The following is a 230686-nucleotide window of genomic DNA, read 5'->3' on the forward strand; positions in this document are numbered from 1 at the left end:
ATATGTCGGAACAACCGATACGTTCTTCGATAAAGATACAGCGCATCCGAAATTCACTGTCGAAGATCAAGATTATGTCTTAGACGCGATTCGCTACATGTTCCCAGAAGTCAAAGTCACGGCGGAAGACGTCGAGTCAAGCTGGGCTGGTGTTCGTCCATTGATTTATGAAGAAGGGAAAGATCCTTCTGAAATTTCACGGAAAGATGAAGTATGGCAGTCAGAGTCAGGACTCATCACAATCGCAGGTGGTAAATTGACAGGATACCGCAAAATGGCAGAGCATGTTGTCAACTTGGTCGCGAAACTATTAAAAGAAGAAACGAACCGTGCCTATGCGCGTTGTTCAACAAAAAATATGCCAATCTCAGGTGGACATGTCGACGGAGCAAAAGGTTTCGAACGGTTCTTGAAATCGCAAGCACCAGCAAACGGACTCACTTCAGAAGAAGTCTTGTTCCTTGCGCAACGTTACGGATCAAACATCTCTGAAGTATTGACGTATGCTGCAGCTTACGATCAAGCAGAAACAAAACTTCCGCGTGATGTCTATGCACAGCTCCATTATGGAATTGAGCAAGAAATGGTCGCACGTCCAATCGATTTCTTTATTCGTCGGACTGGCGCTGTCTTCTTCAATATCGCTTGGGCACGTCAGTATAAAGACGCAGTCATCGAAGAGATGAAACAACACTTGAACTGGACGGAAGAACAAACGAAACAGTATACAGAAGAATTAGAAATTGAAATTAACGATGCGTCACACGCACTCGTTACTGAAACAGCTTCTGCCGCTAACTGAATGAAATAAGTGTGTAATGCCCCCGACGACACGTCGGGGGCATTTGAGGTTGTAGACAAATGCTTATGAAGCGTGAACATGCGATATCGAGATGCTATCAACTCGCGATTCCCTGTCCCGCCTCGTTTTCCAAGTGGCAATCGATCGCGCCGCTACAGCAAAGTTGCAGGAGCGCGACCGATTGCTTTTCGCGGTCTAAAGCGATTCAAGACGGATTGTGCTCTAAACCGTATGCATGCCTTTCCCTCACGGTATCACCTAAAAAGCGTCACGTGTCGTTGACTCCTACGGGTGAAAGTGCGTGTTTAACGCACTTTCAGAGGCAGGCAAGACCCTGCTCGTTGTCCATTAGGATCAAGGCGCAATGGCTTGCGCCTCACCCGAGGAAAGCAACGAAAAAAACCGCTTTTATTTCTCGAGATCACTTTATCTACACGTTGTAATGCTCCCTACAATACGTCGGGGGCATTTTTCCATGACTTGAAATCAGATTAATTGCAAGAGGTGTCGCTGAGGATTATGCTTAGTCCATACTGAAAAATCAAAGGGAGTTGGAATGAAATGAAAGTAGAAGTATGGTCAGATTACGCGTGTCCGTTTTGTTATATCGGGAAAAAACGTCTAGAAAAAGCAATTGAAGCGAATGGAATGAAAAATGTCGAGGTCGAATTTAAAAGTTTTGAACTCGATCCGAATGCACCGGCTGAACCGACGAAAGGATTATATGAAATTCTTGCTTCGAAATACGGTACGACAGTCGAGGAAGCACGTAATATGTCACAAGGCATCGTTGAGTCAGCGAAAGCTGACGGATTAATGTACGAAATGGATCGTGTCGTTCCTGCCAATACATTTGAAGCTCATCGCTTGACTCAACTCGCGAAAAAACATGGTAAAATGGATGAGATATCGGAAGCACTCTTTCAGTCTTACTTCATGAAAGGGGAGAACTTGAACGATCCGTCAATCTTGACGCGCGTTGCGCAGGAAGTCGGACTCGACTCAGAAGAGGTTGAGGCATTCCTTGCATCAGATACTTCAACAACTGAAGTCCGGGAAGAAGAAGAGATGGCACGCGAACTTGGTGTGACAGGAGTTCCCTTCTTCGTATTTGATCGTAAATATGCGATTTCAGGGGCGCAACCCGTTGAAGCGTTTAGCCAAGTGATGGACCGGATTCAAGCGGAACAAAAGATTGAAGTCGTAGCAGATGGTGATGCTTGCGGAGTCGATGGTTGTAACTAAAATCCAGGCTAACAAAAGGAGAACGTACCCTACATGAAACTTATCTTTCACCCTGAAATTCGAGATGCGCGGATTAACCTTGCTGTCGAAGAATTCATCTTGAATAACTTGAACGTCAATGAAGAAGACTATTTTTTATTTTATATCAATGGTCCTTCCATCATCGTCGGAAAAAATCAAAACACGAATGAAGAAGTCAACTTGAAGTACGTCGAGGATCATGGCATTCACGTCGTGCGTCGTCTATCTGGTGGTGGAGCGGTTTATCACGATGAGGGAAACTTGAACTTCAGTTTCTTGACGAAAGATGACGGTGATTCGTTTAATAACTACAAAAAGTTCACGGAGCCTGTCGTGCAAGCCCTTCACAAACTGGGCGTGGAAGCTGAGCTATCTGGGCGAAACGATATTCATGTCGGAACGCGTAAGATTAGTGGGAATGCTCAGTTTACGACCCGTGGACGGATGTTTAGCCACGGGACATTGATGCTTGATTCGAATATTGAAGAAGTCGTCAATGCGTTAGTCGTCAGCGAAGAAAAAATGCGATCAAAAGGAATCAAATCAGTTCGTAGTCGTGTCGCCAATATTTCTGAATTCTTAACTGAACCGTTGACGATGGATCAATTCGTTGATCATCTGCTCGCTTCGATTTATGAAGGAAAAGAAATCGAGCGTTATACGTTGACGGAAGCAGACTGGGAAAAGGTTAATGCGATTTCAGCAGAACGGTATGGCAACTGGGACTGGAACTTCGGCAAGTCTCCGAAGTTTGATGTCATCCATAAAAAACGTTTCCCGATCGGAACGATTGATTTCCGGCTTAATGTTACGAAGGGCATCATTCAAGAAGCGAAAATCTATGGAGATTTCTTTGGTGTCGCGGATGCCTCGGAAATTGCTCAAGCATTAGAAGGAAAACGATACGACCGTGCGTCATTGCGGGAAGTATTAAGTCAGTATGAATTAAAAAAATATTTTGGTGCTGTCGAACTAGACGAAGTACTCGACGTTTTAGCATAAGCTTTTTTGGGAAAACTCTCTCTATCAACTTGCATAGGGGGAGCTTTTTTTATGGGCTACAATAAAGATAACTTTTTAGAAGGTACGTTAGAGGATTTCATCAATTTTGAACAGGTCTCAGAAGGGTTACCAAAAACAGAGGATAATCAACCGCTCCCTTACTATGAACGTGACGATTATCGTGCGGCCGGGAAATTAAAAGGCAAGGTCGCAATCATCACTGGTGGTAATTCCGGAATCGGACGTGCCGTATCGCTTGCCTATACGCTTGAAGGTGCGAAAATCGTCATCGCCTTCTATGGCGACCAAGAGGGCGCGGAAGAAACGAAAGCGCGTGTCGAAGAGCTTGGTGGGGAAGTGCTCCTGTCTAAAGGAGACATTGGAGACGCAGCTTATTGTGAAGAACTCGTTCAAAAAACAATCGACAAATTTGGCCGCCTCGATATTGTCGTCAATAATGCGAGTATGCAAAAACCAGAAGACTCGCTTCTCGATATTGAAGACAAGTCGCTGGAGAAGACATTCAAAACAAATATTTTTGGAATGATGCGTCTTGCACGTGCTGCTTTACCACACCTCAAGCAAGGATCTGCCATCATCAATACAACATCATCAACAGCATATGAAGGCAATGCCCTTCTGATTGATTATTCTTCAACAAAAGGGGCGATCGTCAGCTTCACGCGAAGTTTATCCATGAATCTCGCAAAACAAGGGGTTCGTGTCAATGCTGTCGCACCAGGTCCGATTTGGACACCGTTGATCACGGAGACGTTCCCGGATGAATCGGTAAAAACGTTCGGTAAAAATACACCGATGGATCGACCGGGCCAACCGGCAGAAATGGCATCCGCGTACGTGTTCTTAGCATGTAATGATTCGAGCTATATGACAGGACAAGTGCTTCATCTCAATGGTGGTGTCATCATCAACGGATAATGATAAAGAACGTGAAAACGTTTCCATAAAATGATATACTATCCATACTAACGCAAGCGTTATGTATGGATTTTTTTTGCGTAAAAAATGAATGGTTGTTCATTTGAAGGGAGAAGTTAATGATGATGGGATTGATTCATTCTGTAGAGGAGACCGCCCGGAGAAGTCCGGATGCAGTCGCCTACGTCTTCGAAGACACGAAAGTCAGTTATCATGAGTTTGTCGAAAAGTTCCACCGGGCAGCAGGGGCATTAGAAGCGAACGGGATTCGCAAAGGAGATCATGTTGCATTGATACTTGGGAACAGTCCAGCGTTTTTAGTTGGGTATTATGCCATCATGAAGCAAGGGGCGATTGCGATTCCAATCAACCCAACATATACACCGGATGAAATCGGGTACATTTTGATGAATGGGGACGTTAAAGGAATTCTTGGGATCGCTCCGCTCGTCGAAGCAGCAAAAGCACGGTTAGTTCATTTACCGAACTTATCCGTTGTCGTATCGGTGCCGTTTAACGGGGTAATTGGCCCAAGCGAAAAAATCGGGAATGTTGAATTTACGACGTTAGAAGACTGGCTTTCCATCGAACATCCGGTCAAAGACGTGATGAATGAACTCGATGATACGGCAGTCATTTTGTATACGAGCGGAACAACAGGGAAACCGAAAGGCGCCATGCTCTCACACCGTAACTTAACATCAAATGCACAATCGATTGGTGAATACTTAAATGTGTCAGAGCGCGACCGGACGCTCGCTGTGTTACCGATGTTCCATGTCTTTTGCTTGACGGTCGTCGTTAACGCTTCACTTGCACACGGAGCATCAATCATCATTGCACCACGTTTTTCACCGCAAGAAACGTTTGAACTGGCGAAAAAAGAGCAAGTTACGATTTTTGCCGGCGTACCGACAATGTATAATTTCCTTCTTCAGACGGTTCAAGCCCACCCGCATTTTGCAGATTACTTTGCGTCGAGCCGATTATTCGTTTCCGGTGGAGCGAGCTTACCGGTTCCTTTACTTGAATCATTTGAAAAGACGTTCAACTGTCACATACTAGAAGGATACGGCCTATCAGAAGCCTCACCCGTCACGTGCTTCAATCCGTTAAATGGAATCCAAAAGCCGGGGTCGATCGGTCCGTCCATCATCGATGTCGAAAATAAAATTGTGGACGAACTCGGACAAGAATTACCGGATGGTCAAGTCGGAGAGTTAATTGTCCGTGGACCGAATGTCATGACGGGCTATTATAAGATGCCGGAAGAGACACAAGCGACGCTACGCGACGGTTGGTTATATACGGGAGATCTCGCGAGAAGAGACGAGGACGGTTATTTTTATATCGTCGATCGGAAAAAGGATATGATTATCGTTGGTGGTTACAATGTCTATCCACGTGAAGTCGAAGAAGTGCTCTATAAACATCCAGGGGTCGTCGAAGCTGCCGTAATCGGTGTACCAGATGAAGAGATGGGAGAAGCCGTCAAGGCATTTATCGTGTTAAAAGATAGCGTCACAGAAGCAGACCTTCTCGATTTTTGTGCGATTTCACTCGCGAAATACAAGTGTCCGACACGTCTCGAATTCATTGATCAATTGCCACGCAATACGACCGGAAAAATTTTACGGACCGTGTTGAAAAAACAACCATCCAATTCATGACATCCTTCTTAACCGACGACGTTCAAGCGTGAACATCGTCGGTTTTTTAGTCTATTCATGAAAATGAGAGGTTTTTGAAGGCGCGTTTGAGTGCATATACTCTAGAGAGGAGGACGATAAAATGAACATTGCATTGATTGCACATGACGAGAAAAAAGATGAGATGATCATGTTTGCCCGGGCCTACCAGGACTATTTAGCAAAGAATCAATTGTACGCCACGGGGACGACAGGGAAGCGGATCGTCGAAGCGACGGCGCTCGACGTACACCGCTGTAAATCTGGACCACTTGGTGGCGATCAAGAAATTGGCGCGATGGTTGCTCGAGGGGAAATTGACATCGTGATCTTTTTACGTGATCCGTTGACGGCACAGCCTCATGAACCGGATGTATCGGCCTTGATTCGCTTATGTGATGTCTATGACTTGCCGTTAGCGACAAATGTCGGGACGGCTGAGATTTTAATTAATGGGCTTGAACAAGGTGATTTTAAATGGCGTGAAATTATTCAAAAGCGACGGGAAGAGGAACAAGATAAATTTTCTTCGTAACAAACTGCTTGAGAACGCTTCTCATTTTCGTTTCATCGTGTTATAGTCGTATTGAAGATGATACTGATTATCAATTGCGATAGAAAAGGGCGGCGAAAACAATGGAAATCATTTTAATGACAGGTGTCACGGTCTTACTCGGTGGAGGAGCAACCTTCTTAGCACATATTGTAAAGACGGAACGTCGTCATATTGCGACAGATGTTAAAACGAACGTAGAACGTGCAACCTATCCATCGTTGCGCCTCGTAAAATAAATAGTGTTACTGACTAAACGCGCCTCTTTTTGGATAAAAGAGGGCGTTTTTTTCACATTTGGAGTGTTCTCACATAATTGTGCGGAATTCCTTTGATACACTACAAAAAAAGGACTTAGTCAGGAGTGACAGTGATGCATACGATTTATTTAGTGGATGATGAAGTGAATCTGAACCGCGTGCTCGTAAAATATTTAGAACAAGAAGGATGGCAAGTGAAATCGTTCACCTCTGGGGAAGCGGCAGCTTCAGCGATTATTGAAAAGCCTGATTTATGGGTGCTCGATATTATGTTACCGGATATGGACGGATTTCAGTTGATTAAACGAATCAAGGCACATGATGAGACGACACCTGTTATTTTCATCTCTGCCCGAGACGAAGATATCGACAAAATCATCGGCTTAGAAATGGGCTCGGATGATTACATCGCGAAACCGTTTTTGCCAAGAGAACTTGTCATTCGTGTCAAAAAAATCTTAGCGCGCGCCTATGCGACACCAAAAACAGGAGTGATTCAGTATGGCGATTATACAATCTATCCTGAAAAACGAGTCATCGAAGAAAATGGTCAAGAAATTGATTTGACCTCAAAAGAGTATGATTTGTTGATTTTATTTGCGACACAAATCGGGACGCCAATGTCCCGTGAACAGATTCTTGTCAGTGTCTGGGGTGATGATTACTTTGGTTCCGATCGTGTCGTCGATGATTTAGTTCGACGAGTCCGGAAAAAATTATCCAAACTTGAACTAGAGACGATTTATGGGATTGGCTACCGGTTGGTGTCTGCATGAAGAATCGGAGTTTGGGATTTCAGATTTGGGCGATGTTTCTACTCGTCATCGCAACGCTCTCGATCGTTATCCTTGTCGTCATGCGGTCATCGATTGGAAACTTTATTGATGAACAGGTCTATTCGACGTTAGAAAACAGTGAAGTCTTCTTTTCAAAAGATGCTTCTGTCATCGACATGTTGCAGGACAATCCAATTGAATTTGATCGTCGAAAACAGGAGTCGCGTTCCGTTAATATTTTGTTGCTTTCGAAAAATGGGAAACTCTATTATGGGGGAGCCCCGCAACAATTGATTGATCAGATGTATCGTGATGCGATCAATCAAAAAGCAGAAACGGAAAAATATACGACGCAACTTGATAAAGAAGACGTCTATTACAGCATTCTCAAGATAGAATCGGAAGGGGAGACGTATTATCGTGTCTCTTATGTCTGGGATGCCTATCGTCAAGAACTGATTACGCAATTGTTTTCAAAAATTGGCTGGGTCGTCGTAATTGTGAGTATCTTGACATTGTTCATCGCTTTTTGGTTAGCACGTCGCTTGACGCAACCATTGATTGAAATTGAAGGTGCAGTCGGAAAGATTGCAGCGCAACAGTGGAATACGCCACTTCCTCTTGATCGCGGAGATGAAATTGGTCGTTTGGCACGATCGGTCAATGCCATGCGCGTCGATTTAGAAAAGCAGGATAAAGCACAAAAAGCGTTGTTACAAAATATTTCACATGACCTGAAGACACCAATCATGGTCATTCGCAGTTATGCACAGTCCATTTCTGACGGGATTTATCCGGATGGTGATTTGACGGGTTCGGTCTCAGTAATTGAGGAAGAGGCCGAGCGGTTAGAAAAGAAAGTCGCTGCCTTGCTTTATGTGACGAAATTGGATTACTTTGAATTAGATCGTTCTACATGGGATACGATTGATTTAGACCGAATGGTTCATTTACTACAAAGTCGTTTTTCAAGTACAAAGCCGCTTTCGTGGACGATTACAGGGGAAGCCGGTCTTGTACTTGGCGAAGGAGAACAATTACGGGTTGCACTTGAAAATGTAATTGATAATGCGATGCGATATGCTGAGACATCGATTGATATTCGTTTATCCGGGACCGAAGAGATAGCTCAAATCGAGATTGAAAACGACGGTCCACCACTCGATTCATCATCACCACTTTTTCATCAATTTTCACGTGGTAAAGAAGGTAAATTTGGTCTAGGTCTTTATATCGTAAAACGTATCGTTGAGCGTCATGACGGGGAAGTTTCAATCGAGAACCAAGCAGTGGGAAATGGAAAAGATAAAGTTTGTGTGATTTTCAAATTCCCACGTCATTTTAAGCCAGAGATGGACCAATCAACGAAAGAACTTTAAAAACGAGATAGCGATATCTCGTTTTTTATATTGGGAAATATCGAACAGTCGAGGGCGTACAGGTGGGTTCTTTGATATAAACAAAGTAATAGAAGAAGGGAGATAGTAGGATGCCACATAACATCACGGAAGAAACGTTAGCTCTTATTCCTCAGTACGGTCAATACGGGGAACCGCAAACACTACTTATTAAAGAACGGTCGGAACTTGTGCTCGAAGGACATCCGATCAAACTGATTGAAGAATCATGTTTGTATTTTGGTTCTTCGATGCGAGGAAGAATTGAAGCAGCACGACATATCTTAGGACCAAACCGAAAAACGCCGGTTTTAATTGATTGGCAAGCACAAACCATCTTCTTTCCGACGACAGCTAAAGAAAAGGCGGAGTGCATCTGGATTAACTTTAAACAAATGAAGACCGTTAAGAAGAGTGGCGGAAAGGTGCAAGTCGAGTTTCAAACAGGACAGCGGATTGATACGGCCGCATCTGCCTATAGTATTGAACGACAGCGGATTAAAACCCTAGAATTAGCTTACGAAATGCAACGACGCTTCCAGGGAACGGGACATGAACACGTTTAACAAGTGCAGAAAAGTGGAACACTCTAACAGGAAACGTTACCAATGAGAGCGAAATGAACTTGAGTAGAAACTGAATGCGCATTGAAGGGGAGGTGAAGCGACCGATCTGGTCGCTACACGATGAATGAATCATATGAATGGTTAAACCGTAGAAAATTACAGCCGGGCTTCGGTGTTAATGGAGGACGCCGTTTTATTAGTTCACGGATCGTCCGTCCAGAAAACACGCCCGGCAAACGAATTAAAGATATTAAGCGAACACGCCAACTCATCGTCGACGAGGCAGGAAATCGACGTTGGGTGACAAAGCGAGTAGTCGTCACAGATGCATCAAAACATATGACGATTAACCGCCGCACATCGATTGCGCAAAAAGAAGTAACAGAATCTCGCTTAGAGCAAGTGAAGCAAAAATTATCTTCGAAGAAAGTATTGATTCCCGTTTTAGCGGCGACAGGGCTTGCCGTTGCCGGAGGGGTACTCGCATATGTACTTCGTCGCAAAAAAAGAAACACTCCCGAGAGTGAATAAACAAGCGTATAAGAAAAAAGCCGCGTCCCTCATTTAATCCAGGGACGCGGCTTTCTCTATACATAACCTATCTTAAAGGAAACGTTTTCGAATCGAAGTTGAGAGTGCTTTCTCTGCAATTTCTTCGAGCTGTTTCAAATTCGTCGCGTCAAAACTATCATTATAGAAGCGACCAACGAATTCGACACGATCATAATCGAGTTCCTTGAAAATCAAATGCTTGTGGTCATCATAAAAGACGACACGGAAGTAATCAGAACCGCGCTCTAATGTGACGAGCCCTTTAATATGTTCGAGTTTCTTTTGCTCGTCAGACTTTTCTTCTTCAACCGGTTCCTCTGCAGTTTTCGCCTCTGCTTGTTCGAGTGCCGATTTCACTAAATCAGGTTTCTTATCTTGTTCTTCAGTCATAATTATCGCCTCCATCTTTCATTTTACATGGAAATGGACAGATGAGAAAGAAAAATCCCTCACGGTTCCTGATGAGCCTCACAAATCCGTAAGACGTTTAATGCACCAATTCGTAAGCGCTCCATCAAACGTTCAGCTACAGCTCGATTGGAAATTGTCTCATAGATGGCCACTTCCATCAACTCCATCCAGCGAAAGGCGTGTTGCTGTTCAATTGGTAAGAGTCGGTGAATCATCGCTAAATTCGTCCGCGAATCATCTAACTCATATTGGCGTGGACCACCTGTTAAGTGTGTCAAAAAAATAACTTGCGCCTGCTCGACACGTTGACGATCATCAGGGAAAATCGGACGAAGTATGGGGTCGGCATAAACAAGTTGATAAAAGCGAGCGACTAGCTGTTCAAGCATCGGTTGTTTTCCGATGTCATCATATAGCATGGTATTCCTCCTGTCTAACTAATTTTAATTGGCTTCAGTGTAGCAAAAATAAGTAGAAAAATATAGCTTCAAAAACGGACGTTTGTTCGTGTTTTATGAGATAATGACGTATACAAAAACGAGCTAAGGGAGGAACTGATGACCATGAATCATATGCACCTCGGTCGTGCCGGAACCGGAAAAACCACAAAATTAATAGAGACTGTAATCAATGAGCTCGAGGAGCGACCACTTGGAGAGCCGATTTATTTTATCGTCCCCGATCAAATGTCATTTGAGATGGAACGTCGAATTGCGACGGATGCCCGCCTATCTGGATTAGTACGGATGGAAGTCATGAGTTTGCGGCGCTTTGCTTTTCATATCATGCGGGATCATGGCAATCAGGCGATTCCGTTTTTAGACGAGACAGGGACACAGTTGTTATTACGTCAAGTCGTCGAAGAAGTTGAAAATGAGTTAAAGATTTTCAAACGGACAAAGAATATGCCCGGGTTTTACAAGGGGCTTGATGAACTGATCGCTACGTTCAAACGTTCGCTCGTCGCTCCAGACATGTTACGTCAAATTAGCGGACTTTCTCCGGAACGCTCGCCGAAACTAAATGATTTAGCTCTGATTTATGAGCGGTTCTCAGAACGCATCGTGGATAAAGCGCTTCATGCAGATGATTACTATACAACGTTACTCGACTTGTTACCGACAGCAGGTCTTGGTAATACACAATTCTTTATTGATGGTTTCTATGAGTTTTCGTTACAGGAACAACAGGTGTTGCTTAAATTGATGGAACTAGCAAAAGAAGTGCATATCAGCTTTACAATCGATGTGAGCGATCCCTATGCGAAACAGACGGAGTTTGGGGTCTCCCAACGTTGTTATATGCAATTGCTCGAACAGATGCAAGACCGACAGCTCGAGCATGAAGAGGTCCATTATGAACGGACGATTAAGTTCAAGTCGGAAGGACTGCAAACATTAGAACAATCATTGATGAGTCCTGCCTATCCTCCTGTCGATCATGAAGTGGACGGGGTCACGGTGACAGCTGCCGTCAATCGCCAAGTTGAAACGGAAGCCGCTGTCCGCCAGGCAATCCAACTCGTGCGCCAGCATGGTTACCGGTTCAATGAAATTGCTTTTATCGTACGACATCTTGAACCGTATGCGGATCATTTAGAACGTGCGTTTCAGCTCTATGATATTCCGTATTTCCTTGATAAGCGGGAAACGATGATTCATCATCCGATTGTTGAATTGATTCAGTCTGCTTTAGAGCTCGTCGTCGCCGGTTACCGTGAAGAAGCAGTCTTTCGTCTGTTGAAAACGGAATTGATGCCACTCCCGGCAGATGATCAACGGCTCGCGCTTGATCGATTAGAGACGTTTGTCTTAGAACGTGGCATTAAAGGCACGATGTGGCAAAAGCCGTGGCAATTGAAACGACGCTTAACGGATGAAGTCAGTCTGACGGCGGAGGAACTCGAAGAAGAGGATGAGTTAAACCGGATGCGTCAATTCGTCGTCGATGCGATTACACCGTTACAAGACCGGTTGAAGAAATCAAAAACAATGAGTGAACATACGCGTTCGCTTTATCAGTTCCTTGAAGAACACCAGTTGACAGATCGGCTGTTCAGTTGGAAACAAGAGGCGCTCGAGCGCAATGAGCTCAGTCATGCCCGGGAACATGATCAAGTATATGAAGCGGTCTTACATTTACTTGAACAACTCGAAGCAGCAGCTCCTGAGACGGAACTGTCGACAGACTTATTCGTACAAATGGTCGAAACCGGACTTGAGAGTTTGCGCTTCTCACTCGTCCCGCCATCGCTCGATCAGGTCATCGCGACGGATTATGTCCGGGGGCGTTTACAACGAGTAAAAGTCGCATTTTTACTCGGCGCGAATGATGGTATGATTCCGTTCGTCGAAGACCAGTCGAAACTATTGTCGGAAGGAGATCATGATTTCCTTCACAATCATGGAGTTCCGGTCGGTAAAGCGTCACTGGATGTCTTTGATGACGAATTATACTACCTGTACCACGGAGTGACGGCACCGAGTGAATCGTTGTATATCAGTTATGCTCTTGTTGATGAGGACGGGAAGGCATTACAACCAGCCTCCATCGTGAAACAAATCAAGTACCAGTTACTGCAAGACCGTCCTGTCAAAACACACTTCGCAGAAGCAGGAGAGCATGCACCAAATGATCAATTCGATTTCGTAACTGATCCCGACCGAGCGGCGGCTGCGACGGCAATCGAGTTACGCCGTTTACAGCGCCGGTATCCGATTCAATCGTCATGGTTTGATGTCTACAATGCATTGCTCGAGAATGGTCAAGGACGAGAACGAATGGCGTTACTCGTCGATGCGTTATTTTATCAAAACCGAGCAGATGAACTTCCAGACGACTTAGCACGTTCCCTTTACGGTGACAGCATCAAGGCGAGTGTCTCTAGATTTGAGACGTATAATGCGTGTTCCTATAAGCATTTTGCACGGTATGGGCTACGTTTGAAGGAACGAAAACTATATAAATTCGAGGCACCCGACATTGGAAATCTATTTCATGGCGCGTTAAATGATTTGTCCGTCAACATCAAGGAGTCCGGCAGAAAATGGCGTGATTTAGATGATGCATCGTGCACAGAACTTGCGAAAAATGCCGTGGAAAAAGTGACACCAGACATTCAAAATGCTATTTTGATGAGTTCGAATCGGTTCGGATACATTCAGAAAAAATTAACGGATGTCGTCGAACAAACGGCGAAGATGCTCGTCAAACAAGCAGAACGGTCTGACTTCGAACCTGATTTATTTGAAATCAGCTTTGGGAACGCGATGTTCCCGCCGTTACGGTTTACTCTGCCGGATGGAACGGAAATCGAATTCACTGGTAGAATTGATCGAGTCGACCAAGCGACGATTGGTGACCAATTGTACGTCCGGATTGTCGATTACAAGTCGAGTGCCCGAGCGCTTGATTTTGCTGAAATTTATTATGGTCTTGCGATTCAGATGTTGCTCTATTTAAAAACGGTCGTCGAACAATCAGAAGTCTTATTTAATCAACAAGCGAAACCAGCAGGCGCCCTGTACTTCCATGTCAAAAATCCGATGTTACGAAGTGATTTGTCGGCGGCTGAAGAAGAACGGAATCGTTTATTGCTCGAATCCTACCAGATGCAAGGTGTGATTGTCGAAAATGATGATGTGTTACGGGCGATGGATCAAATTGCGTTTGATGAACGGAAAAAATCGCCACTCGTCAAAGTGACGTTTACGAAGACAGGACTGCATAAATCACATACGAAAGGGGTCGTCAAAGAAGCGGAACTGAACGCGTTGATGGATCATGCCTGGGACGAATTGAAAACAAGCAGTGCCGAGATGTACGCGGGAGATATCGCCATCGATCCGTTCGACTATCAAGAGCGAACACCGTGTACGTTTTGCGAATACCGTTCGGTCTGTCAATTCGACGAATCGCTCGGGAACAGTTATCGTCAACTGGACCCTTTATCTGAAAAAGAAGTATTGGACCGACTGAAGGAGGAAGAGGAATGAGCGTCAATTGGACGGATGAGCAACAACAAGCAATCGATGCGCGCGGAGGACACATTCTCGTTTCGGCAGCAGCCGGTTCAGGGAAGACCGCCGTACTCGTTGAACGGTTGACGCAACGCGTCATCGATCAAGAAGATCCACTGACAGCAGATCGGATTTTAGTCGCGACGTTTACAAACGCTGCCGCAAAAGAAATGAAAACGCGTGTCATCGAGGCGATCGAAGCGAAAATCAAAGAAGCCCCAGACGATGTTTATTTGAAGAAGCAGCGTCAGATGATGAACCGGGCACAAATTACGACAATCCATTCCTTCTGTTTATCAATCTTACGGGAAAACTATTATCGAATCGGGCTGGATCCGGCTTTTCGAATTGCGGATGAATCCGAATTATTGTTGTTACAAGATGATGTACTGGAAGAGGTCTTTGAAGAATTTTACGCTGCCGCCAATCCGGCATTTTATGAATTGATTGATAGTTATACTTCCGATCGGGACGATCAGGCAATGCTCTCTCTGATTTCAAACTTGTACCGGTTTTCGCGTTCGCTACCAGATCCAGACGGTTTTTACGAGCATCTGCTTGCACAATACGACCAGCCGGTTGATCCTGATGAATCTTCGTTGCTGACACGACTCCTTGAATTAGAATGGCAAAAAATCGCACCGCTTTTAGAACGTTACCTTGAGCTCTCCTATCGTTTGCATCAGTCCGGCTATACAGAAATGGCGGAGCTCCTAATGCGTGACATTGAACCGTTACGCCGTATTAATCCGGCGACTGATCGTTGGACGACGGTCGCACTGACGTTCCAAGCTGTCGAGTTCGGACGCTGGAAAAGTCCGCGTGGGGATGAGGCGATTAAAACATTTCAAACGGAACGGACGCGTCTCGTCAGTGAGTTGAAAAAGCGTCAGGAACTATTCGTTCAAAAAGAGGGTGTCGACTACCTCGAAGATCTTCGGTCGCAACTTGGACATGTCGAGATGATCGTGACACTCGTCCGAAAGTTTGCTGAAGCCTATCTCGAAGCCAAACAAGAACGGGGGCTTGTCGATTTTTCCGATTTGGAACATTTTGCTTTAGCCGTTTTAGAAGAAGACGGGGCACCGACCGATGTCGCCCGCTTGCTTCAAGAACGCTTCGTCGAAGTGCTCGTCGATGAATACCAAGATACGAACGAAGTGCAAGAACGTATCTTGACGTTAGTCTCCCAATCAGACGAACAAACCGGTAATTTATTTATGGTCGGTGACGTTAAACAATCGATTTATAAATTCCGTCATGCTGAGCCGGGACTTTTTCTTGATAAGTTCAAGCGATTCCGGCAAACAGATTATGGGACACGAATCGATTTGACGAAAAATTTCCGGAGTCGTCTTGAAGTCCTTGATGGGACGAATCATATTTTCAGACAAGTGATGGATGCCGCCGTCGGTGAAATCGATTATGACGACGCAGCCTATCTACGGCTCGGAAATCTTGGTTACTTCGAATCAGAACAAGTCGAACCGGAATTGATTTTAATCGATCAACAAGATGAAAATAAGGAAGAATTAGAGGCCCGTGCCATCGCAACCCGAATCATCGAGATGGTCAATGATGACAATCCCTATCTCGTCTTCGATGCTAAACAAAAACGTTTTCGAAAATGTGAATACCGTGACATCGTCGTGCTCGTTCGTTCACGTGGGAAACGCGTTCAAGCGCTCGTTGAAGTGTTTGAACAATATGAGCTGCCGGTATACGCGGACACGACAGGCGGTTACTTCCAAGCGACGGAAATTCAAATCATGATGGCATTATTAAAAACGATTGATAATCCGTTACAGGACATTCCATTCGCGAGTTTGCTCCGGTCGCCGATTTTTGGTCTGACCGATCGCGATTTAGGACGGATTCGTGCAAAATCGAAGGATACGAGTTTTTATGAGGCTGCCGTCCATGTGGCAGGCGAAGCGACACCACTCGGGATTCGAGTCGATGAAGCGTTACAACGTGTCAACCAATGGCGGACAGAAGCCCGTGGTAAGTCACTTGCTGCACTCATTCGCTCACTGTTTGATCAAACCGGGTATTTCGAATACGTCGGGTGTCTCGCAGGAGGACGAAGTCGTCAAGCGAATTTGAATGCGTTATACGAACGTGCAAAACAATATGAAGGAGCAGGGTATCGCGGGTTGTATCGTTTCCTACGACTGATAAATCGTTTGATTGAGCGTGGCGAAGACTTTTCCGAAGCTCGTTCACTAGGAGAAGACGAAGATGTCATTCGCATCATGACGATTCATCAATCGAAAGGGCTCGAGTTTCCTGTCACGATTGTCAGTCAGCTCGGAAAGCAATTTAATAAACAAGATCAAATCCAAGCCATACAATTACACAAAACGTATGGGATTGCGCTTGACGCGATTGATCCAATCAAACGCCTGCGGTCAGGTACATTGTTAAAAGAGGTCATTCGCCGTGAGATGGATCGTGAAATGAAAGCGGAAGAAATGCGAGTTCTTTATGTCGCGATGACCCGAGCAAAAGAAAAGCTGGTATTAGTCGGTTCAATCAAGGGATTAGATGAACAGTTGGTAAAATGGCAAGCTGCTCCACACGATGAATTATTATTGCCGGAAATCGACCGTCGTAATGCGAAAACGTATGCAGACTGGGTAGCACCAGCTGTACTTCGAAACTTTATGTTACAAGAAGGAGAGCAACAATGGGCATTCCGGATCATGGAACTGAACGAAATTGCCCCATACCAAGAAATTTCGACGATGATTGAACAACTGGAACATGTCCGCGCACTTGAAAAAATTGATCGTCCTGAAAATGACGCTTTCAAAGCGCGAATCGAAGAAAGTTTTGCTTATCGCTATGCGCACCAGCTTGCGACCGAGACGGCAGCGAAGCAAACCGTGACTGAACTCAAACGGACCGAACAACTGGAGCGGGCAGCGTTTGAAGCGACAGAACGTCAAGCGACGTATTACCGGACCCCACAGTTCTTAGGCCCGGTCTTAACGGGAGCAGAACGTGGGACTGTCTTACACTTAGCGATGCAACTTTATGAAGCGGATCTGCCGCTCGCTGAACAAATCACGAAGTGGGAGACAGGTGAACGAATCTCAGAACAAGAAGCTTTGACGATGCGTGATGCGCAAAATCAGCTCGAGACATTCCTGTCCTCAAGCATCGGACGATTATTTGAGGAGCGTTTACGGACGGGAGATGTCTACCGTGAACTACCTTTCACGTACAAAATCGATGCCTCACGTTTTCGTACGGATTGGCATGGTCCCGTTGATCAAGCAGTCATGCAAGGGATTGTCGATTGTTTAATTCAAGATGGGGAGGACTATATTCTTCTCGACTATAAATCGGACCAAGTCTTCGAGACGAGCGCTGACCAAACGCCAGCTGAGATTCTTTGCGAACGTTACGCGACACAATTGAACCTGTATCAAGAAGCTCTTGAATCCATTTTGAACATTTCTATCTCTCGAAAATTGATTTATGCATTTTCCTTAGAGCAAGTGATTGAAGTTATCTAACGAGTAAACAAGAGTAGGATTTCTTTTCCAGTAGGCGTCGAGGATGGAAGGTTCCACCTTACCGCAATCAAATGGCCGATGATCCGATGAAAAAGGGGGATCATCGGTCATTTCTATGTGGATTTTTCCCAATCCTGATGTTCGTTTCTTTAAGGCGTGCCTGCAAAAGTCCTCTTCCCTTGTATATGAGGAAAAGGAAGCATATCGCCTTACACGATTCCTACAGGAAAAAGCACGTGAAAGGAGTTGATTCCTTTTTGAATCAACTCCTTTCGGCTAGGCGCATGAGACGACTCGCATTTAAAAACAATAGTCATCGAGTAATTTCCATTTCCTATTATGAAGGAACTGTGTAGAATGAAGGAAGTATGGTTGAACTTCCTCCATCCATGTGTATAAGTGAGGATGGAGCGAGTACCGCCAAGATGAGTAGATATTTTAGGAGGAATTATAGATGGCACGTATTTTATTAGCAGAGGACGAAGACGTATTACGGATGTTGGTCCTTGATACGTTAGAAGATGAAGGGTACACGATCGATGAAGCGACGGATGGCGACGAAGCCTATCAAAAAATCATGAGTCAGCATTATGATCTTGTATTACTTGATTACATGATGCCTGGAATGACGGGAATCGAAGTTATCGAAAAAGTACGACGTCATCCGGACAAACAACAATTAAAGATCATGATGTTAACGGCTAAAAGTCAACAATCTGACCGTGAGCGTGCTGAAGAGATCGGGGCGAATTACTTTTTCTCAAAACCGTTCAGTCCGTTAGAGTTGATTGATGTCGTAGGAGGGATATTGAGTGATCATCAAGTGGATTAATCGAAAAATCGGACGCCAACTAATGGCTTCCTTTTATGTCGTTTTAGCTACGCTGATGATTTCTTCTTTGGTCGTCTACAACTATACGGACACAAGGTTACAAGATACCCGCGCGAAGCTTGAAGATATCAGGGATCGTAGCGCCCGGGCCGGTGCACTATGGGAAGAGTGGCAAGACCTTCAGTTTAATATGCGTGGTTATGCGTTAATGGGGGATGCCACCTTATATGAAAAAATCGCTGCGCAACAAACAACGATTGATCGTCAAACACGGTGGTTCGAAAAAAATGCGATTTATGAGCAAGGAAAAGTCTATGCGACATCTTCACGCGAATTGTATAGCTATTACTTCGATTCGGTTTTGCCGCTTGTGCAGTCCTATGTAAAAGGTAAAAAAGATGGGGACGTAACGGAGACTTTTCTTCGCGGGACGACTTTAACAAATCTTCCATTAGGGAAAGAACTTGTCGCGGATGGAAAAATTTCATTAGATGACGCAGGCAATATCGATGTCCTCTCGGAAATCGATAAAAGTGAGTTGGCACTTGGAGGATACCGTGAATTTCTTGATGAGTGGGCAGAGAGAACGAGCCAGCAGTTAGGACAAGAGATTCGAACGACACAACTGATTTGGTTGTCGAATATCATCGTCGTCATTGCTGTGTTGATTTTCTTTATCTACCCGTTCATTCGAAGAATCACCTCTGAGCTTTTAGGACTCGTTAAAAATAGTCAGCGCCTTGCAAATGGAGAAGACATTTCGAACATTCAAGTCCCAAAACGAAAAGACGAAATCGGAATCCTAGCTTTGTCATTCAATCAAATGGCCAGTTCAATCTTAGAAAATAAACAACACTTACTTGCAAAAAACGAAGAACTGCAAGCGCAACAAGAAGAACTGCAAGCACAACAAGAAGAACTGCAAGCCCAACAACAAGAGTTGGAAGAAGCGCTAGAACTGACGATGCGAAACGAACAGCATCTTCAATACCGAAATGATTTAACAGAGACGCTGGCGGCTCGGGAAGCATTGACAGCCTATCCGGAAATTATCGAAAAACTTGTAACGATTACAGATTCAGAAATTGGTGCCCTCGTTTTCGTCGATGAAGGACAAAGTTATTCTGTCGTCACGCATGGTATGACGGAACAATTGACGGAACAATTGCTAGGTAGCGATTTCTCATTGTTGAAGCGAGCAGATACTTTGAAAAAAGCAGTCCATTCGTCTAAACAAGTATCGAGTAATCACCCGTTGCCCTACCCGTACTATATGTATGAGACAGCAGTACCGATTTTAGATCCGTCATCGGATGAAGTGATTGCTTTCATCTATCTCGTTCGTTACCACGACCAATTTACGAATGAACAAATGCGGGATGTCATGTCGTTCTCACGTCAATTGTCACTCTCCCTATTACGGATGCGGTTATTTGATGAGATGAACAAAGAGAAAACGAAAACTGAACGTATTCTCGATTCGATCCGTGAAGCGGTCATTTACATCGAACCCGGTAAAGAAGAGGTCTTCGTCAATCAGCCATTGTATGATCTATTTCCAGAGTTGCGCTATGGAGCGAACGAAGAAGTCGAGACACTTGATTTCTGCCTAGAAGCAATTCATTCCATCGTCGATGACCAAGCGGCATTTTCACAGTACGTTGAAGCCGTTCTAGAAGGAGATGTCCCGACAGAAAGTCTTCAATTCTCAATTCGACAACAAACGGTCTTCATTCAATTTTATGTCGAGTCGATTGAAATCCTTGGTGTTCATAAAGGGACGATGCTCGTCTTGCGTGACGTGACGAAAGAGACGGAAATGGATCGACTGAAGTCGGAGCTTGTTTCGACGGTTTCGCATGAATTACGGACACCGCTATCGTCCATCTATGGATTTACGGAGTTGATGTTGAATCGAGATATCGATACGACCCGTCAAGATAAGTATTTGCAGACGATTCACTCCGAGACAGAGCGCCTTGCCAATCTCGTCAATGATTTTCTTGACGTACAACGGATGGAATCGGGGACACAGTCGTATAAAAAAGAGCCGCTTGATTTGCGTCTACTCCTCGAAGAGACGACACAATTTTATGCAGCATCGACGAAAAAGCACACGATTTCTTTCCGGGCGATGAGTGAGGCACTTCCGCTCATAGAAGCAGATGAAGAAAAGATGAAACAGTTGATGAATAACCTATTGAACAATGCCGTCAAATATTCACCGTTCGGTGGAAACATTGACGTAACCCTGTCGATTAAAGAACAACATGTCTTGTTCGAGGTCCGTGATCAAGGGATTGGTATTCCGGCGGCAGCACTCAACCACTTATTCGAGAAGTTTTATCGTGTCGATAATTCAGATAGCCGTAAAATTGGCGGGACTGGACTGGGACTCGCGATCTGTAAAGAAATCGTCACGGGTCACGGCGGAGAAATTCAAGTCGAGTCCATCGAAAAACATGGAAGTGCGTTCATGGTTAAACTTCCATTACTGGTAGAACGTGTGACGATTTCTTGAATAAATGATATGTTACGAAAATAACCCTATGTCTAGCAAGGGAAATCAGCTACCATGAAATAGGAACTAGAAAAAGGGGGAAATCATCATGCCAATCACTGCTTTTGTTCATACCCATGTTTTACTATGGGTGTTACTACTCGTTGCGTTCTTTGTCGCCTTTTCAATGTATAAGAAGGGGAAGCCTGCAGCTAAAGGAATCCATATGGCCTTTCGCCTCTTATTGGTGTTAACGTTTGCGACAGGATTGTATCTGTATATCCAAATCATGGGGATGTCTGAAAACCCGGACGGTTTATACCATGCAAAAATCACCGGTGGTTTATTGTCACTCATCTTGGGTGAATTGACATTAGTTCGACTGAAAAAAGGAAAATCGTATTCTGGGTTCCTGCTCGGATTTGCGGTGCTCATACTCGTGACGATTTTCTTAGGCTATTCGTTACCATTCGGTATGGAGTTCTTCTAATTCACTGTCCGGTTGAGAGTCGACCATCATTGTGTTCCGGCACAGCGATGGTCGACTCTTTTTATTTTGCGTTTTCCCGCCTCGATCGAGGAAAACAACGAAAAAATGCTTTTATCTCCCGATAGCACTTTGTACACAGTCTGAAGCAAAAGTTTGATGCGTTTTTTTTGTTTACAAGTTGTTGTTATTTGGGAAAAGGGATGTATTACGTGGTAGAGAGGGGAACGCTTGTGGCACAGTTGAAAGAATGGACAAAGGTTTTTCGGGCGAGAAAATGGATGAAACGGGCGGAACCAGTTTTACCATTATGGCATGGATATATTGGCTATAAATATGGGTTGTTCGATGTCTTAGGTGCTGGCGCAACACAAGCAGAAGCCCAAATACGACTGAAGCAACCGCTCACAACAGAGGCATTATCGCGTTGGTTCGAGGTTGGTCTGGCAGTCGGACACCTCAAAAAGAAAGATTTACGGTACACGGCAACACGGCATGTCCTTCCAGAACTCTCGAAATCAGATGACCGCAGTATCGGCTTCATGTTATCAGAACTGATGGAACTGCATTTGCCTGCTTTATTTTCCTATCCGCAATTTTTAGAGGATGGTCAACAGAAGACCTTTAATGGAGAGGAACACGGAGACATCGTTGCTGAGACGTCCGCACTTGTCGAAACGGTTGCTTTTCCGGCAGTACGTCATATCATTCGAAATGAAAACGTTACGTCCTTACTTGATATCGGATGTGCGTACGGAGGATACTTACGAAAAATCCATGAAGCCTTACCGGAACTCCGTTTGGCTGGAATTGATATCGAAGAGTCTGTCATCGCTGAAGCGAAGCGACGCGATACGACAGGAGAAATTGATTTTGTTGTCGGAGATATTAAAACCTTTGAAGTAACGGAAACATACGATGGTGTCATGATGAACAACATTCTTTACTATTTCCCGAAGGAAGAGCGACTCCGTCTCCTCGAAGGTGTCCGTCGCTTCGTCAAGGACGATGGAACAGTTATTCTTGTCACACCACTTCGGGATAGTGAATACGGGGCGCCGTTCTCAGCTGCCTTTAACGCCTTCATGACGTTACACGAAAATTTATATCCGCTTCCTGGAAAAAAAGAATTGACTGAACAATTACATGCAGCCGGTTTTGAAAATGTATCGATCACACCATTTTTGAAAGAAGGAGCTTGGTATATCGTTACTGCAAACGCCACTTCCTAATCGGAAGCTTGGCGTTTTTACAGTTTGAAGGCACTTTAGATTTGTGGGCATAGTATGTGATTAGTATAATAGTTAAAACGACCAGAGAGAAAAAGGAGAGATTCGTGTGAAGCAGCGTGTAGCCGTTATTGGAGCAGGACCCGGAGGACTCGCCTGCGCTATGTTATTAGCAGGGCGAGGGGTAGATGTGACTGTGTACGAGAAACAAGCAGTCGTAGGTGGACGGACGTCACGTGTGCAAGTTGGTGATTATCAATTTGATCGAGGACCGACCTTCTTAAATATGCCCCATATTTTAGAAAATCTATTTACGAGCATCGGATTGAATTTGCACGATTATTTGGAACTAAAGGCACTGGATCCGATGTATACACTCTATTTCAATGGAGGAAAGGATCAGTTCACGATGACGACGGACCGAGACCGGATGAAGCAAGCAATTGAAGACCAGTTCCCGGGTAATGGAGAAGGGTATGATCGCTTTATGGCGGAACAAGCATTAAAACTAGGGAAGTTGATGCCTATCCTCCAAACGAAGCATGATCGATTGACGGATTATTTATCACCACGTGTGTTGACGGCGTTACCTCGGCTATCGTTAGGACGCTCGTTATATGATGTATTGTCGGACTACTTTACAAGTGAAGAATTAAAGTATTCGTTCACGTTCCAAGCAAAATACCTTGGTATGTCAGCTTGGGAATGCCCAGGCGGCTTTTCAATTCTATCTTACATGGAGCATGCTTACGGCGTTCATCATCCGATTGGCGGAATGAACCGCATCCCGGAAGCGATGAAACAAGCAATTGAGGACTTAGGCGGGAAAGTTCATCTGAATGCTGGAGTCGATCAATTGATTTTAGATGGAAAAGAAGCAACCGGTGTTATTCTAGAATCGGGAGAACATGTGTTATATGACGATGTAGTCGTAGGTGCGGATTTCGCTCATGCGATGAATCATCTCGTACCGGAAGGTGTTCTCAAAAAATGGTCCCGTCCGAAAATCGATCGTAAAAAATTCTCATGTTCGACATTCATGTTGTATTTAGGTGTCGATAAACGGTTTGACGCTCCGCATCATACGATTTATTTTGCGGAAGACTACGAAAAAAATGTCCGTGAGATGACGCAGACTCTTGAATTATCAGAAGACTTTTCGTTTTATGTTCAAAATCCTTCAATCATTGACACGACGCTTGCTCCTGAAGGCAAGTCATCTCTATATGTGCTCGTCCCAGTCCCGAATAATTATTCAGATCTTGATTGGGCAGTTGAAGGACCGAAGTTACGCCGGAAAGTCCTAGATGCACTAGAAGAACGTTCTCCTTATAAAGGTGTGGAAGGGGCAATTGAAGTCGAAGAAATGTTCACGCCTGACGATTGGGAAGCGATGGGGGTCCATCAAGGAGCGACGTTCAACTTAGGACATCAATTGACGCAGATGATGTATTTTAGACCACACAATCGGTTTGAAGAATTAGATCATGTCTATCTAGTTGGAGGCGGGACACACCCAGGTAGTGGCCTTCCGACGATTTTTGAGTCCGCTCGTATCACTGCCGATTTGTTGACTGGTGAAGTAGGTGTGACGAAATGAAGATTGGATTTGTAGGCGCGGGCGTCGGGACACTGCATGCGGCGCTCTTATTGACGAAACGCTATCCAGAGATTGATATTACAATCTACGAAAAGGAAGGGCGGGTCGGTGGTCGACTCGCTTCTGTCGACTTTGAGTCAGGCGGTCGGATTGATCAAGGGCCGACGATTGTCTTGATGCCTGGAAAATTACAGGAACAGCTAGCGGAAGCGGGACTCGATGGAGTCGAATTGTTACGAATCGATCCCCTGTACGATTTACATTTTGATGATGGGACGGTCGTGACGAAATTAGGTGATGTCGTCGATCAGGCAGTTGCGATTGAGCGACAGTTTGGAGAAGGCCGTGGCTTTTCTGAATTTATGCATCAAAAATCAAAGGATTATGACATCAGCGTCTCGAAATTTTTAGAGCGGAGTTATTTCCGTAAAACTGAATTGTTACAGCCAGGCATGTTGAAACCATTAGTAAAGATGCATGCACTTGAGACAGCGCATGATCATTTGAAGCGATATTTTAAAAATAAATACTTGCGAATGGCCTACAGTTTTCCGACGTTTTACATTGGTGGGAATCCTTACACAACTCCCTCGATTTACGGTTTGATTCCATATCGTGAACAAGCAGAAGGTGTCTGGTACGTTAAGGGCGGCTATTTCTCTTTAGCTGAACGCATGTATGAAGTATTGGTTGAACGCGGTGTTCGTTTTGAATTCAATCAGTCCGTTGAACGTGTCACGATTCAGGACGGGCAAGCGACAGGTATCGTAGTGGGTGATGCAGAATATCATTATGATAACGTTGTTTTAAACGGTGAGTTTCCATTGATGGAATACCTTGTCGAAGGGAAAAAACCGAAAGCCTATACGCCTTCTGGCGGAACGTTACTCTTGTATTTTAAAATGCGAGGAAAAGTCAATCTGCCGGTTCATCGTTTTTTGATGCCGAATGACCTAGAACCGTTGATGAACTCGATTTTCCATCAAGATGAACTACCAGAACATCCGGCTGTTTATTTGTTTAATCCGAGCAAGGTTGACGATTCGCTAACGGATCGTGAGGATAGTGTCGTCTATGCGTTAGTTCCTTCTCCGCGGAATTTTAATCGGGAGAAGTTCGAGCAACACGGTTTTATTGAAACCATCTTAACGAAAATTGAGAATCATCATCCAGGATTCCGTAATCAAATCGAAGAGATGCAAATCCGAACACCGCAAGACGCAAAAGAGTTTGGATTGTATGAAGGCGGAAGCTTTGGTATCGCACCGACGATTCGCCAATCAGCAGCCTTGAAAACGCAGGCGCGTCCTTATCCTGATATTGAACGATTATATGCAGTAGGTGCATCCGTCCATCCATGTGGAGGCGTTCCGATCGTCATGATGGGAGCGACATTACTTGTCAATCGTATGGAACAAGAGATGAGGTGGAAAAATGAATACAGTGACGCAGGCATACGCAACGTGTGAAGAAACGATTCAGAACGGATCAAAAACCTTTTATAAAGCATTTTCGTTATTACCAAAACAAGATCGATTAGCCGTTTATGCCATTTATACATTCTGTCGTTTTTTAGATGATGCCGTTGATGAATCTGACACACCTAAAGAAAGTTTGGAAGCCTTTTTAGAAGAATTTCGTTTGTTCCGCTCAGGATACCCTATAAAAAAGCCGCTTTGGATTGCATTGACCGATGTCTTTGAACGGTATGAAATGGATGAGACGCCTTTCCTGGAGCTGGCGGAAGGAATGCGTTGGGACATCGAAAAAAATCGATATCAGTCACTCGAAGAAACAGAACAATACAGTTATTATGTTGCAAGTACGGTCGGCTTGATGCTGCTGCCGATTTTAGCACCAGGTCAACCGGAACTCCGTCAATCTGCGATTGAGTTAGGCATCGCGATGCAATTAACGAATATTTTACGGGACGTCGGTGAAGATGCAAAGCGTGGCCGAATCTATTTGCCGAAAGAATGGATGGATGAATACGACGTCACGCCACATTCTTTGCTCGCAGGAACGCCGTCTGGGGACTTCGTAGGTCTTTGGGAGGCATTAGCTCTACGCGCAGAGCATCTCTATGATGCAGCCAGTCCTTCGTTCGAGCGTTATCCAAAAGAAAGTCGACGGGCCTTAAAAGTGGCAGCATTGCTTTATCGTGGTATTTTGGATGCGGCACGCGATAACCAATATGATGTTTTTACGAAGCGGGCGTACGTGAGCCGCTGGCAAAAGATGAAGTTACTCGCAACGATTTAAAAGTCCATAAAAAAAAGACCTTGGCGGGGACCAAGGTCTTTTTTTTATGTTTCGTCTAGACCGGGGAGTCTAAGACGTTTCTGAGCGATTTTTGAAACAGTTGAGCAGTTGCTAACAAGGCAGGTCAACAATTCACGGGGATGAACTGTATTTCAACGAGCTGCCTGTGAACCAATCAGGATGAGACGATCTAAGGGGGAACGTCGTAAATCATGCTGACAGTTCAAACGTAGAACTACTTCGTTTAAGTGGGTCTTAAACGATGAATCAAATAACCGCTGCAAGTGTGTTAAGTTCCTAAACGCTCTTGACTCGGGGAAGTCACCTTGCGCTTGATTGAGGATGTGGGGTCAATCACTACCTCTTGAACTCGAAGTAATCGTATCAAATCTTAGTTGTCCGTACAAGTAATCGATTTGCAATTCACATAACGTTCACAGGGATTGGGCAGCACTTGACACGATTCGTTCACTTGCCAGTTTTCCTGAAAGCGTCACCATTGGACTACCGCCACCAGGATGGGTCGATCCTCCCGCGAAAAACAAATTGTGAACATTTTTTGAACGGTTGCTTGGGCGCATGAACGCATTGCGTGTACCATTCGAAGAGAGTCCATAAAGAGACCCATGATACGCAGAAAATTTTTGTTCGATATCGGTCGGTGTGATGCGTTGTTCGAAGACGACGTCCGATTCGATATCGATTCCGAACTGTTTCAGCCGTTGATTAATCAAGTGATCATACGTGTCGAAGTCGATGACGTTGCCTTCATTCGTCGCGGGTGCGTTGACAAGTATAAAGAGGTTGTCCCCAGCTTCGCCCATCTCAGGTGCCGTAACGGAAGAATTCGAAATGTAGATGGTCGGTTCTTCCGCGTAACGGTGTTCTTCAAAAAGGGCACGAAATTCTGCTTCATAATCCGATGAGAAGAAGACGTTATGATGGGCAAGCCCTTCAATTCGTCGCGTGAGCCCGATACAACGAACATAGGCCGAAATCGAAGGTTCCATTTGACTGGGTGTCGGGTTTTTAAAATCGGGTCGAATCGTTTCCGAAACGAGACGCGGGTATTGTGTCAATAGATCACCATTCATCACGACGAAGTCGACAGGTAAGTAATCGACATGGTTCAGTTCGATTTCTGTCGCAAGTCCATCCGTAACTTCGATTTGTGTGACTTCCTCGCCTAAGCGGAAAACGACGCCCATCTCTTGCGCCCGGCGTGCGAACCCTTCTGCGATTGCCGTATTTCCGCCACGAGTAAAGTAGACGCCGTCATTCAGTTCGAGATGAGCGATTAAAGCAAATGTCGCGGGCGCCTGATACGGACTACTACCAATATACGTCGCGTAACGATCGAGTGCCTGAATCAGTTGAGGATCCTTGAAATAGCTCTTGTGCAGCGAATGGATCGTTTTGAACGGGTGAACTTTGACCATATCTCGTAGTAAAGAGAAATTGAAATATGAATCGATATTGATAAAAAATTGCTGTTTAGCGATTCGGAATAATTCGGCGGCCTCTTCTTGATAGCCTGTGATATCATTTTTTGCTAATTGTCCGTTCGTAAAACGATCGATTTCCGTCCGCATTGCTTCTCGGCCATGCGTAAAAGTTAAGGTCCGCCCGTCAGGAAAGTGATTGGCGGTATGGCGTGCTAATTTTTCGAACTGGAAGTAATCATCGGGATCTGCTCCCGACTCCCGGATGACAGATTGAAAGACTTCGGGCATCGTGATGGTATTTGGACCGAAATCAAACCGGTGTCCTTCCGTGATCAGCGGCATCAATTTTCCACCAATATGATCATTTCGTTCAACGACAGTAACTTTAAATCCTTTTGAAGCGAGTGAAATAGCGGCACTTAAACCACCTAAACCGGCTCCGATGATAGCGACATGTTTCATAATGAACAATTCCTCCTTAAGAATAGGCCCGACCTTTCCAAGTGATTTCCCGTTTCCGAGCTCTTCGAATCATCGCCGTTGCAAGTAAGAGGACATAAAGACCGGTTGCGAACGGGTGCAACAACCAAACATGGCGAATCCGCGCCATCCGATCAATCCTGTATCGTGCGAGCAACAAGAGAGCAAGTCCACCAATCGTCTCCCAAGACGGAAAGAGGAGGGCAGCTGGTAGTAAAGAAAACTGTACGAGATAGAACAACAGGAAGTAACTGCCGACGAAGTAGGAGTCGTTCATTCCCCGAAAGACATTTTTGAGAAATCCCTGCCATACTTCACCGTTCGTAGCATACATGTCACAACTGACATAAGGGGCGACATGAACGAGTGTCGTCGTATGACCGTGTTGCTTAAACGTCCGACAGAGCTCTAAATCATCGACGAGTGCCGTTTGAATCGCTTGATGTCCCCCGACGTGTAAATAAGATGCACGTTCAACGATTACGACCATCCCGTTCGCAGCGGCAAAAGCAGGGTGCTTTACCTTGCGAAAAGCAAGCGGGAGATGTTGCGAAATTAAGACATGTTGCATCGGAATCAAACACTTGCCTAAAAACGTTGGTACAGGAAATGACGGAAAACCAGATAAAAAGCTAGCTTTTTCCTGTCGCATCGTCGCATATAGTCGAGGAATCGTATCCGGCATCAATGTAATGTCTGCGTCAAGAAATAACAGATAGTCTTCCTTTGCGACAAGTGATAGTTGATGGCAAGCATGAACCTTTCCCGCCCAATCTGAGGGGAGTTCGATTCCGTCAATGATTGTAAAGCGGTCATCTTGATGTGTCTGTTGCAACAGTAGGTTACGTGTCTCATCCGTTGAGCGATCTTCATAAAGATAGACATGCATATTCGGTCCGAGTGCGCGTTTGAGCGAATCAAGCAACTTCACGACATTTCGTTCCTCGTTCCGCAAGGGGATACAAATTGCGAGACTCGGTGGAGAAACGGGTGCAGCGAGTTTAGGGAGAAACATCAAGTTAATGAACGTATAGAGGCAAACAAGGAGCGAGAATATGAATAAAATCATGCTCATCGTCGAACCGCCTTTAGCCAACGCTCCGTTTTAACAGGAAGCGGGTCTGTTCGCTGCGTCAACACTTGATAAGCCTCGACATTCTCTGACATCGCATCAAGCCGGACATCATCATATAAGCGAGTCATTGCTGCTGTTAGAAATTCAGTCTGGTTTGAAGTACGACCAGGTGGTATTTCGATTTGGCGTGTTCGGATGTAGACATCCGGTTGTTGTTCATGACTGAACGAATAATAAAATGAAAAAATGGAGACAGACCGGGCTGCTTTAGCAAGATAAGTCGCGCCGCTCGCGAGTTGAAGCGGTCGTTCTTCTTGATGGCGTTCTTCGCCTTGCGGGAACATCCAAACACTACTGCCTTCCTGCAAACGTTCCTTTGCGTAGTTGAGGCTCATCTTTACATCCTTTAAGGAGTCCCGGTTGATGGAAAAGGCACCGAGTCGTGAAAAGAAAGGGAAGCGCTTTAAGCCATGTTCATCAATCATGACGTACGGGTTTTGATGGAGTACGGATTGATCGAGATGAAATAAGATCATCCCGTCCCACCACGAACCATGTGTTGCAAGCATCAAACCAGGTACCGGTAAATCATCAGGGCGATACAATATTCGATGGAACTGTTTGCGGATGAGCCGCTCTTTCAAGTACAGATGAAAGGCTTGTTCAGCTAATTTGTTTTTTTGCGCCTTTTGCATGTAGTGCTCCTCCTTTCGTCAGCCAGTAAACAAGCAATGCTAGGCTACTGATTATCGTCACACCATAAAGGCCTGCGACACCAGCAGTCAGTCCAAATAAACCATGAAGCATCAAAAATAAGTACTGGTTGTTTCGTTCGAGCTCGGTGAACGTTGGCTTTTGTTCAAATCGTGCCATCAAAAGAGCGAAGACAAGTGCTGTTCCGTACCAACCGATAAAGTTTTGTGTTGGGATATCATAGTACAGACCCCCATCTTGCCAAAGCCAATACGATTTGACGTTCGCTGAGACCGGATCAATGGCCAAGTCGAGCCAAACAGCAAACAAGGGGACGAGGATCAGGGTGTTGTAACGAAACGGAAAACGCTTCGAGAATGCAAGACTTGCCCCCATAACGGACAACCAAGCTGCACCGATCGTGATTGGAACACCGAGTAACTGAACACCGAAGTCCGATTCATACCGATAGGTCCCGAATGGCCATCCGGTGTGGACACCAATTGATTCGATTAAAATGGACCCAAAGAAAATAAAAGGAATAATGAAGCGTCCTTTCGGTAAGACATCCCATAAGTAACAAGCGGCATACAGACCAGAAGCGAACAAAAAAACGGCATTGGCCCATTCGAGCCAAGGGGGTAATAATGAAAATCCGACTAAAATGAGCCCGATGACGAACCAAACTGTAAAGAATAACCAAAGGCGGCGCTGAAATATGGCCATGACGTATGTAAACCTCCATTCATTAGCATGATGTCACTAGTATACCCATATCCATCTGACTCGAGCGAGCATGGAGGGGCAGATCAAAAAAACAGACCGTCAAAAGACGGTCTGTTCAGCAGTAAAGCGTTTAATGTTGCTTTTGTTTTTTTCGTTTGACGAATGAAAAGAGTAAAAAGGCAATATAAAGGGGGACGGCAATAAACCAAAACGTCGACCATTCGTTACTCCGGGCAATCATGACATACGTGACATAGAGTAACGTGAACGTGATGACGAATGTATGGCGCGGCACTGGAATATCTTTGAAACTCGGAATCTTGACGCGACTGACCATCAAGAAGGCAAGTCCCGTAAAGGCGAGCGGAACCATTAAATCATTCATTCGTCCACTAAACAGCGTGACGACAGCTAAAATCCCACCTGCTGCCGTAATCGGTACACCTGAGAAGTAGGTGGACGCGACATTTGTTGCTGAAAGGTTGAATCGTGCCAAGCGAAATGCTCCGAATAAAGGGAACAAAGCGGCAACGAGTAAGCCGATTTCACCAAAGTCGTAAAAATAAGTGTAATATGCCATCATTGCGGGGGCGACACCGAATGTGACGACATCGGCGAGCGAATCAAGTTCCTTCCCAAAATCGCCAGCGACACCGAGCATCCGTGCAATCCGACCATCTAAACTATCCAACATCATGGCGATGACAATCAACAGTGTGGCATTTTGAAAATCTCCCCGCGCCGCCATGACGATTGCGAGAAAACCACAATATAAATTCCCGAATGTAAAGAGATTCGGGATTGAGTTACGAACACGTTCTTTCCACAAAATGATTCCTCCTGCCACTTCTTCGATACTACTCATCATATCATATCTAGCTGTTCGTATCAGCGGTTTCGATAGAGAATCCCACTAGTAAATTCCAATAAATCATCCGGAGACAATTTGATTTGCTGTCCCCGTTTACCAGCTGAGATGATGATGAACGGTTGACCGATGGCACGGTCGGACAGGAAGACGGGAAAAGCTTTTTTAGCTCCGATTGGAGAAACACCGCCACGGACGTATCCTGTCAGACTTTCTAATGCCTTCATTGGAACCAATGACATTTTCTTCGCACCAGATGCCCGAGCGACCGCCTTCAAGTTAACCTCTTCTTCGCCAGAGATGACAGAGAACAAGTAGTTTTTTTGATCGTCCTCTAAAACTAATGTTTTAAAAACCGATGAAAGCGGGAATTTAATTTTTTCAGAGACGGCTTGAGCGGACAAATCGCTCAAGTCGACCGGATAAGAAATAGATTCAAAGGAAACGTTAGACTGCTTCAGTAGCCTTTCTGCGTTCGTTTTGCTCATGAGATTCTCCTTTAGTGAGGGAATATTGAACCCACTTACGACCGTTCCAGCGTTTCAGTGCGAAGATACCACGGAACCATTCGTCGGCTGAGAAGGCAATCCAGATACCGAGAAGTCCGAGACCGAACTGAAGTCCGAGTACATAACTGACAACGACAGCGATTCCCCACATCGATAGGACACCGATTGTGACCGGGAAGCGGACGTCTCCTGCTGATTTCAACGTTCCCATCAAGACGATATTCAGCGCGCGTCCTGGTTCGAGGATGACACTTGCCCAGAGCAACGGAATACCGATGGCAATGATTTCAGGGCTCGATGTAAAGAGTGACATGATGGATGTCCCGAACGCTGCGATTGCGACGGCTGATACGAAACTTGCGAAGACAGCGATTTTTAATGTCTTGATGCCACGTGCATGTGCCTGTTCAAATTGTTGTGCTCCAACTTGGCGGGCGACTAACAATTGTGTTCCTTGGGCAATTGCGAGACTGAACAAGAAGCAGAGCATTGTGATGTTTGAGACGTAAACGCGTGCAGACAAGGCAGCTTCACCAATTGTTGCGATGAAACCAGTGATGATGAGCTGTGAAAACTGATAAGAAATTCCTTCTCCGGCTGATGGAATTCCGATGTTCATGATGCTCTTAATGTCTTGACGGTTGATTTGAATTAAATCTTTTAAACGAAAGCGTAGTGATAATTTACGGTAAACGACAAAGAATAACAGTGTGACGGCGAAAGCACGTGCGATGACGATCGACCACGCGACACCTGCGACGCCGAGTACCGGAATACCGAACAGACCGAGTACGGCGATGACGTTACCGAAGGCACTGACGAAGTTCATCAAAAGAGTGACGTACATTGCATTTTTTGTGAAACCATGACTCCGGAGGATTGCTCCGAGTGTTAACGAAATGGCTTCTAAAAATAGGAATAAGCCAACAATCTTTATGAATGTTTCGCCGTAAACTAATGTTTGTCCTTCTAATGAGAAGAAACCTAATAATTGTTTCCCGGTTAGGGCGACGAGTACAGATATGATTAATCCGATGTAAAGATTAATCGAGAAGGCAGAGCGGGCGGTTTGACGTGCATCTTGGACACGTTTTGCACCTAGGTACTGACCGATGATGATTGTCGCTCCGACAGATGTGATATTAAATAAAATAATAAAGATGTTCAAAACCTGGTTCGAGACACCGACAGCGGCTGCTGCACTGTCAGAGTAGTAACTTAAGATTAATGTCGCGATGATCCCTAAACTCATATGCAACGCGATTTCGATGAATAATGGCCAAGTGATTTGGAATAATGTTGGTTGTTTTACAGTTTTCATAAAATTAAATTCCCCTTTTAAGTCCTTAAAACATTTTGTCTTACTGTATCTTTTGGAAACTATACGCCTTCAATTTTCATAATGAAAGTGAAAAACAAAGCTTTCATAAAAAAAACGGGGATTTAAAAGGATTTTCATAAAACATCACGAATACATCATAATGAATCGTTGTTCACTTTTGAAAGGTAGGGGAATGTGATGAATTCTGAAGTAGAGTACACGGTAGCATCGAGCGTAGCAACGGTGACGTTAGCTCGTCCGGAACGATTAAATGCCTTAACATCAACACTTTTAAATGAATTAGCAGATTCAATCGAGGAAGCCAATCAAGATGAAGCAGTCCGCGTCATCGTATTGACTGGAAAAGGACGCGGCTTTTGTGCCGGTCAAGATTTAAAGACGGTCTCACCAGGAATGGACCATGGCGATTATTTGAAAAGCTATTATCATCCCGTTGTCCGTGCATTAGCCGGATCGAAAAAGCCGATCATCGCAGCAATCAATGGTGTGGCAGCAGGAGCAGGACTGTCGTTGACACTCGCATGTGACTTCCGGATTGTTCAGGAAGATGCAAAATTGTCACTCGGCTTCATTAACATCGGTCTCGTCCCGGATGCTGGAGCACCATACTTCTTACCGCGTTTAATCGGTTCGGCGAAAGCACTCGAATTAGCGCTGCTTGGTGATACGATAACAGGGAAGCAAGCAGTCGAGTTTCAACTCGTGACAAAAGCGGTCGCAACTGACCGGTTTGAAGAGGAAGTAATGGATTTTGCTCAGCAGCTCGCAGCGCGACCGACAAAAGTAATTGCGTATATTAAACAACTTCAATCAGCAAGTTTCGAGTCGACGCTCGATGATATGTTGGCACAGGAAATTATCTACCAATCACGTGCCGGTAAAACGGAAGACCATCAACGTGCGGTTCAAGCATTTCTTGAAAAAAAACCGCCTGTTTTTACCGGACGTTAAAACGACTTATTTTAATATCAGTGAAACAAGCAGGACCACTTCCGTTGTAATCGGAAATGGTCCTGCTTGTTTTAGCGCATTTTTTGTTTGATTTTTTGGGCCGTAGCATGTGTTTGATCGGTTAACCTACTCGAGAGACGAAATAGTAAAATTCCTAGAAAAGCGGAGACGAAAATATATAACCCCGTCAGCGTGATGAAGGCGCCGCTAGCGAGTGTAATAAAAAGAATTGAAAATTCTCCGCGTGGTCCTAAGCAAAAACCGGATTCGATGGCATGGTAGTTTGACAGCCCGAATGAACGGCCACCGAAGAATCCGACCAAAAATTTAGATAACAGCCCCCAGATGACGAGTGCCAAAAAGAACCAGTCTAAAGGCAGTCCTTCCGTCAATTCAAACGACATCCCGAATGCAATGAAAAAGAGAGGGAGCAGTAAATCTTGAAAAGGTGTGACGAGCCGCTTCAAGTAGCGTGTTTCCTTTAGTTCAGTCAACAAAATCCCGACGATGAAAGCACCGAGTACTTCTGATAAACCGAACATGATACCGACACCTGAAAAAGTTAAAATCAAGCCGATGATTCCAATTCCGGCGTCAGGATGCCGGTACAAGGAACCAATGATTCGTTCTTTTCTGCGAATAAAGACGGTTAGTAAGATTAAAGCACTGAACAGAAAGAGAAAACCCGCGAAAATGGACCCTACTTTGGCAAATGTAAAAGGTTCTGTACCAAGTATAAACGGTGCCGTCGTCAAGAGAAGCGGGGCAATCAAATCTTCAAAAATAAGTAACGATAAGACAAAGCGATTAACGTCCTTGTGTTTGTCTGGCTCACGATCGAGCAAACGGGCAGAAATCGAAGAACTCGTCGCATATAAAACGCAGCCGATTAAAAAGGCTTCAGGAATGGAAAAGCCAAACGCAAGCGTCAGGAGGAATGTTCCACCAAAAGATAACGCAACATCAATTAATCCGGCTTTCCACACGTGGCGTAGTTGACTGAGCAAGTCAGCAATTGAAAATTTAAGTCCCAGCAAAAAAAATAGAACGATGATTCCCGCTTCACCGCCTAACTTCAATTCTTCAGGTGCATCGTAATAAAGCCCGATGGCAATCCCGATTAAAATGAAAGCGAGGATACTCGGAAGGTGGAAACGTTCACTCAAATAACTGATTGCAAATAAGCCGATGAGAATAAGACCGGCATAAAAAAATAATTCCATAGCGAGCACGTCCTCCTTTTATGTTTTCCTTTACCCTAGAAAAGCATCAAAATAACTATTAGATGAGTTTCAAGGGACAGAAAATGAAGTAGGAGGGAAAACTCGCTGATTTTGTTTCTTCCTTCCTGTACTTGCCCGTGACAGTACTTGTCCCCGCATAGCTAGAAACAGGTAAGAATGGGATTAAGAAGCAACAGCTTGCGCTTTGTCCGAGAAAAGTAACGAAAAGGACGTGTCCAATATTACTTTGTCGACACGTCAAAATACGGCATCCATCTCGAAACGAGACAGATACCGTATTGATTAAAGGACTTGGACGATTGTTCCTGCATAAGGTGGAAGTGTTACTTCTAAAGAAGGAAGTGGTGAATTCGAGAACAAATCCATGCCTTGTCCTGCCGCTGGTGCGGGAAGTGTTACTTGCTGATTCGAGTTGTTGAAGTAGATGTAGTAAGTTCCATCTTCGCTCGTTCGACGCATGACGATCGAATTCGTCTCGTCATCCGCATGAACGAATGAAATGTGTCCGTTATTCGCAAGAGTCTTATGCTGTTGCCGCAGTTGAAGTAAATGTTTTGTATACATCAAAAGGTTTAAGTCCTGTTCTTCTTTGTCCCATGGCATACATTTACGGCAACCCGGATCTTGACCCCCATCGAGTCCGATTTCATCGCCATAATAGATGACGGGACTACCGGAAAACGTCAACATCGATAGTAAGAGGAGACGCATCTTATTTTTGTCATGGCCGGCACGCGTCAAGGCGCGCGGTGTATCATGTGAGCCGATTAAGTTAAATGTCACTTCGTTGACGTTCATCGTATTCGAGAAGAGAACGTGTGACATTTCATTGGCATACGCCGTCGCCTTCGTTTTATCAAGGGCAAAGAAGTTTAACGCTGCGTTCGTAAACGGATAGTTCATGACGGCATCAAATTGATCACCGAGTAACCACTCTTGCGAATCATGCCAAATTTCTCCAAGTATATACGTTTCAGGATTTGCTTCTTTGACGACCCGACGGAAATCACGCCAAAAAGCGTGGTCGACTTCATTCGCGACATCTAATCGCCAACCGTCGATTCCGAATTCCTCGACCCAGTAGCGGGCGACGTGAAGAAGGTATGCTTTTACTTCAGCATTTTCTGTATTGAATTTCGGCATCTCAGGCACAAAGGCGAACGTATCATAGTTCGGCATCGGTTCTGTGACGAGTGGGAAGTCGCGGAGGTGGAACCAATCACGGTAAGACGAGTTGCTACCGTGTTCACGGATATCAGCGAAGGCTTCGTGATGGAATCCGGCATGATTGAAAACGGCGTCGAGCATGATACGAATGCCATTTTCATGTAGAAGGTCGACCATTTGTTTAAATTTTTCTTTTGTTCCGAACTGTGGGTCGATTTCGAGATAGTCGATTGTATCGTATTTATGATTTGATTTCGCTTTAAAGATAGGACAGAAATAAATGCCCGTAATACCAAGCTCAACCAAGTAGTCGATGTGATCAATCACCCCTTGGAAATCCCCACCGAACAGATTCGTTGTCGTCGGTTCTGTACTATTCCAAGGCAATGTACCGGTAGGGTCGTTCGATGGATCACCATTCGCAAAACGATCAGGGAAAATTTGGTACCAGACCGTATCTTTGACCCAAGCGGGTGACGTGAAGACATCGATTTTATTTAAGTAAGGTACACAGAAGTAGTAACCGGTATCATCAAGTGGTTTTTCATTGAACCACCCACGTTCTGTGAAAACTTGTGTTGTTTGCCCATCGTGTAACCGGAAACCATAGCGAAGACGACGGAATGGGGGGATGACATCAATAAACCAGTAATCATATAATTCGTCTGAACCACTTCTTTTCATTGATGTTTCGAATGTGTTCCAATGATTTGTTTTCGATGGATCGAAGTTCCAGTCCGCATCATCGGGATTTTCAGTATGCCAATCATACGGGTCTCCCCAAATCAGTTCGACATGCTCAACATCATTTTTCTTAGTTTGGAGACGGATATGAATCGTGTTTTCGTCGTACTTATAGACGAACGGAGACATGGCGCGATGGAATACGGCTTCTTTAAGCATAATGGTCACTCCTCTAGTGCAATCGATTGCACTCTAATGTAATGGTCCTCGAACTAAGAATAGTAAAGCGCTTTCTTAAAGTCAATTAGAATTGGTGAAAACGAGAATTCCAAAAGATAATTTTATGATTTAATGCAATCGATTGCATTAAAGTGCGCAATTAAATTAAATGTAAACGTTTTCTTTTTTGGTTAATAAAAATTTTAGGGAAGTTTATTCGATTAAATACTTTTTTAGAATGTTTTTAAAATGTAGGAAAATAATTAATAAAAAGGACTTGTCAAAAGGGATTTAGATTGTATAATAAAAATGTAAAGGTGATGCAAACGTTTTCATAAAACGCTTACAACTACTCAGTTGTTATCATGAGAAAATGGTTGTGCCTTTATGCAAACGTTGTGCATTAGAACTTATCATTCGTACGTTAACTTGGGGAGGAATTTTCAATCATGGAAATGAAAAAACTTGTAGCAGGTCTTTCGGTATCGGTAATGGCAATCGGTGCTCTCGCAGCATGTGGTGGCGGAACAGATTCAGACTCTTCATCGAATACATCAGGTGATGGTGGCAAACCAGATAAAATCGTTATTTGGGAAGATACTGAAAAAGCCGAAACAACAAAAGCAGCGGCAAAAGCGTTTGAAGAAAAAGAAGGCGTAAAAGTTGAAGTTAAAGAAGTCAAAATGACAGATCAACAGAAAAAAGTTGCACTTGACGGACCTGCTGATAAAGGACCAGATATCATTCTTCTTCCACACGACCAGATTGGGACAGTCGTTGACCAAGGATTGATCACTGAACTTAAAGATGGTGAAAAAGCACTTGAGCCATTCATCGATACAGCAAAATCTGCTGTCACATTTGATGGTAAAGTGTACGGCTATCCAAAAGCTGTTGAAACACCGATTCTCCTTTTCAACAAGGATGAGTTAAAAGAAGCACCAGCTTCAATGGATGATCTCTATAAAGTATCAACGGAACAGAAAAAAGACGGCAAGTATGGTTTCCTCGCACTTTGGGATAACTTCTACTTCGCACACGGTCCGATTGCTGGGTACGGTGGATATGTCTTTAAAGATAACGGTGGAAAACTTGATCCTGCAGACATCGGCTTGAACAATGCTGGCGCTGTCGAAGGAATGGACTACATCGGCAAATGGTACAAAGAAGGTCTCTTCCCGAAAGGGTTGATCGGCGGTGGCGGCGGTCAAGCGATGGATCAATTGTTCGGTGACAAGAAAGCAGTCGCTGTCATGAACGGACCATGGGCAGTCTCAAGCTATAAAGAAAAAGGCATCAACTTAGGAGCATCGGCGCTTCCGAAGCTTCCGAACGGTGAAGCAATCAAAACATTCGTAGGAGTTAAAACGTATGCGGTTTCTGCATATTCTAAAAATCCGGAATGGGCTGAGAAATTCCTTGCTACATTAACAGGTGAAGAAAACGCGAAAGCGATGTTTGAGAAATACAACGAGATTCCACCGGTCACTTCACTCCAAGAAGATGCATCGATTAAAGATAACGAAGTTGCAGCAGCAGTCTTCGCTCAGTCTAAAGACGGTGTGCCAATGCCGAACATCGCCGAGATGGGACAAGTTTGGGAACCAATGGCAGCAGCACTTCAACTTGTTGCAACAGACAAGCAAGATGCTCAAAAATCAGCAGATGACGCTGTCAAACAAATCAAGCAACAAATCGAAGCGAACAATCAATAAGTCGTCGTTTCCCAATTGAATCACTAAAAAAGAATTAAAGAGAGGGGGATCATTGATTCCCCCTCATCTTTATGGTTGGAAGAGAAGCCTGAGGTCAGACATGACCTTTGGAAAGGAGAACAGACGATGGCTGCCATTACGACACCGAAACAAACGGACCCGACACCGGAACTACAAACGAATCACCGCAAAATTGCTTCGTTGATTTCAATTGTCCCAGGTTTAGGGCAACTGTATAATAAACAATTTTTAAAAGGCGCGATATTCTTTATCGTCGTCCTGTCATATTTTTTAGTCAATTTTGATTTGTTTTTTAAAGGAGCCGGGAATGGACCAGGGGATCGCGGTGCGATCTGGGGTCTGATTACACTCGGTGAGGTAGCAGGCGTAAGGGGAGATCACTCGATTTTCTTAATGGTCGAGGGAATCATCGCGTTGATTTTACTTGTGTTTGGTATTGCCATTTACGTCTGGAACTTTATCGATGCGTATCGAATCGGTAAACTGCGTGATTTAAATGTAGAAGTACCTTCACTGAAGATGCAGCTACGGAATTTCCGTGATAACGGGTTCCCGTATGCTATGCTGATTCCATCGTTGGTACTACTCGTCTTCACAGTCGTTTTACCGTTGATTTTTACATTCTTGATTGCTTTTACGAACTATAAATTCAATAACTCGCCACCAGCCAAGCTCGTCGACTGGATTGGCATTCAAAACTTCTTAAACATTTTCACGGTCGATATTTTCCGTGATACGTTCATCAGTGTGTTAGGTTGGACGCTCGTTTGGACAGTTGCTTCGACGACAGGCGTCATCGCAATCGGAATTGGTCTGGCTGTTCTCTTGAACCAAAAAGGTCTTAAAGGGAAACGCTTCTTCCGTTCAATTTTGATTTTATCGTGGGCGGTACCGGCTTTTATCACGATTTTGATTTTCCGTTCAATGTTCAATGAAACATTTGGCGTCTTTAACACGACGTTGCTCCCGGCAATCGGAATAGGCGGTGGTGTCGAGTGGATGACTGACCCGACGTACACACGTCTCGCACTGATCGGGATTCAGTGGTGGCTCGGATTCCCGTATATCATGACGCTCACGACAGGAATCTTACAGTCGATTCCGGAAGATCTATATGAAGCGGCGACGATTGACGGGGCGACTTCAGGTGAAAAATTCCGTTTGATCACGTTACCGATGATTTTATTCGCGACAGCTCCAATCTTAATTACGCAATACACGTTTAACTTCAATAACTTCAACATCATCTATCTCTTTAACAATGGTGGACCGGCTGTACCGGGACAATCTGCGGGTGGAACCGATATCTTAATCTCCTGGATCTATAAGCTATCGCTCGGTTCAAATCCACAGTATGGTTTCGCAGCAGCAATTACACTCGTACTGTCGTTCTTCATCATGACGATTGCCGTCATTCAGTTTAAACGTTCAAAATCATTCAAAGATGAGGATATGATCTAATGAGAAAACAAAACCGAATCAATATGGCGTTGTCATACCTCATTTTGACGATCGCCTCGATTATTATTGTCTATCCACTACTTTGGGTTGTCGGGACTTCGCTCAACCCTGGGAAAAGCATTACTTCGGACATCTTCCCGAGTAATCCGACACTCATCCATTACTTCGATCTGTTTGATGCGACACAAACGGATTACGGCATGTGGTATTTGAACACCATCAAAATCGCTGTCATTACAATGGTCGTCTCGGTCGCATTGATCACGTTAACGGGCTATATCTTCTCACGTTACCGGTTCGTCGGGCGAAAAAATTCGTTGATTTTGTTCCTCGTCTTGCAGATGGTTCCGCAATTCGTCGCGATCATCGCGATTTATGTGTTGCTCAACATGCTCGATTTGTTCGATACACATCTTGCGTTGATTCTTTTATACTCTGGTGGAGCGATTCCGATGAATACGTATCTCGCCAAAGGATATTTTGATACAATACCAAAAGAGCTAGATGAAGCGGCACGAATGGATGGGGCAGGTCATCTTCGGATTTTCTGGCAAATCATCCTTCCGCTTGCTAAACCAATGGTTGCTGTCATCGCTTTGTTCAATTTCATGGCACCGTTCAATGATTTCATCCTGGCGTCACTTGTTCTCCGTTCGCCGGAGAAACAGACGCTTGCGGTCGGATTATACAACATGGTTTCTGAGCAATTTGATAACAACTTCACGTTGTTTGCGGCAGGTGCCGTTTTATCTGCAGTCCCAATCGTCCTTCTGTTCTTCGCCTTCCAGCGCTACTTCGTATCTGGATTGACGGCAGGTGGAACGAAAGGGTAATAAAGGAGGAATTAGCGGCATGAGACGAGGCGTGATGCTTCTCTTCTTGCCGCTTCTCTTGTCTTTCGGACTTTTTCCGCAGACGAGTGAAGCAGCAAATTGGGAAAAGGAACGAATGTATTTTATTATGGTCGACCGGTTTGAGAACGGGAAAACGAGTAATGATATCGATGTGAACAAGGACGATCCGAAAGCTTATCATGGTGGTGATTTGGCAGGGGTGACGAAACGCCTTGATTACATAAAAGATGAAGGATTCACGTCAATCTGGTTGACACCGGTCTTTAAGAATCGACCGAATGGCTATCATGGTTACTGGACGGAGGATTATTATAAAATCGATCCCCATTTCGGAACAAAAGAAGAATTTAAAACATTGGTCGACGAAGCACACGAGCGTGACATCAAAGTTGTTCTTGATTTAGTTGTCAATCATCTCGGACCAAATCATCCGCTTGTCGAAGAAAAGCCGGATTGGTTCCATGAAGAACAACCGATTATGAATTGGAACAATCAAGTCGAAGTCGAAAACAACTGGTTATTTGATTTGCCAGATTTCAATACTGAAAATCCAGAAGTCGTCGATTATTTGGTTGACGTCGCGAATTACTGGGTCGATGAGACAGGAATCGATGGGTATCGTCTCGATACGGTCCGTCATGTTCCGCCGGCATTTTGGAAGGAATTCATTCCGGCCGTCAAAGAAAAACATCCGGACTTATTTTTACTCGGAGAGGTATTCGATGGTGATCCGCGAAAGATTGCGACCTATTCAGAGCTTGGATTTGATTCCGTGACAAACTTTCCTTTCTATTACGGGATAAAAGATCAATTTGCCCGCAAAAATGGTTCAGCGGAAGAACTCGATTCAGTTTATAATCGAGATATCACATTTAATCCGAAAGCGATGTCGCTCGCGACATTCATTGATAATCATGATTTGAAACGATTCATTACAGAAGCGAAAATCGGTGGAACTTCAGATGAAGAACGCCAATTACGCCTCGCGTTATTCGCCCTATATGCTGCTCCAGGTATGCCGGTCGTCTATCAAGGAACGGAAGTCGCCATGCCGGGTGGTGAAGATCCGGGGAACCGAATGATGATGGAGTTTGATAAAAATGAAAAGATGCAGGAGTATGTAAAAACGTTGAATCAGATGCGTCAAGACTACCCAGCGTTCGCGACAGGGAAGCAACGCTTGTTAGGAAAGACGGATCATATGGCCGTATACGCTCGAGAATCAAAAAATCAGACGGCGATTTACGCAATCAATCTAGGAGAGAAGAAAACGACGATGCGGATTAAAGCTTCTGAAATCGGTGATGATCAACGTCTGCGAGGATTATTATTTTCCGATCTCGTCCGACAAGATGGAGATGCCTATGAAATTACATTGGATGGCAGTAGTGCGAATGGATATATCTTAGAAGATTCTCAAGTGAACTGGTGGTCACTTGTTGCGATTGGATCCATTGCCCCAATCCTTGCGTTGATTCTTCTCTTGGTCCATCGCAGACGCGTCAATCGTTCGAACGAAAAACAATAAAATACATTTGTAGGGAAATGATGAGGTGAAGGGGATGCAAGTCACAATTAAAGACGTCGCTAGGGAAGCGAACGTCGCACCATCGACGGTCTCACGTGTCATCGCGAATAGTCCGCGAATCAGTCAAAAAACAAAAGAACGTGTTCGACAAGCAATGGAAGATCTCGGTTATTATCCGAACGTCCATGCTCGGAGTTTAGCGAACCGGACGACGCAAGCAATTGGTCTCGTCATGCCGAGCGCAGCGACGAAAACACTTCAAAACCCATTCTTTTCAGAAGTCATCCGTGGAATCAGTACGAAAGCGCATCAAAACGGGTACTCGCTTTATATGACGACAGGCGTGTCGGAAGAAGAAGTATATGAGGGCGTCGTCTCGATGGTTCAGGGCCGTCGCGTCGACGGAGTTGTCGTTTTATATTCAAGAACCGATGATAAAGTCGTACAATTTCTTCAAGAATCGAAGTTTCCCTTCGTCGTCGTCGGGAAACCGTTCAGTGACTCATCGCAAGTCACGTATGTCGACACGGATAATTACCTTGCCGGTCGTGAAGTGACAAAGTATTTGCATCAGCTCGGACATGAATGTATTGCCTTCGTTGGCGGGTCACAAGACTTAGCGGTCACGCAAGAACGCGTCGGTGGGTATAAAACGGCTTTAATGGAAGAGGGTCTTCCGGTCGAAGATAACTATATCGTCAGTGCACCATTCATGACGACTGGTGGGGCTGACGCCGTTAAACGATTGATGTCACTCGATCATCCGCCGACTGCCGTCGTCGTCAGTGATGATATGATGGCGCTCGGCGTCATGAGTACGTTGAATGAGATGGGGATTAGTGTCCCGGACCAAATGGCGGTCGTCAGCTTCAATAACCTGTTCATCGCTGAGTTTTCGAGTCCGCCATTGACCTCGGTCGAAATCAACATCTTTGGTCTAGGATTTGAAGCGACGAATTGTTTGATTGAACAAATCAATGAAGATGCGACGCCTTATGGTAAACGTGTCATCGTCCCGCATTACCTCGTCGTTCGTCAGTCTTGCGGGGGTCCAAAAAACGAATGAAAACCAGTGACTTCATCTCGCCCGGAACGGGGCTCGAGATGAAGTTTTTTTTTGCTATGAACAAAAAACACTAAGAAACCAAAGTAGAAAGTAAGTTATTGGGAACGGTTTCACAAAAAGAAATTTATTTTCGTGCAAACGATTGCATTAAGCTATTTTATGTGTAAAATAAAGAATGTACAGAAACGTTGAAACGCTTACAAATGACGCTGAAAACGTTCGAAATCGGCAATGATAAAAGGAGCGACTAATGATGAAACGATTATTTAATGTGAATGAGTGGAAAATCATAGAACAGGGATTCCATCCCGAAGATAACCGTCTCGCCGAATCGATGACTTCGATTGGGAATGGACATATGGGGATGCGTGGAAATTTTGAAGAAGATTACTCAGGAGATACACACCAAGGAATGTATGTGGCAGGTGTCTATTATCCGGATAAAACACGTGTCGGCTGGTGGAAAAATGGCTATCCCGAGTACTTCGCAAAGGTATTGAACGCAGTCAATATCATGGGTGTCCGTGTTTCAATCAACGGTAAAAATGTCGATTTGAATGAGTGGGAAGTCGTCGATTTTAAGCGTGAACTTGATATGCAACATGGTGTTTTGACACGAACGATGTTACTTAAGAATGGCGTCGAAGAGACGAAGATTGAATCGACGCGATTCTTCTCAATCGTGACAAAAGAAATCGCAGCACTCCGTTATACGGTCACACCGATCAACTTTGAAGCGGAAATCATCATCGAGTCGTATCTTGATGCGGATGTCGAGAACGAGGACTCGAACTACGATGAAAAATTCTGGCTCCCGGTCGAACATGGGACGGAAGAGCGTTTCGGATATGTCACGTCAAAAACAAAAAAACTCGATTGGCACGTAACGGCGGCGATGATTACAGATGTTGAAGGCGCAATTTGTGAAGTCGTTGAAGGCACGTCACAATACGTGGCGAACCGCTTTACGAAACAAGTCGAATCAGGTGAAGCAGCGACGGTTGAGAAAGTAGTCGCGCTCGTGACAAACCGTGATTATGAAGTCGAACATTTACTTGAGCAGGCGATGAAGCGTGTCAACGAAGCGTTCGAACTAGGATTCGATACCGTCCTCGCACAGCATGAGGCCGCTTGGTTGAATCACTGGGAAGAAGCAGACGTTAAAATCGAAGGTGACGTCGAAGCGCAACAAGGGATTCGCTTCAACATCTTCCACATGTTCCAAACCTACACAGGAGAAGACTCCCGGTTGAACATCGGACCAAAAGGATTCACCGGCGAAAAATACGGTGGCGCGACCTACTGGGATACGGAAGCGTATTGTCTCAACTTCTACCTTGCGACATCAAAACCTGACGTCGCCTGGAACTTGTTGAAATACCGTCATAATCAATTACCGCAAGCAAAAGAGAATGCGGACAAGAACGTCGGTATGAAAGGTGCACTCTATCCGATGGTCACGATGAACGGAGAAGAGTGTCACAACGAGTGGGAAATCACCCATGAAGAAATTCACCGGAACGGCGCGATTGCGCATGCGATTTATAACTATACGAACTACACAGGGGATACGTCATACCTCGGACAATACGGGTTTGAAGTCCTTGTCGAAATTGCGCGGTACTGGGCGAGCCGTGTCAACTATGTCCCGCAAAAAGACGTCTACATGATCCTCGGTGTGACAGGACCGAATGAATATGAAAATAACGTCAACAATAACTGGTATACGAACTTGATGGCAGCATGGTGCCTTGAATACGCGCAAACCGTCCATCGTCATTTAGCGGACAACGAGCCGGACCGTCTCGCCGAGTTGATGCATCAATTAACATTGACGGATGAAGAGCTTGCGCAGTGGGCCGACATCGATCAAAAAATGTATTATCCAAAAGATGAGACGGAGCCGGCAGTTTTCATGCAACAAGACGGCTTCATGGATAAAGAACAAATCATGGTTGCTGATCTTGATCCGAAACACTTGCCACTCAATCAAAACTGGTCGTGGGATCGTGTCCTCCGGTCTGTATTCATTAAACAAGCAGACGTCTTGCAAGGCCTTTATTTCTTGACGGATCGTTTCTCGATTGAGCAAAAGAAAGCGAACTTCGACTTCTATGAACCACGTACGGTGCATGAATCGTCGCTCTCACCTTGTATCTATTCCATCATTGCCGCTGAAGTCGGATATGAAGAAAAGGCGGTTGAATTGTATCAACGTTCTGCACGCCTCGATCTGGATAACTACAACAATGATACGGAAGATGGTCTTCACATCACGTCAATGGTCGGATCATGGATGTCGATCGTGCATGGTTTTGCCGGACTCCGTGTTCAAGAAGGAGTATTATCCTTCAATCCGATGTTACCGCAAGGCTGGACGAGTTATTCGTTCCGGATGCAGTGGCGCGGTCATCATATCCATATTCACGTCAAACAAAATGAAATCTCGATTGAGCAATCTGTAGGTGAAGCATTCTCGTTGAAACTCCATAATCAAGTCGTTGACGTACCAGCTGAAGGTAGCGTCACGGTTCCTTCTTCAATGACGGTCTAAAAATTAGAACGAATCAGGTGTATATGATTGACACAAAACCGGACGATTTTCGAAATTCTTGATGAATCTCGAAAATCGTCCGGTTTTTCGAGTTGTTTTCGTTCAGTCATCGCGCGGACACATGAGAGCGCTACCAAAAAAAGAAATCAATTTCTTTCTCATTCTTGACTATCCGCTGTCATTTGTTATGTGCTAAAGTGTTCCAAGATAGTTCAAGCAGGAGAGGAGAACGAGGTGTGACAGCAGTTGTGAAGGAAAATATTTTAAAGGTAATGGTCGCTTCGATTGGTGGGTTCGTCATTGCGGTCGCAATGAACTGGTTCTTGATTCCAAGTGGCGTTTATTCGACAGGGTTTACGGGGCTTGCCCAAATCCTGACTCAGGTTTTACAGGACACGGCATTTGCGTTCGGTGAGAACGTTTGGTTTTTAGCCCTTAATATTCCATTGATTATATTGGCGTGGATTATGCTCGGTCGTAGCTTTACAATCATTACGCTGATTTCTGTTTTAGCGACAACGATCTTTATCGGTTTGATTCCACAATATGCTGTCATTCCGGGTGACCAAACATTAAACGCAGTGTTTGGTGGTGTCTTGCTTGCGATTGGAACGGGGATTACGATTAAATTTGGTGCGTCGACCGGTGGCTTCGATATCGTCGCCTTGATTTTTGCCCGGTTCTCGGACCGGAGTGTCGGTCTTTATTTATTCGTTTTGAATTTTTTGATTGCAATCCTTGCCGGCGCATTGTTCGGTTGGTCGACAGCTCTCTATACGATTGTCTTTATCTACGTGACGTCGAAAGTGGTCGATGAGATTCATACGAGCAATCAGCGCCTGACAATCTTCATCATCACGAACCATGCCGACGATATCACGATGGCACTGCACCAACATATCATTCGTGGAATCACACAGATGCCGTCGATCGGAACGTATTCACGGGCCGAGAAATCGACGCTGATGATGGTCATCGAACGACATGAACTGCGGGATATCGAACGGATTTGCCGTGACGCGGATGAAACCGTCTTTATCAATGTCGTACCAACCGATTCAGTCGTTGGTTACTTCCGAAAAGGATAGAACAAAAAACGCATCCTCTTGAGTAACGACATTTGTCGGTCAAGGAGATGCGTTTTTTTATCATCAAGCGAGTCCGAGGACATGCTTCAAGTAATAGGCGATGCCATCGTCTTCATTTCGTTTTGTCGTCCCGTTCGCAAGTAATTTGAGTGGTCCGATCGCATTGCCCATCGCGACACCGTGTCCCGCATACTCAATCATTTCTAAATCGTTTTCTTCGTCACCAAAGGCAACGATTTGTTTCTGTTCAATTCCGAGATGTCGTGCGATTTGCTCAAGACCAATCGCTTTGCTCGTTCCTTTACGCATGACTTCGACCATATACTCGGGCTTGATCCACTGACGGTTCAAGACGGTCTCGGCATGAACATGCGACAGCTCTGACCGGATTTCGTTAACGTGCTCACCCTTGGCATGAATCAACAGCGAGGTCGGTTCATGTTGGAGCAGCCTCCGCAAATCACCGGTCGTCACGGACAGGGCATGATCGGTATAAAATTCGTAAATCCCGACCGGATCACGTTGGAAATAGACATGATCGGTCACTTCACAGACGATGTTTTGTGTTTTCGTATCAGCAACGGACTCGAGAATATGTTGCACGGTTTTTAACGGAATCGGATGATGACTGACTTGAAAGTGGGGATCATTCGGATGATGAACGAAACCTCCGTTGAAATTAACGATTGGTGTCGTCAAACCAAGTTCTTCATAGTAGCGTTTCGCGTGGCGAAACGGACGACCTGTCGCGATGACGACTTCATGACCATTTTCACGCGCTTTGTGCAGTGCGGCAATATTTGCAGGACTGATTGTCTTGTCGTCTTTTAAGAGTGTACCGTCGAGGTCGACGGCAATAAGATGACGTTTCATACATTCACCAACTTCGCTTTAGATTCTTTCCTCATTACTTTAGCATATGGACCGGTAGAAAACAGGGAAGTGACTGTTTTGAGCAAAAAGGAAAACGCTTAAAAAAATCCGATTAAAGCTGTCGGATGATTTAAAAAATGATATACTACGAGACGTAGGACTAATAAAAGTAAGCTATGGAAATGGAGGGGAAAGAATGCGTTTTCTCGTTACATTCTTTTGGTCGTTCTTACTCGTGAACACAGCTGTGTTCATCGTATCAGCGGTCGATGCAGTTACGTATAACTTTGGATTTGCGACAGCGATGTCAGTCGTGACGTCACTTGTTGTCTTCGCACTTGATGCAGTCAACGAAGATCTTGGTCTTGGTCAAGGGACAAAGGCAGAATAACTTGAAAGCGAGGTATCGTCACGGGGCGATATGCTCGCTTTTTATCGTTTATAGTGAGGGGGAAGAGGCTTGATTTTAATTAAACAAGCACTTGTTAACGAGATCCCGACGGATGTACTTGTCGGAGGTGGAACGATTCTAGGAATCGGGACATATAATATCGATCAGGATTTGCTTGAACAAACGATTGACGGTACGGGGAAGCGACTCGTTCCAGGATTGATCGATGGTCATGTTCATCCGATTGGCGGAGGTGGGGAAGGCGGATTTGCTTCTCGGACGGCTCCGTTAGTCGCTAGTGATTTCTTGACGGGTGGTGTGACGACGGTCGTCGGATTACTTGGCACGGATGGTTGGACCCGGACCGGGATTGATTTACTGGCACACGTCCGCGGGTTTGCACGACACGGAATTCGACCTTTTCTGTTAACGGGCAGCTACGCTGTCCCGCCCGTTTCGATTACGGATACGATTGGTCGTGATATCGTCCTTATCAATGAAGTCATCGGACTCGGCGAGATTGCGATCAATGATCATCGTTCGACTCAACCGACTGTTCAGGAGCTGACGCGACTCACAGCTGAGGCGCGCATCGCCGGGATGGTCAAAGGGGTCAATGGAACGATGAACGTCCATATTGGAGACGGGAAACAAGCGTTACATCTCCTCGAAGAAGTCGTCCGGACGTCGGATGTACCGATCGAACAATTTTTACCGACACATATCAATCGAAGTGAACGGATTTTTGGAGCCGGTCTTGCTTGGGCGAAACAAGGGGGACGGATTGATTTTACGACCTGTACGACAAAAGCCTTCATCGAAGAAGGCGAGGTGCCGGCTGGACTTGCGCTGAAACGGGCACTTGAAGCAGGGATTCCCTTACGGCAGATCACGATGTCGAGTGACGCCGGTGCGAGTCTGCCGGCGTTCGATGCGGCAGGTAAACTTCTACGAATGGAATCAGGAAAGCCAACCTCGATGTTGCAAGCGGTCGAGGAAGCGGTTCGTCATGGGGTAGCGTTTACGGACGCCATTCAGACGGTCACACGAAACGTTGCCGAAGCTTACGGGATTTCTGGAGGGACAATCAAACCGGGTGAACGTGCCGACCTGTTACTGATTAGTGACGCTTTTGAAATCGATACGATTCTAGCAGGTGGTCATGCTATAATGATTCAGAAAAAATGGCTTATGCCAAAATGATGGAGGGATCGATTTGTCGAAAAAGTCTACGCGCGTGAAGCCGTCGAAAAAGTCGCAATCAAAAGCGAATTGGATAACGGCCGGCGTCATCGTATTGATCGTCATACTGGGAGCAACATTGCTGCTCTTCATGGATAATGAAGATTCAGCAACGAAAGATGGAAATCTAACAGCGAGTCAAGTCGCTGAAAAATTAAAGTCAGGTGACGAATTCTATACGTACTTCTATCAGACAGGGTGCGTCCACTGTGAAAAAGTAAAACCGTACTTAGTACCGCTCGGCGAGCAACAGGATATTCCGTTTGAACAGATTGATCTTGCTGTCGAACAGTCGGCGTGGGATACATTCGGTATCGAAGGAACACCAACCGTCGTTTACTTCAAAGATGGTAAGGAAGTAAGCCGTGTCGCAGGCGAACAGACAGAAGATAGCTACAAGGAATTTTTCGCAGGTAAGGATATTGAGGATTCAAAAGAAGAATCATCGGGTGATTTAAATGATTAAAAAATGGTTTTTTAAAAATCTATTCGAATTAAATGGACGCCCGTTCGTCGCACGTCAATTGCGGCGCTTTGCGATGAGCGAATTGAGCCGGCCTTTCATCAAACCGTTTATTAAGCTGTATGATTTACAAATGGACGAAGCGAGTCAGCCGGTCGACGCGTACCCGACTCTACATGAGTTGTTCGTCCGTCACTTAAAAGAAAAAGTCCGACCGATTACGCAAGCTGAGCACGCATTCGTCAGTCCGTGCGACGGTGTTTTATCTGTCGTCGACGACTTGACGGAAGAGAGTCGCTTCACGGTCAAAGGACAAACGTATTCAGTCGCGGAATTGATTGGTTCACACCATGAAGCGGCAACGTACGTTGGTGGCCGTGTCCTGATTTTTTATCTCAGCCCACAAAATTATCATCGCGTTCATGTTCCAATCGATGGGACAGTTCGGACGAGTTATACGCTCGGGCGGGATTCTGCACCGGTCAATGATCTTGGATTGGCTTACGGAACGCGACCGCTGACACGAAACTATCGACGGGTGACGCGAATCGTCCAAGGTGCACATGCGCTTGAACACGTCATGGTCGGAGCGTTGAACGTCAACACGATCGTCCAGACGAATCATGCACGTGACATTCGTCGTGGCGACGAGTTCGGGTATTTTTCATTCGGTTCGACGGTCGTTTTAATTGCTCCAAAAGGTGCGCTTGATTTAGAAGATGATGTAACTGGTCCTGTCTTGATGGGACAAGCACTTGGTATTTGGAATTCATGAAAGCAAAAGCGCCCTTCAAGTGAAAGGGCGTTTTCTTTTGTGCATCGCTCTACGCCATTGATTGTGCTATAATCGAACGATAAGAACATAACTGTTTCTTAAACTTAACTATAGAGCTAGACCATTATCTGGAGGTTTTATTCTTGTTCAAACGACTTTATCCGAAACATTTCGTCGCATCCATTTATGATATCGATTTAGAGATGTTAAAACGAAACGGTGTCAAAGCAATTTTGACGGATCTTGATAACACGCTTGTTGCATGGGATATTGCCGATGCTCCAGACGAATTGGTATCATGGCTGGATATGGTGAATAATCAATACGGATTTGACGTCATCATCGTCTCGAATAATAACGGCGATCGTGTCAAAAAGTTCGCGGATCCACTCGGACTTCACTATATTGCACCTGCCCGAAAACCATTACCAATCGGTTTCAAACGAGCATTAACGGAATTCGGTTACCATGCAAAAGAAGTTGTATTTCTTGGGGATCAGCTGTTTACTGATGTGCTAGGAGCAAATTCCGTAGGCATCGAAGTCATTCACGTCCAACCCGTCGTTAAAACAGACGGTGTCGTCACTAAATTCAATCGCTTGATGGAACGTCTCGTCTTCCGTCGCATGAAACGTAAAGGCATCTATAAATTGACGCAACGTGTCAAAGAAGAGTCTGAAACGGAAAAGCGGCAGATCGAGTCACTGCGTCAAGATAAGCAACAATGACCCTGTCATACCGGTAGATGAAAGGATAGGCAGTAGTCGCAACATGTACGGCAATAGGTCGGAAGTTACGCTCTTGGAGTAGCGTGCAGGGTGCTACGTTGAATAGAGAAGGGAAAGTTCCCGATGCGGCTCAACACACATATGAACGAAGAAATTCATTGCGCCGGCTGTGGTGTCGAGATTCAAACAGAGGATCCGAAAGCACCAGGTTATGCGCCTAAATCTGCACTTGACCGTGAAATGGTCATTTGCCAACGTTGTTTTAAACTGAAACACTACAACCAAATTCAAGACGTTGCATTGACGGACGATGATTTTGTCAAAATTTTAGACGGAATCGGTCAAAAAGATGCACTCGTCGTTAAAATCGTTGATATTTTTGATTTCAACGGAAGTTGGTTACCAGGATTACACCGCTTCGTCGGAAAAAATGATGTCCTGCTTGTCGGGAATAAGGCAGATTTGTTGCCGAAATCACTTAATCCGAATCGTTTGATGAACTGGATGCGCCAAACATCGAAGGAACTGGGCTTACGTCCGGTAGATGTTCACTTGATTAGTGCGAAAAAAGGGCATGGCGTCGATGAATTAGCCGAGAAGATTGACTACTATCGTAAAGGGCGCGACGTTTACGTCGTCGGCTGTACGAACGTCGGGAAATCAACGCTCATCAACCAAGTCATTAAACGTTTTGGTGAAGAAGAAGAGGCCGTCATCACCGTCAGTCACTTCCCAGGAACGACACTCGATTTGATCGACATTCCGCTAGATGACAACTGTAACCTGTACGACACGCCAGGAATCATCAATCATCATCAGATGGCGCACTATGTCGATGCGCGCGACTTGAAATTGATTACGCCGAAAAAAGAAATCAAACCACAAGTCTTCCAAATCCACCCGCAACAAACGTTATTCTTTGGTGGTTTAGCACGCCTTGACTACATGGAAGGGAACAAACGTTCATTCGTCATCTATATGTCAAATGAACTCAAGGTTCACCGGACGAAGTTAGATAAGGCGGACGATCTTTATGCAAATCATAATGGAGAGTTATTATCGCCTCCGAATGAAAAAACGCTTGAGATGTTACCACCGCTCGTCCGTCATGAGTTCAGCTTACGTGACAACATGAAAACAGATATCGTCTTCAGTGGACTCGGTTGGGTTGCAGTTCACGGAAAAGGTGGACGAGTAGCTGCCTACGCGCCTAAAGGTGTTGCTGTTTCCTTACGTGAGGCGCTCGTCTGATGCGTTTCGCTGTCATCGGTCATCCGATTGCCCATTCACTTTCACCCGTGCTGCACGAGGCATGGCTGGAAGCGGCTGGGCTTTTCGGCTGTTATAGTATGATAGATGTCGAAGCAGACGATTTAGAGCAGGTCGTCCGGCAATTACGGATGCGCGAGCTCGACGGGATTAACGTCACGATTCCCTATAAGACGGCAATCATCCCGTTTCTTGATCGACTCGAGCCTTCTGCTGAAAAAGCAGGGGCGGTCAATACGGTCTATTTTGACGGGACGGAACTGGTCGGTGCGAATACGGACGGGACGGGATTCGTTCGTGCCTTGTCCGCAAGACAATCGTCAGAAAACATTCTTGTGATTGGCGCGGGCGGGGCGGCGCGAGGAATCGTCGCAGCGCTCGACGGGACTGTCACACTCATGAACCGGACGAATCAACGCGCGCGCGCGCTTGCCGCTGAATTTCAGGCGCAGGCAATCGACTGGTCGGAGTCACCAGATTTAACGCCGTATGACACAATCATCAATACGACATCGGTCGGTATGATGCCACGCATCGAAGCAACACCAATCGTATTGACCGAGACGACGGCACTGATTTGTGATATTATTTATCGACCGACTCCGACGCAACTACTACGTGATGCCTCGGCTCGAGGACTCGCGACACTAGACGGCGTCCCGATGTTCGTTTTACAAGCGGCTGAAGCATTTGAACGCTTCACCGGTCATGCACCTGATCTTACGCTTGGTGAGCAGGTGATTCGAAAGCAATTGGAGGAATATTGATATGTTAACAGGTAAACAAAAACGATTTTTACGTGCGACAGCACATGATTTAAGCCCGATTTTCCAAGTGGGGAAAAATGGCGTTGGAGAAGCGATGTGTGCGGATTTGATTGATGCACTCGAAAAACGTGAATTATTGAAAGTCCAAGTTTTGCAGAACTGTGCCGACACACCAAAAGACGTAGCGGCTGAACTCGTCGACGGAACAAATGCTGAACTCGTTCAAGTCATCGGTAAAGTTGTTGTTCTCTACAAAGAATCGAAAGAGAATAAAACGTTACAATTACCACGATGAAGATTGGTTTGATGGGCGGAACGTTTGACCCGCCCCACATCGGTCATTTATTGATAGCGGAACAAGCAAAGGAACAACTGCATCTTGATGCGGTTTGGTTTTTACCTGCGAACGTCCCTCCGCATAAAGCGGCGAACGTGACGAGTGCTGCGCAACGGTTGAAGCTCGTTGAAGCCGCTGTCCAGGCAAACGATGCGTTTTCCGTCTCGACGATTGAGTTCGAGCGTCAGGAAAAATCGTATACGCTTGAGACGGTTCTCGAATTGAAAAAACGGTATCCGACAGACGAGTTCGTGTTTCTACTCGGGGCAGACTCGCTTGCGAGCCTTGATACATGGTATCAAGCAGACCGCCTGTTTGAGGCAGTTCAATTCGGAGCGGTCGCACGTCCAGGCAGTCGTTATTTGATTCCGGCAGGTGCGCAGGTGACAGCAGTCGACTTACCGTCGCTTGAAGTGTCTTCGACGGACATTCGAAAACGTGTCGCCCGCGGTAAAAGTATCCGTTACCTTGTTCCTGAAGCTGTCCGACAACTAATCGAGGAGTGGGAATTGTATGTTACTTGAAGAAGCAGACGATATCATTAAACGAACACTCCCGCATAAGCGTTATGTGCATACGCTTGGAGTTGTTGAAACAGCTCGTCAACTCGCGCGGCGAAACGGTGTCGACGAGGAGACGGCAGCGTTCGCTGCGATGCTGCACGATTATGCGAAGTATCGGGACACCGAAGAAATGCGGACGCTCGCTCGCGAACTCGGACAGCTCGAGTTGCTCGATTATGACGATGAGCTCTTGCACGCGCCAATCGGCGCAGAACTCGTCAAACGTGAACTCGGTATCGAGGATACGGTGATTTACCAAGCAATCGCGAATCATACGACCGGTGCTCCGGATATGCCGTTGCTCGATCAAGTGATTTTCGTCGCCGATGCGATTGAGCCGAATCGTACGTATCCAGGCGTTGAAACATTACGTAAAATTGCAGACGCCGATTTAACGGACGCCGTCATCGCGACGCTTGCGCATACCATCCAATTTTTATGTAACAAACAAACAGTGATTTTTCCGTTGACGATTGAAACGTATAATGCGTTCGTCACGGCTAAACGAAAGGGGACCGTCCTATGACAGTCGAACAAGAATTAAAATTAATCGTAAATGCAATTGATGATAAACGGGCAGAAGATATCATCGTTTTAGATATGAAAAACATCTCTCCAATCGCAGATTATTTCGTGATTTGTGAAGGTGGATCAGAAAAGCAAGTTCAAGCGATCGCACGTGAAGTGAAAGAAGTTGCGCATAAAAATGAACTTCCGATCAAACGTCTCGAAGGACTTGACGCAGCGCGTTGGGTACTCGCCGATCTTGAAAATGTTGTTGTGCATGTCTTCCACCGTGATGACCGTGACTACTACAACCTTGAAAAACTCTGGTCAGACGCACCTAAAGTAGAAGTCGAGATCGACTGATGGCGTACGAACAGTTTGCATACGTCTATGACGAGTTGATGCAAGATGTTCCCTACGACGAATGGGTCGCCTGGGTATCGCAATACGTCGAAGCAAACAGTACGATTGCTGACGTCGGTTGTGGGACAGGAACGGCGACGTTGTTACTCGCTGAGCATTACCGCGTGACAGGTATCGATCTATCGGAAGAGATGCTTGAAATTGCACAAGAAAAAGCGATGGAACAACAGCAAAAAATCGATTTTTGGTGTCAAGACATGCGCGAAATCGAATTGCCTGCTCCAGTCGATGCGCTGACGATTTTGTGTGACTCGCTCAACTACCTGAAGACAGAAGCGGATGTGCAACAGACGTTCGAACATGCGGCACGGACGTTAAAAGAAGGCGGGAAGTTGTTGTTTGATGTGCATTCCCCGCATAAGATGGAAACACTCTTTAACGGGAAAACATATGCGACACACGCCGAACAAAGTTCTTATATTTGGTTTGCCGATCCCGGAGAAGCACCACTGTCCGTCGTCCACGAATTGACGTTCTTCATCGAAGACGAAGATGGACGTTACGACCGTGTTGACGAGACACATCATCAACGGACGTATCCGCCGGAACAATACGTGACGTGGCTTCGTGAAGCAGGATTCCGGACGCTCGCCGTAACAGGTGATTTCACGAGTGATGCACCAACACCGACGGCCGAACGAATTTTCTTTGTAGCTGAAAAAATATAATGGATGGACCGTTGCAAAAGGAAACTTTCGCAGCGGTTTTTTGTGCTGTATGTTAAAGAAAAATACACGATTTACATGAAAAAGATTTCTTGAGGAATTGATTTGTCAGTTAACACCACGAGAAAAACGAATTACTCAAAGCTACGTGACGACTCGAGCCTGGTAAAGTCGAGGCAAGAGGAGGGAGACCGATGACTATTCCCCGGATTCAACAAATCGCGAGTGTTGTTGTTGTCGTGTTACTGATAATCGTACTGTTCGTCCCGTTACCATCGTGTTCGAAAGAAGCGCTCGTCGACAAACCAGCAATCGTTAAGCATGAGCAAGACGCCAAAGCAGAAGATCAAGGGTCCACGGAGCAGACCCTCTTAAACAAAAAAATCATGGTTGATGTGAAAGGGGCAGTCAAGCGACCGGGACCCTATTCCTTTAAGTTAGGCGACCGGATTAAAGACGCAGTCGTTCGTGCGGAGTTGACACAAGCTGCTGATGTGACAGAAATGAATCTCGCGGCACGGTTGATTGACGGTCAGGAAGTCATTGTTCCGACAAAAGAAAAAGTGAAACTTACACAACCGAAAGAAGAAGTGCCACAAGCAGATGTGCCGACTGGTCTGCTCGACTTGAATGCTGCGACGGAGCAACAGTTACTTGAAATCCCTGGAATCGGTCCAGCTAAAGCGAACGCGATTTTAGCCTATCGTGAAGAAAAGGGCGGGTTCGCGCGTTATGAAGACTTAGGAGAGGTTAAGGGATTTGGTGACAAGACGCTTGAAACATTGAGAGCCTATTTGATTGTTTACTGATGCCGTTATTCCCGTTATTTTTCATGATTGTATTGATCGCAATCAAAGAGTCACTTTGGCTCGTAGGTGTGATTTGTCTCGTTTTGACCATTAAAAGCTGGTCTTTTACTTCGACACGCCTTGTCTTGATGAGTCTGTTGGTCGTAGTGCTCATCGTGTACGGACAAGATTTCGTTGATACGACACCGATTCAGACAATTGATATTTTGGACGCGAAGCAAAATGGAGATCGGATTCGGTACCTGGCGACTGCGAATCAACAGGAGTTGATCGTTTCGGCGACGCTAGATGAACATCAGGATCTCGATTACGAGCGAATTGGAAGACGATGTCAAGTCGAACTGACGGAAAAAATGGTTTTACCCCGTGTCAATCGTGGCGGCTTTGACGAGGCGCGCTGGATGCGTACAGAACGATTAGCAGGAAAATTCGAAGTGAAAGAATGGGGATCGTGTACCGATACACCTGGATTTGACGCGCAGGGACGCAGGATGCGCCAAGCATGGATGGACCGGATTGAACGACTTCCGGCGAAACAAGCCTTGTATATCGAAGCGCTCGTGCTAGGTGAGGACCGATTGATGGATCAGTTGACGCTTGATCGCTTCAAGAAGTTTGGATTGTTACACGCAATCGTCATTTCAGGTTCACATATCGCCTTTTTGATTTTTACGATATTATGGATTTTGAAAAAGTGCCGATTGACGCGTGAACGAAGAGCGGAATTCGTCCTTGTCTTATTACCGTTATATGGTTGGCTGACGGAATGGAGTGCGCCGGTCACGCGTGCAGTCTGCGTCGCGTTCATCTTGATGCTCTATCAGCGTCTCGGACGACGGACAGACCCGCTCCTCGTGGTTGCCTATGTTGCAGCAGCGCAACTCGCCTATTCTTATACGAGTCTTTATGATATCGGCTTTCAGTTGACTGTCGGACTAACGATTTTTTTATTATTGTCGCGCAAGATCTGGCAAAAAGTAAAACGTCCTTGGAACTGGTTGTTAATTAGTGTCTGGGCGCAAATCTTAACGAGCCTAGTCTTGCAAATGGCGGAACAAACGGAAGTTTCGCCATGGTCGCCTCTGTTGAACCTCGTCATTGGAGCCTGGATCGAATGGATCATCCTTCCGCTTTCCTTTCTAGTAGGCTTACTCTTGTTTTTCCCAGTCACGGATACATTCATGACGCTCCACGAGCGAGCAGTTGGTGTACTTGATCTTGCCCTCGCGCAAGCGGAGCAGTTACCTGTTCCGACCGTTGCTGTCCACTTATTGTCGTTACCACTCTTTTTGCTCGTTATAGTCGTCGTCTTAATCGGATGGTATGTAGCGGAACAAAAGTGGTGGGGGCATCTTCTTCCCGTCTGTGCTCTCCTTCTTGGAAGTGTATCGATGGATTTAAGGACGGAAGAACAGGTGACATTTCTCGACGTCGGTCAAGGCGATAGTACGGTAATCGAGAAGGATGGAGAAACGTTCGTCATCGACACAGGCGGGGCGTTTATGTTATCACAACGTCCCACGTTACGTCCGTTCGACCCTGGTAGTCAAATCGTTGCGCCTTTTCTTCATACGCGCGCGGAGACAGTAATCGACGGACTCATCTTGACTCATGCTGACAATGATCATATTGGAGGTGTCATCGGGTTATTAAAGAAAATTCGTGTCGATACGATTTATTTCGGAAGATACGATAATCAGGATGAAAAGCGGCATCGTTTGCTGGAGCAGATTGAAGCGACAGGGACCAAAGTGGAGTTCGTCAAGGCAGGGCGAGAGATACGACCTTGGCTTACTGTTGTTGCACCTGACGAATCAGAAGCAGAGGAGAATGACCGTTCCATCGTGTTGCTTGCGGACGTTGCAGGAAAACGGGTTTTGTTGACGGGTGACGCGAGCATTGAACAAGAAGAAGGTTGGAACCTTGGACCAATCGATATTTTGAAAGCGGGTCATCATGGCTCGAAGACGTCGACGGGACTCGACTTGTTGCAACAAACGAATCCAGAAACAGTCATCATCTCCGCGGGACGGAATAATCGTTATGGTCACCCGCATGAAGAAGTGTTAGATCGCATCGGAAATCAGCGGACGATTTGGCGGACGGACAGGGACGGGATGATAACTTGTTCTTCAGCAGGCTGTGAAGCTATGATAAAATAAAAAACAGCAACCCCCCAAGGTTGCTGTTTTAGTGATTATAGACTTAAGAATTTGATTAAAACGCCAATGATGAATAAAACGGCGAAGAAACCAAATGAAGCGCCAAAACCGACGGCTGAGTCAAGCGCGTCATTACGTTTTGATTGAATATCGTTTTCAAACGCATTTTCACTTGGTGGGCGTACTGAATGTGCCATGCTGCATTCCCCCTTAATAGATTCCGCTTCTAGTATAGCGGAATAAAAGAGGATTATCTATGATGAAGTTAAGAACAAACTGTGAAATGTGGTGGGAATGATGAAAACACCTTGGCTTGTCAACGGAAAGTTGGCTAACCTTTATTTATTATATGGGACGGAGCGTCATCTTTTAGAGGAGTGGGAACGTGAAATCGTGAAGGCGGCATTACCAGATGGCGAACGATTTGACTACATGAAGATCGATTTAAACGATCAGCCTCTCGATGCCGTGTTAGATGAGGCGGAAACAGTTCCTTTTTTAAGTGATTACCGTGTCGTGGTTGCAAAACCAGCGACTTTTCTGACGGGCGCGAAAGATAAAAAAACGCATAACGTTGATCGATTAGCGGAATATGTCTTACAACCGGCAGATTATGCAGTCGTCGTTTTAATTGTCGAAGCGGAGAAACTGGATGAACGAAAAAAAATCGTCAAGCGGTTGAAAGATCGTGCGACGGTCCTCGAAGCAAAAAAGCCGACTTCGGAAGAATTATTCCGCTTTACGATGGGTACTGTTAATGACAAAGGATACCGGATGGAGCGACCGGCAATTGAACGGTTAATCTTTTTGACAGGAGAAATGTGGGGAACGCTAGCGCATGAGCTCGATAAGCTGATGCTTTATGCAGGCGATCATCCGACGATTGAATTGGCGGATGTTGATTTGTTAGTACCGCGGACACTTGAAGACAATGTCTTTCAATTGACGGATTACTTAATGAAACGTCAACTTGAGCCTGCGATTCGCCTGATTCGTGACTTAGAAAAGCAAGGTCAGGAAATATTAGCGCTGCTCGGTTTGATGGCACGTCAGTACCGAATGATGTTACTGTCTAAGCGCCTGGCGGAACAAGGTTATGGTGAACGACAAATTGCTTCAAAGGTCGGGGCGCATCCATATGCGATTAAATTAGCATTGCAGTCCGGGAAACGATTTACGTTCGCCCAACTCGAACAAGCGTTAATCACCATCACGACGACTGATGAAGGGATGAAGACTGGGCGTGGTGATAAGCGAATATTGTTTGATTCACTAATCGTCCGACTAGCGACTTTGTGAGGAGCTGACTAACTAATGGAAATTCGAATGATTCAAGCAACAGAAGTGATTCCACTTCGTCATGGCGTCTTACGTCCGCATCAACCGATTGAGGCGTGCACGTATCCGGACGACTTGGCGACAGATACGTTTCACCTCGGAGGCGTCAAGGACGGTAAAATTGTCGCAATCGGCTCATTTGCAAAACGGTCATATGATACAGCTCCCGAATTGACATATCAATTGCGAGGAATGGCGACGAGTCCGGATGTACGTGGTGAAGGATACGGGATTGCATTGCTTGAAGAAGCACGACGAATTTTAAAGGAACGGCAAGCTACTGGTTGGTGGTGTAATGCCCGGCTAGTCGCAGTTCCGTTCTACGAACGATTTGGAATGAAGATTGCGAGTGAGCAATTTGAAATCGAAGGAATTGGTCCGCATCACGTGATGGTCGATCGATTGACGTATTGAAACGAAGTATTCAAATCAACTGAGACTGACTCGAAAGGAAGCATTCTTTTGGAGTCGGTCTCTTTTTTAAGCACAAAAAAATCGCCACCGGGGAAGCCCCTAGTGGCGATCGATCACCGTATTCTTCGGAAAGAATTAAAGTGCGTTTACGAGTTTAGCGAGACGTGATTTGTCACGACCAGCTTTGTTGCTGTGGATAAGACCTTTAGCAGCAGCTTTGTCGATTTTCTTAGACGCTGTGTTGAAAGCTACGAGCGCTTGCTCTTTGTTACCTTCAGTAGCGAAAGTTTCGACTGCTTTGATAGCTGAACGCATTGACGATTTACGTTGTACGTTAGCGACGCGGCGTTTTTCAGCTGTTTTAACACGCTTGATTGCTGATTTAATGTTAGCCATGGATGATTCACCTCCAAGAAAACTCATTCGAGATTTATATTCGCATATCTGCATTTATCGTTCAACAGAACAAGCACAATTGTAGCAAACGTTTTTCTTAAAAGCAATAACAGCTCTAGGGTTTCTTTGGATTTTTGTTTTTCGGTAAAACAAAACGGGATGGTACAGCTCGTCTGATTTTTGTTATAATGAAGCGTATGTACGTTTGAATATAAGGTAAGGTGACTATAAACATGAATAATGCAGACCGTTTAAAACGGCAAAAGAGCATTCGGAACTTCTCGATTATCGCCCATATCGACCACGGGAAATCGACGCTCGCTGACCGTATTCTAGAAAGAACAGGCGCTTTGACGTCACGTGAAATGAAAGACCAAACGCTTGATGCCATGGATCTCGAACGGGAACGTGGAATTACAATCAAGTTGAATGCCGTCCAATTGAAGTATACAGCAAAAGATGGTGAGGAATATATCCTCCATCTGATCGACACACCTGGACACGTCGACTTTACTTATGAAGTTTCGCGTTCACTCGCAGCGTGTGAAGGTGCTGTTCTCGTCGTCGATGCGGCGCAAGGGATTGAAGCACAAACACTCGCGAACGTCTACTTGGCGTTAGATAACGATCTTGAAATTTTACCGATCATCAATAAAATTGACCTGCCGTCGGCGGATGTCGAACGTGTTCGTCAAGAAATCGAAGATGTCATCGGACTCGATGCATCTGAAGCGGTTCCGACGTCAGCAAAAGCAGGAATCGGAATTGAAGAGATTCTTGAACAAATCGTCGAAAAAGTGCCTGCACCAACCGGTGATCCGGCTGCACCGCTTGAAGCGTTAATTTTTGACTCGTTCTATGACCCGTACCGTGGTGTTGTCGCATCAATCCGAATCGTCAACGGAACGGTCAAAGTCGGTGATAAAATTCGTATGATGTCGACCGGTAAAGATTTCGAAGTCTTAGAACTTGCCGTTTCGACACCAAAGGCACTTCGTCAACAAGAATTAACGGTCGGAGATGTTGGTACATTGTCAGCGTCGATTAAGACCGTTGGAGACGTCCGAGTAGGGGATACGATTACACTCGCGAAACAACCGGCAATCGAAGCGTTGCCGGGTTACCGGAAAATGAATCCGATGGTGTATTGTGGACTGTATCCAATCGATGCCGCCCGTTACAATGATTTACGTGAAGCGCTTGAGCGTCTCCAGTTAAGTGATGCAGCACTCGAGTTCGAGCCGGAGACATCGCAAGCACTCGGATTCGGTTTCCGCTGTGGATTCCTAGGTATGTTGCACATGGAAATCATTCAAGAGCGAATCGAACGTGAGTTCAACATCGATATGATCACGACAGCACCGTCGGTTATCTACAACGTGACGACGACGTCTGGCGAAGTCTTGCATGTCGACAACCCGTCGAAGATGCCCGATCAACAAAAGGTCGAGTTCATCGAAGAACCTTTCGTCAAGGCAGCTGTCATGACGCCGAACGACTATGTCGGGGCAATCATGGAACTTTGTCAAAAGAAACGCGGGACGTTCATCGACATGGAATACATCGATACGACACGTGTTAAAATCACGTATGAGTTACCGCTTTCGGAAATCGTTTATGATTTCTTCGATCAATTAAAATCGAGTACAAAAGGATATGCTTCACTGGATTACGAATTGATTGGCTACCAACAATCACGCCTTGTGAAGATGGATATCCTATTGAATAACGAAAACGTCGATGCCCTGAGTTTCATCGTTCACCGTGATTTTGCGTACGAACGTGGGAAAGTCATCGTTGATAAATTAAAAGAATTGATTCCACGGATGCAATTCGAAGTGCCGATTCAAGCTGCGGTCGGGACAAAAATCGTTGCGCGTTCGACGATTAAAGCCCTTCGGAAAAACGTTCTCGCAAAATGTTATGGTGGGGATATCTCACGAAAACGTAAATTGCTTGAGAAGCAAAAAGAAGGTAAGAAGCGCATGAAGATGGTAGGCTCGGTAGAGGTACCTCAAGAAGCCTTCATGTCGGTTCTGTCGATGGATGAAGATTAAAGTCAAAAGGGGGCGTTTAACGCACCCTTTTTCTTGTTTATATAGAAAGGATGAGGCGAAATGACTCCACGCGCCGCATATGTCCACATTCCGTTTTGTGAACATATCTGTTACTACTGTGATTTCAATAAAGTATTTTTAAAGAATCAACCGGTTGCGGAATATTTAGATGCGTTAGAACGTGAAATCGAACTGACACTACAACAATACCCGACCGATCGACTTGAAACGATTTTCATTGGTGGCGGAACACCGACTGCCCTGAACGAACAACAGATGCAACGTCTGATGGACATCATCAGCAAACATCTCTTGCCGCTGACGGATGAGACGCTTGAATACACGGTCGAGTCGAATCCGGACGGCGTATCGCCTGAAAAACTCGATATCATGAAAGCGGGTGGTGTCAACCGTGTCAGTTTCGGTGTCCAGTCGTTTGATGACGGATTGCTTGAACGGATCGGTCGGACGCACCGGGAAGCGAAAGTCGCAGAGACGCTTGACGAAGCGGCTAAACGGTTTGATAACATTTCCGTCGATTTGATGTTCGGCTTACCGAATCAAACGCTTGAGCAAGTTAAATACGATGTCGAGCGCGCCCTTCGCTTACCGATCACCCATATTTCGTCGTACTCGTTAATTTTGGAACCGCACACCGTGTTCGCGATTCAAGAACGAAAAGGAAAACTCCCGTTACCGACACAAGATCTTGAAGCAGAGATGTATCGTTTGATGATTGAGACGATTGAAGCCGGTGGTTTGAAACAATACGAAATCTCGAACTTCTCGTTACCGGGGAAAGAAAGTCGGCATAACCGGGTCTACTGGGAAAATGATGAGTATTACGGTTTCGGCGCAGGCTCGCATAGTTACATCGCTCAAACACGTCGCGCGAACATCGCACCGATTCCGCATTACATCAAGGCGGAAGGTTTACCGGTCCGCAACGAGACACCACTGACACGTGTCGAGCGAATGGAAGAAGAGATGTTCCTCGGACTTCGGATGAAACAAGGGGTGTCAATCGAACACTTTGAGCAAAAGTATGGGATAGCGTTAGATGCTGCTTTTGGTAAAACAATCACGAAGTTGTTGCCGCGCGGATTAGTCGAACGGACGGATACACACTTGCGATTAACGGAGGCGGGTGTCCCGCTTGCGAATGAAGTATTCGCCGAGTTCATCGGTGAAGCGGAAGTTGAATGATTTCAGGACGACAAAAAAACCAATCCACAGTAACGGGATTGGTTTTTTGCGTACAGACAACGTGCTATTGGGAGATAAAAGCGTCTTTTCTCGTTATTTTCCTCGTACGCGTCTATTTTTTAGATTTTCTTGCGAAATAAGCAGTCGTTCCGATGATGGCAATGAACAACCAAACGAACACACCGGCCATCGCAAACATCTCAAGCATCTTGATCATCCTTTTCATCATTTGTTTCACTGTATCGTATAATGGGAAACTGTTCAAAGGGTTCAGCAAATCTGTTGACATCATTTCCACTATTCCTTATAGTAAAGATGTAATTAGCACTCGTTAAAAGTGAGTGCTAACAAAATAAGGTGGTGAAGAAGGTGCTGACGGATCGTCAATTGTTGATTTTGCGTGCAATCGTCGATGATTATATCAAAACCGCTCAACCCGTCGGCTCACGGACGCTCTCGAAACGAGACGACGTGACGTTCAGTTCCGCGACCATTCGAAATGAGATGGCGGACCTCGAAGAGATGGGATTGATTGAAAAACCGCATACTTCTGCGGGACGAATTCCATCTGAGCTTGGATATCGATTTTATGTCGATCATCTGATTCGTCCGGAAAGCATCTCACCGCAAGAGGCAAAAGCATTAAAATCATTATTTGCCCATTCCGTGAATGAAAATGATCGCTTGATCAGACATACGGCGGACTTGTTGAGCGAATTGACGCATTACACGACACTTGTATTAGGTCCTAAAGAAGAAGGACAACGGCTCCACCATTTAGAATTAATCCCGTTAGCAGAAGGACGCGTCGTAATCGTTCTCGTAACGGAGACAGGTCATGTTGAGCATAAGACACTTCAGTTAGCGGAAGCTCTCTCACGTGAGGCAGCGAGTCGACTGATGGAACGTCTGAATAAGACGTTACGAGGAACGCCACTGAGCAATCTTCGTCTTCGTTTGCTGGAAGAAATCAGACGTTTTCGTTCCGAACATTCGGAACAGACGTCGTTACTTTCGAAAACACTCGATATCGTTCTGATGGATCAACAGGATGAGCGTCCCTTGATTTATCTGGGTGGGAAAGCAAATATGTTCGACCAACCGGAATTTCAAGACGTCGCCAAACTAAGACCTGTCTTAGAATTGATTGAACAGCAGGAAGCATTGTTTGATTTCTTGAGTCCGAATCTCGATAATCAAATCTTGATTACGATCGGAAGCGAGAACAATGTCGATGCCCTGAAGGATTGTAGCGTGATCCGTGCCCATTACTCCGTTGATGGCGTTTCGCTCGGGACACTTGCGCTGATTGGTCCAAAACGGATGGATTATAATCGAGGCATCAATTCGATCATTCATCTTTTGCAAGCATTCCAAACCGAGCTGCGTAAAAACAGCTTGGATTGAATATAGAAAGGGGCTCGATTCAGAGTGGAAGAAAAAGAGCAGAATCAAAACCTCAGTAATGAAGAAACAACCGAGCAACAAGCAGAAACAGTTGAAGTAACAGAAGAGGAACTCGTGCAAGCGGACCTCGTCGAAGAAGAAGCGACACCGAATTTTGAAGCGCAACTTGCTGAAGCAAAAGCATCAGAATTACGGTTGCGTGCCGATTTTGATAACTTCAAGCGCCGTAACCGGATTGAAGCAGAAAATCGTGCGAAGTATTCATCACAATCTATCGTCGAGAAGTTACTCCCACTCGTCGATAACCTTGATCGCGCACTTCAGATTGAGTCTGACAACGAAGAAACAAAGTCCGTCTTAGCGGGTGTCGAAATGGTCAAGCGTCAGTTAGCCGAAACCCTTCAAAACGAAGGTGTCGTTGAAATTCCAGCGGTTGGCGAAGCCTTTGACCCGAATCTGCATCAGGCAGTCGTTCAGGAAGCAAGTGACGAATTCGAGTCGGGCATCGTAACGGCTGAATTCCAAAAAGGGTATAAGTTACATGACCGCGTGATTCGTCCAAGCATGGTCAAAGTCGCAGAGTAATCTCGAATCATCCGAAACACAACAATTAACTAATCGAAGGTGAGGAATTTATCATGGCAAAAATCATTGGTATTGACTTAGGTACAACGAACTCATGTGTAGCAGTAATGGAAGGCGGAGAGCCGGTCGTTATCGCAAACGCAGAAGGTAACCGTACGACACCATCTGTCGTCGCTTTTAAAAACGGAGAGCGTCAAGTCGGGGAAGTCGCGAAACGTCAAGCAATCACGAACCCGAATACAATCATGTCGATTAAACGTCACATGGGTACAGACTACAAAGTTGAAGTTGAAGGAAAAGATTACACGCCACAAGAAGTATCAGCAATCATCCTTCAAAAATTGAAAGCGCAAGCTGAAGATTATCTCGGTGAAAAAGTAACGGAAGCTGTCATCACAGTACCTGCTTATTTCAATGATGCAGAACGCCAAGCAACAAAAGACGCGGGTACAATCGCTGGTCTTGACGTGAAACGGATCATCAACGAGCCAACTGCAGCAGCACTTGCATACGGACTTGAAAAAGGCGAAGACCACACAATCCTCATCTATGACTTAGGTGGCGGTACATTCGACGTTTCAATCCTTGAACTTGGTGATGGTGTCTTTGAAGTTGTTTCAACAGCCGGTGACAGCCGTCTTGGAGGAGATGATTTTGACCAAAAAATCATCGATCACCTTGTTGCAGAATTCAAAAAAGACAATGGCATCGACTTAGCACAAGATAAAATGGCACTTCAACGTTTGAAAGATGCTGCTGAAAAAGCGAAGAAAGACCTTTCAGGTGTCTCTTCGACACAAATCAGCCTTCCGTTCATCACGGCTGGCGCAGCAGGTCCACTTCACCTTGAAATGACGTTATCACGTGCGAAATTCGACGATTTGACTGCTGACCTCGTCGAGCGGACGATGGAACCAACGCGTCGTGCCCTTAGCGATGCTGGTATGTCACCAGATAAAATCGATAAAATCATTCTTGTTGGTGGATCAACACGAATTCCTGCAGTCCAAAAAGCAGTTCAAGACTTCACAGGTAAAGAATCATTCAAAGGCGTTAACCCGGATGAAGTTGTTGCCCTCGGTGCAGCAGTTCAAGGTGGCGTATTGACTGGTGACGTCAAAGACGTTGTTCTTCTTGACGTAACACCACTTTCACTCGGAATCGAAACAATGGGTAGCGTGATGACGAAGTTGATCGATCGTAACACGACGATCCCGACATCGAAATCACAAGTTTTCTCTACAGCAGCTGATAACCAGCCGGCAGTAGATATCCACGTCCTTCAAGGGGAACGTCCGATGGCAACAGATAACAAAACGCTGGGTCGTTTCCAGTTGACAGACATTCCACCGGCACAACGCGGCGTACCGCAAATCGAAGTTAAATTCGACATCGATGCAAACGGAATCGTTAACGTATCGGCGAAAGACCTCGGTACAAACAAAGAACAATCGATCACAATCCAATCATCAAGCGGCTTGACTGAAGCGGACATCGATCAAATGGTCAAAGATGCTGAAGCGAACGCAGATGCAGACAACAAACGTAAAGAAGAAGTTGAACTTCGTAACGAAGCCGATCAACTCGTCTTCGCGACAGATAAAGCAATCAAAGATCTCGGCGAACAAATCGATGCTGCCGATAAAGAAAAAGCAGAAGCTGCAAAAGAAAAAGTAACAACGGCTCTTGCTGGAGAAGACATCGAAGCGATTCGTACGGCGAAAGATGAATTATCAACAGTCGTTCAAGAACTCACACAAAAAGTCTACGAAAACATGGCTCAACAACAAGCTGGCGCTGAAGGCGCACAAGCTGACGGACAAGACGACAACGTCATGGACGCAGAATTTGAAGAAGTAGACGATAAAGACAACAAATAATTCGAATCGACCGATTTTTCGGGCGCTAGAGAGAGCCAAAGCGTGATCCGCGCTTTGGCTCTTTCCATGTCGCACGAAGTTCGGTAAAATCAAACAGTATGAAGTGAATCGGAGCCAAAGAGAGGGAGACTGAACGTGGAAAAACGCGATTATTATGAAGTGTTAGGTGTTGCACGCGACGCCTCAGCAGCAGAAATTAAACGAGCTTATCGGAAACTCGCCCGGACGTATCATCCGGATGTCAATAAAGAATCAGATGCCGATGCAAAATTCAAAGAGATTTCGGAAGCGTACGAAATTTTGTCTGACGACAATAAACGAGCACGTTACGATCAGTACGGTCACCAAGATCCATCGCAAGGTGGTGCAGGATTCGGCGGCGCAGAAGGATTCGGGGACATCTTTGACATGTTCTTTGGTGGTGGTGGACGCCGTCAAGATCCGAATGCACCGCGTAAAGGACAAGATCTCCAGTACGTAGAAGAAATTGATTTCATGGAGGCATTCTCGGGTGTTGAGAAAGTCATCACGATTCCAATCGAGGAAGATTGCGAAACGTGTCATGGATCAGGTGCAAAACCAGGGACGCACCCAGAAACATGTAAACGTTGTGCTGGATCAGGTCACATCAACGTCGAACAAAACACGATGTTCGGTCGTGTCGTCAACCAAACAACATGTTCGACATGTCACGGGCGTGGACAAATCGTCAAAGAACCATGTGAAACATGTCGTGGTGCAGGTCGTGTCCGTAAAAATAAAGACGTTCGTGTCAAAATTCCAGCAGGGATCGACAATGGACAACAAATTCGCTTAGCTGGTAAAGGGGAAGCAGGCGTCAACGGCGGACCGTTCGGTGATCTCTACGTCGTCGTCCGTGTCCGGGAACACGAATTGTTCGAGCGCGTTGACGATCATATCGTCATGGACATGCCGTTAACATTCGCTCAAGCGACACTCGGGGATGAAATCGAAGTGCCAACCGTTCATGGAAAAGTTAGCTTGAAGATTCCGGCCGGTACACAAACTGGATCACGGTTCCGCCTTCGTGGTAAAGGGATGCCGAACGTTCGTTCAGGTCATCATGGTGACCAGTATGTCAACGTCGTCCTCATCACACCGAAGCATTTGACAGATCGTCAAAAAGAAATCTTACGTGAATTCAACGAAATCAGTGATGAAAAAGGTGTCGAAGAGCAGCATGAAGGTGTCTTTGGCCGTATTAAAACATTCTTTAAAGGGTGATTCGCTAAAGGAGCGTGACAGGAAATGAAATGGTCAGAAGTTTGTGTCCATACGACACAAGAAGCAGTCGAAGCAGTCTCGAATATTTTACATGAAGCAGGAGCGAGTGGTGTCGTCATCGAGGATGTCGAAGATTTCGAGATGATGTCGCATCGTGAAGACAACTTCGGTGAAATTTGGGATGAGAAAAAACGAGACGAATATCCGGATACAGGTGTCCTCGTTAAAGCTTATCTTGCGGAAAGTAGCGATTTGACGGATATGATTAAAGGAATCGAACGTGATATCCAGATGCTGACGCAGTTCGGACTGACGATCGGTTCAGGTACTGTCACGCTCACACAAGTCGATGAAGAAGACTGGGCCCATTCGTGGAAACAGTTTTATAAACCGGTCAAGATCAGCCGTCACTTGACGGTTGTTCCGATGTGGGAAGACTATACACCACAACCGGATGAAAAAATCATCGAACTTGACCCGGGTATGGCGTTTGGGACAGGAACGCATCCGACGACAGTTCTCTGTATTCAAGCGATTGAAAACTACTTGCAAGAGCAAGATCGCGTCGTCGATGTCGGGACGGGTTCAGGTGTCCTCGCAATCGCCGCTGCGAAACTGGGAGCAAAAGATGTGTTCGCGCTTGATTTAGATGAAGTCGCTGTTAAATCAGCGACGGATAACGTGGCACTCAATCAAGTCAGTGACCGGATCACAGTCCGTCAAGGTGACTTGATGAAAGCATTAAATGAGCCTGTCGAATTGATTGTCGCAAACATCTTAGCTGAGGTCATCTTATTGTTTGTGAACGATGCCTACGAGCTGACACTGCCAGGCGGGCACTTCATTGCTTCAGGCATCATCAGTCAGAAGAAAGACATGGTTGTCGAGGCGATGACCGAGGCCGGCTTTACGATTGTTGAAACAACAAAACTGGAAGACTGGGTCGCAATCATTGCGAAACGCGAGGCCTGAGCCGATGCAACGATACTTTGTAGAACAGGCAGCTCGCTCGGGAGAACGGTTTACCTTGCAAAAGGATGACGCCCATCATATGAAAAACGTCATGCGAATGGATGTCGGGGATGAAATCTTGGTCCTTGATGGAACCGGCCTATTTCGTTGTGCGCTCGAAGAACTCGACAAACAACAGGCCGTCGCATGGATTGTCGAGTCGTTACCAATCGATACAGAATTACCGATTCGGGTGACGCTTGCTTACGCCTTGCCGAAAGGGGATAAAATCGAGCTTGTCGCTCAAAAAGCGACCGAACTCGGGATGAATCAACTACTCATTTTTGAATCCGCCCGTTCGGTCTCGAAATGGGATGCGAAAAAGGTCCCGAAAAAAATCGAGCGTCTTGAAAAAATCATCAAAGAAGCAGCCGAGCAATCCTACCGTGCTCACTTGCCGCAAGTTGACTATGTGACGTATGATGAAGTCCTACAAGAAGCACCGCAATATACGGCATGTTTAGTCGCATACGAAGAATCAGCGAAAGAAGGCGAAGCTACGGCTTTTGCCTCGACTCTGGCGCGACTACAAGCAGGGGATTCACTCCTCGTCGTGATTGGTCCTGAAGGTGGACTGACGGAGACGGAGGTAACACGGTTGACCGATGCCGGCTTCTTACCGGCATCACTCGGACGACGGATTTTACGGACGGAAACGGCGCCGCTGTATGTCCTATCCGCCGTATCGTATCATTTTGAACTGAAAGGGTGAACGAAATGGCTACTGTTGCCTTTCAAACGCTTGGCTGTAAAGTCAATCATTATGAGACAGAGGCCGTCTGGCAGCTGTTTAAAGATGCAGGTTACGCGCGTGTCGATTTTGCAGATCATGCAGACGTCTACGTCGTCAATACATGTACCGTTACGAATACGGGTGATAAAAAAAGTCGTCAAGTCATTCGACGGGCGATTCGTCAAAATCCAGACAGCGTCATCTGTGTAACGGGTTGTTATGCGCAGACATCGCCTGCTGAAATCATGGCGATTCCAGGGGTTGACGTCGTCGTCGGGACACAAGACCGCCACAAGATGATTGGGTACATCGAACAGTTCCGCGAAGAACGGATGCCGATTAATGCAGTCGGGAACATCATGAAGGCAAAAGTCTACGAAGAACTGGACGTTCCAGCGTTTACGGACCGGACACGTGCTTCGCTGAAGATTCAAGAAGGCTGCAATAATTTTTGTACCTTCTGCATCATTCCATGGGCACGTGGGTTGATGCGTTCTCGTCAACCGGAAGATGTCTTAAAGCAAGCACAACAGCTCGTTGATGCCGGTTACAAAGAAATCGTCCTGACGGGGATTCATACGGGTGGCTACGGTGAAGATTTGAAAGACTATAACTTAGCGAAGTTACTCAAAGCACTCGAGTCCGTCACAGGTCTTGAACGCCTTCGGATTTCTTCGATCGAAGCGAGTCAAATCACGGATGAAGTGTTAGACGTCTTAAAGGATTCGCCAATCGTCGTCCGACACTTGCATGTCCCGATTCAGTCAGCATCGGATACCGTTTTACGGCGGATGCGTCGTAAGTACACGATGGCGGAGTTCGGGGAACGGATCACGCGTCTGAAAGAAGTGTTACCGGACTGTGCCATCACGTCAGATGTTATCGTCGGTTTCCCGGGTGAGACGGAAGAAGAGTTCATGGAGACGTTCAACTTCATCAATGATCATAAGTTCAGTGAGCTGCATGTCTTCCCTTATTCGAAACGGACAGGGACACCAGCTGCGATGATGGACGATCAAGTGGAAGAGTCGATGAAAGAACAGCGTGTTGCGCGTTTGATCGCTTTATCGGATCAACTCGCAAAAGAATATGCTTCAAAATACGAAGGGGAACTGCTTGAAATCATTCCGGAAGAGTTTTCGGAAGAAGCAGGCGGTCGTCTCGTCGGTTACACGGACAATTACTTACGTGTCGCAATCGAAGGGGACGAATCTTTGATTGGTCAACTCGTGCGCGTCAAAATCAATAAAGCCGGCTATCCAATGAATGACGGACAATTCGTCCGCATCATGGAGACATTAAAAGAACAAGCGATCTGAAATGAGTTCGTCTTCCTGCTTCAGGGAGACGAACTTTTTTAGCGAGTAGACAACGTGCTATCGGGAAATCAAGCGTCTTTTTTCGTTGCTTTCCTCGGTCTTTCTTTCCTCTGAACGTGCGTTGGAAACGTACTTTTCCCGCAGGAGTCAACGAAACGTGACGCTTTTTAGGGAATACCGTGACGGAAATCCGGGCATGCAGACGGTTTAGAGTGCACTCCGTCTTGAATCGCCTTAGAACCGCAAAATACAATCGGTCGCGACCCTGGCGCTTTGAAGACGAGGTGAGAGACAGGGGAGCACGAACGGATTGACTCTCGATATCGCATGTTCACGCTTCATAACACGCTGAACAAAATAAATTATTTTGTTTTCAAGTAACGGATACGCTACACTGAGGAAAGATTCTAACAAGAGAAAGAGGACAATCTATGCGAATTAATAAATTCATCAGTGAAACAGGATACTGCTCAAGACGGGCAGCGGATAAATTAGTCGATGCCGGTCGCGTCACAATCAACGGTGTCGTTGCCGAACTCGGCTCACAAGCGGAAGCGACGGATGCCGTTGAAATCGATGGACAGCCGCTCCAAACAAAACCGACGCTTGAGTACTTGATTTTGAACAAACCGGTCGGCATCACATGTACGACCGAACTCGACATCGAAGGAAATATCATCGATTTCGTCAATCATCCGAAACGGATTTTCCCGATCGGGCGCTTAGACAAAGACTCAGATGGACTGATCATTTTGACGAACGATGGGGACATCGTCAACCGGATTTTACGGGCAGAGAATAATCACGATAAAGAATATATCGTAACGGTTGATGCCCCGATCACAGAGACGTTCATCGAAGGAATGGCGAGCGGCGTCGATATCCTTGGAACAACAACGAAAGAATGTATCGTCGAACAACTCGAGTCACGGACATTCCGAATCGTCTTGACGCAAGGCTTGAACCGGCAGATTCGTCGCATGTGTAAAGAATTTGGTTACCGCGTCAAACGGTTGCAGCGGGTCCGTATCATGAATATTGAGTTAGGTGATTTACCGATTGGTGAATGGCGTGACTTGACGGAGTCAGAAATGAAAACCTTATTTACGACGCTCGATCAGGAATAACGAAAAAGTCGCCATGATGATGGCGGCTTTACTTGTATACATAAGGAGGTTCATTGTGGATAAACGGGGAATGAGCGCGACGTTCGTCGCCTACGTGATTGGCGGGTTGTTACCGATTTACAAATTATTTGCAGACACTGTTCCGGCGTGGACGGTCGTGTCGATTCGCATCATCAGTGCGTTCATCTTCGTCACACTATTATTACGTTTGTCCGGCAAATTTACGCAAGTCGGTCGATTATGGCGGAATAAAAAACAACGTCTGACCGTTTTAGCTGCTGGTCTTGTCCTCGGTGGGAATTGGACGCTCTATCTCTATGCAATCGGTGAAGGGTACATCGTCGAATCGTCGCTCGGCTATTACATCAATCCGCTCGTCAGCGTATTGTTTGGGTTGTTATTTTTCCAAGAACGTTTGAACCGGCCCCAATTGATTGCCATCATCAGTGCCATCATCGGTGTCTTGATTTTGACATTCGGCTACGGGAAGTTTCCAATCATTGCTTTTTCGCTTGCTGTTTCGTTTGCTTTTTATGGTGTGTTAAAGAAAAAGGCAGCGGCAGAACCGTTATCAGGGTTATTCCTAGAGACGTTAGTGACATTACCGTTCGCGTTGTTGACGCTTGGTGTGACGGGAGCGAATCCGCTCGCTTTACCGACCGGAGCCTTGATTGCCATCATCATGCTTGGTGTTGCGACAGCTGTTCAGTTGATGCTGTTTGGGTACGGTATGCCGAAGATTCCATTTGTATATGTCGGTATCTTGCAGTACATCGCACCGACGTTGACGTTAGTACTCGGTGTCTTTTTGTTTAATGATGTGTTTACATCGATTCACTTCGTGGCCTTCCTGTTCATCTGGATTGCCGTCGCACTGTTTACGATCAGTGGTTTATCGGCAGGACGAATGAAGATGAAAAAGGTCTCGTAATTCAGAAAAGAGGAATGGAACGATGAATAAACCTGGCCTGTTTGCCACATTAGGAGCATATGTCATTTGGGGATTACTTCCGATTTATTGGAAGCTGTTAGCTAGCGTCTCAAGCGAGGCAATACTCGCCAATCGGATTGTCTGGTCGTTTTTGTTTTTATTACTGTTATTGTATTTCCAAAAAGCATTACCTAAATTGACGACGGCGTTTAAAAATCAACGGACACGAAGATTGTTTTTCTTGAACGGAATCATCATTAGTATGAATTGGTTTATCTACATCTGGGCAGTCAACCATAATTTCATCGTCGAAGCCTCGCTTGGCTACTACATCAATCCGCTCGTCAGCATCGTGTTCGGGGTGTTCTTCTTTAAAGAGAAATTGTCACGGATTGAATGGATTGCAATTTTGCTCGCGACGATCGGTGTCTTGATTTTAACAATCGGTTATGGCGAGTTCCCTTGGATTTCGCTTGCGCTCGCATTTAGTTTCGGCTTTTATGGTGTCGTCAAGAAACAACGTCCGCTCGAAGCGACGGTCAGTCTGACACTCGAAACGCTCGCACCGCTACCGCTCGCACTCCTTTTTATCAGTTATCTTGGTGTACAAGGAACGTCGACCTTCTCGCACACACCGTTCGTCACGGCAGGATTATTGTTGACAGGTGTAATCACGGCCGTACCGTTACTTTTATTCGGTTTTGGTGCCCAACGGATCCCATATACAGTCGTCGGTTTTCTACAGTTTGTTGCTCCGACGCTATCACTTGCCATCGGTGTTCTCTTGTATGATGAACCCTTTACACGTACACACTTGGTCGCGTTTACATTTATTTGGTCGGCTGCGCTCGTCTTTACGTTAAACAGTTTATTGATTCGAAAAAAACAACTGCGGAAAGTAGCGTAAAAAGATAGAAGTCTGACCTCTTGCGTGATAGAATAGAAAAAGAGTATAAGGGATATCCTTAAGGAGGAAAACTAATCATGAACTTAGCAGCTATGATCGACCACACGGCACTCAAGCCGGAAACATCACGCGCCCAAATCGAAACACTTTGCAAGGAAGCACTCGAGTACAAATTTGCTAGCGTCTGTGTCAACCCGACGTATGTCGCACTTGCAGCAGAACTTTTAAAGTCTGACGACGACGTTAAAGTTTGTACAGTAATCGGTTTCCCACTTGGTGCGAACACACCAGAAGTCAAAGCTTTCGAAACGAAAGATGCGATCAAAAACGGTGCAACTGAAATCGACATGGTTCTTAACATCGGCGCACTAAAAGACGGTGACGTGGAACTCGTGGAACGTGATATCCGTGCAGTAGTCGAAGCGGCGAATGGTACACTCGTTAAAGTCATTTTTGAAAACTGCCTCTTAACAAAAGAAGAAATCAAAACAGCTGCTGAACTTTCAGTCAAAGCTGGAGCGAACTTCGTTAAAACATCAACTGGTTTCTCAACTGGTGGTGCAACGGTTGAAGACATTCGCCTCATGCGTGAAACAGTGGGACCTGACATCGGTGTGAAAGCTTCAGGTGGCGTTCGTGACTTCGAAGGCGCTAAAGCGATGATCGATGCTGGTGCATCACGTATCGGTGCATCTGCTGGTATCGCCATCGTAACAGGTGGTTCTTCAGACAGCGATTATTAATTCGCAATAAATACATCATCAGACACGTCTTTCCTATGTTAGGAGGGGCGTGTTTTTTTGTTGTCAGGAAAATTCTGAATTTAATCTAGCTATTAAGAAGTCAGACATCACTTCCGATAATCAGATGTAGAACGTTGGAAGGAAGTGTAGAGATGTTGAAACACTGGAAACTAGCAATGCTTGCGACGACGATCAGTTTAGCAGGTTGTGGAAGTATCATCGACGATCCAGATCAAGCAGTGAAGGAACGTCAAAAAATGGCGGTTGTCTTATCAGATGTCGGTCTTGGTGATCAATCGTTTAGTGATGCCGCGATGAGTGGGATGGCCTTACTACGTGAAAAAGAAGATTGGTTCATTGATTATCGTGAACTAGGGGAAACGAAAACATATAAAGTGGCGTTTGATACGTTGGCAAAAGAGAAGCCGACCGTCGTCGTCGGATTAGGTTTTATGGGACAAGCGGAATTAGAAGAAGTCGCGAAACGTTATCCATTGCAACAATTTGCGTTGATTGATGCCGTATCAGAACTACCAAATGTCTTATCGGTTACATTTAAAGAAGATGAAGGCAGTTATCTTGCAGGAGCTGCTGCTGCGCTTCAATCGGAAAATGAGACGATTGGGTTTGTTGGAGGAATGAAGTCGCCTTTAATCGAGAAGTTTGAAAAAGGATACACGGCAGGAGCAAAAGCCGTCAATCCGGACATCAAAGTTTTAGTCGATTATGCAGAAGACTTTGCAGCACCCGAAAAAGGACGGACGATTGCGAACGATCAAATGAAACAACAAGCAGATGTGTTATTTGCCGCAGCTGGTTTGACGGGCAGTGGTGTCCTCGAAGCAGCGCAAGCAAAAGGCAATAAAGCGATTGGTGTCGATAGTGATCAGACGGCAATTGCGCCTGACGCCGTCATGACCTCGATGTTAAAACAAGTCGATCTCGCGATCACGACGATTGGCGATACGGTAAAAGAAAAAGGGTTACAGTCGGGTCAAATCGTGCTCGGTGTCAAAGAAGGTGCGATTCAACTAGCCCCGATTCGAAATGTAACGTTTTCAGAGAAAGATTTAAAGCAACTTGAGCAACTGAAACAAGATGTATTAGAAGGGAAGGTTGACGTACAATGACGTTACGGACACGCTTTTTAATTTCGACACTCGTGACGATCATCAGTGTCGTTGCCTTGATGGGATGGACGTTGGTTGAACTCCGGCAAATTCAATCGTACAACGAAGATTATGGAAAACAGCTTGTCGAAATCTCGGAACTTGAAACAAAACTACTGTACGAACAAGCCGCATGGAACCGTCTTGCAACTCAACCGTCTGACAGTCAAGTCGAGCAAGTACTCGCTTTAAGTCAAAAGAACGAGAAGGCGCTACAGTTGCTTGAAAAAACGTATTTAATTGATGCATTTAAAACGGAAATGGACCGGGCGGAAGCAAAATATACTGCGTTATCAGCTGAACGAAATGATTTGGTCGAGGGGCGTAACCCGATTGAAATCCGATCATATGCTGCCCGAATCGAGGGTGTACTAAGTGATTTGTATACACTACATACAAAAAACGGTGAGTTTTATGATGTACTGCAACAAGAAGCGAAGGACCAGACCGTCAATTTGACACGGACTGTGTTAATCGCAACGTTTGTTTTATTGATTGCGTTAGCACTATATAATTGGTATTTCGCACGGAGCATTACGCGTCCAATCAGCCGTGTCGTTAAAACAGCGGAGCAAATTTCGGCTGGTGATTTATCGGAGCAACTGGAGACGTCAGGACGAGCAGATGAAATCGGTCGTCTCGAGTCAGCGATTGCGCAAATGCAACAAACGTTACATGGTGTGATTGGGACGATTAGTCATACTTCGAATACAATCAGTCAAATGAGTGAACAGGCAACGTCTGAAAATGCGAACATCGTCGAAGTGTCTGGTAATATGACGCATGCGATCAATGAGATGGCGAGCGGAACACAGACAGTATCGGATGATTTACAGACGACGGTCAGTACGATTACAGACATGAGCTCCTCATTCGACCAAAGTGAACGTCGGGCTCAGCTTGCATTAAGCCAAGGTCAAGTCGCAGACACGACGATGGGGCAGAGTGCTTCGGTCATGGAAGAACAAACAGCCTCACTCGCTGCGTCGACGGTTCAAAACCGCGAACTTGGACGTCAGCTAGAAGGTTTCCTTGAACAGACACAACAAATCGAAAAAATGGCAGAACTTGTTTCAGGTGTCTCGGCGCAGACAAACCTCTTATCCTTGAATGCAGCGATTGAAGCGGCAAGAGCCGGAGAAGCAGGACGTGGCTTTGCCGTCGTCGCAAGCGAAGTGAAAAAACTTGCGGACGAGACGCACCAAGCGACACGATCAATCTTCTCACTCGTACGTTCGATTCGCCAAGATGGTGCTGTCTTGCAAGAAGCATTGTTGCGTTCTGAAAAAGAACAAGAGAATCAGGTCGCAAACTTTGCTCAAGTCAAATCGGCATTCGAAGAGACGCGGAAAAATGTAGCCGATGTCACTGAAACGCTCAATTACGTGACATCACAGCTTGTCCGCTCGAAAGAACAAGCGAATGATGTCGTCAATCAGGTCAGTTCGGTTAGTGGCGTAATGGAAGAGTTAGCGGCAGGGAATCAAGAGGTCGCAGCTTCGATGCGTGATCAACAAGCTTCGTTCGAGCAAATTCATCAATTGATGTTAGAGCTCGAGACGACAACAACATCACTTGATCAACAAACAAATCAATTTAAAATTTAATGACCTCTCATGTTCTCAATATAAAAAATAAGCCCCGACACATCAATCGACGTGTCGGGGCTTATTCATTTTAAAAGAAACTTTCTGGGTTTAGTTCGTTTGTCCGTCCGTTCGCATTATATTGGTAGCCACCTTCATGAATCTCGAAGTGAAGATGGGGACCGGTTGAATTCCCCGTACTACCGAGTTTTCCGATTTGTTGGCCTTGCTTGACTTGTTGTCCTTGTTTAACTGTCAAGGCATTCATATGCGCATAAACAGTCGTATATGTCTTACCACCGATGTTGTGTGCGATATAGACATGATTACCATACGGACCACCGGAGCTTGCTTGAATGACAGTTCCAGCAGCTGATGCGACGATTGCAGAATTGACCGGTCCAGCGAAATCGGTCCCGTTATGATAAGCATAGCCATTATTTCCGCTCGCGGCACCCATACCTTGTGAAATGGAACCGTTCGCAGGTTTGATGAATTTTCCGGTTGCATTTGAGATAACTTTCGTACTTGCTTTACTGATTGAAGCAGGTTGCGCCGATTGCGCGGCTGCTTGTTTTTTAGCTGCGAGAGCAGCGGCTTTGGCTGCCGCTTCTTGTGCCTTAAGTTGAGCAGCGGCCTCTTTTAGACTTAAGATGTTTGATTCGATTGAACGCTTTTGTTTCTTCAAGCGTTTTAATAAGGCTGTTCGTTTGTCCTTTTCAGCATTCAACTCGTGTTGCTTCTTTTTTAGAACTTTCCGGTCATGGATGAGTGCGGTACGTGTATCTTCAAGTTCTTGTTTTGCTTCTGCCAACTCTTGTTTACTCGTTTCGTAATCTTTTAATAATGAAGCATCACTTTCGGCAATCGTATTGAATGCGTTGAAGCGACTGATCATATCACCAATGTCTTCTGCACCGAAGACAGCTTCGAGCAATGGATCTTTATCAGATTTAGCTTGTCGAACTGCCAGCCGATCGCCGAGCATTTTTTCTTGTTTTTTGATTTTCTTCTGTAAAGCTGTAATCTTTTGTTTAAGTTTCGTTAACTGACGTTCATTTTGATCAATCTTTTGTTCATTTTCGACGACTTGAAGCGTCAATCCATTGATTTGTTGGTCAATCGCGTAAACTTTCTCTTGGGCTTTCGATAATTGTTGATTGTTTTCGTCGAGTGCTTCTTTTTGTTTTGATTGTTTTTGTTCGTTTTGTTGTTGTTTGTCTTTATATGAAGTCGCAGCACCTACGGATGTAACGAATGGTGTTGTGAGAAGTGTGAGTGTCATCAGGGAAATTCCCATTGAGTGCATGAAAGATTTTTTCATAAGTGAATCGATCAGTCCTTCCTTGTTGTTGAGTGATACTTGTACTACTCTAACAACAATTTTTACGGAGGGACGTTACAGTTTATTTAAAATAATAAGGAAAATAATGATAGAAAGTATGTACTTTTTATGAAAATAATTGATAAGTATCGTAAAGAAGACAATGAAAAGACTGGTATAAAGCGGTAAAAAAGGAATGGTAGACGAGATAGAAAGATAAAATTCAATAAAAGAACATTGATATGTTTTTGTAATATTTTATATTCATTATTAAAAAGTGGTTTGATATATGAATGATTCGGTTATTTAAATTAGTTTTGGACTAAATGGTCAGACACAAAAAAAGGAATTACTTTTTTAAGCGCTTTGCTCGGCAAGACAAGATACGTTGGGACTTTTTCCTGAAGGAGTCATGTGAAACAAGAGGGGAGAATGCAATAACTCCCACCCTTGTAGTCGCATGGTTTTCAATCAGTCGATCGGTACTCATTCTTCATAGATCATTTTTCGCGTCATCCCACCATCAAGGACAAGTGTCTCTCCCGTCAAGAAATCATTTTCGGGGTTCGTTAAGAACAGGGCGGCACGAGCGACATCTTCTGGCTTACCGACGCGTCCAGACGGGTGTTGCGAATGATCCTCCGGGGAAAGTTCATGATAATTCCCGGTCTCGATCCACCCTGGTGCGATTGCATTGACGAGAACGCCTTTGGGACCTAACGAAACGGCAAGAGCATGTGTCAAAGCGACGATTCCACCTTTTGTTGCGGCATACGATTCTGTATCAGGCTCCGACATATAGGCACGAGTCGAAGCCAAGTTAACGATTCGACCACCGTGTTTTAGATGTGGTGCAGATGCCTTTGTTGTCAAAAAGATACTGCGTAAGTTCGTATGGTTGACGCGGTCCCATTCTTCGAGCGTGAGTTCAAGAAGGGGTTTTCGAATGATGATGCCGGCGTTATTGATGATGATGTCGATTTTACCTGTATGTTCTAATGCTTTTTCGATGAGTAAGTTGACATCATGTTCGTCTTGAACGTCCAACCGGTAAAAGTAAGCCGTTCCACCAGCTTCTTCGATTTCTTGAGCAATGACTTCACCCGTCATTTGATCAATATCTGCTAAAATGACGACGGCACCTTCATTTGCATATGTTTTAGCAAGCGTTGCACCAATCCCGTTTGCAGCACCAGTAATAATGACCGTTTGATTGACTAAATCCATGTCTTTCACTCCTATTCTTTGCAACTTTCCTTCTAAATGGAATAGCCTGAATCGGATTGATTAAAACCTAACGTTTCAAGTACGGTTGAGGATTATCAATCAAGTGTAGAGGGAATAGTATTAACGTTAAAGACATTAAATCGTCGAATGGGGGATTTACGGATGGATTTATCGAATGAGAAATTAAAACAACAACAAGATCAATATGCGGAAGAAGCAAAGGACTATATCGATCGTCCGAAAAAAACAAAATCGATTTTAAAACGAGCGAACAATTCAATTCAAAAAAATTCAAGTCTGTCACTTGTCTTTTCGCCGGTTCGCTTATTCATTGATATGGTACGTTCGTATCAATCAGGAGAATACCGAAATATCCGCCGGACAACAATTCTAAAAGTAATCGGTGCGTTGATTTATCTGGTTTCACCAATCGACTTGATTCCAGATTTTATTCTTGGTTTTGGGTTCGCAGATGATGTCGCGATTATTCTGTTCGTCACGAAAACGATTTTTGAAGAGTTGACGCGATATAGTGATTGGCAGGATGAGCAACAAAAAGCACGAACGCAACCTATCCAAAGTGAAGATGCCTACTGAAACATAGACGGATTGTTGAGCCTGACACTGATTGATTCAGTGTCAGGCTTTTATAATGGAAAAAAGTTGTTTTCTGTACGCTACTCGTAAAGTTCGTTACACTGGGAAGAGGAAACGAACGGAGAAGAGGAGGTATGTGATGGCCTGGCATGCATGGATGGAGTCCTATGGGTATCTAGGGATTATGGTGACATTAATGTTTCCGTTTTTACCAAGTGAAGTCCCGCTCGCCTATGCGGGTTACTTAGTGCATACGGCACAATCAAATATTGTCTTGATGTTACTTGTCGCCGTCTTCAGTTTCGTCGTCAGCCAGAACATCTTCTTTACGATCGGTCAACTCGGAAGTGAGCGGCTACTTGGACGCGTTTTTAAATTGTTTCGGATTTCTGAAACGAGAATGGTTCAATTTCAACAGCAAATGGAGACGCGCGGACGATTTATTTTACTCCTGTCACCGATGTGGCGCATGGGTTTTGCGGTTGGAGCAGGTCTGACAGGTGTTTCTCGTTTAACGTTCACGCTCGCAACGACGGTGTCCTTTTTTGTGTGGTCAGCGTTTTTCATCTGGGGTGGAAAAAAGCTCGGGCATGGTATGAATGGACGACATCATGATTTTCACCAGTATACTCCGTGGATCATCGGGCTATTGCTTCTTCTCGGGGTTTACCTATATGTTAGAAAAAAGAGAATGCTAAAAAAATAGAGGAGTGTTTTCATGGCAGTTATTTTATTTGATATTGATGGGACATTGATCGACTCGACAAATCAGATGACAGAGGCGATTCATCTTGCGATGGCAGACATGCCGCATCTTGAAAAACCATCAAAAGACCGCGTTCGGGCAAGTTACGGACTGGCGGGAAGTGCGTTTTGGGAAAAGGCGATTCCGGATGCGTCAGAAGAAGACATTCGGTTGATTCGCCAAAAGCGTCATCATCATTTAGAACAGACAATGAAGGATCAAGAGGTGTTGTTTGAAGGAGTCCGGGATTTACTCCGCACCTTGACGGAACAAGGGCATATTGTCTCGACGGCAAGCAATTGCGGGGTCCACTACATGAATCTTGTCCTCGACAGTCAAGCCATCCGACCGTTTTTCACGAGTCCGAAATGTTTAGGTTCAGTGAACGGAAAACAAAAAGCTGATATTTTAGCGGCACATCGAGCAGAGTTTGGAGACGTCGAGTACTTGATGGTCGGTGACCGGTCGTCTGATATCGAAGCAGCACGAATTGCAGACATGCCGGTTGCGATTTGCCGGTTCGGTTTCGGGACGATGGATGAATGGGAACTCGCAGACCACCAGCTTGAACAACCGTTAGATGTCTTAAAGTTTGTTTAAAGTATGATAATTAAAAGAAGCGGATTGCCGGTACCGGCAATCCGCTTCTTTTAATTATTCAAAATCGAGTCGGTAGTCTTCCTGGTTCGTCCAGGGGCGGAAGCGACGGAATAACTGATGGAAGGATAAGCAGAGGACAATCGGGAGTAAAATGAATAATCCGAAGACGAGCAGTCCATTTGCCCATGTCCATCCACCTGCCATCAAATGCAAAGCATTGATTGGACCGATCAACCCGGACATACCGAAGCCGGCGCTAAACGGTGTTCCTTGAATCCCTAAAATCCCGGCTAACCCGCCGAGAACAGCGGCACTACACATGACGGGAACGATCATGATGGGATTTCGAATGAAGTTTGCCATCTGAATTTTCGGTGATCCTAAAAAATGCGCAATCGACGTTCCGCGAGAATTTGCCTTCCAGCCTGCGATTGCAAGACCGAATCCAGCTGCACAGACACCGAGGTTCGCAGCGCCTGCCGCAATGCCGGAGAGGCTGATGGCTGTCGCAATCCCGACGGTCGATAGGGGAGAGACAATCAAAACAGAAAACGTGACCGCTAACAGGACGCCCATCAAGATTGGTTGCAGAACAGTGAACTGAGTGATCATTTGACCGATCGCCGCAGTGATTTTAGTGACGAACGGATATGTAAGGACGCCGATCCCACCTGCACCGACAATGATCAACGTCGGCATGACGAGAACAGTGTAGGTTTTAAAACGATTTCCAATCCATAAGACAAGTGCGGTTGCGATGGCAGCTGTTACACCTGCGTTGATGACATCACCCGTACCGACGAATAAAAAACCGGCTGTTTCCGTCCGTGTTGCGACACCTGAACCGACGACGGTCGCTAGACCAATCGAGGCGGTTTCGATTGGAGTCGTCTTGAATTGCATGGCGACGGCAACACCGATGACCATCGGTAGCAAGCGCATCGCAATCGTAGTCGAGTCGATGATGTGTTGAGCGGGCGCGAAGTAAGGTAATAATGCTTTGGCGAGTTCGCCGAGCAGAGCACCTGGGATTAGTGCAACTAAAATTCCGATACTGAGTCCGTTCAGTACATGGATACCGAACTGACGATTGATTCGTGTTGTAGAAGATTCGATGGGAATACACTCCTTATGTAATGCTTTTGTGCATAACAGCATAAAAGCTATGAATTGTTTTTTATCTTACGCGACAGGAAAGAACACGTCAAGAAGAAATAGGAATTTTCTGTGAATTGATGAGTGCATTCTGTTCGCACTCCGTGAAAAGGACTGGTAGAGTAAAAGGGTAAAAGATATTAGAGAGGATGAATGAAATGGCAGAACAACAAATCGTTTTAGCAGAAAGACCTGAAGGACGTCCGACGCGTGAAACGTTTCGGTATGAATCAATCGAACTAAACGCACCAGACGCGGGACAAGTCTTGCTCGAGACACTCTACATTTCAGTTGATCCATACATGCGCGGGCGGATGAATGATGCACGTTCATACTCGCAACCATTTGAGCTGGACGCACCGGTTCAAGGGGGTGTCGTCGCGAAAGTCATCGAGTCACGTAGTGATGCTCTTAAAGAAGGGGATATCGTCGTCGGAATGCTCGACTGGGCAACGAAACTTGTTGTCGATGCAAAAACTGTTCGGAAAATTGATGCGTCGCTCGCACCTGTATCGACAGCGCTCGGCGTACTCGGTATGACAGGGATGACGGCTTACTTTGGTTTACTGGATATCGGTAACCCGCAGCCAGGTGAAACGGTTGTCGTGTCGGCTGCGGCCGGGGCTGTCGGATCAATCGTCGGTCAAATCGCCAAAATCAAAGGTGCTCGTGTCGTTGGAATCGCGGGAAGCGATGAAAAGACGACATACCTAAAAGAGCAACTTGGTTTTGATGAAGTCATCAACTACAAAACGGAAGACGTCGGCGAAGCGCTCGACCGCGCATGTCCGAGTGGGGTCGATGTTTATTTTGAGAATGTCGGAGGCGAGATTGGGGACGCGGTCATTGACCGTTTGAATCCGTTTGCCCGTATTCCGGTCTGTGGCGCGATTTCTGGATATAATGAAAAAGAGAACATCGGACCTCGCGTACAATCAAAATTGATTGCTTCACGGGCACGGATGCAAGGCTTCTTAGTCGGGGATTATGGAAAACGTTTCAAGGAAGCGGCAGAACAGTTAGGGAAATGGGTCAGTGCCGGTGAATTGAAATATGAAGAAACGATTTTTGAAGGTTTCGATAACGTTCCGGATGCATTCCTAGGTCTGTTCGATGGTTCGAACACAGGAAAGTTACTCGTGAAACTGTAAAGTGTAGACTTTGTATGTAAAAACGTACTATCTAAAAGAAGCGTCGGACGATTCGTAATTGAATCGTCCGACGCTTCTTTTTTTAGGTACGACGTGTAACGTCGATCATGATTTTTTTTGATCGTCTTTCAATTCTTCTAAATCTGGATCGGGGTGTTGTGTCTCAGCAGGCTTGATGCCGGGGTCTGATGTTTCAGCCGGTTCAGGATCTGGGTGAAGACCGACGTCTGCCTGTTCATTTGGTAAATTCTCTTTTTTTTCATTCATGGTAAAATTCATTCCTTTCTCTTTTTCGAATCTTCTTAAGATTTACCCGTCTATCTGATTCTGAAACTAATGAAGTGCTCATCATATTTTATTGCCTAATTATTCAAAAGTAAGTCACGAACAAACTACAGTCCATGCCAATCAGTCATCTTCTCAACTGGAATGTAAGGAAATACTGGAGAACATTCATCAACTCTTTACAAAAACCTTGCAAGGGATTTAAGTGCCCTTTGAACTGCTCTCGTAGACTGAAAAGAGATCAAGCAGGAAGGGTGTTTTGAACGTGAATGGACAACAGTGGAAAAGAAAAGTAACGCAACAGCTAAGTTGGGTCCGTGCTGAACAAAAGCGATTGAAGACGGAACCAGCAGCGAGTTCGACTGCGTTCGAGACATTACAACGGTTAGGATCGTTGGGAACGGCTAAGACGATTCGTCCGTCAAACAAGCCGGTTGAAACAAAAACGAAGCGCTATCAAGAAGAGAGTAATCAACAATTACTCGATACGATTGACTACCAATCGATTCCGCTTCGGAGTCAGTCACGTTACTATGAGCCGCTACCGCTTGAAGTAGCTGTCGTCTGTTCCGAGTTCATGCATGCCTATTATCAAGATGCGTTCCATCTCCATTATGTGAATGCAGACACGTTTGAGGATGTCTTTAGTCGTAAAATCGATCTCTTTTTAGTCATCACGTCATGGAAAGGCTTGCAGGGGGGTGACTGGAAAGGGGTCGCGACACCGAAATCGAAAAAAAGAACATTACTCCTCCAGATGATGCGAGAGGTGAAACAGCAAGGGATTCCGGTCGTCTTCCAGTCAACGGAAGACCCGAGTAACTTCGACCGTTTCAGTGAGCTGGCAAAACAAGCCGATTATGTGCTGACATCGGACGAAGCGATGCTTCCGGAATATCAAGTGCTTTGTGGCCATGACCGGATTGAAGCGGTCTCGTTCGGTGTGAATCCGCTGATCCATAATCCGCTTGGCGCGACCCGAAGCCGGAAAAATCATGTGTTGTTCGCCGGGAGCTGGATGGCGAAGTATCCAGAACGTGTCAAGGATACGGAAGTGCTGTTCGATGGGGTGATGAGCTCATCGCATCAGCTTGATATCGTCGACCGCAACTATCACCTCGGCTTACCGGACTATCATTTCCCGGACCGGTACGTCAAACGGGTTGCACCTGCGATTCCGTATGATGCGCTTCAGCAGGTGAGCAAATGTTACGACTGGGTGTTGAATCTCAATAGCATCAAATACAGTAAAACGATGTGTGCGCGCCGGATTTTTGAATCGCAGGCACTTGGGAATCTAATCATTTCGAATTATAGTATCGCCGTCAACAATCTGTTTCCAAACGTATTTACAGTTCACGATCAACAGGAAATCAAAGCAATCGTCGAACGGACATCTGAAGAAGACATTGAGCGATTGCGTGCTGAAGGAATTCGTTCCGTCATGTCGAGTCACACGGTGTTTGACCGGGTCGATCAATTGGCGCGGATGTTGAAACTCAATCAACAACAACCGGCGCGTCGCCTGCTCGTCGTCTTACGCAATCCGACACCGGCTCTTGAACAGCAGATTGCCAAGCAATCGATTGAAGCGGATGCTATTTGTCACCTGTCCGAGTTGACGGAAAGGGAATATGGAAAAGCCGATCTTGTTGCCCTGCTCGACGGCGGCGAGTCGTACGGGGAATATTACCTCGAAGATTTACGCAACGGCTTTAAGTTTGCCGATGCCGATATCGTCCGGAAATCGCTCAGCGGACAAGCCGCTTATGAAGTCTTTGAGACGTCAGGCGCAGATACCGGAGCGATGGTCTGGCGGGAGCATGTCCCGTTTGAACAGTTTGTCAGCGGAACGTTATCCGGACGGACGCTCATGCTGGATCGCTTCGAGTGGAATGAACAGTATCAAACGAAGCCGCTCCTTGCGCCGGTCTTGTCAGTCGTCGTGCCGATTTATAACAACGGCCCTCATTTGATGTATAAGTGTTTTGCGAGCTTGAAGCGGATGAATCGTTTTGACGAAACGGAAATCGTGCTTGTCGACGACGGGTCGACGGATTTCGGGACGATTCAAGCCGTCGAACGAATTGGACGGCGACACGGGAACGTGACGACTTACTTCTTTGAAACAGGCGGGAGCGGAAGTGCATCACGTCCTCGTAACAAAGGTGTCGAACTGGCGCGTGCCGACCGGGTGGCCTTTTTAGATCCGGACAATGAAGTGCTCAGTGACCGTTATGCGGAGTTGTTAGATGAGCTTGATCAAAATCCGACGCTCGATTTTGCAGTCGGTCATATGAAAAAGTTAGCGGAGAAGACGAGCATCATCGCCTTGCCGACGATTCGGAAAAAGGGACGAACCGTTTGTGAAGACCCCCGTGCCTATCTGCTTGAACATCGTTTTGCCGTGCAAAGCATTCAAGCATTGGTCGTCAAGCGCGATTTCCTCGTCAAACATCAGCTGGAACAGGTCGTCGGAGCCGTCGGTCAAGACTCGTTATTTTTCCAAGAGATGATGTTACGGGCGGAGCGTGTTCTGCTTGTGAACCGCGTCGTGCATTATTATTACGCGGCAGTCGCCGGCTCGACGGTTAACTCGTTGACGGTCCGCTTCTTTGAGCGCAGTGTCCTCCGTGAACGGGCACGAGCAGAGAAGTTTGCAAAATATGGTGTGCTCGACCAATACAAGACGAAACGTTTTGAGCATTTCTTCGAACACTGGTATTTGGTCAAGCTGCGCCAATGCAGCGATAAGGACTTTGGACCAAGTGTTGCCTTATTACGGACGATTGTCGGGTTTTACGAACCGATTCAACTAACGGCACCGTTAGTCCGACAGTTTGTTGAATTAGCGGATGCGGGTAAGACGGATGCGATTCAAGAATTGTTATTAGAGGAGGTCACGGCATGACGAGCACAGCAGGAATGAAACGACCAAAGGATCAAGTCCGCGCCGCCTATTATGACCAGTTAGGGGTCGCGTTCGGAAAAAAGGTCCGGGCGCGCATCCACTGGATAGTACGTGAGGCGAAGGGAGAAGACATCCTTGATGTCGGGTGCTCAGGGGGACTCGTCCCGATTTTACTCGGACGCGAAGGGAAACGTGTCACAGGAATCGACGTCTCTCCGGAAGCAATCGCTGAAGCAACGTCTGCGTTAAAAGAAGAAGCGGCATCTGTCCAATCCGTCGTCATGTTCAGTGAAGCGAACATCATGTCTTTTTCAGCAAACCGGCAATTCGATACGGTTTTGATGACGGAAGTACTCGAGCACATCGGTGAACCGGAACGGGTGATTCAGCAGGCATATACACTCGTCAAACCAGGTGGACGTCTTGTCGTGACCGTTCCGTTCGGCGTTAATGATTATGCCGATCATAAGCGGACCTATTATTTGAAACGACTTGTCGAACAAGTAACACCTTATGGCACGATTGAAAAAATCGAACGGTTCGATAAGTGGCTTGGCGTGACGCTTGTCGTTCAAGAAGATGTACAACCGGCCCGGATGTTGTCTGCAGAAGAAGTCGACTGGCTCGAAAATTCGTTTGAGACTGTCGAGCGGATGCACCTAGCGGAAGTCATCCGTCTAAAACAAGTCAACAAGCGGCTGGAACAAAAAGTGCAACACGTAGCGGAAATTGAATTGCGGATGGTGGAACAATCGAATGAACAGGTGAAACTGGAACACCAAGTAAGCGAGATGAATCAACAGCTGGAACAACTTGCGCACCAATATACGTTAGTGCTCAAACGTTACGAGGAGGCACTCGTTTCGAACATGGAAGTGCTGGAGGCGAATGAAGCATGGAAATCAAAATACCGGTCACTCGCAAATTCAAAATTAGGAAAAGTCATCGTCCGTTACTGGAAGCTCAGACGAAAACTATCACGAAGACAGGCAAGGCGTCGATGAACGTGTTGATGATTTGTCAAAACTTCTATCCGGAAATCGGAAGTGCTGCGAATCGGATGAAAAATATTTTTAAACGGATGGAACAACGGGGCAGTGACGTCCATGTCTTGACGTCGGAGCCGCTTTATCCGACGGCGGAACTCTATACGGATGCGATGTTTTGGGACGAACCGACGCTTGACGCCGCGCACATCACACGGATTCAACCACGCGATGTCCGGGCGACGACTAATTTGTGGAAACGACTCCACCTCTTCATCGAACAGTTTTTCTTAGCGATCAAAGAAGTGCGGCAAGATCCAAAACAGTACGAATATATCTATGCGACAACACCTTCGATTTTTATGGGACTGGTCGGTGTCGTCGCGAAACATGTCAAACAGGCACCGCTGATTTTAGATGTCCGTGATTTATGGCCGGAATCACTCGTCGGTGTCGGCATCACGAAATCACGCCTGTTATTGAGACCATTGTACTGGCTTGAAAAATGGATGTATCATCAAGCGGATCAAATCGTCATCAACAGCGAAGGGTTTCGGTCCTATATCGAACAGAAGGGGATTGACGCATCGCGTATTCACTACATTCCGAATTCGATTGAAGAAAATGAGTGGTTGATTAAACGGCGTCATGTCTCGGAACAGGTCCGCGTTGTCTACACGGGAAACATCGGACTGGCGCAAGATGTCTTTTTATTACTTGATGTGGCGGAACGGTTGATGGTCGACAGAAACATTGAATTCCATGTCGTTGGTTACGGATACCATAAGGAAAAATTCGAGAAGTTGATTGCGGAGCGGAAACTGACGAACATCCACTTCATGAACGCGATGCCGCGTTGGGACGCATTGAAACAGCTCGCTAAAAGTGACATCGCCTTTGCGACGCTTGTCGAGAGCACGGCATTTGACACGGTCACACCAGGGAAAATCATCGATTATATGGCGATGGGATGTGCCATCGTCGGCGCTGTTTCCGGACATGCCGCAAAAGTGATTGAAGCATCGGGTGCTGGTGTCGTATCGCGTGACCGCAGCCGGGACGAGATCGTCCGGCAGATTCGTCATCTCGCAAACAATCCGGAAGAACGGGCATTGATGGGACGCTCTGGCGTCTCCTACGTCCAAACACATTTTGACTGGGAACAAAATGAAGAGCGACTGTTTGAAGCGATTCGTCAAACTTGTCAACAGACAGTGGAGGTGAAGGGATGAAACGTGTCGGAATGTTTGTTTGGAACACTTTTACGAACGATGCCCGTGTGTTAAGGGAATGTACCGCCCTTGCTGATGCTGCGTATCAGGTCGACTTGTACTGTTTAAATGACGGAACGTTACCGAAAATCGAGCAGCATCCAGCAGGTTTCCGCATTCTTCGGATTGATCGCACACCACCACTTGCCGGTGTGCTGTCGCGTTTTCGGAAACGGTCACCGGTTACGCTAGTCGCGGCTATCGGAGTGTTGGTACTGATTCCGTGGTTGATTCCCGTCTTGCTCATGCTCTATCTGTTACAAAAAAGCCGCTTTTTACGCTATGCGCTTTATAACAGCTTTGGCATCATCCGGATGACGCGCGCCGCAAGACAGCGTCAATACGATGTCATGCACGCCAATGATTTAAATACGTTACCGCAAGCGATTTTAGCAAAACGTCAGGCAAAAGTCGTCTATGATTCACACGAAGTGCAAACCGACCGGACAGGATACGGAAAGGGACAAGGAATCCTTGAGCGTATCCTGTTGCGTTTCGTTGATTGGACGATGGTCGAAAATGATACAAGAGCGGATTATCACCAGCAACTGTACGGAAGCCGGCCGACGGTTCTTCATAATTATCCGTTTTATCAGGAAACGATCCCGGCGGCACGTTCGCTGCACACAGAACTCGGTCTCGACCGTGCGGAACCGATTTTGCTTTATCAAGGCGGGATTCAAGAAGGGCGCGGACTGGAACGATTGATTGAGGCGATGCCATCCGTGACGAACGGAACTTTATTATTTGTTGGCGATGGTAAAATCAAAACACATTTGCAACGCTTAGCCGCGGAATCTTCAGCGCGTGAGCGGATTTATTTCATCGATAAAGTACCACTAAATCAGTTGCCGAGTTATACAGCGGCAGCGACGATTGGGTTCCAAGTCTTACAAAACGTCTGCTTTAACCATTATTCAGCCTCATCGAATAAATTATTCGAATATATGGCAGCACTTGTCCCGGTCGTCGCGGCAGACTTACCAGAAATTCGCCGGGTCGTCGAAACGGAACAGGTCGGTTTGATTGTCGATGTCGAGTCGCCGGAGTCGATTGCGCAAGCCGTCAATCGCTTGATAGCGGATGATTCGTTACGCAATCAGATGAAAAGCCGAGCGGAAGAGGCGAGAAGACGGTACAACTGGGACGAGGAAAAACAACATCTCTTAGCGGTATATGCGGCTGTTTCAGCGGGAACAGCACCTGAAGTCAATTAAAGTTACAGCTAATACCAAGTGAAACCACACAAATGGAGAACGTTTGATGTGGATATGGTCGGTATCATACAAGGTTCGTCAACGTGTTCGTCGATTCTTTACAACCTTTACGTAAAGTACAGAAAATACGGCGAATGTAAGGTCTGTGAAGAATGGTTTAAGAGATGGTTAGAACCATTGGAAACACTAGGAATTGTCGGTATGGTCTAGGTACAGCCACGTCATGTTCGATGCAAGGTTTGACGTGAACTACACACTAGATGGAGGAATGACAAAATGAAACTTTGTACAATCGGACTTGGATATATTGGATTACCTTCTTCTGCGATGTTCGCAGATCACGGCACAGAAGTAGTCGGTGTCGATATCGACCCGCGAATCGTTCAAATGTTGAATGCAGGAGATATCCATATTGAAGAACCAGGCTTAGAAGACGTCATCAAACGAGTCGTCGCGAACGGTACGTTCCGTGCGACATTAACGCCGGAACAAGCTGATGTCTTTCTGGTTGCCGTTCCGACGCCGAACCTTGACGATACGTACAAATCATGTGACTTGAAATATGTCATTTCAGCAGTACGCAATCTGCTGCCACACTTAGAAAAAGGGAACGTCGTCATCGTCGAATCAACAATCGCACCACGGACGATGGATGACCATGTACGACCATTGATTGAAGAAGCGGGCTTTAAGATTGGCGAAGACGTGTTCGTCGTCCATTGTCCGGAACGGGTTTTACCGGGACAAATTCTTCATGAATTGATTCATAACAACCGGATTGTTGGGGGACTGACGGAAGCGTGTGCCAAGGCCGGGGCCGCTGTCTACCGGACTTTCGTCCAGGGAGAAATCGTCCAGACGGATGCGAAGACGGCAGAGATGTCAAAGTTGATGGAAAATACATTCCGTGACGTCAACATCGCCCTTGCGAACGAATTAACACAAGTGTGTCACCAACTTAAAATTAACGTCCTCGATGTCATTGAGATGGCAAACATGCACCCACGCGTTAACTTGCATCATCCGGGACCGGGTGTCGGAGGACATTGTCTTGCCGTCGATCCGTACTTCATCGTCGCGAAGGCGCCGTCGCTTGCACGAATCATCCATACGGCGCGTGATACGAATGTCAACATGCCCCGTTTCGTTGCGGATCAAGCAGAACGCCTCGTCGCCAACCGTGTCCGTCCGAAAATTGCTGTCTTCGGTGTCACGTATAAAGGAAACGTTGATGATATGCGGGAAAGTCCGGCAGTCGAAGTCATCGAACAATTACTAGATCGTGGACTCGATGTCGCAGTCTGTGATCCGCACGTCGAACGCTCGATTTCGTCACGGTTTACATTAGTCGACGAGATTGAAGCAATCCAAGGAGCCGATCTTGCCCTGGTCCTTGTCGATCACGATGAATTCAAGGCATTTGATTCACGTCGTCTGAAAAACCAAATGCGGACACCGGTCTTATTCGATACGAAAGGCGTCGTCGGAGAGCTTGAAGATATCATGGTCCTTAACTTCGGTAACTTGCATACACATAACACGATGAAAGTAGACGCTGAAGCGATATGAAGAGCGTCCGTACCGTCCTCAATGAGTTGAAAGATCATCTTTACCTGATCGTACGCCTTTCACTCTATGAGACAAAAAGCCAATACAGCATGCAATACCTCGGGTGGTTTTGGGAAATCATGACGCCGCTGTTGCAAATCGGTGTCTACTGGGTCGTCTTCGGTTTTGGCATTCGAGGTGGACACCCGGTTGACGGGATTCCGTTTGTATTATGGTTAGTCAGTGGATTAATTGCCTGGTTCTTTATCGGAAGTACGATTCCGAGTGGGTCCCGTTCCATCTATGGACGGGTCGCGCTCGTCTCGAAGATGCATTTCCCGTTGAGTACGATTCCGGCCTATGTCATTTTGGCACAATTTTATCGGCACATTGCGATGGTCCTCCTGACAATCATTCTTGGAGCTGCCTTTAGTTATTTTCCGGGATGGCATACGTTCGAACTGTTGTACATCATACCGGCAGGAATCATTTTCTTATATGCGGTCTCGCTCCTGTTGTCGGCGCTCGCGACGATGGTCCGGGATGTCCAAAACATGGTCACATCAGGCATGCGGATGTTGATGTATTTGACGCCAATCATGTGGGTCCCACCCGATCATTCCATCTTTAAGACGTTGTTGATGATCAATCCACTCGTCTATTTGATCGAAGGGTATCGTTCAGCCTTAATCGGAACGGGGTATTTGATGGAGCATCTTTGGTACGGCTGTTATTTTTGGAGCATTACCGCAGTGATTTTAATGACAGGTGCAACCGTCCATATCCGATTCCGTCGTTATTTCATTGATTATGTGTAGGAGGAACGAAGATGAGTCATGTCGTGTTTGAAAATGTCTCGAAGCGATACGTCTTGTATTCGCGTCCGATTGATAAGTTAAAAGAGGTTTTATTTGGCAAGATGAGCGGAAAGCCGTTCTATGCCTTAAAGAATGTATCGTTTTCAGTCGAACAAGGTGAAATCGTTGGTGTCGTCGGCATCAACGGAAGCGGGAAATCGACGTTGTCACATCTCCTTGCGAACGTCACGCCTCCGACGTACGGGCAGGTGACGTTGCGTGGTAAGTCAGCCTTAATTGCCATCTCGAGCGGATTGAACAATCAGTTGACGGGGCGCGACAATATCGAGCTCAAGGGGCTGATGATGGGACTGAACAAAAAACAAATCCGAATGATCACTCCAGACATTTTAGAATTCGCCGACATCGGGGAATTCATCGACCAGCCGGTCAAAACGTATTCGAGCGGGATGCGGGCCCGCTTAGGGTTTGCGATTTCCATCAACATCAATCCAGATATCTTGATTATCGACGAAGCCTTATCGGTCGGCGATCAGACGTTTACGGAAAAATGCTTGGATAAGATGCGCGAGTTTCGTGATCAAGGGAAAACGATTTTCTTCATCAGTCATTCGCTCAGTCAGGTCAAAAGTTTTTGTTCAAAAGTCTTATGGCTCGAATACGGCGAAGTCCGGATGTTCGGACCAACCGCAGAGACGATGGCGGAGTACAACAAGTATCTCTACTGGCATAAACAGTTATCGAAAAAGCAAGTTGCCCATTACGTGGCAAAAAAACGGACAGGACGAAGTGATGAAATCGAACGGTCCGTCCGTGGCGAGACGATTGAATTGTCATCATGAATAAGGAATAGGGGATGGAATGGATGAAAAAAGTCATGCTTGTATTTGGAACGAGACCGGAAGCGATTAAAATGGCGCCCGTCGTCAAAGCACTTGAGGCGCGCGAAGGTGTCGAGCCGATCGTCGTCGTCACGGCGCAACATCGTGAGATGCTTGATCAAGTCTTGGAGTTGTTCCAGATTGTTCCCGATCACGATTTAGATTTGATGCGTCCACGGCAAACACTCGAAGAAATGACGGCACGGATTTTGAATGCGATGCGTCGTGTCCTCGAAAAGGAGCAACCCGATCTCGTGTTAGTCCATGGGGATACGACAACGACGTTCGCTGCTTCGCTCGCTGCTTTTTACCAACAAATTCCGGTCGGACATGTCGAGGCGGGATTACGGACCTACCAAAAATATGCACCATTCCCGGAAGAGATGAATCGTCAATTGACAGGTGTGCTGGCTGATTTTCATTTTGCACCGACAGATCAAGCAGCGGAAAATCTCCGACGCGAGCATAAACAGACACCGATCATCGTGACCGGGAACACCGTCATCGATGCGCTCAAGACAACCGTCTCGTCCGACTATACGCACCCAGTCTTAACGGACTTAGAGGCGAGCGGACGCAAGTTAATTTTACTGACCGTCCACCGGCGCGAAAATCACCTCCAGCTGTCGCACATCTTTGATGCCATCGAACGGTTGGCAGAGACGCATGCAGATATTGAAATCGTCTACCCCGTCCATCCGAACCCAATCGTGCTCGAAGCGGCGGAGCAATTGAAACACCATCCGCGCATTCACTTGATTGACCCACTCGATGTGTTTGATTTTCATAACTTAGCGGCCCGGGCAACGTTTATTTTGACAGACTCCGGCGGTATCCAAGAAGAAGCGCCATCGCTCGGTGTACCAGTACTTGTTCTGCGGGAGACGACAGAACGGCCGGAAGGTGTTGCAGCCGGGACATTAAAACTTGTCGGGACAAATCCGGAACGTATTTTTGAGATGAGTCATCGCTTATTGACGGATGAAGAAATGTATCAGGGGATGGCACAGGCCGCGAATCCTTACGGTGACGGTCATGCGGCGGAACGTATCGTTGACGCGATCATGAGCGAGGTCCCGGTATGAGAACAGCACGTACGTTTCATTTAGCAAGTTATCATTTTTTTCCGCAGGGAAGTCAAGAAAAGATTCTGTTAGAAGACGAAGCGGTTGGTGTGTTGTTCGATTTCCAGGCGGCGACGGATGCGGATAAATTGTATATCCAATTGTTTGATCAAGGTTTCCAGTATCCGCCGTCAAAGCTGTACCGCCAAGATGCCGCTTTCGGACAGGCGGACGTCATTCATGTGACGTGTCGTTTTGAAACCGATGTTCCTTGTCAAGTCCAACTCTTTAAGATGCAATACGGAAATAAAAAACGCATGGGGTCGGAGTCGGAGTTCGTCATGCTCGACGGGGCAACTGATCTTCAGATTCAACTGGAGCGGATCAAAGGGGCACAGTATTTTAAAATTGCCTTTAAATTTCTCGTAGCAGGTGACGTCCGGATCCAACTGACCGAGTTGAAGATCGCTGAACGTATTCAACTGAAACAGGAGGATCCTCACTATGCTGTTTAGTTCGACGATTTTCTTATTTGTCTTCTTACCGGTTGTTCTGCTTGTCTATCATCTAATGCCACGATTTTTTCGTAACGGCTGGCTCCTTGTAGCGAGCCTTTTCTTTTACGCTTGGGGAGAACCGAAGTTCGTTTTACTGATGCTCGCGAGTATCCTGATCAACTACTTGTTTGCCCTGATGGTCGATACGTACCGGCACCGTGTCGGCATCAAACCTGTCATGGCGAGTATGGTCATCACGAACCTCGCTTTACTCGGGTGGTTCAAGTACAGTGGCTTTTTCATGGCGTCTTTGAATCAAACGTTTCAGGTGGAACTGTTTGTTCCGGAAGTCGTGTTACCGATCGGGATTTCCTTCTTTACGTTTCAGGCGATGAGTTACGTCATCGATGTCTACCGGGAAGCGGGGAAAGTCCAAAAAAACCCGCTTGATTTAGCTTTGTATATCGCGTTATTTCCGCAATTGATTGCCGGGCCAATCGTCCGCTACGAGACGGTCGCAAATGAAATCAACGATCGGCAAGAGACCTTACCTGATTTCGCACTTGGTGTCCGCCGCTTTATTATCGGGTTGTCGAAAAAATTGATTTTAGCGAATGGCTGCGGGCAAGTGGCAGATGCCGTCTTCAAGATGAATGATTTGTCGATGGGTCTGGCATGGATCGGCATCATCGCCTATGCGCTACAAATTTACTTTGATTTTTCGGGATATAGCGACATGGCGATTGGACTCGGACTGATGTTCGGATTTCATTTTTTGGAAAACTTCAACTATCCCTACATCGCGAAGTCCGTCTCGGAGTTTTGGCGACGTTGGCATATCTCACTCGGCTCATGGTTCCGTGATTACGTCTATATCCCGCTTGGCGGCAATCGTGTCTCACCGCTCAAACAGTATCGAAATCTTGCAGTCGTCTGGATGCTGACGGGCCTCTGGCATGGTGCAAGTTGGACGTTCGTCGCCTGGGGTGCGTACTACGGGATATGGATTATGCTCGAGAAAGCATTTCTCGGGAAATTATTACGCCGTGTCCCCGTCATTTCGACGATTTGGACACTCATTCTTGTGTTAGTCGGCTGGGTCTTTTTCCGTGCAACGACATTTCCGGACGCACTCGAGTACTTGCGTGCGATGTTTATCCCGACAGAAGTGTGGGATGAACGTGCCAGTTACCAGCTCGTCCAAAATGGCGTCATCTTACTGCTTGCCGCGTTTGCTGCGACACCGCTACCAAAAATACTGGGTCAGTGGATCGTCGAACGGCTCGGGAAAGTCGGCCAGACGATTCAGTATGGCTATGCGATGTTGTTACTGTTTCTTGCGACATCTGCCCTCGTCGCGAGTACCTTCAATCCGTTCATTTATTTCCGTTTTTAAGTAAGGAGGAATCAGCATGGCACATGCGCCACTCAGACCAGACAAAGACCAGAGGCCACGAAAGAAGTACTCGTTCGAACGACGGATGATGGCGGCGACGGCAGTCAGTTTCATGGTCATCCTGACGATGGTTGGTCTTGGGACGGTCTTGAAACAGGACCGTGTCATGTCACAACTTGAAAATCGTTCGCTCGCAAAATTGACGCCACCAACGACAGCAACAGTCGTCAGTGGGGCATACATGGGAGAACTCGAAAAGTATTTTACCGATCAATTGTTGCTTCGTGGGACACTCGTCGAAACACAAGCCCGCTTGTCAAAAAACGTCTTACGCCAACCGTTTCGAAATGGCATTTATACGGCCCCGAATGACTACATGATTGAGTCGAGTCAGGCACAGGTGACACCGATTCCGGACGGTTTTAAGAAATTTGTTCAAGCCGTTGATCGACCTGTCTACATGGCACTAGCTCCTTCAAAGACGGTCGTCGCTGAGAAGAACGGGATTTTACCCGACTATGTCGCGTCGAACGCGACAGTCCGGTACAAAAAGATGGTAGAAGGGTTTGATCAGGCAGGGATGACGAACATTTCGCTCGACCAGTTGAAGCTGTCCGATTATTTTAAAACGGATCATCACTGGAACATTGACGGAGCTTATTTTGCCTATCAGCAAATCGTTCGTCAGTTGCAAGCGGACAAGGTATCGATTAAAGAAGTACCGGTCGCGTCAAACGCCCGGAAAGTATCCGGGCACGAATATTATGGATCACTTGCCCGGAAAACGACCCTCGCCTATGCAACGACCGGCGATACACTTGCCTATTACGATGGAAGCCAGTTCGACGGGATTGATGTGTGCTACGACAACACGTGCCAGCAACCGGTCATCGATGAAAGCTATATCAAGGAAGCAGGTGATTATGCCGACCGGTATGAAGTCTTTTTACGGGGCAACCATGGCATCATGTCGATGCGGTCGGACGTAAAGGGACCAAAACTGCTTGTCCTGAAGGATTCCTTTGCGAATCCTGTCCTGCCGTTTCTCGCCCGAAGTGCGAATCTCGAAGTCGTTGATATCCGGTATGTCAATGCAACATTTGATGTGTCAGAATTCGCAAAACAACAACAAGTCGACGGTGTACTCTTCTTGCATAACTCGAATATCACCGGTCTGATGAAGACGTATCAACAGAAACTGTGAGGAGGTTAATGATGGAATCACGGATGAAGAAAAAGCGACCGAATCCGTTCTTGCGAGTCGCGAGTGTGCTTTTGTTACTAGTCGTCTTGATTGCGAGTGCGACGACCGGATACGCATTTTTAAAGCTCCAACAAACTGCTGATGCATTGATTACTCCACTAAAAGGTGAGCAAAAATTACCACTTGAAGTCATGCAACCTGTCCATGTTTTGTTGATTGGTGTCGATGAACGGAAAAATGATCCGGGTCGGGCCGATGCAATCATGTTGTTATCGTTTAATCCGAAAACAAAACAAGCGAGTTCACTTTCGATTCCGCGCGATATGCAAGTCACGTTAGCAGATGGACAGACGACAAAAATTAATCATACGTATGCCTATGGCGGTGTCGAAGAGACGCTTCAGACGGTCGAAAAGACGTTTGACGTCGAGATTCCGTATTACGCTAAAATCAACATGGATGGACTGATTGAACTCGTTGACGCCGTTGATGGTGTGACGGTTGATAATCCGTCTGCCTTTAGTTGGAACGACCGTCGGCTTCAAAAAGAGTACAAGAAAGGACAGATTGAACTGGACGGTCTCGAAGCGAGTGGTTACGCCCGGATGCGGAAACAGGATCCGCTCGGGGATATGGGACGGCAAATCCGGCAACGGCAAGTTCTTGAGTCTGTCGGAATGAAACTTGCAGGTCCGAACATTTTAACGAAGCTCGAACAACTCAGTCAGGTCTTAGAGGATAATTTCAGTACGAACATTACGTTTTCTGAAGCGACCCAACTGGCACAAGAGAATCAAACCGGTTTCAAACACTTACAATCCTTGAAAATCGACGGCGAAGGGTATATCGCAAGTGACGGCATTTGGTATTTCTTCGCCTCGGATGCGTCGATGCGGGAAACGAAACAAGCACTCGAAGCATTGATGAAGGGATAACACAGACTGTGGAGTTGTCGTTTTCTTCACTTTGTAGACAAAGTGGCGAGAATTAAAAGCGTCTTCCGTCTTGAATCGCTTCCAAGGCGAAAAGCAACTTTACGCGACCCTGCAGCGAAGCGAAGCGGCGCGTAAGGTTGCCGCTTTGAAGACGAGTCGAGACAGGGAAGTGTGACAGAACAGCCTACCCATGCAGGCTTTTTAAGTTTCATAAGCATTTGATCGATATAGGATTGATTTTGGACTGACTTATGAGTCAGCCCTTTTTTGTTCTGGTCCGAAAGGCTTATTTTCTTTAGTTAACTAAAATTTACTTTGACAGTATGAGAATTCGTGTGGAAAATGGAAATGAAAACGATTACATACATTCAAGGAGGATGGAACATGAATCGATGGAAATCAGTCTGGGCAGTTGTGCTAACGTTTGCACTAATTTTCAGTTTACTTCCAGTGAACGGATTAGCGCTCGAAAAAGGCAAATCGACGCTCGTCATCATTCACTATAAAGAAGATAAAACGTCAGAAAAAGATTGGAATCTCTGGCTCTGGGCGAACGGACCGGATTACTTCCCGAACAAGGCGCACGTCTTTAACGGAGAAGATGCATACGGAAAGGTTGCCGCTTATGAATTCCCGGTCGACCAACCAGAAAAAATCGGCTTTATTGTCCGTGATGATAACTGGAACAAAGATTCCGGTTCTGAAAATGACCGATTCATCACAAAAGACATGATTAAAGATGGTGTCGCGGAAGTGTGGATTGCATCCGGAAGTAAAGACGTCTCACCGGTCAATCCGACAGACGGGGCGGACGTCGAATCAATCAAAACGAACGTCCATTATTATCGTTATGACAACGATTATGAAAAATATGGAGTTTGGGCATGGCCGAATGCGGCAGATGGACAACGGTTTGAATTTAATCAACAAGATGAGTTTGGTGCTGTCACAACCGTGTCGCTTGCGAACCCAACGAAACAACGACTCGTCGGGATCATTCCGCATATCGAAGGCTGGTCTGAAAAAGACGGGGCGGATCGTTTCTTCTATGCCGGAGCAAAAGACATCTGGTTAATTGAAGGGGATCAAACAATCTACTACGGAAAACCGGAAATTGACCGGACACCTAAGATTACGAGTTTCCTCGCAGATGACTTTAAGAAGCTGACGCTCAAAACGAACGCGCCCGTCTCAGCAGACGATATCGGACAATTTTCGTTCACGGGACTCGTCAATCCGGTCGTCACACAACTTGACGCGAAGACACTTGAAGTAACGGTTTCGTCCGACATCGATTTAGCAAAGATCGTGACTGTGACACATCCTGTCTTCGGTGAAGGCGTGCTTGAAGCAGGACAGGTCTTACGTTCTGATGCCTTTGATCAAAAGTATGCCTATGACGGTAAGTTAGGTGTGACGTATAAAAAATCAAAAACGACGTTCCGTTTGTGGGCACCAACCGCTCAAACGGTCGAGCTCGAGTTATACAAGTTACCAAAACAAGCAGCAGCAACAACAAAAGACATCACACAAGAAATCGAGATGAAACGTGGTGATCGTGGCGTCTTTACCGTCACTGTAAAAGGTGACCTCGACGGGACAGGCTACACATATGAAGTGAAACATGCAAAAGATACGACGCGTGCCGTCGATCCATATGCGACAGCTGTTGCTGTCAATGGGGATCAAGGTGTTGTCGTTGATTTAAAGGAGACGGATCCGAAACGCTGGACGAAATCAAAGATGCCGCTTAAACAAGCGACAGATGCCATCATCTATGAAACCCACGTCCGTGATTTGTCGATGTTTGATGTGACCGGTTCAAGATATGATTCAGGAATTAAGCAAAAAGGGAAGTACCTCGGAGTAGTTGAACGTGGAGCACGTTTAATGAAAGATGGCAAGAAAACGAAGACGAAAACAGGACTTGATCATCTCAAAGAACTTGGCATCACACATGTTCAGTTCATTCCAGTGTACGACTTCAATACGGCTTCCGTCGATGAGACGAATCCGCTAAAATCATACAACTGGGGATATGACCCGAAAAACTACAATGCACCAGAAGGTTCATATGCGACGAATCCATATGACCCGAAAGTCAGAATCACAGAGATGAAACAGATGATTCAAGGTCTTCATGACAATGGGCTACGTGCCGTCATGGATGTCGTCTACAACCATATGTTCGACGCCAAAGCATCGAACCTCGATAAAATCGTCCCGGGTTACTATTACCGTTACACAGCGGGTGGCGATTTAGCGAACGGGACGGGTGTCGGGAATGATACAGCGTCAGAACGCCAGATGATGCATAAGTTGATCGTCGACTCCGTCGGATACTGGGCAAAAGAGTACCACTGGGACGGTTTCCGGTTTGATTTGATGGGGATCCATGACGTCAAGACGATGAATGCCGTCAAAAAGACGACAACTAAAATCGATCCATCAATCCTTGTTTTTGGCGAAGGGTGGAGCTTGAACACACCACTTCCTGAAACAGAAAAAGCGAATCAGACAAATGCAAAACAAATGCCGGGCGTCGCCCACTTCAACGATAACTTGCGTGATGCGCTTAAAGGAAGTGTCTTTGAAGATACGGATGCAGGATTCATTAACGGGAAAACAGGTCTTGAAACACGCATTAAACGCGGAATCGTCGGTGAGATTGCGTATAACCAAGACATCACAGGATTTGCAGCAGAGCCGAATCAAACCATCACGTATGTGGAAGCACACGACAACCATACGTTATGGGATAAGTTGAACTTAACGAACCCGAACGATACGGATGCGACGAAAACGAAAATGCACCGCCTGGCGTCAAGCATCCTGTTGACGTCACAAGGGACGACGTTCATTCATGCCGGTCAAGATTTCATGCGGACAAAGGGCGGCGACCATAATTCGTATAAATCACCGGATTCCGTCAACCAACTCGACTGGAAACGGAAGATGGATCGTCAACAAGACGTCGATTATATGAAGGGCTTGATTGAAGTCCGGAAAGCAAATCCGGCACTTCACCTCGGATCAGCGAAAGACATCAGACGGTATTTGACGTTTGTCGATACGATGGAGCAAGTCGTCGCGTATCAACTTTCAGAAGATGCACCACATCAAAAAGCAGAGTTGTTCGTTGTCCATAACGCAAAACGCGCTGCGGTGAAGCTGACGCTTCCGAAAGGAAAGTGGAAGTTGATTGTCGATGGTAAAACAGCAGGGACGAAAACACTTCGAAACGTTTCAGGCAGCATCACGGTGGATCCACTCAGTTCATTTGTTCTAAAAAAATAACAAGATACAAAAAGGTCGTCCTACCATGAGTGATTCACGGTAGGGACGACCTTTTTTCATCAAGCGGAAAACTTACGCGTAGCGCTCGTCTTCGACTTCCTTATCTTTTAAGTTACCTTCTTCCGATTTCGCTACGATGACGGCACAAGCAGCGTCACCAGTGACGTTGACGGCAGTCCGCATCATGTCGAGTAGACGATCGACCCCGATGATTAAGGCGATTCCTTCGACGGGAAGGTTGACCGACTGGAGGACCATCGTCAGCATGACGAGGCCGACCCCAGGCACACCAGCTGTTCCGACAGACGCGAGAACGGCAGTCAAGACGACCGTCGCGAGTTGTCCTGGTGTTAAATCGACATTATAGACTTGCGCGATGAAAACGGTCGCGACCCCTTGCATGATTGCTGTTCCGTCCATGTTGATCGTCGCACCAAGCGGTTGAACGAAACTTGAGACAGACCGTGGTACTTTAAGTTCACGTTGCGCCGTTTGCATCGCGACCGGAAGTGTTGCGTTCGACGAAGATGTCGAGAAGGCGAACATCATGACGGGTGCAAACTTCTTGAAGAAGAAGATCGGATTCATTTTTCCGATCAAAGAGACGGCAGAACCATATGTGAATAATGAATGAACGATTAATGATAAGACGACGATCGACATATACGCGAACATTGCTTGTAATGATTTAAGACCTAATGAACCAACGGCTGAAGCGATCAAGGCGAAAGCTCCGAGCGGCGCCATTTTCATGACGAGTGTGATTAAGTACGTCATCAAGTCATTGCCTTGTTCGATGAACGAACGAAGCGTTGCTGCTTTCTTACCTAAGAAAGTAATTCCGAACCCGACGAACACACTGAAGACGATGATTTGGAGCATGTTACCTTCCGCCATCGCCGTGATCGGGTTTGTCGGGAACATCCCGACGATCGTATTGATGATACTTGTATCAGGAATCTCACCGGTTGCCTTTGAGAGTCCTTCCGTCGAGAAAGTACCACGTTCGCCCGGTTTGATTAATAAGGCAAGACCAAGTGCGATGATGATTGCAACTGCTGTCGTCGATAAGAAAAACCCGATGGCTTTTCCGCCGACACGACCCAATTCTTTTGGGTTCCCGAGACCCATGACACCGAGGGAAATTGAGAAGAAGACGATCGGTACAACAAGCATTTTAATCAGGTTCAAGAAAATCGTCCCGATTGGTTGTAAGGCATACATATTTAATTTTTCGTAAATCGTCTTGTCAGGTAGAGCGGCTAGGACAAGTCCTAAGGCGATACCGATGAGAAGACCCCAGATGACTCGTTTTGCTTCTTTCATAAATAATACCAACTCCTTTTTCAGATAACTGTTTATATTTTGACACATCATTCACTGTTTTGACAAAACATTTTAATGATTTTAAGAAAGCGCTTACAAAAAGTGCCGCGTTTTTTTAGGTAAAACAGATGAATCTGTTGTAAATAATGGGACGACATGAGACTATAGAAAGGAACAAAAAGGAACATATCAAGGATGTAATGAGAACATGTCAATCAACTATTGACCATTCTGTACATTCCTACTATAATGTTATATGACGTGTCTGACACGTTTCCTTTAGTCGGTAATATCGGAGGGAGGGAAAACTAGTGGAAACTCGTGTACGTAAAAATGAATCACTTGAAGACGCACTTCGTCGCTTCAAACGTGGTGTTTCAAAAGATGGTACGCTTGCTGAAGTTCGTAAACGTAAACACTACGAAAAGCCAAGTGTAAAACGTAAGCTTAAATCGGAGGCTGCGCGTAAGCGTAAGAAGTTCTAACGTTAGAGAGGGTGTATCCTCATGAGTCTTCAAGAGCGTTTGACAGCGGATATGAAGGAAGCCATGCGTTCGCGTGAGAAAGATCGTCTGACGACGATTCGGATGGTGAAGTCGTCCCTGCAAAATGAAGCGATTAAACTCGGTAAGCAAGAATTAACTGATGAGGAAGAGCTAACTATACTCTCACGTGAGATGAAACAGCGCAACGACTCCCTCCGAGAATTCGAAAGCGCTGATCGTCACGACCTCGTCGAGAAGATTCAAGCAGAGATTATCGTGCTCGAAGCTTATATGCCAAAACAACTTTCTCAAGAAGAAGTTCAGGAAATCGTTGATGCAGCTATTGCACAGACGGGTGCCTCTGCTCCTTCTGATATGGGGAAAGTAATGGGTGTCGTCATGCCGCAGCTTAAGGGCAAGGCGGACGGTGCTTTGATTAATCGACTTGTTAAACAACAATTAAATTGATCAATTTTGAAGGTATCCCTTGGGATACCTTTTTTATTTGTTTTTTTGACACATATTATCGGAATAATTAGAAATTAAAAGAGTTGTGAAACCTTTTAATGGGTGAAAGCGTATATAATAAGAGTAACAAAGAAATGTGTTTCAAAAGGGGAGAAGCGTCTGATTCTGATAAAAAGGGGTGAACGGAGTAATGTCTTTTAGCTTAGGGATGATTTTAGCGGTCTTCTTGGTCGGTGTCGTCATGTTGCTGATCGAAATATTCGTCACAGGATTCGGTATCTTTGGAGTTGTGGGTATCGGTGCTGTCCTCGCGAGCCTGATCATGGCGGGTGCGACGGTCGGTCAAGTCGGCCTTGCGATAGGTCTATCCGTATTTTTGTCGCTGGCGGCAGGATACTGGGCATACCGAAGAATCAAATCCAACCAGTCATTGTTATGGAGAGGTTTGATTTTGACGGATTCGACATCGTCGGAAAAAGGGTATTTGTCACATGAAGAGAAAGTTCAACTCAATGGCAAGGAAGGTATCAGTTTGACGCCTTTACGACCTGCTGGAACGATTGAAATCGATGGGAATCGGATCGATGCAGTGACTGAAGGGAATTTTATCGGCTCTGGTGAGCGAATTATCGTCAAAGAAGTGACACACGGACGCGTCGTCGTTCGAGTCCAAACTACGAAGGAGGAGTCAATCACATGACACCTGAACTGTTAACGGTCCTACTCATATCCGGAGGAGTCTTAATCTTCCTCGCAATTTTCTTTACGCTCGTTCCAATCCCACTGTGGATTAGTTCTTTGGCGGCCGGCGTCCGCGTCTCGATTTTCACACTCGTTGGAATGCGTTTACGTCGCGTCACACCATCTAAAATCGTCAATCCGTTAATTAAAGCCGTCAAAGCTGGCTTAAACTTGAATACGAACCAACTTGAAAGTCATTTTCTTGCCGGTGGTAACGTCGACCGTGTTGTCAATGCGTTGATTGCCGCGCATCGTGCAAACATCGAACTTAGTTTCGAACGTGCGGCCGCGATTGATTTGGCAGGACGAAACGTGCTTGAAGCAGTACAGATGTCAGTTAATCCAAAAGTCATCGAAACACCATTCATCGCAGGTGTTGCGATGAACGGGATTGAAGTAAAAGCAAAAGCAAGAATCACAGTCCGGGCTAACATTGACCGTCTTGTCGGTGGTGCGGGTGAAGAAACAGTCATCGCCCGTGTCGGCGAAGGTGTCATTTCGACAATCGGTTCGTGTCACGATCAAAAAGAAGTGCTTGAAAATCCGGAAATGATTTCACGAACGGTTCTTGCGAAAGGCCTTGATTCCGGTACGGCGTTCGAAATTCTATCAATCGATATCGCGGACATCGATATCGGGAAAAATATCGGTGCTGTTCTTCAAACGGATCAAGCGGAAGCGGATAAAAACATCGCCCAAGCGAAAGCGGAAGAGCGTCGTGCGATGGCGATTGCGAGCGAACAAGAAATGAAATCACGTGTCGAAGAAATGCGAGCGAAAGTTGTTGCAGCCGAAGCGGAAGTCCCGCTTGCGATTTCGGAAGCGCTTCGTGACGGAAACTTCAGCGTGATGGATTATGCGAATTACCTCAACGTGACAGCAGATACGAAGATGCGCCAGGCAATTGGTGGTCAGTCTTCGCCGAATGACTCACAATAAAGGATGATGTAGGATGGGAAGTTTAATCTGGGTCGGTTTAATGGTGGCATTTGGCGTCATTTCTGTCATTTCTAAAGCGGCAGATAAAAGTAAAGCTAACCAACCGACAAGGACGCCATCAAAAGAGTTTGGGGATTATGTGAAGAACATGGTGGGGCAGGCGGAAGCGATGACGAAGGATGATGCACCGCCGGCTGTAAAAAAGAAACAGCAACGTCCGCTGTTAGAAGATCGTCGAACGGACATGCAACGGCATACGGATCGTCAACTGGTTTCTAAAACGAGTACGAATATCGGACAGATTAAAGGTTCAATCGCCGAAGGAGCAATCGGGACGAAAGCGGTCAAGAAAACAGGGATGCAAACGACGCAAGAAGAAGCACGTCGTGCCATCATCTGGAGCGAAGTCCTTGGTCCACCCGTTTCAAAACGTAAAACGAAAACACCCCATTCATAAGAACAGGTCAGCTTCCTAATTTTAAGGGGAGCTGACCTTTTTAGGTGTTTCAACAAGATGGGTTTTTCTTTCCATCTATTATTAGGAAATGCTAAAGTAGAAGAGAATAGATTTGTGGCGATGACATACTGTTGTCCATCATTAGGAGGCCAATCATAACGTGATATTTAATGAAAGAATTCCATTCGCATTCTCGAATTCAGATCAGACGCAAGCATTCGTTGGACCGAATGATGCGGTGCTTAAAACAATGGAGGCAGAACTTGATGTTCAGCTCGTTCATCGAGGTGATGAATTGGTTGTTCAAGCAGAAATGGAGGACTCGATTAGACTGGCGACACAAGTCATCGGCGTTCTCACGCAGCTCGTGAATCGTGGGGCAGTTTTAACGGAGCGTGACGCAACAAGTGCAATTCAATTGGCACGACAAAATCGAGTCGATGAATTACTTGAATTATATGACACCGTCGTTCATACGAATCATAAAGGCAAACCATTACGTGCAAAAACACTAGGTCAAGCACGTTATGTACGCGGGATTGAGAAATACGATTTAACGTTCGGAATCGGACCTGCTGGGACAGGGAAAACGTATTTAGCTGTCGTCATGGCGGCGAAAGCCCTGAAAGAGGGGCATGTGAAACGGCTTGTCCTTACACGTCCTGCTGTTGAAGCTGGTGAAAGTCTAGGTTTCTTACCGGGGGACTTAAAAGAAAAAGTCGATCCTTACCTTCGCCCGTTATACGATGCGCTCCATGATGTGTTAGGTGTCGAACATACGGCGCGCTTATTAGAGCGCGGTGTGATTGAAATTGCTCCACTTGCCTACATGCGTGGACGAACGCTCGAACATGCCTTCGTCATCTTGGATGAAGCTCAAAATACGACAAAAGAACAAATGAAAATGTTTTTGACGCGACTCGGATTTCATTCGAAAATGATTGTTACAGGAGATTTGACGCAAGTCGACTTGCCTCGGGGAAAAGCCTCTGGATTGCAAGAAGCCTTGAATTTGTTAGGTGATGTTCGAGGCATTCATTTTGAACACTTCAGTTCTGCTGATGTCGTTCGTCATCCACTTGTCCGGAAAATCATTGATGCGTACAGCCAAGAAATCGGCTGAAACTCAACCATGAAAGTAAGGGGAAGGGGACTAAGACATGCGGAAAATAGGACTGTGGATCAGCTTGCTGACGATTGGATTTTACATCATCGTGTCAACGATGATGTATGTGTCCGTTCGTCCGGAAGCTTTGGCGGCAGAAGCCTTCTCTATCGCGGAAGAAGATATCCGATCTCCTTTGACCATCGAAGACCGTGAAGCGACCAGACAGATTAAAGAAAATACCGTAGCTGCGATTGACAGTCAGTATACGGTCAAAAAAGAATATGCATCGCAACAAATTGATAAGGTGGAACAACTCTTTGCGAGCTTAAAAGGTATAACGAAGGCAGAAGACATCGGACGGATTAAGCAGCGGCTTCGAAATACAGAGGCGGCTGATTTATTGAAAGATGATGAATTGCGTTTGCTTGCGACGTCTTCTTCGTCCGTTCGAAGCACGACACGTGACGCGGTGATTACGGCAATTGAAGAAGCAATGAAACAGCGGATTTCTTCTGAGGACGGAGAGTTAGCAGAAGCGCGTGAGAATGCACGGCTCGACATCGACCGAACACCATTATCTTTTTCATTAAAAGCGGTCAGTAAGGCATTGACCGATCAATTGATTGTCACGAACTACGTGTATGACCCTGAGAAGACGGAGCAATTACGAAATCAAACGAGCGATAAAGTCGAACCTGTCATCATTTCTGAAGGGGAGGTTATCGTTAAGCGTGGTGAAGTGATTTCGCAAGATGAATACCGTCAGCTTAAGCTTGTCGGATTGATCTCTGACCGGAAGTCGTTCAAACCATTGTTAGGAACGTTACTTTTGAGTGGTTTAATGACGTTGCTGTTATATGGATTCATCGCTCGTTCAAATCTTCGATACGCGAAGATGGGTAAAGTACGTTTGTTCGGTCTTGTCTATCTTGTCGTGATTTTGCAACTTGTCGTGACATACGGAATGGCGTTTTTGGCAGAGGATATCAATCCTGTACTGTACTTGTTGACACCGACGGCATTCGCGGCACTCGTTTTACGAAATTTGCTGAATGAACGAATCGCCTTGTCCAGCACACTCTTTATGGCGCTTGCCGGCACATTTTTCTATAGCACGAACCAAAACTTTAGTTTTAACATTGCGATTTACTTAGTGGTAGGCGGACTCGTCGCGACATTCTTTTTACAATCGAGTTTGTCACGACGACGGATTTTCTTGAGTAGTTTAATGATTTCTGCTGCGAACATCGTTGTCTTCTTTACCTTCTTATTGATGCGCAGTGGGCAACTTGAACTTCAGGAAACGCTAACTTTAACGGCGTTTGCGATCGCGAGCGGCGTATTGAGTGCTATCTTCGCGATTGGTTTGTTACCATTTTTAGAAATGACTTTCGGAATCTTGGCTCCGACACGGTTATTAGAACTGTTAAATCCTACACATCCGTTATTAAAGAAATTACTGGTCGAAGCACCAGGAACGTATCATCATAGTATGATGGTCGCGAATTTAGCTGAAACGGCATGTGAAGCAATCGGGGCAGATGGGTTACTTGCGCGAGTTGGTGCTTATTATCATGACCTTGGGAAAACCCGCCGTCCGCTTTATTTCATCGAAAATCAACATGGCCGTAATCCGCACGATCGATTGACACCAATCGAGTCGGCGCGTGTTATTTTAGCGCATACGGATGATGGAGTAGAACTCTTACAAGAAGCAAAAATCCCGGGGGCAATCGTCGCGATTTGCCAAGAACACCACGGTACGTCGTTACTCCGCTACTTCTATGTAAAAGCAACGGAGCAAGGTGAAGTCAACGAAGCGGAATTCCGTTACAGTGGACCGAAACCACAGACACGAGAAGCGGCAGTCATCATGATTGTGGATTCGATTGAAGCAGCTGTCCGCTCGATGAAGTCTCCGACTGAAGAGGGGATTCGTGATCTTGTCTCGAAAATCATTCGAGAGAAGATGCTCGACGATCAATTCGCGGAATGTGACATTACGACACGTGACATTTATCGTGTCGGGGAAAGTGCGTGTCATACGCTTTCGGGATTGTTCCACGAACGGATTGAATATCCTGAATTAAAGAAAGAGGAAACGAAATGAATACTTATATGACAGACGAGGGAAACTTATTGAGCGAGGAACAGCAGCGCTTAGTCGAATCGATTCTTATTTATACTGCGAAACAAGAAGAAGTCGAAGTCAATAGTGAGCTGTCCGTCACATTCGTGACGAATGAAGAAATCAGAGAAATCAATCGCGACTGGCGTGGGAAAGATCAAGCGACGGACGTCATTTCGTTTGCGATGGATGAGCTCGGAGAAGATGAAATTGACTTTCAATTACTAGAAGACGAACCCGTTGTACTGGGTGATTTAATCATTTCCGTCGAACGGTGTCGGGAACAAGCGGCTGAATATGGAAATCGGTTTGAGCGGGAACTTGGTTTTCTAGCCGTCCATGGTTTTTTACATCTGTTAGGGTATGACCACATCGAAAAGGCAGATGAAGAAGTCATGACAAAACGTCAGGAGGAAATTCTACATCACTTCGAGTTGTATCGAGGCGAGTTGTGAAGTCCTGGTGGGTTCCGTTTGTCCATGCGCTAGCGGGCATCCGACAAGCCGTTCGAGAAGAACGACATATGAAAGTTCATTTTGTTCTCGGACTAGTCGTCACGATTGCAGCATTTTATTTCCCACTTTCGTCCGTTGAACGTGCCATCTTATTTTTAACGATCGGTACCGTTCTAGGTGCGGAAATGCTGAATACAGCTTTTGAAAGAACGGTCGATTTAGTGACGAAAGAGTGGCATCCGTTAGCCAAGGCGGCAAAAGACATCGCGAGCGGTGCAGTTTTAGTGTTGGCGCTTACATCAATTGTGATTGCACTATGCATCTTCGTCCCATATTTGGTACAATAAGAATCCGGCCTTTTTTGGCCAACAAAGTTGCTAAAAGGGGAAAAATGACATGAAAACAGAACAATTACTCGAACAAGCTAAAATTGCACGCGAAAAAGCGTACGTTCCATATTCGAAGTTCCAAGTCGGAGCTGCTCTCTTAACAAAAGACGGACAAGTGTTCCACGGGTGTAACATCGAAAACGCTGCTTACGGTCTCTGCAACTGTGCAGAGCGGACAGCCGTCTTCTCAGCATGGGCACAAGATGCACGTGAATATGCAGCGATGGCTGTCGTAGCAGACACGGAAGGTCCAGTAGCACCATGCGGACAATGCCGCCAAGTCCTGTTCGAAATGTGTGATGCAGATATGCCAATCTATTTGACGAACTTAACAGGTGATGTCACAGAAACAACCGTTGGCGCATTGTTACCAGGTGCGTTCACGAAGGGAGATCTCAATGTTTAAAGAAGGATTTAAATCGGGATTCGTCTCGATCATCGGTCGTCCGAATGTCGGGAAATCGACGTTTTTGAACCGTGTCATCGGTCAAAAAATTGCAATCATGTCAGATAAGCCACAGACGACACGAAACAAGATTCAAGGTGTTTACACAACGGATGATGTGCAGACGGTCTTCATCGATACGCCAGGAATTCATAAACCAAAGCATAAGCTCGGTGACTTCATGATGAAAGTTGCGACAAACGCTTTGCGTGAAGTCGATGCGATTCTCTTCATGATCAACGTGACGGAGCCAAAAGGAAAAGGCGACGACTTCATCATCGAGAAGTTGAAAGGCCTTGATACGCCAATCATTCTCGTCATGAACAAGGTCGACTTGATTCATCCGAATGACATTCCGCCAATCATTGAGTCGTATAAAGACGAATTAGAGTTTGCAGCGGTCGTGCCGATTTCTGCTCTTCAAGGTAATAATGTTGAACCGCTCCTCGGTGAGGTTGCGAAACTTTTACCAGAAGGACCGATGTATTATCCGGCCGATCAAGTAACGGATCATCCGGAACGCTTTATTATCTCGGAAATGATTCGCGAAAAAGTCTTACAAAAAACACGAGACGAAGTACCGCATTCGATCGCAGTTGCGATTGATCAAATCAAAACACGTGAGGACGGCAATATGGTCGACGTCCACGCGACGATTTTAATCGAACGTGATTCGCAAAAAGGCATCATCATCGGGAAACGTGGGGCACTCCTCAAGGAAATCGGGTCTGAAGCACGGACGGACATCGAAATGCTTCTCGGAACGAAAGTCTATTTGAACCTATGGGTCAAAGTGCAAAAAGACTGGCGTAACAAAGCCGGACAATTGCGTGAACTCGGCTTCCGCGACGATGAGTATTAAGCGATGATTGATAAGGCGGAAGGGCTCGTATTACGAACGGTCGTGTATGGTGAATCGAATAAAATCATCACGTTGCTGACGCGTGAATACGGAAAGCTCGCCGTCATGGCTCGTGGTGCGAAGAAACCGGGTAGCCGGTTTAATGCAGCAAGTCAGCCGTTTATTCGGGCGGTCTATGTCTACCCGAGGTCACGTGGACTCGGTCAATTAAAATCAGCGGATGTCATCACCGGGTATTCACATATCCGGCAAGATGTCCTCTTGATGTCATATGCGATGTACCTGCTCGAACTTGCGGATAAGGCACTTGACGAACGCGTCGCCTATCCGACGCTCTATGATTTATTCGTCGACGGACTGGAGGCGATGGACGAAGGACTTGATCCGGATGTCGTATCGTTCATTGTTGAACTACGCTTGTTGCGTCATCTTGGTATCGCTCCGCACTTAAACGGCTGTACGATTTGCGGGAGTACGGAAGCACCTTTCGCCTTTTCGCTGAACCATGGCGGACTGCTCTGTAAGCGCCATCGTCATGAAGATGAGTATGCCGTATTCTTGCAGGAGTCAGTTGCAAAGATGCTCTATGTCTTTTCCGTCTATGATTTTTCACGGATCGGTACGGTCACGGTCAAGCCGGAAACGAAACGATTACTGCGTCAAATCATGGATGCCTACATGGAACGTTATAGTGGACTTCGGTTACGATCGAAGCGCGTTCTCGATCAATTGCTCAACCTTGAGAATGATTGACAGACTACGCGTACGTTCGGTAGAATAAGTGCGGAAGAACTAACTAAACGAACACGATGAGAAAAAGGAGTAGCACCTCCTCTTCATTCAAGCGATTCCAGGATAGTGTGAGCTGGATATGAAACGGGTGTGAACGGCATTTTTGAGTGTTCCCGTAAAAGAGTGGCATGCTACGCATGCAAGTAGGGTGGAACCGCGGGCTTGTCTCGTCCCTATGTACAACCATGTTGTACATAGGGACGTTTTTGTGTTTCCTTATAAATTTTGGAGGTGGATCTCTTGAAAATGACAGTACAAGACATGATTTTGACGTTACAGAAATTTTGGGCGGAACAAGGTTGTTTGACGATGCAAGCATATGATGTAGAAAAAGGTGCCGGGACGATGAACCCGATGACATTCTTACGGAGCTTAGGACCAGAACCGTGGAACGTTTGTTATACAGAGCCGTCACGTCGCCCGGCTGACGGACGATACGGGGAAAACCCGAACCGGTTGTATCAACATCATCAATTCCAAGTCATCATGAAACCGTCTCCTGACAACATTCAGGAACTCTACTTACAAAGTCTAGAACTCCTCGGCATCAATCCGCTTGAACACGACATTCGTTTTGTCGAAGACAACTGGGAAAACCCGACGTTTGGTGCAGCAGGTCTTGGCTGGGAAGTCTGGTTGAACGGGATGGAAATCACGCAATTCACATATTTCCAGCAAGTTGGTGGAATTGAGTGTAATCCGATTGCAGTGGAAATCACGTATGGTATCGAGCGTCTCGCGTCGTATATTCAAGATGTCGAAAGTGTCTTTGACTTAGTCTGGACGGACGGGTTCCGCTATGGCGATATCTTCTATCAACCAGAATTCGAACATTCCAAATATACGTTCGAGACATCAGATGTTGATTTATTGTTCACATTGTTTGATCAGTATGAAAAAGAAGCGAACCGGGCGCTCGACGAAAACCTTGTGTTCCCGGCGTATGACTACATCTTAAAATGCTCACATACCTTTAATTTGCTCGATGCAAAAGGAGCGATTTCCGTCACGGAACGAACAGGATTCATCCACCGTGTCCGGAACATGTCGCGCCGTTGTGCTCAAAGTTTCATCGAAGAGCGGGAACGTTTAGGTTTCCCATTGATTAAATCGAAAGCTGGTGAATCACATGCATGAATTATTACTTGAAATCGGTCTCGAAGAAATGCCGGCACGCTTCGTCTTGCAGTCTGAAACACAACTGAAGGAACGTGTAACGACATTTTTGACAGAAGCACGGATTACATTTGATACAGTCGAAGCCTTTTCAACACCGCGCCGTCTCGCTGTTCTCGTTAAAGGAATCGCGGAACGCCAAACGGATTTGGAAGAAACGTTAAAAGGACCAGCTAAACGAATCGCGCAAGATGCGGACGGGAGCTGGACGAAAGCGGCGGAAGGATTTGCTCGTGGAAAAGGATTGACGACAGATGATCTATTCCTTGGTGAAGAAAAAGGAGTCGAATACATCTATGCGACGCGTAAGGAAGCAGGACAAGAAACAGCGACGTTATTGACGGGGCTAAAACAAGTGATCGAGGCGATGAACTTCCCGAAAAACATGCGCTGGAGTACACAACCGCTCCGTTACATGCGTCCGATCCGTTGGTTGATTGCCTTACTTGACGATCAAGTCATTCCGTTCGAAGTCGCATCAGTCGAAACAGGACGAACGTCACGTGGCCATCGTTTCCTTGGTCAAGACATCACGATTTTACGTCCGAATGCGTATGTCGAAGCATTGGCTGGTGAGCATGTCATCGTCAGTTATGCAGCACGCCGCCAAATGATTGAAGAACAAATCGAAGCACTAGCACAATCAGAACAATTCGAAGTACCGATCGATGCGTCACTGCTTGAAGAAGTCACGAACCTCGTCGAATATCCAACTGCCTTATTCGGTGCGTTTGACGAAGCGTACCTTGAATTGCCGGAAGAAGTCTTAATCACGACGATGAAAGAGCACCAACGCTACTTCCCTGTAAAACGTAATGGTACGTTACTGCATTATTTCGTGACGGTGCGTAACGGGAACGCGCAACACATCGAGAACGTCGCCCGCGGAAATGAAAAAGTCATTCGTGCCCGTCTTGCCGATGCGCAATTCTTCTACGAAGAAGATAAGAAAGCGGATATCGACGCACAAGCAGCCCGTCTCGACAAAATCGTCTTCCATGAAAAACTTGGAACGACGGGTGAAAAAGTTCGCCGCGTACGTGAGATGGCGCTTGCGCTTGCAGACCGCTTCTCAGCCGACAGAACGAAAGTCGATCGTGCCGGTCATATCTATAAATTCGATCTCGTCAGTCAGATGGTCTATGAGTTCACGGAGCTCCAAGGTTTGATGGGCGAGCGTTATGCAAACATGAAACAAGAAGACAAGGAAGTCGCAGCGGCGATCCGCGAGCACTACATGCCACGCTTCGCTGGGGATGAAAGTCCGGCGACACCAACCGGGACGCTACTTGCCGTCGTCGATAAGTTGGACAGCGTCGCTGGCTTCTTCGGTGTTGGTATGATTCCAAGCGGTTCTGCCGATCCTTATGCGTTACGCCGCCAGGCTCAAGGAATCGTCCAAGTCTTAGCGGATCGCAATATCCAAATGACACTCGTTGAACTGATTGATTTCGTCGTGACAGCTCAAATTAAAGCAGGTCTTTATCAGGCAGATGCAGAATCAGTAAAAGTGGCGATGCAAGAATTCTTCAGTCAACGCCTCAAGTTCCGTTTATCGGAAAAAGGGTATCGTCATGACGTCGTTGAAGCAGCACTTCAACTTGATATGACGGTCGGAGCGAATGAAAAACGAGCAGCAATGCTTGAAGCGGCGACGCAACGGGACACATTCAAGAAAACAGTCGAACAGTTGAGCCGTGTACTCAACATCTCGAAAAAAGCGGAAACGGTCGTTACTATCAATCCGGAGCTCTTTGAAAATGAAGCGGAACGTACTTTACATGAACGAATCGAACAGGTCATTCCACAAGTCGCAGCGGCAGTAGAGCAATCTGATTTCGAAACAGCGATGGGCGCACTTGAATCAACGGTTCCAGCCATTACAGCCTATTTTGATGGGACGATGATCATGGCAGAAGACGATGCGATTCGATCGAACCGTTTAAGCGAAATGAAACGTTTCGCGGACGCGATTCAAGCGGTCGCACGATTCAATGCACTCACTTTAGTGTAAACAAAGGACGGATGAGCCGATGAAGTTAAATGAACGGCAGAAAAAGATACTCCAAATCGTCAAAGAAAATGGTCCGATCACAGGAGAGCAAATTGCGTCCGAGCTCTCCTTGACGCGGGCGACATTACGACCAGATCTCTCGATTTTGACGATGACAGGAATGCTCGAAGCGCGTCCGCGCGTCGGGTATATGTATGTTGGTAAAAAGAACGCCTCGATGCTTCATGAGAAACTCGACACGTTGACAGTCGGCGAGTTCATGTCTTCTGCCAAGGTGATTCATGAGAGTATGACCGTTTACGACGCAATCGTTCACTTATTCTTAGAAGATGTCGGTTCGCTCTTCGTCGTTGGCAATGATCATGCACTCGTTGGTGTCTTATCACGAAAAGACTTTTTACGAGCTGCAATCGGGAACCAAGAACTCGATTCATTGCCCGTTAATATCATCATGACGCGGATGCCGAACTTGACAGTGTGTGAGAAAACGGAAACATTGATCGGGGCCGGGATGAAGTTGATCGAAAAACAAATCGACTCGATGCCTGTCGTTGAAAACAGTGATGGCATCCTGAAAGTCGTCGGACGGATGACGAAGACGAACATGACGAAAGTACTGGTCGCGTTAGCAAGAGATGAAGAAATTTAAGAGGAGGCTCACAGATGAGACAACGTATTTATGTAGTCAGTGATTCAGTGGGTGAAACGTGTGAACTTGTTGTTCGTGCAGCAGCGATTCAATTTCCGGAGCGGGCGATTGAAACAGTCCGGATCCCATTCGTCGATGACGATCAAGTGATTTATGATCTCGTTTTGCATGCGAAAGAAGAGCGGGCGACGATTGTTTATACGATCGTCCATGCGAAGCACCGTCGTTTGCTTGCGGAGACGGCGAAGGCTCACGAAGTCGAAGCAATCGACTTACTTGGACCGTTGCTTGATACGATGGAAGATCGACTCGGGATGCAACCGAAAGAAGAGCCAGGGCTAATTTATCGTTTGGATGAGGAATACTTCCGGAAAATCGAAGCGGTCGAATTCGCTGTGAAGTATGATGACGGTCGGGATCCACGCGGAATTAAACGGGCTGATATCGTCTTGATTGGTGTCTCACGAACGTCGAAGACTCCTCTCTCACAATACCTTGCTTTGAAACGGTACAAAGTTGCGAATGTTCCTCTCGTTCCGGAATCTGTACCACCAGAAGAACTTTTCGATATTCCGAAAGAAAAGTGTTTCGGATTATTGATTTCTCCTGAGAAGTTGATTGATATCCGGATGGAACGGTTACGTTCGCTTGGTTTGAAACCGGAAGCTGCCTACGCACAAATCGATCGCATCAATCGTGAACTTGATTATGCGAAAAAATTGTATGAGCGGATTGGCTGTCAAATCATCGATGTGACAAATAAGGCAGTTGAAGAAACAGCGAACTTGATTTTGACGGGAATTTCAGGAAAGGCACATGACTAGTCAAGAAAGTACTTGCGTAGTATACTAGTCTAGCTGATAAATGAGATGATGCAATTTTTCCAATGAAACGGAACGAGTATTCGTTCCGTTTCATTGCGGGTATATATATAAGAGTTGAGAAGAGGAGGTGGGACGATTGAAAAGAATTCCGGATGAACTGGTCGATCAGGTTCGCCAAGCGACGGATATCGTTGAACTAATCTCTGAACGTGTAGAATTAAAAAAACAAGGGAATCGGTATTCAGGGTTATGTCCATTCCATTCAGAAAAATCCCCCTCTTTTTCGGTCTCGCCTGATAAAGGAATGTATTATTGTTTTGGTTGTGGAGCGGGCGGAAACGCCATCACCTTCGTCATGGAAACGGAAGGGATGAGTTTTCCGGAAGCCGTCTCGAAACTCGCTGATCGAACGGACGTGACATTACCGGAGTTCGAGCGATCTGATCAGACTGAATCGACACCAGATCAAGAAAAGAAATACCGGATGCGTGAAGCGCATCGAATCGTTGCTGATTTGTACCATGAAGTCATGTTACAGACAGCCGCTGGTGACGCCGGTCGTGAATATCTTGAAAAACGGGGAATTGGCGAATCGGCGATGCGTGAATTTAAACTCGGCTATGCTCCAGACCAAGAACGTTTTACAGTCGACTCCTTGACCCGGCGTAATTTTGACTTGGATGAAATGGTGGAAGCTGGATTGATTTCTGTAGGTAGAGATGGCGATTATCGCGATCGATTTAACGGCAGGGTCGTCTTTCCGATTTCAGATCGTGATGGCACGGTTGTTGGATTCAGTGGACGTTCCATTGATGGAAGAGACCCGAAGTACGTCAATACGGCAGAGACACCGCTCTTCAATAAAAGTGAATTACTGTTCGGTTTTGCACAAGCACGGGGCGCGATGCGTAAAAATAAACAAGTTGTGCTCGTAGAAGGCAATTTAGATGTTGTACGAGTCGCTCAAGCGGGTATATCCTATACCGTAGCCTCTTTAGGAACGGCCTTAACTCCTGTCCATGCACAAAATCTTGGACGGATCGTCGATGAAGTCATTATTTGCTATGACGGAGACAAAGCCGGTCGGGCAGCGACGATTAAAGCATTACGTCTTCTTGAAGATGTTGCGGTAGATTGTTCCGTCATTCGGCTACCGGATGAAGAAGATCCGGATTCGTACATCGGAACTCATTCCGAAGAAACATTTATTCGTCTAGTGGAACAAGAACGGGTTTCAAGTCTTGAATTCAAATCTTTTTATTTTCGTCAAGGAAAAAACTTGCGATTAGAAGGAGAACGCGTTCGATATATTGAAACTATGCTTGAGGAGATTAATCGGACAACGAATCCTCTGCTTCGAGATATTTATCTTGGTAAGCTAGCGGAAGAATTCCAGTTATCGAAAGAATCGTTATTGTCACAAGTGAAACCGTTACAAGCACCTAAAGTAAAGCAGGAACGTCGCGTCGAACGACAAACGAACGTCGCAGCACCTCAAGACCGAACATTTACGAACTGGAAGCGAGCAGAACGTTTTTTACTTGCTTACATGATTCGGTCAGAGGAGGTTGGAATGGAAGTCCGAGATCAACTCGGAGTCGATTTTAATGATCCGGCGCATCAGCTGATCGCCGGTAAATTATATGAGTTTTATGGAGCAGGTGCTCCGGCAAATCCGGACCGCTTCTTGACGATGTTACAAGATGCATCGCTTCAACGAATCGTCGCCGATTTAGAGTTTATGCTCATGCCGGAGTACGATCCGGATTTGTTGAGTCATTATATACGCGCCGTTCAAAATGAACGACAACGACGGACACTCGATGAAGAGAAGTCACGTTTGAATCAACAAACAGATATCCGTGCTCAAGCGGAACTAATGCAGGCAATCATCGAACGGAAACGACGCTTAAAAGATCGATGACCTGTTGCATGATGTGGAAGGAGTGTATGGTTCGATGGCAGAAAAAGCAAGATCAGAAGCAGAAATACTCCGTCTCGCGAAGGATGAACTAATCGCGCTCGGACATAAAAATGGGGAACTATCGCATCAAAAAATCGAAGATAAGCTCAGCTCATTTGAATCGATGGATGCGCAACAATTTGAAGAGTTTCTTCAATTGTTAGAGACTGAAGGTATCAAAGTAAACAACGATGGTACGGGTGACGATAAAGAAGAGGCGGATTTAAACGATCTCTCTGTCCCACCAGGTGTTAAAATCAATGACCCTGTCCGGATGTACCTGAAAGAAATCGGTCGTGTCGATCTCTTGAATGCAGAGGACGAAGTCGAACTTGCAAAACGAATTGAACAAAACGATGAAGAAGCGAAAAAGCGTCTTGCTGAAGCGAACTTACGTCTTGTCGTCTCGATTGCAAAACGTTACGTCGGACGTGGTATGTTGTTCCTCGACTTGATTCAAGAAGGAAACATGGGATTAATCAAAGCGGTCGAGAAATTCGATTATACAAAAGGATACAAATTCTCGACCTACGCAACATGGTGGATTCGTCAGGCGATTACCCGTGCGATTGCTGACCAAGCACGTACAATCCGGATTCCGGTTCATATGGTCGAGACGATCAATAAATTGATTCGTGTTCAACGTCAGCTCCTACAAGACTTAGGACGTGAACCGACGCCTGAAGAAATTTCAAAAGAGATGGAAATCACACCTGAGAAAGTACGTGAGATTTTAAAAATCGCTCAAGAACCGGTGTCACTCGAAACACCAATCGGGGAAGAGGACGATTCGCATCTCGGTGATTTCATTGAAGATCAAGACGCAACGGCGCCTCAAGACGCAGCTGCGTATGAATTATTGAAAGAACAACTTGAAGATGTCCTCGATACATTGACGGACCGGGAAGAAAACGTGTTACGTCTTCGTTTTGGTCTTGATGATGGTCGGACACGGACGCTTGAAGAAGTCGGTAAAGTATTTGGTGTTACGCGCGAGCGGATTCGTCAAATTGAAGCGAAAGCTTTACGTAAACTTCGCCACCCGAGTCGTTCAAAACGTCTGAAAGACTTCTTGGATTGATTTTAAAAGTGTGAAGAAAATATGAAAATTTGGTGAGAAGGAAGAAAAAGTTTTGTTTTTTTCTTCCTTCTCTGTTTTTTTTACAGTAGAATAGTAACGGGGAATACCATTCAGTCACCAACTTGGTTGGGTATAGAATATGGGGGGAAATCCAAATGCGTAATCCATTAGTACCGTTCGCAGCGATTGCGATCATCGCAATCATTGCCATGATTTCATTGTCATACTTTGGCGTAGATCAGGCGAAAGAAGCTGAAAAGGGTCCATCAACAGCTGAAATGAAGCCAGAAGATTTATTTGCATCAAAAGGATGTACAGGATGTCACGGCGGCAATCTCGAAGGCGGAGCAGGTCCGAACTTAACTAAAGTCGGTGCGAAGCTGAAAGAAGAAGAAATCAAAGACATCGCTATGAATGGTAAAGGGCAAATGCCTGGGGGTCTTGCTAACGACGAAGAAGCCACTGTTTTAGCGAAATGGCTTGCAGAAAAGAAATAAGTCAAAAACATCTGTCTCTTCTCCGAGATAGGTGTTTTTTTCTTGTACGAATTTGGGAAAAGCCATACAGCACGGTATTTCTTTTTTGGGCTAAGTCAGCTATTTTAAAAAGAGATGGATTAGAAAGAGGAAGGATGACATACATTGCAAACACACGTCACATTAGATCAACGATTAAAAAAAGTAGTCTCATATATTCCACAAGGAGCAGTCCTCGCGGATATTGGTTCCGATCACGCATTCGTCCCGTGTTATTGTATCCAACAAGGCTTAGTCGAACGTGCCATCGCAGGCGAAGTCAATGTGGGGCCGATGGAAGCGGCACAAGGGCAAGTCGCGCTTGTTCAATTAGACGAACAGATTGAAGTACGTCTCGGGAGTGGTTTGACGGTTCTCACTCCAGGAGAAGTAACGGCTGTGACGATTGCCGGCATGGGTGGAACGCTCATCGCAACGATTTTAGAGGAAGGGAAGGCGCATTTATCGGGCGAAGAACGCTTGATTCTTCAACCGAACGTCGATGCTGTCGATGTTCGAAAATGGTTACTTGAACATGGATATGCGTTACTGTCGGAAGCCATCGTTAAAGAGAATGGAAAGATTTACGAGATTCTCGTTGCAGAAAAAGGAGAAGAAATGATTTACGCAGAGGACGCGGACATCCGGAAGTGGGAATTGTTATTTGGACCGCAACTCATGCGAGAAAAAGCACCTGCTTTCATTGAAAAATGGCAAGCAGAACAACAAAAGCGTCAATTTATTTTAGAACAAATGCAGCGTGGGAATGACTCGGAGCTCCTCCAAGAAAAAATCACGACAATCCGCCGCTTGATCGAAAAAATGGAAGAGGTGACGAGCTGATGGCGAACGGTCAATTCATTATCGAACAGTTCGAAGCATTTTCACCGAAAAAATTTGCGATGCCGGGGGATCCGATCGGTCTACAAATCGGTACGCTGAATAAAGACGTGAAGCGTGTCATGGTGACGCTTGACGTCTTGGAGTCGGTCGTCGATGAAGCAATTGAAAAAGGCGTCGATTTAATCATTGCCCATCACCCGCCGATTTTTAGTAAATTAGCGCAAGTCAACGATCAATCGGCGACTGGAAGAATCGTCATGAAGTGTATCGAACATAAGATTGCCGTTTACGCGGCACATACGAATCTCGACGTAACGCAAGGCGGTGTTAATGATTTGATGGCAGAAGCCATCGGACTGACCGACACAACGGTTTTGTCACCTACATTTGAAAACGCGGTCTATAAGCTTGTTGTCTTCGTTCCGCAAGAAGCCGTACAACAGGTATCAGAAGCGCTTACGAAGGCAGGAGCGGGACAAATCGGTGCTTACAGCGCCTGTCAGTTCCATAGTGTAGGGACTGGACAATTTAAACCTGAGACTGGGACAGTACCTTACATTGGCAATGTCGGACAAGTCGAACGAGTTTCTGAAGTCCGAATTGAGACGATCGTTACGGAACTGAATCAAAAACAAGTGATTCGTGCGATGAAAAAAGCGCACCCTTATGAAGAAGTCGCTTATGATATCATGCGCCAGGAGCGGACAGCTGAGCCGTTAGGGCTTGGCAGAATCGGTTACCTCGAACGACCAGTGTCGTTACGTCAGTTCGCAGAACATGTCCGTGATGTGTTCGGTGTTGAAAACCTGCGTTTTGTGGGAGAATCGGACCGCCTCATAAAAAAAGTCGCCGTACTCGGTGGAGACGGCAATAAACATGTTTCAACAGCGGCGTTTGCCGGGGCAGATGTCCTCGTGACGGGCGATCTGTACTTCCACGTCGCCCATGATGCAATGGCGCTCGGCTTAGCAGTCGTCGATCCTGGACATCACGTCGAGTCAGTCATGAAACAAGGCGTCGTCAATGAGCTGAAGAAACGTTTTGAGGAACGAAAAATCCGCGACGTCGAATTGGTCGTCTCGACGACAAATACGAATCCATTCAAATTTTTATGAACGCAAAAAACCGTACTGCACTTTAAAGTGCAGTACGGTTTTTTGCGTGTAGACAAAGTGATATCGGAAGATAAAAGCGTCATGTTTCGTTGCTTTTCCCGTAGGAGTCAACGAAACATGACGCTTTTTAGGTAATACCGTGACGAAAATCCAGGCATGCAGACGGTTTAAAGCGAAATCCGTCTTGAATCGCTTTAGAACCGCGAAAAGCAATCGGTCGCGACCCTGCAGCTTTGCTGTAACGGCGCGGAACATTGCCGCTTTGAAGACGAGGCGAGACAGGGAAGCGCGAACTGATAACATCTCGCTATAGAATTTTAGTTCTTTATAAGAGTTTGTCTACATTTAAAAACCGTACGGAACCTTAAAGTTCCGTACGGTTTTTAAATGTCTATTACAAGATTTTTACTTTTGGTAAAATCCGACGCAATTCAAGAAATGGTGTTTTATCATGTGTGCTGATATCAGCTGGGTCATACTGCTGTAAGAAATCGATGACTTTTTTCGTGATTGGTGTTGGTGTAGAAGCACCTGAAGTGACACCGACTTGATTCACGCCTTCGAGCCATGTTAAATCAAGTTCAGTCAAATCACCGATACGATGAGCTGGGGTACCTGCGATATCAAATGAAACTTGTGCCAAGCGATTCGAGTTGTTCGAACGTGGATCGCCGACGACGATCACAAGATCACAATCGCCCGCTTGATCGGCGACAGCTTCTTGACGGACTTGCGTCGCGTTACAAATTTCATTATGGACTTCGACGTGCGGGTACTTTTTACGGACATGTTCCATTAAGGCCTGGACATCCCATTGGCTCATCGTCGTTTGATTCGTGACGATGATTTTTTTGGTTGATAAGTGGGCAGGCAATGCTTCGATGTCTTCGACTTTTTCAATCAAATGGACATGTTCAGGAGCGACGCCAACTGCACCTTCTGGTTCCGGGTGTCCGTGTTTTCCGACGTAGATGACTTCATAGTCATCAGCGACGACAGTCCGGATTAAATCATGTGTGCGCGTGACATCAGGACATGTCGCATCGACGACTGTTAATTTTTTTTCAGCAGCGCGCGCATAGACGGCAGGTGAAATTCCGTGCGCTGTAAAGATGACCGTTCCTTCTTTAATGGTTTCGAGTGCTTCAAGACGATCAGGACCATCAACTGTCAAAACACCCATTCGTTCAAATTCATGTGTAACGTGAGCATTATGGACGATCATACCGAGAATATGGATAGGTCGTGGCAAGTTTTCATTCATTGCGGCTTGTTGCGCTAACTTCATCGCGTCAACGACACCATAACAATAACCACGAGGGCTGATTTTTTTTACTAACATAAGTGTTGATTCTCCTTTAGCGTAGAAAGAATGATTAGTTAGAGTGTACCATTGATTGCAGATGATTGAAAATAGAGGAGTCTATTCAAGAGTGATAACATGATATACTAATTGAGTTGTAAAAATCATGGAGAAGGAGGCAATACGTTGGAGACAAAAAAGATGATGCGGTCTTACTTTTTTCAAATCACCGCTGTTTTGTTCATTCTAATTTGTCTGGTCATCGCGGCACTTGCTTTCACAGCTGACCGTGTGACGATTTCACGGGTTGAACAGCAAACGGAAAAACAAAGTGAAAACAGTGTTGAGGTCTCGAGCAACGCACTCCGTGATAGTATCGGGAATTTACATGAAGAAATCATGGGTCTGCAATTGAATGTCGACAATATGAATGAATTAGAACGAGTCGTTCGCGAAACGAACTTACTCGATATCGATACGGGTTTTAAGAGTTTCTTCTACTATGATTTAAAGACTAAAAAATTCACATGGTTTTCTAGTGAAGATCGACGCATCCGAAATTCAAAGATTCTAGAAGATGATGATTTTCTTCAGGCCTTGACGAGTACAGACTTTCATATGAGTAAACGATATCCGTTACAGTCGGATTATCTCACGTATATGTATGTTCCGGTTCGTAACGGCAGTGAACGGGTTGGGATTTTTGGTGGTGGATTAAGTCTGATGAATTCACTTGTCTTTCGGAATTCACTCGAATCGTTCGACGACGAAACGATGGCCTATCTTTTTAACAGTAAAGGAGAGCCGCTCGCGACTTCGCGAAACCTCGTGACCGACAAAGAACGTGTCTTGACTCAAAGTGTCGTCGACCGGGCATTTCAAACGGTAGAACCATACGATATCTTCAGTACGAACAAAGACATGTATTATTTTGCACGTGATTTAAAAGTGACGGATTGGAAAATTCTTGTTCGGACACCCCGGAGTGTCTTTTACGAACCCGTGTATACGACACGCCAACAATATCTTGTCATCGCAGCGTTGACGCTCGTCCTCAGTCTAATCGTCGGGTACCTCATGTCACGTCAACTGACAGCACCCTTACTCGAGCTCGTACAAAAAATCGAAAAAAGCACGACGCCACAACCGATTGAATTGGAACGATCGGGGTCGAACGAAGTAAAAACATTAGTGTCTGCTTACAATGAGTATGCCCAGCGGATGGAAAACGCGCGAGTCGAACAATTGAGTCAACAACAAGCGATGTTACACCAAGAAAAATTAGCCTCGCTCGGTCAGCTCGCGGCAGGAATCGCGCATGAAATCCGCAATCCATTGACGCCAGTCAAAATGACGCTCCAACTTTTGACGGAGCAAGAGAACAATAGTCCGGAAATGTTGGCGTTAGCCTTATCAGAACTAGATCGTGCCAACGCAATGATTGAGACGATGCTCGACCTCTCTAAAGGTGGCGGCGAGGTATTAAAGATGTCGATGATTGACATGAACGAATTCATGAAAAAATTTAAATTCATCATGGAAGCAGAAGCGCGTTTACACGCCGAGACATACGCAGAAGCAGCAGATTGTAAAATTTATACGCCGGCGCATATGCCGAATCTCTATGCCTCTGAAAACGGTTTGTCACAAATCTTGTCGAACTGTGTTCGTAATGCCTTACAAGCAGTGCAGTCGCGTGGTGCAGATGGGATTTGTCATTTGCATCTACACGTCTACACGAATCAATTCGTCTTCATTGTTCAAGATAATGGTGTCGGCATGACAGAACCCCAACTCGAAACGATTGGGCAAGCCTTTAAGACATCGAAAGCGGATGGCAATGGTTTAGGTCTCTATATGTCAAGTCGCATCGTTCGTGAGCATAATGGAAAAATTGAGTTCGATAGCAAGGTTGGTGTCGGTACGACAGTCCAAATTCACTTACCACGAGGAGGAGACCAGGATGAAGTTTAATAAGTCATGGTTGCTTGTCCTCTTTGTTTGGACGGCCTCAATCCTGCTGATTTCAAATCTGTTCGTAGGTCAGGAGGAAAATCCTGACCGTGACGTTGTCGCCTTTACAATCGTCAACGATAAACATGAATTCGCCCAACGGTTGATTACAGCGTTTAAAGCCGAGGCAAAAGTAAATAAGTATGAAGCCGTCGTGGCGACGTCACATAACTCCCGCATCAGTGAACGAGAGCAAATTCGTGAATTCATCAAATTGAAGGTCGACGCGATATTTATCACGACGTTTGACGATGTTTATATTACGAGCGCATTAGAAGAAGCAGAAAAAAATGGGATTCCCGTTTTTGCGATTGACCGATTGATTCGATCTGATGCAGTCGTCAGCTCGGTGACGTCGAACAATCAGATGATTGGTGAACAACTTGCTTCATATGTCAAAAACGAACTGATTAGACGAAATGGAACTGCAACAGGAAAAGTCGTTGAAATTACGGGGACGACGAACATACACACGACGAATGAACGGCATAACGGATTCGTTAAAGGAATCGTGACAGAACCCGGGATATCGATTGTCAATTCAGCAAGTGGTGACTATGATCCGGTGACATCAGAACGCGTCATGCGTCGGATCATCGAGTCCGGTACGGAATTCGATGCGGTCTACTGTCACAATGACGATATTGCGTTAGGTGTGCTCGAAGCCTTGAAAAAAGCAGACATTTCCGGAAAAATAGTTGTCGGAATCGACGGGAATCGTGCTATATTAGAAGCTGTTGACATGAAATCGATGGATGCGACGGTTGTCCAGTCCGCTGAAGAGATGATGCAAGTCGCCTTCAGCGCGTTGAAGCTTCATACGAAAAATAAAAAAATTCCAGATCGTTTCTATACGTATTCTTATCTGTATGACGGTAGTAGACCCATACCCATGTTGAACTAAGTAAATAGATGATAAAAGTGACACAATCACTTTTAGTTGTTTAAGCAGGAGAAAGGAAGGTGACGAAGATGAATGGATTTACCCATTTTGATTTGCACCCGTTCGTCGTCGAAGCACTCGAAGACGCACGTATTAAAAAACCAACGGATATTCAATCACGGATTATTCCGGCTGCCCTTAAGGGTCGCGATATCATTGGTCAATCACAAACTGGAACAGGGAAGACCTTGTCATTCCTCTTACCGATGGTTCAAAACATCAATCCAGAATTACAAGAAATGCAAGCAATCATCGTTGCACCGACACGTGAATTAGCATGGCAAATCCACGAAGAATTAAAATCAATTCTCGTGAAGAACCCAGACTATATCAAAACGAGCCTCATCACAGGTGGGATGGATCGTGAACGTCAAATCGGGCGCGTCAAAGTTTCACCACAAATCGTCATCGGGACGCCAGGTCGCATTTTAGACCTCTTTAAAGAGCAAGCGTTAAAACCGCACTTCGTCAAAAACTATGTCATCGATGAAGCCGATCAGATGCTTGACATGGGCTTCTTACCAGAAGTGGACCGGATTGCCCAAGCACTTCCTGAGAAACTTCAGATGATGGTCTTCTCAGCGACGATTCCTGAGAAACTTCAACCGTTTCTCAAGAAGTATATGAACAACCCACGTTATGCACATGTTGATCCAAAACAACAGACGGCGAAAAAAATCGTCCATCATACGGTTCCCGTCAAGCACCGTGATCGTTCAGACTTAGCGTTGAAATTAGCGAAAGCACTCAACCCGTACATCTGTCTCGTCTTTACAAACACGAAAACAGAAGCGATTGAACTTGAAGCATCGTTCCTTGAAGCAGGCTTAAATGTCGGTTCACTTCACGGTGACCTACCCGCACGACGCCGGAAACAAGCAATCAAAGAAATCAACGAAGCGAAATTCCAATACGTTATCGTAACGGATTTAGCAGCACGCGGCATCGATATTTCGGGTGTCTCACATGTCATCAACCACGGCATTCCGAAAGATCTTGATTTCTACGTGCACCGTGTCGGACGGACGGGTCGAGTCGACCAAGAAGGACTTGCGTACACGTTGTTTGAAGATCATGAGAATGGTTCAATCAACCGTCTTGAAGACCGTGGCATCGAATTCATCAATGTCGATGTCAAGAGTGGTCAAGTCAGCGAAGTCAAAGAGCGTCGTCGTGCGAAACCACACATGAAGACGGCTGTCTCGAAAACGGCACATAGCCGTTTATCAGGTGAAGCGGCTAAAGCGAAAAAACGCGTCAAACCTGGCTATAAAAAGAAACACCAGTATAAGTTAAAAGAAACAGCAAAACGTGAGCGGATTAAAGAACAGCGTGGCGTCGGACGTGCAGAACGTAAGGCGAATGCGAGTAAATCAAAATAAGTCACGTTTCCCTACGGATGAGAAGAAGCTTCTCGTCCTAGGGATTTTTTGTTTTTTTTCCGACGTTTGGTACACTGTAAGTAGAGCGAAAGGTGGAATACAGGATGAAAATTGGTTCACACGTCTCCTTATCGGGGAAAAAGATGTTACTTGGTGCAAGTGAGGAAGCGGCGTCATATGGCGCGACAACGATGATGGTGTATACAGGAGCACCTCAAAATACACGAAGAAAACCGATTGAGGAATTACGGATTGCAGAAGGATTATTGCACATGGAGGCAAATGGGATTGAAGAGATTGTCGTCCATGCCCCTTATATCATCAATCTTGGCAATACGACGAAACCGGAAACCTTTGAATTAGCCGTATCATTCTTGGCAGAAGAAATTCGACGCGCGGAAGCACTTGAAAAGGCGCAACATATCGTCTTACACCCTGGTGCCCATGTCGGTGCCGGTGAGGATATCGGAATTAAACGAATCATCGAAGGATTGAACGAAGTCTTATCTGGAAATGAAAAAGTAAAAATCGCACTCGAAACGATGGCAGGGAAAGGGTCTGAAATCGGGAAGACGTTTGAAGAATTGGCACAAATCATTGATGGGGTCACACACAACGACCGCTTGTCGATTTGCCTCGATACGTGTCACGTCCATGATGCAGGATATGACATCGTCCACGATTTAGACGGGGTACTCGAACGGTTTGACCGGGTCGTCGGTCTCGATCGCCTTGGTGTCATCCACGTTAATGACTCGAAAAACGTCCGTGGTGCGAAAAAAGACCGTCATGAAAACATCGGTTTTGGTGAAATTGGATTTGACACATTACATCGGATCGTCCATCATCAAGCGCTTGCTCATTTACCAAAAATTTTAGAGACACCGTATATCGGGCTTGATCCGAAAAAGAAAGTGGCACCCTATAAAGAAGAAATCGCGATGTTGCGGTCAGGGAACTTTGATGCAGAGTGGCGATTACCGCTCATCGGAACATCCATTTAAACGAGAGAGGTGTAAGGACGTGTGCCATCTACTAGTCGTTGATGAATCAGATTTTGCTTTACGGCAGGCGGTCGTTCATTATTATGAAACGAAGGAACCCTTTTATTTACCAGCAGATTTAGAAGCGGGTGAAGAAGTTTTTTTAGCGACAAAAATGGGGATAATCGCTTATGCGGAAACGTTGTTCAGTGAATATACGACACGCCCATCTGATCCTCACTGGCGAGTAGAGGCAGACGGAGTCGAGCGGACATACGCGTGTCTTGATTTAATTAGCGTCGACTTACATCATCCGTTACTTGGCACACCACTGACAGATTTGAAGGTTGAATCGGGGATGGTTCAGGTGAGTGTTCGTCAACGCCTTGTCGAAGCGTGGCAGTACGGGTATTTCGAAACCGACGTTACGACGATTGAGGAAGCGAAGCAACGCAGGCAGGAGAAATTTCATGAGCGGAATCATATCGGTCAGTTAGCGGAAGCTTGCGAACATTGTGGACAAAAAAACCAGTCCATTTTAGAGTGGCATCAGGAAAACAATCAGTTCCTGACGCTCTGTCCTTCATGCCATCGTTTAGCTCATCAAAGGTCTGAGTCCTTGATCGATGTTGCGGCAACCTCAGATGAACCGTAAGAAAGTTGATAGTGACAAGATGTTCACACATCGAATCACTACCAGCTTTTTTTTATTATAGAAAAACGTGTTATAATCAACAATGATAATTGTTATCAATGAAAAATGTATCAGATGGGGGAACCATAATGATTGATTTAGCAACGATTCCAATCAACAAACCCGTTGTTATGACCAACTTAAATAAAATCGAGGATCGATTACGAAGACGCTTACTCGCGCTTGGTTTTTATGAAGGTTGTCCAGTCGTCGTCAAGAGACGGGCGAGCTTTCAAGGTCCTTTGACAATAGAACAAAGAGATCATCATCAAATGATTGCGATTCGGCGCAGCGATGCAAAAAAGATTGAGGTGTATTCACCATGACGCAACGGATTGCTTTACTCGGTAACCCGAACACGGGGAAGACGTCATTATTTAACCGCTTGACCGGATCATATGCCCATGTCGGCAACTGGTCGGGGGTAACGGTTGATAAAAAAATCGGGAAATTACACGGTGGGCGGGGACAGCTAGTCGATTTGCCCGGCGTCTACGATTTGGACCCGCTATCGGCCGATGAAGCGGTCGTCGCCCGTTTTTTAATGGAAGAACAATTCGACGCCATGATTAATATCATCGATGCATCGCAGTTAGAGCGGAACTTGCAATTGACGGCACAGCTGCTTGAGATTGGAAAACCACTTCAAATTGGATTGAATATGATTGACGTCGCGACTAATCGGGGAACACAGATTGATGCGAGGGCACTCGCGACGGCACTTGGGGTAGAAATATTTCCGATTGTCGCTCGGACTGGAGACGGCTGTGATGTCTTATTAACATCACTCAAGACAGAAGCCGTTACTCCACTGCATATTGACTACGGAGAGGCAACGGAACAGGCGATTACAGAAATTATGGAACAAGCAACGCTGCAATTGAACGAACGCTGGATGGCTGTTCAATACTTGGCTGGGAATCGTGTTTTCGTCGAACACCTGGAGCGACGTTCGTCTTCAATTATCGAAATTCGAAAACAACTCGAAGCTCAACTCGGTCGTTTCATTCATGCCCACATTACAGAGTGTCGCCGAAACTGGGCAATCGCGATGCGAGCGAGTGCTGTCGTCGAGGAGAAGACGGATCAAAAAACGAGGACCGACCGGATTGATGCAGTCGTTACGCATCCGATTTTCGGGTTACCAATCTTTTTCGCCGTACTGTATGGATTATTTCATATCACGTTTAATTGGGTCGGCTCTCCGTTATCGGACCTCTTATCGGCCTTCATCGAAGGACCGCTCTCAGCAGGTGTTGTATGGATACTAAGTGCAATCGGGGCATCTGGATTCATTCAAGATTTATTAATTGATGGCGTCATTGCAGGGGTCGGTGGTGTATTAGTGTTTGTCCCGCAAATCTTCGTCTTGTTTTTCTTCATCTCGTTTCTCGAAGATTCAGGGTACATGGCCCGCGTCGCGATCGTCATGGACCGTTTCATGCAAATGGTTGGCTTGAACGGGAAAAGTTTTATTCCGATGATCATCGGCTTCGGCTGTAACGTTCCTGGTATCATGGCAGCACGTTCGGTCGAAGAAGAGCGGGAACGACTGGTGACGATTTTCATCTCACCGTTCATGTCTTGCTCGGCCCGACTGCCGATTTATGCCGTATTCGCCGGTAGCTTTTTTGCGAGTAATCAAGCATTGATTGTCTTATCACTTTATATTTTAGGAATCGTACTTGCGCTGATTGCGGCAAAAGTATTTTCAAAAATCCTAGCGGCCGAAGATGCGACAAGTCTCTTCATGGTCGAACAACCACCATACCGGGTACCGCAATGGTTGACGTTATGGCGGAGTACATGGCAAAAAGGAAAAGGGTTTGTTCGAAAAGCCGGTACGTTCATCTTTGGGGGATCAGTCGTCATTTGGTTGCTCGCTTATACGGGACCAGCTGGATTCGATGTCAATATGAATGATAGTTTTCTCGCGATGATTGGTGGAGTGATTGCAATGCTCCTCGTTCCAATCGGCTTTGGGACATGGCAGGCAGGTGCTGCCTTAATTACCGGATTTTTGGCGAAGGAAGTCGTTGTTTCAACGATGGCAATCATCTATGCCGTCAATGAATCAGAACTCGGTCGTCAGTTGTCAGGGCAGTTCACGCCACTCAGTGCCTATAGTTTCATGGCATTCGTATTACTGTATGTTCCGTGTCTCGCGACCGTCGCCGTCATTCGACGTGAAGTCGGAAGCGCGAAGCTGACGTGGGTTGCAAGTCTCTATGGATTGTTCGTCGCCTATGGTGTCTCCTTCGTCATTTATCAAACAGGGCTACTACTCGGTTTTTCATAAGCTTGGAGGGAATTACATGCATCTTGTCGATATTTTGATTGGATTGATAATCTTTGGATACGCAGGTTATTCTTTAGTTCGTTTTACGAAAAAGGCGAAAAAGGGAAAATGTGCGACGTGTGAAGTAGAACCAACGTGTAAAACAGCTTGTGATGATGTGAACTGGGATCATGTCATCGCCGAAGCATTGAAGAAATAAAAAAACGTTCGTCTCGTCCTAAAAAAGGGATGAGGCGAACGTTTTTTTGTTTCATTAAAACGGCCAACGATCGGCAACGAATAGAAATACTTTCATTCCGAGGAAGACACCAAAAATTCCGACGATTGCGGGGAAGACAGGTGGTGCCGGGATTGGTAATTTAAGAGCGGTAAAGACGACACCACAAATGATGCCGGCAAGTAGTGATAATAAAATTTGTTGTAGCATGAGTTCCAGTCCTTTCTTCATATAAAAAAACGCTTACACTTTCATTATATGAAGATGTCTGACGTTAAACAACATTTATTTTTGAGGTGATTGTGGCTCGAACGAGATTTTATCTTCCTTTCGTTCAATGGCAATCCATTTGTGTTCGAGTGGGTTTTCGAATGATGGTTTTGATTTTAATTTGTCGTTCGTATAATGTTGAATCAAGATTTGCGATTCACATGCTTGTTTACCACGCGTGACGTAAGCGTATTCTCCATCCGCCCCTTGTTCCCGTGCTTTGATATTGTCCGCCAGTGTCATCGCGAGGCAATCCTTCAAATACTCTTTATGATCTTCATCGATGATCGGGAATAAGATTTCAATGCGTTTGCGCATATTTCGTGTCATCCAGTCGGCACTCGAACAGTAAATCAGTTCTTCTCCGTTATGGTGGAAATAAAAGATTCGTGAGTGCTCCAAGTATCGATCGACGACAGACGTGACTCTGATGTTTTCTGAAACACCTTTGATTTGTGGACGGAGACAACAGACGCCACGGACAATCAGTTCGATGCGGACGCCGGCACGTGATGCTTGATAGAGCTTCGTGATGATTTCTTTTTCCGTCAAACTGTTCATCTTCGCGACGATTCGACCGTTGCCATGTTTTTTATGAAATTTGATTTCGTCATCAATCAATGATAAGAATTTTTCAAGCATCGAATTAGGGGACGTGTGGATCGCATTCCATTTCGGCTGTTCCCCGTATCCGGATAACCAGTTGAAGAAGTTTGTCGCATCTTCCGCTAATTGTTCGCGGACGGTCAATAGACCGATGTCGGTATAGAGTTTCGCCGTTGAATCGTTATAATTCCCCGTCCCGAGATGGACGAAGCGTTGAATTCGTCCTTCTTGAAGGCGGACGATCAAGGTGATTTTGGAGTGCGTCTTTAAGTCACTATACCCATAGATGACGTGAGCACCGACTTTTTCAAGTTGTTTTGCCCACTCGATGTTCTTCGCTTCGTCAAACCGGGCTTTCAGCTCGACGAGAACGGTAACCTGTTTCCCATTTTCGACGGCTGTCTTTAAAGCTTTAATGATAGGGGAATCCCCTGAGACACGGTAAAGCGTTTGTTTGATTGCGAGTACGTTCGGATCATTAGCTGCCTGACCAATCAGACGGACGATTGGATCGAACGTATGGTACGGGTGATGTAACAAATAATCGCGTTGTAAAATCTGATCGAATAAGTTTTTCGATTGTTCGAGCGCAGGTGGTTCGACTGGCATGATCGTTTGATAGATCAAGTGGTCGTACTCGACACCGATTTGACTATAAAAGGCGAAAGCGAACGTTAAATCGATTGGACCGTCGACGGCGAAAATATCGCGATCTTGTAAGTCGAGCACGTCGCGCAACATGTTGAGTAGTTCTGTATTGATGGCATTTTTTTGAATCTCGAGACGAATCCCTACCCCCCACCGGCGTTTTTTTAATTCCTTTTCAATCAGTTTTAAAATGTCATGTGTCCCTTCTTCATGAAACGGGAGGTCGGCATTTCGCGTGATGCGAAATGGCATCGCAGACAGGACACGATAACCTTTAAAGAGCGAATCGATGAAGGAGATAATGACATCTTCGAGTAAGATGACGGCCGTCGTCTCTTCATCGTCGACCGGTAAATCGACGAAACGCGGTAAGACGGCAGGGACTTGGACGAGCGCTAAGTTCCGCTTTGAACCATCCTCTGCTTCGAGTGCAGTCGCGATATTGAGCGACTTCGATGATAACATCGGAAAGGGGCGATAGGCATCGACTGCGACCGGTGTCAGTACAGGGAAAACTTGATCACGGAAAAACGCCTTCACATATTCGGACTGAACTTCGTTTAATTCCTCGTGCTTTAAAAAGAAAATCGACTCTTTCTTTAAAGCAGTACTAATTTCCTTGAATGCCTCATATTGCTGTTCGACGAGCTCTTTTGTTTTCGCGGCAATTGCGCGCAGTTGCTGCTTCGGCGTCAACTGCTGTTTGTTTTCCGGCTTGTTGAACCCGGCCAGGACCTCATCCTTTAATCCACCGACACGTACCATATAAAATTCGTCCAAGTTGGAGCTGAAGATTCCTAAAAACTTCAATCGTTCCATCAACGGATTTCGTGTATCTAAGACTTCTCCGAGCACACGTTCATTAAACTGGAGCCAACTGATTTCGCGATTATTAAAGTAGTCTGGAGAATCGAATTTCATGAAGTAAGACTTCCTTTCGTTTGCAGTTCAATCGACTGGTCGATGACGCGTTCGAGATGTTTCTTTTGTTTTTCGGCTTTTTCGACTTCAAATCCATAATCATGATCACCCGTATCGAGCGTCAGGAGCAGGGCCTCGTTTTCAATGTGCAGTTCGACACTGTCGACGGCGCGACGCTCCGTCACGTCGAGTGCATCGGCAAGCTTAAGAAGTGATCCAAGCAAATCGAACCGCTCGATTGATTTATCGGAAAACCAATCTTTAAATGGTTTCAAGAGTTGTTGCATCCGTTTGGACGATGAATAAGAGCTGACGAGCGCGAGCGCAAGCCGATCTTTATGCGTCATGCCTTTCAAGTCCGTATTCGTCAATAAATAAAAGGTCTGGTTCGACCGCGTATCTGGATTGATATACTGTCCGCAGTAAAGCAGACGACTCGCTGAATCAAGTAATCGTAAATCGGCGGCGCGTTCCGGAATGATGTCGAGTGAGACGAGTTGACGATATAGTGATTTAGCGAGCGTGCCGAGGTAATTCATCCGATCGCGATTGACTTTATAATCACTTTCGAGTTGAAACAGACTTTCTTCGCGGACGTTTTCAACACGGCGTTGGTTACCTTCGTGTAAGTCGTACTCATAGACGAGTCCTTCGCGCAAACCATAGTTACTCATCACGAATTGGTCGGCCTCGATATGTAACGCGAGTTCGTGAATCGCAATCAGGGCAGGTAGGAAGATATCGACTCGATCTTTTGATAACCCTTCAATTTTCCCAAGGTGTTTTGGTGACTTGTCTTCAAGCTCGTCAACGAGTTTTCCGAGTTCTTTTGTCCGGACTTGATATTGATGGATCCCGTGAAGTGGATAATCGAGAGTCGACTGATGGATGCGGACGAAGTTTCGGGCAGAACCACCAACACCGATCAACGGCAATTTTTTTTCTTTAAGCCAAGGAATTTCAGCGAACTGCTCTTTTAAGAATTTAATCAATTTCTTTTGTTCACTTGAGGTCATCGTCTCACCGGAGATGAACTGGCGTGTCAACGTGACGGCTCCGAACGGAAAACTGTGATAGGCGACCATCTCGCGATTTTCGATCAACGTCACTTCCATCGAACCGCCGCCGATATCGACGGAATAACCATCTGTCAAGAAGGTCGAGTTAATGATGGCGAAATAGCCATAGTAGGCTTCTTGCTCGTCGGATAGGATACGCATCGAAAATGGAGTCGTCTGGTCAACAGTCTCAACGATCTCCTGGCGATTCGTGGCATTTCGAATGGCAGCTGTCGCGACGCAGAACGTTTCTTCAACGTTGTGCGTCAAACCGATTTCATGAAACCGTTGGAGTGTGTCAGATAAGATGTCGATTCCCGCTTGATCGAGTGCTCCGTCTTGATCGATATGAGCGGATAGTCGAGCGACCACCTTCACGTTAATTTTTTCGATGTAGCGACCTGAATCGATTGGGTGGAAGATGACGTAACGGATCGAGTTCGATCCGATGTCGATGACTGCTAATTCGTTTTTCAAAGATATCCCGACTCCTTTCACATATAGTAAACTGTTCCCGAAACGATACGGTGAGAAACGGGAGTGTATCTTTCTTTATTGTACCTTGTGACTAACTGAAAAAACGATAACGTTTAAAAAAGTTACATCAGTTGCGTCAGTCAGGGAGCGGGGCTATAATGGAAAAGTTGATAAGACGTAATTATTCCGTTTTAAAAAACGGAAGGAGTGAAGACAAATGAATGAACCGATTATTGAGATTAATCAAGTAACGTACGATTACCCGGATCGCCGTGTATTGAACAATGTGTCATTCACAGTTGAGCAAGGACAATTTCTCGCCATTGTTGGCGAAAATGGATCCGGGAAGTCGACGTTAATTAAATGTATGCTTGGGCTGTTGAACCCGAAAGGATCGATTCGCCTGTTCGGACAAAATCAGTCGAATTTCAATGACTGGTGGCGGATCAGTTATGTCTCGCAAAAGGCGGCTTCGTTTAACTCCGGTTTTCCTGTGACGGTCGCTGAAGTCGTCGAAATGGGGCTGTACGCGAAAAAAGGGTTATTTCGCCGTGTAACGAAACAAGATCGTGAAAAAGTGAAAACGGCGCTTGAGACAGTCGGCATGTGGGAGCGGCGCGACTCGAAGGTCGGTGATTTATCGGGGGGACAACAACAACGCGTCTTTATCGCGCGTGCACTCGTCAATGATCCGGACTTGATGATTCTCGATGAACCGACAGTCGGTGTCGACCAGCGGTATGTCAAAGAATTTTATGAAATTTTAGAAGAACTACGACGTGATAAGAAGCGGACGTTTGTTCTCGTCACCCATGATATTCATTTTGTCAGTAAGCTCGTCACGGACGTCATTCATCTCGTGGACGGACGTCTTGGTTGCAACTGTGGTATTAAGGAATACTGGGAACTTGATGAGCAGACGATTCGTTCACTTTATCCGGTACCGGGACGTGTGCTTGTCCATGAAGGGGAGGGCGTCCAGTGATTGAAGCCTTTATGACATTAAAATTTTTACAGTACGCACTCGTCGCAGCAGTCTTGATTGGGTTTACGGCACCGCTGATTGGGTCGTTCGTCGTCGTACGCCGGATGAGTCTCATCGCCGATGCCTTGTCTCACGTCACACTTGCTGGAATTGCACTCAGTCTGTTGATTTCAGGAATGGTCGCAAGTTTATCCGGTTTGAACCCTCTTTACTTAGGGATTGTGACGGCCGTCATCGCGGCGTTGACGATTGACTGGTTGCGCGCGAAATATAAACATTTTCAAGAACTTGCGATTCCGATCATCATGGCGACCGGGATGGGACTTGGGGCAATTTTTATCAGCTTGGCGAATGGATTTTCAATGGACTTAGTGTCCTTTTTGTTCGGAACGGTCTCGGCTGTCACATTGACGGATGTCTATACCATTTTAATCGTGACGGGAATCGTTATCTTGTTCGTCATCGCTTTTTATAAGGAATTACTTTTTTTATCCTTTGATGAAGAACAGGCGCGTGTCTCGGGTATTCGTTTACGTCTTGTGCATATCTTATTTATGATTGTCGTAGCGCTCGTCATTGCAATCAGTATGCGCGTCGTCGGCATTTTACTCGTCTCTAGTTTAATCACATTACCCGTCGCAGCGGCGCTTCGTTTTGCAAAAAGTTTCAAGACGACGATTTTGTTTGCAATCATCTTTGGTGAAGTCGCGACGGTCGCCGGGTTGATTCTTGCCTATCAATTCGATTTAGCACCTGGCGGAATGATTGTCATGCTTGCTGTTGCTGAACTCATCATCGTGATGTTAGTGGAACGGTTTTGGATTGGAGGAAAAACGCATGCAGAAACAGATCGAACAAGCGCGTGAACAAATGAAAGCTTCCGGATTTAAAGCAACGCCGAAGCGGCTTGATTTACTGGCGTATCTCTTTGAAGCGAACCGGTATGTCAGTGCTCGAGAAATCGCGGAAGAATTACGGACCTCTCATCCGTCGCTAAGTTACGATACGATTTACCGTAACTTAAACGACTTTGCGGAAATCAATATTTTAGAAACGACGGAACTCGACGGTGAAATGAAATATCGTGCTGCTTGTCAGTCGGGACAACATCATCATCATTTAATTTGTCGCGCTTGTGGAAAGACGCAAACGCTGAACGTGTGCCCGATGGAATTAATGTCACCAATCAAAGCGTCTGGTTTTGAGGTTGAAGATCATAAGTTTGAAATCTATGGTCGGTGTGCCGATTGCCAATCTGTCTGACTCAGAATAACTTCTTCTAGAGGATCATATGAGGATGAAGGGGAACAAGTTGATTTTGAACAAAACAATCAAGAAAAAGGGATTGCCATACTTAAGTGGGCAATCCCTTTTTTGGTTTCAGGATCGACTGCCTTTGTTGCATAGTTCGGTGGAAAACGGGAATAGGACGAACAGAGGTGATTGGAATGATCTATGATGCAAATGAAGCAAGACAAATTGATGAATGGGCACGGACGTCGGGGTTGCCGGTCGAAGTGCTGATGGAACGGGCCGGGCAACATGTCGCGGCCGAGATGAAGCAACGGCATACCAAGACGGACAGAATTTTAATCATTTGTGGGACAGGCAACAATGGAGGGGATGGATACGTCATCGCCCGTGAGCTGATTCGAGACGACTATGACGTGACGGTCCAAGCTCCGCTTGGTCCAACCAAGACGGAGACGGCACGGCTCCATGAAACGTATGCTGAAAAATTTGGTGTCGTCGCAGAGCCACCTTGTGGACAATATGATGTAATTATCGATGCGCTCTTCGGAACAGGGTTTGATCCGAAACGAATCAATGAGGTGACGGAAAAAACCTTTGACTTGGTGAAAGAACAGCGTCAGCAAGGAGCAATCGTTTATGCGATCGATGTACCAAGCGGAGTACCGTCTGATGCGGCAACCGATTTTTCTTTGGAAGCGGTTCAAGCGATGCAGACGTTTTGCCTCCACGCCTATAAACGGTCCGCCTTTTTACTGAAGACCGCACCGTTTTATGGAGATGTCGAGCTCGTCGATATCGGATTACCGAACGCAGCGGAATGGGAACTGTTCGAGGAACCGATCGACAGTTTGTTTGAACGGCAACACGATGGACATAAAGGGACCTATGGCACGGCACTTTTGATTGGCGGAAGCGAGACGATGCCGGGTTCGATTCAACTCGCGGCGCGGGCGGCTTTACGAACCGGTGTCGGAAAGTTACAGGTCGCAACAGTCGATTCAGCAAAAATTGGATTATTAATCAACGCGCCGGAAGCGATGGTGCTCAATCAGACGACGGAAACGATTCAAGCGATGCTTGATCAAGTGACGGCTGTCGGAATCGGACCGGGACTGACTTCGGATAAAGTAGCGGACTGGATTGAACTGGCTTTTACTAAAGATATTCCCGTTGTCCTCGATGCGGCGGCACTGATTCGCGAAGATTATCCAGAACGGCGAGCCCCAATCGTTGTAACCCCACATATCGGTGAGTTTGCCCGAATGACGAACAAAGCGGTCGCAGACATTCAAGATGATTTATTTGGAGCAGCGTCGGACTATGCGATGCTCCATCAAGTGACGGTTGTTTTGAAATCGCATGTCATTTTGGTCGCTAAACCGGACGGGGGAGGATACGTCATTTCCGGGGCATCGAGTGGACTTGCAAAAGGCGGCAGCGGCGATACGCTATTTGGCTTGATAACCAGTCTGCTCGCCCAACGTGACTACCACGATCAAGGATCGGTTGAGCATTTAATCGCCATGGGAGTCGCTTGGTATGTACGGGCTTCTAAGCGGATCGAACAACGCATCCATCCAAGTAGTATCGTTGCGACGGATTTGATTGATGAATTGGCACGACGAACCTAACCTTTTCTTAGCGTAGACAAAGTAATAGCGGGAGATAAAAGCGTCTATCTTTTTCGTTGCGTTCCTCGAGCGAGGTGGACAAAAACGTACTTTTCCCATAGGAGTCAACGAAAACGAAGCCTTTCAAACTGTGACGCAGTGAAAGACAAGTCATGCAAAGATTTAGAGCGCGTACCGTCTGAATCGATTCCAAAGCGGAATGTTGCCGCTTTGAATACGAGTCAAGACAGGGAAGCGTGACATGCCTTCATACCCATCCGACTCCTCAAGTTTGTTTACACCCTAAAATCACTTCGAAAAAGAAGTGATTTTTTTATTGACCCGTGACTGTATTACAAGTATCATACAGTCATAAGGTGTATTAGTGTTTTAATACAGTATAACGATGGAGGTGGCAACATGCCGATGCAATTCGATCAACGGAGTCCTGTCTACCTACAAGTCATCCGGTGGTTTAAAGAACGAATCGCGACGGAAGAGTTGAAACGTGGTCAGGAGATTCCTTCACGACGCGAAATCGCTGCTCAACTAGGAATCAATCCGAACACCGCTCAAAAAGCATATAAGGAAATGGAGGAACAACACTTGATTACGACTGAACGAAATGTCCCGAGTAAAATTACGATGGATCCGGAAGTTGTCTCGAAGGTCCGGGCGGAATTGTTAAATGAAGCAGTCGAACAGTTTGTGCATTCAATCCAGGCGATTCAAGTCCCGCTTGATGAAGTCGTCATGAAAATCGAACACCTATACGAAACGAAAGAACGGGGGAAAATCGATGCTTGAGGTACATGGTCTAAAAAAACGCTTTGGACGAAAACGTCCCGTTTTGAACGGTGTATCGTTTTCTGTCAAACCGGATACGTTAACGTGTTTAATCGGTTTAAACGGGGAAGGGAAATCGACGATTCTTAAAGGCATCGTCGGTCTGATTCCGATGGACGCCGGCAGTATCATCGTCGACGGGACGACGTCGCGCGAAAAAATCGCTTTTGTGCCGGACGTCCAGACGATGCCGAGCTATATGACCATCGGGGATGCGCTTACATACATGAACGATTATTATCCGGACTGGAACGAGCAGACGGCAGATGAATTGATGGCGACGTTCAAACTGCTGTCGACGGATAAAATTAATGAGCTCTCAAAAGGAAATCAGGCAAAGGTCAATTTATTACTCGGTTTTGCCCTCGATCGGCCGTATCTGTTGCTGGACGAACCGTTTGCCGGGATTGATTTGTTTACGAAAGAACAGATTGCCTGGATTTTTTCGAGTCATTATATGGAAGGGCGCGGCATCTTGATGACGACGCATGAAATCGTCGAAGTCGAGCATTTGATTGACCGTGTGATTTTTTTACAGGACGGACAAATCATTGATGAACACGATACGGAAGAAATGCGGGAAATTCACGGGAAATCCGTCCAAGACCGGATGCGGGAGGTGTATCAGCGATGAAAAAGTATTGGATGTTAACGAATGAAGAAATCAAACGGAGCAGTAAATTGTATTTAATCGTAGTCGGTGCATTAATCGTGCTTGAACTACTGTCAGTCGTCGTCAAGACGATGTTATACGAACGAAGCATCGAGACGTTCATGCGGATGAACCAAGCCTCCGAACTCGAAGCGGTCAATTCGTATGGAAAATTTTCTTTTGCGGCAGCGACCTCGATTTTTGATTACATCATGATGATTGGTGTCGCATATATCTTAGTACTCGCCTTGCAAATTTGGTACCGTGAATGGATTGGGGAATCAAAACATATCTATCGACTCTTACTTTTACCGGGCAGTCGGGTGTCAATCTACTTTGCGAAGCTGACGACGGTCCTGCTCGTGACGGTGAGTTTAATCGGTTTGCAGTGGCTGACGGTTATCGCAAGTTACGGTCTGTTTGATTGGTTGTTACTAGAATCACATAAATTACCAACCGGTCTGATTAAAGATGGGAGTCTGTTGCAAGTGTTTTATTCGATGAATATCGAGGATGTCTTCATCTTATTGATGATGTCCTGTGCCGTCATCAATCTGTTGTTTTTCATCGTCCTGATTGAGCGGTCGTTCCGAAAATCACGGGCGATGATCCAGCTGATAGCCGAAGCGATGATTTTAATCCTGCCATTCGGACTCGTGATGTATATCACAGAAGGTCCACTGTCCGGTTTATTGTTAAGAGTAGAATACGTGACGTTGTATCTTGTCTTATTATCGATCGGCTTCTTCTATATCGGCTTTAGAAGCATTCGCTTAGTCCAAAACAAACTATCCGTTTAAGGGGGGAACATGATGCGACGCTTTCAATACTTAGTAATGTTACTCGTTATATGTCTAGTGAGTTTGACGAGTTACTATGGTTACACGGCAACAATTCAAACGGCAGACTACACTGTCGAGCACATAACAGGAGACGTAAAGGGAACGAACCTTGCGAAACTGCATCTGATTCTGCAGTCGACAGCGAAAGGTAAAAACGTCTATTCCGATGTATCGTTAGATGGGACAGTCAAAAAAAATGGCGACAATTATCTTGAAGGAATATTTGGGAACAGAGAGTTTAACCCGATTCTAAAAACAGACGCCAAGGATTTTTTACGGGCGGATGAAACGCTCAGTGAAGATGACGACTACCTGTACGGGATCCGTACGGCTGAACAAGAACTGGAATTAAAGATGTGGGATAAACAGACGAAACGGCTGACGGAAATGACGCTCCCGTTTCCATCAAACGTCGAGACGGGGTACGGTACGGGTGCAGTTACCGTCATCAACCGGATGGACAAGACACTTTATATCCAAGTCGATGCGTACAGAAAAAATCACGAGACCACTCAATTGATGCAAGTGGACTATCAACAGAAAAAAATCAAGCCAATCCGACTCGCTTCACCGGCAATCAAAAAGAACGAATTCAGAAACTACTTAACGGCCGGGCCGGATCGCGTTATTTATAGACAACTATTTATTGACGAAAATCAAGTCGGGACGAAAGATGAATACTTTGAAGATGACGGGAAACACGTCCGACCAATCGAGAAGTTAAATAAAACGAATCAATCCTTCGTTGCGATGGGCAACGGCGAACGATTGATCGCTTATAATGAAAATGAAGAAACAAACGAACTGCAATGGACCGTCTATGACACTGCAACGAAGCAAGTGACAAAGGATGCAATCAGGCTTGAAGCGGCGGAGAAAAAGATGGAATCGATTAACGAAGCATTTGCAGACAACCAGTTTTATTTCGTCTCCAAGATGAACGACTATGATTATCAAATTCGTGTCGTCGATATCTTGTCAGGGGACGTCATCTATGTCGGACAGATTCGCGATAAAAATCAAGTGAAGTCAAGCGCCATCATCACCAGCTTTTTTGGATATTAAATCAAATCAGACATGTTCAGCTGTGTAAAAACAGAAGAACATGTCTTTTTAAGTAAAAAATTGACACATAACGTAAGACAGGAGTATCATCAAGCGATGTCGAATAAAAAAATGACTACCTCAATGACAATCGGAAATGAAAGGAGGAGACGTATGCCGCTTAGCACGACGACTGATACCACTATCGCACAACAACACTGGATGGGAAATTTTGCGTTGTTCATGATGACAGCAGGAGCTTTGATTTTTTTAGGGACGACGGATGATGTATTACAAAATGCGTATCTTAATCGATCAACGATCATCATACTGCTTTTAGTGATCGGGATAACGACGTTTATCATTAGTCGAAGTCATATCGCGTCAAAATATCAATCGCATCTCCTCTCCATCATGTTACTGATTGTGCCGATCATCTCGATTAATTTGTTACCATATGCTGCCGTCACAGCTTGGGCAAATTGTTTTTTATTTTTAATGATTGCCTTGATCTCGTACAACCGGATTGTGATGTGGTATACGATTGTCGTCGTACTAGCGACGAATCTGTTTATCATGTTCAATACAACGACGACTCTGGTGGAAATCGACTCTTCAGATCATGTCGCACGGCTCGGGATGGTTACGATTGGAATTTGCATTGCGCTAATCATCAATCATTTACATATACGAAATTTAAGTCAATTGCACTCGCTTGCTAATCAACTTGATGAGGCCGCAAAACGTGATCCGCAAACAGAATTATTGAATATGCGTGGATTAGAAGATTTTTTTGATGATGCTAACCGTCAACATTTACTGCTCATCGGTATTCACCTTGAGAATTATTATGAATTGGCACGCTATTTTGGAGAAGACATACAAGCTCGTGTCTTGTTTGAATGTATCGAACGACTCCAATCATTACTTCCACCTTACTTAGCACTTGTGCGGATTGAAGGAGGGACGCTTGCTGTCGTCATGGAAAAACCTGAAGGTGTTTCCTGTCATGATGAGATGGAGTTACTTAGTCAAAAAATGTCTGCGCCCTATCAGATCGACCTCCATCAAATTTATGTCAATCTGTATATCGTAATTGATGACGGCGATACGTTGCAAAAAAGTTGGATGAAACGAGTTCAACAAGTGAATTCTGCGCTACAAGAATCCGTTCAAAATGATAAAAAAGTCATGTGTATCGATCAAACATGGCGCTGTGAACAAACATTACGTGTCGAAGCTGCGCGCGCCTTATCACTTGCTGAAGTCAATCGAGATTTTTATTTAGTCTATCAGCTACAGTACGATTCGAATCAACAGACCTTTGTTGGACTTGAAGCACTCGTTCGCTGGAAAACGGAGTTGTCTAAAGCGAATCAACCATCCGTCTTCATCCCGATTGCTGAAAAAAGTGACTTAATCATTCGTCTAGGCGAATGGATTTTTGAAGAAGGCTGTAAGACAAGAAAACGATTGATCGGTCTTGTGCCAGAGAATTTTACGGTATCAGTGAATGTGTCACCACGCCAATTGACGAACGAATCGTTCATGCCCTTTATTGAACGGATGCTACTTAAGTATTCGCTTAAACCGCAACAAATCAAAATCGAGATTACGGAAAGTCAGTCGCTCGATTTTGAGAGCCAGCCGATTCTTCGGGCATTACGGCGGATAAAAACACTTGATTTTCCAGTGTCGTTAGATGACTTTGGAACAGGTCATGCCTCTTACCATGTATTGGAACGGTTGTTACCTTTGCGCCAATTAAAAATACCGAAACAGTTCATTGAACAAATTGAAGAATCAGCAAAACGCCAGTCCATCCTTGAATCGATTTTCCAATTGACACGTTCGATGAATGTCGAGTGTATCGTCGAAGGGGTAGAGACAGGAGAAGAAGTTCAAATTGCGAAAGATATTGGGATTCATCTTTTTCAAGGTTACTTTTTTGCAAAACCAGTTTCGCTAACAGATATCATTCTTTTATTAGAAAGCAAAAATAAGGAAGCGATGGATTAAGTCCATGCTTCCTTATTTATCGTATAACATGACCTGGTTACGGCCGTTGTCTTTTGCAGCATAGAGCGCGGTATCCGCTTGTTTAAAAACGATTCCGGCTGCCTGATTTTTCGCGTAGGCGACACCGGCAGAAACAGTAATCGTCAAGGCGTGGTCTTGCATGACGAACGGTGTATCGGTGACGGATTGAACGAGTTGTCTTGCGAGTCGCGTCGGTGAAACCGTAAATGTATTCGGAATGACGACGATAAACTCTTCGCCACCGTAGCGACCGACCGTGATACTATCCGGGCACTCCTGTGTGAGTAAAACGGAAAAATGACGTAATACAGCATCTCCGACAGCATGACCATATTGATCATTGACTGACTTAAAGTGGTCAAGATCGAAGATGATCACACCCCAAGGTGCCTTCGCTTCTACAAGAGCCTGTACTTTTTCCATGATAACGTGACGGTTCGCGAGGCGCGTCAGTTCATCGGTCGAAGCCAAATAGGACTGGTACGCGTAAAGAACGAAGTGTCCTTGTAACATATATGAAAGATGATAAAAAAGAATCGAGGCGCCAATTGTGATTAAGAAATACGGCAAAAAAATCGTCTGCCATGCATGAGGTTGTGAAGGGCCGAGCAACATGCGTAAGAGAACTAAGGTAGAGCCTATTGTCACAATAACAGTGAAGAGTCGCCCTTTATGTTTGATGAGTTGAGCACAGAGGATGATAAGCACGGTAAATCCGGTCAGCATCATTAGAGAATTTTGTAAGGCACTAACGGATTCACCCCCGCTGATGAGGACACGATACAGCAGTAAAATAATTCCTGTCGTCACAATGCTGACTGGCCCCCCGTATAGAGCGGATAGAGCGAGCGGCAGCAGTCGTAAATCAATCAATGATCCATTGATTGAGATGGAGTTATGCATCAGTAAAATGCCGGTTAAACCATTTGCTAAACCAAAATACAAGCGCGTTGAACGCTTGGAGTCATACTGGATCGGGAGTCGATTTCGCATCAAATAAAATGTGACAGATAGTATTAAAAATATAATGCATATGTTCGTGAAAAAAATATTCAACGTCGATAACATAAAAAAATCCTTTCAGCTAATAGAAGATGACTCGAGACAAAACGTAACGAATTCATGATAATTGTACGATAACGTAGACGGATTATGTATAAAAAATGGAAAAAAACAGCCGGATAAGGCTGTTTTTTAACGGATTGGAGCGAATTTATAAATCGTTTGAACGGCTTCATCCCAAGAAGAAACACGAATGATGTTCTCTGGAAGTGCTTTTCGATTGTAAGGAGCATCGAACAAAATAACTGGAATTGACGTATCTTCCGCAATTTGTAACGCATTCTCTAATCGATCCTCCATGAATAAATCGAGTGATAGATCACGTACAACTTGAACCTTGTCATGCGACCCGGTCATGATGAGCGAGTCGAGTGGTAACTCATGGCGCGCAATCCATTCTTCCGTAACCGGTCGAACGATTTCTGAGCGTGCCGTTACGTAGTGCAAATCAAAATGTTGACGTAATTCCCATAAATGTTTTTGGACAAATGCCTGAGGCGTAGATTCTCGATAAATACCGAGCTCATGACCAGACTTGACCATGAATTCCCAAAACTCGATTTGTCCCATATCCGTATACGTATGCAATTCATATTCGGATGCCATTTCGAAGTCAATCGAAGTTCCTAAATACTTGTTCATATAGTTAAAACATGAAGACGGGTGCGTAATCGTCCCATCGATATCGATGCCGATTTTCAATTGGATCACCTGCGTTCCTTAAATTTCTGTCATTAGTATAACATAGTCGAAAAACGGATATGAAAAGAACCCTCTTCAATTAAAAAGAGGGCTCTTCAACAATTAAACTTGGTTGGCTTTCGCCGCTTCTTTTTCAGCTTCTTTTTCAAGAACGATTGCATCGATTTCTTTTTTCAATTCTTCGACCATCGTCGCTTCAGGTACTTTACGGATAATTTCTCCGTGGCGGAACAGAAGCCCTTCGTTACGTGCTCCGGCAATTCCGATATCCGCTTCACGTGCTTCACCAGGACCGTTGACGGCACAGCCGAGTACAGCAACTTTGATGTTGACTTGAATCTTATCGATATAATCCTCGATTTCTGCCGCAATCGCCATCAAGTCGATTTCAATCCGACCGCATGTTGGGCAAGAAATCAATGTTGCTGCGTTTGCTGCGAGACCAAATGATTTCAAGACTTCTTTTGCGACTTTCACTTCTTCGACCGGATCAGCTGATAGTGAGACACGGACCGTGTTCCCGATACCGCGTGAAAGAATCGCACCAAGACCAGCAGCGGATTTTAATGAACCAGTACGTAAAGGACCTGACTCTGTAATACCGACATGAAGTGGGTAGTCAAATGATTCAGATGCTAACTGATAAGCTTCAAGCGCAAGCTGAACGTCAGATGCTTTAAGCGAAACAATGATGTCATGGAAGTCAAGGTCTTCAAGAATCTTAATGTGGTGTAAGGCACTTTCGACCATACCACGTGCTGTTGGGTATCCGTATTTCTCAAGAATGTGTTTCTCGAGTGAACCAGCGTTGACACCAATCCGGATTGGAATATTTTTAGCTTTTGCAGCTGTGACGACCGCTTCAACTTTTTCGCGACGACCGATGTTACCCGGGTTGATCCGGATTTTGTCGACGCCTGCTTCGATTGCCATGAGCGCAAGTTTATAGTTGAAATGAATGTCGACGACAAGCGGAATGTTGATTCGGCTTTTGATTTCAGCGAGCGCAAGTGCGTCACGTTCTTCTGGACAAGCAACGCGGACGATTTGGCATCCGGCTTCTTCAAGTCGTAAGATTTCAGCGACAGTCGCTTCGACGTCGTGTGTTTTTGTTGTTGTCATACTTTGAATGATGACTTCATTATTTCCACCAATGACAAGGTCCCCAACACGAACGGGACGAGTCTTAGAGCGATGGACCATTTTCGGCATATCGAAAATCTCCTTTTGTGGCATAGCGCCATATTGTGTAAGTTTACCTTCTCTATCATATCGAACTATTCCCTAAAAATCGAGAAACAAGAACGAAATTCGAACATTTACAATTCTTTAATAGAAATAAGCAACTGTCAATCCGCCGGTAGACGGAGCTGAGACGAAGAAGTAAGGCAGAATCACGACTTTGGACGAGTATTTTTTTTTCGCTTCCGCGCTGAGAAAACGGGCAGTAAAGAATAAATGAAGTGACCGACTAATAGGAGCGTTACCCCAAGTGCTGTGAATCCGAGCTGATAACAGAGGACACCGACTGGAAAGCTCCATAAGTTAGCAGCAACCGTATACGGAAAAACTTGCCGGTACGCCCATGGTCTTTTGAGTATCCAATCAATCAACCAACGATTCAAATACGACATCAATAGAAGAAACAGTAAAAGCGCGATGGCGACGAAAATGAAATGGAGCATAAACCAGACGATGAATGGAACCGTTTTGATGATAAATATACTATCGATGACTGTCGTCCAAAATGAAATCCACGCTAATCCACAAAAATAAAGGGAGACATCGGCAAGGCGAGTCTTTAAAAAAGATCGGTTTGGAACTAAGGTGGTTTGTAAATAATTAATAAATTGTCTTAAAAAAATCATGATAACACTCTTTTCTCTGTTTCATAACAGTGGTGTAGTGAGTTTGGGAACGCTTGTAATAAAGGGTTTTCTCTGTTTTGGTACAGGTTAATAAAACCTTAACATTCAAATGTTGATAAAACTATTTACAAGTTCAACGGACCTTTACATAATAGGAGAGGTTGAAACAATAAAATCTTAACAAAAAATCAATCCCACTTTTTTAGATATGAGGAGATGAAACGATGAATTATGATTTGCAGGAAATGATTTTCACTTTTATTGGTGGACTCGGTATTTTCCTATTCGGTATTAAGTATATGGGAGATGGGCTCCAAAAAACAGCAGGAGACCGACTTCGTTACATTTTAGACAAATACACATCGAACCCGTTACTCGGAATTCTTGCCGGTATTGTCGTCACGGTCTTGATTCAATCATCGTCAGGTACGACCGTTATCGTCGTTGGACTCGTCAGCGCGGGTCTGATGAATTTACGTCAAGCAATCGGTGTTGTCATGGGGGCGAATATCGGAACGACGATCACGGCCTTCATCATCGGCTTTAACGTCAAGGAAGCAGCCCTTCCTGCAATCGCGCTTGGTGCGTTTCTCATCTTCTTCTTCAATAAAGAACGGATTCAATACATCGGACAAATCTTCTTCGGTTTCGGTGCCTTGTTCTATGGTTTGACATTGATGGGTGACGGCATGAAACCACTTCAATCAAGTGAGTGGTTCCGTGAACTGACGATTTCGATGTCAGACAATCCGTTACTCGGTGTGTTCGTCGGGACGGTCTTTACGTTCCTTGTCCAGTCGTCCTCTGCGACGATTGGTATTTTGCAGGAGTTATACTCTGGTGGCATGATTGATATCAAAGCAGCTCTCCCGATTTTATTCGGGGATAATATCGGAACAACGATCACGGCAGTACTCGCAGCACTCGGTGCATCGATTGCCGCAAAACGGACAGCAGCAGCACACGTCATCTTCAATATCGTCGGTACGATTATTTTCTTAGTCGCCTTACCTTTGTTCTCGACGTTCATCGCTTGGATCACAGGTGTACTCAATCTTGAACCGAAAATGCAAATTGCCTTTGCACATGGTACGTTCAATGTCGTCAACACATTGATTCAATGTTGGTTCATCGCACAAATCGCATGGCTTGTTAAAAAGGTCGTTCCGGGAACAGACACGACAGTCGATTCAAAACCACGTCATTTGGATCAAAACATCTTGAATCAATCGTCTTCACTTGCGCTTAACCAAGCAAAAATGGAAGTCTTACGGATGGGTGAGTTCTCGAAAGAAGCACTCGGTAAAGCACATCGCTACACGCAATCCCATGATAAAAAAGATGTTTCTGACGCTGGTCAGATTGAATATGCAATCAACCATTTGAACACGGAAGTCACGAACTACCTTGTCAAAGTGGCGGCGAACGATCTTTCTGAACGTGAATCGAATGACCATTCGCTCTTAATGCATGCGGTCAATGACTTCGAACGGATTGGTGATCATGTCGAAAACGTAATCGAACTCGTTGACTTCCAAATCGTCAACCGGATTGAATTTACGCCAAAAGCGAAAAAAGAGTTGGATGAAATGTACGTTCTAACACAAAAAATCGTCGATACGGCAATCAAAGCAGTTGAACGTGATGATGTTTCGTTAGCACGCCAAGTCCTTGAATTAGAAGGGAAACTCGATTCACTCGAGCGTTCATTCCGTAAACACCACGTCTTACGCGTCAATGCCGGGGAGTGTACAGGTCAAGCGGGTATGATTTTTGTTGATCTGTTATCGAACCTCGAACGGATTGGCGATCACGCCGTCAATATTACAGATTTAGTACTCGAACAACGTTCGGGAACGGCTTGAATGAAATGAATATAAGCGGGAGGGACTTCTGTAAAGAAGTCTCTCTTTATTTTTGTGAAATAATTTATTGACATTTTAGATGCTTTCCATTAATCTAATTGTAGTTGTTTTAATTCATTATGGCGGTGTAGCTCAGCTGGCTAGAGCGTACGGTTCATACCCGTGAGGTCGTGGGTTCGACTCCCTCCGCCGCTACTATTTATTTAAGGACCCTTAGCTCAGCTGGTTAGAGCTGACGGCTCATAACCGTCCGGTCGCAGGTTCGAGTCCTGCAGGGTCCATTTAATAAACGCACACTCCTGTTTAGGGGTGTGCGTTTATTTTTGTTCGCTTGGGGAATATTAAAGATATTGTAATAATATTCATACTATAGTAATTGAGGGAGAGCGAAGAGAGATGGAACGTAACCATACAATGATGCAGTTTTTCGAGTGGCATGTAGAAAATGATGGGAAGCATTGGCAACGTTTAAAAGAGAGAGCGCCGGAGCTTCGTGCTGCAGGCATCACATCTGTTTGGATTCCACCAGCTTCTAAGGGGCAATCAGATGAAGACACAGGGTATGGGATATACGATGTTTATGATTTAGGTGAGTTCGATCAAAAAGGAACGGTTCGGACGAAATACGGGACGAAAGACGAACTACTTGAAGCAATTCAAGTGGCACATGAAAATGATATCGCTGTTTATGCCGATGTCGTCATGAACCATAAGGCGGCAGCAGATGAACTGGAGACGATTAATGTCGTCGAAGTTAACCCAGAAGATCGGTCGAAAGAAATTTCAGAAGAATTCGAAATCGATGCATGGACAAAATTTACTTTCCCAGGACGTGACGGGAAGTATTCTGATTTTGTTTGGAATCATGAATTCTTTAACGGAACGGATTTTGATGCGCGAGAAGAAAGAACCGGCGTCTTCAAAATTTCCGGAAAAAATAAAGACTGGAACAACCAAGTCGATAGCGAATTCGGGAACTATGATTACTTGATGTTTGCGAACATCGATTACAATCATCCTGAAGTCCGCAAGGAAATGATCGACTGGGGGCATTGGTTCAAGGATACACTCGATTGCCAAGGATTCCGACTCGATGCAATCAAGCATATCAATTACGAATTCGTCAATGAATTCGCGAAATCAATGATGGGTGAAAATCCAGAAGATTTTTATATGGTCGGTGAATTTTGGAAATCTGACTTAGATGATTGTCGTCACTTCTTAGATAGCGTCGACTATACAATTGATTTATTCGATGTTCCGCTTCATTATAAGTTCCACGAAGCATCAGAACAGGGGAAAAAATTTGATTTGACGATGCTCTTCGCAGATACACTTGTTGAGTCGCACCCGACGAATGCTGTTACATTCGTTGACAACCATGATTCGCAACCAGGCGAATCGCTTGAGTCGTGGGTCGATGATTGGTTTAAACAACATGCTTACGCATCCGTTCTCCTTCGTAAAGACGGTTATCCGTGTGTCTTTTACGGCGATTATTACGGTGTACAAGGACCACATCCAGTCGAAGGTAAAAAAGAGATGATTGATGCATTGCTGTACGCCCGCTACCATAAAGCATACGGGAAACAAGAAGATTATCTCGATGATCCACACTGTGTCGGTTGGGTCCGTCACGGAGTCGAAGAGTTCCCGAACTCGGGTTGTGCCGTACTATTGTCAAATGCAGACATGTGTGAAAAACGGATGTTCGTCGGAGAAGATCGTGCTGGTGAAGAATGGTTCGATTACACAAATCACCAAGATGAGCCTGTCGTCATCGATGAAGAAGGATTTGGTGTTTTCCCTGTTCCGGGTGGTGGTGTCTCTGTATTCGCACCACGCGATGAACAATAAAATGTAAGGGTCATTACTTGCGTTATACCCGTCATTTTTGCTAGTCTTAAAAGGTATTGAAGTTCCGAAAATAGGATAAAGGGGGACATGAAAATGTCAAAATTTGAATTACCAGAACTCGGCTACGCTTATGATGCGCTTGAGCCACATATCGATGCTCGTACGATGGAGATTCACCACTCGAAACACCATAATGCTTACGTCACGAACGTCAACGCGGCGCTCGAAGGCTCGGAACACGAAGGGAAATCATTAGAAGAGTTGCTTCAAAACCTTGATGCGCTTCCTGCTGACATTCAAACAGCAGTTCGCAACAACGGTGGCGGTCATTGGAACCACTCATTCTTCTGGAAATTGCTTAAAAAGAACGACGGTGCTGCACCATCAGGCGAACTCGCTTCAGCAATCGATGAAGCATTCGGTTCATTCGATGCATTCAAAGATGCTTTCGCTAAAGCAGCTACAACACGCTTTGGATCTGGTTGGGCATGGCTCATCGTCGAAGGTGGCAAACTTGCTGTCGTTTCGACACCGAACCAAGATACACCAGTCATGGAAGGTAAAACGCCAATTCTCGGACTTGATGTTTGGGAGCATGCATATTACCTGAACTACCAAAACCGTCGTCCGGATTACATCAATGCATTCTTCAATGTCATTGATTGGGATCACGTTGCCAAGCTTTACGCTGACGCAAAATAATCGTTTTTAAATGCTAGAACCGTGTCCCCGGTAAGAGGGCACGGTTCTTTTTTTAATGCGGAAAATGATGGGATAGGTTGTTATGGATTGTTTCCTTCTATATAATAAACAAAGATGACTTTTTGAACGATAGGGGAGTACGCCATGGCGAAACGAATCACGGTAAGAGGAAGACGGCGTAACCACTTGCCGCTTCGATTAAATTTAATGTTCTTTGTTGTTTTTTTATTATTTGCGATTTTGATTTTCCGACTTGGTGTCGTCCAAATTGTCAATGGTGAAAAAATCTCACGAGAAGTTCAAAAAACAGAGATGATCGCTTCCAAGTATGAAGTACCACGCGGGAAAATTTATGACCGCGATGGACGATTGCTCGTCGATACGATTTCAAAATATTCAATTGTCTACCGACGCTCGCAAAATACAAAGGTCGATGAGCGGATTGAAACAGCTTCACGTCTCGCTGCCATCATCAATTTACCGAAAGATGATTGGAAGGTAACGGAACGTGACTTAAAAGATTACTGGATCGCGACCAATACAGAAGAGTCGAAACGTCGTTTTGATGCTGTCATGAAAGAAAAGTATCCGACATTGGAAGAACGAAAAAAGTTATCGATTGCTGAAGAGAATCAAGTCATGCTCGATACAATTACAGAGAAAGATATTGATTATGATGATAAAACAATGGAAATCGTCGCAATCAAACACAATATGGAAGTCGGGTATGCGCTTGATCCACAACTCGTCAAGCTTGGTGCGACGGCAAAAGAGATGGCGATCATTGACGAAAATCTCGAAGACCTAAAAGGTGTTTCTGTGGAACCGTTCTATGAACGATCTTATCCATATGAAGGAACGCTCCGGAACATTTTCGGAAAGTACTCGAAGATTCCTGCTGAGCAACAAGCGGAATACAAGGCAAAAGGGTACAGTTTAAACGATCGGGTCGGAACATCGTTTTTAGAACAACAATATGAAGATTTACTACGCGGTAAACCGGCATATGATGTGTATGAGACGTTTAACGGCGAACCAGTCGGTGAGCCGAACCGCGAAGAAGGAGAGTCTGGAAAAGACCTCGTTCTGACGGTTGACGCGGAATACAACAAACAGGTCGATCAAATCCTCCAACAAGCGATCAAGATGGGTCGCGGCATGGGAAGCGGCTATCTTAAAGAAGGTTATGCGGTCGTGATGAACCCGCAAACGGGTGAAGTTTTAGCGATGTCGGGACAAAAACTCGATACGGCGACGAATAAATTCAGTGACGTCGCAATCAATAATGTTCTGACCTCACTCCAAATCGGATCGACGATTAAAGGGGCGACGGTTGCAATGGGACTTGAAGAAGGCGTCATTCGTCAAAATGAAGTCATCAATGATGCGCCGATTACAATCGGTGGGACGAAGAAGGCCTCTTACGTCAACATGGGGCCGATTACGGATTTGACGGCGCTCGAACGCTCGTCAAACGTATATATGTTCAACATCGCAATGCGGATGGCAAATTATCCGAGTAATGGGATTGCAGGGGCGAGCGTCGATGCTGCTGCAGCCATCATGCAAAACTATTACAGCCAGTTCGGGCTCGGCGTGACGACTGGGATTGATTTACCGTACGAAGCGAAAGGTGTGCAAGGGACACCGGACCGCGTCACGCTCTTGATGGACCGTGTCATCGGGCAATATGACGCGTTCACTCCGTTACAAGTCGCGCAGTATATCTCAACACTCGCGAACGGCGGTTATCGTGTTCAACCACATTTTTTAAAAGAAGTGCTCGCATCGAATTCAATTGAAGAAGAAACAAAACAAGTCGAGTATAGCTTCGAAACAAATTACTTGAACCGAATCGAAGTCAGCCAAGACAACATTGATCACGTCCGTGAAGGATTACATCGAGTCGTCAAAGGAGAGCGCGGGACTTCTAAAGTAATTGCGCTGACAGGAATCGATGCGGCGGCTAAGACAGGTACGGCACAGGTAAGCGTATATGGTGAAGACGGGATTGCGTTACGTGACAGCAGTGGTCAGCCGGTTCGTTCATTAAACTCGAACCTTGTCGGTTGGGCGCCGTATGATAATCCAGAGATTGCTTGGGCCGTGTTCCTTCCATATATGGAGCAAGAAACGGTCAACTCGAAAATTGGGCATGATTTAGTGAAGGCGTACTTCAATGTAAAAGATATTCCGTGGCAGACTAAGCCAAATTAACTAGAAGAGCGAAGGTGAGGAAACTCATCTTCGTTTTTTTTATTTGGATTGACCTTTTTTTATAATGTATTTTGAATTGTAAACTGCAAAAAACAAGCCTTTACAATTCTTTTACGTTGGATTCATTTCGTTTTAATAGTTCATCCGTATTATAAGTCTTGTAAGGGAAACGGATAAAAAGTCGTATTGGTATAAGCGACATACTTCGAGGAGGAAATTTAATCATGTCTTGGATGAAAAAAACAGCACTTATCACAACAGTAGCTTCAATCGCAGTAGTCGGTGCAGCATGCGGAAATGACGAAGGAAGCTCTTCGAGTTCGTCGGATCTTTCAGGAAAGATTGCAATTGATGGATCGTCAACAGTTTTTCCAATCATGGAAGCAGTCGGAGAAGAATATTCGATTGAACAGCCAGATGTAAACGTAACGGTCGGTGTGTCTGGGACAGGTGGCGGATTTAAACGCTTCGTCGTCGGTGAAACAGATCTTTCGAACGCTTCACGTGAAATCAAAGAAGAAGAAGCAGCAGAAGCAGAAAAAAATGGAATTGAATATACACGAATGGCACTAGCGCTTGACGGATTAACAGTTGCAGTAAGTAAAGAAAACACATGGGTCAAGGAATTGACGATTGACCAGCTCAATAAAATGTGGCAGGATCCGAACGTCAAAACATGGAAAGATGTCGATTCATCTTACCCAGCAGAACCAATCAAATTCTTCAGCCCTGGTAAAGACTCAGGTACATTCGATTACTTCAATGAGGAAGTAATGGATGAAAAAGATATGCGTAAAGACGTCCAGCTTTCTGAAGATGATAACGTCCTCGTTAAAGGTGTCGAAGGAACAAAAGGCGCAATCGGCTACTTTGGTTATGCGTACTATGCTGAAAACAAAGATAAGTTAAAAGAAGTACCGTTATCGGCTGAAGGAAAAGATGCTGTTGATCCAACACCAGAAACAATCAACGATCTTTCATATCCGTTATCACGTGAAATCTACACGTATGTAAACAACAAATCACTCACTGATAAAAAACAAGTCGCTGACTTCGTGAAATTTACGAATGAAAATGCCGGTGATTTAGCGGAAGAAGTCGGTTACGTCAAAATGAAGCAAGAGCGTTATGACGAAAATGCAAAAGCAATCGAAGATGCAATGAAATAAACATCCGAATAGGAGGGTGACTTAAAAAGGGGGGAATCTCTCCCTTTTTAAGTCCCGTTCTTATGTAGGAATGATGAAGTAGGGAGCGAAGAAGGATGAATTCATCATCAAAAAACTCGGTTCGCGAGCTGATTCAACAGAACCGAAAACAAAAATTCAGTATGAAAAACATCATGGAACGAATTATGCCAATCATCTTATTTTTATGTGCGTTTGCTTCGGTCGTTACGACCATTGGCATCATTCTCACGTTAGTCATCGAAACGGAACATTTCTTTGAAGTCGTCTCAATCAAAGAATTTTTCGGTAGTACGAGCTGGTACCCGTTGAACTCGGTTCCAGAGTACGGAATCTGGCCGCTCGTCGTCGGAACACTTGAGATTACCGTGATTGCGATGCTAGTTGCCGTGCCGATCGGACTCACATCTGCTATTTATTTAAGTGAGTATGCGTCAGAGCGCGCACGTCGTGTGTTAAAACCAATTCTTGAAGTCTTAGCAGGTGTCCCGACAATCGTCTTCGGTTTCTTCGCGTTGACGTTCGTTACACCTCTACTCGTAAAGTTAATTCCCGGTCTTGCGATTTACAACGCACTCAGCCCAGGGATTGTCGTCGGAATCATGATCATCCCGATGATTGCCTCGATTTCTGAGGATGCGATGAGTTCTGTCCCGAAAAAAATCCGTGACGGTGCACTCGCACTTGGTTCGACACGCCTTGAAGTGGCTTTAAAAGTCGTAGTTCCGGCAGCACTTTCAGGTATCATCGCGTCGATCGTCCTAGGGATGTCTCGTGCGATTGGTGAAACAATGATTGTGACGATTGCCGGGGGATCAAATCCTACTGCAACCGTCAATCCGCTTGAACCTGTCCAAACGATGACAGCTTATATCGTTCAAGTCGCGCTTGGTGATGCGGGATATGGAACCGTTGAATATTATAGTATCTACGCTGTTGGTACGCTGTTGTTCGTCTTTACACTTGTGATGAACCTCCTCGCGAACTGGATTACGCGTCGTTTCAGAGAGGAGTATTAAGATGGCCTTACCAGAAAAACAACCTGTACAAAAAAAGTTCATTGATCCAGTTGCAGTAAAAAAATCAATCAGTCAGCGTCTTGTCGTCAACAATGTGACGAAAGTGATTTTCTTGATTGGTCTCCTATTTGGTCTCGTCGTTCTTGGTATTCTTCTTGTCGGCGTACTCCGTGATGGTGCTGCATGGTTATCGCTTGATTTCCTTCAGAATGGCCCATCACGACGTCCAGAACGCGCTGGAATCTATCCTGCACTGATGGGTACGATCTTCCTAATGCTTTTAATCGTTCCAATGATTTTCATCATGGGTGTCGGAGCTGCGATTTATTTAGAGGAATACGCGAAAAAAGGGCGGATGACATCGTTCATCGAAGTCAACATCTCGAACTTGGCAGGCGTACCTTCAATCGTTTTCGGTTTGCTCGGTTTAACATTCTTTGTCCGGAATATGGGCTTCGGTTCAACATTGATCGCTGGAGCGTTGACGCTCGCGTTAATGAGCTTACCGGTCGTCATCGTATCGTCGCAAGAGGCGATTCGTTCCGTGCCGCAAGCGATGCGTCATGCTTCACTGGCACTTGGTGCCTCGAAATGGCAGACGACGTTCAAAGTCGTTTTACCGGCGTCACTTCCAGGTGTCATTACGGGAATCATCTTAGCTGTCTCACGTGCGATTGGTGAAACAGCACCGCTTATCATGGTCGGAGCAGCCATCTTCATCGCCCGTGCACCAGAAGGGATCTTTTCAGAGTTTACGGCGTTGCCGATTCAAATTTATAACTGGACAAGCCGTCCGCAAGCTGATTTCCAAGGTCTTGCTGCAGCAGGAATCATTGTCTTGATGGTGATTTTATTGACAATGAACTCACTTGCAATCTGGATTCGAAATCGTTTTTCTAAACGTTATTAATCGTAGGAGTGTGCTGAATCGTTTTTAAGGAGGAACACAGATGATGGATACGAAGCTGACGACAAAAACAGCCGAGAAAGAAGGGGCAACAACTATGAATCAACCAGTAGCTGCGCAAGACAGTGTATACCGTGTCGACAATTTAAACTTATGGTACGGCGATGACCACGCCTTAAAAGATGTCAACTTAGATATTAAACAAAACGAAGTCACGGCAATCATCGGACCGTCTGGGTGCGGGAAATCGACATTCATCAAAACCTTGAACCGGATGGTCGAGCTCGTGCCAATCGTACGGACGAACGGTGTCATCGAATATAACGGCCGGAACATCTTCGATAAAGAATATGAAGTGGAAGAATTACGGACGTCCGTCGGAATGGTTTTTCAGCAACCGAACCCGTTCCCGAAATCGATTTACGATAACATCGCGTACGGACCACGTGTCCACGGTGTCAAAAACAAAAAGATTTTAGATGAAATCGTGGAACGTAGCTTGCGAGGTGCGGCGATTTGGGATGAAGTCAAAGATCGTCTGAATGAAAATGCCTACGGATTATCAGGTGGGCAACAACAACGTCTTTGTATCGCGCGGTGCCTTGCAATCGAACCGGATGTCATCTTAATGGATGAGCCAACTTCAGCACTCGACCCGATTTCGACACTCAAAGTCGAGGAACTCGTCCAGGAGTTGAAAAAAGAGTACTCGATCATCATCGTGACGCATAATATGCAACAGGCAGCACGTGTCTCAGATAAGACGGCATTCTTCTTGAACGGAGAAGTAGTGGAGTTTGATCAAACGGATCGTATCTTCTCGAATCCGAGTGATAAGCGGACAGAGGATTATATTTCAGGACGATTCGGATAATTAGGAGGAACTTTCAATGGCAGCTCACCGTACGATTTTTGGAGAAAATCTAGCAGTACTCGATCAAAAAGTCTTTCTTCTTGCCCGCAAGACGATGCAACAGATTGCGACGACAGCAGAAGCACTTGAAAAATACGATCTCGACATCGCGCGTACAGTGATTGAAAATGATAACGAACTTGATGCGCTGGAACTTGAAATTAATGATGATGCGATTCTTTTGATTGCGAAACAACAACCAGTGGCAACGGATTTACGTCGACTCGTGACAGCGATGAAAATCGCAACAGACTTAGAGCGGATTGCCGATTATGCCGGAAACATCTCGAAAGCGGTTTTACGTGTCGAAACATTTCCTTATGTCATCGACATCTCGCTTCTAAAAGAAGCGTTTGAAACATTGCTTGATATGACGGAAACAGCCATCGTCGCCTATCGCGATGGTGATATCGAAAAAGCAAAAGCGTTATCCGATCTCGACAACATCATTGATGAGACGACATATAAAGCGCTTCGCCAATACATGCGCCATATGTCATTGCAACCGATTGTTGTCGATGAAATCATGCAGTTTACGAACATCTGTCGCTACATCGAACGGATGGGCGACCATTTGACGAACGTCGGGGAGCACCTCATCTATCTCGAAAAAGGGAAACACTACGACTTAAATAACTAACTTGAGTAGGTACGAGGAAAATCCTCGACCTACTTTTTTTCGTAAAGGAATTTGAAACAAGTTTGTAGAATAGGAAAGAAGTGAATAAAGATAAAGAGGTGATAGGTAATGCTTGATAAAATCATAAAATTAAAAGAACAAGGACTGACGACAAAACAAATCGCTGAGAAATTAGAGTCGACGGAAGGGAAAGTGAAATATGCGTGGAGTAAGTACCGAAAATCACTTTCAGAACCAACGGACAAAAAAACAGCAACTCCTAAAAAACAACAGAAAACCACTCCATCGATGAAAGTGGCTGCGAATGAAATCGTTCCTGCTGTCATCGCCATACCATCGCTTGAACGGGATGCATTCGGGATGGCGACGCACTATGAAGATGACATCATGCATGCCATCGTTCAATCGCCGACGGCATTGTACGTGTACTGGGAGCTCTCGGAGTTATCTCGTAAAATGTTAGAGACGCATTACCATGCAGCGTTCGATTCATTCCGTAAAGAACTTCGAATCATTGATGTGACGTTAGTCGAGTATGAAAAAGGTGAAGCGAACCGGACGTATCAATTTGAACTGCCGGAAATGACGAACTCTTGGTTCGTTCGTCCGTTATCCCCAAACACTACATACATCATCGAATGGGGAATTCAAACGATTGATGGTGACTTTGTTCCGGTACTACGTTCGAAGCCGGTCGAGACGCCGCGTGACGAACCTGTCGTTGAAGGGCGATTCGCTGAAGTCGTCGCTCGTTGGCAAAATGGAGAAGTCGAGCAACCGGAATGGGTAGAAGTTTTACGACCGTATTCTTATTTCGACCGAATTCGTTGAGCTAAAAGATAGAAAGAAGGAGAGGAAGAGAAAACATGCGCAAAGGCTATTTTTCACTCGTTTTACATGCCCATTTACCTTATATTCGTCATCAGGAAGCTCATCGTCTAGAAGAGCGTTGGATGTACGAAGCGATTTCAGAAACGTATATTCCGTTATTATGGGAAATTGATCGTCTGGAGCGTCCGCTCGGATGGACGATTAGTATTTCTCCACCCGTCATTGAAATGCTTGCGGATTCACTGATTCAAGAACGTTATGTAGAGCATTTAGATGATACATTACGCTTAATTGATCAAGAACTTGACCGCGATTTAGTGGCGGAAGAACGGGATGCCCTGCTTTTCTACAAAGAACGGTACCGTGACTTAAAAAATACATTCGAACATTGGGGTCGCGATTTAAACCATGCCTTCCGTCATTATAAAGAAGCGGGTTACCTTGAATTGATGACCTGTACGGCAACGCATGGTTTCAGTCCGCATATGTTATCAGAGCAAGCTGCCCGGTCAGAGATTCAAACTGGATTAAACTGTTTCGAACGTCATTATGGATTCCGTCCGACGGGGCTATGGATGCCGGAATGTGCCTACACACCAGGTCTTGATAAAATCATGTACGAAGAGGGGATTCGTTATACATTCGTAGACGAACATTCCATCTTAAACGCTGATCCTGCTCCGAAACACGGCATCGGCGCACCGGTCTATTCGCCACATGGTGTTGCACTGTTTCCGCGCGATCAAATCATTTCTGGACGCATTTGGAGTTCTGTCATTGGTTATCCGGGACACCCGAACTATCGTGAATTTTACCGCGATCTTGCCTATGATCGGGAGTGGGACCAAATTGCAGAATTCATGCATCCTGAAGGACTCCGCTACGATACGGGCTTAAAATTACATCGTGTTACAGGAGAGTCCGATCAAAAGGCTTTTTATGTCCGCGACTGGGCTTGGAAACAAACGGATGAGCATGCAGCTGACTTTGCGGAAGCATTGGCGGAGCATCTTGACCAGCACAGTGGACAAGACTTCCCGCCGTTTCTTGTCACAGCGCCATTTGACGCGGAATTATTTGGTCATTGGTGGTTTGAGGGACCGGACTTCCTCGGTAAAGCCATGGAACGACTTGAAGATGTTGGGGTCGAATCGATTTCACCTACAATGTTCCTCGAGCGTCATTTTGGCGACATCGAGACGGTGCACGTCGCAATGGGGACATGGGGCCGGAAAGGGTATGCGGATGTGTGGATCAATGAACGGAACGACTGGATGATTCGTCACTTGCATCAACTTGAAAAACGATTAGCCGGTGTCATGGCGCGTAATCGTCATCAAGATGGTTTGACGGTCAAAGCAAAACGTCAATTGATTCGTGAATACTTGCTCGCGGTTTCGAGCGACTGGCCGTTCATTCTCGATGGACAGACGACGGCACAATATGCGGCAAATCGATTCCGTGAACATATTAAGCGATTTGAAGAAACGGAGCGGTTACTTGACGCTGGAGAATTAACGACCGACTGGCTTGAAACGCGTTATGCCGAATATCCCTTCTTAGCGGATACAGACATCGAACCAGACGTCTATTTGACGACGCATGATTACTATGTTGCGGTGCAACGTGAAACGTCATGGAACGATGCCGCGATTTTACTCGTCGCAAAAGATTACCAAGATTCGAACCGACCAATTGCTGAGTTTGCGAAGCGATTGGCAGGAGCGGGAGAAAATGTCTATGTCATCACAGAAAATGAGACGGCTTATCGATTTGAAGATGGCGTTCATATTTACGGCGTCCGCATGACGGGCCTACCGCTCGTTCAGACTTACAATCAGTTGGCCGGATTAAATCTTGCCGTGTTGCGTCAAGCGCAAGCCCTGCATAAAATCGTAGAATTCCGCCTTGTCCATAACTTTACGATGGAGACGGCGTCGGCTGCTCAATCGTTTGCTGAGATCAATCAGTTGCCGCTTGTCAGCAATGTGTACAATCTTGAGAGTGAACGTTCTCCAGCGAGTAGCGGTGGTTTAGTTGTTGCGATTAAACGATTAGAGGGCGAAGCACTTCGTCATTCACAATTGATTTATTTAGAACGTGAAGAAGCGCGACAAGGAATCGAAAATGATTATCATGTTGCTCAAAAACCGCTTGAATTCCAAGTGAACCTTGAAAAACCATACGAACAATTGGCGATTCAGAAAAAGAACGGATGAACAGTTGCAATTCCGTTCCTTTCTTGGTACGATACTTGAGTATGCTTAACCTTATGTAAAGCAAAAACACTTGATACATTGAGAGCTAGATAGGAGGGAATCCCATGCGCGTTAAAATTACTTTGGCTTGCACTGAAACTGGTGACCGTACTTATATCACTAAAAAGAACAAGCGTAACAACCCAGAGCGTCTTGAGTTGAAGAAATACAACCCACGTCTCCGTAAGCACACACTTCACCGTGAAGTAAAATAATTGAGATGGAAGCCGTCACCTTGTGTGATGGCTTTTTTTGTGAATGGGGGAATACTATATGAATAAAAAAGCAGCGCGACGGGTAATCGGTGAGCGACTGAACGAGTTGGAAAACCGGCAGGAGCGGGAACGACGAATTGCAGAGCAGTTATTTGTATTGCCAGAATGGATGAGTGCGACATCAATTGCGGTGACCCTCTCGTTTCGAAACGAATGTTCAACGGATCGAGTCATTCAACAAGCATGGGCGGATGGAAAACGTGTCGTCATTCCGAAGGTCATCGGTCAAGAAATGAGATTTTTTGAACATTCGCCAAGCAGTCGACTGATTGAGAATTCGATGGGGATTTTTGAACCGGATGCAACTGCTTTTGAAATTGCATTGCCGACGATTGATCTTTGTATCGTACCGGGTCGTGCCTATATGCGTAATGGCTATCGCTTAGGATGGGGTGGTGGGTTTTATGATCGTGCGTTGATTGATTTTTCAGGTCCGACGCTTTCGATTGCATTTGCCGTTCAAGTCGTGGAACGATTCGAAGTAGAATCATTTGATCGCCCGGTTGATACAATTGTCACTGAAGATGAGGTCATTCAATGTCATTAACTGTTCTTCTATTCATCTGCTTAGCTCTCGGATATGCTGGCTATCAATTTGGATTATTAACGAAAAGCGGTGCATTGTTGACGATACTTGTCGGCAGCACGGTCGTCTATGCGCTCGATTATGAAGGATTAGTCCTGTTACTGTTATTCTTCGGTAGCTCTAGCCTGTTATCAAAACTCGGTAAGGCACGCAAGCAGTCCGTCGATCAAATCGTCGAGAAGGATGGTGCACGAGATGGTTGGCAAGTACTTGCCAACGGTGGAACCGCTATGCTTGCTTCGATAGGCGTTGTACTGACAAATGAATTTGATTTTTTATTAGTTTTCTTGATTGTCATTGCTGCTTCGAATGCAGATACATGGGCATCCGAGATTGGTCCGCTTTCTAAAAAAGAACCGATTTCAATCCGGACGTTTAAACCGGTCTTACGAGGAACGAGCGGCGGGGTATCTTTACTCGGGACACTCGCGACAATCATCGGTGCATTATTTATCGCGACAGCGGGTGACATTCTATTCGATTTGTCCGTAAAGCAATGGTTGATCGTCGCGGCCGGAGGTGTCCTTGGCAGTATTCTCGATACGGTGTTAGGCGCTACCGTTCAACGAAAGTATCGTTGTCAGATTTGTGGCAAAGAAACCGAGAAAAAAATCCATCATGGTACTACGACACAATATGTCCGAGGGTGGAAGTGGCTAGGGAATGACGCCGTTAATTATTTGTCCAGTACGCTAGCGGGGCTGATTGGTTTCATGTTGTATCGATTGTGGTAATGGAACGTGAAGTACCTGACTTCCTTATGTTAGGATATTGTTGACACAAATTAGACAAAATGTGACCGTTTACACAGTCTTTAATAGTTTGTGAAAGATGTTACAATCTAATTGTGAGATAGTTAACAAACTTTTAATTTGTTTGGAAGGGTGGACATATCGGATGGAATTACATGCTAAAGTTACACGCGTTGCGTTAATTGGTGCGGGGGCAGTAGGATCAAGTTTTGCGTATCAAATGACGACAGCTGGACTTTGTGAAGAACTTGTCATCATTGATGTGAATAAAGCAAAAGCTGAAGGGGAAGCGATGGATTTAAATCACGGGACGCCATTCAGTTCTTCGCCGATGCGAATATGGGCAGGGGATTACGGGGATTGTAAAGATGCCGAAGTCATCGTGATCACGGCCGGTGCACCACAAAAACCGGGTGAGACACGACTTGACCTCGTTGCGAAAAATGCTTTAATCATGAAAGAAATGATGCGCCAAATCATGGAATCAGGATTTGACGGCATCATCGTCGTCGCATCAAATCCCGTTGACATCATGGCACATTTAGCATGGAAATATTCTGGTTTACCAAAGTCACGCGTCTTCGGATCAGGAACGGTACTCGATACGGCACGCTTGCGCCAAATGTTAGGAGAATACTTTAATATCGATTCACGAAACGCCCACGCCTATATTTTAGGTGAGCATGGCGACACGGAATTCGCTGCCTGGAGCAACTCAAGAATCTATGGAAAAACGATTGATGAACTGCTTGCAGAAGACGATCGTTATTCTCAAAAAGATTTAGATCAAATCTATATCAATGTACGCGATGCAGCCTATCATATCATTGAACGAAAAGGTGCAACATACTATGCGATTGGACTTGGTCTCGTTCGGATCGTCCGTGCGATTCTCGGGAACGAGAACTGTTTGTTGACTGTAGGAGCGCACGTTGACGGACAGTACGGGATTTCTGGTATTCATATCGGTGTACCTGCCGTGATTAACCGACAAGGTGTGCGCGAAGTCATCGAGGTGTCGCTGACGGATGAGGAATTAAAAAAATTCCATCATTCGGCGGAAGTTTTACGTCAAACGATGGAACCTGTCTTACGTTAAATCGGAAGCGTCAATCGTACCCACTGAACTCGGGCAAACGGAGTTTCAGTGGGTACGATTTTTTGATTAGAAAAAAGGACGCGATAAAAAATCTGAAAACTAGGTTTTATTTTACTAGAAAAAGGTTATGTTAGGGATAGAAGAGTTTTTCATGTCTTAAGAAACATTAGAAAACTCACAAAGGGGAGAAACGATAGTCATGTATACATTTCGAACGTTAACAAAGGAAGATGCAGAACAGTATTGGCGCTTACGCCTCGAAGGTCTAAAAAATCATCCGGATGCATTTGGTCATTCTTTTGACGATGAGCAACAAACGCCACTCGAAGAAGTTCAAGAGGGGCTCGAAGGAGATCCGGAGTCTGATGAAGTTTGGATCGGGATATTCGATGAAGATACATTGTTTGGATTTGGTCAGGTCAAACCGTACGAACTGTCACGGGAATCACATAAGGCGATGATTTCTGGTGTCTATATCTCACCGGATTATCGTGGGGGCACGGGTCGCGCCCTGATGGAGGCCTTGATTGAAGAGGCGAAACAAATTCCGGAAGTCGAACAAGTCATTCTAGCCGTCTTGTCAGGAAATGAAGCTGCTCAAAAACTCTATGAATCACTTGGCTTCGAAGTATATGCAGAAGACCCTGATTCGGTCAAACTAGAGGATGGGACGTATCGAGATGACATTTGGATGAAAAAATACGTCTAAATGAAAGAGTTAAGAAGTCATTTAAAGGATGAAAGTCGTAGCGCAACTGATGCTATGGCTTTTTTCCATAGCAGACGGTCGCTTTTTTTGAGTGTGCATTCTTTTTCGACTGGAGAGAGATATTTGGTATCATAAGAAGGAAACGATTTCATTAAAATAAGCCGTCCTTTCTTAAAAAGGACGTCAAACGAGGAGCGAACAAGATGAAAGCTGTGATTGAGACGATTCGTGAATTAGTAGAAATCCCAAGTCCGACTGGATTTACCGCGCATGCTCTTACATATGTAGAAAATCGATTTAAAGCAGAAGGAATTACGTATAAAAAGTTAGAAAAGGGAGCATTGCTCGCTACGTTGCCCGGACAGTCTTCACGGATTCGTTTGTTGACAGCACACGTCGATACGCTCGGGGCGATGGTCAAAGAGATTTTGCCAACAGGGCGACTGACGTTATCTCAACTTGGCGGTTATGCGTGGACGGCAATCGAAGGTGAAAATTGTCTCGTCCATAAAATGGACGGACAGACGATCTCAGGAACGATTTTGTTCCATCACTCAAGCGTCCATACGTCACGCGTGACGAACACGGAAGAGCGAAATGCGACGAATATCGAAGTGAGACTCGATATCCGGTCAACGACGGCAGAGGAAACACGGGTAGCAGGGATTGAAGTCGGTGACATCGTGACGTTCGATCCGCGATTTATTCATACCGAAACAGGTTTCGTCAAATCACGTCATCTGGACGATAAAGCATCCGTCGCCCTGTTGCTCGAACTGATCAAGGAGTGGAAAAACGAGACATTACCGCATACGACGCAAATTCTGATTTCGAATTATGAAGAAGTCGGATTTGGTGGGAATGCCGGTTTTTCTGAAGACGTCGCAGAATACATCGCTGTCGATATGGGCGCATTAGGAGAAGGACAACACTCGGATGAATATACGGTATCAATCTGTGCGAAAGATAGCTCAGGACCGTATGACCTTGCATTACGTCATCAGTTCACACGTCTTGCCCAAAGCCATTCGATTCCGTATAAGGTCGATATCTATCCATATTACGGTTCTGACGCTTCAGCAGCCGTCAGTGCGGGGCACGACGTCCGTCATGGACTGCTTGGTCCAGGAATCGAATCGAGTCACTCGTATGAACGGACGCATGAAGCGTCACTTCAAGCGACGTATGATTTACTGAATGTGTTCGTGAAGGAGAAAATGAATGATGAAAACACTTTATGATGTGCAACAGTTATTGAAAACGTACGGGACGATTGTCTATTTAGGCGATCGCGAGTCGGATATAGCAATGATGATGCTCGAACTCGATGAGCTCGAGCAAGCCGGTGTGTTAGAAAAAAAGCAATATGATTCAGCGAAAGTGATTTTGGCACATGAATTGAAAAAATCACGACATTCGTAAGAAAAAAATCTTGTGCAACCCTTTGCACAAGATTGCCGTTCAGCTAAACTAATAGAGATGAAATCATTTACGAATAAGGGAGCTATGCAGATGAAATGGTTACTCGGGATTGATATTGGTGGAACGACAGTCAAGATGGCAATTCTTGATTTACAAGGCATCATCGTTGAAAAATGGGAGATCGAGACGGTTATCCTGAATGATGGGGAACAGATTCCAGGCGACATCGCGACATCTTTTTTTGAGAAATGTAAAGAGAGTAATAAACGTCCGGAAGACTTCGTTGGTGCCGGAATCGGTGCACCAGGCTTCATCGACTTTAATACCGGTGTCGTCGAACGTGCCGTAAACATCGGTTGGAATAACTTTGAGTTGATTGGTGAATTTGAACGATTGACGGGTTTACCGGCTGTTATTGAAAATGATGCGAATGCAGCGGCAATTGGTGAGATGTGGAAAGGTGCCGGTAGTGGAGCGACGGAGTTACTTGCTGTGACACTCGGGACAGGCGTCGGTGGTGGATTGATTACGAACGGTCAAATCGTTCACGGGACAGTCGGGATGGCAGGAGAAATCGGGCATATCACGATGTTAGCAGAAGGCGGCGTCCTGTGCGGTTGTGGACGAAAAGGATGTCTTGAAACGATCGCCTCTGCGACCGGTGTAGCACGTCTCGGGCTCGAAAAACGAAAAGGACAGGAAACGGTCCTGAACGATATTCAAGCCGTGACGGCGAAGGATGTCTTCGATGCCTATACGAAGGGCGACCGGATTGCGACGGAAGTCGTCGAGGAAGTGACGTTCCATCTCGGATTAGCAATCTCGAATCTCGCGAACAGCATCAATCCGGAAATGATCGTTATCGGTGGTGGGGTTTCAAAAGCAGGGGATGCTTTGATGGTACCGCTCAAAAAACAATTTGAACGCTTCGCGTTACCGCGTGTGTTTGAGTCGACGACTTTCAAAATTGCTGAACTTGAGAATGACGCAGGTGTCATCGGTTGTGCATGGCTTGCGAAACAAATGTTCTTGAAAAAATGATTTCATTAAATTTCAGAAAAAGGTTCGCTTTTGCGAATCTTTTTTTTGTTTACAAACGTAAGGAAAGTATGTGATTGTTAAGTATCTGCTTTGTTCAGGTTGCATTTTTGTAAAAGTAAGCGTAAAATTTTCACGTGATACGGGTATAAATAGAATATGGATTGACGTGTAAAAGTTCCAGGTCAAGAACACACGTATATTAGGAGGCAGGTTTTTATGCAGCAAGACTCTGGCATTTGGTCGCGCATGCGACTAAAGGTAGGCCAAGGTGTGAAAAGCACCTACACAGAACATAAACTTTTTTGGATTGCGACATTGTTAATTTGGTTAAAAACGTATGTAGCATACACGCTGTTTTTCGATGTTCCGATTACGAATTCAGCACAAGCATTCATCTTACTGATTAATCCAATCAGTTCGGCGCTCTTCATGTTTGGATTTAGTTTCTTCTTCCGTGGTAACGTTCAAAAATGGTTCATCTACGGAATACTCGTCCTTGCGACGCTCGTTCTTTATGCGGACATCATTTTCTTCCGCTTCTTCAATGACTACTTGACGTTACCGGTCTTGTTCCAAACATCAAATGCTGAGACGGTCTCAGCATCGCTTACATCATTGTTGACATGGGCAGACTTATTGATTGTCGGCGATCTATTGATTCTTCCATTCTTCTTACGGAAAATGGACATGTCTAAAAATGTCGCGTCACGAGGACGCGCGATTTTAGCGTTCGTCGCAGCAACTGCTGTCTTCCTTGGAAACTTGGCACTTGCGGAAACGGAACGTCCGGAACTATTGACACGGGCATTTGATCGCGAACTACTCGTCAAAAATATCGGAACGTTTAACTTCCATATGTATGACGCGTTGATTCAATCAAAAACATCAGCACAAAAAGCTCTTGCGGACAGTTCTGAATTGTCGGAAGTTCAAAACTTCGTCGCGTCGAAGTATGCTGAGCCGAACCCGGTCATGTTCGGCAAGTACGAAGGTAAAAACGTCATCGTGATGTCATTCGAATCGGCCCAATCATTTGCGGTTGGCCTGAAAGCGCCGAATGGTCAAGAAATCACACCGAACTTAAACAAATTAATTAAAGAGTCACATTCATGGGATAACTTCTACCATAATACGGGACAAGGGAAGACATCGGATGCTGAATTCATCTTAGAGAATTCAATCTATCCACTTGGGCGTGGTTCTGCGTTCTTTACGAATGGGGAAAATGAATTCCGGGCAACACCAGAGATGTTAAAAGAAGACGGCTATTATTCTGCCGTGTTCCATGCGAACAATAAATCGTTCTGGAATCGTGACATCGTCTACAATAGTTTTGGTGTCGATCGTTTCTTCTCGGAGACCGATTATGATCTCGGTAACCCGGATGATTTAACGGAGTGGGGTTTACTCGACGACAAGTTCTTTGAACAGTCGTTACCAATGTTGAAAGATCTTCCACGTCCGTTTTATTCGAAGTTCATCACATTGACGAACCACTATCCGTTCGAAATGCCGAAACCGGAAGATGAACTCGTCCCACCGCTTGAGACGAGCTCGACGACATTGAATCATTATGTCCAAGCCCTCGCATACCAAGACATGGCACTCGGTAAGTTCATCGATGGTCTGAAAGAGGATGGTACATGGGACGATACAATCTTCATGTTGTATGGAGACCATTACGGAATCTCGACGAACCATAACGCGGCGATGGCGGAACTCCTCGAAAAAGATGAGTTGACGGCATATGACGTCGCTCAGTTGCAACGTGTTCCGTTCGTCATTCACTTACCAGGACAAACTAAAGGTGTGAAGCACGAAGAAGTGGCGAGTCAAATCGACATGAAACCAACGTTGCTCCACCTATTAGGAAAAGACTTTAAGGATGAAGTCTTATTCGGAACAGACTTGTTCTCAAAAGAACATAAAGATTACGCCTTGTTCCGTGATGGGTCTATCATCACCGATAAAACCGTTTATACACAAGAAACGTGTTATGACCGGAAAACAGGTGAAGAAGTGACGGATGAAGAAAATGGAGCCATCTGTAAAGAGGCAGTCAAACAGTCTGAAAAAGAACTCGGTCTGTCGGACAAAGTCATTTACGGTGACTTGCTACGTTTCTTACAAAAGTCTAAATAAGTCGTGATAAACACTAAAATAGCCGAAATCCCTCTACGTCTTAAGGGATTTCGGCTTTCTTTTGTTCGTACGATCCGTTTCGCAAGACTTATGACGACAAAAAAAGGTGAGCCTTCTCGACGAGAAAGCTCACCTTTTTAATGTTTATCCAACGATTACGATGGGATTCCACCGAAAATCAGCGTCGCAATACCGAACCAGCCGAATAGTACAACAGTCAGTCCAGCAAATACGAGTGGAAACATTTGGCGTTTCTTAAGTGAACGGACGACGGCCCAAACACCGACGAGTGCTACGATGAAGAAAAGCCAACCGATTGGTTGATCCAAATGCATGACGTACTCCCCCTTAAAAATCACGTTATGAAGTTCACGAAGATTTCACTTAAATCTCACTTTTTAGTTTAGCTGACTATCCGCCTAAAGTCGAGAGGGGGAAGAGGGAAGTTTCGACAATTTCGTGTATAGTAGAAAAGAATGATGTTTAAAAGGAGTCTGATCATATGGAAATCGTAAGTATTACTTCAGGTATCGCCTCGGAAAACGGATACCTTCTTTTTCGAGATGGGAAATGTCTCGTCATTGATCCGGGAACGGAAGATATGCGTTTCTTTGACGAAATCGAGCAGCGGAACGCGCAAGTCGAAGCAATCCTCTTAACACACGCTCATTTTGATCACATCGGTGGCGTTGACATGTTGAGACGATTCACATCGGCTCCAGTCTATCTTCATCAAAAAGAAGCAAAATGGTTGGCGAATCCCGATTTAAATGGATCGTCGAAGTTTGGTGTGCCGCCGGTCAAAGTCAAACCGGCTGAGCATCGGTTAGAGCCTGGACCACTCTCAATCGGTAGTTTTAACATGCATGTTCTCGAGACGCCTGGGCATTCGCCTGGTAGCGTTACGTTCTACTTCAAAAATGAACGGGTTGCCTTTGCCGGCGATTTGTTGTTTAAGCAGAGTGTTGGGCGGACGGACTTACATGGTGGCGACCAAGACACGTTGATGCGCTCGATTGATCGAATCATCGCTGAGTTGCCGCATGACACGACGTTTTACCCTGGACATGGTCCGACGACAACATTGCGTCAAGAAGTTAAGAACAACCCGTTCTTTTGATTACGTGTAAAAAAACGCCTTCTCTTCGATTGAAGAGAAGGCGTTTTTTTATTTTACATCTGGAAGTTGGACCAATACGTGAAGACGATAAAGAATACTGTTAAGTAAGCTGCAAAGATGTAGACATACGTTTTTTCAGTTAGGCGAAGATAGCCTAATGCTGCAAAGAAGACAGTTTGTGCCAAGAAGACAAAGCCCATAACTAAAAATGAATCCGTATGCTCACTTGAGCTCGCGTCGCCGCCGAGTGCGCCGATAAATGCCATGACTGCAATGATTCCAGTCCAAAATCCGAGTACGCGGTACATTCTCCCCATTCATATAACCCCCTAAATCCGACAGATAGTCAATATACGTACTTATTTTACCAAGCAAACAATCATCCGTCCATCATGTTCTAGTGTTTGTTAAGGAATAACTGTGAACAAAAGATGAAGTTTAATAAAAAGTTGTACAATAGTTGTACAAAAGGTGTACAAACTAAAAAAACCGTGGTATAGTTTCTGTAATGAGAAGCGCATATTTTGAGAGGAGGAGCAACAATGGCAAATGAGTTGATATTTTTCACGTATCCGAGCTGTACATCTTGTCGTAAAACGAAATCATGGTTAAAAGAGGAACATGTTGATGTAGAAGAACGCCATCTGTTCAGAAATGCTCCGACAGTGGACGAATTGATGGAATTGTTGAAATTATCGACAGACGGCATCGAAAGTTTACTCGCAACACGCAGCCAAGCTTTCAAAGATCTTGGGATTGATGTAGAGGATATGAAATTAAGCGAACTACTCCGATTGATGAGCGATAATCCGAAACTGTTACGTCGTCCAATCATTACTGATGGCAAACAACTCGTAATCGGGTATGATAAACCAGGTCTTGAAACACTAGCGAAGCGCAAAGCACGCTTAATCGCTCAAGTATCTTAAAGAAGCCGAGTTGTCCGGGCTTCTTTTTTTTTGTACTTTTTTAAGTAAGGAGGTGTCATGTTGAGAGAACTTGTCAGTCAATTGATTCAGCGATTTGCAAAAGGTGGTGTCACCGATGTGCATTTTGTTCCAGATGAACAAATGGCGCGTGTCATTTGTAGGACGGCCGACGGATTAAAGGAACAAGAAGCAATCCCTTTTAGTCAATACAGTTCAATCGTTAGTCATATTCGGTATGAATCCAACTTGAAAGAACAAAATGAACGGATTCCGCAAAGTGGTGTCTATCCGGTTGACCAAAGCGGGATGCGGGTCTCGATTTTACCAAGTCGTCACGGGGACGCGATGTCATGGCGCTTCTATCGGGCGGTTGTCTCGAGTGAGATTGCATCGACGCTTCTCAATCCGATTGAGGATTTAGAATGGCTTCAACAACAAAGTCACGGTTGTATCATCATTTCTGGGACGACGGGGGCAGGTAAGACGACGATGCTCTATTCCTTGATGGCATCGATGGAAGGCAAGCGGATCATCTCTGTCGAGGACCCCGTCGAATGTACGGTGCCTGGTGTCTTACAGCTTGAGTTAAATGAAAAGGCCGGTTTTGACGCGACACGTTGTTTTGAGGAAATTCTTCGGGCAGACCCGGATTGGATTGCTTTTGGGGAAGTTCGAACTGCTGAAGCGGCACGACTCTCGATCAATGCTGCTCTTAGTGGGCACGTCGTCGTATTTACTTTACATGCCGGAACAGTCAATGAAGTGTTGTTACGCTTAAAATCGCTAGGGATTTCAGGGGAGGAGTTAGCGGTCTGTAAAAAAATCATTCATCTTTACCGGGAGGAGGGGGATGTCCACTGTACAGTAGAAAACTTAACACGAACAGCAAATGTCGCTTTTTAAACCGATTTCATCGACTATTGTCAAAAGGCATTTCGACGAAAGAAACGTTAGAAATCTTACAACGATTCGAAGAGCCGATCCTTCTGCCGGTCATTGAAGAAATCAAACGTCGGTTAGAGAGCGGAAATCCGTTATCCATCGCATTAGAACCACTCGCCTTGTCCCCTTCGCTCCAGCGTCTGCTTCAGGTGGGTGATCAAACGGAACGCCCCTTGATGATTTTACATCAGGTCATTCGCTTGCTGGAGTTAGAAAATCAAATGAAAAAGAAATTTTGGAAAATGGCGCGGTATCCACTTGTCCTCGCCTCAAGCTTGATGTTACTTTTCATGTTTTATGCCCTCTACGTGTTTCCTTCCCTACTCGAGATGTCGAGTCCAGAAAGTCTTCCGCGCTTTTTAGTCTTGATTTTACACCCTTCAGCCAAGTACGTCCTTGCAGCGACTCCGATTCTGTTACTTTCAATCCTCCTTCTCACCTTTCGTCTGATTCCGGTCAAACGGCTATTACAGTTTAAAATCATTCAGAAACTCCTTCAGTTGTATTACAGTTACTTGTTTACGATTGAGATTGGTTCCTTTATTGACGCAGGTTTCTCGTTAGAAGAGGCTTTCCGCTCGCTTGAACAGGGACAGACGGGAAAGAAACAACAAATGTACGCGATGCTTCACCAACATCAACAAGCGGGCACCTCGTTATCTGAAGCCATCTTACAAGAACAAATCATTGATGTTGAAACCGTTGGGCTCGTTCACCTTGCTCGAGAAAGTGGTGACTTAGGTCCATTATTGCTAGCACAAGCCAGTTTGTTGCATGAATCGATTGAAGAAGAGTTAGAGAAAAAACTGCTGTTGATTGAACCGGTCTTGTATGGAGGCTTGACGATCATGACAGGCAGCTTATTTTTTATTTTGTACTACCCGATCCAACTGGCGATTCAACAACTTCCATTTTGAAGAAAGAAGGAGTTTTGATTATGAGACGATTCTTGAAAAACGAACGTGGATTCACTTTACTTGAAATGGCTGCTGTCTTATTAATTATTTCGCTACTGCTGCTCGTATTAATTCCGACGATGACGAGCGGGAAAGATCAAGCGAAAGGTGTTAGTTGTGAAGCGAACATCCGTGTCATTCGTTCCGAGGTCAACCTCTATTATGCGAAAGAAAAAAAATATCCGGAAACATTGCAGACGATTAACCGTGGTACTGCTGAAAAACCAAATGAACTGCTCTGCGATCAGGAGACGTATACCTATGATTCAAAAACAGGCGAACTTACGAAGTGACGGGTTTACATTGATTGAAATGAGTGGAGTCTTAATGATTACAGGTCTGCTGTGCTTATTGTTATTGCCGACTGTTATTGATCGGCGCCCGGCAATTTATTTACTCGAACAAGACATTGCGATGATGCGGCAAGATTTTCAGACGTTACGGTTGCTGCAATACTCCAAAACGGATAATCAAAATACCATTCAATTTCGATGGCGTGCAGACGGAACGGGATATTTTATCATGGTGAACGATCGAATCCTGTGGCAGAGAACGTTTCAACCTGGTCATAGTTGTATCATCCCGACGACCGGGCGAGTGATTTACTTTAAAAGTTATCATTCGACCTATGCCTCGACCTGGTACTGCCGTTCAGCAAAACAAGAATATGAAATAAAATTCCTCCTCGGAAATTATCAAATGTTGATTCAACAAATGAGGTGAAATGGCATGCGGTCAAAGGTAAAAAGAGTTGTTTGCTCGGAGGAAGAGCGTGGATTCACTCTCCTTGAAGTGACACTTTCACTTGTCGCCATCAGTTTGTTCTTAGTATTAGCGATTGATCCTTACTTGAATTTCGAAAAACAAAAAACACAGTTAATTGTTGAGACACGGCGCTTGGACGAGATGGCATCGAAGCAAGTGGCGGGTGATTCAATGGGGTATCGTATCGAGGAAGGGAAGTGGTGTCTTGAAACGTTATGCCTTGCGAGCCGAATCCGGAACGACCCTCCTCGAAATTTCAATGGTCCTTTGGTTGAGTCCTCTATTACTCCTTGGATTATTGACGATGACACAACTCGTTAGCAACGCCAACCAAACAGAATGGATGGAAGAGGACCTGTTTTTTCATACCGTCGAACGATTGATGTGGCGCAGCATTGAGTGTGGATTAGTAGGAGAAGAGCTGAGGGGGCGGGATGTCGACCCTGGAGAGGAGCCGATTAAATGGCGGCTCGTTCGTGTACAAAATCAAATACGGCTCAAAAAAGAGTTTGGAGGCGAACTGACGTATGCCCACGACGTGACGCATTATCGAATCAAAGAAGACGGTGCCCGAATCGTAATCGAACTCAATCAGCGGTCTCGAACTTACGCCTGCAAGAAACCGGGTTCATCCTGATTCAAACCTTATTGATTCTGATAGGAATTGGTGCCATGATGCTACTAGGTTGTATGCGGATGGATGAGACCATCAAACAGTATAAGCTAGAGCAAGAGGCGCTTCAACTCGAGTCCCTTGTCAGAGCGGCATCACATGACTGTCGCCAAGATGAGACGATCCGTTATCCGATTGGACGAGTTACTTGTATCCGAACGGATAAAGGCTTTAAAATGGAAGCAATCTTAGATAATGGACAAAGAATCGAGGCGGTCGTTTCGGATGGATAAGGTTTATGTAATTGGTTTTATGGGAACTGGTAAAACAGCGATTGGTCGGAAGTTAAGCGAACGATATGACGTAGATGAACTGGATGAACGTTTTGTTCAAGAGTATGGTCAATCAATTGCTGATTTTTTTGCAGCACATGGTGAGGCAGGGTTTCGAGCGCGCGAAAGCGAATTGTTACGAAACAGTCAATCTCAAATTGTCATCACGGGTGGTGGAATCATTGAACGACCCGAAAATCGTACATGGATGAAGGAAACGGGTACGGTAATCTGGATTGATACACCATTCGATTCGATTTGGAGACGAATTGAGTCGGACCGAAATCGTCCCTTAGTAGGGAAGTACGAGACTGTGAAGTCTTTGTATATGCGCAGACGTCCTATCTATGCAGACGGTGCGGATCTTCGTTTAGAGGGAATGAAATCGATTCGGGAGCTAACGGCAGAAATAGAATCGGTATTGGAGGAAAAGTCATGATTTGGATTAACCTTGGAATCATTGTAGTAGCGGTCCTCGGCTTAGTTGCTTATGGATTTGTGCTTTATAAAAAGAAGATTTCACAAGACTTACGGCTTGTAAAACAGTTGTTGGAGCGATTTACGATCCGTCAGCAAACGTTGCAGGCAGGCGTCGACCATACGACGAATCGGATTGATCAAATTAAAGGAAATGTCGATCATCTTGTGAGTGAAGGGAAGCGTGTTGAGCAAGGGGCGCGTCAACTAATGGTTGAAGGGCAACGACTTTCAACAGAAGTTCAACATACAGCTGGACTCAAGCAATTTTGAAATGGCTTTCATTGAGCGAATGTGAAACAATAGGAGAGAAGGGACTTCGTCCTTTCTCTCTTTAGTTTTGTTCAATTTCCGAATAAACCTAGAAAAATAGGTTTGAAGTTGATAGAATGTAAATGAAAGTTGAACATTAAAGAGAAAAGGAACATAAAATGTTCGTAAATAGGGGGATATGTATGAGTCAGACGACATTGAAGAGAACGCCATTGTTTGAAACGATCGCACCGATGGGGAAAATGGTCGATTTTGCAGGGTTTGAAATGCCGGTTCTGTTTTCATCAATCAAGGAAGAACACATTGCAGTACGTGAACAAGTAGGGATGTTCGATGTATCTCATATGGGAGAATTGTTAGTGACAGGTCCTGAAGCATTAGCGTTTCTTCAAAAGACGCTGTCGAATGATATCTCTAAGATTGCCATTGGACAGGCTCAATACAATGTTTTATGTCAAGAAGATGGTGGGACGGTCGATGACTTGCTTGTATATCGACTGGAAGAGGAAAAATATTTACTAGTCGTCAACGCCTCGAATATCGAGAAAGATGAAGCGCATCTTCGTTCGTATCTAGAAGGAAACGTGTTACTTGAAAACCAATCGGATGCGTATGGGCAGATTGCCGTCCAAGGTCCTAAAGCAGAAGAAGTCCTGTCGGCGATGACGGAGCTCGCATTAAATGAAATTAAATTTTTCCGGTTCGTTTACGGGAAAGTGGCAGGCATCGACATGTTAGTTTCGCGCAGTGGTTATACGGGAGAAGATGGATTCGAGTTATATATGCCGGCAGCAGATGCAGAACATGTCTTTAAGACACTACTTGAAGCAGGTGTCGTTCCATGTGGTCTTGGCGCGCGTGATACTTTACGTTTTGAAGCGTGTTTACCACTCTATGGTCATGAGTTATCGGCGACGATTTCACCGATCGAAGCAGGGATGGGGTTTGCCGTCAAACCACAAGCGAAAAAATTCATCGGGTCAGATGTGCTCGCACAACAAAAAGAACAAGGCGCACCACGCCGTTTGATTGGACTTGAACTCGTCGATAAAGGGATTGTCCGTCAGGATGCTCCGGTTTTACTGAATGGAGAGACTGTTGGTTTTGTGACGACAGGGACGTTGCCGCCGACAATCGGTAAAGCCATTGCCTTGGCGCTCGTGCCAGCAGAATATGCGACAGAGGATCAGTTCGAAGTGGAAGTACGTGGAAAGAAACTAGCCGCAAAACGTGTGAACACACCGTTTTATCGTCGAGCCAACTAAGGGGGACTTATAGATGGATTTTCGTTATTTACCGATGACGCAAGAAGATGAAAAAGAGATGTTACAGACGATTGGTGCAAATTCGATTGAAGATTTACTAGCAGATATTCCAGCCGCTGTCCGCGACCAAGGGACGTTAGAAGAAGTCGGGATTCCGCTACCGGAAACAGATTTGATTCGGACACTCTCGAAGCTTGCTGACCAAAATATGAATACGAAGCAATATCCATCGTTCCTCGGTGCAGGCATTTACGATCACTATGCACCGGCTGTCGTCAATCATATGTTGTTGCGTTCAGAATTCTATACGGCGTATACACCCTATCAACCTGAAATCTCACAAGGGGAACTGCAAGCGATTTTCGAGTTTCAGACGATGATTTGTGAATTGACAGGAATGGATGTCGCGAACTCATCGATGTACGACGGCATTACAGCACTAGCGGAAGCGGCAATGCTTGCCTGTGCCCATAAAAAGAAAAAGACGATCGTCTTGTCGGATGGGGTTCATCCGGAAGCACATGATGTCGTTCGGACGTATGCGAAAGGGCCGGGGCTCGATGTCGAGACGCTTGCGTTACGGGACGGCGAGACGGCAATCGAACAATTAGACGGACTTGATGATCTCGCATGTGTCATCGTCCAATACCCGAACTTTTATGGACGCGTCGAAGATTTACAAGCGTTAGCAGATGCAACACATGCAAAAGGCGGTTTATTTATCGTCTCGGCCAATCCGCTTGCCCTCGGACTGCTTGAAGCACCTGGGAAACTCGGTGCGGATATTACGATTGGCGATTGCCAACCGTTCGGGATTCCCCAAAGTTTTGGTGGACCGACGTGTGGCTACTTCACGACGACAAAAGCCTTAATGCGTAAAATTCCGGGTCGTCTCGTCGGTCAGACAGTGGATGAGGATGGCAAACGCGGTTTCGTCTTGACGCTCCAAGCTCGCGAACAGCACATTCGTCGTGATAAAGCGACATCAAATATTTGTTCCAACCAAGCGTTGAACGCATTGGCGGCATCGATCGCGATGAGCGCGTTCGGAAAACAAGGGATTCGTGATTTAGCGGTCCGCAACTTGCAAACGGCACATGCCTTGAAAAAATCATTGAAAGCAGCCGGCTTCCGCATCGTCGATGATGGACCGAGCTTTAATGAATTCGTCGTCGAATTACCAATCGATGCGGAAGAAGCAAGTCGTCAATTGCTTAAAGCGGGAATTATCGGTGGATTGCCGCTCGGCACATACGACGCAAAACGAAGTCGTGAAATGCTTGTCTGTGCAACAGAATTACGGACGAAAGAAGAGCTCGATCAATTCGTGTCAGCGTTAGGGGGATTAACTCATGCATAAATCAAGTGAACAAACATTGATTTTTGAAATCTCAAAACCCGGTCGTGTCGCATATGCGTTACCACTCGCGACGGTCGAAGAAGAAGCAATCGAAGACATGTTGCCAGCTTCTTTTGTACGAAAAGAAGATGTCGCGTTACCGGAAGTTTCGGAACTGGATCTTGTCCGTCACTACACGGCACTTTCAAACCGAAACCACGGTGTGGATTCCGGGTTCTATCCGCTCGGTTCATGCACGATGAAATACAATCCTAAAATCAATGAAGATATGGCACGACTTCCCGGGTTTGCCCACATTCATCCGCTTCAACCGGTTGAGAGCATTCAAGGAGCGCTCGGTTTGATGTATGACTTACAAGAAAAGTTAGCAGTCATCACGGGAATGGATGAAGTGACGCTTCAACCAGCAGCAGGGGCACACGGAGAGTGGACTGGATTGATGTTGATCAAAGCCTATCATCATGCGCGCGGCGACTTCAAACGGACGAAAGTACTCGTTCCAGACTCGGCACACGGCACGAACCCGGCATCGGCGTCTGTCGCAGGATTTGATACCGTGACGGTCTTGTCAGATGAACGAGGTCTTGTTGACTTAGAAGACTTAAAGAGCAAAGTGGGAGACGATACAGCGGCTTTAATGTTGACGAACCCGAACACGCTCGGATTGTTTGAATCGGATATCGTCGAGATCGCAAAAGCAGTCCATGAAGCAGGCGGGAAATTGTATTACGATGGAGCAAACTCGAATGCCATCATGGGGATTGCACGTCCCGGCGATATGGGCTTCGATGTTGTTCACTTGAACCTCCACAAAACGTTTACCGGCCCTCACGGTGGTGGTGGTCCTGGTTCAGGTCCGGTCGGTGTCAAACAAGACTTAATCCCTTATTTACCGAAACCGATCGTCGCAAAAACAGACGAAGGATTCATCCTTGATTATGATCGCAAAGATGCAATCGGACGTGTCAAACCATTCTACGGAAACTTCGGGATTAATGTCCGCGCCTACAGCTACATTCGGACGATGGGCGGAGAAGGTCTCGCCCGTGTCTCGAAAGAAGCTGTCTTGAACGCAAACTATATGTTAGCACGCCTCAAAGGAGCATATGACGCACCGTATGATGTCTATTGTAAACATGAGTTCGTCTTGTCGGGTCGTCGCCAAAAGGCACTTGGCGTGCGGACGCTTGATATCGCAAAACGACTGCTTGATTTCGGTTACCATCCACCGACAATCTATTTCCCGTTGAATGTCGAAGAGTGTATCATGATTGAGCCGACGGAAACGGAATCGAAAGAAACACTCGATGCGTTCTGTGACGCGATGCTCCAAATCGCACGTGAAGTCGAAGAAACGCCAGATGTCGTCCTGAACGCACCGCATACGACGGTCGTCAAACGGATGGACGAGACATTGGCAGCGCGTAAACCGGTGTTGCGTTATGAGCCGAAACAGGAAGTCCATGCATAACGGTTACTGAAAACGAACTGACTCGTAAGTCAGACTAAGATCGATTCCTATGACGGACGTTTCCGGTCGACATTAATTAAATGACCGATGATTCCATTTTTACTGGATCATCGGTCATTTCTATGCCTATTTTTGTCGTTCACGACCTCTTTAATCAGAGCGTCTCGTCAATGAGTCGACAAGCGAAAAAACCTTCCTGAGCCTGAGGCGTAGGAAGGGTTTTTCGCTTGAATAGTGAATTAGCTACGTTTGACTTTTCCAGTCCACTGTTTGAAACCGCCTTTAAGCTGGTACAAGTTCGTGTAGCCGGCTTTTTTCAAGACTTTAGCTGCTTGTGAAGAGCGCATGCTGCCTTGGCAATACAAGTAGATCGGCATATCTTTACGAAGCTCTTTCGAACGCATCTTCATTTGGCTAACCGGAATGTTACGCGCGCCAACGATATGACCGCCTTTAAATTCTTGTGTTTCCCGGACGTCGACGATTTGTGCCTTACGGTAGTTCGCGCGGAATTCCTCTTGCGAGAGTTTTGTGATGCCTTTGACTGGCATGAAACGCCAGACGACATAAGCAATCAATGCCACCCATAAGACGATTGTGATGATTGTGCCTGTTTCCATATTCAACTTCCAACCCCTTCGTTCATATAACATCTCTATCATTATAGTAAACGAAATCGATTTCGGCAATCGACTCGTCGTTGCGCAGGATAGAAAGGGTCTGATACACTTATACGGAAACGTTTTGGGGGTGTTCGCTTGGTAAAGAAATGGCAAGTATTGACGACCGAAGCATTAGAGCCGGCAATGAACATGGCAATTGATGAAGCATTGATTGCTTTTGTCGGGCGAGGAGAGATTGCGCCTACGCTTCGTTTTTACTCATGGGAACCACGCGGACTCAGTGTCGGTCATTTCCAGCGTGCGACACGTGATATCGATCGAAAGCGAATTGAAGAACTCGGTATCCCAATCGTTCGACGGATGACTGGTGGTCGAGCGGTTTTACATGCGGATGAACTCACATATAGTGTCGTCATTCAAGAGGCGACAGAAGGACTACCACGAACTGTAATCGAAAGTTATCGCCTGTTGACGGAAGGAATCCGGAAAGGCTATCATCACCTCGGTATTCCCGTTGAATTTTCAGTTCCGATGACGGAAGAAGAAAAGGAAGAGTTACGAAAGCCGAAATCGGCCGTTTGTTTTGATGCAGCCTCTTACTATGAATTGGCAGTCGGAAAACGGAAAGTCGCGGGGAGTGCTCAAGTTCGTCATCAAGGCGTTGTGCTTCAGCATGGATCAGTGCCTCTATCGGTTGATGAAGGTGAATTGTTTGACTGCTTCCTTTATGAAGATGAAACGATGCGTCAACGGATGAAGTCACGCTTTGCAGGGAAAGCGGTTGCCTTGAATGAACTCGCGGGCCGGAAAGTGTCATTCGAGGAAGTTCGTGATGCGTTTACACGTGGTTTTGAGGATGCGCTTCAATTGGAATTCGTTCCGCTTGAATTCAATGAGCGGCAATGGCAGGAAATTGAACACTTAGCCGAGAAGTATCGTAGTGATGAATGGAACTGGAAACGTTAAAGCGAAAGATTGGAAGGTGATGTCGTGCCGACTCCGAGTATGGAAGATTATTTAGAGCAAATTTATATCTTGATCGAAGAAAAAGGGTATGCCCGTGTATCGGATATCGCAGAACTATTAGGAGTACACCCTTCTTCTGTAACGAAGATGGTGCAAAAGTTAGACCGTGAAGAGTACCTCGTCTACGAAAAGTATCGCGGTCTCATGTTGACTGCAAAAGGTAGAAAGATTGGGAAACGACTTGTCGAACGGCATGCGCTGTTAGAAGATTTCTTGCGCCTTGTCGGCGTAGAAGAGTCACTAATCTATAAAGATGTCGAGGGAATTGAACATCACTTGAGTATCGAAGCACTTGATAAAATCAATGGGATGATTCAATTTTTCGCTGAACGCCCGGCTTTACAGGAAGAACTTCATAATTATCAACAAGCACACCCAGAAGACTGAGTGGGCTTGTTTTTTTACGTTAAACGCCTTATAAACGAACATTTGGTTATAAAATAATAAAAAAGTACGTGAATTGAACGGATTATGCTATACTGACGATGAAAATGACCGAAGGGGGTGACGGGTGGAAATTCACCCGGATACTATGGAAATCGTCATCAAAGAAAAATTGGTTTCAGAAACTGATTTAGCTAAAAAAGTGAGTGAACTCGCAATCGAGATTGAACAGGATGCGGCCGGGCGTCAAATTGTCCTTGTCGTCGTGTTGAAAGGGTCGATGGTTTTTGCAGCGGACTTGATGCGGCAAATTAAAGGAAGTGTTCAAATCGATACCGTTGCCTGTTCATCATATGGTGCGAAGACGGTCTCTTCTGGACGCGTTCAATTGAAAAAAGATTTAGACCTGGATGTCGAAGGGAAGTATGTTGTTGTTGTCGAGGACATTATTGATACGGGACATACACTGAGCTTTTTGTGCGAGCATATGAAATTGCATAAGCCGGGTGTCTTAAAGATTTGTACGTTACTTGATAAACCTGCGCGTCGTGAAGTCGAGTTGACGGCAGATTATGTTGGATTTGAGATTCCGGATTACTTCGTCGTCGGCTATGGCATCGATTGTGCAGAAGAGTATCGCAATTTGCCGTACATTGGTTGGGTCGAGACAGAATAAAAAACCGTCAGCAGACACGAGTCGCTGACGGTCGAACGATAGAAGGGGGCTGCGTTTAGCAGCTCTCTCTTTTTAATATTAAAAAGCACGTTTTTTCTTTTTACCTTTTTTACCTTCGATGACGGTCAAATTAGGACCTTTCGACCGATCGCGAAGTGGGCGTACTTTGTTCGAAGTCGAAGATTTCGTCGCCGTTTTGATTTGTTTTTTCTTAAAATCTGTTCGACGCGGACCTTGATCTCGTTTACCGTGCAATTTTTTCGATTGCGCGACTGATTTTCGATATTGTGCGTTTCCGCCGCTTGCAGCGCCGCTATTGCGCGTCATGAACTTAAAGATCAAGAAAATGATTCCCGCCACAACTGCAACGAACAGTAATTGTGAAAACAGACCGCCAGGATCATTGATAAGCTTATATCCAAAGCCGACGAAAGCAAACAGTAACACGATAAGTGCGAATGTAGAGCCGATCCGTTGTCTAATCATATTATCACCCCTGTTATCGATTAACCCAGTGCATTCTCATGTATGTTATCTTCCTGTTTTTCGAGTGCTTCAAACGCATAAATCGCAACCTCAATCTGTGAATCGTCTGGTTCTTTTGTCGTCAAGTACTGTAACCATAGGCCTGGCAAGGCGATGACACGTAATCCCTTGATATTTTGGGCTTTATTTGTTAATTGAAGAACTTCAAAAGACAGACCGATGACAACGGGAAGTAAAGCGATTCGGAAGGCGAGTCGAACCCATAATGGATCGGTCGGGACGATTAAATAAACGAAGAAACCGACGATGACTGTGAAGATCAGGAAGCTTGAACCGCAACGATAATGGAGGCGACTACTTCTTCTGACGTTTTCGACGGTCAGTGGATGACCGGATTCGACACAATTGATGACTTTATGTTCCGCCCCGTGGTATTGAAACAATCGTTTGACGAGTGGTGTCAATGAAATCAAGTACAAATATCCAAACAGTAGGGTCAGCTTAATCAACGCCTCGATGACGTTTTGGACGAAGTGGCCGGATAATGCTGGGAAAGAACTGAATAGTGAGGCTAAGAATGCCGGCAACAGCGTAAACAGTAACTTTCCGAAAAAGAATGATAAAACGCCAAGTAAAGCGACGCCGAGCCATTTTGTCAATTGCCCTTGATTCGCTTCTTCGGGTTCTTCCTCTCCGGGATTAACGCCGTAACGATCACTTGCGAAGTTCATGTGGCTTGCTCCATTCGCAGATGATTCGACAAGAGCGAACAGTCCGCGGAGAAGCGGGATTCGTTTACCAATCGCAATCCGTGGACGAATCGGCTTTTTCTGTTCAAATGTCTCAATCGTCGCATCATTTCGACGAATTGCAGAAACAGCATGTGTCGCATTTTGGAACATTACGCCTTCGACGATGGCTTGTCCACCGACGGGAGCTTTTGCGGTTTTCATATTTAAACGCATCCTATCTCAAATAAAATATCGTGTATCGTCAGTTTACTAGATTCTATTCAAAAAAACTATGGGGGACTGCTTGATGACGGGTGAATCTTTAGGAGACGGAAAACGTCTTATGATACAATCAGAAGGACGAATGGAGGTGATGATGTGCGCGTATTGGTTTTAAATGGACCGAATTTGAATTTACTTGGAACGCGTGAGCCGGAAACATACGGTGCAAAGACGTTGAATGATTTAGAAACGTTGATGATGGAACGTTTTCCCGAAGTTGAGTTTACGTTTGAACAATCGAACCATGAAGGAACGCTGATTGATTCTCTACATGCAGCGCGGGGGTATGATGGCATTGTGTTGAATGCAGCTGCATACACACATACGAGTATCGCCTTACGTGACGCGATCGCAGCGATTGAAGTGCCGACAATCGAAGTGCACCTATCGAATGTTCATGCGCGAGAAGAGTTTCGACATCGCTCACTCATCGCACCGGTCTGTCGTGGTGTCATCAGTGGACTTGGGATGACGGGGTATATACTCGCTACTGAAGCGTTACTTCATCCGGACGCTACATAACTTAAAGGGGGAAACAGACATGCAACATCGTATTGAAGCATTACAATCCGCTTTAAAAGAACGTGACTTACCAGGACTTATCGTGACGAAGTCAGAAAATATTCGCTACATTTCAGGATTCACCGGTTCAAGTGGCGCGTGTCTCGTTACGGCAGAACATGCTTATTTCGTGACGGATTTCCGCTATACGGAGCAAGCTGCTGATCAAGTCAAAGGAATGGAAATCGTTCAAATCGATCGGTCGATTCCGGCGACGATGGGTGAACTCATCGCAGGCGCACGCGTGCGAGCGGTTGGGGTCGAAAAAGATACGATGACACTTGGTTTATTCGAAGCATATGATGAAGCTTCTGCAATCGAACTGATTCCAACGACCGGAATCGTCGAAAACCTACGCTTGATTAAGGATTCATCAGAGATTAAGATGGTTAAGGAAGCGGTAAAACTAGCAGACGCTACCTTTGAACACATTTTGACGTACATCCAGCCGGGGAAAACAGAACTCGAAGTGTCGAACGAACTCGAATTCTTCATGCGTAAGCATGGAGCGACGTCGTCTTCATTCGATACGATTGTCGCATCTGGTTACCGCTCAGCGTTACCGCACGGTGTCGCGAGCCAAAAAGTGATTGAAACGGGTGAGCTCGTAACACTCGACTTTGGTGCATTGTTGAACGGTTACGTCTCTGACATTACGCGAACGATTGCGGTCGGTCCAATTAATTCCGAGTTACAAAAAATCTACGATACGGTCTTGCAAGCACAACTTGCGGGCGTAGACGGACTTCGTCCAGGGATTACTGGAATCGAAGCAGACGCGTTAACACGTGACATCATCAAAGAAGCTGGTTATGGCGAATACTTCGGTCACTCGACTGGTCACGGCATTGGTCTTGAGGTGCATGAAGGACCGGGACTTTCGTTCCGTTCGGAAACGAAGCTCGAACCAGGGATGATCGTGACAGTCGAACCAGGAATCTATGTGCCACAAGTTGGTGGATGCCGAATTGAGGATGATGTCTTGATTACCGAATCAGGGCGCGAAATTCTTTCGTCTTCATCGAAAGAACTCATTACACTCTAAGTAAGATGAACATTTAGGAGGAACCAGTATGGTATCAGTAAACGATTTAAAAACAGGCTTGACGATTAAAACTTCAGACGGAATGATTTGGCAAGTCCTTGAGTTCCAACACGTAAAACCTGGTAAAGGTGCAGCATTCGTGCGGACAAAAATGCGTAACATCCGTAACGGGAACATCCAAGAGATGACATTCCGTGGTGGCGAGCGCGTCGAACGTGCCCACATCGAGCGTAACAAAATGCAATACCTCTACCCAATGGGTGAAACGTATGTCTTCATGGACACGGAGTCGTATGAGCAGCTTGAATTGACGACAGCACAAGTTGAAGCAGCACTTCCATATCTCCTTGAGAACATGGAAGTTCAAATCGCAGTCTACAACGGCGAAATCCTCGGACTCGAACTTCCGAACACGATCGTTATGACGATTGTTGAAGCAGAGCCAGGCGTCAAAGGCGATACAGCTTCTAACGTCAAGAAAAATGCGACAGTTGAAACGGGTCACATCATCCATGTGCCGCTTTTCATCGAAGCAGGAGAAAAAGTAACAGTTGATACGCGGACAGGTGATTTCACAGGACGCTACAACGGATAATACAGATATGCCAATGCCCCTTCGTACTCGTTTCCGAGTCAAGGGGTATTTTTTCACTCGCCGGCACTTGCATCCTCTGGTATGACCAGTTAAACTTAATATTTGAGTAGGCATTAGCACCTGGTATAATATTAAGAATGAATGTTTAGATGGGGGATGGAAAGAAGATGAAAATCGATCAGTTGAAACAAGTGTTAGAAATGCTTGATCAATCAAACGTAAATGAACTTTCTCTAGAAACAGACACGTATAAATTAAAGCTTAAAAAACAAGGGGACGGTGTCGTAGTATCTCAGCACGACGCGGTCGCGGCAGCACCTGTCCAGCAAAAAGTAGTGGAAACGGCACAAAAGCCGGCCGTTGTACCTGAAGTCATGGAAGAGAAGGATGATACGGTCACAATTAACGCGCTAATGGTCGGTACGTTTTATTCACGTGCAAATCCTGAAAAACCTGCTTTCGTCAAAGTCGGCGATCAAATCGAAGTGGGTCAAGTCGTCTGCATTTTAGAAGCGATGAAACTATTCAATAACTTAAATTCGGAAATTGCCGGAACTGTCGTCGAAATTCTCGTCGCAGATGGAGACCTTGTTGAATTTGGTCAGCCACTCTTCCGGATTCGTCCTTGAGCGGGGTGATGGGAATGGAAAAACTACTAATCGCGAACCGTGGAGAAATCGCCGTTCGGATTATTCGTGCGGCTAAGGAACTTGGGATCCAGACGGTTGCTGTCTATTCGACAGCGGATCGAGAAGCACTTCATGTCCGAATGGCAGACGAAGCATATTGCATCGGCGATGTCAGTTCGACGTCTTCTTATTTGAATGTGACGAATATTCTCGCCGTTGCGACAAATCGAAACGTAACGATGATTCACCCGGGATACGGATTCCTGGCTGAAAACGTTGACTTCGCGGAGATGTGTGAAGCATGTGGTATTCAATTCGTCGGTCCGACGTCGCAAGCGATTCGCCAGATGGGCATTAAAGATGTCGCGAAAAAAACGATGATTGAATGTGGTGTCCCGGTCGTGCCGGGCTCTGACGGAACGGTGACGGATCAAGAAGCAATTGGTCTCGCTGAAGAAATCGGTTATCCGGTCATCATTAAAGCGACGGCAGGTGGCGGAGGGCGCGGGATTCGTGTTGCCCGGACAAAACAAGAACTGATTGATGGACTGGAAGAAACACGTCGCGAGGCAAAACAAGCATTTGGCAACAGCGATGTTTATTTAGAGCGTTTCATCGAAGAATTCCGTCACGTCGAAGTTCAAGTGCTTGCCGATCGACATGGGAACGTCATTCACCTCGGAGAACGAGATTGTACGGTGCAACGGCGGATGCAGAAGTTGATTGAAGAAGCTCCTTCGCCAGCCGTCAGCGCAGCGACACGGTTGAAAATGGGAGAAGCAGCTGTCAAAGCGGCAAAAGCCATCAACTATACGGGTGCCGGAACAATCGAATTCATTTTTGTCGAAGAAACAGAAGAATTTTTCTTTATGGAAATGAATACTCGGATTCAAGTCGAGCATCCGGTGACAGAAATGATTACAGGATTTGATCTTGTTCAAGCACAACTTCAAGTCGCGCTCGACCACCCGTTAGCAGTTCAACAAGAGGATATCGAGTTCCGTGGGCATTCAATCGAGTGCCGGATTAACGCAGAAGATCCAGATCACGATTTCCGACCACATGCGGGTCGCGTCACACAATACGTCGCGCCAGGTGGTATGGGTGTCCGAATCGATAGTGCCGTTTATCCAGGTTACATGATTCCTCCGTACTATGACTCGATGGTTGCGAAATTGATTGTCCATGCAGAGACGCGCGAGGAAGCTTGTGCGAAAATGGAGCGTGCTTTGGCTGAATTTTGGATTGAGGGTGTCAAAACGACAATTCCGTTCCATCAAAAGGTCTTACAGCATCCTGTATTCCGCCGGGGAACCTTCACGACGAAGTTTGCGGAACGTGAGTTAAAAGCAGCAATCGTAAAATGAACGATGACGGGAGTCGATGGATTTTACTCCCGTCTTTTTGGCGTTCACTATGTTTTTTAAAATGGGAATGTGCTAAACTAATTGATTGAGAACGACAAAAAAAGGAGCACGTGAAATCATGATGAAACGACACATGGCACGCGAACTCGCAGTACAGTCTTTGTTCCAAATGGAACTTTCTGACTTGTCTGCACAAGAGGCCATTGAATTCGCAGTAGAAGGCAAAGAATATGATACATTTGTAGAGCAATTAGTAGTTGGTGTAGAGACGAACAAGGATGAGATTGATCAACATTTACGGGCAGCGCTCGTCAACTGGTCATTTGAGCGTCTTGGTAACATCGAACGGACGATTCTTCGTCTTGCCGTCTATGAATTGATGTTCGAACCGAAAATTCCAATCCGCGTTACAATCAACGAAGCAATCGAATTAACAAAAGCGTTCGCAGACGAAGAAGCAACGAAAATCGTCAATGGTGTGCTTGGTAAGGTCGCACAACAAGCAGTCAAAGAAAATTCATAAGTAGATAAAGATAACCTTTTTCAAGGTGCAGAGTGAAACGAATTTTTTGGGGGAGTGGACAAATCATGGCAGTAGTAATCGATGGGAAAGAAATCGCAAAATCGTATCGTTTGAAGCTGAAAGAAGAAGTCGCACGTCTGAAAGAACAACGTATTCAACCGAAATTGACCGTTGTATTAATCGGTGAAGACCCAGCAAGCCAATCGTATGTCCGCGGGAAAGAAAAAGCGGCACAAGAAATTGGCATGGAGTCGGATTTGATTCGTTTACCGGCAGAGACATCAGAATCGGAGTTACTCCAGTTGATTGAACGACTAAACGCAGACGCGAGTGTCCACGGAATTCTCGTTCAACTGCCGCTGCCGGAACAAATCGACGAGAGTAAAGTCATCTTCGCTATTTCACCGGACAAAGACGTCGATGGGTTCCATCCGGTCTCAGTCGGGAAAATGATGATTGGTGAACCAACGTTCTTACCATGTACCCCAAATGGAATTCTGCACCTCGTCAAAGAAATGAATGTTCCGATCCAAGGCAGCCACGTCGTCGTCGTCGGTCGGAGTCAAATCGTCGGCAAACCGGTCGGGATGTTATTTTTAAATGAATCCGCGACAGTCAGCTACTGCCACTCGAAGACGGCAAACCTTTCTGAGATGACGCGTCAAGCGGATATCTTGATTGTCGCTGTTGGTGTTCCAAAATTGATTACGGCAGATATGGTCAAGCCGGATGCTGTCGTCATCGATGTCGGTGTCAACCGTGTTGACGGTAAACTGGTCGGGGACGTCGAATTTGATTCGGTCAAAGAGGTCGCCTCGATGATCACACCCGTTCCTGGCGGTGTCGGTCCGATGACGATCACGATGTTGCTCCATAATACAATCGAGGCAGCACGATGAATGACCCACTTCAAGTTTCCGAGCTCGTTGGGTATGTGAAACGTGAACTTGAAAGTGATTCGCTGTTACAGCAAGTGCAGGTGGTGGGAGAAGTGTCGAACTTTAAACGACACTCTTCCGGTCACCTTTATTTTACGTTGAAGGACGACCAGTCACGGATGAAGGCGGTCATGTTCGCACGTGACGCAAGTCGCCTGAAATCACCGATCAAAGACGGGATGCGTGTCGTCATGACGGCCCGGTTATCCGTGTATCTCGCTTCCGGCGAGATGCAACTCTACGTCGAGCGGATGACGGAAGATGGCGTCGGCGCCCTGTATGAAGCTTTCGTCCGTTTGAAAGAACAACTCGAAGAACGTGGGTGGTTCGATCCAGCGTTAAAAAAAGTGCTCCCAGCGTTTCCGCAACGTGTCGGAATCATCACATCACCAAAAGGTGCGGCACTTCACGATATCGCGACGACACTACGGAGACGGTATCCGCAAGCGGCAATCGTCTTCGCCCCAGTGCTCGTTCAAGGGAAAGAGGCGGCACCGCAAATTACTCGTGCCATCGAACAGATGAATGCGCGTCAGGCGTGTGACGTGTTAATCATTGGTCGCGGTGGCGGCTCGATCGAAGAACTTTGGGCGTTCAATGAAATGAACGTCGTGACGGCGATTTATGAGTCGCAGATCCCGATTGTTTCTGCAGTCGGTCATGAAACGGACTTTACCATCAGTGACTTCGTCGCGGATGTCCGGGCAGCGACACCGACTGCTGCAGCCGAACTCGTAACACCAGAGGCGGCCGAACTGGAAAAACGAGTCGGTGAACTGAGTCGACGTTTGACACGAAACTATGACTATTTCGTCAAGAGCCGACGGGAACAAGTGACCCGGCTTGCAATGAGTTATGGATTAAAGTCCCCCCGCGTTTTGCTTGGATTAAAACAGGAGCGCCTTGACCGGGCCGATATGAACTTGAATCGGATCGGAAAACAACTCATTTTAACGAAACAGCAAGGCGTGTTGAACCTATCGAACCGTTTAGCACGGATTCCGGTGCGGGAGCGTCTTGAAGAACAGTCGCGTGAAGTTGAGCGGATGCGTAAACAGTTGGAACGGATTCGCCCGTACATGAAGATGAAGCATGAGCGATTGCACCAAATGGTGGCACGCCTTGACTCGGTTAGTCCGACCCGTGTCTTATTACGTGGTTATACGTATGTCGAACAAAACGGAGAGGTCGTTCGATCGGTAAAACAAGTGACGGATGACGCCTTCCGGATTCAGTTTCATGACGGAAGTATTCTAGCGAAACGAGAGGATGAGTGAGATGGACACGGAACAATCATTTGAAGCGGCGTTAGAACGCTTAGAAGAAATCGTCGAATTGCTTGAAGAAGGGGAAGCCCCACTTGAGCAAGCGATGACGTTGTATGAGGAAGGTGTAAAACTGACTGCTCTTTGCCAGGGGAAACTATCGACAGCTGAAAAGAAACTCGATTTAATCTTGGAACAAGATGGAACGTTACGTGAAAAAGGGGGAGCACAATGATTGCCTTGATGGAATGGAAAGCTCAAGTCGAGCGTGCGCTCGAATCATTTATGACCCGACTCGATGCACCAGAACAATTACGTGCTTCGATGCGCTATTCACTCGATGCTGGAGGGAAGCGTGTCCGCCCGGCGTTGATTTATGCTGTCCTTGATGCATACGGTGTCTCGCGGACAACAGGGGACGCGACGGCAGCAGCGCTTGAGATGATTCATACATATTCTTTAATCCATGACGATTTACCAGCAATGGACGATGATGACATGCGTCGTGGGCGTAAGACGAACCATATCGAGTTTGACGAAGCAACAGCGATTTTAGCAGGCGATGCGTTGTTGACGAATGCCTTTACCTGTTTACTCGAGACGGACGCGTCGGCAGACGTCAAGATTCAATTGCTCGAGCGTCTCGCCATGGCAGCTGGAGCGGCCGGGATGGTCGGTGGACAGCTTGACGATATGCTCGGTGAACGTGGTGGCATTGATGACGTCGAGGCTCTTGAATCGATTCATCGGCGCAAGACGGGGGCATTACTCGTGTTTGCTGTTGAGGCAGGAGGAATTCTTGCTGGAGCAAACGAAGATGATGTAGTCCACTTACAACGTTACGGACGTCATCTTGGAATCGCCTTCCAAATTCAAGATGATATTTTAGATGTAACGGGAGATGCTGAAAAGATTGGTAAGCCGGTCGGGAGTGACGAAGGAAACGACAAAGCGACCTATCCGAAACTACTTGGTCTAGAGGGTGCGAAGACGGCTCTTGCGGCACAAGTACAAGCTGCTGAGGAAGCGATTGATGCGTTATCGGTCGAAGCGACGACACTTAAGGACTTGCTCGATTTCGTCGTCAAGCGTGACCATTGAGATCGACGACGCCTGGCGTCGTCTTTTTTATGTGCCAGTTATGTGGCGTTCATTAGATTGTTCTAGTACAATGTAGGGTACAAACGATATAAGAATGTAAGGAAAAGAGGCGGTAAGGTATGAAGTTGACAGAAATACAGGATCCGTCATTTTTAAAGCGTATGTCAGTCTCAGAACTCGATGTGTTCGCAGGCGACATCCGACGCTTTTTGATTGAAGAATTGGCTACGACGGGTGGTCACTTAGCACCGAATCTAGGTGTCGTCGAATTGACATTAGCACTTCACCGAGAATTTGATAGTCCGAACGATAAATTTGTTTGGGATGTCGGTCACCAGGCATACGTGCATAAAATCTTGACGGGACGTGCGGGACAGTTTGATACGTTACGCAAACACAAAGGATTATGCGGATTCCCGAAACGAAATGAAAGCATTCATGACGTCTGGGAAACTGGGCATAGTTCGACCTCGTTGTCGGCAGCGATGGGTATTGCCGTCTCAAACGAGTTAAAAGGAAATGACGACCGCGCGATTGCGATCATCGGAGATGGTGCATTGACTGGTGGAATGGCACTTGAAGCTTTAAACCACATCGGTGCGGAACAACAAAATGTCATCGTCATCCTTAATGATAACGAGATGTCGATTGCACCGAACGTCGGTGCGATGCATCAGATGTTAGGTCGTATTCGTTCTTCACGTAAAGTCCGTTATGCGCAAGATGAACTTGAGACATTAATCAAGAAAATCCCGCTGATTGGTGGAAGTCTTGAAAAAGGTAGTGAAAAACTAAAAGAAGCCGTCAAAGGAGCACTTGTTCCAGGAATGTTCTTTGAAGAACTCGGTTTTAACTACTACGGTCCAGTCGATGGACATGACTTGACGGATTTGATTGAACAGTTGAATTACGTCAAAAAAGAGCAAGGTCCTGTCCTGCTTCATGTCATCACGAAAAAAGGAAAAGGGTATCGCCCAGCTGAATATGATGGAGTTGGAACCTGGCACGGTCTCGGACCATACAAGATGGAGTCTGGTGAAGTCATCAAAGGTAAATCGAAAGCGCCGAGTTATTCATTCACGGTCGCGAATACGTTGACGAAGATGGCACGAGATGATGAAAAATTAACATTGATTACACCGGCAATGAGCGTCGGTTCAAAACTCGATTGCTTTGAGAAGGAATTCCCAAACCGAATGTTTGATGTCGGGATTGCGGAACAACATGCCGTCACGTTCGCGGCGGGTCAAGCGACGCAAGGGATGAAACCCGTCGTTTCCATTTATTCGACCTTCTTCCAGCGAGCTTACGATCAACTCGTCCATGATGTCGCGCGTCAAAATCTTGACGTGACGTTTACGATTGACCGGTCAGGTCTTGTCGGAGCAGACGGAGAAACACACCAAGGCGTCTTCGATATCGCGTTCATGCGCCACGTTCCGAATATCCGGATCGTCATGGCGAAAGACGAGAACGAACTGCAACATTTACTTTATTCGGCTGTGAAGTATGAAGGACCAATTGCTGTCCGTTTCCCAAGAGGGGAAGGAATCGGTGTAACGATGGATGAGACGTTACACGAAATTTCGCTCGATACATGGGAAGTCGAACGTGAAGGAACAGATGTTGCAATCATGGCATTCGGACCACAAGTCCAAGATGCGTTGAAAATCGCAGATCTGCTCGAGGGAGAACTGTCTGTTCGTGTCATCAATGCGCGGACAATCAAGCCACTCGACGGGAAGATGTTGGATGCACTGTATGCGGAAGGTATTCCACTCGTCACGCTGGAGGAAGCAGTCTTAAAAGGCGGCTTCGGTTCTGCAGTTCTTGAACATGCGAATGAGCAGGAAGCGTTCCCGCGCGTCAAACGATTCGGTATTCCAGATTGGTATATCGAGCACGGTGGCGTCAACGAGCTACTTGAAGAAATCGGATTATTGCCTGGACAAATCGCGGAAGAAGTACGTGCTTTTGTCAATCAAGGAAAGAAACAGAGTGTGTAACGATTAATGGAAAATGTTAAAAAAATCCGCCTCGACGTGTTACTCGTCGAGCGCGGTTTATGCGAAACACGTGAAAAAGCGAAGCGGACGATCATGGCCGGGCTCGTCTTCAGTGGAACGGAACGATTAGAGAAGGCAGGAGAAAAAGTGAAGTCCGACATCGACTTGGCCGTTAAAGGACAAGTGATGCCATACGTCGGGCGCGGTGGTTTTAAGATGGAGAAGGCACTTGAGGTCTTTGACATCGACGTGACGGACCGGACAGGGCTCGATATCGGTTCATCAACAGGTGGTTTTACGGACTGTGCCCTTCAAAATGGTGCGGCACATATGTACGCCCTTGATGTTGGATCAAATCAACTCGATTGGAAACTTCGGTCAGATCCTCGTGTGACGGCGATGGAGAAAACGAATTTCCGTCATGCGACACGAGACATGTTTCCCGTTCAGCCAAGTTTCGCGACAATCGATGTCTCCTTTATTTCACTTCGTCTCATCATTCCACCACTGAAAACGATTTTAGCTGAGGAGGGCGACGTCATTGCCCTCGTCAAACCACAGTTTGAAGCGGGACGGGACGATGTCGGGAAAAAAGGTATCGTTCGGGATGAACGTGTTCACGGACGAGTTCTTGAGGAGATGGTCGAATTCTTCATTCGTGAAGGGTTCCATGTGAAGCAACTTGATTTTTCACCGATTACAGGTGGTGAAGGAAATATCGAGTTTCTCTTACATGCGCAGCTGACAACACCCGGCATGGAAACAATCGTTGACCCAGCGGATACGGTTCGTCTGGCACATCAAGCGTTGTAAAAAAAGAAAACTATCATGGAAGCAGACTTCGTCATGTTGGAGTCTGCTTCTTTTTTCGACCCGTACGAAAAATGGCAAACGTGGACTTTTCATGATTTATTGGATTACAATAGTAACAGCGAAGAATATAGCGAGGTGCAAGGATGACAAAGGGGCAACGGTTGATTAAGATTCGGGAAATCATTACGCAATCTGAAATCGAGACTCAAGATGAATTGGTCGAAGAACTTCGGAATGCTGGATACAAAGTGACGCAAGCGACTGTATCACGAGACATTAAGGAGCTACATCTTGTAAAGGTGCCGTTAAACGATGGCCGTTATAAGTATAGTTTGCCTGCCGATCAGCGTTTTAATCCATTAGGGAAATTACGCCGTTTACTAGGTGATAGCTTTATTTCGATTGATTTTGCTCAAAATTTGATTGTCATGCATGTCTTACCGGGTAACGCCAATGCAATCGGTGTCCTACTCGATCACTTAGGCTGGTCGGAACTGCTCGGGACGGTTTGTGGCGATGATACGATTTTAATGATTGCTCGAAGTGAAGATACAGCAAAAGAAGTGACGGAACGAATTTTAGGGATGCTTTAAGGAGTTGACAAGATGTTAGCTGAATTATCGATCAAACAATTCGCGATCATTGACCAGCTGCAGATTCATTTCAAAAAAGGAATGACTGTCTTGACTGGAGAAACGGGTGCTGGTAAATCCATCGTCCTCGATGCAATCGGTTTATTGATTGGCGGACGGGGTTCTGCTGAATTTGTTCGTTACGGCGAAGATAAAGCGGAACTCGAAGGACTATTCATGATTGAGGACGGGCATATGGTCTACACATTAGCTGAAGAATATGGCATCGACGTCGAAGATGGATCCATCATTTTACGCCGAGACTTATTTGCTTCTGGTAAAAGTGTTTGTCGTGTCAATAATAAGCTCGTCACGCTGACGATTTTACGTGAGTTCGGTCGTGTGCTCGTGGACCTCCATGGTCAACATGAACACCAACACTTGATGGAAAATATGTACCACCAATCGATTCTTGATGATTTTGGTCATGAGACGATTTCCCCGCGTCTGCACGAGTATCAAAAAAAGTTCGGGCTGTACGAGGAAAAACGGATGGCATTACAATCACTGGCACAGAGTGAGCAGGAACTTGCACAACGGATTGATTTATTATCATTTCAGACAGAAGAAATCACGAGTGCGAACCTTCGTCAAGGAGAAGAAGATGAACTGTTGAGTGAACGGAACCGACTCGCGAACTTCGAAAAGTTGCACGATTCGTTAAAAGCCGCCTACGATGCGCTTCATGATGAAATGCGCGGGATTGATTCAGTTGGGGATGCGATGCGGGAGCTGCAACAAGCATCGAGCATCGATGATCAGTTCGCGAATCAAAGTGATGCCATCGCGAGCGCTTTTTACGGTCTTGAAGAAGTCGGGTACGCGATTCGTGATCAACTTGAGACATTAGAATTCGATTCGAACCGGTTAGACGAAATTGAACAGCGCTTATCTGTTTTCCAACAGCTGAAGCGGAAATATGGTGCGACAATCGAGGAAGTCATCGCCTATGGTGAAAAAATTGGGATTGAGCTTGATACGATGACGAATCGTGATGAACGCATTGAAAAGCTAAAGGCAGAAGTCGAGTTGCTTGAAAGTGAGCTGTTTGAGATTGGCAATAAGCTATCGAAGGCACGCCGAAAAGCGGCACAGTTGCTTGGTGAGGCGATTCATTTAGAATTGCGTGAACTCTACATGGAAAAAGCACGGTTCGAAATTCGGTTCATGCAAGATGGAAAAACGCCGGCCTTACGAAAAAATGGAATCGATCAAATTGAATTTTATATCATGACCAATGCGGGTGAACCGTTTAAATCGCTCGGGAAAGTCGCTTCCGGAGGGGAGCTATCTCGGATCATGCTCGGACTCAAGTCAATCTTCTCGCGTTCGCTCGGCGTCGCATCAATTATTTTTGATGAAGTCGATACGGGGGTATCGGGACGGGTCGCGCAAGCAATGGCGGAGAAAATCTATCGTCTATCGATTGAAGGACAAGTGCTCTGTATTACACACTTGCCGCAAGTCGCCTCGATGGCGGATCAGCATCTCTATATTCGTAAAGTCGAAGAGACGGACCGGACGACGACACAGGTCAACGTCTTGACGGAAGCAGACCGTGGAAATGAGCTTGGACGGATGATTTCCGGAACACATATGACGGACTTGACGCTTCGTCATGCGGAAGAATTGATGGACCAAGCAATGAGTATGAAGGAATCGCTTAAAAATGGGGTGTAAGGATTGATTAGAGTCGGGATCGCAGATGACAACCGAGAGATGGTCGAATTGATTCGCCAGCATCTCGCTACTCAAGAGGATATGGAAGTCGTATGTGTCGCATATGATGGGGAGAAGTGTCTTGAGAAATTAAAAGAAGTCGAGACCGATGTGTTGTTGCTAGACATCATCATGCCGCACCTGGATGGATTAGGGGTCCTCGAAGAATTGATGAAACAAAAAAATAATCCGGCTGTCATCATGTTGAGTGCCTTCGGTAAAGATGAGGTATCACAACAGGCAGTGACGTTAGGTGCTGCTTATTTCTTGCTGAAACCGTTCAGCATGAATCAGTTAGTCAACAAAATTCGCCTTGTGACGAACAATAATCCAACGATTCAACCGGAAACGATGGATTCGAAAATAGCGACCGTTTTACGAGAAGTCGGGATTGCGCCGCATATTAAAGGATTTACTTATTTAAAAGATGCGGTTGGGCTCGTTTTAGAACGTGAAGAGCTGCTCGGATTAATCACAAAAGAGTTATATCCGACGATTGCCCGCACCCATAAAACGACATCTTCCCGTGTGGAACGGGCGATGCGCCATGCCATCAAATCGGCCTGGAAAGAAGGGATGAGTGATCATACCTTGTTTACGGGACGGATTGAGCAAGAAAAGAGTCCGAAAAACTCGGAGTTCATCTCGTACGTCTCAAATTATATGAAACCGTCTTGAAATTAACCACTCGATCCGTGAGATCGAGTGGTCTTTACTGTGAATCAAAATGATTTTTGCTAGAAAGAGTACCTTGTAAAGCTGATAGCTCGTCCGTGAGAACGAAGAGGGGGAGATGTGAGAGGCGCGAGTGACGAAGTAATAAAAGAAATTATTTATATTTATTAGAATATTCAATAAAAAAACATTGCATAAACTGAAATGTTTGTTATAATAAAGGTACCAAATCATTTGGAAAGACGTCAGATGAACGTCGAGTCGAATCGGTTTCCGGAGAACCCATTCCACAAGCCTCATCTCAGGACGCTACCTGTAAATAGCTCAAGAATGATGGACAACATTCTCTTGATAGATGTTTTATCAAGACCTTTCGTATCATTTCTAGATGAGAATCTCGAAGTGATAGGGACTTCCATGATTTCAAAGCAAGGGGAAAGTGGAAGGTAACGTAAATGTCCGAAATACAAGTACAGTTCGTGAAAAGGAGTGTTGTCTAGCAGTGATTGTTAGCAACCGAAAGTGTTACTGCTCGAAGCGGATGACATTAAGCTTCACCTAGGTCCAAGTACAGTCAGATAATGGAGTAGTATCACCATTCTATCGATCGCTCGATAGCCAGATCTGATTTCTTTCAACCTCTTCATTAAGAGGACAACCTATGGTATTGAAGTACACGAATAGTTCTACTATGAGAGGAGTTCATCCGTACGTGAATCCAACTTTATATGAGTAAAAGGTCCCGCGCTTGAAATGAGTTCAAGAGATGGGGACCTTTTTCTGTGTTCACTTTTTTTGATACCGTTCGGAGACTTTTCCACGTTTCTTATCACGATAAAAAACATACCCTGCGACAAAACCAATCCCACCCATCGCTAAGGCGAGTCCGACAACCCCCTGTAAAACATATACATAGGCCGAGTCCCCAAGGTATGCAAACGGGAACTGGGCAATTAAAAAGACACTGTCACGCATAAGTTTGATTCCGATGGCTCCAATGATGCCAGGAATTAATAAAGTTAGTAGTCCGATGATTCGCATAGAAGTGACCCCTTTCCAAGCGTATTGTATCAAAAATCAGGTAAGACTGCGAATCGGGTTTGCCCTCTTGTTTTATTATAGGTAGGATAAAGATGTAAGCAGTTTCAAAGGGGGAATAACGATGCACCATCTTCTGATTGTTGGTGCCGGACAAGGCGGGACGGAAGTGCTACATGCCTTCCAACGTTCACCGCTCTTGACGGTCATCGGAGTCGTTGATTCAAATGAACAAGCACCAGGTCTTCAGCTGGCAAGACGCGGAGAAATTCGTGTTGAGACATCCTGGACGGCCTTTGAAGGAACGACGGTCGACTTCATCATCGATGCGACGGGAAAACGTGGCGTATTCGAACAGTTGATTCAATTCTTTCCCGAAGCAGCCGTTCTGCCGGGAGAATTCGTACGTGTTCTGATTGAACGGCTGACGGAAAAAGAACGAATGCTTGAAGCCATCATCCATTGTACAAGTGAGGCAATTTCGGTTGCCGATCAAGACGGTCAAACGATGTTAATCAATCCGGCCTATACACGAATGACGGGGTACAGTGGACAGGACGTCATCGGTAAACCAGCAAGCGCTGACATCGGGATGCAGGAATCGGTTCACCTGCGCGTCCTTGAGACGGGTGAAAGTGTTCGTGATGCGCGGATGAAGATTGGTCACGATCGACGTGATATCATCGTCAATGCGGAACCGGTCGTCGTGGATGGGCAAGTTCGGGGGTCGGTTGGTGTCATTCGTGATATTTCTGAAATGAAGGCGCTCGCGAAAGAATTGAAGGCGGCACGTCAAAAAATTCGGACACTCGAGGCGAAATATACGTTTGACGATATCATCGCTGAAAGTGAAGCGATGCGTTTCGTCGTCGATCAAGCAAAGCTTGCTGCAACGATGCCGGTTAATGTCTTGATTCGGGGAGAGTCAGGAACAGGCAAAGAATTGTTTGCGCATGCGATTCACGCTGCGAGTGAGCGGCGATACGAACAGCTTGTCCGTGTTAACTGTGCAGCAATCGCTCCAAGTCTGTTAGAGAGTGAGCTGTTTGGTTATGAAGAAGGAGCGTTCTCGGGAGCGCGCCGTGGTGGAAAGCGTGGTTATTTTGAAGAGGCGCATGGCGGATCACTTTTTCTTGATGAAATTGGAGAACTGCCGCTCGATGTACAAGTGAAGTTATTACGGGTCTTACAAGAAAATGAAGTCGTTCGCGTCGGTGGGACGAAATCGGTACCGGTCGATGTAAGAATCATTGCAGCGACAAATGCGAACCTGGAGCAAAAAATCATTACCGGTGAGTTTCGCGAAGATCTTTACTACCGGATCAATCGACTTCCGATTCACATACCAGCCTTGCGTGAACGCCCGGATGATCTTTTGCCGCTATCAACGCACTTGCTACGGAAGTTAAATCAAAGTTATGGCCGGTCCGTCGCCCGGATTTCGGAAGATGCACTGGAAGTGATTCGAAAGCAGGAGTGGAAAGGAAATGTCCGTGAGCTTGAGAATGTCATCGGTCGTGCGTTGATCTTTACGGACAAGACGGAAGATGTTTTACGAAAAGGCCACCTCCAGCTCGATTATCCGGTCGCTAAAAAACAAGTTGAACGTCCTAAAAAAGAAATTAAGCATCTGTCTGACGAGATGTCTTATGTCGAGGAACGTTTGATTCGCGAAGCTCTCGAGGCTTTTGATGGCAATAAAACAGAAGCCGCAAAACAACTCGGCATTTCCTTGCGTGCTTTGTATTATAAAGTGGAGCGATTTAATATTTATCAATAATTTGCAGTTTTTTGCGTGCAACATATTGCATTAAATGCAATTAAATGCAAAATTAAGAAAGGGTTCATGCCGAAAAGAGAGCGTTTTCATATTGGCACGAAAATTGCTATTAAATAATTGAATGACAGGTTAGGGGGAAACAAAGTGAAGTTTGATCAAATGCTAAAACAAGCTGCTCAGCTTGAGGATTCAATCGTTGCAATTGCTTCCGCGGATGACGAAGAAGTCATGGACGCCGTCGCACTTGCGATTGAACATGATTTAGCTCGCTTTCATTTATTTGGGGATGCGACCCGGATTCAACAGATGATCCATGCACGTGGATTGTCAGAGTCGCAATTTGTGATCACACACACTGCGACTGCTCAAGAGGCGGCAGAACGTGCAGCTTACGCTGTACGTAAAGGGGATGCGAGCGTCTTGATGAAAGGACTTGTTCCGACAGCAACGTTCATGAAAGCCGTTCTGAACAAAGAGATGGGATTACGTTCGGGGAACGTCTTATCTCATGTCGCATTGTTTGAAGTACCAGGTCGCGAATCGGCAATTGGTTTGACGGACGCTGCAATCCATATCGCACCGACGCTTGAAGATAAGGTCCACATCATTGAAAACGGGGTATCGGCACTTCGCGCAATCGGCTATATACTTCCGAAAGTAGCCGTCCTCGCAGCAGTCGAGGTCGTTAATCCGACAATGCAGGCGACGATCGACGCCGCCTTATTGACACAGATGAACCGCCGCGGTCAAATCAAGGATTGCCTTGTCGATGGACCACTCGCGCTTGATAACGCCGTCAATCTAGACGCAGCCAAACAAAAAGGACTGACAGGTGACGTTGCGGGGGCAGCAGATCTTCTTGTCGTGCCACAAATTGAAGTCGGGAACGTCATTTATAAATCACTGATGTATTTTGCACATGCTTCAGTCGCGGCGATTTTAGTTGGAGCGAAAGCACCCGTCGTATTGACAAGTCGGGCAGATACGGCAGAAGCGAAACTCTATTCATTAGCCTTTGCTTTACTTAATGCGCAACAAACGAAAAAAATCAAACAAACAATCTGAGGAGGAACTTAAAATGGTTGAAACAAATGTAGAAACACGCTTTAGTATCTTTGAAACAATGGAAATGGAAGATTATGAACAAGTCGTGTTCTGTCATGATAAAGTTTCGGGGTTAAAAGCCATCATCGCCATCCACGATACGACGCTCGGCCCTGCACTTGGCGGTCTTCGTATGTGGAACTATGCATCTGACGAAGAAGCATTAGTTGATGCTCTTCGTTTATCAAAAGGGATGACGTATAAAAATGCAGCAGCAGGCCTCAACCTCGGTGGCGGGAAAGCCGTCATCATCGGTGATGCAAAAACTCAAAAATCAGAAGCATTATTCCGTGCGTTCGGCCGTTATGTCCAGTCATTGAACGGGCGTTACATCACAGCGGAGGATGTCAATACGACGGTCGCTGACATGGATTATATTCACATGGAAACAGATTTCGTGACAGGTGTCAGTCCAGCCTTCGGTTCAAGCGGAAACCCGTCACCGGTCACAGCGTACGGTGTTTACCGTGGGATGAAAGCAGCAGCCAAAGAAGTCTACGGAACAGATTCGCTTGGTGGAAAAACAATTGCCATCCAAGGTGTCGGGAACGTGGCATTCAATCTTTGCCGCCATCTCCATGAAGAAGGTGCAAAATTAATCGTCACGGACATCAATCAAGATGCCTTACGTCGTGCGGAAGAAGCATTCGGTGCTTTAATTGTCGGACCAGATGAAATTTACAGCGTTGACGCCGATATCTTCGCACCATGTGCGCTTGGGGCAACATTGAACGACGAAACGATTCCTCAACTGAAAGTCAAAGTCATCGCCGGTGCGGCAAACAACCAGCTGAAAGAAGATCGCCACGGTGACATGCTCGAAGAACGCGGTATTCTGTACGCGCCAGACTTCGTCATCAATGCAGGTGGTGTCATCAACGTCGCGGACGAACTGGATGGATACAACCGTGACCGGGCAATGAAAAAAGTTGAACTTGTGTATGACGCTGTCGCAAAAGTCATCGAGATTTCAAAACGTGACCACTTGCCGACGTATCGTGCAGCTGAAAAAATGGCAGAAGAGCGGATTGCGACGATGCGCAGTGCACGCAGTCAATTCTTACGTCGTGATAAAAATATCTTAGGGTCACGCGGATAAGAGGAGGATTCAGATGAGCGAACGTATTTTAACGATCAATCCAGGTTCGACTTCGACGAAGATTGGAATCTTCGAAGGAGCGGAGCAGTTGTTTGCGAAGACGTTACGCCACCCAGCTGAAGCGGTCGGAGGACCGCTTCACGCTCAGCTGGAAATACGGCGTCAAGTGGTGTTGGATGTATTGGCACAAGAAAAGATTGAATTGAAAGCGCTTACTGCGGTTGTTGGACGCGGCGGCCTGCTTCGTCCGCTCGTCAGTGGGACGTATGCCGTCAACCAGGAAATGCGTGAAGATTTATTGAGTGGCATTTTTGGGGTCCATGCATCGAATCTCGGAGGTCTACTAGCAGACGAAATCGCTCGCACGTTATCCATTCCATCGTTCATCGTCGATCCGGTCGTCGTAGATGAACTTGAGCCGATTGCCCGACTTACGGGATTACCTGAACTTGAACGCAAAAGCATTTTTCATGCCTTGAATCAAAAAGCAGTCGCGAAACGATATGCGAAACAAGCGGAGATGCCGTATGAGGAAATGCGTCTGATTGTTGCACACATGGGGGGCGGGATTACCGTCGGTGCACATCTCGACGGACGGGTCATCGATGTCAATAATGGTCTTGACGGGGAAGGGTCATTTTCGCCGGAACGAAGTGGGTCCCTTCCTGTTGGTCAACTAGTAGAACTATGTTATAGTACCAAGTATAAACTCGAGGAAATGAAGCGTCTGGTCGTAGGGTCAGGCGGACTTGTCGCGCACCTAGGGACATTTGACGCAATCGAAATTGAACGTCGAATCGATGCCGGGGACGAGAAGGCTGCCTTACTGTACGACGCGATGGCTTACCGGATTGCAAAAGAAATTGCTGCCCAAAGTGCAGTCTTATATGGTCAAATCGATGCCATCATTTTAACAGGTGGCTTAGCATACAGCGACCGGTTGACGAGTGCAATCGAAGAACGCGTCGCACACCTCGGACAAGTGATCCGGATTCCGGGTGAAGATGAGTTACGTGCACTTGCGGAAGGTGTAATACGCGTGTTACGTGGAGAAGAAGAAGTTAAGGAATATGGAGGCGAACCAACATGGCTAGAGAATTCGACGTCGTTGTCTTAGGTGGCGGACCGGGCGGTTATGTCGCAGCAATTCGCGCTGCACAAGCCGGCAAGACGGTCGCGATCGTAGAACAAGGAAAACTCGGGGGAACCTGTTTACACCGTGGCTGTATCCCTTCAAAGGCACTCTTGAAATCAGCAGCGGTCTATCAGACAGTCAAACACGCCGCTACATATGGCGTCGACGTACCGGAGTCGTTTTTACGATTCGAACAGGTCAAACAACGGAAACAAGACATCATCGATGGACTGGAATCCGGGATTCAACATTTGATGAAAAAAGGCAAAATCGAAGTCTTCCATGGTCGGGGATCGATTCTTGGGCCAAGCATCTTTTCACCGATGCCGGGGACAATCAGTGTCGAACCGGAAGAAGGGGAAGGGGAATTGATTTTACCGCGTCAATTGATTGTCGCGACAGGATCACGCCCGCGTCCGCTAGCCGGTCTGTCGTTTGATTCCGAATATGTCCTCAGCTCGGATGAAGCACTCGACATGAATGCGTTACCTGCCTCGATCGTCATCATCGGCGGCGGGGTCATCGGAATCGAATGGGCATCGATGTTGACGGACTTTGATGTCAATGTCACGGTCGTCGAGTTCAGCGACCGGATTTTACCGACTGAAGATCAGGCGGTCAGTCGTGAAGTCGCTCGTCAGTTGAAAAAACGCGGAGTCAAGATTTTGACGAGCGCGGCTGCGCAAAGTGACAGCTTCAAGATGACGGAGTCCGGTGTGACGATCGACGTCGATCGAAATGGTGACATCACGACGCTTGCGGCGGACAAGTTGCTTGTCGCGATCGGACGGATGGCGAACGTCGAAGGGATTGGGCTTGAGAATACGAACATCGTCGTCGAAAACGGGTTTATTCAAGTCGATGATGATTTCCGGACAAAAGACAATCATATCTATGCGATTGGCGATGTCATCGGACGTCTGCAACTGGCACACGTTGCATCTGCTGAAGGCGCAAAAGCGGTCGAAGCAATCGTCAATGGATCGACGACGCCACTCAATTACGCGTTTGTCCCACGCTGTATCTACAGTGTACCGGAAGCTGCTTCGGTCGGTCTGACGGAAGCTGAAGCAAAAAATGCCGGAATGGACGTCAAAACGGGGATGTTTTCGTTTAACGGACTCGGTAAGGCACGCATCGAAGGTGAAGCCGCCGGGTTCATCAAGCTGGTCTCTGATGCCAAAACGGACGATTTAGTCGGTGTCCATATCGTCGGACCAAAAGCAACGGAACTGATTAGCGAAGGCGGGCTGGCGCTTGTCTTGAATGCGACGGCATGGGAAGTCGGGCAGCTCGTTCACCCGCACCCGGCCCTGTCAGAAGCATTCGGTGAAGCAGCATTAGCAGTTGACGGATTAGCGGTTCACGCATAAGGAGGAATAACAGATGGAAAAAATAGAATTTAAAGAACTCGTTGAGCTCGGACTGACGGAGCAGGATGCAATCCAGATGTTCGAGACGATGGTACGGGCACGAAAAATCGATGAGCGGATGTGGAAATTGAACCGGGCAGGTAAGATTCCGTTCCTCGTTTCTTGCCAGGGGCAAGAGGCGGCGCAAGTCGGGGCGGCATTCGCACTCGAAAAAGGAACGGATTATATTTTACCGTACTACCGTGATTTAGGGGTCGTCCTTCATTTTGGTCAAACATCGCGTGACATCATGTTGTCTGCGTTCGCGAAAGCGGAAGATCCAAACTCAGGTGGACGTCAAATGCCGGGACACTACGGCTCACGTGCTTTAAACATCGTCACGGGATCGAGTCCTGTCACGACACAAGTCCCGCATGCGGTCGGGATCGCCCTGGCTGCGAAAATGCGTAAGGAACCACTTGTCGCGTACGTTTCGTTTGGTGAAGGATCATCGAACCAAGGGGATTTCCACGAAGGAGCAAACTTTGCCGGGATTCATAAATTACCGGTCATTCTATTCTGTGAGAACAATAAATATGCGATTTCAACACCCCTCTCGAAACAATTGTCAGCGAAACATGTCGCAGACCGCGCAATCGGCTATGGCATGCCGGGTGTGACGATTGACGGGATTGATCCACTCGCCGTCTATAAAGCAGTCAAGGAAGCACGTGACCGTGGCATTCGTGGGGAAGGTCCGACGTTAATCGAAGTCGAAGTTGAACGTCTTGTCCCCCACTCGTCAGACGATGATGACAAATCATACCGTTCGGCAGAAGAACTGGCAGAACTGAAAACACGTGACGGCATCAAGATTTTCCGTGCGAAATTGATTGATATGGGTGTCTTGACGGAGGAGTCAGCGACAGAAATCGAGACGACGCTCGAACGTGAAGTCGAAGAAGCGACGGCTTATGCAGAAGCAGCGGCGTATGACTTACCGGAAAACGCACTTCGTTACGTGTACGACGAGGAGGAAACGAAATGACGACATTAAGTTTAATTGAAGCCATCAATAGCGCAATCAAAGAAGAAATGGAACGGGATGATTCCGTCTTTATCTTAGGAGAAGACGTCGGTGTCCGTGGTGGAGTATTCCGGGCGACACAAGGATTGCTCGAGCAGTTCGGGGAAGAACGTGTCATCGATGCACCACTCGCTGAGAGTGCGATTGCAGGTGTTGGAATCGGAGCCGCCATGTATGGCATGCGTCCGATTGCTGAGATGCAGTTCGCCGACTTCATCATGCCGGCCGTCAACCAAATCGTCAGTGAAGCGGCAAAAATCCGATACCGTTCGAACAATGACTGGATTTGTCCAATCGTCATCCGCGCACCCTTTGGCGGCGGCATTCATGGTGCGTTGTACCATTCACAATCGGTCGAAGCGATGTTCAATTCGACGCCGGGTCTAAAAATCGTCATTCCGTCAAACCCATACGATGCCAAAGGGTTATTGAAGGCTGCGATTCGCTCGAATGATCCTGTGCTGTTCTTTGAACATAAACGGGGCTACCGGTTGTTAAAAGGTGAAGTTCCGGAAGAGGACTATACGGTTGAAATCGGGAAAGCTGATGTCAAACGGGACGGAGAAGACGTCACCGTCATCTCATACGGACTTTGTGTCCAAATGGCGCTTGACGCAGCAGCACGTCTTGAAAAAGACGGCATCGACGTCCATATCCTTGATCTTCGGACCGTCTATCCGATTGACCGGGCGGCAGTCGTCGCAGCGGCACAAAAAACGGGTAAAGTCTTGCTCGTGACGGAAGATAATAAAGAAGGCAGTGTCATGAGTGAAGTCTCGGCGATCATCGCGGAAGAAGCATTGTTCGATCTTGATGCACCAGTCGAACGATTGTGCGGACCCGATGTACCGGCGATGCCATATGCACCGACGATGGAGAAATTCTTTAATATCTCAAGCGAAAAAATTGAAGATAAAATCCGGACGCTCTACGCGTACTGAGGGGGACCCGTCAATGAAGACAGAAACATTAACGATGCCACAACTTGGTGAGAGCGTGACGGAAGGAACGATTTCGTTATGGCTCGTCAAACCAGGAGATACCGTCAAAAAGTATGATCCGATTGCTGAAGTCATCACCGATAAAGTGACAGCCGAAGTACCATCATCGTTTGATGGTGTCATCGACAAGCTGCTCGCTGAAGAAGGGGACACGCTCCAAGTCGGGGAAGCAATCGTCACGTTACAAGTCAGTGGTGGATCGACGGAAGTCGCAGCGACCGAAGAAGAAATCCCGGCTGTAAAAGAGCAGACGGTAGAAACGGTTCAGTCGATGAAAAAACGCTATTCACCAGCTGTGCTGAAGTTATCAGCAGAACACGGCATCAATCTCGATCACGTCAACGGGACGGGAGCGGGCGGCCGGATTACACGCAAAGATTTGCTGAAGCTCGTTGAATCCGGTCAAGTCAATCAGCCGGATGTTGTCGAGGCCCCGACGATTGAGACCGTACCGACAAAAGCGGAAGCGGCAGTCGAGACTCCGGCACCGAAGTCTGCGCCAAAACCGACGATGAGTACGACGGAAGACGGCGATATTGAAATTCCGACGGCAGGTGTCCGTCAAGCGATCGCCAGTAACATGGTGCGCTCGAAACAAGAAGCACCGCACGCCTGGTTGATGGTTGAAGTCGACGTGACGAATCTGGTCGAAGCACGGAATCGTCATAAAGATCAGTTCTTCAAACAAGAAGGCGTCAAATTGACGTTTTTACCGTTCTTCATGAAAGCGACAGTCGAAGGACTGAAGAAACACCCAATCATGAACTCGCAGTGGGCAGGCGATAAAATCATTCAAAAACGGGCAATCAACTTATCACTCGCCGTCGCGACGCAAGAAGCGTTATTCGTCCCGGTCGTCAAACATGCGGATGAACTTAGCATTAAAGGACTCGCTCGGGCAATCGATGACTTCGGTAAACGGGCGCAGGCCGGTAAGTTATCGTCAAGCGAGATGCAAGGTGGTACGTTTACCGTCAATAACACGGGTTCGTTCGGTTCGATCCAATCGGCACCGATCTTGAACTTCCCGCAAGCGGCGATTTTATCCGTGGAATCAATCGTCAAGCGCCCGGTTTGGGTCAACGGCATGTTCGCAGCACGTGACATGGTCAACTTATGTATGTCGATTGATCACCGTGTACTTGACGGGTTAGTGGCCGGTCAATTCCTGCAGACCGTCAAGCAGGCGCTCGAATCGATCGACCCGGATCAACTCGCTTTATACTAAATAGTTGACAGGTCGCCCGAAGCGACGTAATATAATAAACAATTGAACAACATAACGCTACGACGAAGAAGAGTAGCCCGTGAAACGATTGAAGAGAGCTGATGGGTGGTGCGAATCAGTATCGGGAAACAGGTGAATGGGCTTTTGAGCATCAGACCGAACTTGAAGTAGGCTCTGACGGTGACCTCCCGTTATCGAGGACGACGAATCAGGTGCGCCGGTTCGTTCGAGGGGACTATTGGATAGTCAACGAAGGTGGTACCGCGGGTTTTCCCGTCCTTCATGTGAATGATCACATGAATGGACAGGAAGACCCTTTTCGTATGCAACAACATAAAAAAATCGATGAATGAGTTAAGTAATTAAACACATCACTGTTTCAGAGAGCCGGAGAAAGGTGGGACTTCGGTACAGGGAGGTTTAATGAATGGTCTCATGAGAGCATGGCTGAATTTACAGTAGGTCATGACGGAAGCCCCCGTTATCGCAGGCTACGGTGTCCTTGAAGTGAGGAAGCACCGGAAAAGTGGGAACGCAACAACCGTTCCAATCGAGGTGGCACCGCGAGTTAATCGTCCTCCATGTAGCAATTGCTATGTGGAGGACTTTTTTTATACCAGGAGGCGAAATCAGGATGATTCAGACAGAAGAATTAGTAATCGAACGACTTGAGATGAACGGGGACGAGCTGACACCGATTTCGATTTTTCGACGAATTGACGGGAATCGAAAGTGTTTACTCGAAAGTTCGACCCAGTCAGGGAACGCACGTTACTCGATCATCGGGGTCGACCCAGTCGCTTTGCTACGGGCAGAGGGGAATCAAGTCACGCGGCATGATTTAAAGACGGACGAATCGGTTACGACGATTGGCGATCCGGTCCATTTACTGCAACACTACATCACACGACCAACAAGTGAACTGGACTTACCCTTTTTAAGTGGGGCGATCGGTTACGTCGGCTATGACACGATTCGCGCCTATGAAAACATCGGAGTGATGCCAAAGATTGACCGGAACCTACCGGATTCGTTACTCGCCGTCTATGATGAAATCATTTTATACGATCATCTTGAACATCGCGTCCACTTGGTCCATACGTCACTCGGTGGTGTGACGGACCGCAGTGAAATGATGGAGCGGTTAGAACAAAGAAAGCAACAACTCGAACGGACAGGGGAGCAAACCTTACTGGAACGTCCCCTTGAAAACATTTCATATCAGCCGCAGATGGAGAAGGAAGATTTTATCCAGCTCGTGGAACAAGCGAAACAACATATTCGGCAAGGAGACGTCTTCCAACTGGTGTTATCGCAACGACTCGATGCGACCTTCGCGGGGGATCCGTTTCACTTCTACCGGAAGTTACGGCAAGACAACCCGAGCCCTTATCTCTTTTATATCGACCTCGGCGAGTTGATTGTCCTCGGGGCATCGCCGGAAAGTCTCGTTCAGGTCAAGGGAAGACGCGTGACGACGAATCCGATCGCCGGGACACGGCGCAGAGGACAAACGAAACAAGAAGACGAACGGTTGGCAGCTGAGCTCGTTGCAGACGAGAAGGAGCGTGCCGAACATCGGATGCTCGTCGATCTTGGCCGCAACGATCTCGGCAAGGTCTGTCAGGTCGGAAGCATTAACGTATCGCGCTACATGGAAATCGAACGTTTCAAAAACGTGATGCATCTTGTCTCCGTCGTCGAAGGGACGTTAGCGAACGGGCAGACAGGAGCCGACGCCTTGATTTCTTGTTTACCCGCTGGAACGGTCTCCGGGGCGCCGAAAATTCGGGCGATGCAATTGATTGAACAGTATGAAACGTTGAAGCGGGAAGTGTATGCGGGCGCCGTCGGTTACTTCGATGTCAGTGGAAATCTTGATTTTGCACTCGCAATCCGGACGATGGTCATCAAGGACGGTACGGCCTATGTCCAAGCCGGTGCCGGAATCGTCTATGACTCGGACCCGACGCTCGAATATGAAGAGACATTGCATAAAGCGAAGTCGTTACTGGAGGTTTGGAAATGATTTTATTGATTGATAACTATGATTCCTTTACCTATAACCTGTATCAATATGCGGCGGAACATACCGCCGTACAAGTCGTCCGTAACGATGCGATGACAATCGAAGGCATTCAAGACTTGCAACCGGACGGAATCATTTTATCGCCGGGACCAGGTAATCCGAATGATGCCGGGATTTGTCTAGATGTCATCAAACAACTGTCCGGTTCGATTCCGATCCTTGGCGTCTGTCTCGGTCACCAAGCAATCGGACAAGCCTTCGGGGGACAAGTCGTCCAGGCAACGGACATCATGCACGGCAAGACATCGATGATTCGACAGAACGGGAACTTATTTAAGGGACTCGCAGAACAATTCGAAGTCATGCGGTATCACTCATTAATCGTCGACCGACAGACGGCACCCGACGTGTTACGCATTACGGCGGAAACAGTAGACGGGACGATCATGGCATTTGAACATATCGAACACCCGACATACGGGATTCAGTTTCACCCAGAGTCGGTCGGAACGATCGACGGAAAACAAATCGTCAAACGATTCATTGAACTGACAGGGGAGTGACAAGACATGAAAGAGATATTAACGAAACTAGCAGCTGCGAAGCATTTACGATACGAAGAGATGCAACAAGCAGCACGACAACTGTTTGAACCGAACGTGACGGACAGCGAAATCGCCGCCTTCCTCGTCGCCTTAAAAGCAAAAGGCGAAACAGCGGATGAACTGGCGGGACTCGCCTCGATCATGCGGGAAGTCGCACTCGACATTCCCGTCACAGGAACGGACTTCATCGACAACTGTGGGACGGGTGGCGATGGCTCACAGTCATTCAACATCAGTACGACAGCCGCCTTCGTTCTCGCAGGTGCAGGCTCGAAAGTCGCCAAGCACGGTAACCGGAGTATCTCGAGTAAAACGGGCAGTGCCGATGTCCTCGAGGCATTAGGTGTTAAACTGGATGAAACACCCGAGCAACTCGCAAACCGACTCGAAGAAAACGGGATTGCGTTCTTATTCGCTCAGCGGATGCACCCGCGTGTCAAACAAATCATGAAGGTCCGGAGCGATTTACGGATCCCGACGATCTTCAACTTGATTGGTCCGTTAACGAACCCGGTCTCTTTAAAAACACAATTGCTCGGGATTTACCGGGAAGATTTACTCGAGACGATGGCGTTGACGTTACACCGTCTCGGACGCAAACGGGCAATCGTCTTACACGGAGCGAATGGAATGGATGAAGCGTCTCTCGCCGGAACGAACCAACTTGTGTTACTCGACGACGGAGAACTGATTCGCTTCAGTCTTCACCCGGAAGAAGTCGGATTGACCGTCGCCCCACTCGAAGCAATCCGTGGCGGGTCGGCACAAGAAAATGCCGACATCTTACTACGTGTCCTTGACGGGGAAGCGGGACCCTACCGGGATACGGTCTTACTCAACGCCGGCATCGCCCTGTTCGCGGAAGGACGGGTCAAAACGATTCGGGAAGGAATCGATTGTGCGATCGTCAGTATCGATTCCGGACAAGCACGAGAAAAACTGCGACAATTGCAACAGACGAAACGACAGGAGGCAATCGGATGAATATTTTAGACCGCATCATTGAAACGAAAAAACGTGAAGTAGCTGAACTCAAGGTGTCGGGAGTCAAGCAAATCGAACGGTCACCGTTACGCCGTTCGATTCACGAACGACTCGGCCAAGACGACTTGTCGGTCATCGCGGAAATTAAACGGGCATCTCCTTCAAAAGGCGACATCTCGCTCGACGTCGACCCTGTCGCTCAAGCAAAACGGTATGCAGCAAGCGGGGCAACGGTCATCTCGGTTTTGACGGATACGACGTATTTCAAAGGGAGCATGGCAGACCTTGAGGCAGTCGCAAATGCAGTCGATGTGCCCATCCTGTGTAAAGATTTTATGATTGACCGGATTCAAATCGACCTTGCGAAAGCGCATGGAGCGAGCTTGATCCTGTTGATCGTCGCGGCACTTGACGAAGCGACACTGGAAGACTTGTATCACTATGCCTACGCAAACGGTCTCGAAGTTTTAGTAGAAGTCCATGATGAAGCGGAACTGAAGCAAGCAGAACAGCTCGATGCACGCATCATCGGCATCAACAACCGAAACTTAAAAAAGTTCGCCGTCGACTTAGCGACATCGACACGGCTGTTGCAGACGAAGCGCCCGGGCGTCCGGTATATCAGTGAAAGCGGGATTCAGACGGTCGAGCAGGCACGTCAGCTCCATCAGGACGGGGCAGACGGCATTTTAGTCGGTGAAACGCTGATGCGCGCAGAGGATCCCACCGCCTTCATCCAAGCAGTCAACGGACCGGTCTATGACACGCATTAAATTTTGCGGGTTACGGCGCGCCGATGATGTGGTGGTCGCGAGCCGACTCGCCGACTACATCGGTTTCGTGTTCGCGCCGAGTAAACGTCAGGTCACGCTCGAACAAGCAGCTAAATTGCGGCAATTGGTTCCGGCAACGGTCCAAGTCGTCGGTGTGTTCGTCTCGCCGACCTTACAAGAAGTCGAAGCGGCGATTGAAACGGTTGGACTGGATTTGATTCAAATTCACGGTATGGTGGACGAAGCGATTCGTACACAAACGAAAGTTCCGATCATTCAGGCACTCGTCGCGGGCGCCACTTCAATCGATACGGAAGCGGATTACATTCTCTATGACGCGCCCCAAGCTGGAAGCGGACAACCGTTCGATTGGTCGACGGATTTAACAAGTACACGACCGATGTTCGTCGCAGGTGGTTTGACACCATCGAACGTCGCAGCAGCGATCGCGCGCTATCAACCGTTTGCAGTGGATGTCTCGAGCGGAATCGAAACGGAGTTTCAAAAAGATCAACAAAAAATGCTGGCATTCGCACATGCCGTAAAGGGGAGATGAGCACGATGGGTTATTCACAACCAGATGCACTTGGTCAATATGGAGTTTATGGTGGACGCTACATTCCGGAAACATTGATGCAAGCCGTCCTTGAACTGGAACAGGCCTATGCCGAAGTCAAAGAGGACCCGGCGTTTTATGAACGGATGAACGATCTCTTAAAAAATTACGTCGGGCGTGAGACGCCACTCTACTTCGCGGAACACTTGACGCGGGAAATCGGTGGCGCAAAGATTTACTTGAAACGGGAAGACCTGAACCATACGGGCGCTCATAAAATCAATAATACGATTGGACAAGCTCTACTCGCAGAGCGGATGGGGAAACGGAAAATCGTCGCCGAGACCGGTGCCGGACAACACGGTGTTGCGACGGCGACCGTCTGTGCCTTACTTGATTTAGAATGTGTCATCTTCATGGGGGAAGAGGATGTCCGGCGTCAAGAATTGAACGTCTTCCGGATGGAACTGCTTGGGGCGAAGGTCATCCCGGTCACACAGGGCAGTCGGACCCTGAAGGATGCCGTCAATGAAGCGTTACGTTACTGGGTCAAACATGTTGAGGATACACACTATTTGATGGGATCGGTTCTCGGACCGCATCCGTTCCCGGAGCTCGTCCGTGATTTCCAATCCGTCATCGGGAAAGAGACGCGGGCGCAAATCCTTGAAAAAGAGGGTGTCTTGCCGGACGCGATCGTCGCTTGTGTCGGTGGCGGGAGTAACGCGATTGGTATGTTCCATCCGTTCATCGATGATGAAACGGTTGCGCTGTACGGAATTGAAGCAGCAGGAGACGGAATTGAGACGGACAAACACGCAGCGACGATGACGAAAGGTGAAGTCGGTGTCTTACACGGGTCGATGATGTACTTGCTACAGGATGCACACGGTCAAGTCACGGAAGCCCATTCGATTTCAGCCGGGCTCGATTATCCAGGCGTCGGACCGGAACATAGTCTCTTAAAAGACATCGGTCGTGTCCAGTATGAAGCCGTCACCGATCAAGAAGCACTCGATGCGCTCCAGTTGTTATGCCAAAAAGAAGGCATCATTCCGGCGCTCGAAACAGCACATGCCGTCGCCTATGCGACGAAGCTTGCGAAAGACATGTCGGAAGACGAGATTCTCGTCATCTGTTTATCCGGTCGCGGTGATAAAGATGTCATGACGGTCAGATCGGCCTTAAAGGGGGAAGCGTGATGCGATTAGAACAAGCAATCCGAACAGTCAATGACCGCGGTGAAAAAGCGTTTATCCCGTATGTCATGGGAGGTGACGGCGGAATCGACCGTCTGCCGGACATTTTGGCATTCCTCGAACGGAGTGGGGCCACAGCAATCGAAGTCGGTGTCCCGTTCTCGGACCCTGTTGCGGACGGTCCGGTCATTCAAGAAGCCGGTCTTCGCGCGCTTGCACACGAAGTCAGCTTACACGACGTCCTCGAGGCGATTCGGGTCGCCCGTCAAGAAACGACGGTCCCGATCGTCGTCATGACCTACTTGAATCCGATTTTCCGCTTTGGCATCGATGCCTTTCTTGCGACCTGTCGTGAAGTCGGGGTCGATGGCTTAATCATTCCGGACTTACCACTCGAACAGAGTGCGCAGTTTTTTGCGAAGCATGACAAACAAGACATCGCCCTCGTCCAACTCGTTTCACTGACGAGTCCGATCGAACGGATTCAAAAAATCGCGAATCAAAGTGAAGGGTTCCTCTATGCCGTCACCGTCAACGGGACGACAGGAGGGCAGACGACGTTCGGCGAGTCGCTCGAAGCGCATCTTGCAAATGTCGCGGAACTGAGTCCTGTTCCGGTCCTCGCCGGGTTTGGAATCAGTACGCCGGCACACGTCAAACAGTTAGGGGCTTCGGTCGCAGGTGTCATCGTCGGTAGTAAAATCGTTGAGTTGTTACAACAAGAAGATACATCAGCGATTGAGCAATTGATGGCAGCCCGGTTACCCGATCTTCACGTCTAACTAAAAAAGATCTGACGCATCCGTCAGACCGACATCAATCAAATGGCCGATGATTCCACTTTTTACGGAATCATCGGCCATTTTACGTTTCTTCATAAAAAGCGGTGACGGGCGACCCTGCAGCAAACATCAGCTGAAATCGCACCCTTGACCAATCGCTTTACTTGGCCTCTTTCAAGACTTCGGCGACGAGACCGGAAACATACGGACTGCCCCGGTCTTCCTGTTCGACCGATTCAATCATCATCGCGACGAGTAGCGTCGGGTCATCATTATCATAACCAACGAAAAAGCCATTTTCCTTCCCCTTTGTTTCTCCAGCTTGCTTAAGTTCAGCCGTTCCCGTCTTACCGGCAACGGCGACTTCCTGTATGTCGGCAGGTAAGTCATATCCGGCATGGACGACATCATACAAGTCTTTCCGGATCATCGAGGCATCGTCTTTTGAGATTAAATCCTGTTTCCAGATCTGTTTTGTTTTTTCATCCGCCCGTAACGTTGGCTGATAGATGATTCCGTCTGTCAAAAAGATTTCGTACATCGAAGCGAGGTGGACGATGTTCGTCAACATCTGACCTTGTCCGTACGATGTATCCATTAATTGACCGTCAGATGAAATGGTCCCGTCGTTTGAAATCTGTGAAGCCCGCATCGGATAGGCGAACGGAATTTTTTCACCGTAGCCGAGTGCCTCCAGTCCATTCGTAAAGGTATCAGCACCTACTTCAAGTGTCGACTGAGCGAAATAAATATTATCCGAGTAGACTAGCGCATTGTGTAAATCGACAGGGTCCGGTGTCTCGTGGATCCGGGTGACATTGAAGCCATCCTTTTTCCACTTTAAGCCGTCAATCGAATAGGCTTTATCGGGATTTAACTTTCCGGCGTTTAGACCGATGGAAGCCGTCAACGGTTTTTGTGTCGATCCGGGTGCAAAGGCACTCGTAAAACGATTGAGTAACGGTTGATCTGAATCATTCGTCAATGTGTCGAGTCGGTCTTGCGAGATGCCGAGTGTGAACTCACTCGGATCAAAACCGGGGGAGCTGACGAGGGTCCGTGTTTCACCGGTCCTTGGATCAAGTGCAGTTGCGACACCCGGTTCACCGTTCATCGTCTCGTACGTCGATTGTTGGAGCGCACCATCGATCGTCAGCGTAATGTCTTTCCCGTCTTTGACCTTCGTCTCGGCGACGGTTACCGGTTCGTCCTGGTCCGACTTCACGATTTCGATGCTCGTTCCGGACTGGCCGCGAAGTTCATCATCGAAAACCTGTTCAAGTCCGCGTTTACCAACCTGTTCACCAGCTTGGATTTTATTGTTCGATTGTTCGACGTCTTCAGCGGTCGCCGATCCAACATAGCCGATTAAGTGGGACGTCGCTTCACCGTATGGGTAAGTCCGCACTTCTGTTTCCTTGGCGCTGACCCCTTTAAGTGCCGTCAAGCGCTTAACGGTTGCTTCGTCAGACGGATCAAATGTTTTTAACGGAACGAACTGACCGTCCTTGACCCAAGATGCCGATAGGGCGTCGTCAATCGAATTCGTCGACCGGTCGAGGAGAGAAGCGACTTTCTTTTTGGTCGTGTCATCCAGCTGGCCAGCTGTCACACCGACTTCAAAGCCTTGACCGGTCGTCGCGAGCGGTTTTTCATTCCGGTCAATTAAATCACCGCGTTTTGCGGTAAGCGTGTTCAATTTGATTTGATCCGCTTGTTCAAAGTCTTCGAACAGGAAGGAAGGATCCCAGTCGACGTACCAATTGTCTGTGTCTTTGTTTGTCTCGTAGACGAGCGGGACCTCTTTCTTGAACGATACAGGTCCCGCGACCGTATCGAATTTGACGGTGACAGGCAATAGTTGTTTCTTCTCATCATCTGTGTCGGGTGCTTTTCCCGGTGTAATGGAAATATTTTTGATTTCAAGCGTATCGTTCAATTTTTTCGTTCGTTCGATGAACTGACTTTCTCCGTACTCTTTTTGTGTCGTTTGACTGACATAATCGGCATACATCTTGTCATAGTCTTGTTTTTCCCAAAGCTTTGAATAGGAAGCGAGTCGTTCTTCGGCTGTCGGCTGATCTTGACAGCCGACAAGAATTCCGATGCTCGCAGCACTTGTTGCGGCAAACAAAAGTGAGCGTGATTTCAAGGTGAATCCCTCCTTAAAAGCATTTATTTAATCACCGTACCATTGTTTTGTCTAACTTTCACCTAAGACACCCTTGACGCACGAGAAACGTAAGGCACAAAAAAACCACTGACGAATTTAAGTCAGTGGTGGTTGAGTTAATTGAAGTAGTTTAATGGATTGATACTGCTTGCAGCAGATGACGCACTGTAGACGTATGAACCACGGTGTAGTTCAAAGTGAAGATGGGCGCCGAAGGCGTTTCCGGTTGCACCGACCGTCCCGATTTTTGCTCCTTTTGCAATCGTTTGACCGGCATATACCGAGCGACTGTTCAAGTGAGCGTAGACCGTCGTGTAAGCAAGTCCATTGATTGTGTGCGTCATCATAACGTAATTGCCATAAGCACCGTAATTACGGGACGTGATGACTTTACCGGCAGCAGAAGCATAGACGGGCGTTCCTGTTGCAGCGCCGATATCGATTCCGTTATGGAACGTATAACCGTAAACGCCGCTCGCTGCACCGTATCCTTGTGTGATTGGACCACTTGTCGGTCGCGAAAAGCCACTCGATGCTTTTGTTGCCGTCGTTGTTGTGACTTTATACTTTTTGACATACTTGGAAGCGACATAACGGGAAGAACCTGAGTATGAAATTTTCGTCCATGATCCGGATACGCCGAGGTACTTGTATGTTTTTCCTTTATTGACGGTTCCGACTGCTTTATAGGCAGTCGAAGGACCCGTTCGAACACGGAGACCGTCAGCCATTACTTTTACTTTATATGTAGTTGCTGCTTCGACTTTTTCGATGCCTGTCGTAGCGAAGCCTGAAACCATTAGTGCTGTCATTGTCATTGTTGTTAACATACGCTTCATATGTGAGTTCCTCCTAATTGGGAAAAGGCGACGGACGTCAGTAAAACTAAGTCTTTCAATATTGTAAGGTGAAGGTTCTATGTAGTTAAGGTAGAAAATGTTTTCTTGATAGAATGATTATAGCATCGGAAATAAAGGGGAAATATTTCAGTTTTGTTTCAAAGTTATCACTCTATAACATATATTGTAATGGTCATTTTTGGTTTATTTTGTCCATGCTAAAAAGCCCACCGATTCTATGCAGCTTGGTGGGCTTATATTCATAAAGGATAGTACTTAGGACGTGGGAGCGATGACGTTTAAGTGCTGACCAAGAACTTGGACCGTAATCGGAAGTTTGCCTGCCGTATCGCCATCAGCATTAATCGGAAGTGTTTCCGAAGATTCGATTTTGACTTCCTTCGTTGTAAAGTACTCGACTTGATCTGCTTCAGATAAATCACCTTTCAATAGTTTAGGTAGCGCTTGTAAGGCGTCTAAAATACCAAGTTGTTTTACAAGAAAAACATGAAGTAATCCGTCATCGACACGCGCCTCTTGCGCAAATGATTCGAAACCGCCGACGGAATTCGTCAACGAAACGATAAGTAACGGTGTTTCGCCGTCGAAAGATTTTTCTCTGGCTGTTAACTGGAGCGGGTAGGGACTATGATCCTTGAAGGCTTTTAATCCTTCAATGAAATATGCGATAGAACCGAGTGATGTCTTCTGTTCGACACTCACTTCTTCGACGGCATCGGCAATCAGCCCAATCGCAATCACGTTCATGAAATAGTGTGATCCATACTTACCGATGTCAAAAGGACGAATCGGAGCATCTTCGAGAACGTTGATCGCGTCGCGGGCATCCGTCGAAATATGGAGCGCACGTGCTAAATCGTTGACCGTCCCGAGTGGAACGATGCCGAGCGTCGGACGGTGGTCTTGTTCTGCGATTCCCGTGATGACTTCATTGACCGTTCCGTCACCGCCCATTGCGATGACGGCGTCATACTGCTCAGTCGAAGCAGTACGTGCAAATTCTGTTGCGTCGAGTTCTTTTTCAGTGAACCGGACATCGACCGTTGCAAAGCGCTGAGCGAGTGTACCTTCTGCAAATTCTGCGTATTTTTTACCTAATTCTTTCCCGGATGAGGGATTAATAATTAACATGGCCTTCGACACATTCAATTCCTCCTTAGTGACTCTCTGTTCCTATTTTCCCAACTCACGACCAAGATAATCCTAGCGCAGCAAAAAAACCTTGGAGGCGATTAAACGCGCCTCCAAGGTTTTTAGTAGAAAAGAAATGTTTACCGTCGTGCGACAGGTGGTGCTTCACCAGCAGCTGGACGCGCTTCTTCTTCATCGTCCCAACATTCGGTATTTTCGATACCTAATGCTTTAGCAGAGAAGACAGGATCAAGACCTTGCTTACGTTGGTTTTGGTAGTCATTGATGACTTTGATTGCGACTCCACCTAAGAGCGAGATGGCTGTTAAGTTGATTAATGTCATACCGGCCATGAAGAGGTCGGCGAAACTCCAAACCATTCCGAGGCTGAGGAGCGATCCGATGAAGACGAATGCCATCGTAGCAATTCGGAAGCCAAAGACAGTTGATTTACTTTTCTTGATGAATTCAATGTTCGTTTCACCGTAGTAGTAGCTACCGACAATTGAACTGAAAGCGAACAAGAAGACACTGATTGCGATAAAGGCTGGTGCGACGGCACCGAGTTGCTCAGAAAGCGCATTTTGTAACATGGCGATACCTTCACCATTACCGGCAGCGTAGCTGTCACTGAGTAAGATGATTGTCGCTGTTGCTGTACAGACGATCAACGTATCAAGGAAAACACCAAGTGTTTGTAAGAATCCTTGTTTTGCTGGGTGAGAAACTTCAGCGGCAGCAGCAGCGTTCGGAGCAGAACCCATACCGGCTTCGTTCGAGAAGAGACCACGTTTAACACCGAGCGAGATTGCAGCACCGACAGATCCACCAACAGCCTGGTCGATACCGAATGCACTCTTAAAGATCATTGCGAAAACCCCTGGAAGTTCAGTGATGTTCGTGATGACAACAAAGATGGCAGCAATCAAGTAGAGTGACGCCATGATTGGTACAACGATTGCTGAAACTTTCGCGACACGGTGGACACCACCGAAGATGACGAGACCTGTAAGAACGACTAAGATCCCACCGACGATCATTTTGTCGATTCCAAAGGCGTTGTCAAAAGCAGCGGCAATCGTGTTCGATTGAACCGAGTTAAAAATAAGACCAAATGTGACGGCGATTAAGATTGCAAAAATGATTCCGAGGACGCGGTTGTTCAATCCTTTTGCGATGTAGTAAGCAGGACCACCGCGGTAAGCGTTATTGCCTGTATCACGTACTTTATACACTTGAGCAAGCGTACTTTCAATAAGGGCTGTTGCTCCACCAAGGAGGGCGACCATCCACATCCAGAAGACCGCTCCGGGTCCACCAAGTGTAACAGCGATCGTAACACCGGCCAAATTCCCTGTACCGATTCGAGTCGCGGCACCGATGAAGAATGATTGAAGGGATGTAATACTCTGACCTTCATCATCTGTTGTCTTTTCATTTTTATCGAGTGTGACACGGAACATCTCTTTCAAGTAACGGAATTGGATGAACTTCGTTTTAATGGTGAAGTAGATGCCGACTCCGATTAAAGCGGCGATTAAGATATAAGACCATAAGATGTTGTTGGCGAAATCGACGCCCGATTGTACAGCTTGTTGAAATGCATCCATGTGATAGTTCCTCCCAAAGTGTTTTTGCTAAAAACTGATAATAGCTATAAGTTGAATTATACGAATTTTCAGACAACTTGCAAGCTTTTTTTCGAAACTTTCTTTTAAAATATTTAAAATATATTTTTTCGGGTTCAGAAAAACAGATCGTCATCAAAGCATTTTTAATTTAAAAAACCACCGCACTTAATGAAGCAGCGGTGGTGAAATGATGCGTTTTTTGATTAGTGATCGACTGCCAACAATTTTTCATAGAAGTCATCAATTTGACTAACGAGCTGTTCTCGTTCTGAGAATAATGTCGTGAGGACTTCATAATCATGTGTCGCCGCGAGTGATGTATCGAGTAAAGCCACCTCATCCTCTAGCTGTTGAATCTGCTGTTCGAGTTCGCCTGCATTTAAAGCCGGATGTTTCCCGGCTACCGGCGTCCGGGTAGCGCGGGGCGTGGGTGCCGCTGATTCGACGATTGACCGGGCATGTCGTTTTTCGGCAGCATATTGGTAAGAACCGTGAAAGATTTCTGTCGTGTCATCTAGCCAATAGGTTTTCGAGAAGAGTCGGTTCAAGAAATAACGGTCGTGCGATACGGCAATCAGCGTTCCGTCAAAGTGCTCGAGTGCTTCTTCAAGCGCCTCGCGGGATTCAATGTCGAGGTGATTCGTCGGTTCGTCAAGAATCAGGACATTAAGCGGCGAATGGACAAGAATCGCGAGCATCAAGCGCATCTTTTCCCCGCCGCTTAACGCAGTAATCGGTAAGAAGACACGTGGACCGAAAAAGAGGAAACGGGCCAACAGGGAGCGAGCTGTTCCTTCGTCCGCCGAAACGTGTGAGCGGAAGTAATCGATCAGTCGCTCTTCACCCGGCATATCGACGTGTTGCGATAAAAATCCGACCTGATTTGACGGACCACGCGTGACACGTCCGTTCGTCGGCTGGAGTTGTCCAAGTAAGACACGTAATAACGTCGTTTTCCCACTTCCGTTCGCACCGACGATTCCAATCCGGTCACGTGCCGCGGCTTCGAAATCGAGCGACGCGAACAACTTCCGGCCGGCGACGGAAAGCGTGACATCCTCAAGACGGTAAACGATTTGACTGAGTTGCCCTTGCGACGAAAAGCGGATGTCAGGCACCGCTTTTTCCAGGAGCGGCCGTTTGAGTCGCTCAATCCGTTCGAGTGCCCGTTCCATGGCTTTTGCTTTTCGGAACAGTTTTTCGCTTGGCGGAGAGGCTTCATTTGCCCACTGGCGCAAGCGCCGAATCGCATCCTTCATCTGTTTGATTTTCTTTTGTTGTTCCGTGTAGGCGTGGAATTGTTCGAGGAGCAGGCGTTCTTTCGCGACCGTGTACGCCGAATAATTTCCTGGGTAGATTGTCAGTTCACCATCTTCAAGTTCAGCGATCAAGTTGACACTTGCGTCAAGAAACACGCGATCATGCGAGACGATGATGACAGCGCCCGGATAACTGTTTAAAAATTGTTCGAGCCATTCGATTGCTGCGAGATCGAGGTGATTCGTCGGTTCGTCGAGAATCAACAAGTCTGGTTCCACCAGCAGCATCCGGCCGAGGCAGATTTTCGTTTGTTCGCCACCACTTAATTGAGAAAAGGGACGTGTCAGCAAGGCATCGAGGTGGAGTCCGTTAATCATGCGCTGGATTTTCGAGTCGAGCAGGTAACCGTCCTGTTGTTCGAATTGTTCGGTCACACGCGTATACGCATTTAGCACATCGTCCAGGTGGTCAGCACTTGCCATTTGTTGTTCAAGCTGATGCATCGTCGTCCGTAAGGCGACGATTTGGGCAAATGCGGTCCAGAGAACATCAAGGCCCGTCAATTCTTCTGCGAACTGTGGAATTTGAGCCAAATAACCGATGGAAAGTCCTTTTTTGAGATAAAGGGTTCCGCTGTCCGCTGTTTCGAGTTGCGCGATTAAACGCAGTAACGTGGTTTTTCCGGTTCCGTTTCGACCGATCAATCCGATGCGGTCAGCTTGTTTAAGATAGAGCGAGACATCGGTTAAGACGGATGCTCCCCCAAATTGTTTTGTCAGGTGTTGGATGTCGCAAATCATGATCAGTAACTTCCTTTCATGCGCATCAAAAAACGGAGAACGCAAATAGCGCTCTCCGTTTACCGTAAAAGGTGCGCTTTGCTTTATTTTTCAGATGGATGTTCCTAAGAAAAGGGCAGACTCGTCCTTTAGAACGCCATTTCATGAAAAATCGCGCGCAACAGATAAAGTTGTTCCATCAACCATTGCTTACACGCAGCAAAACCCATCTTTTACACCACCTTTTCGTTTCGATAAAGTTAGTTTACCATGTTTTGAACTGAAAATGAAATCGTTTTCAGTTACTTGAACAGTCCGGAAATCGAGTTAAAGAACTTACTTAAGCCGTCAAACAGTTTTGCAAAAAATCCTTTCGTTTCTTCGGAGGTCGCGAACGCGTGGATATCTTGCCCGGCACCCTTTAATCCGGTCTCGATTTGTCCCCAGTTCAAGTCAGCTTTCTCCATTTGACTGAACAATGACGTCAACCGCTCCATTTGGGCGTCCGACAACTGGATGTTGTTATTTTGAATGACTTGGATGATGACATTCTCGATATCGACTTTGGTTTCCGGCTTTTGTTTGGCGATCTCTGCTTTGATTTCATTCATCAGTTCGGCGACTTTGTCCGTCCCGACCGTTTTTCCGACATCGGAAGTGACCGATAACTCTTGTTGGGCTAAATCTTTTCGTTCATCCGTCAATTTAATGCCGGTCTCAGCCGACGTTTGATCGTATGCTTTCATGATCCCCGTCAAAGCAGAGGTCCCGGTGACTTTATAAGGGGAAGTGATTGTGATGTCGGCGTCCGTTACGCCTGCAGTGACGAGCGCGTTCAAGTACATGTCTTTTGTTACCCAGGTAATGTTTTCGGTCGCGACAGATAAACCGTCGCCTTTTTCAGCGAGTTCGATTTTTGCGGAAGAGTACATATTGCCGCCGAGTTGCGATTGGGGAACGTTTTTCCCTAAATATTTTTCTTCATCCGCTGCCGTGGCGATGACGGGCGTAATGCCTTCCGGCGCATTCAATCGGGCGAGTACCCAGGCTTTATCCTTTGCCCCGAGCGATTCACCAAGCGTGATGATTGTTTTATCGACGACTTGCTCTGC

Annotated in this window: 221 protein-coding genes, 2 tRNA genes and 2 other annotated features (2 of these 225 only partly in view); of the genes, 183 read left to right on the plus strand and 40 right to left on the minus strand. The window is 46.1% G+C overall.

The genetic code is table 11. From position 1 onward, the window contains the following. The 11 genes from KNP94_RS00360 to KNP94_RS00410 all read left to right on the plus strand — a co-directional run. Positions 1-802, plus strand: partial view of a glycerol-3-phosphate dehydrogenase/oxidase gene (locus KNP94_RS00360; protein ID WP_088836478.1) — the final stretch only. It extends 872 nt beyond the left edge of the window; the window shows 802 of its 1674 coding nt (coding positions 873-1674); its start codon lies off the left edge, out of view; it ends in the stop codon at positions 800-802. Between the two features lie 561 nt (positions 803-1363). Continuing rightward, the gene (locus tag KNP94_RS00365) at positions 1364-2047 is read left to right on the plus strand and encodes a DsbA family oxidoreductase (RefSeq protein ID WP_215115079.1); all 684 of its coding nucleotides are present in this window, start codon (positions 1364-1366) and stop codon (positions 2045-2047) included. Between the two features lie 33 nt (positions 2048-2080). Further along, positions 2081-3070: a lipoate--protein ligase gene (lplA, locus tag KNP94_RS00370; protein ID WP_029332843.1), complete on the plus strand. Its 990-nt coding sequence runs from the start codon at positions 2081-2083 to the stop codon at positions 3068-3070. Positions 3071-3121: 51 nt separating this feature from the next. After that, positions 3122-4009, plus strand: coding sequence for an SDR family oxidoreductase (locus KNP94_RS00375; RefSeq protein ID WP_088836480.1), 888 nt, complete (start codon positions 3122-3124; stop codon positions 4007-4009). A 125-nt stretch (positions 4010-4134) separates the two neighbouring features. Further along, complete coding sequence (locus KNP94_RS00380; RefSeq protein WP_214765571.1) at positions 4135-5679, plus strand: fatty acid--CoA ligase family protein; 1545 nt, start codon at positions 4135-4137, stop codon at positions 5677-5679. A gap of 121 nt (positions 5680-5800) precedes the next feature. Next, the gene (locus tag KNP94_RS00385; RefSeq protein WP_088836481.1) at positions 5801-6232 is read left to right on the plus strand and encodes a methylglyoxal synthase; all 432 of its coding nucleotides are present in this window, start codon (positions 5801-5803) and stop codon (positions 6230-6232) included. Between the two features lie 101 nt (positions 6233-6333). Continuing rightward, positions 6334-6489: a hypothetical protein gene (locus KNP94_RS00390; protein WP_167331094.1), complete on the plus strand. Its 156-nt coding sequence runs from the start codon at positions 6334-6336 to the stop codon at positions 6487-6489. Positions 6490-6620: 131 nt separating this feature from the next. Beyond that, the gene (locus KNP94_RS00395) at positions 6621-7286 is read left to right on the plus strand and encodes a response regulator transcription factor (RefSeq protein WP_088836482.1); all 666 of its coding nucleotides are present in this window, start codon (positions 6621-6623) and stop codon (positions 7284-7286) included. Between the two features lie 11 nt (positions 7287-7297). Further along, the gene (locus KNP94_RS00400) at positions 7298-8665 is read left to right on the plus strand and encodes a HAMP domain-containing sensor histidine kinase (protein ID WP_239456836.1); all 1368 of its coding nucleotides are present in this window, start codon (positions 7298-7300) and stop codon (positions 8663-8665) included. Positions 8666-8775: 110 nt separating this feature from the next. Then, positions 8776-9249, plus strand: coding sequence for a competence protein ComK (locus KNP94_RS00405; RefSeq protein ID WP_034801199.1), 474 nt, complete (start codon positions 8776-8778; stop codon positions 9247-9249). A 120-nt stretch (positions 9250-9369) separates the two neighbouring features. After that, entirely contained in the window at positions 9370-9780 is a 411-nt protein-coding gene (locus KNP94_RS00410; RefSeq protein ID WP_029332849.1) for a hypothetical protein, read from the plus strand. 72 nt (positions 9781-9852) lie between these two features. Here the strand turns inward: KNP94_RS00410 and KNP94_RS00415 are convergent, their stop codons facing one another. Both KNP94_RS00415 and KNP94_RS00420 read right to left on the minus strand, forming a co-directional pair. After that, positions 9853-10191, minus strand: a complete 339-nt coding sequence (locus KNP94_RS00415; RefSeq protein ID WP_029332850.1) for a hypothetical protein — start codon at positions 10189-10191, stop codon at positions 9853-9855. 59 nt (positions 10192-10250) lie between these two features. Further along, positions 10251-10631, minus strand: a complete 381-nt coding sequence (locus KNP94_RS00420) for a truncated hemoglobin (RefSeq protein ID WP_214765503.1) — start codon at positions 10629-10631, stop codon at positions 10251-10253. 138 nt (positions 10632-10769) lie between these two features. Between KNP94_RS00420 and addB the strand changes: the two genes are divergently transcribed. The 9 genes from addB to KNP94_RS00465 all read left to right on the plus strand — a co-directional run bounded on the left by addB (position 10770) and on the right by KNP94_RS00465 (position 26665). Beyond that, positions 10770-14207, plus strand: a complete 3438-nt coding sequence (addB, locus tag KNP94_RS00425) for a helicase-exonuclease AddAB subunit AddB (protein ID WP_251132491.1) — start codon at positions 10770-10772, stop codon at positions 14205-14207. Continuing rightward, entirely contained in the window at positions 14204-17755 is a 3552-nt protein-coding gene (addA, locus tag KNP94_RS00430) for a helicase-exonuclease AddAB subunit AddA (protein WP_214805105.1), read from the plus strand. The genes addB and addA overlap by 4 nt, the downstream gene beginning before the upstream one ends. A gap of 454 nt (positions 17756-18209) precedes the next feature. Beyond that, positions 18210-18587 carry a response regulator gene (locus KNP94_RS00435; RefSeq protein ID WP_029332854.1) on the plus strand — a complete coding sequence of 126 codons (378 nt, stop codon included), beginning with the start codon at positions 18210-18212 and terminating at the stop codon, positions 18585-18587. Further along, positions 18568-21108, plus strand: a complete 2541-nt coding sequence (locus tag KNP94_RS00440; RefSeq protein WP_215115080.1) for a HAMP domain-containing sensor histidine kinase — start codon at positions 18568-18570, stop codon at positions 21106-21108. The genes KNP94_RS00435 and KNP94_RS00440 overlap by 20 nt, the downstream gene beginning before the upstream one ends. A gap of 88 nt (positions 21109-21196) precedes the next feature. Beyond that, positions 21197-21577: a DUF1516 family protein gene (locus tag KNP94_RS00445; RefSeq protein ID WP_088836487.1), complete on the plus strand. Its 381-nt coding sequence runs from the start codon at positions 21197-21199 to the stop codon at positions 21575-21577. Between the two features lie 230 nt (positions 21578-21807). Further along, positions 21808-22806, plus strand: coding sequence for a class I SAM-dependent methyltransferase (locus KNP94_RS00450; protein WP_088836489.1), 999 nt, complete (start codon positions 21808-21810; stop codon positions 22804-22806). A gap of 106 nt (positions 22807-22912) precedes the next feature. Next, complete coding sequence (locus tag KNP94_RS00455) at positions 22913-24403, plus strand: phytoene desaturase family protein (RefSeq protein WP_088836490.1); 1491 nt, start codon at positions 22913-22915, stop codon at positions 24401-24403. Next, positions 24400-25872 carry a phytoene desaturase family protein gene (locus tag KNP94_RS00460; protein ID WP_088836491.1) on the plus strand — a complete coding sequence of 491 codons (1473 nt, stop codon included), beginning with the start codon at positions 24400-24402 and terminating at the stop codon, positions 25870-25872. Before KNP94_RS00455 ends, KNP94_RS00460 begins: the two co-directional genes overlap by 4 nt. Continuing rightward, a complete protein-coding gene (locus KNP94_RS00465; RefSeq protein ID WP_088836492.1) occupies positions 25838-26665 on the plus strand; it encodes a phytoene/squalene synthase family protein in 828 nt (275 codons plus the stop codon). Before KNP94_RS00460 ends, KNP94_RS00465 begins: the two co-directional genes overlap by 35 nt. 434 nt (positions 26666-27099) lie before the next feature. On the opposite strand, the gene KNP94_RS00470 is transcribed toward KNP94_RS00465, so the two are convergent. The 7 genes from KNP94_RS00470 to KNP94_RS00500 all read right to left on the minus strand — a co-directional run bounded on the left by KNP94_RS00470 (position 27100) and on the right by KNP94_RS00500 (position 33782). Continuing rightward, positions 27100-28572: a phytoene desaturase family protein gene (locus KNP94_RS00470; RefSeq protein ID WP_088836493.1), complete on the minus strand. Its 1473-nt coding sequence runs from the start codon at positions 28570-28572 to the stop codon at positions 27100-27102. Between the two features lie 16 nt (positions 28573-28588). Next, a complete protein-coding gene (locus KNP94_RS00475; RefSeq protein ID WP_215115081.1) occupies positions 28589-29665 on the minus strand; it encodes a glycosyltransferase family 2 protein in 1077 nt (358 codons plus the stop codon). Further along, on the minus strand, positions 29662-30360 hold the full coding sequence (locus tag KNP94_RS00480) for a lysophospholipid acyltransferase family protein (protein WP_088836495.1): 699 nt from the start codon (positions 30358-30360) through the stop codon (positions 29662-29664). Before KNP94_RS00480 ends, KNP94_RS00475 begins: the two co-directional genes overlap by 4 nt. Beyond that, positions 30329-31084 (minus strand): carotenoid biosynthesis protein, encoded by a 756-nt coding sequence (locus KNP94_RS00485; RefSeq protein WP_029332864.1) that lies wholly within the window; start codon positions 31082-31084, stop codon positions 30329-30331. Before KNP94_RS00485 ends, KNP94_RS00480 begins: the two co-directional genes overlap by 32 nt. A gap of 130 nt (positions 31085-31214) precedes the next feature. Beyond that, positions 31215-31952 (minus strand): CDP-diacylglycerol--serine O-phosphatidyltransferase, encoded by a 738-nt coding sequence (gene pssA, locus KNP94_RS00490; RefSeq protein WP_200872399.1) that lies wholly within the window; start codon positions 31950-31952, stop codon positions 31215-31217. 20 nt (positions 31953-31972) lie between these two features. Then, positions 31973-32440 carry a Cys-tRNA(Pro) deacylase gene (ybaK, locus tag KNP94_RS00495; RefSeq protein WP_214765488.1) on the minus strand — a complete coding sequence of 156 codons (468 nt, stop codon included), beginning with the start codon at positions 32438-32440 and terminating at the stop codon, positions 31973-31975. After that, entirely contained in the window at positions 32400-33782 is a 1383-nt protein-coding gene (locus KNP94_RS00500; protein WP_088836498.1) for an MATE family efflux transporter, read from the minus strand. The genes ybaK and KNP94_RS00500 overlap by 41 nt, the downstream gene beginning before the upstream one ends. Positions 33783-33980: 198 nt before the next feature. Here KNP94_RS00500 and KNP94_RS00505 point away from each other — a divergent pair, with 198 nt between their 5' ends. Further along, positions 33981-34754 carry an enoyl-CoA hydratase/isomerase family protein gene (locus tag KNP94_RS00505; RefSeq protein ID WP_215115082.1) on the plus strand — a complete coding sequence of 258 codons (774 nt, stop codon included), beginning with the start codon at positions 33981-33983 and terminating at the stop codon, positions 34752-34754. A gap of 71 nt (positions 34755-34825) precedes the next feature. On the opposite strand, the gene KNP94_RS00510 is transcribed toward KNP94_RS00505, so the two are convergent. Both KNP94_RS00510 and KNP94_RS00515 read right to left on the minus strand, forming a co-directional pair. Next, positions 34826-35977, minus strand: coding sequence for a cation:proton antiporter (locus tag KNP94_RS00510; protein ID WP_088836500.1), 1152 nt, complete (start codon positions 35975-35977; stop codon positions 34826-34828). Positions 35978-36280: 303 nt separating this feature from the next. After that, the gene (locus tag KNP94_RS00515; RefSeq protein WP_215115083.1) at positions 36281-38068 is read right to left on the minus strand and encodes a glycoside hydrolase family 13 protein; all 1788 of its coding nucleotides are present in this window, start codon (positions 38066-38068) and stop codon (positions 36281-36283) included. Between the two features lie 455 nt (positions 38069-38523). Here KNP94_RS00515 and KNP94_RS00520 point away from each other — a divergent pair, with 455 nt between their 5' ends. The 7 genes from KNP94_RS00520 (at position 38524) to KNP94_RS00550 (ending at position 48355) form a co-directional block, all read left to right on the plus strand. Then, positions 38524-39783, plus strand: coding sequence for an extracellular solute-binding protein (locus KNP94_RS00520; protein WP_204251432.1), 1260 nt, complete (start codon positions 38524-38526; stop codon positions 39781-39783). A 126-nt stretch (positions 39784-39909) separates the two neighbouring features. After that, complete coding sequence (locus KNP94_RS00525) at positions 39910-41265, plus strand: carbohydrate ABC transporter permease (RefSeq protein WP_088836503.1); 1356 nt, start codon at positions 39910-39912, stop codon at positions 41263-41265. After that, a complete protein-coding gene (locus tag KNP94_RS00530) occupies positions 41265-42098 on the plus strand; it encodes a sugar ABC transporter permease (RefSeq protein WP_029332873.1) in 834 nt (277 codons plus the stop codon). The genes KNP94_RS00525 and KNP94_RS00530 overlap by 1 nt, the downstream gene beginning before the upstream one ends. 19 nt (positions 42099-42117) lie before the next feature. After that, positions 42118-43647, plus strand: coding sequence for an alpha-amylase family glycosyl hydrolase (locus KNP94_RS00535; protein ID WP_215115084.1), 1530 nt, complete (start codon positions 42118-42120; stop codon positions 43645-43647). 34 nt (positions 43648-43681) lie between these two features. Further along, positions 43682-44713, plus strand: coding sequence for a LacI family DNA-binding transcriptional regulator (locus tag KNP94_RS00540; protein WP_088836505.1), 1032 nt, complete (start codon positions 43682-43684; stop codon positions 44711-44713). Between the two features lie 253 nt (positions 44714-44966). After that, positions 44967-47267, plus strand: a complete 2301-nt coding sequence (locus KNP94_RS00545) for a glycoside hydrolase family 65 protein (RefSeq protein WP_214765479.1) — start codon at positions 44967-44969, stop codon at positions 47265-47267. 236 nt (positions 47268-47503) lie between these two features. Continuing rightward, complete coding sequence (locus KNP94_RS00550; RefSeq protein ID WP_029332877.1) at positions 47504-48355, plus strand: YitT family protein; 852 nt, start codon at positions 47504-47506, stop codon at positions 48353-48355. Positions 48356-48418: 63 nt separating this feature from the next. On the opposite strand, the gene KNP94_RS00555 is transcribed toward KNP94_RS00550, so the two are convergent. Continuing rightward, entirely contained in the window at positions 48419-49228 is an 810-nt protein-coding gene (locus KNP94_RS00555; RefSeq protein ID WP_088836507.1) for a Cof-type HAD-IIB family hydrolase, read from the minus strand. A gap of 196 nt (positions 49229-49424) precedes the next feature. Here KNP94_RS00555 and KNP94_RS00560 point away from each other — a divergent pair, with 196 nt between their 5' ends. The 14 genes from KNP94_RS00560 to KNP94_RS00625 all read left to right on the plus strand — a co-directional run bounded on the left by KNP94_RS00560 (position 49425) and on the right by KNP94_RS00625 (position 60329). Beyond that, positions 49425-49619, plus strand: coding sequence for a YjzD family protein (locus tag KNP94_RS00560; RefSeq protein ID WP_012369663.1), 195 nt, complete (start codon positions 49425-49427; stop codon positions 49617-49619). A 69-nt stretch (positions 49620-49688) separates the two neighbouring features. After that, a complete protein-coding gene (gene iadA, locus KNP94_RS00565) occupies positions 49689-50822 on the plus strand; it encodes a beta-aspartyl-peptidase (protein WP_214765476.1) in 1134 nt (377 codons plus the stop codon). 13 nt (positions 50823-50835) lie between these two features. Further along, a complete protein-coding gene (locus KNP94_RS00570; protein WP_214765474.1) occupies positions 50836-51327 on the plus strand; it encodes a thioredoxin family protein in 492 nt (163 codons plus the stop codon). Then, complete coding sequence (locus KNP94_RS00575) at positions 51320-52099, plus strand: phosphatidylserine decarboxylase (RefSeq protein ID WP_214765471.1); 780 nt, start codon at positions 51320-51322, stop codon at positions 52097-52099. The genes KNP94_RS00570 and KNP94_RS00575 overlap by 8 nt, the downstream gene beginning before the upstream one ends. 143 nt (positions 52100-52242) lie before the next feature. Then, complete coding sequence (locus KNP94_RS00580; RefSeq protein WP_088836511.1) at positions 52243-52827, plus strand: YqeG family HAD IIIA-type phosphatase; 585 nt, start codon at positions 52243-52245, stop codon at positions 52825-52827. A 141-nt stretch (positions 52828-52968) separates the two neighbouring features. Next, the gene (yqeH, locus tag KNP94_RS00585; RefSeq protein ID WP_029332883.1) at positions 52969-54078 is read left to right on the plus strand and encodes a ribosome biogenesis GTPase YqeH; all 1110 of its coding nucleotides are present in this window, start codon (positions 52969-52971) and stop codon (positions 54076-54078) included. Further along, entirely contained in the window at positions 54078-54863 is a 786-nt protein-coding gene (gene aroE / locus KNP94_RS00590) for a shikimate dehydrogenase (protein ID WP_214765469.1), read from the plus strand. The genes yqeH and aroE overlap by 1 nt, the downstream gene beginning before the upstream one ends. A gap of 1 nt (position 54864) precedes the next feature. After that, the gene (gene yhbY, locus KNP94_RS00595) at positions 54865-55158 is read left to right on the plus strand and encodes a ribosome assembly RNA-binding protein YhbY (protein ID WP_088836513.1); all 294 of its coding nucleotides are present in this window, start codon (positions 54865-54867) and stop codon (positions 55156-55158) included. Continuing rightward, a complete protein-coding gene (locus tag KNP94_RS00600) occupies positions 55155-55724 on the plus strand; it encodes a nicotinate-nucleotide adenylyltransferase (protein WP_088836514.1) in 570 nt (189 codons plus the stop codon). The genes yhbY and KNP94_RS00600 overlap by 4 nt, the downstream gene beginning before the upstream one ends. Continuing rightward, on the plus strand, positions 55714-56289 hold the full coding sequence (gene yqeK, locus KNP94_RS00605) for a bis(5'-nucleosyl)-tetraphosphatase (symmetrical) YqeK (protein WP_214765466.1): 576 nt from the start codon (positions 55714-55716) through the stop codon (positions 56287-56289). Before KNP94_RS00600 ends, yqeK begins: the two co-directional genes overlap by 11 nt. Next, positions 56286-56633 carry a ribosome silencing factor gene (gene rsfS, locus KNP94_RS00610; protein ID WP_029332888.1) on the plus strand — a complete coding sequence of 116 codons (348 nt, stop codon included), beginning with the start codon at positions 56286-56288 and terminating at the stop codon, positions 56631-56633. The genes yqeK and rsfS overlap by 4 nt, the downstream gene beginning before the upstream one ends. Next, a complete protein-coding gene (locus KNP94_RS00615) occupies positions 56633-57361 on the plus strand; it encodes a class I SAM-dependent DNA methyltransferase (RefSeq protein ID WP_214765464.1) in 729 nt (242 codons plus the stop codon). Before rsfS ends, KNP94_RS00615 begins: the two co-directional genes overlap by 1 nt. A 191-nt stretch (positions 57362-57552) precedes the next feature. After that, the gene (locus tag KNP94_RS00620) at positions 57553-58167 is read left to right on the plus strand and encodes a helix-hairpin-helix domain-containing protein (protein ID WP_214765462.1); all 615 of its coding nucleotides are present in this window, start codon (positions 57553-57555) and stop codon (positions 58165-58167) included. After that, complete coding sequence (locus KNP94_RS00625; protein ID WP_215115085.1) at positions 58167-60329, plus strand: DNA internalization-related competence protein ComEC/Rec2; 2163 nt, start codon at positions 58167-58169, stop codon at positions 60327-60329. Before KNP94_RS00620 ends, KNP94_RS00625 begins: the two co-directional genes overlap by 1 nt. A gap of 35 nt (positions 60330-60364) precedes the next feature. On the opposite strand, the gene KNP94_RS00630 is transcribed toward KNP94_RS00625, so the two are convergent. Next, the gene (locus tag KNP94_RS00630; protein ID WP_029332892.1) at positions 60365-60526 is read right to left on the minus strand and encodes a YqzM family protein; all 162 of its coding nucleotides are present in this window, start codon (positions 60524-60526) and stop codon (positions 60365-60367) included. Positions 60527-60626: 100 nt separating this feature from the next. Between KNP94_RS00630 and holA the strand changes: the two genes are divergently transcribed. Both holA and KNP94_RS00640 read left to right on the plus strand, forming a co-directional pair. Continuing rightward, complete coding sequence (holA, locus tag KNP94_RS00635; RefSeq protein WP_214807470.1) at positions 60627-61628, plus strand: DNA polymerase III subunit delta; 1002 nt, start codon at positions 60627-60629, stop codon at positions 61626-61628. A 15-nt stretch (positions 61629-61643) separates the two neighbouring features. After that, positions 61644-62081, plus strand: coding sequence for a GNAT family N-acetyltransferase (locus KNP94_RS00640; RefSeq protein ID WP_088836521.1), 438 nt, complete (start codon positions 61644-61646; stop codon positions 62079-62081). Between the two features lie 135 nt (positions 62082-62216). Here KNP94_RS00640 and rpsT read toward each other — a convergent pair whose 3' ends face one another. Beyond that, positions 62217-62477, minus strand: a complete 261-nt coding sequence (gene rpsT / locus KNP94_RS00645; protein ID WP_014969761.1) for a 30S ribosomal protein S20 — start codon at positions 62475-62477, stop codon at positions 62217-62219. 233 nt (positions 62478-62710) lie between these two features. On the opposite strand from rpsT, the gene lepA reads away from it, so the two are divergent. After that, positions 62711-64534, plus strand: a complete 1824-nt coding sequence (lepA, locus tag KNP94_RS00650; RefSeq protein ID WP_029332895.1) for a translation elongation factor 4 — start codon at positions 62711-62713, stop codon at positions 64532-64534. Positions 64535-64594: 60 nt separating this feature from the next. Beyond that, a complete protein-coding gene (gene hemW / locus KNP94_RS00655) occupies positions 64595-65740 on the plus strand; it encodes a radical SAM family heme chaperone HemW (protein WP_088836523.1) in 1146 nt (381 codons plus the stop codon). 112 nt (positions 65741-65852) lie between these two features. On the opposite strand, the gene KNP94_RS00660 is transcribed toward hemW, so the two are convergent. Further along, positions 65853-66032, minus strand: coding sequence for a hypothetical protein (locus KNP94_RS00660; RefSeq protein ID WP_088836524.1), 180 nt, complete (start codon positions 66030-66032; stop codon positions 65853-65855). Between the two features lie 77 nt (positions 66033-66109). Between KNP94_RS00660 and hrcA the strand changes: the two genes are divergently transcribed. The 13 genes from hrcA to KNP94_RS00725 all read left to right on the plus strand — a co-directional run bounded on the left by hrcA (position 66110) and on the right by KNP94_RS00725 (position 80404). After that, the gene (gene hrcA, locus KNP94_RS00665; RefSeq protein WP_215115086.1) at positions 66110-67147 is read left to right on the plus strand and encodes a heat-inducible transcriptional repressor HrcA; all 1038 of its coding nucleotides are present in this window, start codon (positions 66110-66112) and stop codon (positions 67145-67147) included. 24 nt (positions 67148-67171) lie between these two features. Then, on the plus strand, positions 67172-67732 hold the full coding sequence (gene grpE / locus KNP94_RS00670) for a nucleotide exchange factor GrpE (RefSeq protein ID WP_029332899.1): 561 nt from the start codon (positions 67172-67174) through the stop codon (positions 67730-67732). 53 nt (positions 67733-67785) lie between these two features. After that, positions 67786-69612, plus strand: coding sequence for a molecular chaperone DnaK (gene dnaK / locus KNP94_RS00675; RefSeq protein ID WP_088836525.1), 1827 nt, complete (start codon positions 67786-67788; stop codon positions 69610-69612). A gap of 135 nt (positions 69613-69747) precedes the next feature. Next, positions 69748-70857, plus strand: coding sequence for a molecular chaperone DnaJ (dnaJ, locus tag KNP94_RS00680; RefSeq protein ID WP_088836526.1), 1110 nt, complete (start codon positions 69748-69750; stop codon positions 70855-70857). A 24-nt stretch (positions 70858-70881) separates the two neighbouring features. Next, the gene (gene prmA, locus KNP94_RS00685; protein ID WP_029332902.1) at positions 70882-71829 is read left to right on the plus strand and encodes a 50S ribosomal protein L11 methyltransferase; all 948 of its coding nucleotides are present in this window, start codon (positions 70882-70884) and stop codon (positions 71827-71829) included. Between the two features lie 4 nt (positions 71830-71833). Further along, positions 71834-72580: a 16S rRNA (uracil(1498)-N(3))-methyltransferase gene (locus KNP94_RS00690; RefSeq protein ID WP_215115087.1), complete on the plus strand. Its 747-nt coding sequence runs from the start codon at positions 71834-71836 to the stop codon at positions 72578-72580. A gap of 5 nt (positions 72581-72585) precedes the next feature. Beyond that, the gene (mtaB, locus tag KNP94_RS00695; protein WP_088836529.1) at positions 72586-73920 is read left to right on the plus strand and encodes a tRNA (N(6)-L-threonylcarbamoyladenosine(37)-C(2))-methylthiotransferase MtaB; all 1335 of its coding nucleotides are present in this window, start codon (positions 72586-72588) and stop codon (positions 73918-73920) included. Positions 73921-74351: 431 nt separating this feature from the next. Continuing rightward, complete coding sequence (rluF, locus tag KNP94_RS00700; protein ID WP_088836530.1) at positions 74352-75047, plus strand: 23S rRNA pseudouridine(2604) synthase RluF; 696 nt, start codon at positions 74352-74354, stop codon at positions 75045-75047. A 55-nt stretch (positions 75048-75102) separates the two neighbouring features. After that, a complete protein-coding gene (rarD, locus tag KNP94_RS00705) occupies positions 75103-75978 on the plus strand; it encodes an EamA family transporter RarD (protein ID WP_029332906.1) in 876 nt (291 codons plus the stop codon). Between the two features lie 22 nt (positions 75979-76000). Then, on the plus strand, positions 76001-76885 hold the full coding sequence (gene rarD / locus KNP94_RS00710; protein ID WP_088836531.1) for an EamA family transporter RarD: 885 nt from the start codon (positions 76001-76003) through the stop codon (positions 76883-76885). 77 nt (positions 76886-76962) lie between these two features. Next, a complete protein-coding gene (deoC, locus tag KNP94_RS00715; protein WP_029332908.1) occupies positions 76963-77628 on the plus strand; it encodes a deoxyribose-phosphate aldolase in 666 nt (221 codons plus the stop codon). Between the two features lie 152 nt (positions 77629-77780). Beyond that, positions 77781-78758 (plus strand): BMP family lipoprotein, encoded by a 978-nt coding sequence (locus tag KNP94_RS00720; RefSeq protein ID WP_088836533.1) that lies wholly within the window; start codon positions 77781-77783, stop codon positions 78756-78758. After that, positions 78755-80404 carry a methyl-accepting chemotaxis protein gene (locus KNP94_RS00725; RefSeq protein ID WP_088836534.1) on the plus strand — a complete coding sequence of 550 codons (1650 nt, stop codon included), beginning with the start codon at positions 78755-78757 and terminating at the stop codon, positions 80402-80404. The genes KNP94_RS00720 and KNP94_RS00725 overlap by 4 nt, the downstream gene beginning before the upstream one ends. A 70-nt stretch (positions 80405-80474) precedes the next feature. On the opposite strand, the gene KNP94_RS00730 is transcribed toward KNP94_RS00725, so the two are convergent. Together KNP94_RS00730 and KNP94_RS00735 are read right to left on the minus strand one after the other, a co-directional pair. Further along, on the minus strand, positions 80475-81668 hold the full coding sequence (locus KNP94_RS00730; RefSeq protein WP_239456840.1) for a murein hydrolase activator EnvC family protein: 1194 nt from the start codon (positions 81666-81668) through the stop codon (positions 80475-80477). A gap of 525 nt (positions 81669-82193) precedes the next feature. Further along, on the minus strand, positions 82194-82934 hold the full coding sequence (locus KNP94_RS00735) for an SDR family NAD(P)-dependent oxidoreductase (protein WP_215115088.1): 741 nt from the start codon (positions 82932-82934) through the stop codon (positions 82194-82196). 162 nt (positions 82935-83096) lie between these two features. Between KNP94_RS00735 and KNP94_RS00740 the strand changes: the two genes are divergently transcribed. From KNP94_RS00740 to KNP94_RS00750, 3 genes are all read left to right on the plus strand, one after another. Then, a complete protein-coding gene (locus KNP94_RS00740) occupies positions 83097-83531 on the plus strand; it encodes a YkvA family protein (RefSeq protein ID WP_088836537.1) in 435 nt (144 codons plus the stop codon). 139 nt (positions 83532-83670) lie between these two features. Next, the gene (locus tag KNP94_RS00745; RefSeq protein ID WP_215115089.1) at positions 83671-84237 is read left to right on the plus strand and encodes a DedA family protein; all 567 of its coding nucleotides are present in this window, start codon (positions 83671-83673) and stop codon (positions 84235-84237) included. A gap of 12 nt (positions 84238-84249) precedes the next feature. Then, positions 84250-84876, plus strand: coding sequence for an HAD family hydrolase (locus tag KNP94_RS00750; protein WP_214765444.1), 627 nt, complete (start codon positions 84250-84252; stop codon positions 84874-84876). 54 nt (positions 84877-84930) lie between these two features. Here the strand turns inward: KNP94_RS00750 and KNP94_RS00755 are convergent, their stop codons facing one another. After that, positions 84931-86034, minus strand: coding sequence for a PTS sugar transporter subunit IIC (locus tag KNP94_RS00755; protein ID WP_251131923.1), 1104 nt, complete (start codon positions 86032-86034; stop codon positions 84931-84933). 155 nt (positions 86035-86189) lie between these two features. On the opposite strand from KNP94_RS00755, the gene KNP94_RS00760 reads away from it, so the two are divergent. Continuing rightward, complete coding sequence (locus KNP94_RS00760) at positions 86190-87182, plus strand: NADP-dependent oxidoreductase (protein ID WP_214765442.1); 993 nt, start codon at positions 86190-86192, stop codon at positions 87180-87182. A 105-nt stretch (positions 87183-87287) separates the two neighbouring features. Here KNP94_RS00760 and KNP94_RS00765 read toward each other — a convergent pair whose 3' ends face one another. Beyond that, complete coding sequence (locus tag KNP94_RS00765; protein ID WP_167331095.1) at positions 87288-87449, minus strand: hypothetical protein; 162 nt, start codon at positions 87447-87449, stop codon at positions 87288-87290. A 283-nt stretch (positions 87450-87732) separates the two neighbouring features. Here KNP94_RS00765 and KNP94_RS16090 point away from each other — a divergent pair, with 283 nt between their 5' ends. The 13 genes from KNP94_RS16090 (at position 87733) to pulA (ending at position 105492) form a co-directional block, all read left to right on the plus strand. Further along, a complete protein-coding gene (locus tag KNP94_RS16090) occupies positions 87733-90378 on the plus strand; it encodes a glycosyltransferase (RefSeq protein WP_215115090.1) in 2646 nt (881 codons plus the stop codon). Further along, positions 90375-91382: a class I SAM-dependent methyltransferase gene (locus KNP94_RS00775; RefSeq protein WP_214765438.1), complete on the plus strand. Its 1008-nt coding sequence runs from the start codon at positions 90375-90377 to the stop codon at positions 91380-91382. The genes KNP94_RS16090 and KNP94_RS00775 overlap by 4 nt, the downstream gene beginning before the upstream one ends. Next, on the plus strand, positions 91274-92596 hold the full coding sequence (locus tag KNP94_RS00780; protein ID WP_239456843.1) for a glycosyltransferase family 4 protein: 1323 nt from the start codon (positions 91274-91276) through the stop codon (positions 92594-92596). Before KNP94_RS00775 ends, KNP94_RS00780 begins: the two co-directional genes overlap by 109 nt. Further along, positions 92593-93852: a glycosyltransferase gene (locus KNP94_RS00785; protein WP_088836543.1), complete on the plus strand. Its 1260-nt coding sequence runs from the start codon at positions 92593-92595 to the stop codon at positions 93850-93852. The genes KNP94_RS00780 and KNP94_RS00785 overlap by 4 nt, the downstream gene beginning before the upstream one ends. Before the next feature lie 276 nt (positions 93853-94128). Beyond that, positions 94129-95421 carry a nucleotide sugar dehydrogenase gene (locus tag KNP94_RS00790; RefSeq protein WP_088836544.1) on the plus strand — a complete coding sequence of 431 codons (1293 nt, stop codon included), beginning with the start codon at positions 94129-94131 and terminating at the stop codon, positions 95419-95421. Further along, positions 95418-96218, plus strand: a complete 801-nt coding sequence (locus tag KNP94_RS00795; RefSeq protein WP_088836545.1) for an ABC transporter permease — start codon at positions 95418-95420, stop codon at positions 96216-96218. Before KNP94_RS00790 ends, KNP94_RS00795 begins: the two co-directional genes overlap by 4 nt. Before the next feature lie 11 nt (positions 96219-96229). Then, a complete protein-coding gene (locus KNP94_RS00800; RefSeq protein ID WP_088836546.1) occupies positions 96230-97060 on the plus strand; it encodes an ABC transporter ATP-binding protein in 831 nt (276 codons plus the stop codon). Between the two features lie 23 nt (positions 97061-97083). Beyond that, positions 97084-98184: a non-hydrolyzing UDP-N-acetylglucosamine 2-epimerase gene (gene wecB, locus KNP94_RS00805; RefSeq protein ID WP_088836547.1), complete on the plus strand. Its 1101-nt coding sequence runs from the start codon at positions 97084-97086 to the stop codon at positions 98182-98184. After that, complete coding sequence (locus KNP94_RS00810) at positions 98181-98678, plus strand: hypothetical protein (protein ID WP_214765436.1); 498 nt, start codon at positions 98181-98183, stop codon at positions 98676-98678. The genes wecB and KNP94_RS00810 overlap by 4 nt, the downstream gene beginning before the upstream one ends. Beyond that, positions 98668-100056 carry an MBOAT family O-acyltransferase gene (locus KNP94_RS00815; RefSeq protein WP_214765434.1) on the plus strand — a complete coding sequence of 463 codons (1389 nt, stop codon included), beginning with the start codon at positions 98668-98670 and terminating at the stop codon, positions 100054-100056. The genes KNP94_RS00810 and KNP94_RS00815 overlap by 11 nt, the downstream gene beginning before the upstream one ends. Positions 100057-100072: 16 nt before the next feature. Beyond that, the gene (locus tag KNP94_RS00820) at positions 100073-101260 is read left to right on the plus strand and encodes a DHHW family protein (RefSeq protein ID WP_214765432.1); all 1188 of its coding nucleotides are present in this window, start codon (positions 100073-100075) and stop codon (positions 101258-101260) included. 11 nt (positions 101261-101271) lie between these two features. Next, positions 101272-102195: an LCP family protein gene (locus KNP94_RS00825; protein ID WP_088836551.1), complete on the plus strand. Its 924-nt coding sequence runs from the start codon at positions 101272-101274 to the stop codon at positions 102193-102195. Between the two features lie 384 nt (positions 102196-102579). Next, on the plus strand, positions 102580-105492 hold the full coding sequence (gene pulA, locus KNP94_RS00830) for a type I pullulanase (protein WP_215115091.1): 2913 nt from the start codon (positions 102580-102582) through the stop codon (positions 105490-105492). 72 nt (positions 105493-105564) lie between these two features. Here pulA and KNP94_RS00835 read toward each other — a convergent pair whose 3' ends face one another. Then, on the minus strand, positions 105565-106818 hold the full coding sequence (locus KNP94_RS00835; RefSeq protein ID WP_088836553.1) for a dicarboxylate/amino acid:cation symporter: 1254 nt from the start codon (positions 106816-106818) through the stop codon (positions 105565-105567). Between the two features lie 311 nt (positions 106819-107129). Here KNP94_RS00835 and rpsU point away from each other — a divergent pair, with 311 nt between their 5' ends. The 21 genes from rpsU to KNP94_RS00940 all read left to right on the plus strand — a co-directional run bounded on the left by rpsU (position 107130) and on the right by KNP94_RS00940 (position 126267). Continuing rightward, positions 107130-107303 (plus strand): 30S ribosomal protein S21, encoded by a 174-nt coding sequence (gene rpsU / locus KNP94_RS00840; protein WP_012369719.1) that lies wholly within the window; start codon positions 107130-107132, stop codon positions 107301-107303. Positions 107304-107324: 21 nt separating this feature from the next. Further along, on the plus strand, positions 107325-107771 hold the full coding sequence (locus KNP94_RS00845; RefSeq protein ID WP_029332932.1) for a GatB/YqeY domain-containing protein: 447 nt from the start codon (positions 107325-107327) through the stop codon (positions 107769-107771). Positions 107772-107961: 190 nt separating this feature from the next. Continuing rightward, complete coding sequence (locus tag KNP94_RS00850) at positions 107962-108471, plus strand: NfeD family protein (protein WP_034801219.1); 510 nt, start codon at positions 107962-107964, stop codon at positions 108469-108471. Continuing rightward, the gene (gene floA / locus KNP94_RS00855; RefSeq protein WP_029332934.1) at positions 108468-109451 is read left to right on the plus strand and encodes a flotillin-like protein FloA; all 984 of its coding nucleotides are present in this window, start codon (positions 108468-108470) and stop codon (positions 109449-109451) included. Before KNP94_RS00850 ends, floA begins: the two co-directional genes overlap by 4 nt. A 13-nt stretch (positions 109452-109464) precedes the next feature. Continuing rightward, positions 109465-109908 carry a hypothetical protein gene (locus KNP94_RS00860; RefSeq protein ID WP_088836554.1) on the plus strand — a complete coding sequence of 148 codons (444 nt, stop codon included), beginning with the start codon at positions 109465-109467 and terminating at the stop codon, positions 109906-109908. 160 nt (positions 109909-110068) lie between these two features. Next, positions 110069-111031, plus strand: a complete 963-nt coding sequence (locus KNP94_RS00865) for a PhoH family protein (protein WP_088836555.1) — start codon at positions 110069-110071, stop codon at positions 111029-111031. A gap of 37 nt (positions 111032-111068) precedes the next feature. Beyond that, positions 111069-113126 (plus strand): HD family phosphohydrolase, encoded by a 2058-nt coding sequence (locus KNP94_RS00870; protein WP_214765424.1) that lies wholly within the window; start codon positions 111069-111071, stop codon positions 113124-113126. After that, positions 113123-113599, plus strand: coding sequence for an rRNA maturation RNase YbeY (ybeY, locus tag KNP94_RS00875; protein ID WP_029332938.1), 477 nt, complete (start codon positions 113123-113125; stop codon positions 113597-113599). Before KNP94_RS00870 ends, ybeY begins: the two co-directional genes overlap by 4 nt. Then, a complete protein-coding gene (locus KNP94_RS00880) occupies positions 113596-113946 on the plus strand; it encodes a diacylglycerol kinase family protein (protein ID WP_088836557.1) in 351 nt (116 codons plus the stop codon). The genes ybeY and KNP94_RS00880 overlap by 4 nt, the downstream gene beginning before the upstream one ends. 49 nt (positions 113947-113995) lie before the next feature. After that, entirely contained in the window at positions 113996-114394 is a 399-nt protein-coding gene (locus KNP94_RS00885; protein WP_029332940.1) for a cytidine deaminase, read from the plus strand. Then, positions 114387-115295 carry a GTPase Era gene (era, locus tag KNP94_RS00890; RefSeq protein WP_029332941.1) on the plus strand — a complete coding sequence of 303 codons (909 nt, stop codon included), beginning with the start codon at positions 114387-114389 and terminating at the stop codon, positions 115293-115295. The genes KNP94_RS00885 and era overlap by 8 nt, the downstream gene beginning before the upstream one ends. 3 nt (positions 115296-115298) lie before the next feature. Next, on the plus strand, positions 115299-116048 hold the full coding sequence (gene recO, locus KNP94_RS00895; protein WP_029332942.1) for a DNA repair protein RecO: 750 nt from the start codon (positions 115299-115301) through the stop codon (positions 116046-116048). Between the two features lie 285 nt (positions 116049-116333). Then, complete coding sequence (gene glyQ / locus KNP94_RS00900) at positions 116334-117224, plus strand: glycine--tRNA ligase subunit alpha (protein ID WP_029332943.1); 891 nt, start codon at positions 116334-116336, stop codon at positions 117222-117224. Next, a complete protein-coding gene (gene glyS, locus KNP94_RS00905) occupies positions 117217-119277 on the plus strand; it encodes a glycine--tRNA ligase subunit beta (protein ID WP_214765422.1) in 2061 nt (686 codons plus the stop codon). The genes glyQ and glyS overlap by 8 nt, the downstream gene beginning before the upstream one ends. Before the next feature lie 19 nt (positions 119278-119296). Further along, complete coding sequence (gene ccpN / locus KNP94_RS00910; RefSeq protein WP_029332945.1) at positions 119297-119926, plus strand: transcriptional regulator CcpN; 630 nt, start codon at positions 119297-119299, stop codon at positions 119924-119926. 14 nt (positions 119927-119940) lie between these two features. Beyond that, positions 119941-120750 (plus strand): pyruvate, water dikinase regulatory protein, encoded by an 810-nt coding sequence (locus KNP94_RS00915; protein ID WP_029332946.1) that lies wholly within the window; start codon positions 119941-119943, stop codon positions 120748-120750. Positions 120751-120877: 127 nt separating this feature from the next. Further along, positions 120878-122674 (plus strand): DNA primase, encoded by a 1797-nt coding sequence (gene dnaG, locus KNP94_RS00920; protein ID WP_353048324.1) that lies wholly within the window; start codon positions 120878-120880, stop codon positions 122672-122674. A gap of 34 nt (positions 122675-122708) precedes the next feature. Next, positions 122709-123794, plus strand: a complete 1086-nt coding sequence (gene rpoD, locus KNP94_RS00925; protein WP_012369736.1) for an RNA polymerase sigma factor RpoD — start codon at positions 122709-122711, stop codon at positions 123792-123794. Positions 123795-123949: 155 nt separating this feature from the next. Then, a complete protein-coding gene (gene cccA, locus KNP94_RS00930) occupies positions 123950-124291 on the plus strand; it encodes a cytochrome c550 (RefSeq protein ID WP_029332948.1) in 342 nt (113 codons plus the stop codon). Positions 124292-124435: 144 nt separating this feature from the next. Beyond that, complete coding sequence (locus KNP94_RS00935) at positions 124436-125152, plus strand: tRNA (adenine(22)-N(1))-methyltransferase (protein ID WP_088836560.1); 717 nt, start codon at positions 124436-124438, stop codon at positions 125150-125152. Next, entirely contained in the window at positions 125152-126267 is a 1116-nt protein-coding gene (locus KNP94_RS00940) for a Nif3-like dinuclear metal center hexameric protein (RefSeq protein WP_088836561.1), read from the plus strand. The genes KNP94_RS00935 and KNP94_RS00940 overlap by 1 nt, the downstream gene beginning before the upstream one ends. Before the next feature lie 394 nt (positions 126268-126661). Here KNP94_RS00940 and KNP94_RS00945 read toward each other — a convergent pair whose 3' ends face one another. Next, positions 126662-127609: a 4-hydroxy-3-methylbut-2-enyl diphosphate reductase gene (locus KNP94_RS00945; protein WP_029332951.1), complete on the minus strand. Its 948-nt coding sequence runs from the start codon at positions 127607-127609 to the stop codon at positions 126662-126664. 147 nt (positions 127610-127756) lie between these two features. On the opposite strand from KNP94_RS00945, the gene KNP94_RS00950 reads away from it, so the two are divergent. The 8 genes from KNP94_RS00950 to KNP94_RS00985 all read left to right on the plus strand — a co-directional run bounded on the left by KNP94_RS00950 (position 127757) and on the right by KNP94_RS00985 (position 136083). Then, complete coding sequence (locus tag KNP94_RS00950; RefSeq protein ID WP_088836563.1) at positions 127757-129544, plus strand: two-component system sensor histidine kinase NtrB; 1788 nt, start codon at positions 127757-127759, stop codon at positions 129542-129544. Continuing rightward, entirely contained in the window at positions 129534-130487 is a 954-nt protein-coding gene (locus KNP94_RS00955) for a sugar ABC transporter substrate-binding protein (RefSeq protein ID WP_088836564.1), read from the plus strand. The genes KNP94_RS00950 and KNP94_RS00955 overlap by 11 nt, the downstream gene beginning before the upstream one ends. A gap of 68 nt (positions 130488-130555) precedes the next feature. Then, on the plus strand, positions 130556-131908 hold the full coding sequence (locus KNP94_RS00960) for a DEAD/DEAH box helicase (protein WP_034801484.1): 1353 nt from the start codon (positions 130556-130558) through the stop codon (positions 131906-131908). A 104-nt stretch (positions 131909-132012) separates the two neighbouring features. Further along, complete coding sequence (locus KNP94_RS00965) at positions 132013-132912, plus strand: deoxyribonuclease IV (RefSeq protein ID WP_088836565.1); 900 nt, start codon at positions 132013-132015, stop codon at positions 132910-132912. A gap of 19 nt (positions 132913-132931) precedes the next feature. Further along, positions 132932-133546 (plus strand): hypothetical protein, encoded by a 615-nt coding sequence (locus tag KNP94_RS00970; protein ID WP_088836566.1) that lies wholly within the window; start codon positions 132932-132934, stop codon positions 133544-133546. Positions 133547-133674: 128 nt separating this feature from the next. Next, the gene (locus KNP94_RS00975; protein ID WP_029332956.1) at positions 133675-133911 is read left to right on the plus strand and encodes a FeoA family protein; all 237 of its coding nucleotides are present in this window, start codon (positions 133675-133677) and stop codon (positions 133909-133911) included. Next, positions 133908-135884: a ferrous iron transport protein B gene (gene feoB / locus KNP94_RS00980; protein ID WP_215115092.1), complete on the plus strand. Its 1977-nt coding sequence runs from the start codon at positions 133908-133910 to the stop codon at positions 135882-135884. The genes KNP94_RS00975 and feoB overlap by 4 nt, the downstream gene beginning before the upstream one ends. Before the next feature lie 16 nt (positions 135885-135900). Beyond that, a complete protein-coding gene (locus KNP94_RS00985; RefSeq protein WP_088836568.1) occupies positions 135901-136083 on the plus strand; it encodes a FeoB-associated Cys-rich membrane protein in 183 nt (60 codons plus the stop codon). A 54-nt stretch (positions 136084-136137) separates the two neighbouring features. Here the strand turns inward: KNP94_RS00985 and KNP94_RS00990 are convergent, their stop codons facing one another. From KNP94_RS00990 to KNP94_RS01000, 3 genes are all read right to left on the minus strand, one after another. Continuing rightward, the gene (locus KNP94_RS00990; protein WP_014969827.1) at positions 136138-136311 is read right to left on the minus strand and encodes a XapX domain-containing protein; all 174 of its coding nucleotides are present in this window, start codon (positions 136309-136311) and stop codon (positions 136138-136140) included. 75 nt (positions 136312-136386) lie between these two features. Next, entirely contained in the window at positions 136387-138546 is a 2160-nt protein-coding gene (locus KNP94_RS00995) for an RNA degradosome polyphosphate kinase (protein WP_088836569.1), read from the minus strand. Then, a complete protein-coding gene (locus tag KNP94_RS01000; protein WP_214765414.1) occupies positions 138543-140081 on the minus strand; it encodes a Ppx/GppA phosphatase family protein in 1539 nt (512 codons plus the stop codon). The genes KNP94_RS00995 and KNP94_RS01000 overlap by 4 nt, the downstream gene beginning before the upstream one ends. Before the next feature lie 217 nt (positions 140082-140298). On the opposite strand from KNP94_RS01000, the gene KNP94_RS01005 reads away from it, so the two are divergent. The 9 genes from KNP94_RS01005 to KNP94_RS01045 all read left to right on the plus strand — a co-directional run bounded on the left by KNP94_RS01005 (position 140299) and on the right by KNP94_RS01045 (position 149333). Then, a complete protein-coding gene (locus tag KNP94_RS01005) occupies positions 140299-141066 on the plus strand; it encodes a metal ABC transporter ATP-binding protein (protein WP_214800979.1) in 768 nt (255 codons plus the stop codon). Then, on the plus strand, positions 141063-141932 hold the full coding sequence (locus KNP94_RS01010; protein ID WP_029332962.1) for a metal ABC transporter permease: 870 nt from the start codon (positions 141063-141065) through the stop codon (positions 141930-141932). Before KNP94_RS01005 ends, KNP94_RS01010 begins: the two co-directional genes overlap by 4 nt. Continuing rightward, positions 141904-142329, plus strand: a complete 426-nt coding sequence (locus tag KNP94_RS01015; protein WP_029332963.1) for a Fur family transcriptional regulator — start codon at positions 141904-141906, stop codon at positions 142327-142329. Before KNP94_RS01010 ends, KNP94_RS01015 begins: the two co-directional genes overlap by 29 nt. A 185-nt stretch (positions 142330-142514) precedes the next feature. Continuing rightward, a complete protein-coding gene (locus KNP94_RS01020) occupies positions 142515-143951 on the plus strand; it encodes an NAD(P)H-hydrate dehydratase (protein ID WP_215115446.1) in 1437 nt (478 codons plus the stop codon). Between the two features lie 399 nt (positions 143952-144350). Continuing rightward, positions 144351-144737, plus strand: a complete 387-nt coding sequence (locus KNP94_RS01025) for a GntR family transcriptional regulator (RefSeq protein WP_088836572.1) — start codon at positions 144351-144353, stop codon at positions 144735-144737. Continuing rightward, positions 144730-145410, plus strand: a complete 681-nt coding sequence (locus KNP94_RS01030) for an ATP-binding cassette domain-containing protein (RefSeq protein ID WP_088836573.1) — start codon at positions 144730-144732, stop codon at positions 145408-145410. Before KNP94_RS01025 ends, KNP94_RS01030 begins: the two co-directional genes overlap by 8 nt. Beyond that, positions 145407-146228 carry a hypothetical protein gene (locus KNP94_RS01035; RefSeq protein ID WP_215115093.1) on the plus strand — a complete coding sequence of 274 codons (822 nt, stop codon included), beginning with the start codon at positions 145407-145409 and terminating at the stop codon, positions 146226-146228. Before KNP94_RS01030 ends, KNP94_RS01035 begins: the two co-directional genes overlap by 4 nt. Before the next feature lie 12 nt (positions 146229-146240). Further along, the gene (locus tag KNP94_RS01040) at positions 146241-147335 is read left to right on the plus strand and encodes a hypothetical protein (RefSeq protein WP_215115094.1); all 1095 of its coding nucleotides are present in this window, start codon (positions 146241-146243) and stop codon (positions 147333-147335) included. 153 nt (positions 147336-147488) lie between these two features. Further along, positions 147489-149333 carry an EAL domain-containing protein gene (locus tag KNP94_RS01045; protein WP_215115095.1) on the plus strand — a complete coding sequence of 615 codons (1845 nt, stop codon included), beginning with the start codon at positions 147489-147491 and terminating at the stop codon, positions 149331-149333. A gap of 12 nt (positions 149334-149345) precedes the next feature. Here KNP94_RS01045 and KNP94_RS01050 read toward each other — a convergent pair whose 3' ends face one another. The 4 genes from KNP94_RS01050 to KNP94_RS01065 all read right to left on the minus strand — a co-directional run bounded on the left by KNP94_RS01050 (position 149346) and on the right by KNP94_RS01065 (position 152986). Then, positions 149346-150422, minus strand: coding sequence for a GGDEF domain-containing protein (locus tag KNP94_RS01050; protein WP_371815993.1), 1077 nt, complete (start codon positions 150420-150422; stop codon positions 149346-149348). Between the two features lie 126 nt (positions 150423-150548). Beyond that, positions 150549-151127 carry a 5' nucleotidase, NT5C type gene (locus tag KNP94_RS01055; RefSeq protein ID WP_235195212.1) on the minus strand — a complete coding sequence of 193 codons (579 nt, stop codon included), beginning with the start codon at positions 151125-151127 and terminating at the stop codon, positions 150549-150551. Between the two features lie 93 nt (positions 151128-151220). Then, positions 151221-152330: a flavodoxin-dependent (E)-4-hydroxy-3-methylbut-2-enyl-diphosphate synthase gene (gene ispG / locus KNP94_RS01060; RefSeq protein WP_029332972.1), complete on the minus strand. Its 1110-nt coding sequence runs from the start codon at positions 152328-152330 to the stop codon at positions 151221-151223. 182 nt (positions 152331-152512) lie between these two features. Next, positions 152513-152986, minus strand: coding sequence for a hypothetical protein (locus tag KNP94_RS01065; RefSeq protein WP_088836578.1), 474 nt, complete (start codon positions 152984-152986; stop codon positions 152513-152515). 224 nt (positions 152987-153210) lie between these two features. Between KNP94_RS01065 and KNP94_RS01070 the strand changes: the two genes are divergently transcribed. The 22 genes from KNP94_RS01070 to KNP94_RS01175 all read left to right on the plus strand — a co-directional run bounded on the left by KNP94_RS01070 (position 153211) and on the right by KNP94_RS01175 (position 175408). Beyond that, the gene (locus tag KNP94_RS01070) at positions 153211-154851 is read left to right on the plus strand and encodes a Na/Pi cotransporter family protein (RefSeq protein WP_088836579.1); all 1641 of its coding nucleotides are present in this window, start codon (positions 153211-153213) and stop codon (positions 154849-154851) included. A gap of 121 nt (positions 154852-154972) precedes the next feature. Continuing rightward, positions 154973-155046, plus strand: a tRNA-Met gene (locus KNP94_RS01075). 12 nt (positions 155047-155058) lie between these two features. Then, a tRNA-Ile gene (locus KNP94_RS01080) sits at positions 155059-155132 on the plus strand. A 115-nt stretch (positions 155133-155247) separates the two neighbouring features. Continuing rightward, positions 155248-156708 (plus strand): alpha-amylase, encoded by a 1461-nt coding sequence (locus tag KNP94_RS01085; RefSeq protein ID WP_088836580.1) that lies wholly within the window; start codon positions 155248-155250, stop codon positions 156706-156708. A 93-nt stretch (positions 156709-156801) separates the two neighbouring features. Further along, complete coding sequence (locus KNP94_RS01090; RefSeq protein ID WP_088836581.1) at positions 156802-157410, plus strand: superoxide dismutase; 609 nt, start codon at positions 156802-156804, stop codon at positions 157408-157410. Between the two features lie 144 nt (positions 157411-157554). Further along, entirely contained in the window at positions 157555-159627 is a 2073-nt protein-coding gene (locus KNP94_RS01095) for a peptidoglycan D,D-transpeptidase FtsI family protein (protein ID WP_214765401.1), read from the plus strand. Positions 159628-159851: 224 nt separating this feature from the next. Continuing rightward, positions 159852-160796: a PstS family phosphate ABC transporter substrate-binding protein gene (locus KNP94_RS01100; protein WP_088836583.1), complete on the plus strand. Its 945-nt coding sequence runs from the start codon at positions 159852-159854 to the stop codon at positions 160794-160796. A 95-nt stretch (positions 160797-160891) separates the two neighbouring features. Beyond that, a complete protein-coding gene (pstC, locus tag KNP94_RS01105; RefSeq protein WP_088836584.1) occupies positions 160892-161833 on the plus strand; it encodes a phosphate ABC transporter permease subunit PstC in 942 nt (313 codons plus the stop codon). 1 nt (position 161834) lies between these two features. Continuing rightward, positions 161835-162743, plus strand: coding sequence for a phosphate ABC transporter permease PstA (gene pstA, locus KNP94_RS01110; protein ID WP_088836585.1), 909 nt, complete (start codon positions 161835-161837; stop codon positions 162741-162743). A 94-nt stretch (positions 162744-162837) separates the two neighbouring features. After that, the gene (pstB, locus tag KNP94_RS01115) at positions 162838-163614 is read left to right on the plus strand and encodes a phosphate ABC transporter ATP-binding protein PstB (protein ID WP_239456901.1); all 777 of its coding nucleotides are present in this window, start codon (positions 162838-162840) and stop codon (positions 163612-163614) included. A 16-nt stretch (positions 163615-163630) separates the two neighbouring features. Then, positions 163631-164293, plus strand: a complete 663-nt coding sequence (gene phoU / locus KNP94_RS01120; protein ID WP_088836587.1) for a phosphate signaling complex protein PhoU — start codon at positions 163631-163633, stop codon at positions 164291-164293. 108 nt (positions 164294-164401) lie between these two features. Next, positions 164402-165124 (plus strand): DUF4912 domain-containing protein, encoded by a 723-nt coding sequence (locus KNP94_RS01125; RefSeq protein WP_214769929.1) that lies wholly within the window; start codon positions 164402-164404, stop codon positions 165122-165124. Between the two features lie 35 nt (positions 165125-165159). After that, positions 165160-167343: a glycoside hydrolase family 57 protein gene (locus KNP94_RS01130; protein WP_214765399.1), complete on the plus strand. Its 2184-nt coding sequence runs from the start codon at positions 165160-165162 to the stop codon at positions 167341-167343. 104 nt (positions 167344-167447) lie between these two features. After that, the gene (rpmG, locus tag KNP94_RS01135; protein WP_012369771.1) at positions 167448-167597 is read left to right on the plus strand and encodes a 50S ribosomal protein L33; all 150 of its coding nucleotides are present in this window, start codon (positions 167448-167450) and stop codon (positions 167595-167597) included. A gap of 58 nt (positions 167598-167655) precedes the next feature. Next, complete coding sequence (locus KNP94_RS01140) at positions 167656-168204, plus strand: 5-formyltetrahydrofolate cyclo-ligase (RefSeq protein WP_088836590.1); 549 nt, start codon at positions 167656-167658, stop codon at positions 168202-168204. Next, entirely contained in the window at positions 168195-168977 is a 783-nt protein-coding gene (locus tag KNP94_RS01145) for a DUF92 domain-containing protein (RefSeq protein ID WP_214765397.1), read from the plus strand. The genes KNP94_RS01140 and KNP94_RS01145 overlap by 10 nt, the downstream gene beginning before the upstream one ends. 163 nt (positions 168978-169140) lie before the next feature. Further along, positions 169141-170094, plus strand: a complete 954-nt coding sequence (locus tag KNP94_RS01150) for an L-lactate dehydrogenase (protein ID WP_029332987.1) — start codon at positions 169141-169143, stop codon at positions 170092-170094. 199 nt (positions 170095-170293) lie between these two features. Next, positions 170294-170803 carry a GNAT family N-acetyltransferase gene (locus KNP94_RS01155; protein ID WP_088836593.1) on the plus strand — a complete coding sequence of 170 codons (510 nt, stop codon included), beginning with the start codon at positions 170294-170296 and terminating at the stop codon, positions 170801-170803. A 203-nt stretch (positions 170804-171006) separates the two neighbouring features. Next, positions 171007-172044, plus strand: a complete 1038-nt coding sequence (locus KNP94_RS01160; protein ID WP_214765395.1) for a M42 family metallopeptidase — start codon at positions 171007-171009, stop codon at positions 172042-172044. Further along, a complete protein-coding gene (locus KNP94_RS01165; protein WP_214765394.1) occupies positions 172028-172225 on the plus strand; it encodes a YqgQ family protein in 198 nt (65 codons plus the stop codon). Before KNP94_RS01160 ends, KNP94_RS01165 begins: the two co-directional genes overlap by 17 nt. Positions 172226-172309: 84 nt before the next feature. Then, a complete protein-coding gene (locus KNP94_RS01170) occupies positions 172310-173266 on the plus strand; it encodes an ROK family glucokinase (RefSeq protein WP_214765391.1) in 957 nt (318 codons plus the stop codon). 216 nt (positions 173267-173482) lie between these two features. After that, a complete protein-coding gene (locus tag KNP94_RS01175) occupies positions 173483-175408 on the plus strand; it encodes an LTA synthase family protein (RefSeq protein WP_034801229.1) in 1926 nt (641 codons plus the stop codon). Positions 175409-175563: 155 nt separating this feature from the next. Here the strand turns inward: KNP94_RS01175 and KNP94_RS01180 are convergent, their stop codons facing one another. Then, positions 175564-175743 carry a DUF2759 domain-containing protein gene (locus tag KNP94_RS01180; RefSeq protein WP_029332993.1) on the minus strand — a complete coding sequence of 60 codons (180 nt, stop codon included), beginning with the start codon at positions 175741-175743 and terminating at the stop codon, positions 175564-175566. 167 nt (positions 175744-175910) lie between these two features. Between KNP94_RS01180 and KNP94_RS01185 the strand changes: the two genes are divergently transcribed. Next, positions 175911-176528 (plus strand): MBL fold metallo-hydrolase, encoded by a 618-nt coding sequence (locus KNP94_RS01185; protein WP_088836596.1) that lies wholly within the window; start codon positions 175911-175913, stop codon positions 176526-176528. A 53-nt stretch (positions 176529-176581) separates the two neighbouring features. Here the strand turns inward: KNP94_RS01185 and KNP94_RS01190 are convergent, their stop codons facing one another. Beyond that, positions 176582-176845: a DUF2626 family protein gene (locus KNP94_RS01190; RefSeq protein ID WP_012369782.1), complete on the minus strand. Its 264-nt coding sequence runs from the start codon at positions 176843-176845 to the stop codon at positions 176582-176584. Between the two features lie 225 nt (positions 176846-177070). Between KNP94_RS01190 and KNP94_RS01195 the strand changes: the two genes are divergently transcribed. The 13 genes from KNP94_RS01195 to gcvPB all read left to right on the plus strand — a co-directional run bounded on the left by KNP94_RS01195 (position 177071) and on the right by gcvPB (position 185911). After that, on the plus strand, positions 177071-177457 hold the full coding sequence (locus tag KNP94_RS01195) for a Spx/MgsR family RNA polymerase-binding regulatory protein (RefSeq protein WP_029332995.1): 387 nt from the start codon (positions 177071-177073) through the stop codon (positions 177455-177457). 57 nt (positions 177458-177514) lie between these two features. After that, the gene (locus KNP94_RS01200) at positions 177515-178360 is read left to right on the plus strand and encodes an ATPase, T2SS/T4P/T4SS family (RefSeq protein ID WP_239456848.1); all 846 of its coding nucleotides are present in this window, start codon (positions 177515-177517) and stop codon (positions 178358-178360) included. A gap of 17 nt (positions 178361-178377) precedes the next feature. Next, positions 178378-179316: a type II secretion system F family protein gene (locus KNP94_RS01205; RefSeq protein WP_239456850.1), complete on the plus strand. Its 939-nt coding sequence runs from the start codon at positions 178378-178380 to the stop codon at positions 179314-179316. 20 nt (positions 179317-179336) lie between these two features. Next, complete coding sequence (locus tag KNP94_RS01210) at positions 179337-179648, plus strand: competence type IV pilus major pilin ComGC (protein ID WP_088836598.1); 312 nt, start codon at positions 179337-179339, stop codon at positions 179646-179648. Further along, positions 179617-180078, plus strand: a complete 462-nt coding sequence (locus tag KNP94_RS01215; protein WP_239456852.1) for a prepilin-type cleavage/methylation domain-containing protein — start codon at positions 179617-179619, stop codon at positions 180076-180078. The genes KNP94_RS01210 and KNP94_RS01215 overlap by 32 nt, the downstream gene beginning before the upstream one ends. A 6-nt stretch (positions 180079-180084) precedes the next feature. Beyond that, entirely contained in the window at positions 180085-180441 is a 357-nt protein-coding gene (locus KNP94_RS01220) for a prepilin-type N-terminal cleavage/methylation domain-containing protein (RefSeq protein WP_214765389.1), read from the plus strand. Then, positions 180326-180757, plus strand: a complete 432-nt coding sequence (locus tag KNP94_RS01225) for a hypothetical protein (RefSeq protein WP_251132500.1) — start codon at positions 180326-180328, stop codon at positions 180755-180757. Before KNP94_RS01220 ends, KNP94_RS01225 begins: the two co-directional genes overlap by 116 nt. 35 nt (positions 180758-180792) lie before the next feature. Continuing rightward, a complete protein-coding gene (locus KNP94_RS01230; RefSeq protein WP_239456854.1) occupies positions 180793-181026 on the plus strand; it encodes a hypothetical protein in 234 nt (77 codons plus the stop codon). Further along, positions 181019-181504 (plus strand): shikimate kinase, encoded by a 486-nt coding sequence (locus tag KNP94_RS01235; RefSeq protein WP_088836600.1) that lies wholly within the window; start codon positions 181019-181021, stop codon positions 181502-181504. Before KNP94_RS01230 ends, KNP94_RS01235 begins: the two co-directional genes overlap by 8 nt. Further along, entirely contained in the window at positions 181501-181815 is a 315-nt protein-coding gene (locus KNP94_RS01240) for a hypothetical protein (protein ID WP_214805183.1), read from the plus strand. Before KNP94_RS01235 ends, KNP94_RS01240 begins: the two co-directional genes overlap by 4 nt. Positions 181816-181997: 182 nt before the next feature. After that, positions 181998-183080 (plus strand): glycine cleavage system aminomethyltransferase GcvT, encoded by a 1083-nt coding sequence (gene gcvT / locus KNP94_RS01245; protein ID WP_214805186.1) that lies wholly within the window; start codon positions 181998-182000, stop codon positions 183078-183080. A gap of 13 nt (positions 183081-183093) precedes the next feature. Next, positions 183094-184440 (plus strand): aminomethyl-transferring glycine dehydrogenase subunit GcvPA, encoded by a 1347-nt coding sequence (gene gcvPA / locus KNP94_RS01250; protein ID WP_215115097.1) that lies wholly within the window; start codon positions 183094-183096, stop codon positions 184438-184440. After that, positions 184433-185911 (plus strand): aminomethyl-transferring glycine dehydrogenase subunit GcvPB, encoded by a 1479-nt coding sequence (gene gcvPB / locus KNP94_RS01255; RefSeq protein WP_088836604.1) that lies wholly within the window; start codon positions 184433-184435, stop codon positions 185909-185911. The genes gcvPA and gcvPB overlap by 8 nt, the downstream gene beginning before the upstream one ends. A 239-nt stretch (positions 185912-186150) precedes the next feature. On the opposite strand, the gene KNP94_RS01260 is transcribed toward gcvPB, so the two are convergent. Further along, entirely contained in the window at positions 186151-186531 is a 381-nt protein-coding gene (locus KNP94_RS01260; protein ID WP_029333057.1) for a rhodanese-like domain-containing protein, read from the minus strand. A gap of 138 nt (positions 186532-186669) precedes the next feature. On the opposite strand from KNP94_RS01260, the gene KNP94_RS01265 reads away from it, so the two are divergent. The 3 genes from KNP94_RS01265 (at position 186670) to hpt (ending at position 188620) form a co-directional block, all read left to right on the plus strand. Continuing rightward, positions 186670-187500 carry a lipoate--protein ligase family protein gene (locus KNP94_RS01265; RefSeq protein ID WP_214765381.1) on the plus strand — a complete coding sequence of 277 codons (831 nt, stop codon included), beginning with the start codon at positions 186670-186672 and terminating at the stop codon, positions 187498-187500. A 24-nt stretch (positions 187501-187524) separates the two neighbouring features. Next, complete coding sequence (gene mntR, locus KNP94_RS01270) at positions 187525-187947, plus strand: transcriptional regulator MntR (RefSeq protein WP_029333059.1); 423 nt, start codon at positions 187525-187527, stop codon at positions 187945-187947. A gap of 145 nt (positions 187948-188092) precedes the next feature. Next, complete coding sequence (gene hpt, locus KNP94_RS01275) at positions 188093-188620, plus strand: hypoxanthine phosphoribosyltransferase (RefSeq protein ID WP_214765559.1); 528 nt, start codon at positions 188093-188095, stop codon at positions 188618-188620. 78 nt (positions 188621-188698) lie between these two features. Here hpt and KNP94_RS01280 read toward each other — a convergent pair whose 3' ends face one another. Then, positions 188699-189106: an SA1362 family protein gene (locus KNP94_RS01280; protein WP_088836605.1), complete on the minus strand. Its 408-nt coding sequence runs from the start codon at positions 189104-189106 to the stop codon at positions 188699-188701. 20 nt (positions 189107-189126) lie between these two features. Further along, entirely contained in the window at positions 189127-190059 is a 933-nt protein-coding gene (locus tag KNP94_RS01285; RefSeq protein WP_029333062.1) for a DUF1385 domain-containing protein, read from the minus strand. 156 nt (positions 190060-190215) lie between these two features. Here KNP94_RS01285 and aroQ point away from each other — a divergent pair, with 156 nt between their 5' ends. From aroQ to spo0A, 15 genes are all read left to right on the plus strand, one after another. Further along, a complete protein-coding gene (aroQ, locus tag KNP94_RS01290) occupies positions 190216-190641 on the plus strand; it encodes a type II 3-dehydroquinate dehydratase (RefSeq protein WP_088836607.1) in 426 nt (141 codons plus the stop codon). A gap of 19 nt (positions 190642-190660) precedes the next feature. Continuing rightward, positions 190661-191725, plus strand: coding sequence for a M24 family metallopeptidase (locus KNP94_RS01295; protein ID WP_214765379.1), 1065 nt, complete (start codon positions 190661-190663; stop codon positions 191723-191725). A gap of 28 nt (positions 191726-191753) precedes the next feature. Beyond that, positions 191754-192320, plus strand: a complete 567-nt coding sequence (gene efp / locus KNP94_RS01300; protein ID WP_088836608.1) for an elongation factor P — start codon at positions 191754-191756, stop codon at positions 192318-192320. A 167-nt stretch (positions 192321-192487) separates the two neighbouring features. Further along, the gene (gene accB / locus KNP94_RS01305) at positions 192488-192949 is read left to right on the plus strand and encodes an acetyl-CoA carboxylase biotin carboxyl carrier protein (protein ID WP_088836609.1); all 462 of its coding nucleotides are present in this window, start codon (positions 192488-192490) and stop codon (positions 192947-192949) included. A gap of 14 nt (positions 192950-192963) precedes the next feature. Next, the gene (gene accC, locus KNP94_RS01310) at positions 192964-194316 is read left to right on the plus strand and encodes an acetyl-CoA carboxylase biotin carboxylase subunit (protein WP_239456856.1); all 1353 of its coding nucleotides are present in this window, start codon (positions 192964-192966) and stop codon (positions 194314-194316) included. 121 nt (positions 194317-194437) lie between these two features. Next, complete coding sequence (gene nusB, locus KNP94_RS01315) at positions 194438-194839, plus strand: transcription antitermination factor NusB (RefSeq protein ID WP_239456902.1); 402 nt, start codon at positions 194438-194440, stop codon at positions 194837-194839. 65 nt (positions 194840-194904) lie between these two features. Further along, positions 194905-195738 (plus strand): bifunctional methylenetetrahydrofolate dehydrogenase/methenyltetrahydrofolate cyclohydrolase FolD, encoded by an 834-nt coding sequence (gene folD / locus KNP94_RS01320; RefSeq protein WP_088836611.1) that lies wholly within the window; start codon positions 194905-194907, stop codon positions 195736-195738. Then, positions 195735-197054: an exodeoxyribonuclease VII large subunit gene (gene xseA, locus KNP94_RS01325; RefSeq protein WP_088836612.1), complete on the plus strand. Its 1320-nt coding sequence runs from the start codon at positions 195735-195737 to the stop codon at positions 197052-197054. Before folD ends, xseA begins: the two co-directional genes overlap by 4 nt. A 1-nt stretch (position 197055) precedes the next feature. Continuing rightward, a complete protein-coding gene (locus tag KNP94_RS01330; RefSeq protein WP_029333071.1) occupies positions 197056-197277 on the plus strand; it encodes an exodeoxyribonuclease VII small subunit in 222 nt (73 codons plus the stop codon). Beyond that, positions 197274-198143: a polyprenyl synthetase family protein gene (locus tag KNP94_RS01335; RefSeq protein ID WP_088836613.1), complete on the plus strand. Its 870-nt coding sequence runs from the start codon at positions 197274-197276 to the stop codon at positions 198141-198143. The genes KNP94_RS01330 and KNP94_RS01335 overlap by 4 nt, the downstream gene beginning before the upstream one ends. Before the next feature lie 119 nt (positions 198144-198262). Then, positions 198263-200149, plus strand: a complete 1887-nt coding sequence (gene dxs / locus KNP94_RS01340) for a 1-deoxy-D-xylulose-5-phosphate synthase (RefSeq protein ID WP_029333073.1) — start codon at positions 198263-198265, stop codon at positions 200147-200149. A gap of 6 nt (positions 200150-200155) precedes the next feature. Further along, a complete protein-coding gene (locus KNP94_RS01345) occupies positions 200156-200962 on the plus strand; it encodes a TlyA family RNA methyltransferase (protein WP_088836614.1) in 807 nt (268 codons plus the stop codon). A gap of 143 nt (positions 200963-201105) precedes the next feature. Further along, entirely contained in the window at positions 201106-201555 is a 450-nt protein-coding gene (ahrC, locus tag KNP94_RS01350; RefSeq protein WP_088836615.1) for a transcriptional regulator AhrC/ArgR, read from the plus strand. A gap of 12 nt (positions 201556-201567) precedes the next feature. Beyond that, entirely contained in the window at positions 201568-203274 is a 1707-nt protein-coding gene (gene recN / locus KNP94_RS01355) for a DNA repair protein RecN (protein WP_215115098.1), read from the plus strand. 3 nt (positions 203275-203277) lie between these two features. Then, positions 203278-203991 carry a sporulation transcription factor Spo0A gene (gene spo0A, locus KNP94_RS01360; protein ID WP_029333077.1) on the plus strand — a complete coding sequence of 238 codons (714 nt, stop codon included), beginning with the start codon at positions 203278-203280 and terminating at the stop codon, positions 203989-203991. A gap of 783 nt (positions 203992-204774) precedes the next feature. On the opposite strand, the gene KNP94_RS01365 is transcribed toward spo0A, so the two are convergent. After that, positions 204775-205029, minus strand: coding sequence for a DUF2627 family protein (locus KNP94_RS01365; protein WP_029333078.1), 255 nt, complete (start codon positions 205027-205029; stop codon positions 204775-204777). A gap of 121 nt (positions 205030-205150) precedes the next feature. Between KNP94_RS01365 and KNP94_RS01370 the strand changes: the two genes are divergently transcribed. The 15 genes from KNP94_RS01370 (at position 205151) to trpA (ending at position 221740) form a co-directional block, all read left to right on the plus strand. Further along, positions 205151-206806 (plus strand): sigma-54 interaction domain-containing protein, encoded by a 1656-nt coding sequence (locus tag KNP94_RS01370; RefSeq protein WP_214765375.1) that lies wholly within the window; start codon positions 205151-205153, stop codon positions 206804-206806. Between the two features lie 144 nt (positions 206807-206950). Beyond that, entirely contained in the window at positions 206951-207871 is a 921-nt protein-coding gene (gene yqiS / locus KNP94_RS01375) for a phosphate butyryltransferase (protein ID WP_215115099.1), read from the plus strand. A gap of 13 nt (positions 207872-207884) precedes the next feature. Beyond that, positions 207885-209009 (plus strand): Leu/Phe/Val dehydrogenase, encoded by a 1125-nt coding sequence (locus KNP94_RS01380; protein WP_088836620.1) that lies wholly within the window; start codon positions 207885-207887, stop codon positions 209007-209009. Positions 209010-209022: 13 nt separating this feature from the next. After that, positions 209023-210126, plus strand: a complete 1104-nt coding sequence (buk, locus tag KNP94_RS01385) for a butyrate kinase (protein ID WP_214765372.1) — start codon at positions 209023-209025, stop codon at positions 210124-210126. After that, positions 210096-211517, plus strand: a complete 1422-nt coding sequence (gene lpdA, locus KNP94_RS01390; RefSeq protein ID WP_088836622.1) for a dihydrolipoyl dehydrogenase — start codon at positions 210096-210098, stop codon at positions 211515-211517. Before buk ends, lpdA begins: the two co-directional genes overlap by 31 nt. Before the next feature lie 13 nt (positions 211518-211530). Then, positions 211531-212544, plus strand: coding sequence for a thiamine pyrophosphate-dependent dehydrogenase E1 component subunit alpha (locus KNP94_RS01395; RefSeq protein ID WP_029333083.1), 1014 nt, complete (start codon positions 211531-211533; stop codon positions 212542-212544). Further along, positions 212541-213524 (plus strand): alpha-ketoacid dehydrogenase subunit beta, encoded by a 984-nt coding sequence (locus KNP94_RS01400; RefSeq protein ID WP_088836623.1) that lies wholly within the window; start codon positions 212541-212543, stop codon positions 213522-213524. The genes KNP94_RS01395 and KNP94_RS01400 overlap by 4 nt, the downstream gene beginning before the upstream one ends. 13 nt (positions 213525-213537) lie before the next feature. Further along, entirely contained in the window at positions 213538-214812 is a 1275-nt protein-coding gene (locus KNP94_RS01405; RefSeq protein ID WP_088836624.1) for a dihydrolipoamide acetyltransferase family protein, read from the plus strand. Between the two features lie 50 nt (positions 214813-214862). Further along, positions 214863-215096: a binding site (T-box leader), on the plus strand. Between the two features lie 52 nt (positions 215097-215148). Further along, positions 215149-215395 (plus strand) — a binding site (T-box leader). 51 nt (positions 215396-215446) lie between these two features. Continuing rightward, positions 215447-216841 (plus strand): anthranilate synthase component I, encoded by a 1395-nt coding sequence (gene trpE / locus KNP94_RS01410; RefSeq protein ID WP_215115100.1) that lies wholly within the window; start codon positions 215447-215449, stop codon positions 216839-216841. Then, positions 216838-217404 (plus strand): anthranilate synthase component II, encoded by a 567-nt coding sequence (locus KNP94_RS01415; protein ID WP_088836627.1) that lies wholly within the window; start codon positions 216838-216840, stop codon positions 217402-217404. Before trpE ends, KNP94_RS01415 begins: the two co-directional genes overlap by 4 nt. A 6-nt stretch (positions 217405-217410) precedes the next feature. Then, on the plus strand, positions 217411-218430 hold the full coding sequence (trpD, locus tag KNP94_RS01420; RefSeq protein ID WP_088836628.1) for an anthranilate phosphoribosyltransferase: 1020 nt from the start codon (positions 217411-217413) through the stop codon (positions 218428-218430). After that, positions 218427-219203 carry an indole-3-glycerol phosphate synthase TrpC gene (gene trpC, locus KNP94_RS01425; RefSeq protein ID WP_215115101.1) on the plus strand — a complete coding sequence of 259 codons (777 nt, stop codon included), beginning with the start codon at positions 218427-218429 and terminating at the stop codon, positions 219201-219203. The genes trpD and trpC overlap by 4 nt, the downstream gene beginning before the upstream one ends. After that, complete coding sequence (locus KNP94_RS01430) at positions 219190-219759, plus strand: phosphoribosylanthranilate isomerase (protein ID WP_088836630.1); 570 nt, start codon at positions 219190-219192, stop codon at positions 219757-219759. Before trpC ends, KNP94_RS01430 begins: the two co-directional genes overlap by 14 nt. Positions 219760-219764: 5 nt before the next feature. Beyond that, positions 219765-220961, plus strand: a complete 1197-nt coding sequence (trpB, locus tag KNP94_RS01435) for a tryptophan synthase subunit beta (RefSeq protein ID WP_088836631.1) — start codon at positions 219765-219767, stop codon at positions 220959-220961. Further along, complete coding sequence (gene trpA, locus KNP94_RS01440) at positions 220961-221740, plus strand: tryptophan synthase subunit alpha (protein ID WP_088836632.1); 780 nt, start codon at positions 220961-220963, stop codon at positions 221738-221740. The genes trpB and trpA overlap by 1 nt, the downstream gene beginning before the upstream one ends. Positions 221741-221900: 160 nt before the next feature. On the opposite strand, the gene KNP94_RS01445 is transcribed toward trpA, so the two are convergent. From KNP94_RS01445 to KNP94_RS01470, 6 genes are all read right to left on the minus strand, one after another. Further along, the gene (locus KNP94_RS01445; protein WP_215115102.1) at positions 221901-223892 is read right to left on the minus strand and encodes a penicillin-binding transpeptidase domain-containing protein; all 1992 of its coding nucleotides are present in this window, start codon (positions 223890-223892) and stop codon (positions 221901-221903) included. A gap of 137 nt (positions 223893-224029) precedes the next feature. Beyond that, a complete protein-coding gene (locus tag KNP94_RS01450) occupies positions 224030-224752 on the minus strand; it encodes a M23 family metallopeptidase (protein WP_088836634.1) in 723 nt (240 codons plus the stop codon). Positions 224753-225028: 276 nt separating this feature from the next. Beyond that, positions 225029-225916: a diacylglycerol/lipid kinase family protein gene (locus KNP94_RS01455; protein ID WP_215115103.1), complete on the minus strand. Its 888-nt coding sequence runs from the start codon at positions 225914-225916 to the stop codon at positions 225029-225031. A 128-nt stretch (positions 225917-226044) separates the two neighbouring features. Further along, positions 226045-227514: an alanine/glycine:cation symporter family protein gene (locus tag KNP94_RS01460; protein ID WP_029333096.1), complete on the minus strand. Its 1470-nt coding sequence runs from the start codon at positions 227512-227514 to the stop codon at positions 226045-226047. Positions 227515-227738: 224 nt separating this feature from the next. Next, positions 227739-229595, minus strand: coding sequence for a ribosomal protection-like ABC-F family protein (gene abc-f, locus KNP94_RS01465; RefSeq protein WP_251132539.1), 1857 nt, complete (start codon positions 229593-229595; stop codon positions 227739-227741). Positions 229596-229876: 281 nt separating this feature from the next. Then, positions 229877-230686: the 3' portion of a DUF1002 domain-containing protein gene (locus tag KNP94_RS01470; protein ID WP_088836636.1), read on the minus strand. 72 nt of this gene lie beyond the right edge of the window; the window shows 810 of its 882 coding nt (coding positions 73-882); its start codon lies off the right edge, out of view; it ends in the stop codon at positions 229877-229879.

The organism is Exiguobacterium sp. s80, from assembly GCF_018618725.1.
In the GTDB taxonomy this organism is placed as follows: domain Bacteria; phylum Bacillota; class Bacilli; order Exiguobacteriales; family Exiguobacteriaceae; genus Exiguobacterium_A; species Exiguobacterium_A oxidotolerans.

Coding starts and splice junctions, on each gene's coding strand:
- KNP94_RS00885 (WP_029332940.1), top strand. CDS start 113,996: ATGAAAACAGAACAATTACTCGAACAAGCTAAAATTGCACGCGAAAAA.
- KNP94_RS00810 (WP_214765436.1), top strand. CDS start 98,181: ATGAGAACAGCACGTACGTTTCATTTAGCAAGTTATCATTTTTTTCCG.
- KNP94_RS00945 (WP_029332951.1), bottom strand. CDS start 127,609: ATGTTAGTAAAAAAAATCAGCCCTCGTGGTTATTGTTATGGTGTCGTT.
- mtaB (WP_088836529.1), top strand. CDS start 72,586: ATGGCTACTGTTGCCTTTCAAACGCTTGGCTGTAAAGTCAATCATTAT.
- KNP94_RS00690 (WP_215115087.1), top strand. CDS start 71,834: ATGCAACGATACTTTGTAGAACAGGCAGCTCGCTCGGGAGAACGGTTT.
- KNP94_RS01045 (WP_215115095.1), top strand. CDS start 147,489: ATGCCGCTTAGCACGACGACTGATACCACTATCGCACAACAACACTGG.
- KNP94_RS00465 (WP_088836492.1), top strand. CDS start 25,838: ATGAATACAGTGACGCAGGCATACGCAACGTGTGAAGAAACGATTCAG.
- recO (WP_029332942.1), top strand. CDS start 115,299: ATGATTGATAAGGCGGAAGGGCTCGTATTACGAACGGTCGTGTATGGT.
- abc-f (WP_251132539.1), bottom strand. CDS start 229,595: ATGATTTGCGACATCCAACACCTGACAAAACAATTTGGGGGAGCATCC.
- KNP94_RS01095 (WP_214765401.1), top strand. CDS start 157,555: ATGGCGAAACGAATCACGGTAAGAGGAAGACGGCGTAACCACTTGCCG.
- pstC (WP_088836584.1), top strand. CDS start 160,892: ATGAATTCATCATCAAAAAACTCGGTTCGCGAGCTGATTCAACAGAAC.
- KNP94_RS01130 (WP_214765399.1), top strand. CDS start 165,160: ATGCGCAAAGGCTATTTTTCACTCGTTTTACATGCCCATTTACCTTAT.
- buk (WP_214765372.1), top strand. CDS start 209,023: ATGAGCGAACGTATTTTAACGATCAATCCAGGTTCGACTTCGACGAAG.
- feoB (WP_215115092.1), top strand. CDS start 133,908: ATGACGCAACGGATTGCTTTACTCGGTAACCCGAACACGGGGAAGACG.
- KNP94_RS00660 (WP_088836524.1), bottom strand. CDS start 66,032: ATGATGTCAACAGATTTGCTGAACCCTTTGAACAGTTTCCCATTATAC.
- KNP94_RS00780 (WP_239456843.1), top strand. CDS start 91,274: ATGGAAATCAAAATACCGGTCACTCGCAAATTCAAAATTAGGAAAAGT.
- KNP94_RS00535 (WP_215115084.1), top strand. CDS start 42,118: ATGAGACGAGGCGTGATGCTTCTCTTCTTGCCGCTTCTCTTGTCTTTC.
- KNP94_RS00460 (WP_088836491.1), top strand. CDS start 24,400: ATGAAGATTGGATTTGTAGGCGCGGGCGTCGGGACACTGCATGCGGCG.
- KNP94_RS00940 (WP_088836561.1), top strand. CDS start 125,152: ATGGCGAACGGTCAATTCATTATCGAACAGTTCGAAGCATTTTCACCG.
- KNP94_RS01240 (WP_214805183.1), top strand. CDS start 181,501: ATGATTTGGATTAACCTTGGAATCATTGTAGTAGCGGTCCTCGGCTTA.
- KNP94_RS01335 (WP_088836613.1), top strand. CDS start 197,274: ATGATTGCCTTGATGGAATGGAAAGCTCAAGTCGAGCGTGCGCTCGAA.
- era (WP_029332941.1), top strand. CDS start 114,387: ATGTTTAAAGAAGGATTTAAATCGGGATTCGTCTCGATCATCGGTCGT.
- pssA (WP_200872399.1), bottom strand. CDS start 31,952: ATGATGAGTAGTATCGAAGAAGTGGCAGGAGGAATCATTTTGTGGAAA.
- KNP94_RS01430 (WP_088836630.1), top strand. CDS start 219,190: ATGACACGCATTAAATTTTGCGGGTTACGGCGCGCCGATGATGTGGTG.
- phoU (WP_088836587.1), top strand. CDS start 163,631: ATGGCAGCTCACCGTACGATTTTTGGAGAAAATCTAGCAGTACTCGAT.
- KNP94_RS00520 (WP_204251432.1), top strand. CDS start 38,524: ATGAAAAAACTTGTAGCAGGTCTTTCGGTATCGGTAATGGCAATCGGT.
- KNP94_RS00820 (WP_214765432.1), top strand. CDS start 100,073: ATGGCACATGCGCCACTCAGACCAGACAAAGACCAGAGGCCACGAAAG.
- KNP94_RS01260 (WP_029333057.1), bottom strand. CDS start 186,531: ATGGAAACAGGCACAATCATCACAATCGTCTTATGGGTGGCATTGATT.
- wecB (WP_088836547.1), top strand. CDS start 97,084: ATGAAAAAAGTCATGCTTGTATTTGGAACGAGACCGGAAGCGATTAAA.
- KNP94_RS00625 (WP_215115085.1), top strand. CDS start 58,167: ATGCCGTTATTCCCGTTATTTTTCATGATTGTATTGATCGCAATCAAA.
- KNP94_RS00600 (WP_088836514.1), top strand. CDS start 55,155: ATGAAGATTGGTTTGATGGGCGGAACGTTTGACCCGCCCCACATCGGT.
- KNP94_RS00860 (WP_088836554.1), top strand. CDS start 109,465: ATGGGAAGTTTAATCTGGGTCGGTTTAATGGTGGCATTTGGCGTCATT.
- yhbY (WP_088836513.1), top strand. CDS start 54,865: ATGTTAACAGGTAAACAAAAACGATTTTTACGTGCGACAGCACATGAT.
- KNP94_RS01150 (WP_029332987.1), top strand. CDS start 169,141: ATGGAATTACATGCTAAAGTTACACGCGTTGCGTTAATTGGTGCGGGG.
- KNP94_RS01190 (WP_012369782.1), bottom strand. CDS start 176,845: ATGGGGAGAATGTACCGCGTACTCGGATTTTGGACTGGAATCATTGCA.
- KNP94_RS00960 (WP_034801484.1), top strand. CDS start 130,556: ATGAATGGATTTACCCATTTTGATTTGCACCCGTTCGTCGTCGAAGCA.
- KNP94_RS01380 (WP_088836620.1), top strand. CDS start 207,885: ATGGTTGAAACAAATGTAGAAACACGCTTTAGTATCTTTGAAACAATG.
- KNP94_RS00470 (WP_088836493.1), bottom strand. CDS start 28,572: ATGAAACATGTCGCTATCATCGGAGCCGGTTTAGGTGGTTTAAGTGCC.
- KNP94_RS00555 (WP_088836507.1), bottom strand. CDS start 49,228: ATGAAACGTCATCTTATTGCCGTCGACCTCGACGGTACACTCTTAAAA.
- KNP94_RS01155 (WP_088836593.1), top strand. CDS start 170,294: ATGTATACATTTCGAACGTTAACAAAGGAAGATGCAGAACAGTATTGG.
- deoC (WP_029332908.1), top strand. CDS start 76,963: ATGAACTTAGCAGCTATGATCGACCACACGGCACTCAAGCCGGAAACA.
- ybaK (WP_214765488.1), bottom strand. CDS start 32,440: ATGAGCAAAACGAACGCAGAAAGGCTACTGAAGCAGTCTAACGTTTCC.
- accB (WP_088836609.1), top strand. CDS start 192,488: ATGAAAATCGATCAGTTGAAACAAGTGTTAGAAATGCTTGATCAATCA.
- KNP94_RS00760 (WP_214765442.1), top strand. CDS start 86,190: ATGGCAGAACAACAAATCGTTTTAGCAGAAAGACCTGAAGGACGTCCG.
- KNP94_RS01040 (WP_215115094.1), top strand. CDS start 146,241: ATGCGACGCTTTCAATACTTAGTAATGTTACTCGTTATATGTCTAGTG.
- KNP94_RS00575 (WP_214765471.1), top strand. CDS start 51,320: ATGATTAAAAAATGGTTTTTTAAAAATCTATTCGAATTAAATGGACGC.
- KNP94_RS01145 (WP_214765397.1), top strand. CDS start 168,195: ATGTCATTAACTGTTCTTCTATTCATCTGCTTAGCTCTCGGATATGCT.
- KNP94_RS01345 (WP_088836614.1), top strand. CDS start 200,156: ATGGAAAATGTTAAAAAAATCCGCCTCGACGTGTTACTCGTCGAGCGC.
- KNP94_RS00800 (WP_088836546.1), top strand. CDS start 96,230: ATGAGTCATGTCGTGTTTGAAAATGTCTCGAAGCGATACGTCTTGTAT.
- KNP94_RS01170 (WP_214765391.1), top strand. CDS start 172,310: ATGCAGATGAAATGGTTACTCGGGATTGATATTGGTGGAACGACAGTC.
- KNP94_RS01215 (WP_239456852.1), top strand. CDS start 179,617: ATGATTCAAAAACAGGCGAACTTACGAAGTGACGGGTTTACATTGATT.
- KNP94_RS01370 (WP_214765375.1), top strand. CDS start 205,151: ATGCACCATCTTCTGATTGTTGGTGCCGGACAAGGCGGGACGGAAGTG.
- KNP94_RS00615 (WP_214765464.1), top strand. CDS start 56,633: ATGGCGTACGAACAGTTTGCATACGTCTATGACGAGTTGATGCAAGAT.
- KNP94_RS01140 (WP_088836590.1), top strand. CDS start 167,656: ATGAATAAAAAAGCAGCGCGACGGGTAATCGGTGAGCGACTGAACGAG.
- floA (WP_029332934.1), top strand. CDS start 108,468: ATGACACCTGAACTGTTAACGGTCCTACTCATATCCGGAGGAGTCTTA.
- KNP94_RS00765 (WP_167331095.1), bottom strand. CDS start 87,449: ATGAATGAAAAAAAAGAGAATTTACCAAATGAACAGGCAGACGTCGGT.
- trpE (WP_215115100.1), top strand. CDS start 215,447: ATGATTCAGACAGAAGAATTAGTAATCGAACGACTTGAGATGAACGGG.
- KNP94_RS00620 (WP_214765462.1), top strand. CDS start 57,553: ATGACTATTCCCCGGATTCAACAAATCGCGAGTGTTGTTGTTGTCGTG.
- rpmG (WP_012369771.1), top strand. CDS start 167,448: ATGCGCGTTAAAATTACTTTGGCTTGCACTGAAACTGGTGACCGTACT.
- ybeY (WP_029332938.1), top strand. CDS start 113,123: ATGAATACTTATATGACAGACGAGGGAAACTTATTGAGCGAGGAACAG.
- aroE (WP_214765469.1), top strand. CDS start 54,078: ATGCGTTTCGCTGTCATCGGTCATCCGATTGCCCATTCACTTTCACCC.
- KNP94_RS00500 (WP_088836498.1), bottom strand. CDS start 33,782: ATGAAAACTGTAAAACAACCAACATTATTCCAAATCACTTGGCCATTA.
- KNP94_RS01200 (WP_239456848.1), top strand. CDS start 177,515: ATGTTGAGAGAACTTGTCAGTCAATTGATTCAGCGATTTGCAAAAGGT.
- KNP94_RS00775 (WP_214765438.1), top strand. CDS start 90,375: ATGACGAGCACAGCAGGAATGAAACGACCAAAGGATCAAGTCCGCGCC.
- KNP94_RS01460 (WP_029333096.1), bottom strand. CDS start 227,514: ATGGATGCATTTCAACAAGCTGTACAATCGGGCGTCGATTTCGCCAAC.
- KNP94_RS00410 (WP_029332849.1), top strand. CDS start 9,370: ATGAATGAATCATATGAATGGTTAAACCGTAGAAAATTACAGCCGGGC.
- KNP94_RS01185 (WP_088836596.1), top strand. CDS start 175,911: ATGGAAATCGTAAGTATTACTTCAGGTATCGCCTCGGAAAACGGATAC.
- KNP94_RS00870 (WP_214765424.1), top strand. CDS start 111,069: ATGCGGAAAATAGGACTGTGGATCAGCTTGCTGACGATTGGATTTTAC.
- KNP94_RS00995 (WP_088836569.1), bottom strand. CDS start 138,546: ATGAAATTCGATTCTCCAGACTACTTTAATAATCGCGAAATCAGTTGG.
- KNP94_RS00790 (WP_088836544.1), top strand. CDS start 94,129: ATGAAACTTTGTACAATCGGACTTGGATATATTGGATTACCTTCTTCT.
- KNP94_RS00390 (WP_167331094.1), top strand. CDS start 6,334: ATGGAAATCATTTTAATGACAGGTGTCACGGTCTTACTCGGTGGAGGA.
- KNP94_RS00445 (WP_088836487.1), top strand. CDS start 21,197: ATGCCAATCACTGCTTTTGTTCATACCCATGTTTTACTATGGGTGTTA.
- KNP94_RS00965 (WP_088836565.1), top strand. CDS start 132,013: ATGAAAATTGGTTCACACGTCTCCTTATCGGGGAAAAAGATGTTACTT.
- KNP94_RS00510 (WP_088836500.1), bottom strand. CDS start 35,977: ATGGAATTATTTTTTTATGCCGGTCTTATTCTCATCGGCTTATTTGCA.
- KNP94_RS01395 (WP_029333083.1), top strand. CDS start 211,531: ATGGAAAAAATAGAATTTAAAGAACTCGTTGAGCTCGGACTGACGGAG.
- KNP94_RS00415 (WP_029332850.1), bottom strand. CDS start 10,191: ATGACTGAAGAACAAGATAAGAAACCTGATTTAGTGAAATCGGCACTC.
- KNP94_RS00850 (WP_034801219.1), top strand. CDS start 107,962: ATGTCTTTTAGCTTAGGGATGATTTTAGCGGTCTTCTTGGTCGGTGTC.
- ispG (WP_029332972.1), bottom strand. CDS start 152,330: ATGCCGAAAATGGTCCATCGCTCTAAGACTCGTCCCGTTCGTGTTGGG.
- gcvPB (WP_088836604.1), top strand. CDS start 184,433: ATGCATAAATCAAGTGAACAAACATTGATTTTTGAAATCTCAAAACCC.
- KNP94_RS00915 (WP_029332946.1), top strand. CDS start 119,941: ATGAGACAACGTATTTATGTAGTCAGTGATTCAGTGGGTGAAACGTGT.
- KNP94_RS00640 (WP_088836521.1), top strand. CDS start 61,644: ATGGAAATTCGAATGATTCAAGCAACAGAAGTGATTCCACTTCGTCAT.
- rluF (WP_088836530.1), top strand. CDS start 74,352: ATGCGAATTAATAAATTCATCAGTGAAACAGGATACTGCTCAAGACGG.
- dnaK (WP_088836525.1), top strand. CDS start 67,786: ATGGCAAAAATCATTGGTATTGACTTAGGTACAACGAACTCATGTGTA.
- cccA (WP_029332948.1), top strand. CDS start 123,950: ATGCGTAATCCATTAGTACCGTTCGCAGCGATTGCGATCATCGCAATC.
- KNP94_RS00990 (WP_014969827.1), bottom strand. CDS start 136,311: ATGCTACAACAAATTTTATTATCACTACTTGCCGGCATCATTTGTGGT.
- KNP94_RS01180 (WP_029332993.1), bottom strand. CDS start 175,743: ATGCATTTGGATCAACCAATCGGTTGGCTTTTCTTCATCGTAGCACTC.
- KNP94_RS01235 (WP_088836600.1), top strand. CDS start 181,019: ATGGATAAGGTTTATGTAATTGGTTTTATGGGAACTGGTAAAACAGCG.
- trpD (WP_088836628.1), top strand. CDS start 217,411: ATGAAAGAGATATTAACGAAACTAGCAGCTGCGAAGCATTTACGATAC.
- KNP94_RS00475 (WP_215115081.1), bottom strand. CDS start 29,665: ATGAGCATGATTTTATTCATATTCTCGCTCCTTGTTTGCCTCTATACG.
- KNP94_RS00515 (WP_215115083.1), bottom strand. CDS start 38,068: ATGCTTAAAGAAGCCGTATTCCATCGCGCCATGTCTCCGTTCGTCTAT.
- KNP94_RS00420 (WP_214765503.1), bottom strand. CDS start 10,631: ATGCTATATGATGACATCGGAAAACAACCGATGCTTGAACAGCTAGTC.
- KNP94_RS00435 (WP_029332854.1), top strand. CDS start 18,210: ATGGCACGTATTTTATTAGCAGAGGACGAAGACGTATTACGGATGTTG.
- KNP94_RS01035 (WP_215115093.1), top strand. CDS start 145,407: ATGAAAAAGTATTGGATGTTAACGAATGAAGAAATCAAACGGAGCAGT.
- KNP94_RS01020 (WP_215115446.1), top strand. CDS start 142,515: ATGATCTATGATGCAAATGAAGCAAGACAAATTGATGAATGGGCACGG.
- nusB (WP_239456902.1), top strand. CDS start 194,438: ATGAAACGACACATGGCACGCGAACTCGCAGTACAGTCTTTGTTCCAA.
- lepA (WP_029332895.1), top strand. CDS start 62,711: ATGAATAATGCAGACCGTTTAAAACGGCAAAAGAGCATTCGGAACTTC.
- KNP94_RS01285 (WP_029333062.1), bottom strand. CDS start 190,059: ATGAAAACCGCAAAAGCTCCCGTCGGTGGACAAGCCATCGTCGAAGGC.
- KNP94_RS01220 (WP_214765389.1), top strand. CDS start 180,085: ATGCGGTCAAAGGTAAAAAGAGTTGTTTGCTCGGAGGAAGAGCGTGGA.
- hpt (WP_214765559.1), top strand. CDS start 188,093: ATGGAAATCGTCATCAAAGAAAAATTGGTTTCAGAAACTGATTTAGCT.
- dxs (WP_029333073.1), top strand. CDS start 198,263: ATGAAGTTGACAGAAATACAGGATCCGTCATTTTTAAAGCGTATGTCA.
- KNP94_RS01125 (WP_214769929.1), top strand. CDS start 164,402: ATGCTTGATAAAATCATAAAATTAAAAGAACAAGGACTGACGACAAAA.
- holA (WP_214807470.1), top strand. CDS start 60,627: ATGAAAACACCTTGGCTTGTCAACGGAAAGTTGGCTAACCTTTATTTA.
- KNP94_RS01230 (WP_239456854.1), top strand. CDS start 180,793: ATGATGCTACTAGGTTGTATGCGGATGGATGAGACCATCAAACAGTAT.
- KNP94_RS00525 (WP_088836503.1), top strand. CDS start 39,910: ATGGCTGCCATTACGACACCGAAACAAACGGACCCGACACCGGAACTA.
- KNP94_RS00725 (WP_088836534.1), top strand. CDS start 78,755: ATGACGTTACGGACACGCTTTTTAATTTCGACACTCGTGACGATCATC.
- rarD (WP_088836531.1), top strand. CDS start 76,001: ATGAATAAACCTGGCCTGTTTGCCACATTAGGAGCATATGTCATTTGG.
- KNP94_RS00835 (WP_088836553.1), bottom strand. CDS start 106,818: ATGAAAGAAGCAAAACGAGTCATCTGGGGTCTTCTCATCGGTATCGCC.
- KNP94_RS01160 (WP_214765395.1), top strand. CDS start 171,007: ATGAAAGCTGTGATTGAGACGATTCGTGAATTAGTAGAAATCCCAAGT.
- KNP94_RS00530 (WP_029332873.1), top strand. CDS start 41,265: ATGAGAAAACAAAACCGAATCAATATGGCGTTGTCATACCTCATTTTG.
- KNP94_RS01280 (WP_088836605.1), bottom strand. CDS start 189,106: ATGATTAGACAACGGATCGGCTCTACATTCGCACTTATCGTGTTACTG.
- KNP94_RS00955 (WP_088836564.1), top strand. CDS start 129,534: ATGAAGTTTAATAAGTCATGGTTGCTTGTCCTCTTTGTTTGGACGGCC.
- KNP94_RS01025 (WP_088836572.1), top strand. CDS start 144,351: ATGCCGATGCAATTCGATCAACGGAGTCCTGTCTACCTACAAGTCATC.
- glyQ (WP_029332943.1), top strand. CDS start 116,334: ATGACAGTACAAGACATGATTTTGACGTTACAGAAATTTTGGGCGGAA.
- KNP94_RS00785 (WP_088836543.1), top strand. CDS start 92,593: ATGAAACGTGTCGGAATGTTTGTTTGGAACACTTTTACGAACGATGCC.
- KNP94_RS01175 (WP_034801229.1), top strand. CDS start 173,483: ATGCAGCAAGACTCTGGCATTTGGTCGCGCATGCGACTAAAGGTAGGC.
- xseA (WP_088836612.1), top strand. CDS start 195,735: ATGAATGACCCACTTCAAGTTTCCGAGCTCGTTGGGTATGTGAAACGT.
- addA (WP_214805105.1), top strand. CDS start 14,204: ATGAGCGTCAATTGGACGGATGAGCAACAACAAGCAATCGATGCGCGC.
- KNP94_RS01065 (WP_088836578.1), bottom strand. CDS start 152,986: ATGATTTTTTTAAGACAATTTATTAATTATTTACAAACCACCTTAGTT.
- KNP94_RS01030 (WP_088836573.1), top strand. CDS start 144,730: ATGCTTGAGGTACATGGTCTAAAAAAACGCTTTGGACGAAAACGTCCC.
- KNP94_RS01295 (WP_214765379.1), top strand. CDS start 190,661: ATGCAACATCGTATTGAAGCATTACAATCCGCTTTAAAAGAACGTGAC.
- KNP94_RS00755 (WP_251131923.1), bottom strand. CDS start 86,034: ATGCTGTTATGCACAAAAGCATTACATAAGGAGTGTATTCCCATCGAA.
- KNP94_RS01165 (WP_214765394.1), top strand. CDS start 172,028: ATGAAAACACTTTATGATGTGCAACAGTTATTGAAAACGTACGGGACG.
- addB (WP_251132491.1), top strand. CDS start 10,770: ATGACCATGAATCATATGCACCTCGGTCGTGCCGGAACCGGAAAAACC.
- KNP94_RS00485 (WP_029332864.1), bottom strand. CDS start 31,084: ATGGCCATATTTCAGCGCCGCCTTTGGTTATTCTTTACAGTTTGGTTC.
- KNP94_RS01100 (WP_088836583.1), top strand. CDS start 159,852: ATGTCTTGGATGAAAAAAACAGCACTTATCACAACAGTAGCTTCAATC.
- glyS (WP_214765422.1), top strand. CDS start 117,217: ATGCATGAATTATTACTTGAAATCGGTCTCGAAGAAATGCCGGCACGC.
- KNP94_RS01415 (WP_088836627.1), top strand. CDS start 216,838: ATGATTTTATTGATTGATAACTATGATTCCTTTACCTATAACCTGTAT.
- recN (WP_215115098.1), top strand. CDS start 201,568: ATGTTAGCTGAATTATCGATCAAACAATTCGCGATCATTGACCAGCTG.
- KNP94_RS00380 (WP_214765571.1), top strand. CDS start 4,135: ATGGGATTGATTCATTCTGTAGAGGAGACCGCCCGGAGAAGTCCGGAT.
- KNP94_RS01365 (WP_029333078.1), bottom strand. CDS start 205,029: ATGCGAATCATCGGACTACTAACTTTATTAATTCCTGGCATCATTGGA.
- trpC (WP_215115101.1), top strand. CDS start 218,427: ATGAATATTTTAGACCGCATCATTGAAACGAAAAAACGTGAAGTAGCT.
- KNP94_RS00845 (WP_029332932.1), top strand. CDS start 107,325: ATGAGTCTTCAAGAGCGTTTGACAGCGGATATGAAGGAAGCCATGCGT.
- ccpN (WP_029332945.1), top strand. CDS start 119,297: ATGAAGTTAAATGAACGGCAGAAAAAGATACTCCAAATCGTCAAAGAA.
- KNP94_RS00975 (WP_029332956.1), top strand. CDS start 133,675: ATGATTGATTTAGCAACGATTCCAATCAACAAACCCGTTGTTATGACC.
- KNP94_RS01090 (WP_088836581.1), top strand. CDS start 156,802: ATGTCAAAATTTGAATTACCAGAACTCGGCTACGCTTATGATGCGCTT.
- KNP94_RS00730 (WP_239456840.1), bottom strand. CDS start 81,668: ATGACACTCACACTTCTCACAACACCATTCGTTACATCCGTAGGTGCT.
- KNP94_RS00385 (WP_088836481.1), top strand. CDS start 5,801: ATGAACATTGCATTGATTGCACATGACGAGAAAAAAGATGAGATGATC.
- KNP94_RS01210 (WP_088836598.1), top strand. CDS start 179,337: ATGAGACGATTCTTGAAAAACGAACGTGGATTCACTTTACTTGAAATG.
- KNP94_RS01330 (WP_029333071.1), top strand. CDS start 197,056: ATGGACACGGAACAATCATTTGAAGCGGCGTTAGAACGCTTAGAAGAA.
- KNP94_RS00365 (WP_215115079.1), top strand. CDS start 1,364: ATGAAAGTAGAAGTATGGTCAGATTACGCGTGTCCGTTTTGTTATATC.
- gcvT (WP_214805186.1), top strand. CDS start 181,998: ATGAGTCAGACGACATTGAAGAGAACGCCATTGTTTGAAACGATCGCA.
- trpA (WP_088836632.1), top strand. CDS start 220,961: ATGCGATTAGAACAAGCAATCCGAACAGTCAATGACCGCGGTGAAAAA.
- accC (WP_239456856.1), top strand. CDS start 192,964: ATGGAAAAACTACTAATCGCGAACCGTGGAGAAATCGCCGTTCGGATT.
- KNP94_RS00720 (WP_088836533.1), top strand. CDS start 77,781: ATGTTGAAACACTGGAAACTAGCAATGCTTGCGACGACGATCAGTTTA.
- KNP94_RS01070 (WP_088836579.1), top strand. CDS start 153,211: ATGAATTATGATTTGCAGGAAATGATTTTCACTTTTATTGGTGGACTC.
- KNP94_RS01015 (WP_029332963.1), top strand. CDS start 141,904: ATGCAGAAACAGATCGAACAAGCGCGTGAACAAATGAAAGCTTCCGGA.
- KNP94_RS00405 (WP_034801199.1), top strand. CDS start 8,776: ATGCCACATAACATCACGGAAGAAACGTTAGCTCTTATTCCTCAGTAC.
- KNP94_RS00630 (WP_029332892.1), bottom strand. CDS start 60,526: ATGGCACATTCAGTACGCCCACCAAGTGAAAATGCGTTTGAAAACGAT.
- yqeK (WP_214765466.1), top strand. CDS start 55,714: ATGTTACTTGAAGAAGCAGACGATATCATTAAACGAACACTCCCGCAT.
- KNP94_RS01405 (WP_088836624.1), top strand. CDS start 213,538: ATGAAGACAGAAACATTAACGATGCCACAACTTGGTGAGAGCGTGACG.
- KNP94_RS00815 (WP_214765434.1), top strand. CDS start 98,668: ATGCTGTTTAGTTCGACGATTTTCTTATTTGTCTTCTTACCGGTTGTT.
- KNP94_RS00740 (WP_088836537.1), top strand. CDS start 83,097: ATGGATTTATCGAATGAGAAATTAAAACAACAACAAGATCAATATGCG.
- KNP94_RS01195 (WP_029332995.1), top strand. CDS start 177,071: ATGGCAAATGAGTTGATATTTTTCACGTATCCGAGCTGTACATCTTGT.
- KNP94_RS00795 (WP_088836545.1), top strand. CDS start 95,418: ATGAAGAGCGTCCGTACCGTCCTCAATGAGTTGAAAGATCATCTTTAC.
- KNP94_RS00825 (WP_088836551.1), top strand. CDS start 101,272: ATGGAATCACGGATGAAGAAAAAGCGACCGAATCCGTTCTTGCGAGTC.
- lplA (WP_029332843.1), top strand. CDS start 2,081: ATGAAACTTATCTTTCACCCTGAAATTCGAGATGCGCGGATTAACCTT.
- KNP94_RS00540 (WP_088836505.1), top strand. CDS start 43,682: ATGCAAGTCACAATTAAAGACGTCGCTAGGGAAGCGAACGTCGCACCA.
- prmA (WP_029332902.1), top strand. CDS start 70,882: ATGAAATGGTCAGAAGTTTGTGTCCATACGACACAAGAAGCAGTCGAA.
- rpoD (WP_012369736.1), top strand. CDS start 122,709: ATGGCAGAAAAAGCAAGATCAGAAGCAGAAATACTCCGTCTCGCGAAG.
- pstB (WP_239456901.1), top strand. CDS start 162,838: ATGAATCAACCAGTAGCTGCGCAAGACAGTGTATACCGTGTCGACAAT.
- KNP94_RS00985 (WP_088836568.1), top strand. CDS start 135,901: ATGCATCTTGTCGATATTTTGATTGGATTGATAATCTTTGGATACGCA.
- KNP94_RS00480 (WP_088836495.1), bottom strand. CDS start 30,360: ATGCAAAAGGCGCAAAAAAACAAATTAGCTGAACAAGCCTTTCATCTG.
- rsfS (WP_029332888.1), top strand. CDS start 56,286: ATGACAGTCGAACAAGAATTAAAATTAATCGTAAATGCAATTGATGAT.
- lpdA (WP_088836622.1), top strand. CDS start 210,096: ATGGCTAGAGAATTCGACGTCGTTGTCTTAGGTGGCGGACCGGGCGGT.
- KNP94_RS01085 (WP_088836580.1), top strand. CDS start 155,248: ATGGAACGTAACCATACAATGATGCAGTTTTTCGAGTGGCATGTAGAA.
- KNP94_RS00735 (WP_215115088.1), bottom strand. CDS start 82,934: ATGGATTTAGTCAATCAAACGGTCATTATTACTGGTGCTGCAAACGGG.
- KNP94_RS01005 (WP_214800979.1), top strand. CDS start 140,299: ATGAATGAACCGATTATTGAGATTAATCAAGTAACGTACGATTACCCG.
- yqeH (WP_029332883.1), top strand. CDS start 52,969: ATGAACGAAGAAATTCATTGCGCCGGCTGTGGTGTCGAGATTCAAACA.
- pulA (WP_215115091.1), top strand. CDS start 102,580: ATGAATCGATGGAAATCAGTCTGGGCAGTTGTGCTAACGTTTGCACTA.
- KNP94_RS00375 (WP_088836480.1), top strand. CDS start 3,122: ATGGGCTACAATAAAGATAACTTTTTAGAAGGTACGTTAGAGGATTTC.
- KNP94_RS00560 (WP_012369663.1), top strand. CDS start 49,425: ATGCGTTTTCTCGTTACATTCTTTTGGTCGTTCTTACTCGTGAACACA.
- gcvPA (WP_215115097.1), top strand. CDS start 183,094: ATGGATTTTCGTTATTTACCGATGACGCAAGAAGATGAAAAAGAGATG.
- ahrC (WP_088836615.1), top strand. CDS start 201,106: ATGACAAAGGGGCAACGGTTGATTAAGATTCGGGAAATCATTACGCAA.
- KNP94_RS01050 (WP_371815993.1), bottom strand. CDS start 150,422: ATGTTATCGACGTTGAATATTTTTTTCACGAACATATGCATTATATTT.
- folD (WP_088836611.1), top strand. CDS start 194,905: ATGGCAGTAGTAATCGATGGGAAAGAAATCGCAAAATCGTATCGTTTG.
- KNP94_RS00745 (WP_215115089.1), top strand. CDS start 83,671: ATGGCCTGGCATGCATGGATGGAGTCCTATGGGTATCTAGGGATTATG.
- KNP94_RS01400 (WP_088836623.1), top strand. CDS start 212,541: ATGACGACATTAAGTTTAATTGAAGCCATCAATAGCGCAATCAAAGAA.
- KNP94_RS00545 (WP_214765479.1), top strand. CDS start 44,967: ATGAAACGATTATTTAATGTGAATGAGTGGAAAATCATAGAACAGGGA.
- trpB (WP_088836631.1), top strand. CDS start 219,765: ATGGGTTATTCACAACCAGATGCACTTGGTCAATATGGAGTTTATGGT.
- KNP94_RS00750 (WP_214765444.1), top strand. CDS start 84,250: ATGGCAGTTATTTTATTTGATATTGATGGGACATTGATCGACTCGACA.
- efp (WP_088836608.1), top strand. CDS start 191,754: ATGGTATCAGTAAACGATTTAAAAACAGGCTTGACGATTAAAACTTCA.
- rpsT (WP_014969761.1), bottom strand. CDS start 62,477: ATGGCTAACATTAAATCAGCAATCAAGCGTGTTAAAACAGCTGAAAAA.
- hemW (WP_088836523.1), top strand. CDS start 64,595: ATGACTCCACGCGCCGCATATGTCCACATTCCGTTTTGTGAACATATC.
- KNP94_RS00505 (WP_215115082.1), top strand. CDS start 33,981: ATGAATTCTGAAGTAGAGTACACGGTAGCATCGAGCGTAGCAACGGTG.
- KNP94_RS01450 (WP_088836634.1), bottom strand. CDS start 224,752: ATGAAGCGTATGTTAACAACAATGACAATGACAGCACTAATGGTTTCA.
- pstA (WP_088836585.1), top strand. CDS start 161,835: ATGGCCTTACCAGAAAAACAACCTGTACAAAAAAAGTTCATTGATCCA.